This window comes from Microvirga pudoricolor (assembly GCF_016892705.1).
GTDB classification, from domain to species: Bacteria; Pseudomonadota; Alphaproteobacteria; order Rhizobiales; family Beijerinckiaceae; genus Microvirga; species Microvirga pudoricolor.
The window spans coordinates 1-225,304 of record NZ_JAFEMB010000002.1 but is presented as its reverse complement, the minus strand read 5'-3'; the positions used below and the strand labels follow the sequence as shown (position 1 = coordinate 225,304).

Below are 225,304 nucleotides of genomic sequence, written 5' to 3'. Positions count from 1 at the left end.
ACACCTTCACCTTCGGCAACGGCTTCTCGGCCACCCTGTCGCTGGAAGACGGCATCGAGCGCCGCGCCGGTCTCCTCCGCGCCGGTCTCACCGGTCCCGACGTGTACGGCGGCCAGCGCGCTCCGGACGTGGTCGGCAACATCAAGTATGCGGGCACTTGGGGCTCGGCTCAGCTCTCCGCCGCCGGTCACCAGATCCGCGTCGCGAACCCCTACGCCATCGGCACGTTCTCCGACACGGTCGATACCGAGTACGGCTACGCGGTCCAGGCCAACGTGGGCGTGAACCTGCCGATGCTGGCTCCGGGCGATGCCCTGTGGCTCAACGCGGTCTACGCCAACGGCGCTCTCGCCTACATCACGGGCGGCTCCAGCAGCAGCCTGGGCCTCAGCACCGGCACGGTCTCGGGCGCCCTGGTCGACGGCTACGTCAATGCCAACGGCAACCTGAGCACCGGCCGCGGCTGGTCGATCGCCGGTGGCCTGCGTCACTACTGGACCCAGAGCATCCGTCAGAACGTGTTCGGTTCGTACGCTCGCGTCACCTATTCCGGCGCGACCCCGCTCGCGGACTTCAACGAGCTGCGCGTCGGCACGAACGTCTTCTGGCAGCCGGTCTCCGGCCTGGATATCGGCGTCGAGGCCATGTACGTGAAGCTCGACCCGCGCACCTTCGTGGGCACGGGCCTGCCGATCAACTCGGCCGACCACGCCTGGGAAGGCCGCGTCCGCGTTCAGCGCGACTTCTAATCGGATCTCCGATCCGGTTCAAAGAAGCCCCGGTGGAAACACCGGGGCTTTTTTCATTCTCGGCCGGGGGGCTGAGGCGGCTTTGGCGAGCCATCGGACGCTCGCGTTATCGGGAGAGTCGCAAGGGCCGAAGGTGCAAGGCCAGGGGCAGGGGTGAGGGCAGGAGGCGAGGGCAATCGGGCGATGAGCCCTCACGCGGCCCGGGTCTCGGCCAGCCCGGCCTCGACACCGGCCACGAAATCCCTGACCCGTTCGACGAGTTCGCCCTCGAATTCCGGCGCATGGCCCTGGTCCGGAACCGTCACGGCGGCGAGGCCGGGATGGGCCTCCTGCATGCTCTCGAAGGTCTCGGCCGTCAGGAGATCCGACCGGGCGCCCCTGATCGCCATCACGGGGATCGCTTTCAGCGTGTCGAAAAACGGCCAGAGGTCGGGCAGTGGGGCGTCGAGGTCCAGGGCCTCGAGGGTCCTCATCAGGTTGGGGTCGTAGGACAGAACCAGGCGCCCGTCCCGTTCCGACCAGGTGCCCCGCGCGAGGGCTTCCCACTCCGCGCCGGTCTTGTTGGGAAACTGGCCGCCGGACATGGTCCTCAGGACCTCCGCCGCTTCCGCGAAGGTGCCTGGCTGGGGCAGTTTTCCCACATAGCCCCGGATACGGCGCAGGCCCTCCGGGCTGATGGCGGGTCCGACATCGTTGAGCACGGCGCCCGCCAGCACGTCCGGCCGCAGGGCTCCAAGGGCCATGATGATCAGGCCGCCCCGAGAGGTGCCGACGAAGACGGCCTTCTCGATCCCGGCCGCGATCAGCACCTGCGAGGTGTCGTTGAGTTCGACCCTTACGTCGTATTGCTGCCAATCCGGCGACCATTCGGAGCGCCCGCGGCCCCTGTAGTCGAGCGCCAGGACCCGGCGCGGTCGACGGGAATCCTGCGACAGGGCCAAAGCCAGCGCGTGAAAGTCGCTCGAGTTCCGGGAGAGGCCCGACAGGCAGACCACCGGCAGCGCATCGCCCGCGACGGGGCCGTAATCCCGCGCATACAGCCGCAGGCCGTCGGCGGCGGACACGAAGAGGTCGCGATAGGGGCTCGTCACGGTATTCGTCATGGCGTTCGTCACGGGGCTCAGGCGATCAATACTCGGTGGGGTCGGACACCTGGTACTCCGTCCCGTTCGGATCGGGCTTCGAATCCAGGCGTTGCCGGTAGACCGTGAGGTTCTCCATCACGCGTTGGACGTAATTCCGGGTCTCGTAGAACGGAATCCGCTCGATCCAATCGACCATGTCGACCTGAGGCTTGCGCGGATCGCCATAGGCGTCGATCCATTTTTTCACGTTGCCGCCGCCCGCGTTGTAGGATGCGAAGGCCAGGATGTAGGAGCCCTTCCAATCCTCCATCAGCTCCCCGAGATGGGCCGAGCCGAGCTTCGCGTTGTAGGACGGGTCGGAGAGCAGGCGATCCGGATCGTAGGGGACCCCGAAACGCTGAGCCGTACGCTTGGCGGTCGCCGGCATCAGCTGCATGAGCCCTCGCGCCCCCGCGCCGGACTGCGCCTTCGGGTTGAACGCGCTCTCCTGGCGGGCGATGGCGTAGACCATGGCGGTCTCGACCTCGTCGCCCACGGGCTCGAAATCCGGGATGCCTGCCACCGGATAAGCATGGGCATCCAGGGGCAGGCCCCGCTGCACCGCCGTCTTGCCGATGGCCAGCACCGCCCGGGCGTTCTGCTGCGCCGTGGCCGAGGCCGCCAGGATGTCGAGCCGCGCCGGATCGTCCATGGTCTGCGCCAGCTCGGTGTAGAGGCTGAGGGCAAGATCGGATTCGCCGATCTGCTGGAGCAGGTTGGCGGCTTTGTAGGGCGTCGTGTCCTCGAAGGCCCTGCGCTCGTCCTCCGTCAGCGGAGCAGGAGCCCGCAGGGACAGCTTCTGACCCAGCTGGGTCAGGGACAGCTGGCCATAATAGGTCGTCGGCCGTTCGGCGGCTCGCCGGTAATGGGCCTTGGCCTCGTCGGCGGCCCCGACCGCATCCGCGGCCCGGCCTTGCCAGTAGGCGGCGCGGGCGATGGAGATGGGCGTCGAGGCATTGTTGGCCGCATTGGCGAAGTGCCCGGCGGCCGCCTTGGAATCGTCCAGGAACCGGAGGGCGATCCAGCCCGCATGGAACTCCGCCTCGATGGCCTGGGCCGGCGACTCGGCTCCATGACGGCTCGCGACCTCGTAGGCCAGCTTGTAATTCCGGTCGTCCAGCAATTCGCGGGTCACGTAGCGCCGCTCGGCCCACCAGGAATCGCCGTCCACCAGGAGCTCGGGGTCCTGGGGCGTCTGAGCCATGATCCGGGCGGCGTCCTCGACCTTGCCGCTGCGGCGCAGATAGAGCGCCCGCGAGTACAGGTAGGACGGGTCGGAGCGCAGGGAGGCGGGCACGGCCGCAAAGGCTTTCTCGGCTTTCTTCTTGCCCTGATAGATGCCGAGCCGGGCCTTCACGAGGGTGTCGTAGGGCTTGCCGGCGCGCTCGGCCGAGCGGGTGGCCCCGCCCCAGACCTCCTTGAAGAGGAGGCGCTCCATCCGGTAGCGGTGGTCCGCCTGAGTCATGAGGCCTGGAAAACGGTCCAGGATCCGGTCCTCGACATCGCCCCCGAACGTATCCTCGCGCCAGACCTGGCGAATCTTCTCCGCAGCCTCCGCCTCCTGGCCCTCGGCCTGGAGGGCGAAAGCCTGGGCGATCCTCCCGCCCAAGGTTACGGGTGCCCTCTCTGCGAAGAAGCGGCGGACCTCGGCCGACGGCTTGCGGGCGGCCAGGAACGCCTCCTCGGCGCGGCGGCGGAGCAGGGTCGAGACCGGCCAGTCCGGATTCGTCTCCTGGAAGGCCCGGATGCGGTCGTAGGTGAGGGACCGGCCCGACCGGATGTTGAACCATTCCGCGGCCGCGAGTCCCGCAGGCTTCAGCTTGGACTCGAAGATATCGGCCTCGATGGGGTCGCCCTGCCGGTAGGCCTTGAGGACGAGGGGCAGGTAGTCCGCATCGGTCAGGGCCGGAGGGGGCGGGGGGACCAGGTCCTCGAGGGCCGAGGTCGTCAGCGTCTCGCGGGCCTCGTGGAGCATCGGTCCAGGAGGCGGCTCGCTCGCGAGAGCGGCGAGCGACCAGACCTGGACGACGGCGGCGGACGCCAGCAGGCGGGCCAAGGTAGACGCTGTCAGACTCATGATGCCCCCATTGAGGTCGCGATCTTCGGGATCGCGAGACAATGATCTTGAGGAAATACTAACCAAAGGGTTAGGAGAACTCCACAGGACGAGGTTTGCGCTCAAGCGCCGCAGCCCTTATGTGTCTGTCCCAATCTCAATCAGGCCCATGACTTCAGGCCGCAGCGACGATCCATCCGCCAGGAGCGCCCAGCATATGAACCGGTTCAAAGGCTCGATCACAGCTCTCGTGACGCCGTTCAAGGGTGATGGCGTGGACGAGGAGGCCATGCGTGGCCACATCAACTGGCAGATCGAGAACGGCACCCACGGCCTCGTTCCCGTCGGCACCACGGGCGAGAGCCCGACGCTGAGCCACAAGGAGCACGAACGGGTCGTCGAGGTCTGCGTAGACGAGGCGAAAGGCCGCGTCCCCGTCATCGCGGGCGCGGGCTCCAACAGCACGGCGGAGGCCATCGGCTTCGCCCGCCATGCCGAAAAGGTGGGGGCGGATGCGCTTCTCGTGGTCACGCCCTATTACAACAAGCCGACCCAGGAGGGCCTGTACCAGCACTACAAGGCCATCAACGACGCCACGAGCCTGCCGATCTTCATCTACAACATCCCCGGCCGCTCGGTGATCGACATGTCGGTGGAGACCATGGCGCGCCTGTTCGAACTCAAAAACATCGTGGGCGTGAAGGACGCGACCGCCAACATGGCCCGGGCCAGCCACCAGCGGCAGGTCATGGGCCCGGACTTCATCCAGCTGTCCGGCGAGGACGCCACGGCGCTCGGCTTCAACGCCCATGGGGGTCATGGCTGCATTTCCGTCACGGCCAACGTCGCGCCCCGGCTGTGCTCCGACATGCAGGTCGCCTGTCAGGGGGGCGACTATGCCGCGGCTCTCTCGATCCAGGATCGCCTCATGCCGCTCCATGCGGCGCTGTTCGTCGAGACCAACCCGTCACCCGTCAAGTACGCCGCCTCGGTTCTCGGCCTGATGGCGGAGGATGTGCGCCTGCCCATGATCCCCGTTTCCGAGGGGACGCGGCAGGTTGTCCGCTCGGCCATGGTCCATGCGGGCCTGACCAACGCATAAGGTTCACCGCGAAGCCCATGGCCAGAACGCCCTCCGCCACCAAGATCGTCGCCGACAACCGGAAGGCGCGGTTCAACTACGAGATCGTGGACACCTACGAGGCCGGCCTCGCGCTGACCGGCACGGAGGTGAAGTCCCTGCGCGAGGGAAAGGCCAATATCGGCGATTCTCATGCCGGCCCGTCGGGCGACGAGTTCTTTCTCTTCAACGCCTATATTCCGGAATACCTGCAGGCGAACCGCTTCAACCACGAGACCCGGCGTCCCCGGCGCCTGCTGCTGCACCGGCGGCAGATCAACAAGCTCCTGGGCGCCACGCAGCGCGAGGGCTTCACGGTGATCCCGCTCAAGATCTACTTCAACGAGAAGGGCAAGGCCAAGGTGGAGCTGGGCCTCGGACGCGGCAAGAAGCTGCACGACAAGCGCGAGGCCGACAAGGAGCGCACCTGGAACCGCGAGAAGGCCCGGATCATGCGGGACAAGGGCTGACGTAACGGAGCGCCTTGGGCGCTCCTTTCGGAAGCCCCGCGACACCGCTGCGGGCCGTGTCCATGGCGAGGCATGCGGCAGGACAGCACGACCGGTTGGGCGGTTCCTCGCCTCCCGGTGGTGATCAGGGCCGCCTTCGATGCGGCCGCACGAGGCATCAGGATCCCGGCCCCTTCATCAGGAGCAGACCGCCTTCGACCTGTCGAGCCCCCTCGTGCGGACAGGAGCGTGAGCGCATGCCCCCGTGGGGCGCCCGATACCCTACTCTTCCGTGTCGCCGTCGGAGGCCTGGCGGATGCCGTAGCGCCGTTCGAGCCCCGCTCCCGCCTGACCCGGCGGCTGATAGCGCGGGCGCTCCGGGCGGGCGTCGCCGAGTTCGGACGGCGCGCGCTGGGGCCTGTCGACCGGGTCGCGCCCGATGCGCGATGCCAGCTGCGAGAGGTCCAGGAACTCGTCGGCCTGGCGGCGCAGCTCGTCGGCCACCATGGGTGGCTGGGTGGTGACCGTGGACGCGACGGACACCCGGACGCCCCGGCGCTGCATGGCCTCGACCAGGGAGCGGAAGTCGCCGTCCCCCGAGAACAGGACCATGTGATCGATGTAGGGGGCCAATTCGAGGGCGTCGATCGCCAGCTCGATGTCCATGTTGCCCTTCACCTTCCGGCGGCCGGTGGAATCGACGAATTCCTTGGTGGGCTTGGTGACGACGCGGTAGCCGTTGTAATCGAGCCAGTCGATCAGCGGACGGATGGAGGAGTATTCTTGGTCTTCCACGAGGGCGGTGTAGTAAAAGGCCCTGACGAGTGTGCCGCGGCTTTGAAATTCTTTGAGCAGCCGCTTGTAATCGATATCGAACCCTAAAGTTTTTGTCGTAGCGTAAAGATTGGCACCGTCGATAAAGAGGGCAATCCTTTGTGGGTTGGCCATTACTGTCTCTCGCGTTCTACTCGCCAGGAGAAGGCCTGCAGCTTGTCATGAAAAACGACATCAAAACTCTTCGCGACTGAAATTGAGTAGCGATCCGTATTTGCGGCGTTCGGGAACAGGCTGCCCGTTACCATTATTCCTGAGTAATAAATTTCAACCGCGAGAGTAAAGCTGGCTTATTTGTTCGTGTCAAGAATACTTGACCTGAAGATTCTTGCTTATGAGCATGAAATTACAAAGGAATTTTACGTTGTAAGGTTGCGGCTTCCCGGCTTTACGGCAGGCATTGCGGCGAGGTCCGGCGGCAGCTGATCCGCCGGATAGGCCGGGATATCGAGCTGGACGAGGGACACGAGCGGAACGCCCAGATCGGCCTTGCCGCCGGAGCGGTCGATGAGGCAGGCGGCGCCCAGGATCCGGCCCGGATGCGCCCCGATGGCCGCAAGGCATTCCCGCGAGGACAGGCCCGTCGTCACGATGTCCTCCACCATGACCACGCGGGCGTTCTCGGGGATCGAGAAGCCGCGCCGCAGGACGAACTCGCCGGCATCCCGTTCGACGAAAATGGCCTTGCAGCCGAGATGCCGGGCCGTCTCGTAGCCCGGCACGATGCCGCCGATGGCCGGCGACACCACGTAATCGACCGCCCCGTAAGCTTCCGTGATGCGCTCGGCGAGGGCCCGGCAGACCCGCTCCGTGCGGGCCGGATCCATGAACACGAACATCTTCTGAAGGAAGACGGGGCTGTGCAGCCCGGACGAGAGGATGAAGTGCCCCTCCAGGAGGGCTCCGGCGGAGCGGAATTCGTCGAGAGCTTCGTCGGAGGTCATGGGCACGGCCTGATGCTGGAAGGGTCGGGGTTGCTTAGCGTAAGCGGGCCGACAGCGTCGACCCCAAAACATCACGCATGCGCGCCGCTCCACGGAATCCTGGCCTTCGGCGAGAGCGCGCTCAGCCGTTCACCCGATCCACACGGCTCACCACGCGCTTGGCGCGCAGTTCCGCGATGATGGCGTTCAGGTGCTTGAGGTCCCAGACGGTCATGTCGATGGTCACGTCCGTGAAGTCCTGGGTGCGGCGCTTCATCTGGACGCTATCGATATTGCCGTCATGGTCGGCGATGACCTGCGCGATCTGGGCGAGGGACCCAGGCTCGTTGATGGATTGCAGCTTGATGCGGGCCGGGAAACGTTGGTTGTCGCCCGCCTCGACGTCCCAACGCACGTCGACCCAGCGGTCGGGCTCGTTGTCGAAGTCGGCGAGGGCGGGCGAATGGATGGGGTAGATCGTGACGCCCTCTCCGGGAGTGAGGATGCCCACGATGCGGTCGCCCGGCACGGCGCCGCCTTCAGGCGCGAACCGCACGGGCGTGTCGGTGTTGAGCCCCCGGATCGGGATGCCGCCCGGCGCCGGCTGGCTCTCGCCCTCGCCGAGGGGCTGGGGCACCACGGAGGGCTCGCCCGCGCCGCGACGGTCGTCCTTGAAGTCGGGATAGACCGCCCGCACCACGTCGCCGGAGAACATCTCGCCCCGGCCGACGGCGGCGAGAACGTCCTCGATGGAGACGCGCGCGAGCCGGGGGAGCGCTGCCTTCAGCTTGTCGTCCGAGAAGGCCTTGTTGCCGCGCTCGAAGGCCCGCTCCAGGATCTGGCGGCCGAGGCCCGTGTACTGGCGGCGCACGGCGGTACGCGTCGCCCGCCGGATGGAGGCGCGGGCCTTGCCGGTGACCACGAGGGATTCCCAGGCCGCCGGGGGCGTCTGGCCCTCCGACCGAACGATCTCGACCTCGTCGCCGTTCTGGAGCTCCGTGAGCAGGGGGGTGATGCGCCCGTTGATCTTGCAGCCCACGGCCGTATTGCCGACATCGGTATGCACCGCATAGGCGAAGTCGATGGGCGTCGCGCCGCGGGGCAGGGCGATGAGGCGGCCCTTGGGAGTGAAGCAGAAGACCTGGTCATGGAAGAGTTCGAGCTTGGTGTGCTCCAGGAACTCCTCCGGGTTGTCGCCCTCCGCGAGCAGGTCCACCGTGCGGCGCAGCCATTGATAGGCGCGGCTCTCGGTGGCGAGGCGGGAATTGTCGTTGACGCCTTCCTTGTACAGCGCGTGGGCCGCGATGCCGTACTCCGCTACCTCGTCCATGGACTGGGTGCGGATCTGAAGCTCCACGCGCTGGCTGCCGGGCCCGATCACGGTGGTGTGGATCGACCGGTAATCGTTTTGTTTCGGGGTCGAAATGTAATCCTTGTAGCGTCCCGGGACCATGGGCCAGGACGTATGGGCGACGCCCAGCGCCCGGTAGCAATCGTCCATGCTGTCCACGATCACGCGGAAGCCGAAGATGTCGGAAAGCTGCTCGAAGGCCACCGACTTGCGCTCCATCTTCCGCCAGATCGAATAGGGCCGCTTTTGCCGCCCCGAGACCTCGGCCGTGATGCCCTTGGCCTCCAGCTTGGCCGTCAGGTCCTTCTCGATGACGTCGACGAGCTTCTCGCTGCGGGCGGTCAGGTCGCGCAGGTGCCGGCTGATGGCTTCGTACGCCTCCGGGTCCAGGTTCTGGAACGAGAGGTCTTCCAGCTCCTCCCGCATCTCCTGGATGCCCATGCGGCCGGCCAGGGGCGCATAGATGTCCAGCGTCTCCTCGGCGATGCGCTTGCGCTTCTCCGGGGTCATGAACTGGAGGGTGCGCATGTTGTGCAGGCGGTCCGCCAGCTTGACGAGGAGCACCCGCACGTCGTTGGCGATCGCCATCAGCAACTTGCGAAAGTTCTCGCCTTGGGCGGCCTGCTTGGAGACGAGGTCGAGGCGCTTGATCTTGGTCAGGCCGTCCACGAGGGCCCCGATCTGGGACCCGAACATCTTGTTGATCTCGTCGAGGGTCGCTTCCGTGTCCTCCACCGTATCGTGGAGGACCGCCGCCACGATGGTGGCGTCGTCGAGCTTCAGGTCGGTGAGAATCGCCGCCACTTCCAGGGGATGGCCGAAGAAAAGGTCGCCGGAGGCCCGTTTCTGCGTGCCGTGGGCCCGCATGGCATAGATATACGCCTTGTTGAGAAGCGCCTCGTCGGCCAAGGGGTTGTAGCGCTTTACCCGCTCGACAAGTTCATACTGGCGCATCATGCGGCGGCTTTTTCCTTCGCGGCTTCATAAGAGGCTGAGGTTAAAAGGATATTGTACAACGGGAAGCCGCCGCAAGGCCGGCCGGAGCATGGCTGCCAAATAAAAAAGCCCGGTCACGGGACCGGGCTCCAGATGCTTGGGTGTTCAAGCCTACTCGCGGTCGTCGTCGTCCGCGCTGTGGGTCGGAGGCACCAGGCCTTCGAGGCCGCGCAGCAGGTCGTCCTCGCTCATGCGGTCGAACTGCACGTCGTCCGGGCTGTCGCTGGAAGCGGCGGCGGTCGCGGCGGCGGCGGTGTTGCCCAGCAGCGGAACCGTCTCGGCCTCGGGCTCGTCCACCTCGACGTATTTCTGCATCGAGTGGATCAGCTGCTCCTTGAGATCGTCGGGAGCGATGGTCTCGTCCGCGATCTCGCGCAGGGCGACGACGGGATTCTTGTCGCGGTCGCGGTCGATGGTGAGGGGCGAGCCGGAGGAGATCAGGCGGGCGCGATGACTGGCGAGCAGGACGAGCTCAAACCGGTTATCGACCTTGTCGATGCAATCTTCGACGGTCACACGAGCCATGAAGAGGCTCCTTCTCGAGGTTATGGAATATCGGGAAGGGGGCTGATTACAACGGATGCCGCGGGATGGCAAGGGGAGGGGAACCGCAAAGGGCCCGCTATCGGGCCTCGAGGCGCAAGCCCGTCATGCGGACGCCCAGCAGCCTGAAATCGTTGGCCATCCCCAGGCTGCTCGGGGACCTGAGGTCCCGGAACCGGAGTTCGACGTTCACGTAGCCGTCCCGCTCCCGGATCCGCTCGGCCGGAAGATCGATCGGGTAGTCCCCTTCGGCGAGGCTCGTCAGGCGCAGCGAGCCGGCCGGCCGCCCGTTGACGAGAATGTCCGCCACCTGTTCGGTCCGCCCAGGCCACAGGAACGGCGCGCCGGTGAGAACCAGCCGGGCGCCCCCGGTATCGGGCGGGAGCCTCGCCATGAGGTGGGCGGACGGGCGCTCCGACCAGAGGCCGTCCGGGTTCGGAGACGACCAGCCCGTGCCGACGACCGTCGGGGGCGCGGGGGCCCCCTTCGCGTACAGGACATCGCCCGTCCGGAGGACGGGATACGCGCCCTTCGGCCAGACCTGGGAGGCCTTCGTGATGTAATAGTCCCGATATTCGGGCGACACCCGCGGATTGAGGACCATGGCCACGAAGGCGAGGTTCACAACGAGTCCGAGCCCGATCAGCGCCAACCGGACCAGGATCGGGGTCGATCGGAGTTCGCGAGAGAAGCCCGTCACACCAGCCATGTCGCGCCCCTGAACCATTGGCCCACGAAGGCGGCGAGGAGAACGACCTCGCCCGCCAGGAATACCCAGAAAACGGGCCGGGGAAGCCTGGGCAGGACGGCGGTGACGAACAGGGCCAGGCCCACCGACGCCAGAACGTAGCGCGGCATCGACGAGAAGGAGCCCGAGATGCCCGCCGACAGGACGCAGAGCGCCGCGAAGGCCGCCTCGCCGTAGCGGCGCATCCAGGCGAGCCAGGTGACGGCGATGCCCGCCAGGATGAATGTGAAGAGCGCGTACACGCCATAGGGGTCGCCCAGGCGCACGATGCCGAGAATGACCCATAGTGGGTTCTCGAAGCCCCGCCCCCACGCCCTTTGGACGTGAACGAAGGCCAACGCATCCCCCACCAGCCAATATAGGTAGGCCGCGAACAGGATCATGCCGACCGGGGTCAGAACCAGCGCGAGAAGCACGTCCAAGCCCAGGCGCAGCCGACGGGCGAGATCCTCGCCCCGGAGAGCCAGATACGCCTCGATGCCATAGGCGAGGATGACCACGGCGAAGAAAATGCCCTGGTTGCGGGTCGCGGACAGGAAGGCGGCCGCCACCCCGGCCCGGATGAACTGCTTTCGCTGAAGGAAGTACAGGCCCAGAACCGACAGGAACAGGAACCAGGATTCCGTATAGGGCGCATAGAAATAGAAGCTGATCGGAAAGAACGCGAAGGCCACCGATCCCAGGGCGGCCTGAAGGGGCGATGCGTAGCGCAGGTTGATCTTGTAGAGCAGGACGCACGACAGCACGAAGAGCGCGGAGTTGATGGCCGCGGCCGCATCCACGTAGGACGCCTTGGCGACGAGCCATCGCGCCAGCTTCACGCTGAGCGGGAACAGCGGGAAGAACGCCCAGTTGGCCGCGTCCTGGGCGTCGTGGCCTGCCGGTTTCAGGTGATAGCCGGCGGTCGCGATGGTCCGGTACCAGCCGCAATCGAACTGGCAGTAGAGGCCACCGCCTCCCACCCCGAACAGGGGTGGGATGAAGGCGAGCAGGAGACGGGACAGGATCGCGGCGACGACGACGAGGGCCAGACAGCGCCACTGAAGGCTGCGATCGCCCTCGCTGGGATCCATGGGGAAAGCATTAATCGGCATTAGCTTGATGAATGAGCAACAAAATCAGTGCGACGCTGAGTATACGCTTTGGCCATGAAGGCAAGGTTTCGGCTCAGCCGGAGGCGGGCGCGCGGTCGCGGAACGCGATGGTCCGGCTGCCGATGAAGAACACGGCGGTATAGACCACGGCGCCCGCGACCTGGGCCGCCACCTCTCCAAGACCCGGCATCAGCCCGGCCAGGGTCGCGAGGTTGGCCAAGTAGGCCACGGCGAAGACCAGCAGGAACAGGGGCACGGACCTGCGGTGATCCGAGTGGGACCTGAACGTCCAGGCCCGGTTGAGAACGTAGCTCAGAGCGAGGCCGCATACGTAGCCCACCGCATTCGCCGCATAGGGCGACACGCCGAAGCCGTGGGACAGGCCCACGATGATGCTCAGGGTCAGCAGCGTGTTGCACCCGCCGATGACGGCGAATTTCACAAGCTGCTTCGCGAGCGGGGCATAACGTTTCATGTCGGTCTCAAGGCGATGCGACCGCGCCTTGTAGGGGTGGAAACGGATCTCGGCAATCGTCCGGCCCGCCGGATCCTTCGGACCGCGCGGGCTGAATCCGCCTTCGAACCTTGACACCTCGGCCCACGGATGCGAGTCCCGCGCGACTTTTTTCGAAGGGCGTCACCTCGATGACACGCGCGTTCATATTTCCAGGGCAGGGCAGCCAGGCGGTTGGGATGGGCAAGGCCCTGGCGGAGGCGTTCCCCCAGGCCCGGGCCGTGTTCGACGAGGTCGACGAGGCCCTGTCCCAGAAGCTGTCCGCCCTCATGTGGGACGGGCCGGCCGAGGATCTCACCCTCACGTCGAACACCCAGCCCGCCCTCATGGCGGTCAGCGTGGCGGCGATGCGCGTGCTCGAGGCCGAAGCCGGGCTGAACCTGGCCCGCGACGCCGCCTATGTGGCCGGGCATTCCCTTGGGGAATATTCCGCGCTCGCGGCGGCGGGGGCGATTTCGGTGGCGGACACGGCGCGCCTGCTGCGCATCCGAGGCAATGCCATGCAGGGCGCGGTGCCCGTGGGGCAGGGCGCCATGGCGGCCCTGCTGGGTCTCGAATTCGATGCCGCCCTGGAGATCGCCCGAGAGGCCGCCCAGGGCGAAGTCTGCGACGCCGCCAACGACAATGGGGGCGCCCAGGTGGTGGTCTCAGGACACAAGGCCGCCGTCGAGCGAGCGGTGGCGATCGCCCAGGAGCGCGGTGTCAAGCGCGCCGTGATGCTCCCCGTCTCCGCGCCCTTCCATTGCGCCCTCATGGCGCCCGCGGCCGAGGCCATGCGGCAGGCCCTGGCGGGCGTCGAGGTCAAGGCACCGGTCGTGCCCGTGGTGACGAACGTGGAGGCCGCCGCCGTCACCGACCCCGACCGGATCCGCGACTGCCTCGTCCGCCAGGTGACGGGCACGGTCCGCTGGCGCGAGAGCGTGGCCTGGATGGCCGGGCAGGGCGTGGACTCCTTTTACGAGGTCGGATCCGGCAAGGTTCTGACCGGCCTCGTGAAGCGCATCGCGGCGGGCGCTTCGGCTACCGCCATCGGGTCGCCGGACGACGTGGCGGCCTTCAAAGCATCCCTGAACCCATAAGGAGAGCCCTATGTTCGATCTGACCGGCCGCAAGGCTCTCGTCACCGGAGCCACGGGCGGCATCGGCGGCGCCATCGCCCGGGCGCTCCACGCGAAGGGCGCCACCGTGGCGATCTCGGGCACCCGCCGCAGCGCCCTCGACGAGCTCGCCTCGTCCCTGGGGGATCGCGTCCACGTGGTGGAGGCGAACCTGTCCGACAAGGATTCCGTGGAAGCCCTTGTGCCGGCTGCCGAAAGCGCCATGGAAGGCCTCGACATCCTGGTCAACAATGCCGGGATCACGAAGGACAACCTGTTCATGCGGATGAAGGACGAGGAATGGGATTCGGTCATCGCCGTGAACCTGACCGCCTCGTTCCGCCTCTCCCGGGCGGCCGTGAAGACCATGATGCGCCGGCGCTATGGCCGCATCGTCAATATCGGTTCGGTGGTCGGCTCCACCGGAAACCCGGGGCAGGGCAACTACGCCGCGTCGAAGGCGGGCCTCATCGGCATGACCAAGGCGCTCGCGGCCGAGGTGGCGAGCCGGAACATCACGGTGAACTGCGTGGCCCCGGGCTTCATCCAGTCGCCCATGACGGATGCTCTCAACGACAAGCAGAAGGACGCCATCCTGGGCACCATCCCCATGGCGCGGCTGGGCCAGGGCGACGAGATCGCGTCCGCGGTCGTCTATCTCTCGTCCGGAGAGGCGGGCTACGTGACCGGCCACACGCTGCACATCAATGGCGGAATGGCGATGTTCTAGAAGGATTTGCGGGCAGGTCCGGAACCTGTTCGCGAACCGTTCGGCCCCCTCGCCAGAGCCGATAAGCCTGTGTTAAGCATGGTCCTGTCGGCTTGAAGGGGTTGACCGGCGCACAAAAATACGGCTTTGCACCATGCAGAACGGCCGTTCCAGCCCAAGGGCTGTGCTGCTGATTTGAAACGAATTCTTGATCCGCCCAACTCCTGAGGCGGTAGCCACTGAGGAAAATACGATGAGTGACATCGCTGATCGCGTGAAGAAGATCGTTGTCGAGCACCTTGGCGTCGACGCCGAGAAGGTGACGGACAACGCCAACTTCATCGACGACCTGGGCGCCGACAGCCTTGACACCGTCGAGCTCGTCATGGCGTTCGAGGAAGAGTTCAACGTCGAGATCCCCGACGATGCCGCCGAGACCATCGTGACGGTGGGCGACGCCATCAAGTTCCTTGAGAAGAACGCGGCCTAAGAAGCTGCATGGCGTCGGGCGGCAATTGCCATCCGGCGCCATTATTGCGTAAGGGGCAGGACAAATGCGGCGTGTGGTCGTCACGGGTTTGGGCATGGTCACTCCGCTGGCCAACGGTGTCGAGCCCACTTGGGCAAGGCTCATCGAGGGCCAGAGCGGCGCAGGCCGCGTGACGGATTTCGAAGTCGCCGATCTGGCCTGCCAGATCGCCTGCCAGATCCCCCGCGGGGACGGTTCCGACGGCACCTTCAATCCCGACCAGTGGATGGAGCCCAAGGAGCAGCGCAAGGTCGATCCGTTCATCGTGTACGCGATGGCAGCGGCCACCCAGGCCCTGGACGACGCCGGCTGGAAGCCGACGACCTATGAAGATCAATGCGCCTCCGGCGTCCTGATCGGTTCCGGAATCGGCGGCATCGGCGGCATCTACGAGGCCTCCGCGACCTTGATCGAGCGCGGCCCGCGCCGGATCTCCCCCTTCTTCATTCCCGGCCGCCTGATCAACCTGGCGGGCGGCTACGTGTCGATCATGCACGGCCTCAAGGGCCCCAACAACGCGGTCGTCACGGCCTGCTCCACGGGCTCCCACGCCATCGGCGACGCCGCGCGCCTCATCGCGCTGGGCGACGCCGAGGTCATGGTGGCGGGCGGCACGGAATCGCCGATCAATCGACTCTCGCTTGCGGGCTTTGCCGCCTGCCGGGCGCTGTCCACCGGGTTCAATGACGACCCGACCCGGGGCTCTCGCCCCTACGACCGCGACCGCGACGGCTTCGTCATGGGCGAGGGCGCGGGCGTCGTGGTGCTCGAGGAATACGAGCACGCGAAAGCGCGCGGCGCCAAGATCTATGCCGAGGTCGTCGGCTACGGCCTGTCGGGGGACGCCTTCCACATCACCTCGCCGTCCGAGGACGGCGACGGGGCGTACCGCTGCATGTCCGCCGCCATCAAGCGGGCGGGCATCTCGGCCTCCGAGATCGACTACATCAATGCCCACGGCACATCGACGCCCCTCGGCGACGAGCTGGAGCTGAAGGCTGTGGAGCGCATCGTCGGCAACGCGGCCGGCAAACTCGCCATGTCATCGACCAAGTCGGCGATCGGTCACCTCCTGGGCGCCGCGGGCGCGGTCGAGGCGATCTTCTCGATCCTGGCCATGCGCGACGGCATCATCCCGCCGACCTTGAACCTCGACAACCCGTCCGTCGAAACGGCCATCGACCTCGTGCCGCACAAGGCTCAGCGCAGGGAGGTCAACATCGCATTGTCGAACTCCTTCGGCTTCGGCGGCACCAACGCCTCGCTGGTCTTCCGCCGCGCGGCCTGACGCGGCGCAGGGCTCAGGCCCGCGCCTCTTCCATCCAAACAGGATGCCGCGCGGGTCCGCCGACCCGCGCAACGGGGCGCCGCTCCCCAAGTTTTGGTCTGATTCTTACGGCTTTTCGCCATATTCCCTGTTAGGGTGGCGGCGCGGCAGGCCCGCTGGTCGTCATCACAGATAGCTCCGAGATGTTTGGCAGAAAAAAGAAGCTCCTTCTTCCCGTCGAGACCCCGGAAACCGATCAGCAGCCCCGTGTGGCGCCCCGGTCGCCCAGCGAGGCGATCAAGCCCATGGCGGCGCCTCCGCCTCCGCCGCGCATCCGCCGGAGGCGAGGCGGATTGCTCGCCACCATGAGCGGCCTGCTCACCCTGTTCATCGCCATCGCTGGCGCCGCGATCTTCGGGATCAGCATCCTGGAGAAGGAGGTGACGGCGCCCGGACCGCTGCAGGCCGACAAGATCGTCGTGATTCCGCGCAACACCGGCACCAACGAGATCGCCTCCATGCTCAAGCAGGAGGGCGTCATCAATCAGCCCTTCCTGTTCGAGGCCTACGCGCTCCTCAACCGGCAGCGCGGCCAGCTCAAGGCGGGCGAGTTCCAGTTCAAGGCCGGCACCAGCATCGAGGCCGCCATCGACACCCTCGTCGAAGGCAAGGCGATCCTGCATTCCGTCACGGTCCCGGAGGGCCTGACCAGCGATCAGATCGTCAGGCGGCTTTACGACAACGAGATCCTGGCGGGCGACATCCTCGAGACCCCCCGCGAGGGAACGCTGCTGCCCGACACCTACAAGTTCGAGCGCGGCATGACCCGCCAGCAGATCGTCAACGCCATGCAGGCGGCCCAGAAGCAGGCGCTCACGCAGATCTGGGGACGGCGCTCCACCGAGATCCCGGTCAAGACCCCACAGGAGATGGTCATCCTGGCCTCCATCGTGGAGAAGGAGACCGGCCGCGCCGACGAGCGCACCCGCGTGGCGGGCGTGTTCATGAATCGCCTCACCAAGCGCATGAAGCTGCAATCGGACCCGACCATCGTGTACGGGCTCGTGGCCGGCAAGGGCACCCTCGGCCGCGGCATCACCCGGGCCGAGATCACCCAGGCGACCCCGTACAACACCTACGTGATCGAGGGCCTGCCGCCGACCCCCATCGCCAATCCGGGCCGGGCGGCCCTGGAGGCGGTGGCCAACCCGTCGCGCACCAAAGACATCTATTTCGTGGCGGACGGCTCGGGCGGGCACGCCTTCGCGGAGACGCTCGATCAGCACAACCGTAACGTCGCCCGCTGGCGACAGATCGAGAAGGCCAAGGCTGCGGCCGGCAATGCCGACGAGGTCGACAAGGTCGAGCCCGACGACGACATGGGCAGCGTCGGCGGAACCTCCACGGTCGCCCAGGATCAGCCCGCCGGCGCGCGTCCCGGCGGCCGGACCGGCCGGGCGCGGGGCTTCGACGCCAGCGAAGGGACGGAGCGCGACCCGCTCAAGAACAAGACCTTCGACCTCAACACCCCGAAGACCGTTCCGGCCCTGCGCCAGCCCTGATCCGCCTTGTGGTCGGAGGGGGCGCCCATTATGGTCGCGCCTCCCTTCCCGAACCCATGAGGCGCTCTTTCCATGTCCATTGCGAGTATGACCGGCTTTGCCCGCGAGGCCGGAACCACGGGGTCGTACCAATGGGCCTGGGAGCTGAAGACCGTTAACGGGCGTGGCCTCGAGGTTCGCGTGCGCACGCCCTCCAGTCTCGACGCCGTGGGCGAGGACGCCCGCGCCGGGATCCTCAAGGCGCTCAGCCGGGGACAGGGGCAGCTCAACCTTTCGCTCAGCCGCGCCGCAGCCGCCCCGAAGGTGCGGGTCAATCGGGAAGTCCTCGACTCCCTGCTCCAGGCCGTGTCCGGCCTGAACCTGCCGGCCAATGTCCAACCGGCCTCCCTTGATGGTCTCCTGAACGTCCGGGGAGTCGTGGAGATCGACGAGGAGGGCGGCGAGCCCGGTCAGGACGCGGCGCTCGCCGCCGATCTCAAGGCGGGCATCGGCCGGCTGATCGATTCCCTGAAGACCGCGCGGCTGCGCGAAGGGCAGGCCCTGACGGGCGTTCTGGAGCAGCAGCTCGCGACCGTGTCGCGCCTCGTCGACGAAGCCGAGGCGGCACCGGCGCGGCAGCCGGAGGCCATCCGGGCCAAGCTCGATGCTCAGATCGCCCAGGTTCTGGAGTCCAAGACCCAGCTCGATCCGGCCCGCCTTCATCAGGAGGCCATGCTGATCGCCGCGCGGGCCGACATCCGCGAGGAGCTCGACCGGCTGCGCGCCCATGTGGAGGCCGCCAGGACCCTCTTGGGCGAGGGCGGCCCCGTGGGGCGCCGCCTGGACTTCCTGGCCCAGGAATTCGGACGCGAGGCCAACACCCTCTGCTCGAAGGCCAATGACGTGTCCCTGTCGAGAATCGGGCTTGAACTGAAAGCCGTTATCGAGCAATTCCGCGAGCAGGTGCAGAACGTGGAGTGATGGCGTGAACGAGGATTCGAAAGCTCTGGTCGGTCGGCGCGGCCTGATCCTCATCCTGTCGTCGCCCTCCGGCGCCGGGAAGACGACGCTGACGCGCAATCTCGTGGAAGATCATGCAGGCGTCCTGTCTGTTTCGGTGACGACGCGGCCTAAGCGAACCTCCGAAATCGATGGGCGTCACTATCATTTCATCGACGAGAAAAAATTCCTGGCGATGCGTGACCGGGACGAGCTCCTGGAATGGGCGGAAGTGCACGGAAACTTCTACGGGACGCCTCGCGAACCGGTCGAGAAGACGCTGGCGTCGGGCCAGGACATGGTCTTCGACATAGACTACCAGGGCACCCGCCAGGTGCGCGAGAAGCTGCCCGACGACGTGGTGACGGTTTTCATCCTGCCGCCGAGCTTCAGGGAGCTGAAGGCCCGCCTGGAGCGGCGGGCCGAGGACGCGCCGGAGGTTATTGCCAAGCGGCTCGCCAATGCGCGGGTCGAGATGGAGCGCTGGGAAGAATACGACTACGTCATCGTCAACGAGGACCTGGGCCGTTCCTATGCGAGTCTCAAGGCCATCCAGGCGGCCGAGCGCCTGAAGCGCGACCGCCTCGTGGGCCTGGAGCAGTTCGTGCAGGGGCTGCTGGCTGAGACCCTCGACTAGGCCCCACCAGGGCTGCGAGACAGCGGCTCAATCGCGCGGCGCGCGCTTTGACGCGTCATAGGCGTTGGCCAGGGCCACGAACCCCGAGACCGGCACGTCCTCGGCTCGAACCGTTTCGAGAAGGCCGGCGGCTTGGATCAGGGCGGCGGGCTGCGGCGCCAGGGATTTCAGGCTCTGGCGCAGCATCTTCCGGCGCTGCCCGAAGGCCGCCCGCGTCACCGCCTCCAGCGCTTCCACCCGGCACGGAATGGGATCGGGCCTCGGTGCGATGTGCACGATGCTCGACGTGATCTTTGGCGGCGGCACGAAGGCCGAAGGCGGCACGTCGAACATGATGGTGGCCTGCGTGCGCCAGCCACACAGGACGCCCAGGCGGCCGTAATCCTTCGGATCGCTCTCGTCGGCCACGATCCGCTCCGCGACCTCCCGCTGGAACATGAGCGTGAGCGATTGCCACCAGGGCGGCCAGACCTCCTGGGTCAGCCAGCCCGTGAGCAGGGTGGTGCCGACATTGTAGGGCAGGTTCGCGATGATCTTGGCTGGCTCGTCACCGATGAGGGGACGCGGATCGAAATTCAGAGCATCGCCCTCGATCACCTGGAGCCGGCCCGGATAGCGGGCGGCGATCTCGGCGAGGGCCGGGAGGCATCGTGCGTCGCGCTCGATGGCGATGACCTTGCGGGCTCCGGAGGCCAGGATGGCGCGGGTGAGGCCACCGGGACCGGGGCCGACCTCCACCACCGTGACGCCGTCCAGCGACCCGGCCGAGCGGGCGATCCGGCTCGTCAGGTTGAGGTCGAAGAGAAAGTTCTGGCCCAGCGACTTCTTGGCCATGAGGCCGTGGGCCTGCACCACCTCGCGCAAGGGCGGAAGATCGTCGATCTGGCTCATGACGGGCGGCCACCCTGGCTCAGCCGGGCCGCCAGCCGGATGGCCGCGATCAGGCTGTCGGGCCGGGCGATACCGTTTCCGGCGATGTCGAAGGCGGTGCCGTGGTCCGGAGAGGTGCGCACGAAGGGTAGGCCGAGGGTGACGTTCACGGCCTCGTCGAACGCGATGGTCTTGATCGGGATCAGGGCCTGGTCGTGATACATGGCGAGCGCCGCGTCGTACCCCGCCCGGGCGCGGGCATGGAACATGGTGTCGCCGGGCAGGGGGCCTTGGACGGCGAGGCCGTCCGCCCGCAACGTGTCGACGGCGGGCCGGATGACCGCCTCGTCCTCGGCACCGAGCGCCCCGCTCTCGCCCGCATGGGGGTTCAGGCCCGCGAGCGCCAGGCGAGGGTGCGCGACGCCGAAGCGCTCGCGCAATTCCCGCGCGACGATCCGGGCGGTCCGGACGATCAGGTCCGTCGTGAGCGCGCCGGGCACCCGCGCCAACGGGATGTGAACGGTGACCGGCACCACCGCCAGGCCCTCGCTCCAGAGCATCATCACGGGGTGCGGAGCCTCCCCTTGCCCCTCGCCCGCCAGCGCCGCCAGGAACTCCGTATGTCCCGGATGGGCGAAGCCTGCCTCGTACAGAACGTGCTTCGCGATCGGATTGGTCACGAGGGCCGCCGCCTCGCCTCGCCGCACGAGATCGACGGCGTTTCGGATCGACTCGATGGTGGCGGCCGCATGGGCCGGGTCCGGTTGGCCCGGCTGCGCGCGCACGGATCGGCCGAGAGGCAGGACGGGCAGGGCCGTGTCGAACATGGCGGCGATGTCCGAGCAGCGGGCGGCCTCGACCGGCACGTCCCAGCCCAGGCTCCTCGCGACTTCTCTCAGATGCCCGGGATCCGCCACCACACCGAAGGCTGGAAGTCGTTCGGCATGGCGGGCCTGCCAGGCCCGCAGGGTCAGCTCGATCCCGATCCCCGCCGGGTCGCCTTGGGTCAGGACGAGGGGACGCCCGCCGTCGCCTGCCACCTAGTTCGCCACACCGGATTCGCTGGCGGTGGAGTTGCCGAGATTCTGGTTCACGGCCACCTCGCCGAGCGTGCGCAGCTCCAGCGTGAACATGATGGTGCGGTTGCGCTCCTTCTCGCCCGAGCTGATGGCGATGTCCGTGGGGGTCACGGAGTAGCGGACCGTGAAGGTCGTGCACTCGTCCATGTAGCCCAGACCGAAGGACATTGAGCTTACATGGGTCGAGTTCTTGCGGGCGTAGTAGGCCGTCTCGGGATTGATCAGGTAGTTAGAGATGAAGGTCTCGCGGGCCTCGAGATAGCGGTCGAGGTCGAGCAGCACCGATCCCGTCACGTACCAGTTGGGCGTGATGTTCCACTGGGCCGAGGACAGCAGGCCCTCGCGACGGCGCGGGAAGCCGAGATCCGGCTGCGCCTCGTAGCGGGCATAGGTGAGAGAGGCCGAGACCGGCAGGTACGGGGCGAAGTTCGCCGTGGCGCCCGCCTCGATCCGCTGGAGCGAGAAGTCCTGCTCGTCGAACCGGCCGCGGGTCCAGACCATGAAGTTGTTGTTCGGCGCGATGCGCAGGCGCCCGACATAGTCGGACCGGTCCGTATCGAGGCCCGAATCCAGGCCGGTATTGACCAGGTCGCGCTTGTTGAAGGAATTGGCGCCGGCGAGCTGATAGGACTGCCCGAACAGGGCATTGGCCGTGAAGTCGCCGGACTTCACCGTGTATTGCAGGCCCACATTCGCGCGAACGCCGCCCTCGGCCCGGTCGTAGCCCGAGAACTTGTCCCAGTCGAACAGCGAGGTGTCGTCGAAGACGAGGCTCTGGGCGTCCTCGTTGGGCAGGTCGCCGATCCGGGTCTCGTTGGGCCGGGCGATGATCTGCGCGATGGGCTCCAGCACCTGGGTCCCGTTGGAGCCGAGATCGGCCACGAAGGGGAAGCGGTACTCGAGGCCCACGGCCGGCATGGCCCGGAGGGCGTAGTCGTCGTCGCTGCTGAGGAAGTTGCCCAGCGCGGCGTTCTGGTAGCCCGTGAAGCGCGGCGAGGTCCAGAAGGAATCCGCCCGCAGATAGGTGAACGGGGTCCAGACTTGTCCGGCGGAATCGATGAACTCCCGGCGCCAGGACAGCTGCGCCGAGGCGCGGGTGGCATTGCCCGCAATGCCGCGCACGAGGCAGTTCTCGGGCGAGAAGACCGCGCAGGTGCCGTAGAGGCCGAACAGGGAACGCGCGTTGGCATTCGTGGTGGACTGGAACTGGGCCGCCTCGCGGGTGAGGCTCGTCACGTTGACGTTGATGCCGATCTCGCCGCCGATGCCGGCCGGGCCGTTGATGCGCTTGTCGTAGTCGATGACCGGCGCCACGATGGGCTGCTGCTTCTGCCAATCGTAGGTGGCCAGCGTCTGGAAGTAGTAGCCGCGCATGTCGAAAAACGACCGGTCGCCCTGCCCCTGGAGGAAGAGGGTCGAAATCGATTCACGCAGGTAGATCGCGCTGAGCGACTCGCTCTTGATCCCGTAATTGGTCAGGAACCACTTGTCGGACACCAGGGTGATGTCCCAGCCCCATTTCCAGCGCTCGTTGAGGTGGAAGAGGCCGGAGGTCTCCAAGGAGCCGCGGTTGCGCCGGTCGCCGGGGCCGAGCGGGCTGTCCAGGAAGGCGTCGTTGTCGAGCTGCGAGATGCCGGCCGCGCGCACGTTGTACGATCCGGTCGCGAGCCGGTGGCGCCATTCCGCCTGTGCCAGGAGGCCTTGGCGGGTGTAGTAGGTGGGCGTCACCGTCAGGTCGTAGTTCGGCGCCAGCGCCCAGAAGAACGGAACGCTGAAGCCGTATCCCAGCGAGTCGGACATGCTGTAGCGCGGGGCCAGAAAGCCCGTCTTGCGCTTGACCGTCGGGTCCGGCGTCCAGAAATACGGCAGATAGGCCACGGGAATTCCATAGAATTCCATGGTGGCGTCTTCGTAATAGATCGTCTGTTCGCTGTTGTTGTGGATGATCTTGGCGGCCTTCACCTGCCACAGGGGCGGACGCTCCGGATCGTCCGCGCAGGCCGCGCAGGCCGTGTAGGTGCCGCGCTCGAACGTGGTCGTCTCGCCGGCGGCGCGCTCGGCGCGCGGGGCGGAGAACCGCGTGGTCACGGGGCCTTTATCGTCGGTCGTGCTCTGGGTGACGCGAAGGGAATCGATGAAGCCGTTCTTGAAGTCGTCGGTGAGCTCGAAGCGCTCGCCCGTGGCCACCGTGCCGTCCTTGTCGGTCAGGCGGGCATTGCCCTGGGCATAGACCCGGCCAGTGTTCCGGTCATAGGTGACGCGGTCGGCCTGAAGGGTTCGGCCCTGGTAGTTCAGCTCGACATCGCCCGCCGCCGCGACGGTGTTCTTGTCGTTGTCGTAGATGATTTCCTTGGCGTCGACGAGCAGGCGATCCGGCTCCTGGCCGGGCTTGGCCTGGGACTGCGAACGCAACGAGTCGTTGAGCGTCTGCGCGCCCGCCGGCACAGACCCGACAGCGCAGAAGAGCGCCATCGCGACCGCAGATGATGCGATCGTTGTCTTGCCTTGTGCCATGCGCACTCCTTGACCAAACCTCGCCCAAAGGACCATCAGCCGTCCTCTTGGTACAGTAGAGCGAGGGTACCTAACAAACTGCCTACTACAGCAGGGAACCAGGCCGCAACTGCCGAGCTTATGAGCCCGGAAGCCCCCAGCTCCCCCATGAGTTCAGTGGCCACATAAAGCACGAAGCCCGCAGCGACGCCACCGAGAACCATAACGGCCACACCACCAAATCGAAAGAATCTTAACGAGACGGAAGCGGCCACGAAAACCATGGCGATGAAGAGCAAGGGACGGGCCAAAAGGATATCGTATTGCAGATGATAGCGAGTGGCGTCCAGCCCGGCCCTTTCCATGCGGTAGATGCTGTCCCTGAGGTTCCAGAACGGCACGGAATCGGGGGCGATGAAGCTCTCCCGGACCTGGGAGGGCACGAGATTCGAGGCGATCACGTAGCGGGCATAAGTCTGTGGACGTTCCGTTTCCGTTAGGACACGGGCGTCCTTCAGCTCCCAGAATCCCTCCTGCAGGGTCGCCTCCGGGGCCTCGATTCGCTGCTCGAACGTGCCGTTGTCGTTGAAGGTGAACACCGTCACGCCGGTGATCGTCGCGGTGTCGCCGCTCGCGGCGGCGGCCCGGATGATCGCCTGCCCGTCCTTGCTTCTCTGCCGGATCCAGATCTCCTTGCCCACGGCGAGAGACGCCCGGTTGAAGATCTTGGTCTCCAGGTTCGCGGCCCGCTGCTTCAGGTGGGCGGAGACGGGGTTGTAGACCGTCACGGAGATGACGCCCAGCGCCAGGGCGACCAGGAGGCCGGGCTGGAGGAACTGCCAGGCCGAGATGCCCGCCGCCCGCGCCACCACCAGCTCGAGCTTGCGGCTGAGCTGGAGCAGGGCCGCCATGCTGCCGAAGAGTACCGCGAACGGCATCACCTGCTCGGCCACGGAGGGCGTACGGAATAGGGCCAGGAGCGCCATCTTGTCGGCGGTGGCCCCCTCGGCGTCGCCCGCCCGGCGCATCAGCTCCACGAAATCGAGGGTGTAGACGAGGGCGAAGACAGTGCCGAAGACGATGAAGATCGTCTTGAGGAATTGGGTGGAGAAATACCGCCCGAGGGTTGCGCCGAGAAGCATGTCAGGCGCTCCGGGTCACGGCGCGGCCGGGGAGCGGGAGGGCGCGGGTCATCCGGCTCAGGCGGGAACGCAAGGCGCGCATGGACGAGCCGCGCAGGCTCAGGGCCAGCGCGATGCCGATGGCCAGCAGAGGCGCCCCGTAGACCCCGACGATGGCCCACTCGGTTCGCACCACGGCGCTGGAGGCCGCGAAGCCCGCGATGCGCAGGGCCACCACGCCCACCACCGCCGCCGCGATGGCCATGCCGCGCCCCTGCCGGGTCGTCTGGGCGTCCCCTAAGGCCGCGAAGGCGATCATCATCATGGCCAGGGGATAGAGCCACGCGGAGAGCCGGTCATGCAGCTCCGCCCGGAACCGCCCGGCCTGGAACTGGTAGTAGAACTCGTTCGTGTCCGGCACCAGGAGCTGGGTCGTGCTGCGCTCCCGGGGCTTGTAGACCACGTCCGCCCCATCCTGGTTGAAGGCCGACAGGTCGACCGCATAGCGCTCGAAGGCCACGATGGAGGTGTCGCGGCTGTTCGGCTCCTTGCGGTGGACGCTGCCCTTTTCCAGAACCAGATAGGATTGCCCATCCATATCAACGGCTTGGCCACGTTCGGCTAGGTAGACGACAGGCTTGTCCTTGTCCCTCAGGTCCTGCATGAAGATGCCGAGAAGCGCATCGCCGGACTTTTCCCGGTAATGGAACGTGATCCCGTTATCCAGGGTGGTGAACTGGCCTTCCTTGACCATGTTCGACACGAAATCTGCCCGGATCTTCGTCACGAGGTCGCGCAGCTCCTGGAAGCTCGCGGGCATGATGTAGACCGTCATGAAGCCGACCACGAGGCAGACCCCGGCGCTGAGCGCCAGGAACGGCCGGAGCATGCGGCCCGGCGGCATCCCGGCCGCGCTCATGACTATCAGCTCCGAGTCGCTGTTGAGCTTGTTGAGGGCGTAGATCGTCGCGATGAACAGGGCCACCGGCGCGATGATGGTGATGAGGGTCGGCAGGGAGAGGCCCGTCACCGTGAAGAACATGATGATGGTCTGGCCCTTGCCGGTCAGCAGGTCGAGCTCGCGCAGGGCCTGGGTGATCCAGATCACGCCGGTCAGCGCCACGAGGCAGGCCATGAAGGCGTTGAAGGTGATCTTCAGGATATAGCGTTCGAGCAGCGACATGGGAAACCTTCGCCGTAAGGCGTCGCCGCCTTGGGTACTCGGTTACAGGAAAGCAGGCAAGGCCGGCCCCCCTTCCACACGCTCTCAGTGCGGCGCTTTCGCGGCAGAGATGGCGTGATCGCGGGAGCCGGATGGTGTATGTCACCAAACGTCGCAGCCGGTTCCGGGCTGCCCTTCAGCCAGAACATAGAGGTATCCATGGCCGAACCCCTCAAGGTCGATTTTCAGGCTCCCGGCGCCCTGGGGGGTGGGGATTGCGTCGTATTCGTCGGAGACGACCTGAAGCTCGTCCCTGCGGTCGCCAAGCAGCTCGGCCCCAAGGTCGCCGACCTGATCGTCCGCGCGGCCGCGGCGGAGCAGTTCAAGGGCAAGGCCCGCTCCGTGATGGCGGTGGCGGCCCCGGCCTCCTTGGCCGCGGACCGGCTCATCGTCGTCGGCGTCGGTGGCGAGAAGGATCGCGCGGCCTTCGATTGGGTTCAGCTCGGAGGGGCGATCGCCGGGAAGGTTACGGGACGCCAGGCGACGATCCTGGCCGATATGCCGGGCCTCCAGGCCACCCCCGATGCCCTGGCGGACCTCGCCCTGGGGGCGCGCCTGCGCCAGTACAGCTTCGACCGCTACAAGACCAAGAAGGACGATGGCAACGGCAACGGACAGGGGGCGACGCGGCTGACCTTCGCGGTCGCCGATCCGGCTGCTGCCAAGCGGGTCCAGAAGGCCCGCGACGGCATGGCGGCCGGCATCGTCATGGCCCGCGACCTCGTGAACGAGCCGCCGAACGTGCTGGGACCGGAGGAGTTCGCGGTCCGGGCCGAAGCCCTCCGCAAGTCTGGCGTGGAGGTCGAGATCCTCGACGAGCGCGCCATGCGGAAACTGGGCATGGGGGCGCTCCTGGGCGTCTCACAAGGGTCCCGCCGGGAGGCCCGCATCGTCATCATGCGCTGGAACGGCGGAAAGGCCGGCCAGGCGCCCGTCGCCTTCGTGGGCAAGGGCGTCGTGTTCGATTCCGGCGGCATCTCCATCAAGCCCGGCGGCGGCATGGAGGACATGAAGGGCGACATGGCGGGCGCCGCCTGCGTGGTCGGCCTCATGCAGGCCTTGGCGAGCCGCAAGGCCAAGGCCAACGTGGTCGGCGCCATCGGACTCGTGGAGAACATGCCCGACGGCAACGCCCAGAGGCCCGGCGACATCGTGAAGAGCATGTCGGGCCAAACCATCGAGATCATCAACACGGACGCGGAAGGCCGCCTCGTGCTCGCCGACGTGCTCTGGTACGTGCAGGACCGGTTCAAGCCGCGCTTCATGGTGGATCTCGCCACCCTGACGGGCGCGATCCTGGTGGCGCTGGGCCAGGAATACGCGGGCCTGTTCTCCAACGACGACGAACTCGCCGGACGCCTGAGCGCGGCGGGCGAGGCGACGGGCGAGAAGGTGTGGCGGATGCCCGTGGGGCCGGGCTTCGACAAGATGATCGATTCGAAATTCGCCGACATGAAGAATTCGGCGGGCCGCCATGCCGGATCGAGCACGGCGGCGGCCTTCCTCCAGCGCTTCGTGAACGACGTGCCCTGGGCCCATCTCGACATTGCCGGAACCGGTTTCGGCTCGCCCCAGAGCGAGATCAACCGAGGCTGGGCGTCCGGCTGGGGCGTGCGCCTGCTCGACCGGCTGGTGAGGGACAACTACGAGGGGTGAAGTTTCGAGCAAACTCCGCCGTCATGGCCGGGCCTGACCCGGCCACCCACGTCTTTCGACGTGCGTCGTGGGTCCCCGGATCAAGTCCGGGGATGACGGTCGAGGCGCCTGAGCGCAGCCTCCCACGCAGTCCCGCTTCCTCTCCTGCGCGTCAGCCCTAAAACCACCCCATGGCCGAAGTCCTGTTCTACCATCTCCAGAACCAGCCGCTCGAAGCCGTGCTTCCGGCTTTGCTCTCCAAATCCCTGGAGCGCGGCTGGAAAGCCGTGATCCAGGTCACCACCGAGGAGCGGCTCACGGCGCTCGACGAAAACCTCTGGACCTACGCGGACGAGAGCTTCCTGCCCCACGGCACGGACCGGGAGGCCCATGCGGCCGACCAGCCGGTTCTGATCACCATGGGGGAGGGCAATCCCAACGGCGCGTCGATCCGATTCCTGGTCGAGGGCGCGGACCTTCCGCCCGATGCCGGCGGCTATCAACGAATGGTGATTCTGTTCGACGGCACGGATGTGCATGCTTTGGCCCGTGCGAGGGACCAGTGGCGCGCCGTCAAGGCCGAAGGGCACGACGCGACCTACTGGCAGCAGGACGAACGCGGACGCTGGCAACGCAAGGCCTAAAGGTCGCTGCCTCTGGTCCGGCTTCGTCCCCCTCCCATCTGTTGGAGCCTGTGCGGGAGGAGATGCGGATGTCGGGTATCGTTCGGTTGTCGTTGGTGGCGGCTCTGTGCTGGGGGCTGACGGCGCCCGCCTGGGCGCAGGAGGCGCAGAGACCCGAAGCCCAAAGACAGGAGGGCCAGCGCGCCGAGCAATCCGAGCAACGCCAGACCGCCCGGCCCGACGCCGCCCGCCTGCCCGGCGATTCCGTCACCCGCCATAGCCTCGACATCGGAGGCCGGACCTTGAGCTTCACGGCCACGGCCGGAACCCTGACCCTGACCGACCCCCAGGGCAGTCCCCAGGCCGATATCGCCTATGTGGCCTACACGCGGGACGACACGGACGCGAAAACGCGGCCCGTCACCTTCGCGGTCAATGGGGGACCTGGCGCCTCATCGGCCTATCTCCACCTCATGGCCATCGGTCCCTGGCGGCTGCCGGTCGGCGCGGCCAGCATCAGTCCTTCGGCTCCGCCAGCGCTCGTGCCCAACGCCGAGACGTGGCTCGACTTCACGGATCTCGTCTTCATCGATCCGCCCGGCACGGGCTACAGCCGAGTCCTCGGCGGCGAGCAGGCCCGCAACCAGTTCTATTCGGTCGGCGGCGACATCGACGGGCTCGCGGCGGTCGTCACCCGCTGGCTCAAGGAGAAAGACCGGCTTCTCTCGCCGAAATTCTTCGTGGGCGAGAGCTATGGCGGATTCCGGGGACCGTTGCTCGCCCAGAAGCTCCAGAGCGACCAGGGCATCGGCCTGTCCGGCCTCGTTCTCGTGTCGCCGGTCCTCGATTTCGACTGGCTCGACCAGTCTTCCGCCGCGCCCTGGATGGACGTGAGCCGTCTGCCCTCGCTCGCCGCCGCCAACCGGGCCATGCGCGGCCCCGTCACCCGCGACGGCATGCGGGATGTCGAGGCCTATGCGTCGGGCGAGTACATGGCCGACCTGCTGCGCGGCTTGCAGGACCCGGCGGCGGTCGAGCGCGCCAGCCGCCGCGTCGCCGAGTTCACGGGGCTCGATCCCGCGCTCGTGAAGCGTCTCGGGGGGCGGGTCAGCGGTGGGGCGTTCCAGCGCGAGATCCGCCGTTCGAGCGGGGAGGTGGTGAGCGCCTATGACGCCGACGTGGCGAGCTACGACCCCGACCCGACGGCGTTCTTCGCCCGTTTCGAGGATCCGGTGCTCACCGGGCTGACGGCGCCGCTCACCAGCGCGATCCTCGACCACCTGACCCGGACCCTCAACTACAAGGCCGAGGGGCGCTACGAACTGCTCAACAACGCGGTCAACCGCGCTTGGCGCTGGGGCGGCGGGCGAGACGCGGTGGAAAACCTCGACGAACTGCGCCAATCCCTGGCGCTCGATGCCAAGATGCGCGTTCTCGTGGTCCACGGCTTCACCGATCTGGTGACGCCCTACTATGCGAACCAGCTTCTCCTGAACCAGTTGCCGGATTACGGGCCCGAGAAGCGCGTCTCGCTTCAGGTTTACGGCGGCGGTCACATGTTCTATTCGCGCGATGGTTCGCGCCAGGACTTCCTCCGGGACGCCCGGCGCCTCTACGACGACGCATTGCGGGCCCGCGACACGGCGCCCGCTAAGGATTGACCGCATGCTCCCACGCCTCGTGCCGCTCCTGATCCTCGCCGGGTTGGGCCTCTCCGCCTGCAACAGCGGCCGCGTCGCGCCCGTGGCGGCGATCCCGGCACCGGCCGGACCCCCGCCCGCCGCTCCGGCGACGCCGAATTTCGGCCCGGTGCTCGGGCCCGACGGCCGGTGCACCGGAGCCGCCTCCGGCACGGCGGCGGCCATTGAGCCGGGCATCTCCGAATGCGACCTCGTGCGCCTCAAGGGCAAGCCCGCCACCGATGTGCTCGTGGGCGAGGGCAAGGGACGGCGCGAGGTGCAGGTGCTCTATTCCGAGCCCGGCGGACGCGAATTGTACTTCTTCGTCGATAACGGGCTGGACCGGATCGTGAAGCCTTGAGGCGCTGCTATCTCGCAGAACCTCATCCTGAGGAAGGCCGTCAGGCCTGTCTCGAAGGAGGGCTCCAGCGGAGTGTTTCCAGCGCGATCTGGACAATCCTTCGAGACGCCCGCTGCGCGGGCTCTCAGGATGAGGCTTCGAGACGAATTGGTGCGCAGTTTCCACAGAGGTTGGCTCATAAATGTGGAGCGCGAGTTTCCCTCCCCCTTGTGGGGAGGGTTAGGGTGGGGGTGTCAGCTCCAGACCCATCGAAGTTCGCGCTCACACCCCCACCACCAACTCCTCCCCACAAGGGGGAGGAGAGCAAGTCGCGCTTTATCGGCCAGACTCTCAGGATGAGGCTTCGAGCGATGAGACTTGAACGGGAGACTAGCTACACCCCAGCCGCCTCGATCTCGCCGCTCACGGCCAGCCATTCCTCTTCCACGGAAGCGAGCGTATCCGCCGCCTCGGCGCGCATCTTCGACAGCTCCGTGGCCTTGGCCGGGTCCTTCAGGAACGCGCTGCCGTCGGCCAGCGCCGAATCCACTTTGGCGATCACGTCGGAGAGCTTCGTCATGCGGGCCTCCAGCGCGTCGAGCCGCTTGCGCAAGGGTGCCAGCGCCACGCGCTTCTCGGCCGCCGCGCGGCGTTCCTCCACCTTGGACGTCCCCGAGGGCTGCTCCTTGTCCGAGCGCTTGCCGGGATCGAGGTCGCCCGACAGGACGAGTTGCCGGTAATCGTCCATGTCGCCGTCGAAAGGCTTCACCGTGCCGCCGCCCACGAGCCAGAGCCGGTCCGCGCAGGCCTCGATGAGGAAGCGGTCGTGGCTTACCAGGATCACCGCGCCCGTGTAGTCGTTGATGGCCTCCATCAGGGCCGTGCGGCTGTCGATGTCGAGGTGGTTCGTGGGCTCGTCGAGGATGAGCAGGTGCGGGCCGTGGAAGGCCGCCAGCCCCATGAGCAGCCGCGCCTTCTCGCCGCCCGACAGGGACGAGACCGGCGTGTCGGCCTTCGCGCCGGGAAAACCGATCTGGGCCGCTTTGGCGCGGGACCGGGCGATGGGGGCGTCAGGCATCAGGGCCTGCACGTGGTCGAAGGCGGTGGCCTTCGGGTTCAGCTCGTCGAGCTGATGCTGCGCGAAATAGGCCACGTCCATCTTGGTGGGGCGCTTCATCTCGCCCTTCATCGGGTCGAGCTTGCCGCCGATGAGCTTGCAGAAGGTGGACTTGCCGTTGCCGTTGGAGCCGAGCAGGGCGATCCGGTCGTCCGGCGAAAGCGTCAGGTTCAGCCGATCGAGGATGACCTTCTCCCCGTAGCCGACGGCGGCGCTCTCGACCGTGATCAGGGGCGGCGCGACCATGCGGTCCGGCCCTGGCAGGTTGAAGGGTAGCACGTCGTCTTCGACGATGGCCGCGATGGGCTCCAGCTTCGCCAGCCGCTTCACGCGGGACTGCGCTTGGCGGGCCTTGGAGGCCTTGGCCTTGAAGCGGTCCACGAAGGCCTGAAGGTGCTTGCGCTCGGCTTCCTGCTTCACGCGCATCTTGGCCGTCAGTTCGCGCTTCTCGGCATATTGCTTGGCGAACGACGTGTAACCCCCGCGATAGATCGTCAGCTTGGCGCGGTCGAGATGTAGGATGTGGTTGACGCAGGTGTCGAGCAGGTCGCGGTCGTGGCTGATGATCAGCACCGTATGGGGATAACGCGCCAGGTAATCGTAGAGCCAGAGCGTGCCCTCGAGGTCGAGGTAGTTGGTGGGCTCGTCGAGCAGCAGCAGGTCGGGCTCGGTGAAGAGCACGGCGGCCAGCGCCACGCGCATACGCCAGCCGCCGGAAAAGTCGGAGCAGGGCCTCCCTTGCGCCTCGGCGTCGAAGCCCAGGCCGTGCAGGATCGCGGCCGCGCGGGCGGGGGCCGAATGGGCGCCGATATCGGTAAGCCGCGTCTCGATCTCGGCCCGGCGGAAGCCGTCCGCCGTGTCGGCCTCGGCCATGAGGCGCGTGCGCTCCGTATCGGCGGCCAGCACCACCTCGATCAGGCTCTCCGGCCCGCCCGGCGCTTCTTGCGCCACGGCGCCGATCTTCACGTTGCGGGGCAGGGCGATGCTGCCGCTCTCGGTGGCGATCTCGCCCAGGATGATCCGGAACAGGGTCGTCTTGCCCGCGCCGTTGCGTCCCACGAGCCCGACCTTGCTGCCGGTGGGCAGGTTGAAGGAGGCATGGTCGAGGATCAGCCGGTCGCCGATGCGGTAGGTGATGTCGTTCGCGTGGATCATGGGCGCCTTTTGGCGCGGGACGCGGGCGGTGGCAAGGCTTCCATACGCGCGACGCAGGGCAGGGCTTCTCCATGGTGGGACCGTGACCGGTTCCACGGGCGTCGCGAAGGGTCTATCGGTTGGGGATGCGTTTCAGCGAGGAGGTTCCGATGACGGCAGCGACCGAGGCCGCCGGGAAGTTCGACCCGGCGCGGGCCGGCGAATACGAGACCCAGAGCCGCATCGCCCTGGCGGGCTACGACGCCTGCCACGAGCTCGCCGCCTGCATGCTGGCGGCAGCCCTCGGCAGCGGGACCGAGGCGCGGGTACTGGTGGCGGGCGCCGGGGGTGGCGCCCGGGAGATTGTCACGGCCGCGCCCCTCGAACCGTCCTGGCGCTTCACAGCCGTAGACCCGTCCGAGGCCATGATGGACCTCGCGACGGCGCGTCTCGCCGAGGCGGGCCTCCTGGACCGGACCGAGGTCGTGCTGGGAACCGTCGCCGACCTGCCCGTCGGCGACCGGTTCGACGCCGCCACCCTGATCGGCGTTCTGCACCATCTGCCGGGCGACGACGCGAAACGCGCGATCCTCCGGTCCCTGGCCGAGCGGCTGAAGCCGGGCGCTCCGCTCATCCTGGCCGGGAATCATTACGCCTATGCGAGCCAGCCGCTTCTGCTGAAGGCCTGGGGCACGCGCTGGCGGATGAAGGGCGCCGGGCCCGGCGAGGTCGAGGCCAAGCTCGGCAAAATCCTGCAAGGCGCGGACCCGCCCCATTCCGAGGAAGCCGTGGCCGGTCTCCTGGCCGAGGCTGGATTCGAGCCGCCCCTCCGGTTCTTCTCCAGCCTGTTCTGGGGCGCGTGGATCACGCGCCGCGCCGCCTGATCCCCGCCCGGTCGCTCGGCCGGCTTGACGGCTCCAGCCATCCCCTCCAGACAAAGCGCGGCGTGAGAGGGGTGCGGGCATGTCGGCCAGAAGTTCGGAAACCGTTGACGTGGCGGCTTTGCTGGAACGCTTCCGGTCCCGGCAGGCCACGATCGGAATCATCGGCCTCGGCTATGTGGGCCTGCCTCTGGCCCTCACCGCCGCGAGGGTGGGCTTCCAGGTTCTGGGTTTCGACATCAACCCGGCCTATGTGGACAGCCTGAACCGGGGCGAGAGCTATATCCGGCACATCGGATCCGAGCCCGTGGCGGCGGCGGTTCGCACCGGACGGCTCGAGGCCACCGCCGATTTCAGTCGCCTCGGAGAGCCCGACGCGCTGCTGATCTGCGTGCCGACGCCCCTGACGAAGCATCGCGAGCCGGACCTGTCCTACGTGGAGCGCACCGCGCGCGACATCGCGGCCCGGCTGCGGCGGGGTCAGCTCGTGGTCCTGGAATCCACGACCTATCCGGGCACGACGGACGAGGTCCTCAAACCCATCCTGGAGGCCACGGGGCTCAAGAGCGGGCGCGATTTCTTCCTGGCCTTCTCGCCGGAGCGCGAGGATCCCGGCAATCCGGATTTCGGCACCTCGACCATCCCCAAGGTGGTGGGGGGCGACGGACCCGACGCCCTGGCCCTCGCCGACGCGCTCTATGCAGGGCTCGTGGTGAAGACCGTGCCGGTCTCGTCCACCGCCACCGCCGAGGCCGTGAAGCTGACCGAGAACATCTTCCGGGCCGTGAATATCGCCCTCGTGAACGAGCTCAAGGTCGTCTACGCCGCCATGGGCATCGACGTCTGGGAGGTGATCGACGCCGCCAAGACCAAGCCCTTCGGCTTCATGCCCTTCTATCCGGGCCCGGGCCTTGGCGGCCACTGCATTCCCATCGATCCCTTCTATCTCACCTGGAAAGCCCGCGAGTTCGACGTCGCGACCCGGTTCATCGAACTGGCCGGCGAGGTGAACACGCACATGCCCTACCACGTGGTCGACCGACTGGCGGAAGCGGTGGATCGCGGCGGGCGGGCGTTCAGCGGCTCCAAAATCCTGATCCTGGGCGTCGCCTACAAGAAGAACGTGGACGACATGCGCGAAAGCCCGTCCCTCAAGCTCATCGAGCTGATCGAGGCGAGGGGAGCGGCCGTCGACTTCCACGACCCCCACGTCCCGGCCCTGCCGCCAACCCGCAGGCATGGGGCGCTGACCGGGCGCCGGTCGGTCGACCTGACGGCCTCGGCCTTGGCCGGGTACGATGCCGTGCTGATCGCCACGGACCATGACGCGGTGGATTACGGCCAGGTGGTCGAACATGCCAGGCTCGTGATCGACACCCGCAACGCCTGCGCCAAAGCTGGGATCGCGAGCCACAAGATCATCAAGGCCTGACGCTGAGGCAGGAAAAGTCTTTTTCCAATGACGGTCCGATAGGCTTCTTCCCACTGCTTGACTTATGCTATAGCGCCGTTCAGCAATAACGCGTCCGGGGGGAACAAATGGCGCGGCTCGCCAGCATTCTACTGTTCAAGGGATTGGATATCGATCTCGCGTCCTTCGAGGCGCGCTCCAACTGGCGTCGGTTCGACCCGGAGGAGATCCTCGTCGACTTCGACGACCCTTCCACGGACGTGTACTTCCTCCTGTCCGGCGACGTGCGGGTGCTGATGCGCACCGCCGCCGGCAAGGAGGTGATCCTCGACGAAATGAAGTCCGGCGAGCTGTTCGGCGAACTCGCCGCCATGGACGGCATCAAGCGCTCCGCCAACGTGACGGCGCTGACGCGGGGCGAGGCCTGCGTGATGCCCGCCACCGTCTTCCGGGACATCGTCTACACCAACCGCGACGTGGCCGAGCGCCTGTTCTGCGTGATGGCCTCCCGCATCCGGGAACTGAACGAGCGTTTCGTGGAGCAGACGGTGCTCGACCTGCGCCACCGGCTCTATTCGGAACTCTTGCGGCTGTCCTCGCCACGGGGCGCCACCGCCGAGCGCGTGGTCACGCCTCCGCCCTTCCACCATATCCTGGCCGCCCGCATCGGCTGCCGCCGGGAGCAGGTCACGCGGGAGTTCACCATGATGGCCCATGAGGGCCTGATCGAGCGCACCCGCGGCGCCCTGGTCCTGCGCCAGCCGGACGTCCTGCGCGAGCGCGTCGCCGAGGCCCTGCGCGAAGAGGCCTGAGGCCGCGATGAGCCCGGCCTCCCAAGGGTTGACGATCAAGGTCATGGAGCCCGCCGATCTCGACCTTGCGGTCGAGTGGGCGGCGGCCGAAGGGTGGAATCCGGGCCTGGACGACGCCGCCTGCTTCCGCGCCGCCGATCCGGATGGTTTCCTGATCGCCCGTCTCGAAGGCCAGCCGGTCGGCTCGATCTCGGTCGTTCGCTATCCAGGCGGTTTCGGCTTCCTGGGCTTCTATATCCTCCGGCCGGAATTCCGGGGGCGCGGCTACGGGATGAGCCTGTGGCGGGCCGGCCTGGCCTGTCTGGAGGGCTGCACGATCGGACTCGACGGGGTCGTGGCGCAGCAGGACAACTATGCCCGGTCGGGATTCCGCTTGGCTCACCGCAACATCCGTTACGGCGGAGCGCCCGTCTTCGAGCCCTCAGGCGACCCCCGCTTACGCTCCATAACGCCGGATTGGGCCGATGCGGTGCTGGCCTATGACCGGGCCTTCTTTCCAGGCTCCCGAGAAGCCTTCCTCGGATGCTGGCTCGCGCCGGGGACGCGCAGATCCCTCGCCCTCGTCGAGAACGGGAGCATCCAGGGCTATGGGGTCGTGCGCGCCTGTCGGAACGGCCACAAGATCGGGCCGCTTTTCGCGGAAGGGCCAGGCGAGGCCGATCTCCTGTTCCGCGCCCTTGCTGCCGAGGCCGGCGGTGGGCCCGTCTTCCTCGATCTGCCGGAGCCGAACCGCGACGCCGTCGCCCTGGCGGAGCGTCATGGCCTCGCGCCCGTATTCGAGACCGCGCGCATGTATCGCGGCCGGGATCCACGGCTCCCGTTGTCGAAGATCTACGGCATCACGACCTTCGAGCTGGGTTAAGGGCGAACGCCGCCTCGGCCTAGAGCTGGAGAAAGTAGAAGCCCAGCGCCCCGACCGTGACGAGGGCCGCGCCGCAATGCTTGACGATGGCGAGCACCGCGAGGCGCTCCCGCCGCTCGGCCAAGCGGGCTGCACTCTCTTCGGGGGTGAGCGGCCGTTTCGGCTGCTGGGAGGCGTAAAGGTCCGGGGTCCAGCTCGATCCGATGGCCGAGCCGTCCTCGATCTCGACGTTATAGGCGATCACCAGTGTCACGAGGCCGGTCAGCAGCGCTCCCATGAAGGCGAAGCGTCCGATCAGGGCGACGATCAGCGCGCAGACCGCGACGCAGAACGCGATGGCAACCGCGTTGGCGATGACGATCCCGAGCCGCATGCCTCACCTCCAGGCACGCAATATGGCGCAGTCCCGCCCGATGGGCGACGGGTCAGCGCGCCTCGGCCGGGAGCGGGGCGGAACGGGTGCTGCCGCCGGACAGGATCACCACGGCCAAGGCGCAGAGGGGAAACAGGGCCGCGACCCATCCGAGGCTCGCGATGGCGCCGTGCTGGATCATCAGGCCGCCGATGAAGGAGCCGAGCGCCACCCCGAGATAGAGGGCCGAGCCGTTGAGCGAGAGGGCGAGCGGTGCGGCGTCCGGGGCGATCGTCAGGATGCGGCTGGCCTGGGCGGGCGGAAACGACCACGTGAGCATCCCCCACAAGGCCAAGCCCACCACGAAGAGAGGCGCTCCGATGGTTTGGGGCAGGTGGCCCATGAGCGAGAACAGGGCCAGCATCGCCGCGTTGGACCCGATCGCGGCCGTGATCGTGCGCCGGGCGCCCCATCGATCCGCGAGCTGGCCGCCGACAGCGTTTCCGACCGCCGCCCCGAGCCCGTAGATCAGGAGCACCGCGGGGAGGGCGGCCCGCCCGATGCCGAACACGTCCGTCGCCACGGGAACCAGATAGGTGAAGAGCGCGAAGCCCCCGGTGATGTAGAGAAGCGTCGTGAGAAGCGCCGGCCGGATGCCCGGCTGCGAGAGGACCGCCAGTCTCGTCCTCAGCGGCAGACGCAAGCCGCGCAGGCCCTTCGGCAGCATGAACCAGATCGCCGCACAGGCGAGAAGCCCCGCGACCGCGATGCAGAAATAGGTGCCGCGCCAGCCCACCAGATAGGCCACAAAGGCGCCCAGCGGCGCCCCGAAGGCAACGGCGAGGGACGTCCCGCCCACGATGATGGAGATGGCCCGGGCGCGGTGGTCGGCATGGGAGATGGCCACCGCGGTCGCCTGGGCCGTGGCCGTGTAAAGTCCGGCCGCGACCGCGATGACGAGGCGCGCGCCCATAAGCATGGCGAAGCCCGACGACAGGCCGGCCGCGAGGGCACCGGCCGCGAAGACCAGGGCGCTGCCGGAGAGGATGAGACGCCTGTCATGGGGGCCTGTCACCGCCGCCAAGATCGGCGATCCGACTGCGTAGGTGAGCGCGAAGGCCACCACGAGATAACCGGACTGGACGAGGCTCACCCGCGTGTCGGCGGCGATCTGGGGCAGGAGGGAGCCGACGACGAAGCCCTCGACCCCGATGGCGAAGGTGCCGAGGGCGAGCCAGAAAAGGCGGCTGTTCATGAGGAGAACCTTTGTTCAAAATTTGTTGAACAATTGAGGCTTTAGGGGAGCGTGTCAAGAAGAAGTTCAAGGCCTGTTGAACTATCCCCCTCCGGTGGCTAAGTTGGGCCCATGACGGAACCGCTCCACCCCGAGACCGAGGATATGGCCCTGGCCCAGGTGCTCGCCGCCCTGGGCGACGAGACGCGGCTGGCTATCGTCGGCATGTTGGCTCGCGGCGCCGGGGAGCCGATGACGTGCAGCCGGTTCCTGCATCTCGGGTCCAAGACGGGGCTGAGCTATCATCTCGCGAAGCTGCGGGAGGCCGGCCTCGTTCGGGTCCGGCCGGAGGGAACGAAGCGCCTCATCAGCCTGCGCAAGGCCGATCTCGACGAGCGGTTCCCGGGCCTGCTCGATTCCCTCATGACGGCGGACGGGTCCGAACAACAAGCTTGACGCTGCGGCAAGCTTTCGCGTCATGATTTCATTCCTCGGGGCGGAGCCGGAGGGAGGATCTCATGGGCCTATTGTTCAAGGACGACTTTCACGATGAGTTCGGAACCTGGCCCTTGGGCTACATCCCTTACGGAGGCGCCGATTTCGGTGAGGTTCTGGCGGTCGCCAAGGCGGTCGGAGACGGCGATGACGACGCGTTCTACGCCGCCTGGATCGCCGCGGCCGACCGTTTAGCCGCACAAGCCGAGGCGGATCTCGCTCGCGGCCGGAGAACGGGCGCTCGCGAAGGGTTACTCAGGGCCAGCTGCTTTTACGCGAGTTCGTACCATCCGATCTACGGCGCGCCGGTCGATCCGCGCGTGGTCACGGCCTTTCGCCGCCATACGGAGACCTTCGATCAGGCGATGGCGCTGTCGGATCCGCCCGTCGCGCCGATCCGCATTCCGTTCGAGGGCCACGGCATGCCGGCCTACCTGATCCCCGCGGAAGGCCATACGAGGGGCCGTCGGCCCCTGCTGATCCTCACGAACGGCTATGACGGCACCATCGCGGACATGTATTTCGCGAGCGCCGTGGCGGCCTCGCGGCGCGGGTACCATTGCCTGCTCTTCGACGGCCCCGGCCAGGGCGGGATGCTGGTCGAGGAGGGCGTGCCCCTGCGGGCCGACTGGGAGACCGTGGTGACGGCCGTGGTCGATTTCGCGCTGACGCAGCCCATCTTCGATCCCGACCGCATCGCCATCACGGGCTGGAGCCTGGGCGGCTATCTCGCGCCGCGTGCAGCCTCAGGCGAGCATCGGATCGCCGCCTGCATCGCCGACCCCGGCCAGCCGGGCCTCGCGCCGGGCTTCCGCTCGATGTTCACACGGTCTGGCGTGTCGCCGGAAGCGGTGGCGGATCTGCGCCGTCTCGACCCTGGCCTGATCGCCCGGGTCGAGGGGATGATGGCGGACCGGAAGATGCGCTGGATGATCGAGCAGCGCGGCTATTGGGTGCATGGGGTCGACAGCGTCGCCGAGTATCTGGCGGCGATCCAGCCTTTCACCCTGATGGAAGGGCGCGCCGAGATGATCCGCTGTCCGACCCTGATCACGGCCGCCGAGGAGGATACCCTGGCGGCGGGCGCACAGGCCCTCTACGATAAGCTCACGTGCCCGAAGGATCTCATCAGGTTCACCGCCCCCGAGGGTGCCGGGGATCATTGCGAGATGATGAACCGCTCCCTGCTCAACCGCCGGATCCTGGACTGGCTCGACGGCGTCTTCGGCCTCAACGGGGCTCAGCGCCCGGCATCAGGTCCGTAGGCCGCGAAGAAGACCCGGATGGCGTTCGTCACGTTGCCGTCGATCTCCTCCCTGGTCGGGGGTCCGCCATAGGCAAAGAGCAGGCGCCGCATGGTGCCGGACTGGCACAAGTCCAGAAAGTGCTGGGCGGCGATCCGCGTATCCGCGATGGAAAGGCGGCCGGCCTTGACCTGGCTATCGAGATAGGCGCCCAGTCGGGCGAGGCCCTGGCGCGGGCCTGCTTCGTAGAACGTCTGGCCCAGGCGCGGAAATTTCTCGGCCGCGCCGATGACCATCCTGACGGACGAAATGTGGGCGGGATTGCCCATATGCTCGAGATAGGTGCGCCCGAGACGCGTGAGCACGGCCCGCACGTCCGGGTCGTCGACATCGAGCTTGAACAAGACCTCAGCCAAGCCTTTCTTCTCCTCCAGGGTCAGGGCCTCGAAGAGGGCTTCCTTGCTGTCGAAATAGACATACAGGGTGCCCTTGGAGACACCCGCCACCTTGGCGATCTCTCCCATGCTCGCGCCATCGAAGCCCTGGGCCAGGAAGACCCGCCGGGCTCCGTCGAGAATCTGGCGCCGCTTGGCGTTCTCGGCACTTCCCTCGGGGGCCACCGGCCGGGTGTCCGGGCGATCCTTGTCCTGCATGTCACTCATGTGCGGTTTGTCACAAGATGCCTATTGACCGAACCGTTCAGTCAAATCATATAGGCGTCATACCTTGTTTGTTCCAGGCCGGCAAGCTCATTGACCGAACGGTTCGGTCACACGTTAGCCTGCGGTCGTGAGGTGGTCCATGGCTTATCGGGAAGAGTTTTCGCAGCGCGGCCGGGGTGAGCCCGCCCAGCCGTCCGAGCCGGTGCCGGCCACCGAGTCTGCGCCGACGGCCGAGTCGGTGCCGACCGCCAAGTCCGCCGAACCTCCTCAAGACCAAGCTGCGCCTGTGGCCGCCAAGGCCGAGGACGTCCTGCCCAAGAAGAAGTCCGGCGCGGTGAAAAAGATCGTTCTGGGCGCGGTCGCGCTCGCGGCCCTCGGTTTCGGCGCCTATGAGGGCGCGCATTGGTGGCAGACGGGCCGGTTCATGGTCTCCACCGACGATGCCTACATCCAGGCCGACATCACGATCCTGTCCGCCAAGATCTCGGGCTATGTGGATCAGGTCGCGGTCACCAACAATCAAAGCGTGAAAGCGGGTGACGTGATCGCCCGGATCGACGCGGGCGATTACAGCCTTGCCCTCCAGGCCGCGAAGGACAAGCTCGCGACGCAGGAGAGCGCCGTCGCGCGGATCGGCCGCCAGATCGAGGCCGGACGCGCCTCCGTGGCCCAGGCCGAGGCGCAGATCACCGCCGCGAAAGCCGATTCCGAGCGCGCGGAGGCCGATTACGACCGCCAGCTCCAGCTCTCCCAGTCCAACTATGCCAGCCGCGCCACCTTCGACGCCGCCAAGGCCGCCCGCGACCGGGGCGAGGCGAACGTCAAGAGCGCCCAGGCCGCCCTTCTGGCCGCTCAGGCCAATGTGGAGGTGCTGGCCGCCCAGCAGGTGGAGGCCGAGCGCGGGGTCGCCGAGCAGCGGACCGCCGTGGACAAGGCCACCCGCGACCTGTCCTTCACGGAGATCCGCGCGCCCATCGACGGCGTGATCGGCAACAAGGCGGTCGAGGTCGGAACCTATGTGCAGCCCGGCACGCGGCTGGCAGCGCTCGTTCCCCTGAGTTCGGTCCATATCGACGCGAATTTCAAGGAGACGCAGCTCGCCTCCGTCCAGCCCGGCCAGAAGGTCCATATCGAGGTGGACGCCTTCCCGGACCGCGACATCGTCGGCACCGTGGAGAGCGTCTCGCCCGCCTCCGGTTCGGTGTTCAGCCTCCTGCCGCCCGAGAACGCCACGGGCAACTTCACGAAGATCGTCCAGCGCGTGCCCGTACGGGTGAAGGTCAATCCGGATGTCGTCCAGCAGGGCTACCTGCGGCCGGGCCTCTCCGTCGTCGTGAACGTCGATACCCGCGAGCACGAGCAGGCCACCAAGACGGCGAGCGTTCGGTAGGAACGAGGAGAGGCACGACACAGCCTCACCCTGAGGGAATGGCGAAAGCCATTCGTCTCGAAGGGCGAGGCGTCTCCAGCGATCTCTGGTCCATCCTTCGAGACGCCCGCTGCGCGGGCCCTCAGGATGAGGTCGGTGGCGTTGGAATCGGCTTTAACGAGATCAAGAGAAAGCCACATCATGGCCGCTTCAGCCGCCATCGGAAAACCAGTGAACCCTGCCCCGCACGCGGGCCCGGCGCCCCTCGATAAGCGCCGGACCTTCGCGTTCTTCTGCATGGTGTTCGGCATGTTCATGGCGATCCTGGACATCCAGATCGTCTCGGCGTCGCTGGCCGAAATCCAGGCGGGCTTGTCCGCGTCCTCCGACGAGATCTCCTGGGTCCAGACCAGCTATCTCATCGCCGAGGTGATCATGATCCCGCTCTCGGGGATGCTGTCCCGCGTGCTGTCCACGCGCTGGATGTTCGTGATCGCGTCGGGCGGCTTCACCTTCATGAGCTTCATGTGCGCCACCGCGACCAACATCGACCAGATGATCGTCTACCGGGCGCTGCAGGGCTTCATCGGCGGTGGCATGATTCCGACCGTGTTCGCCTCCGCCTTCACGATCTTCCCGCCCGAGAAGCGTCCCGTCATCTCGCCCATCATCGGCCTCGTGGCAACGCTCGCGCCCACCATCGGCCCGACGCTGGGCGGCTACCTGACCGATATCTTCTCGTGGCACTGGCTCTTCCTGGTCAACGTGGTGCCGGGCATCTTCGTGACCGTCTCGACCTACCTGCTCGTCGATTTCGACGAGCCCGATCTCAGCCTGCTGAAATCCTTCGACTGGGCGGGCCTCGCCGGCATGGCGGCCTTCCTGGGCTCGCTCGAATTCGTGCTGGAGGAGGGCCCCAACAACGACTGGTTCCAGGACGAGGCCGTGGCGATCCTCGCCGTCGTCTGCGTCCTTGGCGCGATCCTGTTCTTCTACCGGGCCTTCACGGCCAAGCAGCCCATCGTGGACCTGCGCGCCTTCACGGACCGCAATTTCGCGGCCGGCTCCGCCTTCAGCTTCGTCATGGGCATCGGCCTCTACGGTCTGACCTATCTGTATCCGGTCTACTTGGCGCGAGTCCGGGGCTACTCGTCCCTGCAGATCGGCGAGACCATGTTCGTGTCCGGCGCGGCGATGTTCCTCACGGCGCCGATCGCCGGACGTCTCTCCCGCAGCATGGATCCCCGCCTGATGATGGCCATCGGGTTCGGCTCCTTTGCCATCGGCACCTGGATGATCACCGGCATCACCAAGGATTGGGATTTCTGGGAGCTGTTCGTGCCCCAGATTTTCCGGGGCGTCGGCCTGATGATCTGCATGGTGCCCATCAACAACGTCGCGCTTGGCACCCTGCCGCCCGTCCGCATCAAGAACGCATCGGGCCTCTACAACCTGACCCGCAATCTGGGCGGGGCCGTGGGCCTCGCGGTGATCAACACGGTGATCAACGACCGGTGGGACCTGCACCTCCAGCGCCTGCACGACAGCGTCAACTGGGCGAACAACGCCGCGGTGGAGCGTCTCAACGCCATGACGCAAGGCTTCCAGAGCCTCGGCTCGGACGCCCACCTCGCGGCCGTCAAGACCATGTCGAGCATGGTCCGGCGGGAAGCTCTCGTCATGTCCTTCGCGGACACGTTCTATCTCCTGACGTTCCTGTTCCTGGCGCTCCTCGTCGCCTTGCCCTTCGTGAAAAAACCCCGCGCGGCGCCGCCGGGCGGCGGAGGCGGGCACTAAAGGACGGAAGGGCCGCGGGCGAGACCGCGGCCCTTCTTTTAATGTGCACACCCCCGAAGCCTGTATTGGGAATAGTATTTGCTGCAGCGCAATGCAGAAAAACACACAAATTTGCTTCGCTGCATCTTGAAGACCTGCCGAAGCGATGCAGAATAACTTGGCCATAAGAACAAAAACCAGGCCCTATCAGCGGAGGAGACCATGAAGACTTTGTGGCTTACGGCCGTGTCGACGCTCGTCCTCGCCTCGCAGGCAATCGCCCAACCCGCCAACCAGGCCCCGACCGGCAATCTGGAGCGCCTGTCGTCGTTCAAGAGCACGGGCACGGCCGAGCCCAAGCCGATCCCCCAGGAGGGACGGCGGGCCGATGCGATCAAGCGCAACCTCCAGAAAGTGAAACTGCCGCCTGGCTTCAAGATCGAGCTTTACGCTCTCGTGCCGGACGCCCGCCACATGGCGGTCGGGCCCAATGCGGGCGTGGTCTTCGTCGGAACCCGCAAGAACCAGGTCTATGCGGTGACCGACCGCGACAAGGACCGGGTCGCCGACGAGGTGAAGGCGTTCGCGCCCTCCGTCGACTTCAAGATTCCGAACGGCGTCTGCTTCTCCCGGGACGGCGTCCTCTACGTGGCCGAGCAGAACCGCGTCCTGCAGTTCCCGGCCGCCGAGTTCTTCTATGAGGGACCGGACGTCGCCGCCTTCCAGGTGGTGAAGCAGGGAGACCTGATCCCGCCCTCCGAGGAGAGCTACAACCACACCGCCCGCGTGTGCCGGATCGGTCCCGATAACCGGCTCTACGTGGCGCTGGGCCAGCCCTTCAACGTGCCGCCGAAGGACAAGCTCGACCTCTTCGCCAAGAACGGCATCGGAGGCATCGTCAGCATGGATCAGGACGGGAAGAACCGTCAGGTCTATGCCACCGGAATCCGCAACTCGGTCGGCATCGAGTTCAACCCGGCCGACAAGACCCTGTGGTTCACCGACAACCAAGTCGACGGCATGGGAGACGACCAGCCGCCGGGCGAATTGGATCGGGCCACCAAGGCCGGCCAGAACTTCGGCTTCCCCCATTACGGCGGCGGCAACGTGCGCACCGTCGAGTACAAGGACGACGCCGTCCCGAGCGACACCGTTCCGCCCCAGGCCGAGATGGCGCCCCATGCGGCCGATCTGGGGCTCGCGTTCTACACGGGCCAGATGTTCCCGGAAACCTATCGGGGCGGCATCTTCTCGGCGCAGCACGGGTCCTGGAACCGCACCAAGCCCGTGGGCGCCCGGGTCATGTTCACGCCCCTGAAACCCGACGGGACGGCCGATAAGCCGCAGGTCTTCGCCGAGGGCTGGCTGACCGAGAACGGCGAGTATCTCGGTCGTCCGGTCGACGTGGCCATGCTCCTCGACGGCTCCCTTCTGGTCTCGGACGACACGGCCGGAGCCGTCTACCGCATCTCCTATGGCGAGTAGGCGGGGGACCGGCCGATGCGGGAGGGGCGGATGCGGATGGGGTTGATGGGCCTCGCCCTCGGGTTCGCCGCGCTGGCGGCGGGCCCCGCCGGGGCGGCCGACGTGCAAGCGGGCCGCCAGAAGGTCGCCGGCTTGTGCCAGGCCTGCCACGGCATGGATGGGCTATCGAAGAACCCGGAGGCGCCCAATCTGGCCGGGCAGATCGAGAACTACCTGGCCAAATCCCTCAACGAGTATCGCACGGGCGAGCGCAAGAACGAGTCGATGAACATCGTCGCCAAGGAACTCACGGACGACGAGATCGCCAACGTGTCGGCCTTCTATGCCTCCATCCAGGTGGACGTGATCCCGCCCTGAACCGGGGCGAGGGGTGGAGACGCCGGAGCGCTCGCCGCGTCGGTTGAGAGCGGATCTCTCGACCGTCATGCCCGGACTTGATCCGGACACCCACGGGTCCACCTCGAAAGACGTGGATGCGCGGCTCAAGGCCGCGCATGACGGATGTGAATGCGTGGTGATCGCTCAACCGGTCGTCCCAACCCATATCTGCGGGGAGGAACAGGGGGCAGCAGTGGGGCGTAAATCGTGTATGGTCCGGCCCCCATCTCGAACTACGACTGACTGCGGCCGATGATACCTTGGGTCCATCTCGACACGGCAACGATTCCCGGCACCACGGACGAACTGCGGCTGAAGCGTCGCGGCTCGGAATTCTCGATCATGCTGGGGTCGAACGAGTTGATGAACAGCCGCCTCAGCGGGTCGGAGGAGGCCTTGGCCGAGCTCGCCTGCGCCAAACTCCGCAACAGGCCCAGGCCGGCGGTGCTGATCGGGGGCTTGGGGATGGGCTTCACCCTGCGGGCGGCTCTGGCCGTCCTCCCGCCGGACGCCGTCGTGACCGTTGCGGAACTGGTGCCGGCGGTCATCGCCTGGGCGCGGGGCCCGATGGCGGAGGTTTTCGGGGACAGTCTCCAGGATCCCCGCGTGACCCTTCTCGAGGCCGATGTCGGCGCGGTGATCGGGGCGGGGCGGTCCTCCTGGGACGCAATCCTGCTCGACGTCGATAACGGCCCGGACGGACTGACCCGCGAATCGAATGACGGCCTCTACGACTGGCCGGGATTGGCGGCGGCCCGCGCGGCTTTGACGCCCGGCGGCGTGCTGTCCGTCTGGTCCTCCGCTCCCGACGGGCGCTTCACGGGACGCCTGCGAAAATCGGGCTTCCGGGTGGAGGAGGTAGGCGTGCGCGCCAACCGCAAGCGGGGCGCGCGCCACACCATCTGGCTCGGCGTGAAATGAGGGGTTGAGAGGCGTCCCGGAGCCTCGGCCGCCGCGTTGTGTAAGACTGTTGTTCTCGGCGCCCGATCGGCCTAGTTTGCCGAGCCGTCCGTCCGATCCCGTTCGTCTCTTCACGAAGAGTGCCCGCCGAATTGTCTTCCTTCCGCCAGAACCCATCGGTGGGCGCCGTGCGCCGCACCTTCGCGCCCTGGGCCGACCCTTCCGCCACTCCCTTGATCCGCGTCGAGCAGGTCACCAAGCGCTTCGGCGACGCCGTGGCGGTGGATCACCTGTCGGTGGACATCCACGATCGGGAGTTCTTCTGCCTTTTGGGCCCGTCGGGCTGCGGCAAGACCACGCTCATGCGCATGATCGCGGGCTTCGAGCAGCCGACGGCGGGCCGCATCACCCTCGCGGGCCGGGATCTGGCGGGCGTGCCGCCCTATCGGCGCCCGGTCAATATGATGTTCCAGTCCTACGCGCTGTTTCCTCATATGAGCGTGGAGAAGAACATCGCCTTCGGGCTCCGCCAGGACGGCCTGCCCAAGGATGAGATCGCCGCCCGGGTGTCCGAGATGCTGCGCCTCGTGCAGCTCGAGAGCCTGGCGCGCCGTCGCCCGGACCAGCTCTCCGGCGGCCAGAAGCAGCGCGTGGCGCTCGCTCGCGCCCTGGCCAAGCGGCCCAAGGTGCTGCTGCTCGACGAACCCCTCGGGGCTCTCGACAAGAAGCTGCGAGAGGAGACCCAGTTCGAGCTGATGGACATCCAGCACGAGCTCGGCATGACCTTCATCGTCGTCACCCACGATCAGGAGGAGGCCATGACCATGGCCGACCGGATCGCCGTGATGGATCACGGGCGCATCGTCCAGGTGGCGACGCCGGGCGAGATCTACGAGCAGCCCAAGACCCGCTTCATCGCGGAGTTCGTGGGCGACGTGAACATCATCGAGGGCAAGGTCATGGGGCAGGAAGGCGGACTCTGGCGAGTCGCAACGGCCTCGGCCGAGGCGCCCTTCACCATCGACGATCCGGATGAGGTTCTGGAGAAGGGGCAGGGGGTCGCCATCGCGATCCGGCCCGAGAAAATGACCATCCGGCGCGGTGCCCCCGAGCCCGGCACCATGAACGCTCTGACCGGCGAGGTTTGGGATATCGGCTATCTCGGCGACTGGACGGTCTACCGGGTCAAGCTCGCCTCCGGCGAGATCATGCGCATCTCCCGCGCCAATGCGTCCCGCTTCGTGGAGAACCCCATCGATTGGGACGAGCAGGTCACCATCACCTTCGCGCCCGACGCGGCCGTGATCCTGGCGGAATGACCATGGCCGGACCTTCCTTCCTGAAGCGTTTGGGGCCGGGGCTGGTGCCGTTCGTGCCGTACCTTTGGCTGGCGGTGTTTTTCCTGCTGCCGTTCCTGATCGTCTTCAAGATCAGCCTGTCCGACCCGGCGGTGGCGCAGCCGCCCTACCGGCCGGTCTTCGAATGGAGCGACATCGCGGCCTTCTTCTCAGGCCTCGACCTCGAGAACTTCGCGACGCTCATCGACGACAGCCTCTATCTCGACGCGACGCTCTCGTCCTTGCGCATCGCCGCCATCTCGACCGCGCTCCTGCTTCTGGTGGGCTTTCCCATCGCCTATGCCATGGCGCGCGCGCCGCAGAAGCATCGCCCGCTTCTCGTCGCCCTGGTGATCATGCCGTTCTGGACGAGCTTCCTCATCCGCATCTACGCCTGGGTGGCGATCCTGAAGCCGGAGGGCCTTCTCAATCAGGCTCTGATGGGCCTCGGGCTGATCGGCGACCCGTTGAACATCCTCAACACGGAGACGGCCGTCTATATCGGGATCGTCTACGCCTACCTGCCCTTCATGGTGCTGCCGCTCTACGCCTCCCTGGAAAAGCAGGACCACAGCCTGATCGAGGCGGCCCTCGATCTCGGTTCGCCGCCCTGGCGGGCGTTTTGGACCATTACGGTGCCGCTGGCGATGCCGGGAATCGTGGCGGGCTCGCTCCTCTGCTTCATCCCGGCCGTGGGCGAGTTCGTGATCCCGGACCTCCTCGGCGGCTCCGAGACTCTCATGATCGGAAAGCAGCTCTGGAGCGAGTTCTTCTCCAATCGCGATTGGCCCCTGGCGTCCTCGGTGGCGATCCTGCTGCTCCTGATCCTGGTGGTTCCCATCGTGATCTACCGCGACGTGGAATCGCGCCAGCTGGAGGGGCGGCGATGAACCGGCGGCTCAGCCTCTTCAACGTGACCTCGCTCGTCCTCGGATTCGCGTTCCTGTACCTGCCGATCCTGCTGCTGATGGTCTATTCCTTCAACGCGTCCCGGCTGGTGACGGTCTGGGGCGGGTTCTCGACCCAATGGTACAGCGCGCTCTTTCGCAACGAGCCGCTTATGGAGGCGGCCTGGGTGACCTTGCGGATCGCGCTGCTGTCGGCTTCCGCCGCGACGATCCTCGGCACCCTCGCGGCTATTGCGCTCACCCGCTACGGGCGCTTCACGGGCCGGACCCTCTTCACGGGGATGATCTACGCCCCCATGGTCATGCCGGAGGTCATCACGGGGTTGTCGCTGCTCCTGTTCTTCGTCGCCATCGGGCTGGACCGCGGCTTTTGGACGATCACCCTGGCGCATACGACGCTGACCATGTGCTTCGTGACGGTGGTGGTGCAGGCGCGCCTCCTGACCTTCGACCGGTCCCTTGAGGAGGCCGCCATGGATCTCGGGGCTCCGCCGCTGCGTACCTTCTTTTCCGTCACGCTGCCGCTCATCGCGCCGTCCATCGTGGCGGGCTTCCTGCTGGCCTTCACCCTGTCCTTGGACGATCTCGTCATCGCGAGCTTCAACACTGGGCCCGGAGCCACGACCCTTCCGATCCGCATCTATTCCCAGGTCCGGTTGGGCCTCTCGCCGGAGGTCAATGCGGCGTCGACCATTCTTATCGGAATCGTGGCCGTGGGGGTTCTGACGGCAACGCTTCTCAGCAAACGCTCCCTGCTCCGTTCGGACCGGACCGCCGGCTAGCCTGCGGCTTTACTGGGCGTTGGCGACCGGGTTGGTGGGCTTAGCGGCCTGAACCGGCCCGAAAAGCGGCTTGGCGGCGCCTGAGCGTTGGATCAGCGACTTGGCGTCGGGCGTGATCCGAACCGAATCCCAGCCTCCGTCCACGTCGAACATGATCATGGGCGAGATGGCGGTCGCGGGGGCGGCGGGATCGACCATCGCCTTCAGGTCGAGGGAACGCTCGGCCAGGAGGACCCGTCCCTTGAGAGTCGTGATCACCTGGGGCGACGTGAGGCGGCCCTCGGTGATGTCGCCCACCCCCGCGTTGATCGTGAGGCCGACCTGTGCCGTATCGAATGCGGTGCGCCCACCTTGCCAGTCGAGAGAGGCGGCCAGGGGTCGCTTTTCGATCCGGCGCAGGACGTCGTTGAGGCCGATGCCGATCAGTTCGCCCTCCTTGACCGTCAGGCTTGTCCTGCCCTGACTCTGGCGTACGATTTGGGCCACGGTCTCGCCGCTCCCTTCCAACTGGATCTGTCCCTGGGCACGGCCGGTGATCCAGCGCGGTTCGCCGATGGACGACAGAAAGGCCCCCAGGTCGATCCCCGTGAAGGAGGCCTGGGTCCTCACGTCGGTGCCGGTTCCGGCCTGTGCCAGGATCAGGCGGCCCTTGAGGGAACCATCGTGGAAGCTCGCCCGCCCGAGGGAAGCCTCGATCTGGCCCGGCCTGACGAGAACGTTCGCGGCCATGTCGGAGAGCTTGAGTGCGCCGAGACGGGCGCTGGTCGCGGAGAGACGCAGATCCAGGTTGCCCCGCGTGCTCTGGGCAAGGCTGATGGCGCTCTCGTTCCAGGTGCCCGCATAGGTCCGGGCCTCGGCGAAGGGTTCGAAGAACCCGGAGAGGTCCAGCGTTTCCGCCGCCAGGGTCCCGGCAATGACGGGCTGCTCGCCTTCGAGGCGCACGGACAGCGTGCCTTCGAGCCGGTCGGACCCGAGGGTGACCACCACGGACGGCCAGGACAGCCGCCGGCGCGTCAGGGAAAACTCACCCGAAACGGAGAGGGCCTGCATCATGGGACCGAGGGGAACGTCCAGGCCGCTCCAGCGGGAAAAGTCGCGGATGGAAGCGGCGTGGATCGTGCTCTGCCCCGTCACGCGGATGTCCTCGCCCAGCTGGGCCTCGCCGCTGAGCGCCACGCGGCCCGACGGGAGGCTGGCGCTGATGACGAAGGGGCTGGGCCGATCCGACGCCAGCATGGAAGGCTGGATGGAGAACTGTGAGATCCGAACCGATTCCCGGCGCCAGGTCGCCGAACCGACGACATCGAGGGTATCGCTGGTGTCCGGCCAGTTCATCACGGCGTTCACGTCCTCCACCTGACCGTCACGCCCGTCCGCCCAGCGGATCGACGAGGCGGCCAGGACCAGGCGCGGAACGTCCTGGGGCTTGTCCTGACGGGCCGCGAGGGCCTTGACCCAGTCGAAGGCCCGAGCCCGTTCGGGGGCGACCTGGACCCGGGTATCGGTCAGGCTGGCCTCGGACAGCTCGATCCGGCCCACCAGGAGGGGCCAGAGGCGCAGCTCCGCCCGGAGCGTCCCGCCTTCGGTGGTCACCTCACGACCGGCGCTCGCCAGCGACACGTCCTCGAACTTGACCCGCGGCACCGGCAGGAACGCAATGGTGCTGCGTCCCGCCACATTCATGGCAACGCCATAGTTGTCCATGAGATTGCGGGCGATCGAGGCCGTCAGGCGCCCGCTCGTCAGCGTCCACGGAACGGCGGCGGTTCCGAGGACGGCAAGCGCGGCGAGCGCGAGGAGAAGGACGACACGGCGGGACATCGGGAAGGTCTGGAACGGTTGGGCCCTGGAACGGCCGAAGGGACGGGCTCTCGGGCTGGGGAGCCGTCGGATGCATCGTCATATATTCATATGAAGGGATTGTCTAAATTGAGGCCGCCATGCAGGGTGGCACCTCGTCGCAGAACAGGCGACATATTGGACGATCTGCACATATTTTGGCCGGGAGGCTCCATGGATAAGGTTTATGCCGACGCGCGCACGGCGCTGGCCGGCTTGGTCAAGGATGGGATGACCATCATGGCAGGGGGTTTCGGCCTCTGCGGCATCCCCGACACGCTCATCGAGGCCATCCGCGATTCGGGTGCCAAGAACCTCACGTTCATTTCCAACAACGCCGGCGTGGACGGGGTGGGCCTCGGCCTGCTCCTGGAGACCCGCCAGATCCGCAAGATGATCTCGTCCTATGTGGGCGAGAACAAGCTCTTCGCCCAGCAATACCTTTCCGGCGAGCTTGAGCTCGAATTCAACCCGCAGGGCACGCTGGCCGAGCGCATCCGGGCGGGCGGCGCCGGCATCCCGGCCTTCTTCACCAAAACGGGAGTCGGCACCATCATTGCAGACGGCAAGGAGGTCCGCGAGTTCGACGGTGAGCAATACGTCATGGAGCGCGGCCTGTTCGCGGACATCTCCGTGGTCCACGCCTGGAAGGGCGACCGGGAGGGCAACCTCGTCTACCGCAAGACAGCCCGCAACTTTAACCCCATGATGGCCACCGCCGCGAAGATGACGGTCGCCCAGGTCGAGCACCTCGTGGAGCCGGGCGAGATCGACCCGGACTGCATTCACACCCCCGGCATTTTCGTGAAGCGCCTCGTGCACGTGTCCAACCCGGTCAAGCGCATCGAGCAGCGCACCACCCGCAAGCGTGAATCGGCCGCTACGCCCGCCGCCGCAGGAGAGGAAGTCTGATGGCCTGGACCCGCGAACAAATGGCCGCCCGCGCCGCCAAGGAGCTGCGCGACGGATTCTACGTCAACCTGGGCATCGGCATTCCGACCCTAGTGGCGAACTTCATTCCCAAGGGCATGCGCGTCCAACTCCAATCGGAGAACGGCATGCTCGGCATGGGCCCGTTTCCCTTCGAGGGCGAGGAGGATCCCGACCTCATCAATGCCGGCAAGCAGACCATCACGGAGCTGCCGACCACGAGCTATTTCTCGTCGGCCGACTCGTTCGGCATGATCCGGGGCGGCCATATCGACCTGTCGATCCTGGGCGCCATGCAGGTGGCCGCGAACGGCGACCTCGCCAACTGGATGATTCCCGGCAAGATGGTGAAGGGCATGGGCGGCGCCATGGACCTCGTGGCGGGCGTCAAGAAGGTGGTCGTCGTCATGGAGCACGTGGCCAAGGCCAAGGACGGCACCGAGGAGCCGAAGCTGCTTTCGGCCTGCTCCCTGCCCTTGACGGGAGCGGGCGTGGTCGACCTCGTGATCACGGATCTGGGCGTCTTCGCCATCGACAAGAAGGGCACGGGCGGCATGACCCTGATCGAGCTGGCCGACGGCGTGACCGAGGACGAGATCAAGGCCAAGACGGAGGCCCCCTTCAAGGTCGCCCTGGGCCAGGCCCCGCGCTCGAGCGCGGCCTGATCAGGAGCCGGACGGGGACGCCGTCCTACGGGGCGTCTCCGCGCTGCGGACCAGTTGGATGACGGGCAGGATCCCGATGAGGACGATCACGAGGGCGGCGAGCGAGCCGTCCTCGAAATAGCCCCGCGCCGCGTTGCCATAGATCAAGGTCGCCAGCGTCTCCACGTTGAGCGGGCGCAAGAGCAGCGTGGCGGACAGCTCCTTGATGCAATCCACGAAGATCAGCAGGGCCGCGCCCGCGAGTGCCGGCCGGATCAGGGGAAGCTGCACCTTCCAGATGAGCTCGCGCGGGCTCGCGCCCAGGATGCGCCCGGCGTCCTCCAGCCCTGGTGAGACCCGGTCAAGACCCGCCGAGAGCGAGCCCACGGCGATGGGCAGGAAGCGGATCAGGTACGCGATCACGATCCCGGCCGTCGATCCCATGATCAGCAGGCCCAAGCGCTCGCCCGTGGCCGCGCGCCAGAAATTGCCCAAGCCGTTGTCGACGAAGGCGAGGGGCGTGAGCAGTCCGAGCGCCAGCACGGTGCCCGGGATGGCGTAGCCCAGGCCGGTGACGGCCTTCGCGACGTTCATGAGGGGCGACCGGGACAGGCGCGAGGCCGCCACGGTGACGATGCCCAGGGACAGGGTCACGGCGGTCGCGACCGTGGAGACCGTTAGCGTCGTCGCGAGATGGCCCAGGAAGCTCGAATCGAGCAGGAGCCCCACCCAGTCGCGGCGCAGGACCTCCCGGACCAGAAAGCCGAGGGGCAGAACGAACCCCATCAGAACGGGCAGGGCGCAGGCGGCGGCCGCAACCCAGCCGGCAGGTCCCGGCAGGCGGATGGGCTGCGCCACACGGGGCCTGCGCGTGGGAACGGCGTAGCGCCGGTCCCGGCGTCCGTAACGCTCGAGCGCCACGAGCAGGATCACCACGGTGAGCATCAGCCAGGCGATCTGGGCGGCGCCCGGCAGGCTGCCCCGGTTCAGCCAGGTCGTGAAGACTGAGACCGTGAGCGTGCGCACGCCGAGATACTCGCTCGCGCCGATGTCGTTGAGGGCCTCCAGCAGCGCGAGCGCGAGGCCCACCGCCAGGGCCGGGCGGGCCAGGGGGAGGGCGATGACGCGAAAGAGCCTGAAGGGGCCGGCCGAAAGAGTGCGCGCCACTTCGATCATGCTGGCGCTCTGGGTCAGGAACATCGCCCGGGCGGCGATGTAGACGTAAGGATAGAGCACGACGGACATGACCAGGATGCAGCCAGGCAGCGAACGGATTTCCGGAAACCAGTAATCGCCTCGGGACGTCCAGCCCACGAGCCCTCGCAAACCCATCTGGACCGGCCCGGCGGCGTCGAAGATTTCGACGTAGATATAGGCCGTGATGTAGGTGGGCATGGCGAGCGGAAGCGGCAGGAGCCAGCGCAGGGCGTCCCGCCCCGGAAACCGGTGGGCGGTCACGAGCCAGGCCGACACGACGCCGATGGACCCGGCCAGCGCCGCGACGCCTGCCAGAAGAAGGGCCGTGTCCTTCAGGCTCGCGGGCAGGACGTTCGCGGCGAGATGGGGCCAGAGGTCGGGATCGCCCTTGAGGGCGTCGAGCGCCAGGGACGCCAGCGGCGTCAGCACGAGGATGGCCGCGAGGGACACGACAGCCGTCATCCAGAACGGGATCGGCCGAACGTGGCGAGGCAGCGCTCGAAGGGAGGCGGGGAGCCGGGATACAGTCATGGAAAAGCGCCGCCCTCGCGAGCGGCGCCTCTTCGAATGGGACACGAAGGAGCTTCGTGCACGGTCTTACTGGTCGAAGCCGACCTTGTCGACGAGCTCGCTCGCCTTCTTGCGCTGCTTGGCGATCTCGGCGATCGGCAGGCTGTCGGGCTTGAGCTGGCCGAAGGACGCCACGGTCTCGTTGAGCTGGATGCCGTTCTTGACCGGATACTCGGAGTTCACGTCCGCATGGATGTGCTGCGCCGTGTCGGAGGCCATGAACTCGATGAACTTCAGCGCGTCGGCTTTGTTCGGGGCGTTCTTGGCGAGCGCCACGCCGGAGATGTTGACGTGCGTGCCGCCGCCTTCGAAGGTGGGCAGCACCACGTTGATGGCCTCGCCCCAGGTCTTCTGCTCGGCATTGGTGCCGTTGCGCATGAGCGCCACGTAGTACGTGTTTCCGATGGCGATGTCGCAGACGCCCGCCAGGATGTCCTTGGCCTGCTCGCGGTCGCCGCCCGAGGGCTTCTTGGCGAGGTTGGCCTTCAGGCCCTTGAGCCATTCCTCGGCCTTCGCCTCACCCTTGTGGGCGATCACGGCGGCGATCAGGCTCACGTTGTAGAGATGCTGGCCGGAACGAATGCAGATCTTGCCCTTCCACTTGGGATCGGCAAGCTCTTCGTAGGTGAGCTTGTCGAGCTTGACCCGGTCCTTCGAGGCATAGACCACCCGTCCGCGGGTGGAGACCCCGTACCAGTGGCCCTCCGGATCCCGGTAGGTGGCCGGAATGGCCTTGTCGAGGGCTTCGAGCTTGATGGGCTGGGTGATGCCGAGGTCCTTGGCGTTTTGGAGACGGCCGATATCGACGGTGAGGATCACGTCGGCGGGGCTGTTGGCGCCCTCCGCCTTGATGCGCTCCTCCAGGCCGCTCGACAAAAAGATCGTGTTGACCTTGATCTTGGTCTCCTTCGTGAACTCGTCCAGGAGAGGCTTGATCAGGCCGGGTTCACGGTAGGTGTAAAGGTTGATCTCCTGGGCCAGGGCTGGCGCGGCCGAGGCGAGCATGAGCCCGGCCGAGGCCAGAAGGGCAATCTTCCCGAAGCGGATCGACATATGTTGGTCCTCCAAATGCATGCCCGTGCGCCGCTCGGCGTCGGACACTGGCACGCGAAAATGCATGGCGGACCGTGATGGTCAAGGAAAAACCCTGTGATTTCAATATATTAGATATATTCTAAACTGGGCTGGACGCCGGTGAATGGTCATTCACGGTCGGGATGCTCTCGGTCACGATCCTTTCCTCCGCGCCCGCCCGCAACACGCTGATTTCGTTCTCCAGACGCTCCATGTTGTAGAACATCCGCTCGCTCACCAGGCGGAGGAAATAGAAGCCGAATTCCGGGTTCTGGAAATACAGCTGCCTCAGCTCGTCATAGGTGATGCTGAGGATTTCGCCGTCCTGCACGCATTCGAGGGTTTGCGTGCGGCGGTTGTCGGGGGACAGAAAGCCCATCTCGCCCACCACACGGCCGGGCAGGATCTCGATGCCCAGCTGCCGCAGGCGGTACTGGCCGCTCAGCGTGAAGTACATGCAGTTGGCGGCATCGCCTTTGGAGAACAGGATCTCGCCCGTCTTCACGGGGCGCCGGGACATGAAAGGCTTGAGCCAGTCCATGGACAGGTCGCCCTTCGCGGCGGTCTTCACCTTCTTGATGAGCTTGATCATCTGGACGAGGCGCCAGAGGTTGAGGGGCAAAAGGATCGTGTTCACGACCAGGCTCGGCCAGCGGAGCATGGTCACGGCGGCGATCAGCCCCGCGAAGTTGCCGGCGATCCCGACGCAACGGAGCGGGATGATGGTGCGCATGGAGGCGCCGAGGATGGCGAGCGCCGCGCCGAGCCAATCGAGGGCGAGAATCCAGGTGAAGCCGCTCATCCAGGTCATGACGGAGTAGTATCCTGCGGGTTCCGGGTTCCTGGCCTGGGGTCGAACGCGGCCAGGCCGTCGGGCATTGATCCCAGGCCGGAAGCGATTTGAAGGCTCCTCTAGGATTTAAAGTGTTCCATAGTACAGTTGTCCTTTCCAAGGAAAGGGCCTTCGTCCTCCAGCGTTCTTCCTCAAGGTCGCAGGGCCGGAACGGCGCCCGTTCTTGATCCGGTCCGGAGAAGTCTCTACCAATGGCGCGGATCATCAGCGTAAGGGCAGCGCTCCCATGGCTGCGAGGCTGTTTCAACCTCGGTTCTTCACGGCAGGCCACGGCCTCGCGGTCCTGATCCTCTTGTGGGTTCTTCAGAGCGGATCGGCCATCGCTCAAACCCCAGCCTTCGGGCCGCTCACGCCGCCCGATACGTCGAGTCCCCGCGCGACGCTCCAGAACTTTCAGCAGAGCGTCGACCAGGCGACGGCGATCCTCATGGATGCCTACAGGGAGTTCCAGGCGGAGCCCGGCTTCTTTCGCAGTCCCGCCGTGAAGGCGAAGGTCGCGCGGGCCGAGGCCCTGTTGGCGCGGGCGGCCCGTTCCCTCGACCTGAGCGACATTCCGCCGGTGAACCGCAGCAACCGGGCCCTTGAGGCGACCCTTCTCCTCAAGGAGATCCTCGACCGATCCCCCATGCCGGCTTCGACCACGATCCCGGGCCCGGAGGCCGTCGGCTCGGACGCCCGGGTTCTCCAAGGCTGGACGATCCCCGGAACCGAAATCCGCATCGTGCGCATGAGCTCCGGCCCGCGCGCGGGCGACTACCTGTTCTCGGGCGAGACCGTGCAGCGCCTCGACGAGTTCTACGACGGCGTGAAGGGGCTTCCGGACCTCCACGGACGAGAGGATTTCTACGCCTTCTACACCCAGAGCCCGGGCCATCTTCTGCCGCCGAAATGGTATCCGGCCATCGAGGCCCTGCCGGATGTGCTGCGGGAGCGGGTCGCGGGGCAGGCCATTTGGCAATGGGCCGGGCTCATGCTTCTGGCCGTTCTCCTGAAGGCCTGGCTCCTGGCGGCCCTGCACAGCCTGAGGCGCGTCCGGGGAGATACGACCTTCCCCATCCTGGTGAGGGCCATCGCTCCTCCGGGTCTCACGGTCCTCACGGCTTGGGCTTTCTTGTACGTGGCGGATTTTCACATCAACATCACCGGGCGGATCGAAGCCGGGCTCAACGACATCCTGGAGGGCGTTTCCTTCCTGGCCCTCGTCTGGGGCGTCGTTGCCCTGTCCAACGCTCTGGCGCAGATCGCCGAGCAGTCGCCCCGCCTTCGCCCGGAGAGCATCGACGCCAGCCTGACGCGGGCCGCGATCCGCACGATGGGCATTGCGGTGGCGTGCTGCATCCTCGTTTACGGCGCGTCTCATCTCGGGCTGCCCCTGGCGGGCATCCTGGCGGGGCTGGGCGTCGGCGGTCTGGCCATCGCGCTGGCGGCCAAGCCCACCATCGAGAATTTCATCGGTGGGCTGATCCTCTTCGCCGACAGGCCCGTGAGGGTCGGGGACATGTGCCGGTTCGGCGACCTGCAGGGACAGGTGGAGGGCATCGGCATCCGCTCGACGCGCATCCGGGGCCTCGACCGCACGCTCATCACGGTGCCGAACTCGGTGTTCGTGAACCTTAACCTCATCAACCTCTCGAACCGGGACGGTATGCCGTTCAACCGGACGGTCAAGATCAGGGCGCCGGGGGACAGCGACGCCATCCGGAAACAGATCGCCGCCATCGTGTCCACGGTGGCCAGTCACCCGCAGGTGGACCCGACGAGCGTGCGGGTCCGCCTCCACGAGGGAGCGGAGGAGGAGCCCAAGGTCGAACTGCGGGCTGTGGTCACAACGCGCAATTGGAACGAGTTCCTGGCGATCCAGCAGGATCTCGACTTGGTCCTGCGCGACAATCTCCGGAAGGGCCCGGCCAAGCCGGACGACCCGGCTGCGGCGACCAACGTCTACCGTCTCGATTCCGAGGTCGGGGCCGGGTAGAGCCAGCCATGCGCCGGACACAGCCCCCGCCCGATTTGTCCCGCATAGGCCCTACGAGCCCATTTACCCCGGCGGGCGCATGCCGCAGCATGGCCGCCGAGTCGAATGATGCCGGGAGTCGGTGGGTTGAGCGTGCAAATGTCGTCGAGGAAGGGTGAGGGCGCAGCGGATCTGGCCGATTGGACCGGCGCGGAGCTTCTGGAGGGATTCCATGCAAAGCGGATTTCCCCCGTCGAGGTCGTAAAGGCGGTCATTTCACGAATTGAAGCCTATGAGCCGAAGCTCCAGGCGCTTTACGCCTTCGACCCCGAAGCGGCGCTGTCGGACGCACGGGCGTCGGAAGAGCGTTGGCGGCGCGGGGAGGCGAGGGCGCTCGACGGCATTCCGGCGACCATCAAGGAAAACATCGCCACCAAGGGCACGCCGGTCCCGTTGGGCACCGCCGCGAGGCCTCTGCTGCCGGCGGACGAGGATGCCCCGCCCGCCGCGCGCCTGCGCGAGGACGGCGTGGTGATCCTGGCCAAGACCACCATGCCTGATTACGGCATGCTCTCCTCGGGCCTCTCGAGCTTCCACCCTCTGGCCCGCAACCCCTGGGACCTGACGAAGAACCCCGGCGGCTCGTCCGCGGGCGCGGGGGCTGCGGCTGCGGCCGGATACGGTCCTTTCCACATCGGAACGGATATCGGAGGCTCGATCCGCCTCCCAGCGGGCTGGTGCGGTGTGTTCGGCCTCAAGCCGAGCTTCGGGCGCGTCCCCATCGATCCGCCCTACTATGCCCGCGTGGCCGGGCCGATGACCCGCACCGTCGAGGACTCGGCCCTGATGATGCGCAGCCTCTCGCGCCCGGACTGGCGCGACACCATGAGCCTGCCGCCGCAGGACCTGCCCTGGCTCGACCTCGGCATCGACGTGAAGGGATTGAGGATCGGCGTGATGATGGAGGCCGGCATCGGCATTCCGCTCGATCCGGAGGTGCGGGCCTGCGTCGAGGCTGCCGCAAAGCGGTTCGAGGAAGCCGGAGCGATCGTCGATGAGGTGCCGGCTTTCGTGACCCGGGAGATGCTGAACGGCCTCGACGTGTTCTGGCGCCAACGCGCCTGGGCCGATATTGGACCCTTGAGCGATGACCAGCGGGCGCTGATCCTGCCCTACATCCTCTCCTGGGCGGAGGGCGGAAAGGCCCTCACGGGCAGCGCCGTCTATGCGGGCATGAGCCAAATGAACGTGATGCGCCATGCGGCCGTCGCGGCCACGAAGGATTTCGACTTCGTCATCTCGCCCGTCGCTCCCGTTCCGGCCTATCACGCCGAGCTGGCCTCGCCGGTCCACGACCCGGAGGAGCCGTTCGAGCATATCGGCTACACGGTAGCCTTCAACATGTCCGAACAGCCATCGGCCTCCGTCAACGCGGGCTTCACGGCTTCCGGCCTCCCCATCGGCCTCCAGATCACCGGCCGCCGCTTCGACGACGTGGGCGTCCTGCGCCTGAGCCGGGCCTGGGAGGACATGTGCCCGGACAAGCGGGCTTGGCCGACGCTTTGAGAACCGCGCTCTGACCGGCGATCCTTGAGGCAAAGGTCAGGCGGAAGGTCTCAGGCCGGGACGCCGCGTCCGCGCAGAGTCGGGTCCAATGCATCCCGCAGGCCATCGCCCAGCAGGTTGAGCCCCAGCACCGAGAGCGCGATCGCGACGCCCGGCGCGATCGCGAGCCAGGGGGCCTGTGACAGGTAGGTCTGCGAGTCGCTCAGCATGCGGCCCCAACTCGGGTTGGGCGGCCGGACGCCGAGTCCGAGATAACTCAGTCCCGCCTCCGTCAGGATCGCCAGGGCGAGCTGGATCGTGACCTGCACGATGAGCGCGCCGGCGATGTTGGGCAGCACATCCTGGAGCGTGATCTTGATGGGGTGCTTGCCGAGCGCGCGCGCCGCCGAGATATAGTCCAACGTCCAGATCTGAAGCGCCACGCCGCGTGTCACGCGGGCGAAGACCGGGACGTTGAACACCGCGATGGCCAGCACGGCGGCCAGCGGTCCCGAGCCCACGAGGGCGCCGATCATGATGGCGGAGAGCACGGCCGGAAAGGCGAAGACCACGTCGGACGCCCGCATGGCGATCTCGTCCGCGATGCCTTTCCAGGCGGCTGCCGCGCAACCGATGGCGGTGCCGATGGCGGCGCCCAGAAGCACGGCGGGCCACGCGATGGCAAGCGAGTTCCAGGCTCCTGCCATCAACAGAGAGGTCACGTCGCGGCCGAAGTGGTCGGTGCCGAGGAAGCCGTTTTCCAGTGGCGCCTTCAGCCGCATGGCCACGCGCACGCGGGTCGGGAGCTCAGGCGTCCAGACAAGTGACAGCAGGGCCGTTGCGATCAGGATCGCGGTCAGGATGCCGCCGACGACGAGCGTTGTGTTGGGGCGCAGGCGCATAATGCCCCTCATGACCGACTCCTGAGACGCGGGTCGAGGAGCGCGTAGCCGATATCGACCAAAAAGTTCACCACGATGACGATGCCGGCGAAGATGAGCACGATGTCCTTGATCACGATGAGGTCGCGCTGGGCCAGCGCCTGATAGGCGAGACGGCCGAGGCCCGGCAGGTTGAACACGTTTTCCACCAGGATCGCGCCGCCGAAGAAGAACGACAGCTGAAGGCCGAGAATCGTCGTCACCGGGATCAGTGCGTTGGGCACCACGTGACGCCGCAGGGTCGCGCTTCGGTCGACGCCTTTGGCGCGGGCGGTGCGCACGAAATCCGCGCCGATCACTTCAAGGGTCGCGGAGCGCGTGACGCGGGTCAGCACTGCAGCCTGGGGCAGGGCGAGCGCCACGGCGGGCAACAGGAGCGCCTTGAAGGCGGGCACGATGCCGCCCGCCCATCCCGGAAAACCTCCCGCCGGGAACCAGCCGAGATAGGTGGAAAAGAACAGGATGAAGAGCAGGCCGATCCAGAAGTTCGGCACCGCCACCCCGAGCTGGCTGAACACGAGAACCGCTTTATCCACCGGCCCGTCACGCTTGGCCGCCGCCGCGACCCCGAGGGGAAGCGCCAGGGCCGTCGAGATCAGGATCGCGAGCAGGCTCAACGGCACCGTGATGGCAAGCCGCTCGGCCACCAGTGTCGAGACCGGTAGCTTGTAGGTGAAGGAGGTGCCGAGATCGCCGTGCAGGATGCCGCCGACCCATTCGAGATACCGCACGAGCGCGGGCCGATCGAGCCCCATCTCCAGCCGCAGGGCCGCCAGCGTGTCCTCGCGCGCGGCGGTGCCGAGCATGATGGCGGCGGGATCGCCGGGCAGCACTTCGAGGATGAGGAAGATGGCCAGCGACACGGCCATCAACGTGATGGCGAGGGACAGCAGGCGGGTGGCGATCAGGCGGAGCATTAAACGCGTGGGGCTTTCATGATCTTAGTATGCCGGTTGTTGGGGATAGCAGAGACGAACAGGTTACCTGACGGGCGTGACACCACTGCTCTCATGCCCTCCTCGGCCTGGATCCGAGGGCCCAGCCGGGCATTCACGATGCCACGTCGCAGGACGTGGATGGCCGGGTCAAGCCCGGCCATGACGACAGTTTGAACGCTTCGGTCGATATCTGGATCGTCGGAGGATCGGCCTCACTCGTCCCACGTCACCTCCGTCACGTCGTTCGACGGGATCGGGGAGTTCTCCCACAGGCCTTTCACCTTCGCGTTCCACACGCCGAGCTTGGGCAGCTGGAATAGGAACAACGCAGGCACGTCCTCGGCCAGGATCTTCTGCGCCTCGGCATATTTGGCAAAGCGCGCCTTCTCGTCCGTGGTCTTCGCGGCGTCAGAGATGGCGGCTTTGAATTTGTCGTTCTTGTAATTGAAATAGTAGGTGTCGCGGGCAAAAATATCGATGTCCAGCGGTTCCGTGTGAGACACGATGGTGACGTCGTAATCCTTGTTCTTGAACACCTCCTCGATCCACTTGGCCGGAAACTCGGTGGGGATGATCTTCAGGTCGACGCCCACTTCCGCCAGCATCGCCGACAGAAGCTCCGCCGAGCGGCTGGCATAGGCCATCTGCGGCGTCTTGATCGTGATCGAGAGGTTGCTCGCGCCTGCCTCGGCGAGCAGCGCCTTGGCCTTCTCCGGATCGTAGGGAACGACGCTCGTCAGGTCTACGAAGGCGGGATGGTTCGGCGAGAAGAAACTGCCGATGGGCCGGCCGAAACCGGAATAGGCGCCGTCCACGAGGGCCTTCCGGTCGACCGCATGCATGAGCGCCTTGCGCACGCGCGGGTCGTCGAAGGGCTTCTTGGCGCTGTTAAGGCCCGCGACCGTCTCGCCTTCGGTGTTGCCCGCGACCGCCTTGAAGCGCGCGTCCTTCTGGAATTCCGCGAACAGTTCCGGCGCGCCGAGATTCGGGAAGGCGTCCACGTCGCCGGCGCGCAGGGCCGCGACCTGGGCCTGGGCGTCGTTGATGAAGCGGAACGTGACGGTCTCGAGCTTCGTCTTGTCCTTCTGCCAGTAATCGGGATTGCGCACGAGTTCGACCCGGTCGCCTCGCGTCCAGGACTTGAACTTGAACGGTCCGGTGCCGACCGGGTTCGCCTTGTTGTTCTCCGCCGTCTCCGGCGCCACGATCACGGCGTCGCCCCAGGACAGGTAGTAGAGAAAGTTGCCGGACGTCTCCTTGAGCTTGATTACCACCGTGGACGGATCGGGCGTCTCGATGGACGCGATCGGCGCGAAGATCTGTTTCTGGGCGTTGGTGGATTTCGGATCCCGGGCGCGGTCGAAGGCGAATTTGACGTCGGCGGAATCGAAGGTCGACCCGTCGTGGAATTTCACGCCGTCCTGAAGCTTGAAGGTATAGGTCAGGCCGTCCGGTGCGACTTCCCAGCTCTTGGCGAGGAGGGGCTGCACCTTGCCGGTCCGGTCGAGGCGCACGAGGCCTTCATAGAGATTGACCCAGGTGACCTCGCGAATCGCCACGGGCGCCGCCACGGTGGGGTCCAGGCCCGGCGGCTCGATGGGCATGCCGACCACAAGGGAGGTCTTGGCCGCATAGGCCGGGACGAGGCTCGCCGAGAACAGTAGGGCTGCGGCCAGGATGCGCTTCGACATTGAACTTAATTCCATCCGGTAAGGGCTTCAAGCGGATGGAGATTAGCCGCACTCGAAGCCCGGATGGAAGGGGTTTTGGCGATTGGTGGGTGGCGAATGGCGAATGGGGACGCAAAAGGTCGCGAGCGGGTGGGTGAGCGGCAGGTCCTTCCACGCGCCACTCACCATTCGCCCGATCAGATGCAGCGCCCGCCGTCGACCTCCAGCACGACGCCGGTGATCATGCTGGCTTCGTCGGAGGCCAGGTAGAGGGCGGCGTTCGCGATATCCTGGGGGGTGGAGAGGCGGCCCAGCGGGATGCTGCCCCGGAACGCCGCGCGCTTCTCCGGGGTGTCCTCGCCCATGAAGGTGGCGAGGAGAGGCGTCTCGCCCGCCACGGGAGCCAGGGCGCAGACGCGGATCTGGTTCGGGGCGAGCTCCACCGCCATGGACTTGGTGATGGTGTGCACCGCGCCCTTCGTGCCGTTGTACCAGGTCAGGCCTGGACGGGGGCGCAGGCCCGCTGTCGAGCCCACATTGATGAACACGCCGCCGCCCTGGCCCTGCATCACCGGCACGGCGGCTTGGGCGAACAGGTAGATCGACTTCACGTTCACGGCGAAGACCCGGTCGAACTCGGCCTCGTCCACTTCCAGCATCGGCCGGTTGCGGTGGCTGATGCCGGCGTTGTTGACCACGATGTCGAGGCGCCCGAAAGCCTCCAGGGTTTTCTCGACGGCGGTCCTGACGTCAGAGGCCTTGGCCACGTCGGCCGCGAGCCCAATCGCCGAGTCGCCGATGGCGGCGGCGACCTTTTGCGCCGCGTCCGCATTGATGTCGATGACCGCGACCTTCGCGCCCTCGCGGGCGAAGGTTTCGGCGATTCCTTGGCCGAAACCGGATCCCGCGCCCGTGACGAGCGCGACCTTGCCTTCAAGGCGCTTCATGAGTGTTTCCCTGTCGTTTGTTTGAGGTTGAACTTGAACTTGAACTTATGAAACCTCATCCCGAGGGAATTGCGGAGCAATTCGTCTCGAAGGATGGTCCAGTTGGCACCGGAAACGCTCCGCTGGAGCCCTCCTTCGAGACGCGGCTGAAGCCGCTCCTCAGGATGAGGTTTTTTGGTTGGTAGCCCGGCTATCCGTGCGCGATCACCAGCGTGCGGGTCGTGGTGAACTCGACCAGCCCCTCGAACCCCTTCTCACGGCCGTGGCCGGACTTCCCGAAGCCCCCGAAGGGCAGCTCGATGCCGCCGCCCGCGCCGTAGCAGTTCACGAAAACCTGGCCCGCCCGCATGGACCGGCCAACGCGGGTGGCCCGCATCGCGTCCCGCGTCCATACGCTCGCCACGAGCCCATAGGCCGTGCCGTTGGCGAGCCGGATCGCCTCGGCCTCGTCGTCAAACGGGGTCGCGACGAGGACAGGACCGAACACCTCGTCCTGGGACAGGGTGCTCTCGTGCGGCACCGGAGCCAGGAAGGTCGCGGGCACGTAGTAGCCTCCCGAGGGCGCATCCGCCGCGATTCCGCCTTCGCCCGCGACCGTCAGACCGTCCTGGCGGGCCTTTTCGAGGTATTTCTCCACCCGGCGCTGCTGGGCCTGGTTGATCATAGGACCGAGGTCGGGGCTCCGCTCGGGATGACCCGCCCGCAGCGCCTTGAAGCGCGCGGCCACCGCGTTCACCACGTCGTCGAAGATGCCGCGCTGGATCAAAAGGCGGCTGCCCGCCGAGCAGGTCTGACCGCCGTTCTGGATGATGGCGTTGACCAGGACGGGGAGGGCCCGCTCGATGTCCGCATCGTCGAACACCACCTGGGCCGACTTGCCGCCAAGCTCCAGGGTCACGCCGACATGGTTCTGGGCCGCAGCCGTCTGCACCGCCGTTCCGGTCTCGGGGCTGCCCGTGAAGGAGATGAAATCGATCCCCGGATGGGAGGTCAGCGCCGCGCCCGCAGTCCGGCCGAGGCCCGTCACCACGTTGAGGGCGCCCTGCGGGAAGCCCACATCGCGGGCAAGCTTTGCGACCCGCAGGATGGTGAGCGAGGCGTCCTCGGCGGGCTTGACCACCGTGGCGTTCCCAGCCGCGAGGGCCGCGCCAACGGAACGGCCGAAGATTTGCATCGGATAGTTCCAGGGGACGATATGCCCCGTGACCCCGAACGGGACCCGCTCGACGCCCACGAAATGGGTGCCGAGATAAGGGATCACATCGCCATGGAGCTTGTCAGCGGCGGTGCCGTAATATTCGAGGTAGCGCGCCAGGCCCGTCACGTCGGCGCGGGACTGCGCCAGAGGCTTGCCGACGTCCCGGGTCTCCAGCAGCGTCAGCGTCTCGACATCCGCCTCCACGGCATGGGCGAGCTTGATCAGCAGGCGACCCCGTTCCGTGGCGGTCAGCCGACCCCAGGCGCCCTCGAAGGCCGCTCGGGCCGCCTTCACGGCGGCGTCCACGTCGCGGGCGGTTCCCGAAGCGATGCGAGCGAGGAGGAGCCCATCCGCGGGCGACAGCACGTCGAGCAGGTCTCCGTCCGAGGCCTCCACGTCCTGGCCGCCGATGATGTTGGCATGGACCATGTCCGGTGCGACGGGCTGGCGAAGCTGATCGTTCACGGGCTTTTCCTTCCTGAGGCGTTCTTGCTTGATCGGTGGGGCCGAAAGGCGGTTCGCCTAACCCATCCGCTCGGCGCCGGGAACGGCTGCCAGGAGTTGACGGGTATAGGCGTCCTTCGGGCTGGCGAACAATTGCGCGGTTTCGGCCATCTCCACAATCCGGCCTTTTTGCATGACTGCCACCCGGTCGCACAGCTGGGCCGCCACCCGTAGGTCGTGGGTGATGAACAGGATCGCCAGGCCCAACTCGGCCTGCAGGCCTCTGATCAGCTTCAGGATCTCCGCCTGCACGGATACGTCGAGGGCGGATACCGCCTCGTCGGCCACCAGGACGTCCGGCCGCATGGCGAGCGCCCGGGCAATGCCGATGCGCTGGCGCTGGCCACCGGAGAACTCGTGCGGATAGCGGTCCACGGCGCTTTCGCTGAGACCCACCTGATCCAGGAGGCGGCGGGCCCGGTCGAGAGCCTTCGACGGGGTCTCTCCCTGGGTGATGGGTCCCTCCGCGATGATCTGCCCGACGGTGCGGCGAGGATTGAGCGACGCAAAGGGGTCTTGGAAGACCATCTGGATTCGCCGCCGCTCGGGTCGCAGCTGGCGCTGGGTGAGGGCGCCGAAGGCCACATCCCCGATGGTGATGCTGCCACCGTCCGGCTCGACGAGCCTGAGGACGCAGCGGCCGACGGTCGACTTGCCGGACCCGGATTCGCCGACGAGACCCAGGGTCTCGCCGCGCCGGATTTCGAAGGAGACCGCGTCGGCCGCCTGCACCTCCCGGCTTTTGCGCGGCCAGCCCCTTCCGCCGTACGTCTTGGTGAGCGCATCCACCTTGATGGAGATCGGCTCGCCCGTAAGGGCCTTGGGCGGAGGCGGCGTAAGGGACGGAACGGCGGCCAGGAGGCGCCGGGTGTACGGATGCTCGGGCCGGTGCAGGATCTGATCCACCGGTCCCTGTTCCACCAGCACACCGTTCTGGAGCACCGCCACCCGGTCGGCGATCTCCGCCACCACGCCGAAATCATGGGTGATGAACAGGACGGCCGTGCCCTTCTTGTGCCGAAGATTGTCGATCAGCTTGAGCACCTGTGCCTGCGTGGTGACGTCCAGGGCCGTCGTGGGCTCATCGGCGATCAGAAGCTTAGGCTCGAGCGCCAGCGCCATGGCGATCATCACCCGCTGGCGCTGCCCGCCCGACAATTCGTGGGGATAGGCACGGGCGATCAACTCCGGGTTCGGCAGATTGACCTCGCTCAAAAGCGACAGGGTGCGCCGGTCCCGCTCGGCCGGGTTCAGCAGACCATGGGCCCGGAACGTCTCGGCGATCTGGTCCGCGACGCGCATCACCGGGTTGAGGGACGTCATCGGTTCCTGGAAGACGGTGCCGACATCGCGGCCGCGCACATCGCACCATTGCGCTTCCGTGAGCGACAGCAAATCCCGTCCGGCCAGGCGGATTCCGCCGGAGAGCACGTTCACGCCGCGCGGCAGGAGACCGATGGTGGCCATCGCCGTCATGGATTTGCCGGACCCGGACTCACCCACCACGCACAGCGTTTCCCCCGGCATGATCGCCAAGGACAGGTCCTGAATGGCATGCCGGCGGTCCGCAAGACCGGGAAGCCCAAGAGTCAGCTTTTCGACGGACAGCACCGGAACGGGATCGGTCACGCAGGTCTCCTCGTCCTGCCGAGGTCGGGCAGGGGAGATGCATCCTCGTCATAAGAGACGTCAGGTCAATATCGGTGCCGTCGCGGTTTCGCGGCTATTCCCAGATCGTCAGGATCGTCGACACCACGCTCACCAGGGCCAGCGCCGCGATCAGGGTTGAGAGGACCGGGATCCGGATGCGCTCAAGGCCGGCATCTTCCCTGCGGATCGTGTTTTTGGTGATGAAGCACATGACACAACCCCTTCTGGCGGAATCACTCTTTGTCGTGCCCGGAGCTTGGACCTGTCGAAGCTCGCTGGAAGTGCGCTTTGGCACCTGCATCAGTAATGGCGGATCAGATTTACGAGAGTTAGGGATTTTGTCGTTTCATCATGAACATTGATATCAAATATTGGTGCACGTGATGTGCGAAATATTACGATCCTTTCGCTCGAATAGGGATAAATATCTCATCTAACCTGCAAGATTATTATCCGATATAGGCAGGATTAACCTTGTAGTCTCGTTTTCGTCAGTTTCGCCGGGTGCGGGCTGCGCCCGGCAGGGTTCGGATCCCCGATCCGAATACGGCGGAGCCGATCACCGGCTCCGGAACGGGAGAAAGACGATGACCGACCTTCTCATCAGAACAGTCAAAGGCGACCAGACCAAAATCCCGGAGGACGGGCTGACGATGCTCCGCGGCCAGTTGCGGGGACGTGCCTGCTTGAAGGACGAGGACGGCTACGACGAGGCCCGCACGATCTGGAATGGCATGATCGACCGCTCGCCGGGCCTCGTCGTGCGTTGCGAAGGCGCCGCCGATGTGATGCGGGCCGTGAACTTCGCACGCGAGAACGACCTCGTGCTCTCCGTGCGCGGAGGTGGCCACAACATCGCCGGGAACGCGGTCTGCGACGGTGGCCTGCAGATCGACCTGACGCTCATGAACTCCGTTCGGGTCGACCCGGTGTCGCGTCGGGCGTGGGTCGAGCCCGGCGCGCTCCTGCAGGACGTCGACCGGGAAACCCAGGCCTTCGGACTCGTTCTGCCGATGGGCATCAATTCGACGACGGGCATCGCGGGCCTGACCCTGGGGGGCGGCTTCGGCTGGACCTCGCGCATGTTCGGCATGACCATCGACAACCTGATCTCCGCCGACATGGTACTGGCGGATGGAAGTTTCGTGCACGTGAGCGAGGGCGAGCACCCGGACCTGTTCTGGGCCATTCGCGGGGGCGGCGGCAATTTCGGTGTCGTGACGAGTTTCGAGTTCAGGCTTCATCCCATGGGGCCGCAGGTCACGGCCGGCCTTGTCGTGCACCCCTTCGAAGACGCCGAGGCGATCCTGCGCGCCTACCGCGAGATTGCGCGCCGGGCTCCCGAGGAGCTGACCTGCTGGGTGGTCATGCGAAAGGCTCCGCCCTTGCCGTTCCTGCCGCCGGAATGGCACGGCCGCGAGATTCTGGTGCTGGCCATGTGCTATGGGGGCAGCCTCGATCAGGGCGAGGAGGCCACGCGGGAGTTGCGCTCGCTCGGTCGGCCGATCGCCGACATCGTGGGTCCCATGGCCTTCGTGGATTGGCAGGCGATCTTCGATCCGCTCCTGACGACCGGGGCCCGCAACTATTGGAAAAGCCACGACTTCATGGATCTGTCCGATGAGGTCGTGGCCGAGTTCGTCGAGGCCATCCGAACCCTGCCCGGCCCGGAATGCGAGGTCTTCATCGGGCATCTCAGCGGCGCCATGAGCCGGGTCCCGGAGAACGCGACGGCCTACACGCACCGGAACGCCCATTTCACCATGAACGTTCACACCCGCTGGCAGGAGAGCCGACACGATAACGCCTGCATCGGCTGGGCCCGGCGGCTGTTCCGGGCCCTGGAGCCTTACGCCACCGGCGGCGCCTACGTGAACTTCATGCCCGAAGACGAAACGGACCGGATCGAGAAGGTGTACGGATCGAATTTCCGGCGCCTGTCCCAGATCAAGGGGCGCTATGATCCGCACAACCTGTTTCGCATGAACCAGAACATCCCCCCGATGCATTGATCGGCGCAGGAGGCGCCGTCCCGGGAGTATCCATGATGAGAGCCCCGGGGCGGCGCGGGGGGGTCAGCTCCGATAGGACCGGGGCGTGAACGTCATGGTGAAGGGCCGCCCTGCGATGGCGCCTCCGAGGCTGTCGGTGACATTCACGGGCGTGCAGGCGTCCAGGGCGCCGAGGATCGCGCTCATGATCCGTCTCTGCTCGTCCGCGTCGCCGCTGAACCTGGAATAGGTGATGCGGGGCTTTCCGAGAACGCTCCCGCTGCGGGTGAGCGTAAACACCACCGTGACCTGGAAGTGGGATACGCCCTCCGGCGGCTGCCAGCAGGCCCACAGGGCAGGCCTCATGTCCTGGAGGGTGTTGGCCGGCCCGGTCGTTTGCGCTTGGGCGGGCGCGGCAAGGCATGATACCGCGCAGGCGATTGACAGGATCTTCATGGCTTGGGGCTCACGCTCTGACCCAGGATGCAATACAGTAACCGCCAAGTGTCGGGCAAGCCTTGCTTCTAGCGCCGGACGGGATCGCCCGCCATCACGTATTGTCCCGTATCGTAGTTGAACGAGACGCCCGTTGCGGCGCTGTGCGCCCAGAGATGCCCGTTGCGGTCCCGGCGATAGACCCATTGGGCATCGAAGCTGTGCCGGGTCTCGTTGGCGATGTTGACACGCATCCGCCCCTGCTCGTCGAAGCGCCTCTCCTGCGCCGTCGGGATCATGTTGCCCCACTGATCGAAGCATCGGCCGGCGTCGTTGCAGGCCGCCATCGCGGCGGAGGATATCAGGGCGGCGCAGGCCCCGAAGACAATGCCTAAGAGCTTCATGGACGCATCCTATCGGAACGAACAGGATGTTTTCCTAGCGGAAGCTAGGCCATTTGGAAATATAACCTTAGCCGTATCGCAAAGGACAGCGGGGTGGGGAGGGGGTCTGAAACGACAACGGCCACGGAAGCGAAACGATGCGCGTACATCCGGCGTCATCGTCTCGGCTCGTGGCCGTCTCCGGTCAAGCGTGAGATCGCGACCGGGTCGAGGCTGATATGGGTACGCTGCCTCGATCCTTCAAGGGGAGGTGACATGCTCCCGAACAGATTCGCGTTCCACGTCCCGACCACCCCTGCTGTCCGCCGCCAGCGTGCTCAGCACGTCGCAGAGAGACCGGAACCTGGCATCCTCGATTTCGAAGATCTCCTCCCGCCGCTTGCGCTCGGCCGCAAGACAATGGGAGAGCAGCATCGGCGTATAGGGGTTCGGAACAGGCATGTCGTAGGCGAGCTTCTTCACCTCCAGAATGAACTCATCGATCCAAGTCTCGTCCGCCATGCCAAACCCCTGACATCTCGATGCGACGCAAGTATAGCGCGGCTTGGGGCTCCTTTAATACTTAGCCTGAATCGCCAGATCTTGGGTCCATGACCCTACAAAGAACTACCACGGGCTGGAGGTGTCGTTCACGAGCACACGGCCGTCGGCGTCGGTCCCATGTCGGCCGTCTGGGCGGCCAGCAGGAGAGCCTGCGCCAGAGCGCGGGCCTGATGGGCCGACATGCTGATGCCCTCATGCCGCCATTCCCCACATATGAAGTCTTCGATGCTGCGCGCGAAGGAAATGACGGCCATCACGTCCCTGTCGTCGAGGAGCCCGACGGAGAAACTTTCGAGCGTGCCGATCTCGCCCCGGTTGACCTGCCTTGCCATGGATGTATCGCCCCGACGTCCTAGGCGGAAATGCCTAGCTGGACCATAGGCGAAGCGAAACGGCCGGGCGTGCCGTGGCGCACCCCGCATGGCTCGCTCGCGGAAACGGATGGCGGGGGATTGGCGGATGAAGGGAATGAAAGGTGGGGCAGGGGCAGTACATCCGTGCCGCCTGCCCCACCGATCGGACCTTCGCCGCCGCTCTGGCGGCAAAGGTCTGGAAACCGATGGTCGCGCCAGCCGGTAGATGGAGGATCCGCTCCGGCTGGCGCGTGAATGTCGCGAAGTGCCCCCGCAACACCTGAACGCTAACCCGGCGCTCGTGACAGGCCAATGACGGGATCACGCGGATTGCCCCATCCTTGGGCAAGACGTGCGGAAATGGTGGACGTCGTGACCGAGACCGCGGCACCCGGGACCGGGATGCTTTCCTCTCGGCGGGACGCCGCGCCGGTTCCGGCCCGCGACAAGCTGTGGTATTTTCGAATGCAAGCGCGAACGCGCCCGGGGACAGCATGACCGATGTTTCTTCCAGAGGAGGAAGTCATGCGTCCGTACTGTTTCGCGATCGCATCCGCGTTCTTCGCCACGGCGATTCTCTCGACAGGCGCTTCCGCCGAGGACTGCGCCGCGGAGCGTTATGCCGCCGCCCAAGACATCCAGACGGCCACCGGAGCTCTCGAGGCCGAACTCGGCCCCTACGAGGCCGCCATCTTCGCCGGTGACGTCGAAGCCTTCGACGCTGCCGCACACTGGGTCGTCGGCCCCTGGCAGGACCTTCTCGCCATCGTCGACCGCAGGCGGGCCCGCCTCAGCGCCGCCGGCTGTCCGCTCCACGGCATTCCCGAGGAGGCGAGGTTGCCCGGCGGCTGGCAAACCGTGCGGGACATCGGAATCTGGCAGGCCATCGGCGTGGACCGCAACATCACGATGCATAACGCCGCTGCACGCATCGCTCATGCCGCGCATGTCGAGCCCTAGCGCCGGCCCCGCCGGCGGGCCTTGGCGCTTGAACGGGCAATCAATTTCGGACCTTCGGATGATATCCGAAAGCTGAATGGAATGCCGCCGCGCTTCGGCCTATCGTCATTCCATACGGCGCGCCATGGCAGGACTGATCACCCTCGACCGAAGCCTAATGGCTTCCGCACCGCAGAGAGGCCTCGCTTCCCACGAGCGAGGCCTTTGCGCGTTCGGGGGCGTGCGGCGCCGGCTTATTGCGGCGACTTGTTGGCGCCGATCCGAAGGCACTCCAGAACCTCGACGTAGCTGGGGCTTCCGTCGATCTGGGTTTCGGCCACGCAGCGCTCGCGCAGGGCAGGTTGATACTGCGCCCATTCCCGTTCGATGTCGGCGCGCGCCGAGGTCTCGTCGGTGACGCATTGCTGCACGGACTGGCCCGCGTCGATTCCCATGGCGCGGATGCCGGTCTCGCAGGTGGCCCTGGTCGGGAACGCCGGCAGACCTTCGGCGACGGGGATGACCAGAGAGGCGGCGACGAGAGCGGCTGAAAGCAGGGAAGGCATCGAAATTCCTCTAGGTCAGTGACCCTGACGCAAGCCTAGCATCAGGTTCCGTAAAGAAACCATAGCTCGACCCTGGAAGAAAGTCGCCCCGGTTGCATTCGGGTTAGACGGACCTGCTCGATCCACCTCGTGGGAAGGGCCGGCCAAAAAAAGGGCCACCGGCAGGCGGCGGCCCGAAGTCGAGGTCGACGCGACCTCACAGAGGAAAGGCGCCAAGGGAGAACGGAGCGCCCATCCGAGGTGGGGACGTACCTCGGACCTTCATGGTCGCACCGAAACGGTCCGCCGGATGTGAAGCGCTTCACATCCGGCGGCTTTGTCGGCCGTCTCAACGATGCCGGGACGAGCTCACTTGATGGCGTCGAACAGGTTGCCGGAAAACCAAAGGATCAGGGTGATGACGATGAAGCCGATGAGCCAAAGAAGCTTGATGGAGCGATCCGATTCCGCCGGCGCCTCCACCGTCTTCTCGCGAATGACGGGCGCCGGTGCCAGCGGGAGGCGCTCCATCAGGTCGATGTCCGTCGCGGAAATGACATCCGCGGATCCGATCAGCCGGACATGAAAGGGAATGCCGCCCCGGAAGACGACTTCAGCGGGTTGAACGTCCGAATGCCAGGTCACCCACCAATATTCGACGCGATCGCTCAAGCTCTAACCCTTATGGCGGAGTGTCATACCGCCGTCAGACATGGAAAGGAAGGAATGGGGATCGTCAAGGCTGTGAGGGGCTGCAAGGTTCCAGACTACAACCGGAAATTAGCTTTGCCTTTCGAGGCGATCTCCCTGACAATTCCGACGACAACATCTTGGGGGCACAAGTGTTTGGGATAGCTTTCGACTTCGCACGAGCGCAACGCGCACATCGGATAGCCGCTTCGGGACTTGCTTTAGCGCTGCTCGCTTTCCCGGGCGCCGGCCTGGCGCAGGAAGCTCCGAGGCCGATCCCGCGGCAGCCGGCACCCACCGTTACGGCTCCCGATACGACGCCCATCCGTATCGTTCTCGTCGAGTGGCGCATCAAGAAGGGGCGTGAGAAGGAATTTCTCGATTACTGGTCCACGCAGGCCACCATCAAGGACCGGACAGGCCTCATCGGCGAATATCTCAGCCGCGTCGAGGATCAGAAGCAGTATCCGTGGATGGTGTGGAACCTCGATCCGAATTGGACCACCTTCGTGAATGTGGGCTTCTGGCGCAACGGGGCCGATTTCCAGGAGCAGATCGGGAAATTCATCGACAATTCACGCCCGCCCCAGGCCTTCGAGGCGGAGCGCAGGCGTCGGGTCTTCATCGCGCCGGAGCGCTGGCGCCTCGGCCCGGCCGGCGGATTGCAGGCCGACCATCCGGCCGTCAAATAGCCTCCCCGCTGCCGCTTGGTTGGGCCTCACTCCGCCTCCGGCGCGAGGCCCAGCATGCTTTCGATCTGTAGCGGGTCGTCGAGCCAAATATAGACGAGCACGATCGCGATCAGAGTAAAAGCCAGTACAGCCCACCCAAAACCGACGACTTTATTCTGCTCGGACTTGATTTGATCGTCGAGTTTGCGAACCATGGTCGCCAATCCGGCCCAAATGAACATGCATTGCGGAAAACAGTCTTATTAGCTTTCATCTAATTGATTGCAAGGCGTAATGATATGTCTTGTATGCTCGGGATGCGCGATGAAATGTCTCGCATCGAGGACGATCTTTACTTCGATTAAAGGTACTGTGTCGGTAGCGGTTCCGTGAGCCCGCACCCTGGGAACTCGCGGCCGCTCCGCTCGACGAGCTGGGAAAGGGTCGGCGCCCCGAGCCTGCCTCCAAAGCTCTCGCACTTCATCGCGGCCGCCACGTTCGCCATCAGCACCCTGGTCTCGAGAGACCAGCCGGAGACGAGGCCAAACGCATAGGTCCCGTGCCAGACGTCACCCGCATTGAGCGTGTCGACAGCCTGGATGGATGGTGCCGGGAAAGACCGGATCTCGTCAGGCCGCGCTCGTTCCCAGACCAGAGCCCCGTGCTCTCCCAGGGTCACGCCGATGACCTCAGCCTCGCTGGAACGCGCCATCTCCAGCAGTGCCGTACGGGAATCCCCGGCGTTTGTCAGAGACGCCAGAGCCGGTTCGGAGAAGAGCACGTGATCGGCCAGCGGAATCAGCCGTCGCAGAATGTCCGGCGGTGCGACGTCCGCGTCGAGAATGGCGGGGACACCATGGTGGCGGCTTTCCCGCATCAGCGATTCGGCGCCTTCGAGCCAACGTACATCCACTAGGACGGCCGCGGCCGCCGGGACCTCTTCGAGGGGAAGCCAGCTCGGATCCGTCTGGAGGCTCGGATCCGTGTAAGGGACCACGAGCCTTTCCCCCGATGGATCGACCAGTACGGTCGAGAAGGCCGTTCTGGCCCCGTCGATGCGTCGGACCCGGGCAACGTCCACACCCTCATGCCCGATGTCGCGAAGGAAGGTCTCGCCGGTCGGGTCGCTCCCCACGCGCGCCCAGAGCTGCACGGGAGCACCGAGGCGCGCCAAGGTGGCGGCCGCCGCAGTCGCCATCCCGGAAGCGGCCTGAACGGCGATTTCCGGCAGCAGTTTGGTTCCATGGCCGGGGATGCGATCGACCTTGAAAATGGTGTCCCAGAATGCGCAGCCCAGGCAAATGATGGTTTTGCGACTCATCGGCGTCCTCGTCATCGGCCAATCCTTTGCAACTTTCCCGCGATGCCGGGAAGGGACAGCGGATCGCATCCCCTCGGCAGCTGCACTCTTCGGGTTGAAGGCGATTCCGTTCCTGTCTCTTGAGGATAAGTTATTCTGCTGCATAGAAATACTTCAGTAGTAATCCTATCAAATGAAAATAGTAGTTCACATCTGATGGGGAGATTATGAGCAGTTGAAACTAATACTCTAGAAACACCAGTATAGATGGCACGAATGCGGGGAAACGTCAGTTCATCGAGGAGTGTCATGGTTACTGCTACGTTGACGCCAGTTCTTGTCGGCAAGTACGGCGAAACCGGTATCTACCGGATCGATCTCAGCCAGAGTGGCCTGAGCGAAATCTTGAGCATCACCTTCAAGGATGACAGCGTCACTTCGGGCGGCACTGGTGCCGCTTCCGGATTCGACCTCGACTTCGTGAAGGTCTCGAGCACCCTGACCAACGGAGCCGACTCAGTCGCGACGCTCACCGGCGATCCGGTCTTCGACTACAGTGCCGGAGGTGTGCTGTTCAGCCCGGGTTATCGTCAGGCTTACCAGTCCGGTGACCCGCGAGAGTGGGACGCGCCCTATCTGTTCGGGACGACTCAGGACGTCTACGACCCGTCCAAGGCGACCCTCGGCGATTTGGATGGCACCCGAAGCAGCGACAATGGCTCCATCTCGCTTGGCGAGGGTGGACTCCTGACGTTCACTCTGGCGCAGGCCATCACGTCCGGCGCGAAGTATCTCTATTTCGGCGACAGCGGCGGCGGTAACGACAAGGTGGTCGTGTCGGTCAACGGTAACGTGCCCACACCTCCTCCGTCCGATCCGGGCTCACCCCCGTCCGACCCGGCGAATCCGCCTGGCGGCGGTGGCGGCGGTGGAACCGGCGGCAACGGCATCGTGGACACGTTCTTCAGCGGGACGGGGCGCGCCGACCGGATCGTCCTCGGTGAGGGCGACTACATCGGCCTCGGCCTTGGCAATGACGGCATCGACGGCATGAGCGGGAACGACACTCTCGACGGCGGGGTCGGGAACGACGCGCTGTTCGGCGGCGCCGGAAACGACCTGCTGTTCGGGCGCTCCGGCAACGACCGCCTGTACGGCGAATCCGGCAACGACCGCCTGCGCGGCGGCGACGGAGACGACATGCTGTTCGGCGGGTCTGGCAACGACGTGCTTTACGGCGAGGCCGGCAACGATCAGCTCATGGGCGGCCTCGGACGCGACAAGCTCTATGGCGGGGCCGGGGACGACAAGATCTTCGGCAGCCTGGGCAACGACATCCTGTCCGGCGGCGCCGGCAAGGACGCGTTCATCTTCCACCAATCCCTGAAGGGAGAGCCGAACATTGCTCGGATCACGGACTTCAAGGTCCGCGACGACTCCGTCTGGCTCGACGACAAGGTCTTCAAGGGACTGGGCAAGGGCACCATGGAGAACCCGACCCAGCTGAAGGCCGGCGCCTTCTGGAAGGGTGCCGAGGCGCACGATGCCGACGACCGCATCATCTACGATTCGTCGAATGGCGCGCTGTACTATGATCGCGACGGCACGGGTGCCGCCGCACAGGTTCAGATCGCGACCCTCAAGCCGAACCTGAAGATGACCTATAAGGACTTCTTCGTCGTCTGATCGCCTGCACGGCTTGGACACGAACGAGACCTGAACGCGATGAGAGGGGGCCCTTGGGACCCCTCTTTCGTCGTGGAGCGTAGGATCCGGTGGATCCGGCCGGCGCCCCCTGGTGCAGTGCTCGGCCAGGGTTCAGAATGCAGGGGCGTCGCTCGTTTCGAGGGGGCCATGAGCATTCTGCGCTTTTACATGGATCGCATGGAGACCCCCATCGGGGAGCTGGTTTTGCTGGCCGACGACGGCGGGCGCCTGCGATCGGTGGACTGGACGGAGCACGAGCCTCGGTTCGCCCGCCTGCTGCGTCTTCATTATGGAGAAGGCCAATACGCGCTGGAGCGACGGGACGATCCCGGGGGACTGTCCACGGCTCTTGGAGCCTATTTCGACGGTGATCTCCGTGCCATCGAGGCGCTGCCCGTGGAGACGGCCGGCACGCCCTTCCAACGCGAGGTCTGGACCGCGCTGAGATCCATCCCGCCTGGAACGACGATTTCCTACGGTGAACTGGCGCGGCGGATCGGCCGCCCCTCGGCCGTCCGGGCCGTCGGGCTCGCCAATGGGGCCAACCCCATCGGGGTCGTCGTTCCCTGCCACAGGGTCATCGGTTCGGATGGAGCGCTGACGGGCTATGGTGGGGGAATCGAACGCAAGCGTTGGCTGCTCGCGCACGAGTCAGCCTTGTCGCCCGCCCCACAGATGTGTCTCGCCCTCTAGGTCGCCGCTCAGGAGTGCAGGGTCGGTTGCTGCGGAACATGCTCGGAAGCCAGGATGGCCGCCTCGACGCGGTTGCGCACCTTCAGTTTCTGAAGAATACCGGTCACGTAGTGCTTGATCGTCTTCTCGCTGAGATCGAGCTTGTCGCCGATCTCCCGATTGCTGAGGCCCGATCCCAGGATGGACAGGATCTGAGCTTCACGACCGCTGAGATGAATGAGCCGGTCCTGCATCTCGCTCGAGGGCTGGGAGGGCCCGGATTGCGCCAGCAGCTTGGCTGCGAGGGCAGGGGACACGTAGCCCTCGCCCCGACCGAGGCCGCGGACCGCTTGCACCAGCTCGTCCGGGCTCGTGCCCTTCAGGATGTAGCCCGAGGCGCCGTTGCGCAAGGCGTCGCAGACCTCTGCACCCTCGCCCGTTTTGCCCAGGATGAGAACCTTCACCATCGGACAATGGGTCGTCAGCTGCGTCAGGCAGGACGGGCCGCCGCCCGGAACGTTGACGTCCAGGATCAGGACGTCCGGCGAAAGGGCGGATGCCACGTGAAGCGCGTCCGAGGCGCTCGTACCCTGAGCGATCACCTCGATGTCCGGCTGGCTCTCAAGGGTGTAGACGACGCCGCTTCGGTAGAGTGGGTGGTCGTCGATGACGGCGACGCGCATTTTGTTGGTCATGTAGTTCCCCGCATTCGATGTCGGGCCGCCGATCGCTGGCCCATGAGTGTTGTTGCCGGTCGTGTTCTCGTCAGTCTTTTTCGTTATGTCTGACGCTGTCCAAATCCCAAGGCCCGACCAAGCCGAGACGAACCGGGCGCTCCGGCTCCTTCGCAACCGGAGGCCATGCTCCCTCGTCCTTGATCTCGACCATGAGGGAGGTGCCGTCCCACCAGACGGAAACCCTATGATCGTTGGCGCAAGCTTGCTCGCAGGCGAGGTCCAGGCTTTCGCGAATGAAGCGGCAAACCGTCGTCTGCACGATCATCGGCAGGTGCTCAGGCAGGTCCGTGACCGCGCAGTACACCCGCGTTCCCGTCCGCGCCTCATGGGCCCGCGCGAGATCGCGCAGCACCCGATCCAGGGATGCGGGAGACGAATCCGGCGCCACCGAACCCGGGTGGGGGGTGCGGCTGACGGCGGGCCTGGGGTCGCCAGCGACCTGAGGAGCTCCGCTCTCCTGGCGCGGCAGAGGCAAGGCGGGCGACCGCCAGGACGATCTGACGGGCGTGCCCGCCCGCCGTCCCGACGCTCTCCGGCCCTGAGCCGAACGTTTAAGGAAGGATTGCCAATAGCGGAGTAGCCCTGGGAGCTTAGATGGGATCACGACTTCCGACGATGTATGCACGGCCCGCTGACCCCCTGGTGAGACTAAAGTTGGCACTGCCTACATTCTTATGAGTTTAACTTTAGGCTTGGCTGGATATTAACTTTATTAACGTAAGATTAAATGATCCTTAGGTATCCCGACGTTGCTTATGGCCGCATCTCGGGAGTTAACCCCGAGGGATTATGGCGTGACAGGTGCCCTCGGACGGCTCGTCTCAAGGACAATATGCCTAATAACATCGCTCTAACGGGTCGTCGGACCTTGGTGGATGTTTCTTATCCGTCGGGGTTGGCCCTCGCGGACATCTCCCTCGAAACAGCCCGCTTCCCGCGCATTTCAGGGCGGATATGGGATAAAATGACGTAGCGATAACTTGACCCGTCGACAAAATCGGTCAAGACGGACCTTCGGATTTAGCCCATAGGGGAAGCTGATGAACAAGAACGATCTGATCGACGCCATTGCCGAAGAGCACGAGCTGACCAAGACCTTCGCCCGGGACCTCGTGGAGGGCATTTTCGACCGCATCTCCGAGGCCGCCAAGCGCGGCGAGGAAGTGGCGATCTTCGGCTTCGGCAAGTTCAAGGTCGCCGATCGCAAGGCGCGCAAGGGCCGCAACCCGCAGACCGGCGAGCCCGTGAAGATCGCCGCGTCCAAGAACCTAAAGTTCGAGCAGGCCAAGGCCATCAAGGAACTCCTGAATACCAAGCGCGGCGGCTCCCGGAAGAAGTAAACGCCAAGGGCCGAATGCCCTCAATCCTGGTCAAGGGCGGTTTGTGAACCGCCCTTTTTGCTGCCCGCGGGCGGCTGGCCGATGGCCGGTGGCTGCACCGTCGATCATATTTTAAACCTGAACCTGATAGAGACTTGTCATTGCGGCCGGCTCAGCGATGACCGGCCGGATTAATGGTCAGGGCCGGATAGATTTCATGAATCCTGCGGAAAATACCGTTGCGGCGTCTCAGAGGGCTCTCGGGCAGGTAGCGGACATGGGGATGTTCGAACTGGCTCCGGTGCCCCTGTGGCTGGAGGATTACAGTGGGATCCGGGAGCTCTTCGAGCAATGGCGCCGGGATGGCGTGACATCCCTGCGGGATTTCCTCTCCGAGGATTCGAGCCGCGTCCAAGCCTGCTCCGACCGGATCCGGGTGCTGCGGGTGAACGACCGCACGCTTAACCTGTTCGAGGCGCGGGACCTGCCCGACCTCGTGGGGAATCTCGACCGGATCTTCACCCGCGACATGCTGACGACCCATATCGAGGAGCTGGTCCAGCTCTGGGAGGGCCGCACCGAATTCGTCAGCCAGGCGGTCAACTACACCATATCGGGCCGGCGCCTGGACATTCAGCTGAAGGGCAGCATCCTTCCCGGCCATGAAGGCACCTGGGAGCAGGTTCTGGTCTCGACGGAAGATGTCACCGAGCGCGAGACCGCCCGGCGAGGACTCGCGCGGAGCGAGGAATATGCCCGCGGCCTGTTCGAGCATTCGCCGGTTTCGCTTTGGGTCGAGGACTTCAGCGCCATCAAGGGTCTCCTGGACACTGTGAGGGCGCAAGGAATCGTCGATTTCCGGGTCTTCACGGACGTTCACCCGGAATTCGTCGAGCGCTGCATGGCCGAGATCGTCGTCCTCGACGTTAACCGGCACACCCTCGACCTGTTCGGCGCGCCGGACAAGGCCAGCCTGCTGAGAAACCTCAAGGAGGTGTTCCGGGGCGACATGCACGAGCCCTTCCGGGAGCAGCTGGTGGATCTTTGGAACGGCAAGCTGTTCCAGCAACGGGAGGTCGTGAACTATTCGCTCGGAGGCGAGGCCATCCACCTTCATCTCCAGTTTTCGGTGCTGCCCGGCCACGAGAGCGACTGGTCCCTGGTGCAGATCGCCCTGACGGACATCACCGCCCGGAAGAAAGCCGAAGCCTATCTGGAGTTTCTCGGCAATCACGACCCGCTGACCAAGCTCTACAACCGCTCCTTCTATGCCGACGAGCTCAACCGGCTCGAGCGCAAGGGCCCGTTCCCTGTCACCGTCATCGCCATCGATCTCAATGGATTGAAGGAAGCCAACGATGGGCTCGGCCATGCGGCCGGCGACGCGATGCTACGGCGGGCCGGAGAGGTGCTGGAGAAGCTCATCGAAAGTCCCGGCTGCGCCGCGCGGATCGGCGGGGACGAGTTCGCCATCCTGTTGCCGGGCACCGACGAGCGCGACGGGGCCGTGACCATGGAAGCACTCGCGGGCCTCATCGAGATCAACAACCAGTTCTATTCTGGGCCGGGGCTCAGCATGGCGATGGGGGCGGCCACCAGCGAGCCTGGGGAGAGGCTGGAAGAGGTCGTCAAAAGGGCGGACCTGCGCATGTACGAGGCGAAGCGGGCCCATTACTCGATGCTGCCGAACGAGCGGCGGCAGCGGACGGCGATGCGCTAGCGCGGCTGATCGAACCCGTTCTAGAGGGACGGTCCGGCGCCGGGCGCCGGACCGTATCGAAGGATCAGCCCGCAGTGGGGCGGGGGGCTTCCGCCATGAGATCGAAGCCCGGCGCATGGTTGAGCACCACCACAGGCGTTCCCACGGGCACCCGGTTGAACAGGTCGATGATGTCCTGGTTGAACAGCCGGATGCAGCCGCTGGACACCGCTTCGCCGATGGACCACGGCTCGGTCGTGCCGTGCAGGCGATACATGGTGTCCGTGTCGCCCTGGTAGAGATAGAGCGCGCGCGGCCCGAGCGGATTCCCGAGACCGCCCGGCATGCCGCCGGCCCAGGGGCGATTGCGCTTGGGATCGCGCCGGATCATGTCGGCTGTGGGGGTCCAGCGCGGCCAGGAGGCCTTGCGCCCCACCCGGGCCCGGCCGCTCCACAGCATGCCCTCGGCGCCGACGCCGATGCCGTAGCGAAGGGCCCGGCCGTTTTCCATGATCAGGTACAGGAACCGGTTGCCCGTATCGACCACGATCGTGCCCGGCCGCTCGCGGCCGCTATAGGCCACTTCCTGGCGCAGATATCTGGGATCGACCTCCGAGATGTCTGTGGCGGGAAGCGGGAAGGCCTCGTTGGGACGGGGACCGTACATGGCCACATAGCTCGGGTCCGGGCCGAAGCGGACGCTCTGCGCCGTGGGCTGCTGGGTCGTGACGCAGCCGGCCAGGGCGCAGGAGATCGCCAGGGTCGCCAGGAGAGGGGCGGACCGGAGCTTAACCTTGGGGAAGTTGAACATCTAGAGAGACCGTAATTCTTTGATTTGCACGGGTTTCGTTGCCGCTCAGGTAACGCCACTGGAACGGCGAAGGTTCAATGCTAGATCGATCACCAGACGGTGAGAATCTGATCACATTTGATGGTTGTGCCATTTCAGCCACAGATGGGCCGTGGGATTTGGCCCGACGGGCTCTTGCGGCGACGGTCATCCCGTAACGGCGTCGAATTTCGGTCGAAATCGACCGGATCGCCGGCTTGGCCATCTTGATGAAGCCGAGCCAATCCCCAAATCGGTCCCAAGGCCGCGCTTGGTGCGACCGTATGGGTCTTCCCAACGGGGATATCGGCGTCCCTCCGGACCAAATCAACACGGACCCTACAATGAACAGCCTCATGATGCTCGCAGCAGACCCCACCGCGTGGGTCGCCTTGGCGACTTTGATCGCCATGGAAGTGGTGCTCGGCATCGACAACCTCATCTTCATTTCGATCCTGACGAACAAGCTCCCGGCTCACCAGCAGGAGAAGGCCCGGCGGATCGGCATCGGCCTCGCCCTGATCATGCGTCTCGCCCTGTTGGGCACCGTGGCGATCATCGTCCAACTCACGGAGCCGGTGTTCGAGGTCTTCGGCCATGGCTTCTCCTGGCGCGACCTCATCCTCATCGCGGGTGGCCTGTTCCTGGTCTGGAAAGCCACCAAGGAGATCCATCACTCGGTGGACCCCCATCCCAACGAGGACATGTTCGATACCAAAAAGCCTCAGTTGGGCTTCGCGGCGGCCATCGGGCAGATCCTGGTGCTGGACCTCGTCTTCTCGGTCGACAGCATCATCACGGCGGTCGGCATGACCGACCACGTGCCGATCATGGTGATCGCCGTTCTGGTGGCCGTGACCGTCATGCTCCTGGCCGCCAACCCGCTCGCCCGCTTCATCCAGGCGAACCCCACGGTCGTCATGCTGGCGCTGGGCTTCCTGCTGATGATCGGCATGACCCTCATCGCCGAGGGCTTCGGGGCGCACGTTCCGAAGGGCTACATCTACAGCGCCATGGCATTCTCGGCTCTGGTCGAAGGCCTCAACATGCTCTCACGCCGCTCCAAGCGGAAAGGCGAGGCCAAGCACTGAGCCGGCTTGCGCCATTCCCGTCGACAAGAAAGGCCCGGAGCATCGGCTCCGGGCCTTTTTCCGTTCAGACGATGAAAAAGTCCTTGTGGGTCAGTTTCAGCTTCCTGGCCCCGTCGAGCTTCACGATCTCGACCGCCGCCTTTCCGCCGGCACCGTCCTGATCGTACAGGATCGCGCCCTTCTTCCTGTCGAAGATGATTCGGTCGCCGCCATCGAGGGCTTTGTCGCCGGTCACGAAAGCGCCCTTCTTCAGGCCGCCTTTCTTGACGAACTTGGTGAAGAACGACCCGGAGAACTGGATCGTGTCGTCCTTGACGTTGAAGTCCGTAATTCGATCCAGATTGTTCTTCCGGTTGGGCTTGGTGTCGAAAACGAACGTATCCTGCCCGCTGCCGCCCGACAGGATGTCGTTGCCGCCTCGGCCAAGAATCCTGTCGTTGCCGGCACCGCCGCCGAGGGTGTCGCGGCCTGCTCCGCCGATGATGACGTCGTCGCCGGCGGAGCCCGCCGTGAACTCCGCGGCCCAGTCGAGCACCTCGATCCGCATGGCCTTGTCGACGCTCAGTCCACCCTTGTCCGTCGCCCGGACGACGATTCGGTGCGTGGCAGCCTGCTCGTAATCGAGCCTCACGCCCTCCGACACCACGATCCGGTCGCCATCGACGGCAAAACGGCCGCCCGCGTCGTCGAGAAGCCTATAGCTGAACGCGTCCCCGTTGTCCTGGTCGCGGGTCGTTAGGGTTCCGACCGTCGTTCCTCTCGCCGAGAGCTCACGTACCGTGGCCTGGCTCAGGGCGACATCGGTGGGGGCTTCGTTGACGTCGCCAAGGGACACGCTGAAGGCGGATTCGAAGGTGGCCCCCGCCCCGTCCTTCACCTGGATCCTGACCGTGTGGGATGGGGCGGCCTCAAAATCGAGGAGGGCGCCGTTGAGCACGACGAGCTGGTTCCCGGCGATGCCGAACCGGCCGCCCGCGTTGTCCAGGAGCGTATAGGTGAAGGCTTCTCCCGCATTGGGATCCTGGGCCGAGAGCGTGCCGATCACGGTCCCGCCCGCAGCGCCTTCCAGAGCATGGCTCCCGTCCAGCGCGAGCGCGGTCGGAGCACGGTTTTCCGTGGTCGCGATCACCTTGACCTCGCCCCTGGCCGCCGGATTCGCCCCGTCATCGACGACGATCGCGAAGGTCGTGGTCTCGGTGCTGCCCGCCCAGCCGTTCTTGAAGGCCGGATCGAAGGTGAGCGCGCGCAGCGCCGCCGTAACGGTGGCGGCGTCGCCGGTGACCGTGTAGGTCCCCGTAGCCGGATCGTAGGTTCCGGCGCCTCCCGCCGGGACCACGAGAACCCCGTTCTCCTTGGCGAAGGTGACGGTGACGGCGAGGCTCGAGCCATCCGCGTCGCCGACGGTCACGCCCGCGAGGAGCTGAGCCAGCCCGGTGTCCATGATGGATATCGGCGCCGGCAGGTCGCTGAGCGTGGGAGCGTTGTCGTTCAGGTTTTCGAGCGTGAGGACGAATTCCCGCGCGACAGGAGCGTCGATGCCGTCGCTCACGAACACGACAAAGCCGACCTCCGGGACCCCCGTGTAGCGCTCGTAATCGAGTTGGGCCGCGTCCCTGACGCGAATCTCGACGCGGCCGCCTATCTCGACGATCTTGAAGGCGCTGTTGTCGGGGTCGCGCAACGTATAGGTCAGCGGGTCGCCGTCCGGATCCGCCGCGTTCAGATAGCCGACGAGGGTGTCGTCCGGCAGGTTCTCGGCGATGGACGTGACGGCGGTGGCGCCGCCATGCTCCGTCGTGAAGGTGACCGCCTCGGTGACCCGATTGGCCTCGACCGTAACGGAAAGCGGCGTGACCACCCATGCGCCGTGGTCGTCCGTGGACTTGATCCAGAGGGGGAAGTCCTGCGTCGCATCGATCTGCAGGCCCGCTTTGAGGACGAGCTCCGCGATCCTGGCGCCGTCCGGGCCGAGGGTCGTCCGGATCTCGAAGGGGGAACTGCCCGAGGCGTCGTCTCCGTCTTCGTCAACGATCTGGTAGACGAAGGTGTCCAGCACGTCCTGGTCTTGGGTCGTCAGGGTCCCGACCGTCACGGCGGTTCCGTTCTCTCGGATGATGTTCCCCGAGGGCGTCAGGACGATTCCCATCGGGGTATCGTTCTGGTCCACCAGGTCCAGGACGAAAACGCGCTCGGTGGGCGTTGTCTTGCCATCATCCGCCAGGATGGTGACGTTGATCCTCGACCCCTCCGGCCGCTCGAAATCGAGTTTCGTCGGGTCGGCGACGCGCAGTTCGTAGACGAGACCGTGCTTCACGATCTCGAAGATGCCGTCAGGGTCTTTGATCGAGTAGCTGAGGCTGTCCCCATCCCGGTCGGTTGCACTCAGGGTCCCGACGAACGCGCCTTCCGGCAGGTTTTCCAGGACGGCCGTCACGTCCACGCCATCCTCTCCCAGGAGCGAAAGTCCCTCGGGGGCATGCTCCACGTCGTTGAACGTGACCGTGAAGCGCTCGCGCGTGAAGCCGCCATGGCCGTCTCCGGCCTGGATCCAGACATCGTGAACGAGGGTCGACGAGAGGCTGAGCCCGCCCTTGGTCACCAGGCGATGAACCGTCTTTCCGTCGACCAAGGCCGAGGCGATCGCCAAGTAGGGATCGTCGACGGCGGTCCCGTGCTCGTCCACGATGGTGTAGGACAGGCTGTCGTCCGGATCACCGTCCTCGGCCTGGAGCACGCCGAAGGCGGTGCCCTCGGGAGCGTCCTCGTCCAGGGCCACGGGATCGAGCAGGGCGAGGTTTGTAGGAGCCTTGTTGACGTTCTCGATGGCGATCTGGAACGTTGCGAATGCTTCCCCGCCATGGCCGTCCGAGACCTTGACCCTGAGGTCGTGAACCAGCGAGCGCGGCACCTCGGTTCCGGGCCGCGTGACGACCTGATGGACCGTTTTGCCTTCGACCTCGGCGGAGACGATCTCGAAATAGGCATCGTCCACCGGGTCGCCCGCTCCATCGACGATGGTGTAGGTCAGCACGTCCTTCAGGTCGGGGTCCGCTGCGGACAGCAGGCCGACGATGTTTCCGCCTCCCTCGTTCACGACGAGGTTCGACAGGGCAAGCCCGGTCGGCGCCTGGTTGACGTTCTGCACGGTGACCGTGAAGTCCCAGACAGCCATCCCTCCGGGTTTGCCGTCGCTCACCCGGATCCGCACCGCATGGGGCGTCTCTTCCTCGACGCTGAAGGCCGTGCGGGTCACAAGCTCGACGAGCGTGGAGCCATCGGGCAGCAGGGTTTCGCGGATCGCGAAGGGGCCGTCGGCGATCACGGAGCCCGCCGCATCGACGATGGCGTAGGACAGGGCGTCACCGTCGGGATCCGTTGCGCTCAGCGTTCCGACGGTGGTGCCGGGCGCCGCCGTTTCCAGAATCGTATCGCCCGTCAGGCTCAGGTCGACCGGGGCCTGGTTGAGGTCGTGGACGGTGATGCTGAACGTCTGCCGGGTCGCGCCGCCATGGCCATCGCTGACGCTGATCCAGATGTCATGGCTCACCGTATCGGGGACGCTGATCCCCGCCTTCGCCACGAGCTTGTGGACCGTCGAACCGCCTTCGAGAAACTTCCCGATCTCGAACCAGGGATCCTCAGTGGGATTGCCGGCCTCGTCCACGATGGTGAGGGTAAGCGTGTCGCCGTCGCCGTCCGAGGCGCTCAGGATTCCCACCACCGTCCCGGCCTCGACCTTTTCGTCGATGCTGTGCGGCCCCGATAGGGCCAGATCGACGGGTGCCTGGTTCACATTGTTCACCGTGATGGTGAAATCCGCGAAGGCCGCCCCACCCGGTTTCCCGTCGCTCACCTGGATCCGGAGCGGGTAGGCCGTCGTGGCCGCGACCGTGAGGCTGCCAGTCGTGACGAGTTCCACCAGGCGGGTGCCGTCCGGGAGGTCGGTGACCTTGATGGCGAAGGGGCCGTCCGTCACGGCATTCCCATCGGCATCGACGATGGAATAGGCGAGGGGATCGCCATCGGGGTCGCTGGCGGCCAGGACGCCGATTGCGGTTCCGACGGGCGCCGTCTCGTCGACCTCCGTTCCGGAGAGGGTCGGCGGCGTTGGGGCCTTGTTGACGTTGCGGACGGTAATCGCGAACGTTTCGGTCGTGCCGCCGCCATGGCCATCGCTGACCTTGACCCGAATCGTGTGGGTCTCGTCGGCCGCGACCGCGATTCCGCCCTTAGTGACGAGGGTATGCGTCGTCTTCCCGGCGATGACTTTGGTCTTGATCTCGAACTGGGGATCAGTCGTCTCGTTGCCGTCCGCGTCGACCAGCGTAAAGGTCAGGCTGTCGCCGTTGTAATCCGTGGCCGTGAGGGTTCCCACCGTGACGGCCGTCTCACTCTCGTCGATGGCGGCGTTCGAGAGCGAGAGGGCGGCCGGCGCATGGTTCCGCGTGGTCGACTGGATCGCGACGGACTTCACGACCGTGAACTCGCCGTCGGTCACGCTGAGGGAGAACGAGATCGTCTCCATGGAGCCTGCCGCGACGGCCCGGTCCCGCGGGTCGAAGGAAAGGTTCTGCAGGGCGGCCTTCACGGCCGCGACGCTCCCCGACACCGTATAGGTGCCGGCCGAAGGGTCGTAGGTGCCCGGGCCGAGATCCGACAAGGTGCCGAGAGCCGGGTCGAAGGCGACGGTGGCCGTCACGGTCTCGCCGATGTCCTCGTCCGTGACCTGCACGTCCCGAAAGGGCTTGATGAGAGCGTCGTCCACCGTGGACCCGGCGCTAGCCGGCAGGTTGACGACGGGCGTCTCGTTCAGGTCGTTCATGTAGACGATGAAGACCCGATCCTCGAAAAAGTCGGGATCGTCCGGATCTTCGATCATCACGTGGACGATGTAGCGGTGGTCGGACTTGGCCTCGTAGTTGAGGTTGAAGTTTTCCCGGGGCGCTAGGTAAAGCTTTCCGCCGTCGTCCGGATTGCGCACGAGCCGGAAGGGCGTGAAGCCGGGCGCCAGAATGGTGTAATTCAGGGTAGGGGAGTCGTCCGGCTTCTGCACGATGCCGATGTGGGTCGTGTCGGGGACGTTCTCGTCCACGAAATAATTGATGACCGGTATCTCTTCGTCCATCGGATCCGCCAATCTTCGCTATGCCGGATCTATAACGCTATAACAAATATTATAAAAGTGTTCTCAACCCTGGTTCTCGTTTCGTGAAATTGTGATGACGGACTGCTATTGACGTTGGGTGAGGGACATGGTTGCAGGGTGTACCGCCCCTCGCGACACCTGCCATGCATCTCGATCCGATCGCCTTCGGCCTCACCTCGGTGATGCTCTCCGCCGTGTCCGGCGGCCTTCTGCTGTTCTCCTGGCTTCAGAACCGGACCGAGACCGCTCTGGCTTGGTGGGGCCTGAGCTTCTGGCTGTGCGCCGGGAGCATCGCCCTGGTGGGAGCCCGGGGAATGGGCGCGCCGCCGGTCTCCGTCATGAGCGGTAACGCGCTCCTCGCGGCCGCGTTCGGTCTGCAATATCTCGGGTGCCGGGTGTTCAACGGACGCTCGGCGCCGCTGCCGCTGGCGCTGGTGGGGGCTGGTGTCTGGCTCGCCTTCTGGCCGTTCTTCAGCGAGTGGTTCGAGGCCCGCATGGTCCTGATGGCCGCCGTCGGGAGCCTCTATTGCGGCTTCATGATGTGGGAGCTGTGGCGCGAGGCACCCTTGCGCCTCGTCTCGAGCAAGGCGCTCGTCCTCGTCGTGGGCTGCGCCGCCGCCTATTTCACAATCCGCCTGATCGTCGGCCTCATGCCGCCCGTCGAGGCCCTGCGTGAGCTTTTCGCCAGCCGCTGGTCCTCCGGCATGGCCTTCCTGCTCCTGCTGTATCTGCCGAGCCTGGCCTTCCTGTTCCTGTCCATGGCCAAGGAGAAGGGCGAGTTCGCGTTCCGGCAAGCTGCCCTCGTGGATCCCCTGACCCGGATCCCGAACCGCCGCGCCTTCACGGCGGATGCGGAGCGCTTCCTGGCGAGGCACGGCGGAGGGGCGGTGAGCTGCCTTGTCTTCGACCTCGACGACTTCAAGGCCATCAACGACAATTACGGGCACGAGGCCGGCGACGACGTCCTCCGAGCCCTCGCCGATACCCTCGCGACCATCCTGCCGGGCCAGCCCTTCGGGCGCCTCGGCGGCGACGAATTCGCGGCCCTGATCCCGGCCGGCGAGGGTGAGGCGAGAGGGAAGGCAGAGGCCGTGCGCGCAGGGTTCGACGCACACCTCGCCCGGTCGGAGGGCGGCGCCCTTCGGGCCACCGTCAGTATCGGCTGCGCGACGGCCTCGGGTCTCGGCCTCCAGGATCACCTGGCGAGCGCCGACGCCGCGCTGTATCGGGCGAAAGCCGGGGGACGCAACCGGGTCTCGGGCCCGGAAACCGGAGAGGCGACATTGATCCGCTTTCCGGTGCGGCGAGCCTACCGCAACAAGGTCTGAGCCGAGGCGCCCGCTACCATCCGTCGATTTGACTTCCCGGCAGGTTTGAGGGAAGAGCGCCGGTCGCGCGGGCCTTTGGGCCCATGAAGCCCCCGAGAACAGGCGTCCCGTCGCCGGAGCTCCCGCATGAATGTCGCCGATGCCCAACTGCGCCCGACCAGACGCGAGGCCTTCGCGTCGCGGGCGGTGGTCTGGTTCGAGCGCAGCCATGCGCGGCTATGCGCCCTCCTCATCCTGCTGTCGCTCGCCTGCTTCCTGCCCGGCTTCTCGACGCTCCAGCCCATGGACCGGGACGAACCGCGCTATGCCCAAGCGTCCAAGCAGATGCTGGAGACCGGCGACTTCGTGGACATCCGCTTCCAGGACGAGGCCCGGCACAAGAAGCCGGTGGGAATCTACTGGATCCAGAGTGGCGTGGTCGCCCTGGGAGAACACCTCGGGATCTCCGACGCACGCACGACCATCGCCCTCTATCGGCTCCCCTCGCTCGCCGGCGCCCTGTCGGCCGTCCTGCTCACCTACTGGGCCGCGCTCGCCTTCCTGGGGAGGCGAGGGGCCTTCCTGGCCGCCTCCCTCATGGCGGCCTCCGTCATCCTCATGGTCGAGGCCAGGCTGGCCAAGACGGACGCGGCGCTGCTCGCCTGCTGCGTTGCCGCCATGGGCGGGCTCGCGCGAGCCTATCTGAGCCGCGGCGCCGGGCGTCTGCCCTTGGGGACCCTCGCGGCCTTCTGGCTCGGCTTCGCGCTCGGCGCTCTCATCAAGGGGCCGCTGGTCCTCATGTTCGTGGGCTTGGCGGCCCTGGTCCTGTCCTGGCGCGAACGCTCCTTCCGCTGGCTGTCGGTGCTCAAGCCCTGGCCCGGCCTCCTGTTCACGCTTGTGGTCGTGCTGCCCTGGTTCGCGGCCATTGCGGTCAAGAGCCACGGGGAGTTCTTCGCGGCGTCCGTCGGCCACGACATGCTGGGTAAGGTCGGCACCGCCCAAAAGGTCCACTGGGCGCCGCCGGGCTTCTATCTCGCGGCCTTCTTCGCCACCTTCTGGCCCGGCGCCATCCTGGCGGCCATCGCGGTGCGCTTTGCCTGGACCAACCGGAGGGACGATGCCGTCGCCTTTCTGTTGGCCTGGATCGTCCCGGCCTGGCTCGTTTTCGAGGCCGTGCCGACGAAGCTGCCGCATTACGTTATGCCGCTGTATCCCGCCATCGCCATTCTGGTGGTCATCGCGATGGCGCGCGGGTTCCTGGGGCCGCACCGCCCACTGGCCAGGGTTTCGACCTTTCTCATCCCGTTCATCCCCCTGGGCCTGACCCTCGGCGTCTCGGCGGTGAGCTGGTCCTTCGACGAGACGCTGCCCTACAGAGCGCTGCCGCCCCTGGTGCTGTCGACGGCGCTCGCGTTCTATGCGTGGTTCCTGTTCGTCCGCGCCCGCGTCGTGCACAGCCTCTTGGCGTCGCTGATCTCAGCCGCCTTCCTGGCGCTCGGCGTGTTCGGCTTCGCGCAGCTCGACCTTCGCTCCCTCAAGCTGTCGCCGCGGCTCGCGGAGGTCGCCCGCAACCTGGGCTGCGCCGATCCGGCGGTCGCAACCCTGGGATATCGCGAGCCGAGCCTCGTCTTCCTGACCGGCACGAAACTCGAGATGCTCGAGACGGGATCGGAGGCCGCCGCCTTCCTGAAGCAGGGCGGGTGCCGCATCGTTTTCGTGGACGAGCGCTTCGACGAGGATTTTCGGGCCGAGACGGAACGCCTCGGTTTCGAGCCGGCGCTCTCGACGCGGGTGATCGGGTTCAATATTAACAGCGGTCGCCGGGTCGATATCGGCGCCTATTCGGCCGTGCCTTGAGGCTGGCCGGCTCACCAAGAGCTTTCGTCCCATGGATCAAACGTCTTCCAGCCCTCAGGTGAGCATCGTGGTGCCCGTCAGGAACGAGGCCGACAACATCCTGATGCTCGTCGACGAGATTGAGCGGGCCTGCTCGGCCATCGGCCCGTTCGAGGTGGTCTACGTGGATGACGGGTCGACGGACCGGACCGTCGAGGTGATCCAGGAGGCCCGCCGGACCCGGCCGTGGCTGCGCCTCATCCGCCATGAAGCAAGCTGCGGCCAGAGCGCGGCGGTGCGGACCGGCGTACGCAATGCCCATGGCCCCATCGTGGCGACCCTGGACGGGGACGGCCAGAACGACCCGGCCTTCATCCCCCAACTGGTAGCCGCCCTGGACGACCCCGGCACGGCCCTGGCGGCCGGCCAACGGGTGGGGCGCAAGGACGGCACCTATAAGAGTTGGCAGTCGAAGATCGCCAACGGCGTGCGGCAGTCCATCCTGAAGGACGGCACCCGCGACACGGGCTGCGGGCTGAAGGTCTTCCGGCGGGATGTGTACCTGGCGCTGCCCTATTTCGACGCCCTGCACCGCTTCATGCCCGCCCTCGTGAAGCGCGAGGGCTACCGGATCGCCCACGTGGACGTGGTCGACCGGCCCCGCCATGCCGGCCGGTCGAATTACGGCCTTCTGGACCGCCTTTGGGTTGGTATTCTCGACCTGTTCGGCGTCTGGTGGCTGCTGCGCCGGCGTCGCCGCGTTCCCGTCGCGCACGAGGTCCGCTGATGGAGACACTCCGATGCTGATGCGCCTGTCCCACGACCTGGGCCTCTACTTCTACGACGTGGTCGTCGCCCGATTCGATTTCTGGGCCGCCTTCGGGGTCATCGCCCAGTTCATCTTCGGGGCGCGGTTCCTCGTGCAGTGGATCGCGAGCGAGAAGGCCGAGCGCAGCGTCATTCCGGTCGGTTTCTGGTTCCTGTCCATCGGCGGCGGACTGATGACCCTGGTCTACGGCTTCGCCCGCCGGGACCTCGTGATCATCCTGGGCCAGGCCTTCTCGATCTTCATCTACGTGCGCAACCTGATGCTCATCGCCCGCGACCGCAGGAAGAAGGCGATCGAGGCCGAAGAGGTGACCTGACGCCCGCTGTTGCTCTGACGTCCGCTCAGGCCGGAAGGGCCATCCGGGCCGCCACCCGCTTCGAGACGCCGTGCAGCGCGAGGCAGATCAGGACGCAATAGACCCCCATCGCCACGACCTGAACCGGAAAGGCGAGCCCGGCATCGATGAGCACACCGGACAGGCCGGGGCCGACTGCCGAAAGGAAGACCATGGTGGCGATCAGAACGGCGCGGATCGACCCGAGATGACGGGTGCCGTAAACCTCGGGCCAGAGGCTGCCGAATAAAATGAGCGAGAGCCCGTCCGCGATCCCATAGAGCGCCATGAAGGCAAGGACCGCCCATGGTGCTTCGACGGTGCCGAGCGCGAGGCAGGCGAGCCCGAAGGGCAGAAGATAGGTGGGCAGGATCTGCAGGGCGGAGAAACGGTCGACCAGTTGCCCGGCGACCAAGGTGCTGAAGACGGTGACGACCGCGTACAGCGTGAAGCCCAGCGCGAACGTATCCAGGCCCCAGCCCCGGATTTCGGCCAAGTGCACCTGGTGGAAGAAGATCGTGTTGCTGATGAAGGCCGGCGGCATCATCCCAAGCAGCAGCCAGTAGAACAACGGGTCCCGCAGAACCTCGGCGCGGGTCCAGTCCCGGGCAGACCCCTTGCGGCCGCCGCCGGACGCTGTTCCCGGAGAGCGTTCCACGCGCGCGAGGACGGCCGCGATGGGAAGCATCACGAGGACCAAAGCGGCGGCCGCCGCCAGCCATGCCTGGCGCCAGCCCAGGGCGTTCGAGAGCGCCAGAAGCCCCAGGGGCAGGATGGCTTTTCCGGCATTGAGGCCGAGCGCCGCCAGCGACACGGCCCGACCGCGCTCCGCCGAGAACCAGCGTCCCAGGAGCGTATAGGCCGTATGAACCATCATGCCCTGGCCGAAGAGACGCAGCACGAAAAGGCCCAGGAACAGAGTGAGCAGGTCGAACGACAGCGCGAAGCCGACGGCCCCGAGAGCCAGCATGGGAAAGATCAGGGCGACGACGCGGCCCGCCGAGACGTGATCCACGAGGCGGCCCAACTGGACCAGCGCAAGGGCGCTCGTGAGCGTCGCCGCCATGAAGAGCGTGCCGTATTCTCCATTGGACAGGCCGTATGCGCGCCGCACCTCGCCTCCCGACAGGGCGATGAAGAACGTCTGCCCGACGGACGAGGCGAAGAGGAGAAGGAAGCCCGCGGAGATCCAGCGGGCATTCTCGACAAAAAACCGGTGCAAGGGGAGGCTCGGAGCGAGGCGAACGGAAGAATTAGTATATTATAACATCTTGCCGGTTTCCAGCCCGAAGCAGCACTCTCAAGCCGCCTTGGCGTCTGCCTCCCGCAGCCGTGCGAACCCTGCATCGAGATCGCGCTTGAGGTCGTCCAGGTCTTCCAAGCCGATGTGGAAGCGCAGGGCAGGGCCACCGGGCTTCCATTCGGTGACGGTGCGATAGGTCGAGCAATCGAAGGGGATCACGAGGCTCTCGAAGCCGCCCCAGGAATAGCCCATGCCGAAGAGGGCGAGGCCGTCCAGCATGGCGGCCACGGCCTTGTCGGAGGCCGGCTTCAGGATCACCGAGAACAGGCCGGAGGAGCCCGAGAAATCCCGCTTCCAGATCGCGTGGCCGGGATCGGTCTCGATAGCCGGATGGAGCACCCGCGCGACCTCGGGCCGGGACTGCAGCCATCGGGCCATGTCCAGGGCCTGCCTCTCGTGCTCGCGCAGGCGGAGCGCCATCGTGCGCAGGCCTCGCAGTCCCAGGAACACATCCTCCGGACCAGGGCACATCGCGAACAGATCGTAGGTCTCGCGCAGCGCCTTGAAGCAGCGCTCGTTGGCCGAGACGAGGCCCAGGAGCAGGTCCGACCCGCCGCTGAGATATTTCGTCCCTGCCTCGATGGCGATGTCCGCGCCGCGGTTGTGCGGCGGGAAGAAGAGGGGAGTTGCCCAGGTGTTGTCGACGAGCACCACGGCGCCATGACGGTGAGCGACTTCGGATATAGCCGGAATATCCTGCATCTCAAACGATTGTGAACCCGGCGCTTCCGTAAAGACAGCCCTGGTGTTGGGGCGGATGAGATACTCGATTCCGGTGCCGAGTGACGGATCGTAATAGGTGGTTTCCACACCGAATTTTTTTAGGAACCCGTCGCAGAACTGGCGGGTCGGACGGTAGGTCGAGTCCGTCATCAGGAGATGGTCGCCCGCCTTCAGGCACGACAGGAGCGCCACGGTGACGGCGGCAAGGCCCGACGGCGCCAGCACCGTGCCGGCGGCGCCCGAGACCTCCGTCCAAGCCTTTTCAAGGGCTTCCGTGGTGGGCGTGCCCTTGGTGCCGTAGGAATATCGGCCGCGCCGGTGCAACAGGTCGTCGGTCGTCGGGTAGAGAACCGTCGATCCACGGTAGATCGGCGTGTTGACGAACCCGTGCTGCTCGGAGGGGTCCCGGCCCGCGTGGACGAGGCGGGTGCGGTCGCCGAACGTCGTCGGCTGGGAGGGGGGCTTGGACATTGGCACGTGATGATGTTAGCGGACGTTCGATGTGAGGCAGGGTCCGTCGCGGCGTCAACCCCTGAACGGTCCCTCCTCCCATCAAGACTTGACCGATCATCGATCATGGAATGTGATGGATGTGGTGCCGTCCCTAGGGATCGGCTCAACAAGGTCACCGGGGAACGTCCGGGAGGATCCAAGCAAAGATCCACCGGTAAGTATGTATTGGGAGATAATAAGACATGAAAAAGGCCATCGTATCGATCGCCTTCGGCCTTACGGCCAGCTTGATCGCCTCCGGCGCCTCCGCCCAGGCGACGCTCAACGGCGTGAAGCAGAAGGGTTTTGTGCAGTGCGGTTCGAACCCGGGCCTCGCCGGCTTCGGCGTTCCGGACGCCCAGGGCAACTGGACCGGCTTCGACGTGGATTTCTGCCGCGCCATGGCGGCGGCGATCTTCGACGACCCGACCAAGGTGCGCTTCATTCCTCTGACGGCCAAGGACCGCTTCACGGCGCTCCAGTCCGGTGAGGTGGACGTGCTGGCCCGCAACTCGACGGTGACCATGTCCCGCGACACGCAGCTCGGCCTCGAGTTCCCGGCCATCAACTATTTCGACGGCCAGGGCTTCATGGTCCGCAAGTCGCTCGGCGTGTCCTCCGCCAAGGAGCTGAACGGCGCGTCCGTCTGCACCCAGCAGGGCACCACCACCGAGCTGAACCTCGCCGACTACTTCCGTGCCAACAACATGAAGTACGAAGTCGTGGCTTTCGCGACCGCGGACGAGACGTTCAAGGCCTACGATGCCGGCCGCTGCGACGCCTTCACGACGGACGCCTCGGGCCTCTACGCCGAGCGCCTGAAGGCCTCCAACGTCGAGGATCACATCGTTCTGCCGGAGATCATCTCCAAGGAGCCGCTCGCCATCGCGACCCGCCAGGGCGATGCCCAGTGGAGCGACATCGTCCGTTGGACGCATAATGCCATGCTGAACGCCGAAGAGCTCGGCATCACCAAGGCGAATGTCGACCAGATGAAGGGCTCGGAGAACCCCGAGGTCAAGCGTCTGCTCGGCACGGAAGGCAAGTACGGCGAGGCCGTCGGTCTGCCGAACGATTGGGCCTACCGTATCGTCAAGCACGTCGGCAATTACGGCGAAGTGTTCGAGAAGAACATCGGCGAAGGATCGCGCCTGAAGATCAAGCGCGGCCAGAACGCGCTGTGGACCAAGGGCGGCCTGCAATACGGCATCCCGGTTCGCTAAGCCAGGATGGGCGCCCGGATCGACCGGGCGCCCTTTTCCTATCCATCGCGCTTTTATGGCGCGATCCTTGCATGAACGTTTGAGCGGCAAAAACAACCAATCCGCTGGCGGGGGAGTTCAGTGCAAACAACGGTTTCCCAAGAGGCGCCAAAAGGATCGATTCTCTACGATCCGAAAGTGCGCGGCATATTTTATCAGGTCGTCCTCGTGGCGATCGTGGCCTTCATCATTTACGAGGCCGTCACCAACGCCGCCGAAAACCTCCAGCGCGCCAAGATCGCGTCGGGATTCGGCTTCCTGAACAACACCGCCGGCTTCGATATCAATCAGGCGCTGATCAATTTCTCGGCAGCCGGCTCGACCTACGGCGACGCCTTCATCGTCGGCCTCCTGAACACGCTCCTGGTCTCCGCCTTCGGCATCGTCTTCGCCACCATCCTGGGCTTCATCGTCGGCATCGCGCGCCTGTCGAAGAACTGGATCGTGTCCAAGGTCGCGATGGTCTACGTGGAGACGATCCGGAACATTCCTCTGCTGCTTCAGCTGCTGTTCTGGTACCACGCCGTCCTGGCGCCGCTGCCGCAGCCGCGCGATTCCATCAATGTGGGCAACAGTTTCTTCCTGAACGCCCGCGGCCTCTTCATGCCCAAGCCGCTCTTCGCGGGCGACGCCTGGGTCATCTGGGTCGCCCTCGCCGTGGGTGTCGTGGCCACGATCCTGTTCCGGCGCTGGGCCTGGAAGCAACAGGCCGCCACGGGCAAGCTCTACCCCATCAACTGGATCTCGCTGGGCTTCGTCGTCGGCCTGCCGGTCCTGATGTGGATCCTGCTCGCCCTTTTCGGGGCCAATCCGATCAGCTTCGACGTACCCGTGAAGGGCACCTTCAACCTACGCGGCGGCATGACGGTCTATCCCGAGTTCGTGGCGCTCCTTCTCGGGCTCGTCACCTACACGGCGGCCTTCATCGGCGAGGTGGTGCGAGCCGGCATCCTGGCGGTCTCGAAGGGACAGACCGAAGCCTCCTCGGCCCTGGGGCTCACCTCCGCCCAAAACCTGCGCCTCGTGGTGATCCCGCAGGCCATGCGGGTGATCATTCCGCCGCTGACGAGCCAGTATCTCAACATCACGAAGAACTCGTCGCTGGCTGTTGCCATCGGCTATCCGGACCTCGTGCAGGTCTTCATGGGAACGGTGCTGAACCAAACCGGCCAGGCGATCGAGGTGGTGGTCATCACCATGGCGGTCTACCTGACGATCAGCCTCGTGACCTCGTTCGTGATGAACATCTACAATCGCCGCGTGGCGATCGTCGAACGGTAGGAGCGCAACCATGTCATCCTCCGTCGAAACGCCGGTCTTCATCCAGACCAAGTCCCACGAGGCCCTGCCGCCGCCGAATCTGGCGCGGGGCCCCATCGCCTGGATGCGGGAGAATCTGTTCCCCAGCATTCCGAATACGATCCTGACGCTGGTGGTCTTCTACCTGCTGTATGTGGCCATTCCGCCCCTTGTGAAGTTCCTCTTCATCGATGCGGTCTGGACCGGCACGGACCGGGATGCCTGCCGGGCGGAAACCGCCGGCCATCCGGTCGGCGCCTGTTGGGCTTTTGTGTGGGATAAGATCAACTACTTCATCTACGGGTCCTATCCGATCACGGAGCGCTGGCGTGTCGACGTCTGGTTCGTGCTCCTCGCCATCGGCGTGGTCTGGCTCCTGTGGCTGAAGGCGCCCCGCCGGGATGTCGGCGCGGTCTACTTCTTCATCGTGTTCCCGGTCCTGTCCTTTATCCTGCTGCTGGGATCCGATTGGGTTGGGCTCGACCACGTGCCTACGGGCCTGTGGGGCGGCATCCTCGTCACCCTCATCGTGGCGACCGTGGGCATCGTGTTCTCGCTGCCCTTCGGCATCCTGCTGGCCTTGGGGAGGCGGTCTCGCCTTCCCATCATCCGCATGGCTTCGGTGATCTTCATCGAGTTCGTGCGCGGCGTGCCGTTGATCACCGTGCTGATCATGGCCAACACGATGCTGCCGCTCTTCCTGCCCGGCGACATCACCATCGACCGGCTGGCGCGGCCCCTCGTGGGCGTGGCTCTGTTCGCTTCCGCCTACATGGCGGAGGTGGTGCGCGGCGGCCTCCAGGCGATGCCGAAGGGCCAGTACGAGGGCGCCATGTCGCTCGGCCTAAAATACTGGCAGATGATGGTCTTCATCATCTTGCCGCAGGCCCTGCGGATCGTGATCCCCGGCATCGTCAACACCTTCATCGGCCTGTTCAAGGACACGTCGCTGGTGGCCATCGTCGGCATCTTCGACCTCGTCAAGACCATCGAGGCGTCGCGCATCGATCCCAGCTGGTCGGCTCCCACGATCGGCTATACGGGCTACGCCTTCGCGGCCTTCTTCTACTTCATCTTCTGCTGGGGCATGTCTCGCTACTCCCTCGGAGTCGAGCGTCGTCTTGCGGCAGGTCAGAACCGGTGAGCACCATGGCAACGACAGCAAACGCAATCCAGACCTCCGCGACCGTCGATCCTCGGGCCGAGCCCGCCGTTCAGATGCTGGGCGTGAACAAGTGGTACGGCGAGTTCCACGTGCTGCGCGACATCAACCTGAACGTCCGGCGCGGCGAGCGCATCGTGATCTGCGGACCCTCCGGGTCGGGCAAGTCCACGATGATCCGCTGCATCAACCGGCTGGAGGAACACCAGCAGGGCCGCATCATCGTGGACGGCACGGAACTCACCAACGACCTCAAGCGCATCGACGAGGTGCGCCGCGAGGTCGGCATGGTGTTCCAGCACTTCAACCTGTTCCCGCACCTGACGATCCTGGAGAACTGCACCCTGGCTCCGATCTGGGTGAAGAAGATGCCCAAGAAGGATGCCGAAGAGGTCGCCATGAAGTACCTGACCCGGGTGAAGATCCCGGAGCAGGCCAACAAGTATCCGGGCCAGCTCTCCGGCGGTCAGCAGCAGCGCGTGGCCATCGCCCGTTCGCTGTGCATGAGCCCGAAGATCATGCTGTTTGACGAGCCGACCTCGGCCCTCGATCCCGAGATGGTGAAGGAGGTGCTCGACACCATGGTGGGCCTTGCCGAAGAGGGCATGACGATGCTCTGCGTGACCCACGAGATGGGCTTCGCCCGCCAGGTGGCCGACCGGGTGATCTTCATGGACGCGGGCCAGATCGTCGAGATGAACACCCCCGACGCGTTCTTCAAGAACCCGCAGCACGAACGCACCAAGCTCTTCCTCAGCCAGATCCTGCATTAGGGATCGGCCGGAGCGACCCCGCTCAAAAAAGCCCCGGTTCGACCGGGGCTTTTTTCGTCAGCGCTTGCGGCTTCCGCCCGGACCCGTCTCGACGGGCAGGTCTTCCCGTGAGCCCCATTCGGCCCAGGACCCGTCATAGATCGCTTGAGCCGGCTTGCCCGTGGTCTCGAGGGCGAGCGACAGAATCGCGGCCGATACGCCGGAGCCACAGCTGGCGATCACCGGCTTGGCCGGATCGATTCCGGCCTGCGTCAGGGCTTCCCGGATTCCGGCCGGATCCTTCAGCCGTCCGTCCTGCACGATGTCGCTGAAGGGCAGGCTGTGGCTGCCGGGGATGTGGCCGGCGCGAACGCCCGGACGCGGCTCCGGAGCCTCGCCCCGGAAACGGTCTCCTGGCCGGGCGTCCACCACCTGGGCGTCCCCGTCCCGAAGCGCTGCCTGGACCTCGTCGACGCCTGCCACGACCGACGAATCGAAGGTGGCCTGGAATGTCCGGGCCTGCCGGGTTCGGGCCTCGCCGGTCTCCACCGGCCGCCCCTCGCGCTGCCAGGCCGGATAGCCGCCTTCGAGAAGAGACACGTCGCGGGCGCCGTAGAGCTGAAACATCCACCGGACGCGCGGGGCCGCGAACAGCCCTGAGCCGTCATAGACGACGATCCGGGTATCGTTGGTGATGCCCATGCGGCCGACCGCCTCGGCGAAGCTCTCAGGCTTCGGCAACATGTGGGGCAGCGGGGAGGAGACGTCCCGAATCGTATCGATGTCGAAGCGCACGGCGCCGGGGATGTGTCCGGCGATGTATTCCGCCTGCGGGTCGCGGTTCTGTCCCGGCAAATACCAGGAGCCGTCGACGACCACGAGATCCGGGTCGTTCAGGTGGTCCTGCAGCCAGGCGGTGGTGACGAATGGATCGGCCATGGTGATTCTCACGGTTGGAGTTCGGCCTCACTCGGCCAGGGAGATGCGAACCCGGCGGTTCTGCTTTCCCTTCTTTTCGATATCGGTCACCACCACGATGCCGATCTCGCCCGTCCGGCGCACATGGGTGCCGCCGCAAGGCTGGAGATCGATGCCCTCGATCTCCACGAGCCGAACCTTGCCCGAGCCGCGCGGGGGCTTGACCGACATGGTTTTCACCAAGCCCGGATTGGCGTCGAGCTCCTCGTCCGTGATCCACCGGTCCGTGACGGCCGCATCCTTGGCCACCAGGGCGTTGAGCTTTTCCGTCAGGTCCGTCTTGTCGAGGCCCGCCTCCTGGATATCGAAGTCGAGCCGCCCCTCGCCGTCGGCGATCGCGCCGCCCGTGACTGGATAGGGCAGGACGACGCTGAGCAGATGGAGGGCCGTGTGGACCCGCATGCGCAGGTAGCGCTGGAGCCAATCCAGTTTGGCCTCGACCTGATCGCCGGCCTTGAACGCAGCCGCCGATTCCGGCGCCACGAGATGCAGGATCTGCGATCTGTCCTTCGAATAGACCGTGTTCGTCACCGGGATCTCTCGGCCGTCGCTGGCCCGCAGCGCGCCGGTATCGCCGGGCTGGCCCCCGCCCTGGACGTAGAATACCGTCCGATCCAGAACCACGCCGCCCTCGGGCGTCACCTCGATGACGGTCGCCGGGCAGGATTCCAGATAGGCATCTTCACGGAAAAGGGGAGTCGTGGCGGTCATGGCAGTGCGCAAGGTCTCGTCGAAACATCGGGGAGCGGACCATCCCACGCCTTGCCGCGACTTGCAAAGCCGTCCCCGCAGGTTTTGTGCCGCGCAGGCGGGACGGGACACGCCGATCCGGGGGCGGCCTGTTGCGACCCGCCCTAGCTCCGCAGCGTAAGTCTGCCGTTGGCCCAGGACGGAACTATGCCTTAGAAGGGGAAAACTCCACACTCGGCAGGATTCCATGCACGAAGCCACGTTCATCGCTACGGTCGCCGTCTGCTTCGTGTTCGCGTTTGCGTTCGGCTACCTGGCCGACCGCCTTCGCCTGCCGCCCCTCGTCGGGTATCTCGTCGCCGGGATCTGCGTGGGGCCTTTCACGCCGGGCTTCGAGGCCGACGGCGCCCTGGCGGCCGAACTGGCCGAGATGGGCGTGATCCTGCTCATGTTCGGGGTTGGGCTCCACTTCTCGGTCCGTGACCTCATGGCCGTCCGCAGCATCGCCGTGCCGGGCGCCGTCGGACAGATCGTTGCGGCGACGGCATTGGGCGCGGGGCTCGCCCATCTCTGGGGCTGGACCCTCGGCGAGGGCATCGTCTTCGGCCTGACCCTGTCGGTGGCCAGCACCGTCGTCCTGCTGAAGGCCCTCGAGGAGCGCAACCTCCTGCAAAGCTCCAATGGACGAGTCGCGGTCGGGTGGCTCATCGTCGAGGATCTCGCCATGGTCTTGACCCTGGTGCTGCTCCCCGCCTTCGCCGAGGTCCTGGGCGGGCATGCGGCGACGGGGTCGGGCGCCCACGCGGCGCCGATTGCCGAGGGACCCGTTTGGATGACCCTTGCGGTCACTCTCGGCAAGGTCGCCCTCTTCGTCGCGCTGGCGATCCTGCTCGGGCCCAAGGTGGTTCCCTATCTCCTAAAGCAGGTGGCGCGAACCGGCAGCCGTGAACTGTTCACCCTGTCGGTGCTGGCCCTTGCCATCGGCATCGCCTACGGCTCCGCCAAGGTCTTCGGAGTGTCCTTCGCGCTTGGCGCTTTCTTCGCAGGGGTCGTGCTGAGCGAATCGAGCTTCAGCCACAGGGCCGCGGAGGAATCGCTGCCGTTGCAGGACGCCTTCTCGGTCCTGTTCTTCGTCTCCGTCGGCATGCTGTTCGACCCGATGGTGTTGGTCCGCGACCCGCTCTCGGTGCTCCTTGTTCTCGCTCTCATCGTGATCGGCAAGGGGCTCATCGCCCTGGGCATTGTGCTGGCCCTGCGGTATCCGCTCAACATGGGCCTGCTCGTGGCCGCGAGCCTCGCCCAGATCGGCGAATTCTCCTTCATCCTGGCGGGCCTCGGCATGGCCCTCGGCCTGCTGCCGAACGAAGGTCGGGACCTGATCCTGGCGGGAGCGCTTCTGTCGATCACCCTGAACCCGCTGTCGTTCCATGTGGTCAACAAGATCAGGAAGCGGCTCGGCATCGACAACCCGTCGCGGGCGGCCGACTACGGCTTCAAGCGCTATCATGCCCTGGAGGCCGAGCTGGAGGCCAACCGCAAACGCAGCGAGGATCGGGATCGGGAAAGAGACCTGGAGCTTCAGGCGCTGCTGGCCACCTTCCCGGTGCTGGCCTTGGTCGATCGTCACGAGCAGGAGGAGCTGCTGCTTCTGTTCCGGCCCAAATCTGCGGCGCCGGGCGAGCGGGTGATCCGGCGTGGAGACCGCCCCGACGGGATGTATTTCATCTCCTCCGGCGCGGTGGAGGTGACGGTCGGCGACCGGAAGATCCGGCTCGACCATGGCGCGTTCTTCGGCGAGATGGCGCTGGTCGACGATGCACGCCGGAACGCCGACGTCACGGCGATCGACTATTGCCAGTTCCTGGTGCTGGAAAACCGCGATTTCAACCAGTTCATGGGCCGCCATCCGGCTCTTCGCAGCGCCGTGAGCGAGATGGCGGAGCAGCGCAGAGCCATGAACGGAGCAGGGGCGCCTGCGCCTGCCGATGTCGGGTCGCCAGGTGCCCAGGTCGCGGGCGTGTCCGGCTCCTGAAGGACGTCCCGAACCGGCGGACGAGCCCTTCGCCGAATCTGCGGGTCAGCGGTTCTCGCCGAGCGTGGCGTCGGTTCGGCCGCGGACGTATCCGAACGACAGAGCCGCCGCTAGCCGCCCGATGCGTTGTTCGAGGATCTCCTGCTCGATCAGGAGGGCCCTGACGGCAGCTTTGGGATCGCCGCCGCAGGCCTGGATCACCGCCGCGACGTCGGCATCCCTGTCATCCGCCTCGTCACCGGCTTGCGCCCGAACCGTCATCGTCACCTCCCATTGAGACGAACGACGGTATCGTCCCGCGATGGGGTCGGCCAGAGTAATGTTCTTGCTTTGTTCACATCCTGTGGAATGCGGGGAAACCCGCGGAGCGGGTCGGCGGCTCGGTGCCGGAACGGGTTTAGGCGATCCTTGGAGCATCCCGCGACGAACACACCAAGAAGCGCTCAGCCCTCGAGGTTTCCTTTCGTCGGCCCGATCAGGCAGCCGCCCGGAACCTGCCGGCAAACGTGCCGAGGCAGCCTGCCTTAGCAATTGCTCGACGCTCCCGCGCCTTGGCTCGCGCGGGAGCGTCCGGCAGTCGCGCCGCTTCAGCCCTTCACGAAGGCCAGCAGGTCCGGGTTGATGACGTCGGCATGCGTCGTCAGCATCCCGTGCGGGAAGCCCTTGTAGACCTTGAGGGTGCCGTTCTTCAGGAGCTTGATCGACTTCATGGCGGCGTCCGCGATCGGGACGATCTGGTCGTCGTCGCCATGCATGACGAGGGTCGGAACCGTGATCGCCTTGAGGTCTTCCGTCTGGTCCGTTTCGGAGAACGCCTTGATGCCGTCGTAATGGGCCTTGGCCGAGCCGATCATGCCCTGGCGCCACCAATTCTGGATCACGCCCTGATAGACCTTCGCGCCGTCGCGGTTGAAGCCGTAGAACGGCCCCGACGCCACGTCGACATAGAGCTGCGCCCGATTGTCGGCGACACCCTTGCGGAAGCCGTCGAACACTTCGATCGGCAGGCCTTCGGGGTTGTTCGAGGTCTTGAGCATGAGCGGCGGAACGGCGCTCACCAGCACGGCCTTGGCGACGCGGCCGCTGGGCTCGCCGTGCTTGGCCACGTAGCGGGCCACTTCGCCGCCGCCGGTCGAGTGACCGATATGAACGGCGTTCTTCAGGTCGAGCGCTTCCACCACCGCGAAGGCGTCGGCGGCGTAGTGGTCCATGTCATGGCCCTCGCTCACCTGTGCAGAGCGTCCGTGCCCGCGCCGGTCATGGGCGATGACCCGGTAGCCGTTATGCAGGAAGAAGAGCATCTGGGCGTCCCAATCGTCGGCCGAGAGCGGCCAGCCGTGATGGAACATGATCGGCTGGGCGTCTTTCGGGCCCCAATCCTTGTAGAAGATCTCCGTGCCGTCCTTGGTCGTGACTGTCGCCATGGTCTGTGCTCCTTGCGCTTGGGTGGAAGGTGTGGCCGCGTCTGACGGGCCGGTCAGGGCGAGAGAGGCCGAGAGCGTGGCTGCCGCCGCTAGGGCATCGCGTCGGGTCATGGTGACGGGAGGGCTATGTGATCCGGTCATCGGCATGGTCTCCTTCATCACGTTCTGATGAGCTTCCCCGATGGCCTGTCGACCGCGAGGAAGTGCTCGACTTTAGGGGCGTCCGGCCCCTGGTGGAAGCGGCGCGCCGCGGCTTGGATGTCGGCGTCGGTCTTCGAGACGCGCTTGTGCTGGCGCAGGTGCTCGGCCCAGGATTCGACGAAGAACCATTCGACGATGTGCTGGGGATCGGCGGCGTTCTCGGAGACGCCCCAGGCATAGGCGCCGTCGCGGCGCCGCTCCTCGGACAGCCGATACAGGGCCGCGAGAAACGCCGGACGATCGGATTGCCGGATGCTGTAGGTGATCGTGATCATTACCGGTCCCCGGTCGTGGGCGACAGGTTCGGCCATGGCGGGCTCGGGCCAGTGCTGAGATGGCGTGAGATCGCCTTCCCCCGAGGGCAGCTTCGCGCGATGGGCCAGCAACGCCACCGTCGCGAGACCGGCCCCGGCGACGAGAAGGGTGGCGTCGACCCCGATTTCCTGGGCGACCAGACCCCAGCCCAAGCTTCCGGCCGCCATGGCCCCATTGAAGGCCGTGAGATAGATCGCCAGGCCGCGACCGCGGATCCAGTTGGGCAAGATCGCCTGCATGGTGCTGTTGAGGGTCGTCAGCATGGCGATCCAGGCCAGCCCGAGCACGAAGGTGGCCACGATGGCCACGATCTCGAGGTCGGTCAGGGCCAGCAGGACGGTGGCGCAGGCCGTCGTCAGCGATGCCGCGAGGACCAGCCCGTCCTGACCGAGGCGCGCCCGTGCTCGCGGGAGAAGGAGAGCCCCGCCGATGGCACCCGCGCCGACGCTGCCGAGGAGGAGGCCGTAGAAGCCGGGACCGCCTCCGATCTCCTGGCGCGCCACGAGGGGCAGGAGCGCCCACACGGCGCTCGACATGGCGAAGAACAGGACTGCGCGCCACAGAATGCGGTGAAGGTCCCGGCTGGCGCGGGCATAACGGAGCCCGGCCCTGAGGGCACCGCCGAATTGCTCGCGAAGGCCCGTATCGGCATCGGCCTCCCGGCGCCACCAGAGCAGGGCGGCGCTGACGATCACGTAGGTGAGCACATCGAGGCCGTAGACCGCTGCCGCGCCCAGGGCCGCCAGAATGAATCCGCCCAGGGCCGGACCGATGGAGCGGGCGATGTTGATGCCGAGCGAATTGAGCGCCACGGCGCCCTTCACCTCGGCCTTGGGCACCAGTTCCGGCGTGATCGCCTGCCAGGCCGGAGTGGCGAGGGCCGCGCCCGTGCCGCCGAGGAAGGTCAACAGGACGAGGCTCTCGACCGTCACGTTGCCCGTCCAGGCCAGGAAGGCCAGCGAGGAACTGACGAGGCCGAGCCCGACCTGGATTATGAGGAGGAAGCGCCGGCGGTCCAGGATATCGGACAGGACGCCCGCCGGGATGGCGAACAGGAAGACCGGAAGCGTTCCGGCGGTCTGGATCATCGCCACCGCTGCCGGTGAGGCGGAGAGGTCCGTGACGAGCCAGGACGAGGACACATCCCGCATGAAGGTGCCGATATTGCCCAGGACGGTCGCGGCCCAGATGACGGCGAAGAGACGGTGGTGCAGCGGCGCGAAGGTGCCGGGCGGCGGCGAGTCGCCGTTATGGGCCGCAGGGGTTGACGATCCGGTCATCGTCCCGGCCTCGCGCCATGGACGGTCATGGCCGCAGCCGCCAATCCGCCCACGATGGCGACATGTTCGAAGAAGGTTGCGGTCTGACGGCCCCTGTCGGGCCCGTCGAACGCCCAGAACGGGTGCGCCACGAGCGTGGCGAGGGCCGTGAACACGGCCAGGATCCCGGCTCCGAGCCAGCAATAGCGGCGGGTCAGGAACAGAACCGACCCGCCGAGCTGCGCGGCAATCACGTCCGCCGCGACGGGCGCCGCCGGTTGCAGCCCCAGCCCGGCGACCTCGCCGGCCGCGCCGCCGAAATCCAAGAGCTTCACGATCCCGCTGATCAGGAACGGAGAGGCCAGCGCGAGGCGGACGACGTAGTCGGCGGCCGGGAGGTCGAGGATTCTGGCGATGGGGCGGGGCAGGGCGATGTCGGGCATGATACCTCCTCAGAACGCCCAGCAGGAGCAGCCCAGCGCTCCCCAGAAGGACCGGGAATCGGAGGCCGGGACGCTGGCGGTCCAGGCCCCCACGTGTGCGTGTCCGTGCACGCCGCAGCTGCTCGCGCAGCCGCACGCGGCCGCGAAGGCGTATTTGGCCTGGTCGGCGCTCTCGGCCCGCTTCTGATAGCCGCCGAAACGGCCGACTGGCGACCAATCGGGCATGGGCGGCGGCAGGGCGGGCCCGAGGGACTTGAACTCGGCATCGCCGTGGACGGGCTTTCCGCCGAGCAGCGTCAGAACGGACGTGATGTCCTGGATCGAATCCTCCGGCACCGTGAGATAGTCGTCCGAGAGAACCGCCAGGTCGGCGAGCTGGCCGGTCTTGATCTGTCCCTTCTTGCCGACCTCGTTCGAGAACCAGGTATTGGCCTCGGTCCACAGGCGCAGAGCGGTCTCGCGGTCGAGCCTGTTCGCGGCGGGATAGAGGGTCAGTCCGCCGAGGGTCTTGCCCGTCACCAACCAGGAGAGCGAAACCCACGGGTTGTAGGAGGCCACGCGGGTCGCGTCGGTGCCGCCTCCGACCGGGACGCCGGCTTCCATCATGCGGCGGATCGGAGGGGTCCGCTCGGCCGCCTTGTTGCCGTAGCGCGCCACGAAGTCCTCGCCCTGGAAGGCCATGCGGTGCTGGACCGCGATGCCGCCGCCGAGCGCCGCGATGCGGTCGATGTTGCGGTCGTCGATGGTCTCCGCATGGTCGATGAACCAGTTCAGGCCTTGCAGGGGAACGTCCCGGTTGACCTTCTCGAACACGTCGAGGGCGCGGGTGATGGTCTCGTTGTAGGTGGCATGCAGGCGCCAGGGCCAGCGGTTCTCGGCCAGGAGCCGCACCACCGGTTCGAGGTCCGCTTCCATGGACGGCGGCATGTCGGGCCGCTCGAACTTGAAGTCCTCGAAGTCGGCGGCGGTGTAGACCAGCATCTCGCCCGCGCCGTTGTGGCGATAGAGGTCGTCGCCCTGGCCGGGCTTCACCTGCGACGCCCAGGTCTGAAAGTCCTTGAGCTCTTCCTTGGGCTTTTGCGTGAAGAGGTTGTAGGCGAGGCGCACCGTGAGCTGGCCGTCGCGGTGCAGCTCCTCGATGATGGCATAATCGTCCGGGTAGTTCTGAAATCCGCCGCCCGCGTCGATGACGCCGGTCACGCCCAGGCGGTTGACCTCGCGCATGAAATGGCGCGTCGAATTCTTTTGGTACTCGGGCGGCAACTTCGGACCCTTGGCCAGGGTCGCATAAAGGATCGTGGCGTTGGGCTTGGCGATGAGTACACCGGTGGGGTTGCCCTGCGCGTCGCGCTGGATCTCGCCCCCGGGCGGGTTGGGGGTGTCCCTGGTGTAGCCGACCGTGCGCAGGGCTGCGGCGTTCAGGATGGCACGGTCGTAGAGGTGCAGGATGAAGACGGGCGTGTCGGGCGACACCGCGTTGATCTCGTCGAGCGTTGGCAGGCGCTTCTCGGCGAACTGATGCTCCGTGAAGCCGCCGACGACCCGCACCCATTGCGGGGCCGGGGTCCGGTCCACCTGTTCCTTCAGCATGCGCATGGCGTCGGCCAGCGAGCGCACGCCGTCCCAGCGCAGCTCCATGTTGTAGTTCAGGCCGCCGCGGATGATGTGCATGTGGCTGTCGATCAGCCCCGGAATGACGCGGCGTCCCCTGAGGTCGATGCGCTGCGTAGCCGGGCCGGCGAGGGGCACCACCTCGGTCTCGGCGCCTACCGCGATGAAGACGCCGTCGCGGATGGCCGCCGCGGAGGCCTCCGGCTTCTCGCGGTCGAGGGTCGTGATCTTGCCGTTGAGCAGGATCAGGTCTGCGGTCGTGTTCATGGATTGCGCCTCCAGGCTGTGCGGCAGGCCGAGCCCGGCCGCCAGCGCCCCGAGCCCGCCGACGACGATGCGGCGGTTAGGGGTGAGGTCCGCGCTGCGGTCTGGAATGCGGTCTTGGGGGGTGGACATGTGAGGTTCCCTATCCTGCCGGGCGGGCCGAGATGGATGTCCGGGCGGGCCCGGCGCCGGGCCCGCCCGTGAGGGCTATTCGGCCGCCTGGGAGTGGGATCCCTCGCTCGCGCCGAACATCGACTTCGCGTAGATGATACCGAGCCCGTAGGCGCCGCCGTATTTCTTGGCGATACCCGTTGTCATGTCGTAGGTGCCGGCTCGCGCCCAGTCGCGCTGGAGCTCCAGGAGGTACTGAAGCGCCGTCATGGGCCGGGCGCCCGCCTGGACCATGCGCTCCATGGCCCGTTCGTGGGCCTCCTCCGACACGTCGCCGCAGGCATCGGCGATCACGTAGACCTCGAAACCCTGGTCGAGGGCCGACAGGGCAGGGCCGATGATGCAAACGGACGTCCAGAGCCCAGACAGGACGATCCGGTTCTTGCCGATCCGGTTGATCTCCTCGATGACCGGGGCGTCCTCCCAGGTGTTCATGGACGTGCGGTCGAGCAGCGCCTGACCCGGAAACGCATCGGTGATCTCGGTGAACATCGGTCCCGAGAAGCTTTTCTCCGCAACGGTCGTCAGGATGGTCGACACGCCGAAACCCGCCGCCGCATGAGCCACGAGAGCCGCGTTGTTGCGCAGCATCACCGCATCGATCGATTTGGTGGCGAACGCCATCTGCGACTGGAAGTCGATCATGATCAGGGTGTGGTCGGCGGGCGAGACGAGCTGCGCGCCAGGGGTCGGGGTGGCCTTGGTGGTCATGGTCTTCTCCTTCATGGATCGAGGGTTGGGCGGGAGCGCCTCAGGAGGGTTGGGGGTCCCCGTTTCCCGACGCGGCGGCATGGCCGACCGCGGCGCGGATGCAGGAGAGGAGTTCCTCGGGCTCCAAGGGTTTGCGGATGTAGCGCTTGACGCCCACCACGAGCGCCTGCCGCCGGGCATACTCGTCCGGATAGGCCGTCATGAGGATCGTCGGAATGGCGACACCGGATCCGGCCAGGGTGAGATGAAGATCGAGCCCGCTCATGCCGGGCATGCGTACATCCGCGATCAGGCAATCCATCCGGCTCAGATCCTCCGACTCCAAGAACGAAGCAGCCGATCCGAACCCGGAAGCGCGAAATCCAAGGGCCTTGACCAGGTCGACAGCCGCCTCGCGGGCGGATTCGTCGTCATCCACGATTGCGATCATCAGGACGCCCGGCATCCGGGAAACCTTTCCGAGCCCCGTGGAGCCTGACGTCTCGTCCGGGTGACGGCACCGCAGCTTCGGCGCCGCGCAGACCATGGCAAGGCCGGGGCCCTGTGTTCAATTGAACTGTGGTGTCGGGTCTCTACGCCCTTGTGGTCATCCCGGCGAGGCTGTCGGCGATGCGCACGAGCTCCGGCAGTGAGGCGGCGTTCATCTTGCGCATCACATGTGCGCGATGCACCTTCACGGTCATCTCGCTCAACCCGAGCGCCGCGGCGATCTGCTTGTTCATGAGTCCGTTCACGACCAGCGCCATGGTCTCCTGCTCGCGGGGCGTTAGGGAGGCATGGCGCTCCTTCAGGGAAGCCAGCGTCTCCTCGTCCGCCCGGCGGCGGCGGTCGAGGGCGATGCCCGCATGAACCGCGTCGAGGAGGTCCTGGTCACGGAAGGGCTTGGTGAGAAACTCGATGGCGCCGGCCTTCATGGCGGCCACCGACATCGGAATATCGCCATGCCCCGTGATGAAGACGATGGGGAGATTCATCCCCTGAGTGAGCAGAAGCTGCTGGAACTCCAGCCCGCTCGTATCCGGCAGGCGGACATCCAGCACGAGGCAGGCCGGATGATCGACCCGGCGGTCTTCCAGGAAGGCCGCGACGGAATCGTAGGACCGTACGTCGTGGCCGACCGAACGCAGGAGATCCTCGATGGACTCGCGGACGGAAAAATCGTCGTCCACGACGAACACCACCGCTCCCTCCCGGCTCACCGGCCTGCCTCCGCGCCGGATGCGGGTCCGCTTGGCAGGGTGAAGTGAAAGACGGCCCCGGACGGGCGGTTGTCGGATGCCCAGAGCCGCCCGCCATGGTCTTCGACGATCGAACGGCTGAACATCAGCCCCATGCCCATGCCCTCCGGCTTCGTGCTGAAAAATGGATCGAAGATCCTGTCTCGGATATCGGCCGCGATCCCGGGGCCCGTGTCTTCCACGGTCACGAGAGCCGATCCCCCCTGCGAACGCGTCGTCACCCGCACGATTCTCGGCCGGTCGGTGACCGTGCTCAGGGCATCGACCGCGTTCGCCACGAGGTTCGACACGACCTGTTCCATCTGCAACGGATTCGCCGTGACGGGAAGGGGACTTTGCTGAAGGCGGGTCTCGATGGAAACCTGTCCGAGACGCGTCTCCTCCTCGGATCGCCGAACGATCCCTTCGATGAGCCTGTTGAGGTCCACGGGAACGCGCTCCCGGGTGTCCGTCCTGAAGAGGTTCCGGATCCCGTCGACGGTGTCCCGGGCCCGATGCCCGTCCCGCACCACGCGCTCCAGTGCCGAACGCGCCTCGCCGACGCGCGGGACGTCCTTGTCGAGCCAACGCAAGCCGGCGCTGGCGCTGGTGACCATGCTCGCAAGGGGCTGGTTGATCTCATGGGCGATCGAGGCCGACAGGGCCTCCATGGCGGTGAGCCGGCTCTCGCGGGCCAGGCGTTCCGAACGCACGGAACGGGCCAGCCGAGCCAGCAGGGTCGTGGTCTCCGACAGGAGGACGAGGAGAACCACGCTGGCGGACGCCAGTCCGAAAAAGCGGCCGGCCCACCAGCCGACGCTGAGGCGGGTCGCGCCGCCGAGATAGGAGATCAGGAGGATCTCGATCAGCAGCGTGCCCAGAACCACCATGAGCCAGAGATCGAGGGTGGAGCGCGAACGGGTCCAGAGTGCCGCAAGGCCCGCCGAGTAGAGAGCGACGGAGGCTGCCGGGACGACGCTCCAGAGCGGCGTGACGTTTCTGGCGTCCTGCATGAAGGCCGGCAACCGGCCCGCCCCAAGCACGGCCAGGAGCACGATGCCGGCCGCTCCGGCGAGCACCAGTGCGACGCGCCCCGCGATCACCCGGCCCACGGGGCCGCGGATCCGGTCGCCCGGCCGGCCCTTCTTTGCCAGCGCATAGGCGAGGATGATACCCGCGAAGCCGAGTCGCCGGACGGCGGCGATCAGGGGCGTGACCTGAATGTCGGGGTCGAGGCCGAGCGGCGTGAACACGCCCGGGAATGTCAGCGCCCAGGGTAGGACGAGGAGCCCCGAGAGCAGGTAGCCCGTGGCCAGGAGAAGGACCGAGCGGGAGCGGTCGACGGAAAACAGCGCGAACAGGAGGGCGGACGTGAGAATCTCCACCAGAAAAGCGGCCGCCGCGTAGGCCGGGATCACGATTTCGGTCCCCGGCAGGATCAGGCGCGCGAACGGCGCCGCCACGAGCAATGCGCATGCCAAGGCCGCGAGAATGCCCCAGGCCAGCCGCCGCTGGCGCCGGTTGGGCGCGGCGGTGGTCAACAGGAAGGGGTGTCTGCCGGTCGCGTCGGTCATGGGTGCGTCGGGCTCCTCCTCGCGGCGATCGGTGATGGGGCGTCGCAGCCTGATGAAAGGCTTTGCCGAGTTCTGGAAGCAGCGCCAGCCCGCCACTCAAAACCCTTACGCGAGTTTGGTTCCGGCATCACGTGAGGTCACGTCAGGGCAGTCCCAAGAAGGCGATGATCTCCTCGGCGGCGGCCCGGCCTGCCCGGTTCGCCCCGATGGTGGACGCGGAAGGGCCGTAGCCCACCAGATGCACTCTCGGGTCCCGGGCCACCTGAGTGGCCAAACGTCCTGTCATGGTGATGCCCCCGCCGGGCTCCCGCAGCATCAGGGGCGCCAAGTGATCGAGAGAGCTTCGAAACCCGGTGCACCACAAGATCACGTCGGCGCGCAGAATGGTCCCGTCCGCCCAGCGGACGCCGTCCTCGACGATCTCGCTGAACATTGGGCGCCGGTTCAGCACGCCCCGAGCCCGCATCGCCTCGACAGCCGGGGAGAGCGGGATCCCGGTCACCGAGACGACGGAGGCGGGCGGCAGGCCATGGCGCACGCGGTCCTCCACGGCAGCCACCACCGCGCGGCCGGCCTCCTCGTCGAACGGACCCGCCCGGAATGTCGGTTCCCGGCGGGTCACCCATGTGGTCGCGGTCACGCGCGAGATTTCGTCGAGGAGTTGGATCGCCGAGATGCCCGCGCCCACGACGATCACGTGCCGGCCTGCGAATTCACCGGCCGTGCGGAAATCCTTGGTGTGCAACTGGCGTCCCTGGAACCGCGCCGCGCCGGGGATCTCCGGAATGTAGGGGTTCTCCCAGGTCCCCGTCGCGTTGATGATGCCCCGGGCCGAGAGCTGAATTCGATCCGTCTCGACCCGGAACAGGGGATCCCTCGGACAGACGACCGTCGCTGTCACGGGGCGGTAGACCGGAAGCGCGAAACGCTCTTCGTAAGCGGCGAAATAGTGCGGGACGGCAATGCTCGCCCGCACCTCCGCGTCGTTCGTATCGAGCGCATCGGAGAAAGGCATTCCCGGCAGGTCGTGGATGCGGTTGACAGTGCTCAGGGTGAGTGACGGCCAGCGGTATTGCCAAGCGCCTCCAGGCTCCGGGGAGCGATCGAGGACCGCGAAGCCCTTGTGGGGCACGAGGCCCATCTTCTTGAGATGATAGGCCGCCGACAGGCCGGCCTGGCCGGCGCCGATGACGACGATCTGGACCTTCAGGGCGACGCCCGAAACCGACGGGTCGGTGTGGGTTTCAGGGATGGAAGGACGGTCCATCGGCAAGCCGGCTCCACTCTCGCTCCGGAGCTGGTGCAATCCGGAGAGTCCGTCGGGAGCTTGGCCATCCGGCCGAAGATTGCAAGTGCGGCGGCAAGGCCGTGGCTAGGGAGCTCCTTCGAGGGAGCAGATCGCCAGGAAAATCGAAAAGGCCCCAAGGAGGGGCAACAGCTCAAACAAAATGGGCGACATGCGATCCTCTTTTTGTCACAGGGCTTCCCGGAACGGCGGAGCGTCGTGCCGGGACGGCGGTTCAACCGCTTGCGCCCCGTAGAGTTTCGCGTTGATGCCGAACCTGTGAGCGCTCCCATGACCAAACTTTGAGCACTCGCCGCATCGGCACCGGGATCACGAGAACCCTGTGACCGCATGCGGCACATACGGCTCCTCGAGCGCCAAGATCTCGTCCTGTGTCAGCTCCACCGATAGGGCCGCCACCGCATCGTCAAGATGATGCGGCTTGGTGGCGCCGACGATCGGGGCGGTGATGCCCGGCTTGGCCAGGACCCAGGCCAGTGCGACCTGCGCGCGCGGAATGCCCCTTTGCGCCGCGACCCTCGCCACGGCCTCCACGACCTTGCGATCCGCATCGGCGGTTGCGGCATAGAGGGTCTTGCCGAATGCGTCGGTCTCGGAGCGCGCGCTCGTCTCGTCCCAGTCCCGTGTGAGGCGCCCCCTTGCGAGAGGGCTCCACGGAATCACGCCGATGCCTTCCGCCCGGCATAGAGGCAGCATCTCCCGCTCTTCCTCCCGGTAGAGGAGATTCACGTAGTTCTGCATCGAAACGAAACGGGCCCAGCCATGCCTCTCGGACAGCGCCAGCGCCTTGGCGAACTGCCAGGCATACATGGAGGACGCGCCGATGTAGCGAACCTTGCCGGCCCGCACCACGTCATTGAGGGCTTCGAGCGTCTCCTCGATCGGCGTCGAGGGATCCCATCGGTGGATCTGCAACAGGTCGATATAGTCGGTTCCGAGGCGCTTCAGGCTCGCATCGGTTTCCGTGAAGACCTCCTTCCGGGAGAGGCCGGCCCCGTTCGGTCCCGGCCGCATGCGCCCGTTCAGCTTGGTGGCGAGAACGATGTCCTCGCGCCGAGCGAACTCCTTGAGGGCGCGGCCGACGATCTCCTCGGAGGTTCCGTCCGAATAGACGTTGGCCGTATCGAAGAAGTTGAACCCGTGATCGAGAGCCTGGCGGATGAAGGGGCGGCTCTCGGCCTCCGGGAGTGTCCAGGGATGCGCGCCTCGATCAGGCTCGCCGTAGCTCATGCAGCCCAGGCACAGCCTGGAGACGTCGAGGCCGGTCCGGCCGAGCTTCGTGTATTCCATGGGATCCTCTTTTCGCGGAAGGGCGGTGTCACGGCGCCGGGGTGAATGTGGCGGAGCGGCGCCCACGATCCAGATGCGACGGCGGGTTTCGCGGGAGGATCCCGCTTCGCCGGACGGCGATCAAGCCTGTGCCTGGTTCACCAGACGCGCGATCCGTTCGAGGTGTCCGTCACGGATTCCGAAACCTTCCAGGCCCTGGATCGTGTCGAAGAGATAATCACTGCACGTTCCGAGGGCACCGCAGGCGGTCGCGATGACCTGCGCGGTGCTCGCTTCGGAGACAGGGCGCACATAATTGGGAGCCGCGCGGTTGATGGTGAAGGCGATGCCGTACGTGGTGGGGGGCATCTCCGGCCCCTGCAGCCTGACCCACCGGGGCACGTATGAGCCGGTGACCATCTCGCGGCGCCAGACCAGTTCGAGCTCGTCGTGCGCCGAGGCGCTGTCGATCCGGAATGCCACGCCCCTGCACGCCCCGCCGCGATCCAGACCTAGCACCAAGCCGGGCCGCTCCGGCGTGCCGCGTCCGATGGGAGTCGACAGGCAGAATTGGCGGTGCCAGCCCCGGATCGACACGGCTTGCCGCTCGACATACCGGAAGGCCGGATTCCAGATGAGCGAACCGTAGCCGAACAGCCACACATCGCCCGCCACGGGCCGGGCCGCGAGGGTGGCTTCGAGCGACTGCCGGCGTTCGTCGTCGCTCATGACCCGCAGGGTCGTTCCCGAACGCGCGATCAGGGCATCGACGAAGCCGTCCTGCAAGGCCTCCCGGGTGAGGGCGTGCTCTCGCTTCGGCCCGAACGATTTGTCCATCCCGTCCTCTCCGCATCCACGCCGAAACACGTATGGGCTACGGCGCGAGATGTCGAGAACCGGCCCGCGGCAACGCCGCTTGCGTTCCCGCAAGGTGCTCGAAGGCGTCCATGATGGTGGGCGCGAGGCCTAAGGCGCCACGGGCCTTGCGTCCCTCACCACGTCGAGGAAGGCCCGCAGCGCAGGCGGAACGGCGCGATGGCCGGGGTAGTAGACCGCGGCCTGCTCGGGTTTGTGCATCCAGGAGGACAGGATCGGGAGCAGTCGACCGTCGGCGATGCATTCCTCGGCGGCCCAGGTCGCCACATAGGCGATGCCCAGGCCCCGTAGGGCCGCTTCGACCATCAACTCCTCATCGTCGAGCACGAGCGGACCCATGGCGTCGACGGTCAGTTCCTGCCCGGCGCGTTCAAATTCCCAGCGATACAGCCTGCCGCCAGGAAAGCGGTGACCGATGCAGCGGTGATGTTGGAGGTCGTCGGGCGTTTCGGGCTCACCCGCCCGAGCCAGATAGGCAGGCGACGCGACGCAGACGAATCCGATCGGCTCCCCGAGCGGCACGGCGACCATGTCCTTCGGGATCGTCCCGGTCAGGCGCACGCCGGCATCGAACCCTCCGGACACGATATCGACCAGCCGGCCTTCCACCACAACGTCGACGGTCACGTCGGGAAACCGGGTCGCCATGCGCGGGAGGATGTCGCGAACGAGAAGGACGGCGGCCAGCCGCGGGGCATTGATCCTGACGGTACCTGCCACGCGGCCCCGGAAGGCTGTGACGGCATTCAGCGCGTCGTCCAGGGAGGCCAAGGTGGTCTGCAGGCGTCCGAGCAGTTCCACCCCCGCCTCTGTGGGCGAGACGCTTCGGGTGGTCCGGTGGAGGAGGTGCACGCCCAGCCGCTCTTCCAAGGCCCGCATGGCGTGGCTCAGGGTCGAGGGCGCGGTCCCAAGCTCCTCGGCCGCCCTGCGAAAGCTGCGATGGGTGGCAACCGCTACGAAGGCGATGAGATCGTTGAGGGAGGGGCGCATCATTGATGGCGATTTTGCATCGGCCCATGCCGATTGCAACGTCTAATCATGGGAATAGGCTGGAGCTATCTCGGGCTCAGCCGCCATGGCCGCCACCGTCGGCTGCCGACGGGGCAGCAAGCCGCCCAATCCGAGGAGAACACGAATGTCCCAACGCACAGCTATCTTCCCTGCCGGCCGGCAGGCCCTCTACGAGATCAACCGCTATTCGGCCGCGATCCGATCGGGCGACCTCCTGTTCGTGTCGGGTCAGGTGGGAAGCCGGGAGGACGGCTCGCCCGAGCCCGATTTCGAAAAGCAGGTGCAGCTCGCCTTCGCCAACCTGTCCGAAGTCCTGAAATCGGCGGGTGCCACCGTCGACGACATCGTGGATGTGACGACCTTCCATACCGATCCCGAGACGCAGTTCGGCGTCGTCCTGTCGGCGAAGGACAAGGCGTTCCCCGAGAAGCCCTATCCCAACTGGACCGCCGTCGGCGTGAACTGGCTCGCGGGGTTCGATTTCGAGATCAAGGTCATCGCCCGCGTCCCGCAGACACAGTGACCGCAACGGCTCGGCCGTGCCGTCAGGATCGTACGGCGGGCGGGTCCCGCCGTCGGTTCCGACGCAGATGATCGATGAGGACGCGCAGTTTCGGCGGCACGTTCCTGCGGCTCGGGTAGTAGAGATAGAAGCCCGGAAACGGCGGGCAGAAGTCCTGAAGCAGCGGGATCAGCTCGCCCCGCGCGAGATAGGGCCTGAAGGTCTCCTCCATGCCGAAGGTCAGGCCCGCGCCCGCGCAGGCGAGCCTGATCATCACTCGCATGTCGTTGGTGTTCACTCGAGCGTTCACGGCCACGTCGAAGTCGCGTCCGTCCTCGCCGAACTCCCACCGATACGGCGCTACCCGCGGACTGGGGCGCCAGCCGATGCATTGGTGCTCCGAGAGCTCCCTCGGGTGCTCGGGCCTGCCGTGCCGCGCCAGGTAGGCCGGGGATCCCACGACGAGCTGACGCTGTTCGTCCGACACGGGAACGGCGACCATGTCCTGCTCGATCACCTCGCCGAGGCGCACGCCGGCATCGAACCCCTCGGCGACGATGTCGAACTCCTCGTCGCTGACGGTGATGTCGAGGCGGATCTCCTGATAGGCGGCCAGAAAGCCCGCCAGCAGGGAGCCGCTTAGGAACCGTTCCGCGATAGATGAGACCGTGATGCGCAGCGTTCCCCTCGGCCGGTCGCGGGTTTCGCCCACGGCCTCCACCGCGGCGCCCAAATCGTCCAGGGCGGGGCGTACCGCCTGGTAGAGCCGATCCCCGGCTTCGGTCAGGTGAACGCTTCGGGTGGTCCGCTGGAGAAGCGCGACGCCCATCCGCTCCTCCAAGCGCCGGATCGACTGGCTGACGGCGGACCGCGTCACGCCAAGCCGCTCGCTGGCCGCCCGGAAGCTGCCTGCGTCCGCGACGGTGACGAAAACCGTGATGCCTGCCAAATCGAGGTTCATTGGTGACAAATACTGAACGCATCATTCGTGATTGGCAACTCGAACGAGCAAGCAAGGTCGATTACCTCTCGAAGGGAAGGAGGGGCCCGGCATTCGATGAGCCCGGTCCCCGGAGCATAAGAGGAGAACCAGATGGCCGAGAGCAAGATTGTCGTGATCACGGGCGCATCCAGCGGAATCGGTGAGGCCGTGGCCCTGGAATTGTCGAAGGCCGGGCATACGATCGTGGTCGGGGCGCGCAGAACCGAACGCCTGCAAGACCTCGTCAGCCGCATCGAGGCGTCCGGTGGCGTGGCACGCGCCCACCCGCTCGATGTCACGTCCCGAGGCGACCTCGTCAGGGTCGTCAACGCGACGCTGGACGAGTTCGGCCGCATCGACGTCATGGTCAACAACGCCGGCGTGATGCCGCTGTCCCCTCTCAAAGCGTTGAAGGTCGACGAGTGGGACCAGATGATCGACGTCAACATCAAGGGCGTTCTGAACGGCATCGCCGCCGTATTGCCCGCCATGGAGGCCAGAGGTTCCGGGCACATCGTCAACGTGGCGTCCATTGGTGCCCATCGGGTCTCGCCCACGGCGGCCGTCTACTGCGCGACCAAATACGCGGTCTGGGCGATCTCCGACGGCCTGCGCCAGGAGACCGACAGGTTGCGGGTCACCGTCATCTCGCCCGGCGTCGTCACGAGCGAGCTCGCCGAAACGATCTCCGACGAGACGGCCCGCGAGGCCATGCGGGACTTCCGAAAGAACGCGATCGATCCCGCCGCCATCGGACGCGCGATCCGGTATGCGATCGAGCAGCCGCCGGAGGTGGATGTGAGCGAGATCGTCGTCCGCCCGGTCGCAAGCCCGCACTGACACGGAAGCCATCCGATGCCGAAATCCATCGTTCCTCTCGCTTTCGTCGCCGCGATAGCCATTGCGCCATGGGCGCACGGACAAGCGACGAACCCGTCTCAACCGCAAACTCAGGACACGACGATGACAGGCCATCCTTATCTCGGCATGTGGGTCACGAAGGACGGCCACATCCGCCAGGAGCTTCTCCCGAACGGCCGCTACGACGAGGCCCGAGGGAACCGCAGGAGCGCCTATCAGGGGCGCTACGAGGTGCGCGGCACCAAGATCGACTACTGGGACGACACCGGCTTCACCGCCGATGGCGAGTTCATCGACGATGTGCTGCATCACGGCGGAATGCTGTTCTACCGCGAGACCGACGGACGTCCGTGAAACCCCCGGGCTCCCTCTCCGGTTCGGCCGCCTATCCGGCCTCCAAGGCCTGCGCCACGAGCGCGCGGGTCATCCATCGGACGGTGTTCTCCATAGCGTCCGGATCGAGGCCGCACACATCCTTGAGAACGACGACAGTCTCGATTCCGGCCAGGAGAGACAGGGCATTCACGAGGCGATCGAAGTCTCCAGGCAGCAGCCTGCTCGCCAGAGGCTCCAAAGCGGCTCCGATCCATCGGACCCTTCGGCCGCCACGGGTGGGTCGACCATCGCCTGCGCTGGCCAGGGTCAGGAACGTTCGAAACAGCGCCTCGTTCGCCAGAACCATGCGAAGCACGGCCGCGACGAGGTCTTCGGCGTTCCTCGCCGGGTCGTCGCCCCGCGTCATTCCGGCGGCTAGGCCCTCGAACTGCGCCGCAACCGCATCGAGGATCGCCTCCTGAGCCAACACCTCGGGCGCCGAATAATAGCGGTAGGCGGTCGCCCGCGAGATGCCCGCATGGTCGGCCACCTCCGACACCGTCGGTTGCCTCCCGGACGTCAGCAGTTCCCGCGCCGCCGCCAGCAGCGCGTTGCGGGTGCGCTGCTTCTGCCGAACGCGCTCTTTGGAATCTTGACTGCTCACATCAATCCTCTTATGAGACGACAATCTCATTAAGAGATAATCGTATCATTTTGCGGATCAGGAGACAATCATGGCATCCCTCACGGCTCATTCACATCCCCGGGCAGGCGACACCGTTCATCTGCTGGGAACCCTCATCACGTTCAAGGCTACGGCGGCCGAGACCGAGGGGCTCTTCTCCCTGGTGGAGACCAGCACCGCGCCGGGCCAGGGCACGCCCCCCCATCTCCAGCGTGACGACGCCGAGGCGTTCTATGTGCTGGAGGGCGAGTACGAGTTCATTCTCGGCGAGCAAAAGTCGCTGCGTGGGCCGGGGTCGTTCGTTTTCGTGCCCCGTGGAACGCCGCATGGATTCCGCAATGGCGGCGAGGCCCCGGCCCGGATGCTGATCATCAACCTGCCGGGCGGCCTGCACGAGAATTTCTTTGCGGAGGCCGGGGAGCCGGTGGCCGATGCATCGGTTTTCCCGCCGATGACGCCGCCCGACATTCCACGGATCGTCTCAGCGGGTGCCCGCTACGGCATTGAGATGCTGCCGCCTCGATCCTGATCCCTCTGGCCGGCGTCCGGCGGCGGGCGCCTTGGGGCTCCCGTCGCTTCGGTCACGGCCGAAGCGATCCCGTCCATCGCTGGCGGAGCATGGGCTACAACGGGCTCGGGAGGATAACCGAGCATGATCACTTGCTTCATCCGCTACGAAATCGACCCATGCGCGGTCGATGCCTTCGAAGCCTATGTGCGCAACTGGGGTCAGATCATTCCCCGTTGCGGTGCCGGCCTCATCGGGTACTTCGCACCGCACGAAGGCTCCAGCACGCTTGCCTACGGGGTGTACACCGTCGGAAGCCTCGCCGAATACGAGGCCTACCGCGAGCGCCTTCGCCAGGATCGCCTCGGCAGGGAGAACTTCGAATTCGCCAAGCGAGAACGCTTCATCCGCCGGGAGGACCGCACGTTTCTGCGCCTGGTCTCCGCTCCTCACGCGCAGACGGTCGGGTCATGATCGCCGTAATCTTCGAGGTGGGGCCCGCCCAGGGCCAGAGGCAAGCTTATCTCGACCTCGCATCCGCCCTCCGCGACGATCTCTGGCAGATCGAAGGGTTCATCTCGGTCGAACGTTTCCAAAGCCTGACCGATCCCAGCCGAATCCTGTCGCTGTCCTTCTGGCGTGACGAGGACGCGGTGCGGCGCTGGCGCAACCGTCCGGGCCACCGGGCCACGCAGCGGGAGGGCCGCCAGGGGGTCTTCGCGGATTACCGACTTCGGGTTGCGACGGTCATCCGCGATTATGGATTGCACGACCGCGCCGAGGCGCCGGACGACAGCCGCCGGGTTCACGACCCGAGCCTATAACACGGGATATTCCAGCGCCATGCGGCCGGGCGCCAAAATGAAAGGCCCCGTGCCGTGGGGAGCACGAGGCCTTTGACGGATGGGAGGGCCTCCAGGCCCGGTCGAGGGTGATCAGTCCTGCCGTCGCCCATCCACTTGTTCCTACAATCGCCCGACCCGGACGGAGGTTCCATCGATCCCGCCGCGTGCGGATCGCCCGCGAGGCCTCGTGCACCCGCATGTAACGCCCCTCACAGATGAGACTTCGCGACGGATGTTACGGTCTAGCCTCGAGCACCGAAGGAAAGACCGCGCCACCGCCCTGAGGCTTTCTTCATAGTCGTGCGCGCAGTCGGCAACTACGGCGAGGGCTTCGACCGCAATCTCGGACCGGGGACGAAACTCGCACTGGACCGGGGACTCAATCGCCTGTGGTCCAAAGGGGGCATCGTGTACGCGCCGCCGGTGCGGTAGCGGTTCGGCTTGAACGGGGAGGGCGGGCATGCGGCATGCCCGCTGCATCCGCCGGGCTAGAGGTTGAGAACGGGCAGGACCTTTGCGCTGCCATGCGCGGTGAGGTCGAGCTCATGGGCCAGAACCTCCGCCTCCGTCAATTCGCGCAGGGTCTCGGCATGGGCATCCGGCCCGGCAGCCTGCGCCGCCACGAGCTCGGCATCCGTCTCGTCTCGGGCCACAACCACCAGCGGAGCCGTTTTCGGTTCGCCTCCGGGCTGCGGAACCGTGACCGTGACGCCAAAACCCCTGTACATCTGAAGCCTCCCGGGTGTGTCCGTCGCAGGAGTGCTGGCTTGCGACAGGTTCGGATAGACGGCGAAGCACGGGGGTAAGTTCCGGCGCGGTGGCCGCCCCGAGCTGCCTTCAGCTCCCGAAAGCGCGGTCCGGCCCGCGTGCGGACGGATCGCGGGGTGGCTTCGCCTTTTCGAAGCGTCCTTCCTCGGCCTTGTAGAAGTACTGGCTCGCCACCAGCATCCCTTTGAAGGGCCTGATGGTCGGGATGCAGCACAGCAACAGGAAGGGCAGGGTCGTGAGCAGGTGGACCCAAAGGTGCGGCTCGTAGGCCAGCTCAATCCAGACCCCCAGGGCGGTGGCCGGAATGGCCATGGTCATCATGACGAAGAACGCGGGACCGTCCGCCGGATCGGCGAACGAATAGTCAAGCCCGCAGGATCCGCAACGCGGAGCCAAGGTCAGGAAGCCGTCGAACAGTTGCCCCTGCCCGCACCGGGGACAGCGGCATCTGAGGCCGTACTTGAGAACGGTATCCCGGGCGGACATGGGCTTGGTCACGGTCATTCCTGCGGTTCTGCGTCGGATCTCGCAGCATGTATGGATTGTAAAACCATACAATGCGTGATATGAATTGCGGCATTAGGCTGCTCGGCAACGAGCAAGGTCGGTTAGATGTATGCTTCTCAGTTCGGGACTATGCATACAATTCTGAAATGTCGGGGTCAAGAACGCATGGTGTCCTGGATGCCGCAGATCGCGGAAAGCACCGGTCCCAAATATCTCGCCATCGCGGGAGCTTTGGCCGTCGACATCGAATCCGGGCGCTTGAAGGTGGGAGACCGCCTGCCGCCACAGCGCCAGCTTGCGAGGGAGCTCGGCGTCGACCTCACCACGATCACGCGAGCCTTCAACGAGGCGCATCGACTGGGTCTGATCGAGGCGAGCGCCGGGCGGGGAAGCTTCGTGCGCGGGAGGCCGACTTTCGCCCGCGGCAACACGCCCGCAGCACCGCCCATGATCGACCTGAGCATGAACATGCCGCCGCAACCGGCCGGCGCGAAGTTGCGCGAGCGCATCAGGGATGGCGTCGCGGAGGTGCTCTCGGGGCCGCATGGGCTCATGCATCTGAACTACCAGGAGAGCGCCGGGGCCCGGCCGGACCGCTTGGCCGCTTCCCGCTGGCTCGCGGCGCGTCTCGGCCCTGTTTCCATCGATCGGCTCGTCGTGGCGGGGGGAGCGCAGACGGCCCTTCATGCGGTCGTCCAGATTCTCGTGCGGCCTGGTCAGACCTTATGCGTGCCGGATGTCACCTATCCGGGCCTGAAGGCCATCGCGGAGCAGCTCCACGTGCGGCTCGCACCCGTGGCCATGGACGGGGAGGGGATGCTGGCCGACGCCCTCGCGGTGACTTGCGAGCGGGAGAGTCCGCGCGGAATCTACTGCGTCCCGACCATCCACAATCCGACGACGGCCACGATGACCGAGTCGCGGCGCGAGGCGATCATCCGAGTCGCCCGCCGTCACGGCATCGCGATCATCGAGGATGACGCCTACGGGGCTCTGCCCCGGCATGCGCCGGCGCCGATCGCCGCTCTGGCGCCCGATCTCACCTGGCACATCGCGACCCTGTCGAAATGCGCCACACCCGCCCTGAGAACGGCCTTCGTTGCGACCCCCGCGCTTGCCGACGCGCTGAATCTCGCGGCGCGGATCCGGGCCGCATCCCTGATGGCGCCGCCGCTCATGACAGCCCTGGCCACCCGATGGATCGAAGACGGTACGCTCGATGCGATCACGGCCGCCATTCGCGAGGAGAGTGCGGCCCGACAGGCGATTGCGCGCCGAATCCTGCGCGGGATGGACCTCCAGGCGCATCCGGAGGGACACCACCTCTGGCTGACCCTGCCGGATCGTTGGCGGCAGGGGGACCTCAACCGGCAAGCGCGGCAGTCGGGCTTGGCGCTGGTCCCGAGCGAGGCGTTCGCCGTAGGGGCAGCGCCGGACGCCATCCGGGTCTCGCTCGGCGCGGCCGAGAACCGGGTCGAACTGGAGCGCGGTCTCGGGCTTCTCGCGGCGGTCTTGTCCCAGGGGGCCGGGACCGTGTCTTCCGTCGTCTGATCCCTATGCGATCCTCCGCGATGGACCTACGGCAAGCCCTTGCGGATTGCGTAACAACCCCCATATCAGGTTGACCCCAGCGGACATGACAGGGACTTCGACGGCGGCGGGCGTCACCGCAGCCGCGATGAGGCCGTGCCAGGACGGATGTACTCCGGCCCGGTCCTTTCCCGCGCTCGCCTGACGATGCGAGCGCCCGTCTGGTAACCGTTCAGCCCAGGCCCGTAGCAGGCGCGGCAGGAGGTGCGAAGGCACCCCGCCCGTTCGCCCCGGAGCCTGGGCTTTTCCTTGTCCGCTTGTGCCAGGAGATTCGTCCGCGCTGGAGCGGGACGGGCAAGGCCAAGCTTCCGGTGCCCGTGGGCAGCCTGGCGTCTGAAGCGCTCGCATCCTGGGATTTCCGATATGACGTTCGGCTACGGAAGCGCTGGGCAGCGAGGTGTATGGAAGGAGATGCGCACCCCCGAGGGGAGGGCCCAACCGTCTTCGAGGCTATGAGAAAAAAAGGGGGAGGAGGGTGATGGCTCCGGCGGTAGGATTCGAACCTACGACCAACGGATTAACAGTCCGCTGCGCTACCGCTGCGCCACGCCGGAATATCACCACACCAGTGCCGGAACCGATCGTCCGGCAGGGCCGACGGAAAGGCGAGCGCCCTGTCAGCCGGTGTGGTCGAGGGCATATATCAGGGTTCGGGCCGTTGCAACCCCCATCTTGTCTGTCCACAATCACTTTGGGAGGTTGCTCTTTGGTGCGACGCTCTGCTATGGAGCACCAGCCGCGTCGGCGGCTCTACGGAAGGCCTCGTGGCGGAGTGGTTACGCAGAGGACTGCAAATCCTTGCACCCCGGTTCGATTCCGGGCGAGGCCTCCAAAAATTTCCTGATGGGGCATTTGATGGTCGATTTCGCGTATGCGCGCCGCACGATGGTTGACAGCCAGCTGCGCACCTTCGACGTGAACGACATCGCCCTGCTCGACGCCATGGGCACGATTCAGCGCGAGCGCTTCGTGCTGCCGGGCCGCGAGCAGCTCGCTTATATCGACCAGAACATCGCCGTGAGCGAGGGGGCGCAGCCCCGGTTCATGCTCGCCCCCGCCGTTCAGGCCCGCATGATCCAGGCGCTCGAGATCGAGCCCGGCATGGCGGTTCTCGACGTGGCCTGCGGGCGCGGCTACTCCTCCGCCGTGCTGGCGGAGGTCGGCGCCAACGTGACGGCCCTCGAGGCCGACGAGGCCCTGGCCGAGGCCGCCAAGCATGCATTGGCGGCCCAGGGTGTGGCGGGCGTCACCGTGAAGGCCGGCCCCCTCGACAAGGGCTGGGCCGAAAACGCTCCCTATGCGGCCATACTCGTCAACGGATCCGTGAATCTCCGGCCTGACGCCCTCTTGAGCCAGCTGGCCGATGGCGGCCGTCTCGTTTGCATCGAAGGAGACGGACGCTCGGCACGAACCATGCTCCACGTCCGTACGGGCGATGCATTCGGGTCCCGACAACTCTTCGACGCCGCCGCCCCGGTGATTCCGGCCTTTCAGCCCAAGCCGGCCTTTGTCTTTTAAGTCTTTGTAAACACATCCGAACAGGTGTCGCTTTTTTGCGCCACCCGCACTTTTATTGAGCCCGATACCCAAGGGGCTAATTGCCGACTCGCCCCTAATGTTTATTGTCGCGCTTTGAGTGTTTTGGTGAATCAAACTTTTAAAAAATGGCTCAACTCCGGGCCAAAGCGTTCAGTTGATGGGCAGGTAGGCGTGAAAAACATTCGAATCCTCGATGGTCGGACTGCTCTTTTGGGCATGATGACTTCGGTATTTGCGATTGCGGGTCTTCAGGCTGCTTCCGCCGAGACGCTGGAGAGCGCCCTGTCCCGAGCCTATGTGAATAACCCGAGCCTCAATGCGACACGCGCGGAAGTGCGCTCGACGGACGAGAACGTGCCTCGGGCCAAGTCGGGCTACCGCCCCCGCGTGAACGCTACCGCCGATGCGGGCCTCTCCATCGTGGAAGGGGACATTCCCGCCTCCGCCCAGTCGAGCCACCAGGAGACGACCCGCAAGCTCCGTCCGCGGGGCTACGGCGTTCAGGTGGATCAGAACCTTTTCAACGGCTTTCGCACCGAAAACTCCGTCCGGCAGGCCGAGTCGGCCTCCCTCGGCGCTCGCGAAACCCTGAGGAACGACGAACAGAACACCCTATTCAACTCGGCCTCGTCCTACATGAACGTGCTGCGGGATACCGCGATCCTCGACCTGCAGCGTAACAACGTCGAGGTCATCGAGGAGCAGCTTCGCCAGACCCGCGACCGCTTCAACGTGGGCGAAGTCACCCGCACGGACGTGGCCCAGGCCGAATCCCGCCTCGCGGCCGCCCGCTCGCAGGCGAGCCTCGCCGAGGCCAATCTGCGCACCAGCATCGCGGTGTACCGCCAGACCATCGGTGTCGAGCCCCGCCAATTGGCGCCGGGCCGACCGCTCGATCGGCTTCTGCCCCGGAACGTGGACGCGGCCCTGAAGGTCGCCTTCAGCGAGCATCCGGCCATCAAGGCCTCGCTCCATGGGGTCGACGCCGCCGAACTTCAGATCAAGATCGAGGAAGGCGCCCTCGCGCCGACCGTGGGCCTGAGCGGTTCCGTCGCCAACCGGTTCGACAATACCAGCTTCGGCGACCGCGCCATCTCGGCCTCCGCCACGATCCAGCTGTCGGTGCCGCTCTACGATGGCGGCGTCGCCTCCGCCAGCACCCGCCAGGCCAAGGAAACGGCGGGGCAGCGCCGGCTCGAATCCGACTCGATCCGCGATCAGGTGCGCGCCGCCGTCATCTCGTCCTGGGGCCAGCTCGAGGCCGCCAGGGCCCAGATCCTCGCCGCGCAGGCGCAGGTGGAGGCCTCTGAGACCGCGCTGAACGGCGTCCGCGAAGAGGCTCGGGTCGGCCAGCGGACCACTCTGGACGTCCTGAACGCCCAGCAGGAACTGCTGAACGCGCGCGTCAATCTCATCACGGCCCAGCGCGACCGCGTCGTGGCCTCCTACGCCGTGGTGCAAGCCTCCGGTCGCCTGAATTCCCGCGCTCTCGGGCTTAATGTCGCACATTACAGCGCCAAGGAGCATTTCGATCAGGTCAAGGACCTGTGGCACGGCCTGACGACGCCTGACGGCCGCTGAACATTCCATAAGCCGCTGAGGCCGCCGGAGAGTCCAGGCCGCGCCCGAGCGACATTCCTCCCGTGAGCTTGCCGGATGGGAGGTGGCTGAACTAATTTAACGTTTGACGGGCTAAGGTCGCCCGTCTCGCCATTTTTGATCCGGATGCGGCGCATGAGTTCAGCAAACCCGAAGGTGTCCGAACCTTCGATGGAAGAAATCCTCGCCTCCATCCGCCGGATCATCTCCGACGAAGGAGATATGATCGCGAGTTCGCGCCCCCACCCGGGCCTCTATGCCGTTCCGCATCAGGACGAGCCCGACTCACAAGACACGCCGGAGTCCGAGGCGCTCCGTCCGCTCGTGGAGGCAGCCCCACCCGCGAGCGAGAACGATGAGCCCGTTTCGCCCGCCGTGGACGAGCCTGCCACCGCCATTTCCGTATCAGCCGCCGCGCCGGATGACGGCGCTCCGGCGAGCCCGCTCCTGTCCAACACGGTCAGCGCCTCGGTGGCGAACGCCTTCGGCCGTCTTGAGCCGCGCCCCCAGGCAGCCGCCGCGTCCACCCTAGAGGACACCGTCAAGGAGATGCTGCGCCCGATGCTGAAGGCATGGCTCGACCAGAACCTTCCCGGCATCGTCGAGCGCTTGGTACAGGCCGAAATCGAGCGGGTCACCCGCGCCTGAGCGCAGGCCGCGCGCCCTTGCGCCCAAGGCCTATGAGCCTGGAGCCGCTCCCTCTTCTGTTGACTTCCCCGGTCGGGTTCGGTTTGTAACCCCATCGATGCGCATTTGCGCCCAATTGCTGGTTTTTCGCCATGATGGACAAGACGTTTGACCCCGCGACCGTTGAGGCGCGCATTGCCGATCGCTGGGAGGCCGAGGAGGCCTTCAAGGCCGGCCGGCCGGAACGGCTGGGCGCCGAACCCTACACCATCGTAATTCCGCCGCCGAACGTGACCGGCTCCCTCCACATGGGCCACGCCCTCAACAACACCCTGCAGGACATCCTCTGCCGGTTCGAGCGCATGCGCGGGCGCGACGTCCTCTGGCAGCCCGGCATGGACCATGCGGGCATCGCCACGCAGATGGTGGTCGAGCGCCAGCTCATGGAGCAGCAGATTCACAGGCGCCAGCTCGGCCGTGAGGAGTTCGTGGCCAAGGTCTGGGAATGGAAGGAAGTGTCGGGCGGGCGCATCCAGAGCCAGCTCAGGCGTCTCGGCGCGTCCTGCGATTGGTCGCGGGAGCGCTTCACCATGGACGAGGGCCTGTCCCGGGCCGTGCTGAAAGTCTTCGTCGACTTGTACAAGCAGGGCTTGATGTACAAGGACAAGCGCCTCGTGAACTGGGACCCCAAGTTCCAGACGGCGATCTCGGATCTCGAGGTCGAGCAGGTCGAGGTCAAGGGCCATCTCTGGCACATCCGCTACGCCATCGAGGGCGAGCCTGAGCGTTTCATCACGGTCGCCACCACCCGGCCCGAAACCATGCTGGGCGATGTGGCCGTTGCAGTCCATCCGGATGACGAACGCTACAAGGACCTGATTGGCAAGTTCGCCCTCGTGCCGCTGATCGGTCGCCGGATTCCCATCGTGGCGGACGAGTACTCCGATCCCGAGAAGGGCACGGGCGCGGTCAAGATCACGCCGGCTCACGACTTCAACGATTTCGAGGTCGGCCGCCGCCACAAGCTGCCCCTGATCAACATCCTGAACGTCGAAGCCGGGATGCTTCTGAAAGGCAACGACGATTTCCTGGTGGGATTGCCCGCGTCGGATGACCTGAGCGCCGTCATGGAGCTCGACGGTCTCGATCGCGCGATCGCCCGCAAGCGCGTCGTCGACCTGCTCGAAGAGCGCGGCGACCTCGTGCAGGTCGAGGCGCATACGCATGTGGTCCCGCATGGCGACCGGTCCAACGTGGTCATCGAGCCTTATCTGACCGATCAGTGGTACCTGAACGTGAAGCCCCTGGCCGAACGGGCGCTCGGTGCCGTGAAGGACGGGCGCACCACGTTCGTGCCGGAGAACTGGGAGAAGACCTACTTCCAATGGCTCGAGCATATCGAGCCCTGGTGCGTGTCGCGCCAGCTCTGGTGGGGTCACCAGATCCCGGCCTGGTACGATGCGGACGGCAACGTCTACGTGGCCCTGAGCGAGGAGGACGCCAAGGCAGAGGCCCGCGCCAAGCATGGACGGGACGTCGATCTGGTCCGTGACGAGGACGTGCTCGACACCTGGTTCTCGTCCGCCCTGTGGCCCTTCTCGACCCTCGGCTGGCCCGACGACGCGCCGGAGGTGAAGCGATACTACCCGACGAACGTGCTCGTCACCGGGTTCGACATCATCTTCTTCTGGGTCGCCCGGATGATGATGATGGGCCTTCACTTCATGGACGAAGTGCCGTTCGAGACGGTCTACATCCACGCCCTCGTTCGCGACGAGAAGGGCGCCAAGATGTCGAAGTCCAAGGGCAACGTCCTTGATCCCCTCGACATCATCGACCAGTTCGGCGCCGACGCCATGCGCATGACCCTGTCGGCCATGGCCGCGCAGGGACGCGACATCAAGCTCAGCACACAGCGGATCGAGGGCTATCGGAACTTCTCGACGAAGATCTGGAACGCCGCGCGCTTCGCCGAGATGAACGGCTGCGTGCGGGTCGAAGGTTTCGATCCCGCATCCGTGAAGGAAACCCTCAACCAATGGGCCCTGGGCGAATGCGCCAAGGCGCTCTCCGAGGTCACGGCGGGCATCGAGGCCTATCGGTTCAACGATGCGGCGAACGCGGCCTATCGCTTCGTCTGGAACGTGTTCTGCGACTGGATGCTGGAATTCGCCAAACCCGTTTTCCAGGGGCCTGACTCGCCCGCCAAGGACGAGACGCGCGCCACGATTGCCTTTATCATCGATGAAATCTGCAAGCTTCTCCATCCGTTCATGCCGTTCCTGACGGAAGAATTGTGGGAGATCAAAGGCCGGCAGGGCCCCGCCCGCGAACGGATCCTGGCCCTGTCGCCATGGTCGAACCTCTCGGGGCTTTCCAATGACGGCGCAGAAGCGGAAATCGGCTGGGTCGTCGACCTCGTGACGGAGATCCGTTCGGCACGGGCCGAGACCAACGTCCCGGCAGGAGCTCAGATCCCGCTCTCCCTCGTCTCGCCTTCCGCCGACGTGAAAGCACGGGCCGAGCGCTGGAACGATACCATCAAGCGCTTGGCTCGGGTGTCCGAGATCAGCGTCGTCGAGGCGGCTCCGAAGAGTTCGGTCCAACTCCTCGTGCGGGGCGAGGTCGCGGCACTTCCTCTCGAGGGCGTCGTCGATCTTTCGGCGGAGCGCGCGCGGCTCGAAAAGGAGATTCAGAAGATCGTCGCCGATGTGGGCAAGATCGACGCCAAGCTCGGGAACGCCGACTTCATCGCGCGTGCGCCGGAAGAAGTGGTAGACGAGCAGCGCGATCGCCGGGACGACGCTTTGTCACGCAAGGCTAAGATCGAAGAAGCTCTGAGCCGCCTGCAGGCGGCCTGAGCCTTGAGCCGCCGAAGCTGGAGAGCGGGGTGAGGGCGGAGAACCGGAACCGGGCCGAAACGGCCGCCCTGGCACGGGTCCCGTCTCAGGACCTCATGGTTGTCACGATCCTGGCGCTCGTCGTCAGGATCGTGTGGCACCTGTTCGTCCCTGTTCGCGACTGGCCCGATACCGCGGTCTACCAGGCGACCGGACACGCGCTGCTGTCCACGGGCGCGATGAGCTCCGGCAATTACATGCCGCTCTATCCGCTGGCGATCAGTGTGCTCGGACCGAACGGCATCCTCATCCTGCAAGGGGTCGTCTCCGCGCTTTCAGCCGCAGTGGTCCAACTGATTTCATTCGACCTCTTCCGGTCGCGGCTGGCGGCCTTCCTGGCCGGGCTGATGGCTGCGCTCTCCCCATCCTTGGTCTTCTACGCTCATATGCGGCTGACCGAGACGATCTATATCGCTTTGTTGCTCCTGGCCTTCCTGAGCTTCTACCGGGGACGCTTCGCCGTCGGGAGCGTGTGCGTGGTTCTGTCGATCCTGACCCGTCCCACGCTCGACCTCCTGGCGCCTCTCCTGATCGTCGCCTTCTGCATCGCACGAAGGGAAACGGGACTTCGCACGGTCGCCCTTCGCCTCGGGCTCTATGCGCTCGTGTATGGGGCGCTGATGGCCCCCTGGTGGTGGCATAACTGGAACCTCTACCACACCTTCGTGCGCCTCGATCTGGGCATGGGCAATTTGCTCGTGATCGAGAATTCCGCCTTGTTCGACCGTGTCGGCCTCGACTTCCAGGCGCTCGCTCCGGCCTGGGAGCGGTTCAACGGCATCGCCGATCCCATCGCCCGGGATCGGGCCATGGTCGATGCGGCCCTGCACTACATCACATCCGATCCGATCCATTGGCTCCAGCGTTGCATGGAGCGGTTTCTCCGGTTCTGGAATCCCATGCCGGGATCGGACTCGGCAGCCGTCAACGCCATTTCGTTCGTCACGGTCGTACCCGTCTATGGGCTTGCGGTCTTCGCGCTCCTGCGGCTCAGTTTTCAGCAATGGCTGCTGATCGTCCCGATCCTTCTCCTGGCAGCCTACCTGACGGCGATTCACACCGTGACCCACGGCATCCCGCGCTACCGCCTTCCCCTCGAACCCTTCCTCATCATCCTCGCAAGCTTCAGCCTCGCCGAAGGGTTGACTGCCATCGTGAGGCGGAGAGCCTAGTCCTCGTTCAATCGCCGAAGTCGGCTTTTGTCCGCTGACAGGCGGCTAGCCGAGCACGAAATCCACCAGCAGCTTGATGTTCAGGGCCACGATGATGGCGGCGATGATGCCCGCTACGACGGTCAGCCAGCGCGGCGCGACCATAACGCCCATCTTGGCCTTCGATGCCGTGAGCGTGACGAGCGGGATCACCGCGAAGGGCAACTGGAGGCTCAGGATGACCTGGCTGAAGATCAGCAGCTTCGCGGTGCCGCTTTCCCCGTAGGCGATGGTGACGGCCGCTGCCGGCACGATGGCGATGCCGCGTGTCACGAGGCGGCGCAGCCAGGGAGCGAGCCGGAAGTTGATGAAGCCTTCCATGACGATCTGACCCGCCATGGTGGCCGTGACGGTGGAGTTGAGACCGCAGCACAGGAGCGACAGGCCGAACAAAGTTGGCGCGATGGCGGAGCCGAGGAGGGGCTGGAGGAGCGTGTGGGCTTCGCCGAGCTCCGCGATCTCGGTCCGTCCGGTGTGGTGAAACGCCGCCGCCGCCAGGATGAGCAGGGACGCGTTGATGGTGAGCGCGAACATCAGCGCGAGAGTCGAGTCGAGTGTCGCGTAGCGCAGCGCTTCGCGCTTTTCCGGCAGCGTGTCGCCGTAGGCGCGGGTCTGGACGATGCCCGAGTGCAGGTAGAGGTTATGCGGCATCACTGTGGCGCCGAGGATGCCGAGAGCGAGATACAGCATGTCCGGGTTGGTGATGATCTCCGTGGTCGGCGCGAAGCCGCGGATGACGAGCCCCCATTGCGGATCGGCTAGGGCAATCTGAATGCCGAAGCAGACCGCAATGACGGCAAGCAGCGCGATGACGAAGGCCTCGACCCAGCGGAAGCCCAGGTTCTGCAGATAGAGAATCAGGAACACGTCGAGGGCGGTCACGAGGACGCCGATCTCGAGCGGGACCCCGAACAGCAGGTTGAGGCCGATCGCCGTGCCGATCACCTCCGCCAAGTCCGTGGCGCAGATGGCGAGTTCAGCGAGAGCCCACAGCACCCAGGCCACGGGCTTGGAATAGGCGTCCCGGCACGCTTGGGCGAGGTCCCGGCCCGTCGCGATCGCGAGCCGCGAACACAGCGCCTGGAGAATGATCGCCATGATGTTCGACACGAGCGCCACGGTGAGAAGCGCGTAGCCGTAGCGCGAACCGCCGGCGATGGAGGTCGCCCAATTGCCGGGATCCATGTAGCCGACGGCCACAAGGTATCCCGGTCCCATGAAGGCCAGTGCGCGCCGCCAGCGCGTACCGCCCCGAATCGGGATCGATCCGCTGACCTCCGGCATCGACGGCATGGAGCGCTCGCGCCGCCACGCGGCACGTTCGAGAAGAGAAATGGGGGAATTGTCCATGGCCGTTCTTGCAGTTGCAAATTATTTGCAACAAGAGTGGGTGAAACCCTGGAGGATTGCAAGAGGCAATCATCGCCGTGCCGTGCGAAACTCCGAGAAGCCTCCAAGATGGCTCCAAGAAACCTCGAACACGTAGGGATCCGAAGACGCGATGGATCCAGTGCAATCCTGCGCCCCATGCCGCTGCGGCGTGGCGACAGGTTTTCCTCGGGCCCGGAAATATGGTTGAAGAGAACCCATGGCTTTGCACCTCATCAAGCTCTGCGTCGGCTGCGATTCGATCGCCGATCTTCAGGAATGGATAGAGGAGAACCGCGCCCATCATCGACGCCTGGGCCGCGATTACGAGCAGACCCATACGACCCGCATGGTGCCGAAACGGGCGGGAGAGCTCCTCAAGGACGGGTCGCTGTACTGGGTCATCAAAGGGCAGGTGGCCTGTCGGCAGCCCCTGCTGGCCATTCGGCCCTTCACGGATTCCGACGGCATCGGTCGATGCCATCTCGTGCTGGAGCCGACGCTCACCCCTGTCGAATCGAGACCCTGCCGGGCGTTTCAGGGCTGGCGCTATCTGAAGGGCAAGGATGCGCCGCGTGACCTCGGGCAACATGGCGGCGACGTCATGACCATGCCGGAGGCAATGCGGCGAGAACTGGCCGATCTGGGATTGCTGTGATGAACAAGCGCGTCTTTTCGGCACTACCCTTCCTGATCGCGGTCGTGACGGCGGCCGCTCCCGCCCTGGCCAAAGATTGCCCGCCGCCGGAGCCTTCGTCCCGCTCCGCGCGCCCGCAAGGCCGCTGCGAGGTCGGCCGCCTGCCGTCGCGCCCCGAGAACCTGGATCAGCGCGCTCTCAAGGGTCGGGAAGGTTTCATCGACCTTGGAAACGGCACGAGCGTCCGGATGACCGGTCGCGTCCGGGGTGAGGTGGGATTTCGGCGTTAGCCTTTTGCCTCAGGTAGCGGCATGGAACCGCAAAGCTCCGATTCGCATTGGCTCAGCGGTATAGTTGAGTGGAGGTTGCGATGCTTCTGGTAGCGTCCGAGGGCCGGCACTGGCGTTATGAAGTCTGCGAGCATGTCGACGGGTATCTCGTCCAGATGCGCGATCTCGAGACGGGCGATCTCGACGAGGATTTCACCACCATCTTTCGAACCCTTCCCGTCGCGTTCGCCTATGCCGAGATGTCGGCCGCCTATGAGCGATACGCAGCCTCCGAGATGGAAATCGTCAAGGACGACCAGATCGAGATCGACGTCGAGGAAACGGAACGCCACTTCATCGACCTAAGCGACCGCCTTCACGACAATGGGATCAACGGCGTGGTCATCCAGACCTGGAACCGGGAGAGCCAGATCGGCGCCGCGCGGATGCTGCACTAGCACCAGGTCACGTCTCACGAAGGAATTCATGGCAAGGCGGCGCCCATTGGGGGCGCCGCCTTCGTCGTCTCTGCACGTCGAGGCCAACCCGCAGGGGGACTTGCCACAGGCGACGGACGGGAGGAGAAATTCACCCCATCCTGTCGAAGCCCTTAAATGAGACCTTTCATGGCCGATCTGTCCGCCTTCCCGATCACGACCCGTTGGCCCGCCCAGCACCCGGACCGTCTGCAACTCTACTCCCTGCCGACCCCCAACGGCGTGAAAGTCTCGATCATGCTGGAGGAGACGGGGCTGCCCTACGAGCCTCATCTCATCGATATCGGCAAGAACGAGACCTGGGGACCCGAATTCCTGTCGCTCAACCCCAACGGCAAGATCCCGGCCATCCTCGATCCCGACGGGCCGGACGGAAAACCCTTCGGGCTGTTCGAATCAGGCGCGATCCTGCTCTATCTCGCTGAGAAGACGGGCCAGTTGATGCCGTCCGACCCCGCCCGGCGCTACGAGACGATCCAGTGGGTCTTCTTCCAGATGGCGGCCGTTGGACCGATGTTCGGCCAAGTGGGCTACTTTCACAAGTTTGCCGGCCGCGAGATCGAGGACAAGCGGCCCCTGGAGCGCTACCGCGCCGAATCGAAGCGCCTGCTTGGGGTTCTCGAAACGAGACTGGACGGCCGTGAATGGCTCATGGGCGGCGATTACACCATCGCCGACATTTCCCTCTTAGGATGGGTTCGCAACCTCGTCGGCTTCTACGGGGCGGGTGAACTCGTCGAGTTCGATTCGCTCCGGAACGTTCCCGCCTGGCTGGAGCGAGGGCTGGCGCGTCCCGCCGTCCAGCGCGGGCTCTCGATCCCCAGCCGCGAGGCCTGACATAGCGCCCAGATTGCGGGCCTCGTCGGCCTTCAGGATGAACATGACCCATTTACAACAGGGTTAACGGCACTCACATGTCCCTCAGAGCGTCGGACTCGAAAGCCGGACGTGATTTCGAATCCGACGCCGCATCCTCCAGATCGCGCATCGTCAGAGAACGCCCGAGGGTTCGCGCCGACGAGAACCGGGGCCGCTTTCTTGGCACGATGCGGCAAGGGAAAAGGACATGATGCTGCTCTTCGGAATCGCGGCGGTTCTCCTGCTGTGGTGGCTTTCCAAGACTTTCGTTCGCAGCGACGCCAAGGCGCTGGCGCGCGCCTTCAAGGTCGTGGGCGGGATCATGGCGCTGGGGGCTGCCGTCATCTTGGGCATGCGCGGGCGCTTCGACATGGCGTTGCTCACTGGCGGCATCGGGGCTTGGCTCCTGGGGTGGAGTGCCAGCCTCCCGGCGCCGCTGCGAAGGTTCGGCATTGGAGAGAAGCGCACCTCGCGGATGCGTTCGGCCCTGATCGAGGTCGAACTGGACCATGCGACGGGGGCCGTCAGGGGCCTGGTTCTCGCCGGCACCTTCCACGGACGCCGCCTCGAGGACCTCGACCCAGGGAGCCTGAGCCGGCTTCATGGCGAATGCCAGGCGGCCGACCCCGAGGGGTTGGCGCTCCTAGAGGCTTATCTTGATCGCCGGTTTTCCTCTTGGCGTGAAAACGCTCAAGCCAATGGATACACGCGGTCGGGACGTCAGGCGCAGCCGGGCGCGATGACGAAGGAGGAAGCCTACCAAGTCCTGGGGCTTCAACCGGGCGCGAGTGTCGACGACATTCAGCGTGCCTACCGGACGCTGATGAAAAAGCTCCATCCGGACCAGGGGGGCACGACGTATCTCGCGACCCGGGTGAATGAGGCCAAGGAAGTCCTGTTGAGCCGACATCGCTGATACTCCACGCGCGATCCGGTTGAATTTGGGGGAGCGGCGCGAAACGCACGTCGCTCCTGGATTCTCATTGAAATTGACCCCTTGGATCCGGAAGCGGACGGGCTCTCCGGGATCGTTTCGGATCTATGTCTGCGGAGGCCGCGCCGTTCGAACCGTGGAGGGCGGCCTTCCGTGACAGCTAGCTGCGGGTCGCGAAACAGGCGATGCCGCTACGCTTGAGCGCCTTGCAGGCCTTCTCGGCCTCACCCGATTCATTGAAGCCGGAGAACCGGGCGCGGTAGAGGGTCGAGCCGTCCTTGTTCACCTTCTCGGTGAAGGGAGCAGCCTTCGCCAGGAGCTTTCCGGAGCGGGAACGGGCGGAGGCGAGCATATCCTTCGCCTTATCCTCGTCGTCCGTGGCGCCAAGCTGGATCACCCACTCCGTCACGTTCGGGCGGGAGGCTTTCGGCTCGGGAGCCGGAGCGGCCTTGGCGGTCGCGGCCGGCACGCGCTCCTGGGTCTTGGCGGCCGCCGCGGGCTCGGCCGGCGCGGACGGCCGTCCGGCGGGCGCGGCGGGGGGCTGCAGTGCCGCATAGGCCTGCGCATTCAGGGGCAGGGGCTCCTGGCCTTTCTGCCAGCGCACGGTGGAGGAGGGCGTCGTGGTCGAGCTCGCACCCGCGGCCGAAGCGACAACCGGACGAAGCGCGTTGAGATCGAGCGGCTTGCGGGCCTCGGCCGTCGGAGCCGGAGCCGCGATGGGAGCGGCTGCCGGAGTGGCGGACGCGACCTTGACGGGCGCCGCCGGTGCGGTCGTGGCCGTGGTCTCCACGTTGAGACCGACCGTGGGCTGCGGCGACGCATCGGCGACCATGGTCGGGCGTGAGCCTTCGAGAACCGGGGGAGCCGTGCGATTGCCCGCATAGGCGCGGGACAGATGGTTTTGGACCAAGGCTGTCATCTGCTGGTCGCGGGAGGCGCCGGAACGTCCGCCAAGCACGACGGCGACGACGCTGCGGGTGTCCGTGTTCACCGAGGTGAGCAGGTTGAAGCCCGAGAGGCGGGTATAACCCGTCTTGATGCCGTCCACGCCCTCGACCTTGCCGAGCAGCCGGTTATGACCGCGGATCGTCCGTTGGCCGTACTGGAACGAACGGGTCGAGAAATAGGAAAAATACTTCGGGAAGCGATCCTGGATCGCCCGGCCGAGGATCGACAGATCCCGGGCCGTGGTGATGTTGGGCGGCGAATGGGGCAGGCCGTGCGGGTTGTAGAAGGTGGATGAGCTCATGCCCAGCGACCGAGCCTTCTTGGTCATCATGTCGGCGAAGGCGTCCTCGGACCCGGCGATGTTCTCTGCGACCACCACGGACACGTCGTTGGCCGAGAGCGTGACCATGGACTTGATGGCGTCCTCGACATCGATCGTCGAGCCCGGCCGCAGGCCGATCTTGGTCGGCGGCTGGGAGGCCGCGTAAGCCGACACCGTCAGGGGAGTGTCCAGGCGGATCCGGCCGCGCTCAAGCTGCTCGAACAGGAGGTATAGGCTCATCACTTTCGTGAGAGAGGCGGGGATGCGCGGAGCGTCCTCGTTCTCGCCCTGGAGCACCTTGCCGGTCTTCGCGTCCACGACGATGGTCGCGTAGGGCGGGCTGTAGCCGCCGCCCTTCGGTGCCGCCTTCTTGCGCGCCGCTTCCGCGGGAGTGGAGAGAGCGATGGCGAACGAAGCCGTGATCGCCATCACGGCCCCGAAGGTTTTCCCATGCCCAGCCCAAACGCGTACTAAACTCATCCTGTTACCGTCCCTGTCCTTGGTCTCAGGCCCCCACCGGCCGTCTCGTCGAGGAGATCGTTGCCGGCACAACACAGTCCTGGACGGTAGGAGATTGCGGTTACGCGCAAGTTAACGAGACTCTCGCGAAAGGCAAATTTGTGCAGTGCACAAAAATATTGACACATATTGTGCGCTGCACTATAAGGCTGATCGTCGCCACCAGCGAATGATTTCTCAACAGAGGCAGCGTTGCGGCGCTGAGATTCAGATGTTCCAACCCTACGACCAGATGCAGAAGATGGGCCAGGACGGCCTTGACGCCACCATGACGGCCATGGGCGCCTTCACCAAGGCCAGCCAGACCATCGCGGCCGAGACCGCCGATTACGCCAAGAAGGCTTTCGAGACGGGCACCGGCACCCTCGAGAAGCTGACGGGCGCCCGCACCCTCGAGACCGCCATCGAGATCCAGTCGGCCTACATGCGCACGACCTACGAGGACCTCGTGGCCCAGTCGGCCAAAATGGGCGAGCTTTACACCGCCCTCGCCAAGGAGACCTTCAAGCCTTTCGAAGGCTTCGTGAAGAAGCCCTTCGCGGCCTGATCGCCCGCGACCGAACGACCTTGAAGCGCCCGGACCGAAAGGCCGGGCGTTTTTCGTTTTCGGACCGGCGCGACGTTTCGCGGCGGCCGCTCACGAGATCGGGATCTACCGCTTTGGCCTGCGACTTCCCATCTTGTTGATCTGGAGAACAGGAAAGAGCGACTATACACTCGGACGACTGTCGAGCCCGCCCCACAGGCGGAGCCTCGAAATCGAGCTATCCCGGGGGAGTCGGTCGGAAGAACATGTGGCTGATGACATCAGAGACCTTCGACGACAAGGGCCGGCATCCGCTGCGGGCGGCCGGACCCAAGGGGCCGGCTGGCGACGATCGTGACGGCAGCGGTTCCGGAACCGCCATCATCACGAAAGCCAAGCCGCAGACGAAACGACCCAATCTGTACCGCGTTCTCCTTCTGAACGACGACTACACTCCCATGGAGTTCGTGATTCACGTGCTGGAGCGGTTCTTCAACAAGAACCGGGAGGATGCCACCCGCATCATGCTGCACGTGCACCAGAACGGCGTCGGGGAGTGCGGCGTCTTCACCTATGAGGTGGCGGAGACCAAGGTGACGCAGGTGATGGACTTTGCCCGCAAGCACCAGCATCCTCTCCAATGCGTCATGGAAAAGAACTAGCCGAGACACCGTCTCTTAAAGGATAGGCCCTTGCCGAGCTTCTCTCGCAGTCTTGAACAAGCCCTCCACCGAGCCCTCGCCCTCGCGGGTGAGCGCAGGCACGAATACGCCACTCTGGAGCACCTTCTGCTGGCCCTGGTCGACGACCAGGACGCCGCCGCCGTCATGCGCGCCTGCAACGTCGACCTCGACGTCCTCCGTCGCAATCTCGTGGAGTACGTGGACAGCGAACTCGCCAACCTCGTGGCCGATGGGCGTCAGGATTCCAAACCCACTGCCGGTTTCCAGCGCGTGATCCAGCGTGCGGTCATTCACGTCCAGTCGTCCGGGCGGGACGAGGTGACGGGTGCCAACGTGCTCGTGGCGATCTTCGCCGAGCGCGAAAGCCATGCCGCCTACTTCCTGCAGGAGCAGGACATGACCCGCTACGACGCGGTCAATTACATCAGCCACGGGATCGCCAAGCGCCCCGGCATGGTCGAGGGTCGCACGCCTCGCGGCACCGAGGAGGAATCGACCGAGCGGCCCGCCTCCGAGGAATCCGACGCCCGGCCGAAGAAAAAGGGCGACGCCCTCGAGGCTTACTGCGTCAACCTCAACAAGAAGGCGCGGGACGGCAAGATCGACCCGCTCATCGGGCGTGAGCTCGAGGTTCAGCGGACCATTCAGGTCCTGTGCCGCCGCCAGAAGAACAATCCGCTGCTCGTGGGCGATCCCGGCGTGGGCAAGACGGCCATCGCCGAAGGCCTGGCCCGGAAGATCATCAGCGGCGAGGTGCCCGAGGTCCTGGCCGATGCCACCGTCTTCGCCCTCGATATGGGCACGCTGCTCGCCGGCACCCGCTACCGGGGCGACTTCGAGGAGCGCCTCAAGCAGGTCATGAAGGAGATCGAGGCGCATCCGAACGCGATCATGTTCATCGACGAGATCCACACGGTCATCGGGGCCGGTGCGACGTCCGGCGGCGCCATGGATGCTTCGAACCTCCTCAAGCCCGCCCTGGCGCAGGGGACCCTGCGCTGCATCGGCTCGACCACCTATAAGGAATATCGCCAGTATTTCGAAAAGGACCGGGCGCTGGTTCGCCGCTTCCAGAAGATCGACGTCAACGAGCCGTCGGTGCCGGATGCCATCGAGATCGTGAAGGGTCTCAAGCCCTATTTCGAGGAGTTCCATAAGCTCCGCTACACCAACGAGGCCATCAAGGCCGCCGTGGAGCTTTCGGCCCGCTACATCAACGACCGAAAGCTGCCCGACAAGGCGATCGACGTGATCGACGAGACGGGCGCCTCGCAGATGCTCGTGCCGGAGAACCGCCGGAAGAAGACCATCGGCATCAAGGAGATCGAGGCCACCATCGCGACGATGGCCCGCATCCCGCCCAAGACCGTATCGAAGGATGACGCCGAGGTTCTGGCAAACCTGCAGGACAACCTGCGCCGGGTCGTGTACGGCCAGGACAAGGCCATCGATGCGCTCACCTCCGCCATCAAGCTGGCCCGCGCGGGCCTGCGCGATCCGGACAAGCCCATCGGCTCGTACCTCTTCGCCGGACCGACGGGCGTCGGCAAGACGGAAGCCGCCAAGCAGCTGGCGGCCTCCCTGGGCGTCGAGCTCCTGCGCTTCGACATGTCGGAGTACATGGAGCGTCACACGGTCAGCCGCCTGATCGGCGCGCCTCCCGGCTATGTGGGCTTCGACCAGGGCGGTCTGCTGACCGACGGCATCGACCAGCATCCGCACTGCGTCCTGCTTCTCGATGAGATCGAGAAGGCCCACCCGGACCTGTTCAACATCCTGCTCCAGGTCATGGACCACGGAAAGTTGACTGACCATAACGGCAAGCAGGTCGACTTCCGCAACGTGATCATCATCATGACCACGAATGCAGGAGCCGCCGACATGGCCCGCCCGGCCTATGGCTTCACCCGCGCCAAGCGCGAGGGCGACGACATGGAGGCGATCAACAAGCTGTTCTCGCCGGAGTTCCGGAACCGTCTGGATGCCACGATCTCGTTCGGCCACCTGCCGAAGGAAGTGGTCGAGAAGGTTGTGGACAAGTTCGTGGCCCAGCTCGAACTCCAGCTCGCCGACCGCCATGTGGGCATCGAGCTGTCTGACGAGGCCCGCGACTGGCTGGTGGAGCACGGCTACGACGAGGCCATGGGCGCCCGCCCGATGGGTCGCCTGATCCAGATGACCATCAAGACGCCCCTGGCCGACGAGGTCCTGTTCGGCAAGCTCAAGGACGGCGGCACGGTTCGGGTGGTCGTCCAGACGGACGATATCGGCCTCCAGAGCCTCGGCTTCGAGTACCTGGATGGGCCGACCAAGCCCAAGCCGGAGAAGGACGTCGCCAAGGCGGCCCGGAAGCGGGCCAAGCCAAAGGCGGCCTCGGCCCCCAGGGCAAAAAAGTCCTCCAAGCCGAAGGGGACCGGTGGTAATGGAGGCGGAGGCATCCGCACCGTACCGAAGGTTCCGCTGGTCAGAGCATGACGTCCGACATTCATCAAGGACCCCTGGAAGCCGCCACGGAAGTGGCGGCTCCCGCCCGTCGTTCCTGGCGGGAGCAGCGCGAGCTGCGCCGCCGCCGCCGCGTCTGGCTCGAAGAGCTGATGGGCTGGATCCTCGTGCCGATCATCATCGTCGGCACCTATTGGCTCGTGGTCGGCGGGCTCGATGCCCTCGGGACGTCGCCCTCGGCCATCATCAACGGCCTCAGCACCATCACGTCGGCTTTCTAGGGTACCGCAGGAGCCCGCCTGTAAGCCTTCCAGGCTGCCGCATTGTCGGGTGCTGTCGGCTTGATTTCACTCGTCGGTGTGCCGAAAAGGCACGGCCTCGGCCAGCTCATCCACAGCTTTGGCCATATAGGCTCGTTCCTGGTCGAGATAAGCCGCAATCGCCTCCCGCAAACCCGGATCGGCGATCTCATGCGCCGAGTGCGTGATGACTGGCCGATAGCCCCGAGCCAGCTTGTGCTCGCCCTGGGCCCCCGCCTCGACCCGGTCGAGGCCATGGGCGACGGCATAGTCTATCGCCTGATAGTAGCAGACCTCGAAGTGCAGGAAGGGGTGGTCCTCGACGCAGCCCCAATTGCGCCCATAGAGCCGCGTATCGCCGACGAAATTGATCGCGCCCGCGATGTAGCTCCCGGCTCGCTTGGCCATCACCAGAAGGATCCGGTCCGCCATGCGCTCGCCGATCAGCGAGAAGAATCCCCGGTTCAGGTAGGGGCGGCCCCACTTGCGCGAGCCCGTATCCATGTAGAACGAAAAGAATGCGTCCCAATGCGCTTCCGTGATGTCGCGGCCCCGGAGCCATTCCACCGTGATGCCGTTCGCGAGGGCGTCCCGCCGCTCGCGGCGGATGGCCTTGCGCTTGCGAGATGAGAGGGCCGCCAGGAAATCCTCGAAGCTCCCGTAATCCTCGTTGAACCAGTGAAACTGCTGGTCGTCGCGCAAGAGGAAGCCTGCCGCCTCGAAAGACTGGACGTCCTTGTCTTGGAGAAAGGTGGCGTGGATCGACGACGCCTTCGTCTGCTCGCGCAAGGCGTCCAGGCCTCCGATGAGATGAGCCCGGACCCCATCGGCCTTGTCACTGTCGGGCACGAGGAGGCGGGGCCCGGAGACCGGCGTGAACGGGACGGAGGCTTGAAGCTTCGGGTAGTAGCGCCCGCCTGCGCGCTCGTAGGCATCGGCCCAGGAATGGTCGAACACGTACTCGCCCATGGAATGGGACTTCAGGTAGCATGGAGCGGCACCGAGCAGCGTTCCGGCCGAGTCCTCGACAAGGACGTGGAGAGGCATCCAGCCCTTCGCTCCCGTGACGCAACCGGAATCCTCCAGGCTCGACAGAAAGGCATGCGAGACGAAGGGGTTGGAGGGGTCCGTTCCCGGATCGGTCGAACGGGCGCAGGCATCCCACGCGTCGGCCGAAACAGGCTTCAAACCTTGGGCGATCTTGACTTGGAAGGACACTGGGCCGGGAAACTCACCGCTCGAAACCTGAAGGTAGGTCTCAGGGGGCGAGGTGGCAAGAATGCCGGCCACTTCACCGCAGCGACGAAGACTGCTCTCCCGTTTTGGACATCATGCTGAGGAGAGCCGCTAGGCCCGTCTCGAAGACCTCATCCTGAGGAGGCCGTCAGCCCGTCTCGAAGGAGGGCCCCAGCGGAGCGCCTCCAGGGAACACTGGATCATCCTTCGAGACGAATGGCTGCGCCATTCCCTCAGGATGAGGTCCAGAGTTTTCGAGATGGCCGCCCTCAGGATGAGGATCCGAGGCGCCCGCCGCTATGGCAGGAAGCCCTCGAAGACCATCTGGTCGGCATAGGCCTCAGCCCGAGCCCGGTCCTCCGGGTTCCTGACCGTCCAGGTCATCACCGGCAGGTGGCCAAGATGGCGGAAAAGGTTGGGAACGGCCGAGGGCAGGTCCTTCACGTGCCAGGACAGGAATTGCGGCTGCGATTCCGGGAAGTGCAGAAGATTCGCGAAGGCGTGCTTCTTCTCAGGCGACAGGAAGCCGTCCGAGGAGGAATTGTACTCGAGCTGGGCGATGATGCCGCGCGTCACGTCAGGGGCGATCTTGCGCACATGCGCCACGATATCCGGGTCGAAGGACTTGAGGACGAACGGGCCCCGATACTCCGCTAGGACCGCGCAGACCCGCTCCGTCAGTCGCATGTCGCCGTTGAAGAGGCTCTTGATCTCGATGACGAGCGGCACCCGGCCGTCGATCGTGTCCAGGAAACCTTTCAGGGACGGGATCCTGTCGGAGGCCGAGCCCGCGATGGCGATGGTCGTCAGGCTGGCGAGCGTGCGGTCCACGACCTTGCCTTGCTCGGCCGTCAGCCGGTTCAGGTCGAAATCGTGGAACACGATGGCCTCGCCGTCCGCCGTGAGCTGGACGTCGCATTCGATGGGAAAGCCGTGACCGATGGCCGCTTCCGCGGCCGAGATCGTGTTCTCGACGATGCCGTTGGCTTTGTTGTGGAGGCCGCGATGGGCGATGGGCTTCGCGACGAGCCAGGAAGGCGTGCTCATTGGACTTCGAACATCCCTTCGACTTCCACGCAGGCGTCGAGCGGCAGTTCCGCGACGCCGATGGTGGAGCGGGCATGGCGGCCCTTGTCGCCCAGCACCTCGACCATGAGGTCGGACGCGCCGTTCATCACGGGGGCAAGGCCGGCGAAGGTGGGTACCGCGTTGATGAAGCCGCCGAGGCGGACGCAGCGCACGACCTTGTCGAGGTCGCCCACGGCGGCCTTGAGCTGGGCCAGGAGGTTGATGGCGCACAGGCGCGCCGCCTGCTGGCCGACGTCCGGGGTGATCTCGGCGCCGAGCTTGCCCTTGTGGGCATCCGCCATCTTGCCGTCGGTGCCCAGGCAGAGCTGACCGGAAATGATCACCAGATTGCCGGTGCGGACGAAACCGACATAATTCGCCACCGGGGCGGCGGGGGTCGGCAGGGTGATGCCGAGGTCGTTCAGTTTGGTGTCGATGCTGCTCATGGCGAGCCTCTCGGGTTCGATGACGGCCCGGTTGTGGCGGAACCGCCTTCGATAGGCAAGCCGGACGTTGCGGAGGAGGGGGCCGGACTCTATCTTCCCTGTTCATGTACGAGGACAATCCATGCGAAGCCTGATCCTGCTGTCGAGCCTTTTGCTCTCCTCCGTTTCCGCAGCGTCAGCGCAGACTCAACCGTCCACGCCGGTCCAGCTCGTGCCCCACAGGGCGGTCTATGACCTGTCGCTGGTGCGCTCCACGGGCTCGCGCGGGGTCGAGAGCGCGACCGGCCGCATCGCAATGGATTTCGGCGGCGACGCCTGCGACGGCTATACGTTGAAGTACCGCCAGGTCACGATCCTCAACGGCTCCGAGACGGGATCGCGAACCCTGGACGTTCGCACCGCCACCTTCGAGTCGGGCGATGGCAACTCCATGCGGTTCAAGACCGAGTCCGCCTCCGAGGGCACCCCGACCGACAATGTGGACGGGGAAGCCAAGGTCCGGCCCGACGGGAACCTGTCGGTCAGCCTCAAGGGCGGCAAGGAGAAGGGGTTCTCGGCGGGCGGCCATCCCGTCTTTCCCACGGAGCACATGAAGCGGCTCATCGAGGCCGCGAGGGCCGGCCAGAACACCGTGTCGGTGAAGATCTACGACGGGTCGGACGGCGGCACGAAGGTGTACGACACGCTGGCGCTGATCGGCCGCAAGATCGAGGGAGGCGCGGGCGCGAATCTGGAAGAGGCCGTCAGGAAGGACGCCCTCGCGGGGGTCGCCCGCTGGCCCGTCACGATCAGCTACTTCAACGTGGCCAACGGCGACCAGACCCCGGCCTACACGATCTCCTTCGACCTCTACGAGAACGGGATCAGCCGAGCCCTCAAGCTGGATTACGGGGATTTCGCCCTCAAGGGCGACCTCAAGAGCCTGGACCTCTCCTCCGCCAGCGCCTGTCAGCGCTGACGGGAGCGCAGCATGATGCCCTTCTGAAGGGCTCCGACGCCGAACTTCTCACGGATCCGATCGATGGCCGCCTCCCGGTGGGCGTCGCGGACCACGCTCTGGTCGGCCAGGTCGCCCTTGTCGGCCTCCGCCGGGTCGCAGAGATCGGCGGCCCCGATCCCGATGAGCCTATAGGCTGTCCCGTCGCAGGCCTGCTTCAGCAGGGCGCGGGCCGGTTCGAACAGGCGCGAGGCGAGTTGGGTGGCGGGCAGTCCGGAGCGGGTGCGTGTGAGGAGCCTGAACTCCGTGTCCTTGAGCTTCAAGGTGACGCTGCGGCCTGCGAAGCCGGATGCCTTCATGCGGGCCGACACCTTCTCCGACAGGCGCCACAGGACGGGCTCCAGCTCCTCGAAGGAGCGCAGGTCCGTATCGAAGGTGGTCTCGGACGAAATGCTCTTGGTTTCCCGCTCCACCTTCACGGGGCGGTGATCCTCGCCCCAGGCGATCCGCGCGAGCCGCTGCGCATCCCGCCCGAGCGCGTCGAACAGGGTCTTCTGCTGGACCTCGCGCAGGTGCGCGATCTTCGTGATGCCGGCCTTGGCCAGCCTCCCCTGAGCGGCGGCCCCGATGCCGGGGATGATGGAGACCGGCTTGTCCGCCAGGAAATCCGCCGCCTCGCCGCGTCCGATGATGGAGAAGCCGCGCGGTTTCTCGAAGTCGGACGCGATCTTGGCCAGGAACTTGTTGTAGGACAGCCCGACCGAGATGGTGATGCCGAGCTCGTCCTCCACCCGTCTGGCGAAGCGCGCCAGGGTGATCGCCGGGCTGGCGTGATGGAGCCTCTCGGTCCCCGAGAGGTCCATGAAGGCCTCATCGATGGAGACCGGCTCCACGAGAGGCGTCAGTTCGAACATCAACTGGCGCACCGCCCGGCCCGCGACCCGGTATTTGTCGCCGTTGGGCTTGATCACCACCGCATGCGGACATGCCTTGAGAGCCTTGAACATGGGCATCGCCGAGCGTACCCCGTAGGTCCGGGCAATGTAGCAGGCCGTGGACACCACGCCACGCTTGCCGCCCCCGATGATCACGGGCTTGTCGGCAAGGCTGGGATCGTCGCGCTTTTCCACGGCCGCGAAAAAGGCGTCGCAATCCACGTGGGCAATCGTCAGGAGGTCCCGTTCCGGATGTTCCAGCAGGCGAGGGGATCCGCAGGCCGGGCAGCGACCGCCCGTCGAGGCCTTGCCCGACAGGGTGAGGCAGTCCCGGCAGAACGGAGCGGCCTGTATCACGGTGCTACTCGAACTCGGACGGCGACAGCGTGGCACGGGCTTCCATGATCTGTTCCGGCTTCGTGTCCATTTCCTTCGAAAGCTCCAGCAGCAGGGCCTCGTCGGACGCGACGTAGTCCAGAATGCCGGCCAGAAAGCCGGGTTCTTGCGCCGCGTCCCTGATGGTCTCGGGCGTGAGGCCGGAGATGTTCATGAAGCGGGCCAAGCGTCCGCCATGGCTGGACAGCGCCGTGAAGACCTGGAGGGCGACGGTCTGGGCTTGATCGGGGGTGATCTTGTGGAGCGGCATTTGGATCCAGGGGATTCGTAATTCATCAATATGTTTCGGGTTAGGTCTATCATCGGGTGAATAAGCGGGCCGGTGAAGTGTGTTTTTGGCGTTGAGGCTGCGGCAATGAAGAAGACGGTGTTGATCGTCGAGGATAACGAGCTCAACATGAAGCTCTTCAACGACCTTCTGGAGGCCCACGGCTACGCGACCCTGAAGACGGGGCACGGAATCGAGGCCATGGAGCTCGCGCGGGCCCACAAGCCGGACCTGATCCTCATGGACATCCAGCTGCCTGAGGTTTCAGGGTTGGAAGTCACGCGCTGGCTCAAAGCCGACGAGGAATTGAAGTCCATCCCGGTGATCGCCATCACGGCCTTCGCCATGAAGGGGGATGAGGAGCGGATCCGCGAAGGGGGCTGCGAGGCCTATCTGTCCAAGCCCATCTCCGTGGCCAAGTTCATCGCGACCGTGAAAACCTATCTCGATGTGGACGCCAGCCCCCCATGACGGCGCGAATCCTCATCCTCGATTCCGCCTTCCCGAAGACCGCTCCCATCGAGAGTAGTCTCACAGGGGCGTCCTTCGACGTGGCCGTCGCCACCACGGCCTATGATGCCCTCCTCCTGTGCTGCAAGGGCCATGTGGACCTCGTCCTTGTCGACGCGGCCCAGACTGGGCTCGACGCCTTCGAATTCTGCGCCACCTTGAAGCGCGACCCGACCCTGCGCCACCTGCCCGTGGCGCTGATGAGCGACCGGACCCGTCCGGCCCTGCGGCTGGACGCCCTGAACGCGGGCGCGGATGAATGCCTCTCCGCTCCGTTCTCGGACGGCTTGCTGGCGCTCCGGATGCGCAACCTGGCGGCCTTCAAGGCCTTGCAGGACGACCAGCGCCGCATCGCGGTCCTGCGCGGGAGTGACGCGTTCGACTATTCCTGCGACGTCAACCTTCCCCTCAAAGTCCTGGTGATGGACGGCGATCCGCGCTCTTGTTCGCGGATCGAGGAGATCCTGTCGGCGGAGTGCGAGGTCGTCTGCGTGAGCGACGATCCGGGAGCCGATTGCAGCCTGCTGGGCGAGTTCGACGTGATCATCCGCGATGCCGCCTGGCCGCCCGTTCCCGAACCTGTGGACCCGAACCCGAGCCGGACGCTTCTGCTCCTCGACGAAGGCGAGCCGATCCCCCGTGATTGCCGGGACCGGAACGTGGACGACGTGCTGGCCCGCCCCGTGGACCGCAGCGAACTTCTGGCCAGGGTGCGCCTCGCGGGGCGGAAGCGCCGTCTCATGGCTCAGATCCTGGACCTGGACGGGAGCAAAGTCCCCGACGGCCGTCCGGCCGAGCCCGCGCCAGCTCCCGCTCCCGCTCCCGAACCTCGCTCGGCAACCTTCCTGCGCAGCGCCGCCTGAAGGGGTTAACTCAAGCTTTCCGGAGGTAGGCTCTTGTCCACATTCCTCCACAGGGATAAATAGAGAACATCGATCTTGGGGAGAATGAATTCCGGTTCCCTTGCAAGGGCTTCCGGTTTCTGATTTTCTTCTGGTCACGCCTTTCCCGCCGCAAGCGGGTCTTCCATGCCTTTGATGCTCAGGTCCGCCGCATCTCCTGGGTTCGAGGGCTCGGCCAAGCTGGAGGTGGATGTTGCCTCCTCAGCTCTACCTCCAGCTGGCCACCATTTCCCGTCACCGCTGATTCTCCCGTGCCCGCTCCGAGCGGTCGCTGTCGCGTCCGGGCCCCAGGAGGGGCGCGACACCCGCGAGCATGAAGGCGAGCCCGGCCGGTACCCAGAGTCCGGTCATCCCGACCTGGGCGTAGCTCCACGCGCCGACAAGCGCCCCGGCGGTCAGGGACGCCCACAAGGTGATGCTAGACGTCCAGGCCAGCGGCGGGCCACCCCGCAGAGCCGCGGCGATTCGCTGGCCGGCCCGCACGAGGGTGCCGGTCATGTAGGTGAGGCCGATCCCCGTCTCGCCGTTCTTCTGAAACACTGCGTTCTCGATCCCCATGGCCAGGACCATGGCGGCAATGCTCAAGCCCCGCACCGAAGAGCCTTCGGACAGGGCCGCCGCGGCCAGGAGCGCTCCGACCGCAACCAGAACCCGCCGCCGCCCGGATGGCGTTCCGCCTCCTCCGATGAGGGCTCCCGTGGTGGCCCCGACCACGAAGAGCGCCAGGATCCCCGCCGCCAGTCCGGCCTCGCCCCAGCGGCCTTCGGCGAGGCTGACGCCCAGGCGGGTCGAGTTGCCGGTCATGAACGACACGAACAGGCCGCCCAGGTGGAGAAAACCCATCCCGTCCACGTACCCGGCGGTCCCGGCGAGCAGGAGGGCAACGGTGGCCTCAGGCCTGGATGTGCCCTTCACGACGAGCGCATCCGACAGCGATTCCGTGTGCCTTTACGAGCGCTCTCCCGAGAGCCATGCCAACAGGCCATCGTCCCGCCTCCCTTTCCCCGATGGCGTTGCATAGCAGGCGCCACGGCCGCCGACATCCCGGTCTTCCTGACGGCTTGCGCCAGCCGTCCGTTGATCTAGTTCCGACACTTCACGGAGAGGCGGCCCAGGACATGAGCAGAATTTCATGGAAGCGGGACAGCGTGGCGGGCGTGCCGCTCAACCGATATGTCGGCTTCGTCAATGCCATAGAGGTCGGCAACATCACCTATGACGGGAGCAACAAGTTCTGGATCTGGGCGAGCCCGCTCCAGGAGGATGCCTGGGGGTATGGGCCGACGGAGAACGCAGCCAAGGCGGGCCTGGAACTCTGGCTGGCGTCCTGGCTCGAGAATTTCCGGTCATTCCTTGATCCATCCCATTGAGGCGTTAGGCTCACGGAGGATGGGAAAGGGGTGCGCGACACGGTTTGGCGCTCACGCGGCAGCCGCCGCGAGAGGCGCACGGGTCGCCGCAGCGATCACGCGGGCGGGGCAGGTCGCTGCATGGTCGCCCGCAGCCGGCTCATCGCCCACGAGACGAAAGACGGGAAACACAAAGGATCGCTCGCGAGCCCGGCTTTGCAACCCGGTCGTCCGGGCGTATTCTGCTTTCACCAAGAAGCGTCCTGCGTTCTGCCTCGGCTCCCGACGGGCCGCCTTTGATCGACAGCTGTGTCGACGTCGCTCCAGCACCGCGTGGTTTGCGTAAACCCCAGGGAGGAGCCCATGGACCTGCACAACTCACAGAACATTCACCGCTGCGTGGCAGAGGGCATCGGCACCTTCTGGCTCACCTTCGCCGGATGCGGCAGCGCCGTGATCGCCGCCGGCTTCCCCGATGTCGGCATCGGCCTGCTCGGCGTTTCACTCGCCTTCGGACTGAGCGTCGTGACCATGGCCTATGCCATTGGCCACGTTTCAGGATGCCATCTCAATCCGGCCGTGACCATCGGTCTTGCAGCCGGGGGGCGCTTCCCCAAGCAAGATATCCTGCCATATGTCGTGTCGCAGGTCATCGGGGCCATCATTGCGTCGGCCGCTCTCTATGCCATTGCGACCGGCTCACCGACCTTCGATCTCGCCAAGGGCTTCGCGGCCAACGGGTACGGCGCTCATTCTCCGGGCCAGTACAGCATGGCTTCGGGCTTCGTGGCCGAGGTGGTGCTGACGATGATGTTCCTGTTCATCATCATGGGAGCCACACACGGCAAAGCCCCGGCCGGGTTCGCGCCCCTCGCGATCGGGCTCGGGCTGACCCTGATCCATCTGGTGGGCATTCCCATCACCAACACGTCGGTCAACCCGGCCCGCAGCACGGGTCCGGCGCTGTTCGTGGGCGGCTGGGCGCTGGCGCAGCTCTGGATGTTCTGGGTCGCACCATTGGTCGGCGGTGTGTTGGGCGGCATCCTGTACCGCTGGCTCAGCGAGGAGCCTTCAGCCCAGGTGACGGGTGTCACGCCGGCCGCCCCAGCCGAGTGAGAGGGCAGGTTCCATCGGGGCCGCAGGGGCTCCTGCTGGACCGCCTGTGATCCAACATGAAAAAACCGCCACGTGGTGGCGGTTTTGTCAAAACTTAAAAGAACTCGCAGAGAAGCCGATTACTTGATCTTGGCTTCCTTGAACTCGACATGCTTCTTGGCGACAGGATCGTACTTCTTCATGGCGATCTTGTCGGTCATCGTGCGCGAATTCTTCTTGGTCACGTAGAAATAGCCCGTGTCGGCCGTGGAGACGAGCTTGACCTTGATGGTGGCGGCTTTGGCCATGGTAGAACCTCTTTGATGGATGCTCGGCTTGAGCCGAAATACAAAGGGCCGGGCGAGCCCGGCCGAAATCTCGTGGGATCCATGCCCGATAACGGGCCTTTCGTCAAGGGCAGGAGCCGTTTTCGGCGCAGGATCGCGGCCTAAGGCGAAGCAAACTATAGCGTTTCACGGATTTGCCGGTCCTTGCGGAAATGGAAGAACGGCACCGGAAGCTGATGCAGGAACCCCGCCTCGATTCTGGCCTGGAGTTCTCCCAGGATGATCTCCGTGATCAGGGGTAGGTCCAGGGATTTGGCACGCTCCAAGGTCATCCAGTCGAGTTCGCTCAGCTCCGCGTCGGGACCCAGGATGCCCTCCACCTCTTGAGCGACGGCCGTGCGGTCCACCGCGAAGAACCGGGTGTCGAACCGGCGGCTCCGCCCCGGGGGCGTGATGGCGCGGGCCACGAATTGCAGGCCTTCGAGGTCCGGAAAGACCCCGTTTTCCTGGAAGGCTGCCCAGCTCGAGCCTGCGGGGACCGATTCCGGAGCGCCGTAATCCTTCGTTCCGAGCAGGAGACCCGTCTCCTCGAAGGTCTCCCGGATCGCCGCGAGGGCCAGGGCTCGGGCGCGTCCGGCGCTTCCCTTCGACACACGGGCGATCAGGGCTTCCTCGGCCCGGGGATGGAGGGCTCCCGCCACGGACATCAGCCGGTCGCTGGGCTCCGTGCGGCCGCCTGGGAACACGAAGACGCCCGGCATGAACTTGTGCTTCATGCTGCGCCGGCCCATCAGAACCTTGGGGCTGCGCTTCGACGTCCGGTCGATGATGATGAGGGTCGCGGCGTCCTTGGGGCGAAGCTTGGGAGCGCTGACGTCACGCTCCATATACAGGCGCACGGGGGCCTTCTGCTCCGTCTCCGACACCGGCCTTCTCCTCGACGCTCTCGTTCCTGGCGGTTCGGGCCGCTCGTGCGGCCGCGAATCCGTGCATCCCTAGCGCGTATTGCAAGCCCACGACAACGCCCTTGATGGGCTGAAGCAGTGCGACGCACAGGATCAGGGTGAGGGCCGGCCAGACCGCGAGGTGAAGCCAAAGCGGCACCTCGAACCGGGTCTCCGCCGTCAGAACGCCGTAGCCGATGAGGTGGCCGACGATGAACATGACGATGTAGGGCGGAAAGTCGTCGGCCCGGTGATGGTGGAACTCCGTTCCGCAGACGTCGCACGCGTCCACGACCTTCAGAAACCGGCCGAACAGCCTTCCCTGGCCGCAGGCGGGGCAGCGGCACAGGAACCCGTTCTTCATGGACCGGTAGGCATTGGGGCTTTCGCCCGGTGAGGCGACCGTCACGTCCGACATCTCGATTCCATCTGACGCTTGCGCGCCTTTTGCCTATGCGGCGCCGCCACGCCTGCTCTTGGTTCTGACCCGCGTCTTGCCGGGACGGGACTGAGCCCGCGTCGCGCCCTTCTTGGCGTCCGGCCCCCGTTTAGCCTTGCCGCCACCTTTTCCGCCATGCGGCTTTTTGCTGTAGCGGCCCTCCGACATCAACTCGAAGCGAAGGGCGCCCGCCACGGGAGCGGCTTCCACCAGCTTCACCTTCACGTTGTCGCCAAGTCGAAAGGTCTCGCCCGTCCGCTCGCCGCGCATGGAGTGCGTGCCTTCCTCGAACCGGTAATAGTCCGCCCCGATGGTGCCTGCCGGAATGAAGCCATCGGCGCCCGTGTCGTGCAGCTTCACGAACAGTCCGGACTTGGTGACGCCGGAAATCTGCCCATCGAACGTCGCGCCGATCCGGTCGGCGAGGTGATGGGCGATCAGGCGGTCGATGGTCTCGCGCTCCGCCGCCATGGCGCGGCGCTCGGCGGTGGAGATGCCGGCGCTGATCTCGATGAGCTGCTGGCGCTTGGTGTCGGGCGAAAGCCCATCCTTGCCGAGCTTCAGAGCCGTTATCAGAGCCCGGTGCACGATGAGGTCCGCATAGCGACGGATCGGGGAGGTGAAGTGTGCATAGCGGCGCAGGTTCAAGCCGAAATGGCCATAATTCTCAGCCGAATACTCGGCCTGGGATTGGGACCGCAGCACCACTTCGTTGATGAAGAGCTGGTTTTCGGAGTTCTCGACCGACCGGAGAATGCGATTGAAGAGTTCGGCCTTGAGCGCGCCTTGCGCAGACAGCTTGAGGCCGACCGAAGCGAGGACCTCGCCGAGTGACTTCATCTTCTCGAGGGATGGCTCGTCATGGACCCGATAGATCAGGTCGGACCCCGCCTTCTCCAGGGTCTCGGCCGCCGCCACGTTGGCGAGGATCATGAACTCCTCGATCAATTTGTGGGCTTCCAACCTCTCCGGCACGAGGACCCGGTCCACAGTCCCGTCCTGTTTCAGCACGATCTTGCGCTCGGGTAGGTCGAGGAACAGCGGCTCGCGGATGTCGCGTGCTTTTTTAACCGCCGCATAGGCGGCCCAAAGCGGCTTGAGGATCGGCTCGAGGATGGGGCCGGTCGTGTCGTCCGGCCTTCCATCGATGGCGGACTGCGCTTGCTGGTAGGATAGCTTCGCGGCCGAGCGCATCATGATCCGGTGGAAGCCATGGCTCTTCTTGCGGCCGTCCGCGTCCACGATCATGCGCATGGCGAGGGCTGGGCGATCTTCCAGGGGCCTCAGGGAGCAGAGGTCGTTCGAGATCCGTTCCGGCAGCATGGGCACGACACGATCCGGGAAGTACACCGAGTTGCCGCGCTCCAGCGCATCGCGATCCAGCGCGGAGCCGGGCCGCACATAGGCCGACACATCCGCGATGGCCACGGTGACCACAAACCCGCCCGGGTTGTCGGGGTCTTCGTCGGCCACCGCGTGCACGGCGTCGTCGTGGTCCTTGGCGTCGGGCGGATCGATGGTGACGAGCGGCAGCTTTCGCCAATCCTCGCGCTCCGCGAGCGTCACGGGCTTGGCGGACTCCGCCTCGGCCAGGGCTTCCTTGGAGAACACGTTGGGGATGCCGTGGGCGTGGATCGCGATGAGGCTGACGGCCTTCTCGGATTTCACGGAGCCCAAGCGCTCCTGCACCTTGGCCTGGGGCAGGCCGAAGCGGCTCGGCTTCGATAAGGAAACGGAGACCAGATCGCCGTCTTGGGCCTCGTTCTCGTCGCCGGGGCGGACGAGGAGCTCCTTGTCGCGCGATTTCTTCTCGACCGGTACGATCCTGCCGCCGCCCTCCGGCATGGCCTGGAAGATGCCGAGCACCTGGCTGCGCTGGCGGGCCACGATCTTGACCACGCGGCCGGTATATCTGTGGATGTCGCCCTTGAGCGGCGAGACCCTGATCAGCGCTCGGTCGTTCACGCCGGGCGTCGGCTGGTCACGGCGCGGCTTATGGGGAAACGTGACCAGGATGGTGGGGATCGGGCCGTCTTCGTCGGCATTCCATTCGGCCGGCTCCGCGATCAGCTCGCCATCTTGGTCCCGACGCTTGATGTCGGCCAAGACAACGGGCGGAAGCTGCCCGGCCTTGTGAACGCTCTTGTGGCGCCGGTCGATAGCGCCCTCGTCCTCGAGTTCCTTGAGGGCCTGCTTGAGCCAGATCCGGTCACCACCATGGATGCCGAAGGCCTTCGCGATTTCCCGTTTGCCCACCTTTCGGGGCGAATCCGCGATGAAGCTCATGAGTTCCTCCCGGGTCGGGAGGGAGGGGGCGGGGGCTTTGGGGCGTCTGGCCAATGCGGGAGGACTCTTGAATGCCTTCGAAGGATGCAGCTGATCCGCTGACAACTTGTCGCGGGTAGCCGCTAAGGCAATCCGGCAAGCGCAGGGATCCCACTCAAGATGATGTCAGCCGGCCCCGATTGCTAGCCCTATAAATGCTCCTAAGGCCTTATGAACAAAAAGAAAGGCCCCCGAGTAGGGGGCCTTGTAGGAGACCGGCTCTTGGGGGCAGAGCGAGCCGGTGATGTCCATACAACGCCGGGCCTGGACAGCGGTTCCAACTTTTTCGAAGAAATTTTCGATCCATCGGAAAGGATAGCGATGCCCCGTTAGTTTCCGAGGCGGCATCGAGCCCAGCTGGCGATCATCGAGATGGCCTCATCGGCTTCCGGAAAGGCTCCGGCCCAGATCGGATAGATGTGCTGCATGCCGGGAGCGACGTGCAACGTGGCGTCCGTTCCGGCAAGTCCGGCATTGCGGACCAGACGAACGCTGTCATCCAGGAGGATCTCCTCGCTGCCCACCAAGCAAAGCACCGACTTCAAGCCGGATAAGTCTCCCAAAACCGGGGACGCCAAAGGCTGCGCCGGGCTCGCTCCCGCCAGATACCACTGCGCCATCTGCAGGAGCGACACCCGGGTGCATTCGATATCACGCTCCGCACACTCGTCCATGCTGGCGCCCTGGCATGTGAGGTCGGCCCAGGGCGAGAGCCCGATGATCCCAGCGGGCTGATCGAGACCCTGTCGCTTCAAGGCGAGAGCCGTCGCGAAGGCGAGCCCTCCGCCGGAAGAATCGCCCGCAATGATGACCTTCGATGCTTTGACGTCCTGGGACAAAAGCCAACGGTACGCCAGCACCGCATCATCGAGCGCGGCCGGAAAGGGGTGTTCAGGGGCGAGGCGATAGGCCGGGACAAGAACCCGCGTCTGGCATGCCTTCGCCAGATGACCGGCGGTTTTCCGGCGCGAAGCGGGCGAGCCGAGCATGTAGCCGCCACCGAAAAGGTAGAGGATGGCCGATGGCGGCGGAGGCCCCTCGGGCAGGGCGACGAAACCGCCGACCTCGGGAGCGGGCCGATAGGTCACGCCGGTCGGCTCCGCCGTCGCATCTTCGGCATGCTCCCCCGCCTCACGACGTTGGGCGATCGGGAGATCGACCTGCTTGGGGGCAACCCGCAGGAGATTCCAGAACATCTGCGCCTGCCGACTGACCATTCTGCTCCCCGGCACCTCAAGCGGACGAGGGGAGTATAAAGGAGTTTCCCTGCCCGGCAGCCGTCGCAACCGAGGTAGGCCGGGGCCGCGTCAGAAGTCCGTGCCTCTTTGTTGAACGAGGGCCATTGCGCCGATTCCATTGCCCACGGACCAGTCCGAATAGTCATTCTCATGGACGAAGATGAAGACGTCTTTGGGTGAGATACCTGAGCTTTTCTCAAGATTGACGGTGATCAGGCGATAGATCTCGCGCTTCATGGCGTCGCTCCGACCCCGGCGCATCGTGATTTCGATGAGGACCAAGTTATCGGAGCGGGCGATGCCGTTGAAGGTCCTGCTGTAGTGGAAATCCTTCGGATCATACTCGGAGACGATATTGAACAGTTCGTCCTCGGGCATCCCGATGGCATCGACCATGGCCTGATGGATTCCTGAGACGATCGCGTCGCGGGTCTGCCGGCTGGTGTCCTTGCGAACAGCCGTTCTCATGATGGGCATCTTGCGTCCTCGATGGTGAAGTCTGCCGGGTTTCATAACGCAGCAATCGACCCGTCAAAAACGAGATTTACACTGTTATAATGTGAGTTAAACTCGTCTTATGAAGCGACGTTTGCCTTCCCTGAACGCCCTGCGGGCCTTCGAGGCCGCTGGCCGGCTCGGACGCATGAACGCGGCTGCGGACGAGCTTTCCGTGACCCACGGGGCGGTCAGCTACCAGATCAGCCGGCTTGAGGAATATCTTGGGCTGAAGCTTTTTGACGGTCCCCGCAAAAGTCCCGTTCTGACCCAGGAAGGCGCCGCCTTGCTGCCGCGCCTCACGGTGGCGTTCGACCAGATCGAGGCTGTCGTCAGAGACGTCAGGCGCCCGGACTACGGGACCATCGACGTGTCATGCCTGAGCAGTTTCATGATGCGATGGCTGATCCCGCGCCTGTATCGGTTCAAGGCGCAGCATCCCGGCCTGAACGTGCGCCTCAGCGGCACCGACAGGCATCTGGACATGGAACGGGGCTCGCTGGACGTGGTGATCTCCGTGGGAGACGGAACCGATCCGAGGCTGCAGGATCTTGCCGACGCCGTCCACGTCGACCTCTTTCCGGAGGAACTGGGGCCGGTTCTCGCCCCGGGCCTAGCGGCAATGCTGGCGTTGGAGTCGCCTGCGACACTTCCGGCAGCGATGCTGCTGCGAACCAAGACCCGGCCGGATGCCTGGGAGGTTTGGGCTACCCGGCACGGCTTGAAGCCGCCCATACCCGAGGGGCCCGAGTTCGAGCACTATTATTTCTCGCTGGAGGCCGCCAGCGCCGGCCTCGGCATCTGCCTGACCCCTCGGCATCTCGTGGCGAGGGATATCGCCGATAACCGGCTGGTGGCTCCCTTCGGCTTCCTGACCAGCGGGAAGCGCTACTTTGCCCTTTATCGAAAGCGGCGCGGCGCGGGAGCGGCACAGTTTTGCGCCTGGCTCCAGCGGGAGGCAGCTTCAGACTGACGGAGGATCGGCCCCGGTCAGCCCAATGATCAGATGTCCAGATCCGCCTCGTCCGCGAACGCGGCGCGTTCCTGGATGAAGGCGAAGCGCGCTTCGGGTTTGTTTCCCATCAGGCGCTCGATCGCGTCTCCGGTCTCGGGGCGCTCCTCGGCCGCGATCACCACTTTCAGAAGCGTGCGCTTCTTCGGGTCCATGGTCGTTTCCTTGAGCTGGCCCGGCAGCATCTCGCCGAGACCCTTGAAGCGCCCGATCTCGATCTTGCCGTTGCCCTTGAAAGCCGTCTTCAGGAGCTTCTCCCGGTCGGCGTCCGTGCGGGCATAAATCGTCTTCGTGCCCTGGCTCATGCGGTAGAGGGGCGGGACCGCGAGGTAGAGATGGCCCGCATCGATGAGGCGGGGCATCTGGCGGTAGAAGAACGTGATGAGGAGCGATGCGATATGTGCTCCGTCCACGTCCGCGTCCGTCATGATGATCACGCGCTCGTAGCGCAGGTCCCCGTCGCGATAACCTGAGCCCGTGCCGCAGCCGAGCGCCTGGACCAGGTCCGAGAGCTGCTGGTTCTGGTGCAGCTTGTCCTTGCCGGCAGAGGCCACGTTGAGAATCTTGCCCCGCAGCGGCAGGATCGCCTGGGTGGCGCGGTCGCGGGCCTGCTTGGCGGAGCCGCCCGCCGAATCGCCCTCGACGATGAACAGTTCGGAGCCCGCCGCGCCCGCGTTCGAGCAATCCGCCAGCTTGCCGGGCAGGCGCAGCTTGCGGGTGGCGGTCTTGCGGGCGACCTCCTTCTCCTGGCGGCGGCGCAGGCGCTCTTCCGCCCGGTCGATGACCCAGTCCAGCACCTTGTTGGCCTGCTGGGGCGAGGCGGCGAGCCAGTGGTCGAAGGAGTCCCGCACCGCGTTCTCGACGATGCGGCCCGCCTCCACGGTGGCGAGCTTGTCCTTGGTCTGGCCCTGGAATTCCGGCTCGCGGATGAAGACCGACAGCATGGACGCGCAGGTGGCCATCACGTCGTCGGTGGTGACGGCCGCCATGCGCTTCTGCTGGCCGACGCGTTCCGCGTGCTCGCGCAGGCCCCGGAGGAGGGCGATGCGCAACCCGTTCTCGTGGGTGCCGCCTTCCGGCGTCGGGATCGTGTTGCAATAGGAGGACGAGAACCCGTCCTCGTTCGCCATCCAGGCGACGGCCCATTCAAGGGACCCGTGGCCGCCCTGCTTGGTGATCTTGCCGGAGAAGACCTGATCCGTGACGAGTTCCTTGCCCTCGATATCCCGGGCCAGGTAGTCCTTCAGGCCGTTGGGAAAGCGGAACACGGCCTCGGCCGGGACATTCGCCTCGCCCTCGATGAGGGAGGGCGCGCATTTCCAGCGGATCTCGACGCCGCCGAACAGATAGGCCTTCGAGCGCGCCATCTTGAAGAGGCGGCGAGGCTGAAAATGGGCGTCCTCGCCGAAGATCTGATGATCCGGCTTGAAGCGCACCTTGGTGCCGCGCCGGTTGAGGACCCGTCCGACGGTTTCCAGCTTGCCCTTGGGGATGCCCCGCGAAAAGATCTGGCGATAGAGGGTCTGCCCGCGCGCGACCTCGACGTCCAGGGTCTCGGAGAGCGCGTTCACCACGGACACGCCGACGCCGTGGAGGCCACCGGAGGTCTCATAGGCCTTCGAGTCGAACTTGCCGCCCGCATGCAGGGTCGTCATGATCACTTCGAGGGCGGATTTCTTGGGGAATTTCGGGTGCGGGTCCACCGGGATGCCGCGTCCGTTGTCGGTCACGGACAGCCAGTTGTCCTCTTCCAGCTCCACCTCGATGAAGGTGGCGTGCCCGGCCACGGCCTCATCCATGGCGTTATCGATCACCTCGGCGAAGAGGTGGTGCAGGGCCTTCTCGTCCGTGCCGCCGATATACATGCCCGGACGGCGGCGCACGGGCTCCAGGCCTTCGAGAACCTCGATGGCGGAGGCGTCGTAGCCGACCTCGTCCAGGGTGCCGCCCTGCGGCGCACGCGAGACCTTCACGGCGGCGTTCCTGGCGGCTGCCGTTGCGGCACGTTTCGCGGAGGCGCTGCCGCCATTGAAGAGATCATCGTTGTCAGTCATTCGAACCTTGGTCCGAGATGATTCGCGTGTTTTTGCATGGTGTCTCATCCCCCATTACATACGTGAACAAACCGTAAACAGGAAGAGCGTCGTTGGGTCACAAGCTGTGACCCAGTTACAACTTCTCGCCTAAAAAGACTCAGCTGCCTAGCCCCTAAGACTAAAGCCGCTTTTGCGTTGACGACGGTGCCTCCTATCATGGCCTCGAGGGCGTATTCCAGACCGGCGCCGGGAAAATGTCCGTTCACGGCATCGTCACAGGAACCGTTTAAAACAGGTTCACGTTGATTGGTTAAGCTTTCGGTAATGCGAGGAGGACACCGTGGCAGCCCAGACTTCTTTCGGTTCGGCGAGAAACCTGCATCTGACCCGCGCGGCGCGCGTGGCCGGAGAGGCGTTCGCCTTCAACGAACCGGACGCTGCCCCCGAGAAACGATCCCTCGGCCTGAGCCTCTTAACCGTCGCGGTCGGCGTGGTCGTCGCCCTGACGATCGTGGCCTTCCTCTAAGCGTCCAACCCCATCGTTGAGGCGCCGCCCGCTCGTTTGAGCGGCGGCGCTTTTGTTTTTGAAGCCGCGCTTCAAGCCGACTTCGACTTGCCTGCCGCTTTCTTCGCCGCCGGCTTCTTGGCTGGGGCCTTCTTCGTGGCACTGGTCTTAGCCGCAGCCTTTTTGGCTGGTGCCTTCTTCGCGGTGGTCTTGGTCGCCGTCTTGGCGGTCGCGGCCTTCTTCGAGGCGGCCTTCCTGCCACGCGCGGGCTTTTTGCTCGGCCCCATGGCCTCTCGGGCCCGGATCAGCCCGACAGCCTCGTCGAGGGTGATCGCGTCCGCCGACATGGCCTTCGGGATCGTGGCGTTGGTCTCGCCGTCGGTCACGTAGGGCCCGAACCGTCCGGCCTTCACCACCACGGCCTTGCCGTTCGACGGGTCCTCACCCAGCGCCCGGCCCGGATCGGCCGCGCCCCGCCGGAAGCCGCCCGCACCGCTCTCCTTGGCGACGATCAGGTCGATCGCCCGGTTGCCGCCGATCTCCAGGACATCGTCGTCCTTGCCGAGATTCGCATAGGTCTTGCCATGCTGAACGTAAGGGCCATAACGGCCGATGCTGGCCAGGATCGGCTCGCCCGTTTCAGGATGAACCGCCACCTGGCGCGGCAGGGACAGGAGTTTGAGGGCCTTTTCCAGGTCCACCTGGGCCGGTGACAGGCCACGCGGCAGGGAGGAGCGCTTGGGCTTCTCTCCCTCGCCGAGTTGGACGAAGGGACCGAATCGGCCGTCCCGCAGGGTCACCTGCAGGCCGGTCTCCGGGTCGTCGCCGAGAACCCTGGTGCCGGGCTGGCCGCCATTCTCGGACGTCGCGTCGCCGTCGCCGTTCGCGCCGTTGGTGGCGAGCTGGCGGGTGAACTTGCACTCCGGATAGTTCGAACAGCCGATAAAGGCCCCGAACTTGCCGAGCTTGAGCGAAAGCTGGCCGGTGCCGCAGGTCGGGCAGGTGCGCGGGTTCGAGCCGTCGCCCTTGTCCGGGAAGATGTGGGGACCGAGCAGCTCGTTCAGGGCGTCCAGCACCTCGGTGGTGCGAAGCTCCTTGGTCTCGCCGATGGCGGCCGAGAAATCGCGCCAGAAGTCGCGCAGGACCTGCTTCCAGTCGATCTCATGGTTGGAGATCCGGTCGAGCTGCTCTTCGAGATCCGCCGTGAAGTCGTATTCCACATAGCGGCTGAAGAAGCTCTCCAGGAAGGCGATCACGATACGGCCCTTGTCCTCGGGAACGAGGCGCTTCTTGTCGATGCGCACATATTCCCGGTCCTGCAGGACCTGCAGCACCGCCGCGTAGGTGGACGGGCGTCCGATGCCGAGCTCCTCCATGCGCTTGACGAGGCTGGCCTCGGAATAGCGCGGGGGCGGCTCCGTGAAGTGCTGGTTGGCCGTGATGCGGCGGCGTTCCAGCGGATCGTTCGCCTTCATGGGCGGCAAGCGACCTTCGTCCTCTCCACCTTCGTCGTCCTTGCTCTCCTGATAGAGCGTCAGGAACCCGTCGAACTTCACCACCTGGCCGGTGGCGCGCAGGTCGAGCTTGCGGGGGCCCACCATGGCGGCGATGTCCACCGCGGTGCGCTCCAGCTCCGCGGATTCCATCTGGCTGGCAATGGTGCGGATCCAGATCAGCTCGTAGAGGCGGGCCTGCTCCGGCTCCAGATATTTCGCGACCTGCTTGGGCAGGCGGCTCATATCGGTCGGCCGCACGGCCTCGTGCGCCTCCTGGGCGTTCTTGGCCTTGGCGGTGTACTTGCGGGGCGCGCCCGGCACGTAGCGGTCGCCGTATTCCTTGCCGATGACCCGGCGGGCGGCCTGGATGGCCTCCGGAGCCATGTCGACACCGTCCGTTCGCATGTAGGTGATGAGACCCACCGTCTCGCCACCAATGTCCACGCCCTCGTAGAGCCGCTGGGCGACCCGCATGGTCTGGGCCGGCGCCAGACCCAACTTGCGCGAGGCCTCCTGCTGGAGCGTCGAGGTCGTGAAGGGCGGGGCGGGATGCCGCTTGGCGGGCTTGGCCTCGACGCTCGTCACCGTGAAGGTCGCGAGCTCCAGGTCCCGTTTGAAGGCCTCGGCCTCCTCGCCCTTGCCGATGTCGAGGCGGGTGATCTTCTTGCCGTCCGCGCCCACGAGCCGGGCGTCGAAGACCGCACCCTCCCGGGTCGCGAGGGTAGCGATCAGGGACCAATATTCCTGGCTCTTGAAGGTCTCGATCTCGAGTTCGCGGTCGCAGACGAGGCGCAGGGCCACGGATTGGACGCGCCCCGCCGAGCGGGCGCCCGGGAGCTTGCGCCACAGCACCGGCGACAGCGTGAAGCCCACGAGATAATCCAGCGCCCGGCGCGCCAGATAGGCGTCCACCAGGGCCTGGTCGATCTGGCGCGGCTGGCGCAGAGCCGTTTGGACGGCATCCTTGGTGATGGCGTTGAAGGTCACGCGCTCGACCGGCAGGTCCTTGAGCACGCGCTTCTCCCGCAGCGCTTCGAGCACGTGCCAGGAGATGGCCTCGCCCTCGCGGTCCGGATCGGTGGCCAGGATGAGCTTCTCGGCTCCCTTGATGGCTTTGGCGATCTCGGCCACGCGCTTGGAACCCCGGTCCTCCAGGGTCCAGACCATGCGGAAATCGGCCTCGGGGTCCACCGAGCCGTCCTTGGCGGGCAGGTCGCGGATATGGCCGAAGGAGGCCAGCACCTCGTAATCCCTGCCCAGATATTTGTTGATCGTCTTGGCCTTGGCAGGCGACTCGACGACAAGGACTTTCATGAACGGATTCCTACGGTAGCCCGGACGGAACGGCGCCCGTCCTGACGAAATCGGCAGTCAGCCCTGACCACCGTGGGGAGCGGATAAGTGATTTATGACGGCCGACAAGTCAAATCGACTCGTGAGACCACCTCTCGCCGACGCTCCTTTATATGGTGACAAAAGCGCGGTCCAGCAAGGGTTTGAGGGCATGTCCGAGATCGTTGGCCCCAACCATCCGGGCAGGCTGCGCCAATCGGGTCTGGGCATAGGCCTGCGCGATCTCGGGCGGAGCCGACCGGGCGAGCGCGGCCGTTGCGGTGAGATGGTAGAGCTTGTCCGTGACCGCCCGGGCCTTCGCCTCGAGGTCTCCAGCCAGCAGGGCGCTCTGAAGCGACAGCACGGCCTCCGGGCCGCCCGGGAGGTCGCGGTTTTGCTCCAGGAGGTCGTGCAGGAGCGCGAAGGCTGCGTCCTCGTCCCGGCCCACCGCCCGCAGCACGTCCAGGGCGATGACGTTGCCCGACCCTTCCCAGATAGCGTTGACCGGGGCCTCCCGGTAGAGGCGGGGCAGGGGGCTCTCCTCCACGTATCCGTTGCCGCCGAGACACTCCATGGCCTCGAAAGTGAGGCGCGGGGCCGCCTTGCAGATGCCGAACTTGGCCACGGGCGTCACGAGACGGGCATAGGCGGCCTCCGCCTCCCGGCCCGTATGGTCGAAGCTATGGGCGACCCGAAGAGCGAGGGCGGTCATGGCCTCCGCATCCAGGGCCAGATCCGCCAGCACGGCCTGCATGGCGGGCTGGTCCACCAGCCGGCGCCCGAAGACGCTCCTGTGCCGGGCGTGGTGCACCGCCAGCGCCAGGCCCATGCGCACGAGGCCCGCCGAGGCTACCGCGCAGTCGAGACGGGTGAGCTGAACCATGTTTATGATGGTGCGCACCCCACGCCCTTCCTCCCCGACGCGCCAGCCGAACGCCCCCGCCAGCTCGACCTCGGACGACGCGTTCGAGCGGTTCCCGAGCTTGTCCTTCAGACGTTGGAAGTGAAGCCCGTTGAGGCTGCCCTCCGGCCGGAAGCGGGGCACGAGGAAGCAGGTCGGACCTTCACCGGTCTGGGCCAGGATCAGGAAGGCGTCGGACATGGGGGCGGACAGAAACCACTTATGGCCCGTCAGGCGGTATTCGTCGTCCCGGACGGGCTCGGCGCGGGTGGTGTTGGCCCGAACATCGGTTCCGCCCTGCCTCTCGGTCATGCCCATGCCGAGGGTGACGCTCTTCTTTTCCCAGAAGGGCACGAAGCTCTCGTCATAGTCCCGCGACGTGATCTTGGGCAGCCATGTGCGCAGATGCTCCGGCGCTGAGGCCAGCGCCGCCACGGACGCGTGGGTCATGGTCATGGGGCAGACATGGCCGCTCTCGACCCCCGCGACCGTGTAGAGCCGTGCCGCCCGCAGGAGATGGCCGTGTCCCGACGGCTGGGCCGGATCGGCCTGGTCCCAGGACGAGGCGTGGAGGCCGTCGGCGGTGCTCGCGCGCATGAGGCCGTGATAGGCCGGATGGAATTCCACACGGTCGATCCGCACGCCGCGCGGGTCGTGCGTCCGGAGGCGGGGAGGGTTCTCGTTGGCCAGTCGCCCGAGTTCGAGCCGGTCGAAGGAGCCCCAGCGGGCGCCGAACTCTGTGAGACCGGATGCCCCGTAGGCGAGGCCGTTCGCCTCCAGGCAATCGATCAGGGGCCGGTTCGACGCCACGAGGTTGACGTCCCGGAGCGGCGGCGGCTGATTGAAGGCCTCGTGGGTCTCGATGAACTCCAAGGAATGGTTCAATGCAGCCTCCGAACGCGTCCTGCCGTCGCATTTTCGCTCATCGGGCCGTCCCGGGGCAATCAAGGATCAGTTGATGGTGCCCGGCCCCTGCTTGGCCATGAGCAGCACCCGGTTGAGGGCGTTGCGCAGGGCCTCCGCGGTCTGGACGTCCACGGTGAGACGCGTGTTGACCGCCACCACGGTCTCGCGTTCCCCGAAGATCGCGTCGCGGATGTTGCGCTTGGCCCCCATGGTGATCGACACGGTGCTGCCGTTCACGAGGAGCACGTCGAGCACCTGATTGGCGAATTGCTCGGTGATGGTGGGGTTGTCGATGACCTTGAGCCGCTTCTCGGCCCTGGGGGCGGGAGCGGTTTTGGCTTCGCTCTTGGCCTCGACCCTGGCCTCGACCTCCGCGTCCAGGCGCTCCTCGGACTCCGTCTCGGCTTTCGCCTTGGCCTTGGAAGGTGCTTTCGTCTTGGGCGGCGCCATGCCGGCACTCCTCTGGAAGTCGGCTCCGAAGTGTCGAATGGATATTGTTCGAGTCAAGCGGGGGGCGCCTCTATCCTCCCCTTGAGGGGGAGGATCGGCCAATGGCCGAGGTGGGGTGGAATCACAACGCTAATCAATGCCGCGCTTCCCACCCCATCCCGCCGCTTCGCGGCGACCTTCCCCCTCGAGGGGAAGGTAGGGCTCCCCCGCAAACGCCCTGGAAAACCCTGCCCCTCGAGGATTGCGCGCTTGCCGCTCCGGCGATCTCCCCGTATAGCCGGTGCCTTAAGATGAGCGCTCTTCAGCCCCCCATTTTTCCCCACCGCCACCTGCTCGGGATCGAAGGGCTATCGGCCCTCGACATTCAGGCTCTGCTCGATCTCGCCGACCAGGAGGTCGAGGTCAGCCGTCAGGTCGAGAAGAAGAAGACGACCCTGCGCGGGCGCACGCAGATCAACCTGTTCTTCGAGCCCTCGACCCGCACCCAATCCTCCTTCGAGCTTGCCGGAAAGCGGCTTGGCGCGGACGTGATGAACATGTCGGTGGCGTCGTCCTCGGTGAAGAAGGGCGAGACCCTCATCGACACCGCCGCGACGCTGAACGCCATGCGGCCGGATCTCATCATCGTGCGCCATCACGCGGCGGGCGCGGTGCATCTGCTGGCCCAGAAGGTGGACTGCTCCGTGGTGAATGCGGGCGACGGCGCCCACGAGCATCCGACCCAGGCGCTCCTCGACGCCCTGACCATCCGCCGCAACAAGGGCCGCATCGAGGGCCTGGTCGTGGCCATCTGCGGCGACATCCTTCATTCCCGCGTGGCGCGCTCGAACATGATCCTGCTCGCCGCCATGGGTGCCCAGGTGCGCCTCGTCGGCCCCACGACCCTGTTCCCGCCGGGCATCGAGCGGCTGGGCTTCGAGATGTTCACGGACATGCGCAAGGGCCTCAAGGACGCCGACATCGTCATGATGCTGCGTCTCCAGCGCGAGCGCATGAACGGTTCCTTCGTGCCCTCAGTGAAGGAATATTTCCGCTATTATGGCCTGGACCAGGAAAAATTGAGCTTTGCCAAGCCGGATGCCCTCGTGATGCATCCCGGCCCCATGAACCGGGGCGTCGAGATCGCTTCCGAGGTCGCCGACGGCGCGCAATCGCTGATCCGCGAGCAGGTCGAGATGGGCGTTGCGGTGCGCATGGCGGTGCTGGAAGCGCTCGCTGCGAATATGGCGAACGGGTGAGGCTGAACCGCTGAGAAACCCCCTCTCCCCTATGCGGGAGAGGGTGGCGAACGAAGTGAGCCGGGAGAGGGGCCGTGGTCATCAAGAAAAACAACGTCACCCCGAGCCTGCGCTCGTTCGCCAATGAGCAGCGCTCCATCCCCACACGCGCCGAAGACCTGTTCTGGCAGCAGGTGCGGGCAGGGCGGTTCCATGGTTATAAATTCAAGCGGCAGGTGCCGATCACGCCCTACATTGCGGATTTTCTCTGCGCCGCTGCGCGCCTGATCGTCGAGTTCGACGGAGTGCCTCATGAGCGGCCAGAGCAGCAGGCTCATGAAATGAGGCGCGACGCCTTCTTGCGGGCCCAGGGCTTCCGGGTTCTGCGGTTCTCCAACGATCTCATGCTCGGCAACGGCAACGTCGTTCTTGACTCCGTCCGTCAGGCGATTGAAGCCGAGCTCGGCCCCTCTCCCGACCTGCTTCGCAGGCCACCCTCTCCCGCGGAGGGGAGAGGGGAAGAAGGTACTGCATGATTTCCGAACGCCCCCTCCTTCTGACCAATGCTCGCCTGATCGACCCTACTAATGGTCGCGAGTCCCATGGTGGCCTGCTCGTCCGCGACGGTCTCATCGCCGATCTCGGCCCACGGATCGGTTACGTTACGGATGCCACAGCCATCGATTGCGAGGGTCAAGTCCTCGCACCCGGCCTCATCGACATGCAGGCCTTCACGGGCGAGCCCGGCGCGGCCCATCGCGAAACGCTCAAGACGGCCAGCGAAGCGGCAGCGGCGGGTGGGGTCACCACCATCGTGGCGATGCCGGATACCAACCCGGTCCTCGACGATCCCGCCTTCATCGACTACGTGATGCGCCGCGCCCGAGATACCGCCATCGTGAACGTGATCCCGGCCGCTGCCCTGACCAAAGGCCTCGAAGGCCATGAGATGTCCGAGATCGGGCTTCTGAAGGACGCGGGCGCCGTCGCCTTCACGGATGCGGGTCGTTCGGTGACCAACGCCCAGGTCATGCGCCGGGCGCTCACCTATGCCCGCGATTTCGATGCCCTCATTCTGCACCACGTGGAAGACCCAGACCTGGTGGGGCAGGGGGTCATGAACGAGGGCGAGTTCGCGGCACGGCTCGGCCTGCCGGGAATCCCCCGCGAGGCCGAGACCGTGATGCTGGAGCGCGACATGCGCCTGGTCCGGCTCACAGGCGGGCGCTACCACGCCGCCATGATTTCCTGTGCCGATTCGGTGGAGATCGTGAAGGCAGCGAAGGCGAGGGGGCTTCCCGTCACCTGCGGGGTTTCGATCAACAACCTCGCCCTCAACGAGAACGACATCGGCGATTACCGCACCTTCCTGAAACTTTCCCCGCCGCTTCGCCACGAGGACGACCGGCAGGCCGTGATCGCGGCGCTTGCCGAGGGCGTGATCGACGTCATCGTGTCGGACCATAATCCACAGGATGTAGAGACCAAGCGCCTGCCCTTCGCCGAGGCCGCCCACGGGGCCGTTGGATTGGAAACCCTGCTCTCGGCGGCGATCCGTCTCGTGAACGCGGGCGACATCACCCTGCCCCAGGTGCTGCGCGCGATGTCGACGCGGCCCGCGGAAATCCTTGGTCTGCCTGGCGGTCGCCTGGAGCGCGGCGCGCCGGCCGACCTCATCGTGTTCGATCCCGACAGCCCTTACGTGCTCGACCGTCGGGACCTTCGCTCCGTCTCCAAGAACACGCCTTTCGACGAGGCCCGTCTGGAAGGGCAGGTGACGCGGACCATCGTTGCGGGCAGGATCGTTTTCGACCGCACCACGCCTTGAAGGGAACACGATGGCTGATTCCGAGAACTGGCCTTACATCTTCGGCGCCCTGCTCCTGGGGTACCTGTTCGGCTCCATCCCATTCGGCGTGATCATCACCCGGCTGGCGGGCGTCGGCGACATTCGCAAGGTCGGGTCCGGCAATATCGGCGCCACGAACGTTCTGCGCACGGGCCGCAAGGGCCTCGCAGCGGCGACCCTCGTGGGCGATGCCCTGAAGGGCACGGTTCCAGTCCTGATCGCCTGGCGCTGGGGCGTCGAGGGCGCCTCTATTGCGGCCATGGGCGCGTTCCTCGGCCATCTCTTCCCAGTCTGGCTCGGCTTCAAGGGCGGCAAGGGGGTCGCGACCTTCATCGGTGTGCTGATCGGGCTAAAATTCGTGGCGGCCCTCGCCTTCGCGGCGATCTGGCTCTCGGTCGCCTTCCTCAGCCGTTATTCCTCGCTCTCCGCTCTCATCGCCAGCGCCGTCACGCCTGTGGTCCTTTGGTTTCTGGATGAGCCGCGCATGGCGGGCGTTTCCATCATCCTCACGGCCTTGCTCTGGTGGAAGCACCGGGAGAACATCGAACGGCTTCTCGCCGGGACCGAGGGCAAGATCGGGCAGAAGGGATGACGGGCGTGCGACTGACCGAGGAGCAGCGCGTCGACTGGCTCCGCCTGATCCGATCCGAGAGGATCGGCCCGCGCACGTTTCGGGCGCTCGTCAACCAGCATGGCGGCGCGGGCCCTGCCCTGGAGGCCTTGCCGGAGATCGCCCGCAAGAGCGGCCGTCTGCTCCTGAAGGTCGCGACCCGGGCGGAGGCCGAAAAGGAGATGGCCCAGGCGGCGCGGCTCGGCGCACGCTTCGTGGCCATGGGCGAGCCGGATTATCCGAAGGCGCTGCAGGCGATCGACACCGCCCCGCCGCTGATCGCCGTGCGCGGTTCCGTGGAAATCCTGTCAAGGCCCTCGGTGGCCGTCGTGGGCTCCCGCAATGCATCCGCCGTGGGCCTGACTTTCACCGAACGGTTGTCCAGGGCCTTGGGCGAAGCGGGCTATGTGGTCGTCTCGGGCCTCGCCCGGGGCGTCGACACCCGGGCCCACCGGGCAACCCTCGCGACCGGCACCGTCGCCGTCCTGGCGGGCGGGCATGAGCGCATCTATCCGTCCGAGAACGAGCCGCTCTTGAACGCGATCGTCGAGAACGGCGGCGCGGTCGTGTCCGAGATGCCGATGGGCTGGGAGCCAAGGGGACGCGATTTTCCGAGGAGAAACCGGATCGTGTCCGGCCTCTCCTACGGTGTCGTGGTGGTCGAGGCCGCCCGGCGCTCGGGATCCCTGATCACGGCCCGCTTCGCGCTGGAGCAGGGGCGCGAGGTCTTTGCGGTTCCGGGTTCGCCCCTGGATCCCCGCGCCGAGGGCACCAACGATCTCATCCGAGACGGCGCCACGCTCTGCGCCGACGTGTCCCACGTGACGAGCGCTCTCGAACCCCTGATCGCCGCGGGACCGCGCTCGGACCGGACGGCTGAGGAGCCGGGCTCGTCCTGGGCGGAATCCCTGTGGGACGAACTCGACCTGCCGGGAATCGAGCCGGCGCCTTCGCGCATGGTCGAAGCTTTCGAAGGCGAGACCGAAACGGCGGTCGCGTTGGAGGAGCAAGGGCAGAGCCTTCTCGACCTGCTCGGACCCTCGCCGGTCTCCGTCGACGACCTCGTCCGTCAGTCCGGCCTGTCGATCCGCGCCGTGCAGACGTCGCTGCTCGAACTCGAGATCGCTGGACGCCTGGAGCGCCACGGCGGCAACGCGGTGTCGCTGCTGCGCTAGGTCAGTCGTCCTTCGCCTTGCGGGCGAGCCCGGCGGCCTCAAGTTTGGCCATGTCGAGCAGATAGGCCAGAAGATCGAGCTTGGCCCTGCGGGCCAGATAGGACAGCTCCGCCGAAAATTCGGCGATATAGCGAGCGGTTTCCTCCGGCGAGAGACCCGTGGCGATCGTGACCTCCGGCTTGGATCCCGGATGGGCGAGGACGTCTTGTCTCTGCGAGCGAGAGGGGGTTTTGGCCATGGGTGCCGAACGATCCGCTGGATATAGAGTATCGATACAACTAACGATCAGACAAGATCAGTCTATGTACCTTTGGTTGTGAAGCGTAGGTATATGGGGGTGGGAAGCGTTGGCGTCGCCGCTTGTCGCCGTGCTAGACCCGTCGCAGGCGGAGCCGAACGCTCTGCCTTCCCTTCGAGCCGAGGCCCGCATGATCGTCGTGACCCCATCCATCCGTCTGGACGAACGGGAAATCGAGGAGACCTTCATTCGCGGCTCCGGCCCAGGGGGCCAGAATGTCAACAAGGTTGCAACCGCCGTCCAGTTGCGCTTCGACGTTCGAGGGTCGCCCTCCCTGCCGGAGGATGTGCGAGCACGGCTTGAGCGTCTCGCGGGTCGGCGCCTGACTGGCGAGGGGGTGCTGGTGATCACCGCCCAGCGGTTTCGCACCCAGGAACGGAACCGGGAGGACGCTCTGGAGCGGCTCGTGGAACTGGTGCGGCAGGCGACGGAACGTCCCAAACCCCGCCGGCCCACCAAGCCCACCTACTCGTCCAAGCTCAGAAGGCTCGAAGGCAAGAATAAACGTTCCCAGATTAAGCAGGGCCGACAGAAGGGCGGTTTCGACTGAGCTCCCAGCGAGAGACGCTCGCTACTCTGTTTCATAAAGAAGCCATCTTTGGCCTCGACTTTGGAAACGACGCAAAGGGGCTCCCCATGATCGTATCGAGGCTCATCCTGTCCGTCCTGATCGTCGCGGCGGCTTCGATCTTCTTCGAGGGTGGTGCCCGCGAGGCCGACGATCCGAACCCGGACGACACCAGGCGGCAGCAGCATTGGCGCGACAGGCTCAAGGCCGTTCAGACGATCACGCAGGACGATGGCAGCACGCAGAGCGCGCGCGCGCAGGACCGGGCTCCGCAGGACGATCCGCCGGGCGGCGCCGAATCCTGACCGGCAAATGCCGTGCGACGGGCGGAGTCAGCCTCCGGCCGGGACAGGATCGTCAGGCGGCGGATAGGCATGGGTCCCCCCGCGAAAATCCGTGACCGCATAGCAGCCTTCGCCGCGATGCTCGACGGCATTCGGGCTCATCACGGCTTTGCCGTGGCCTCCGGGAATGTCGAGCACGTAGGTCGGCTGGCAAAGGCCGGAGACCCGGCCCCGCAAGCCCGCCACCAGGGCCTGCCCTTCCGCGATGGACAGCCGGAAATGGCCGGTCCCGGGCGCCAGGTCCGGATGGTGCAGGTAATACGGCTTGATCCTGGCTTCCACGAAAGCGCGCATGAGAGCCGCCAGGGTCTCGGGATCGTCGTTCACCCCTTTCAGCAGAACGGACTGGCTGATCATCGACACTCCGGAATCGACCAGCCGGGCGCACGCCGCCCTGGCAGCCGGCGACAGCTCGCGGGGATGGTTGGCGTGAAGGGCCACATAGGTGCTTTTGCCCGTCGCCTTCAGGGCTGCGATCAGTTCCGCATCGACGTGGTCCGGGTCGACCACGGGGACGCGCGTGTGGAAACGCACGACCTTGACGTGGTCGATTCCCGCCAGCCGCTCCATCATATCGGCCAAGCGGCGCGGCGACAGCACGAGCGGGTCGCCGCCGGTCAGGATCACCTCCCAGATCTCAGACCGGGACGCGATGTATGCGACAGCTCGGTCGAGCGCGTCCGGAGACAGGGTCCCGAGGCCCTGGGGCCCCACCATCTCCCGCCGGAAGCAGAACCGGCAATAGACCGGGCAGACGTGAACCGCCTTGAGCAGAACCCGGTCCGGATAGCGGTGAACGATGCCCTCGACCGGGCTGTGCGCGAGATCGCCGATGGGATCGGCCCGCTCCTCGGGCGCCAATGTCAGTTCGGCCGCCTGCGGAATGAACTGGCGCGCGATGGGATCATCCGGATCGGCGGGGTCGATGAGGTCGGCGATGGCGGGGCTCACGGCCACGGCGTAACGCTCTGCGACCGTGCGGATGGCCGGCAGCTCCGCGGGATCGAGCAACCCGCGCTCGGACAGCGCATCGGGCGTGCGCAGGGTGCGGGCGGCGCTCATCGGGCCGGCACCGGCGTCGGTTCCTGCACCGGCGCCCAGAGCACCTGGTCGATCCGCGATGCCCCCGTCGCCAGCATTACGAGGCGGTCGAAACCCAGCGCGATGCCGCTCGCCTCCGGCATGTGGGCCAGGGCAGCCAGGAAATCCTCGTCGAGGGGATAGGTCTCACCGTAGACCCGCATCTTTTCCGTCATTTCCGCCTCGAACCGACGTCGCTGCTCGGCCGCATCCGTAAGCTCCCCGAAGGCGTTGGCCACCTCGACCCCGCAGGCATACAGCTCGAACCTCTCGGCAACCCGGGGATCGCGGGCGGCCGGACGGGCAAGGGCGGCCTCGGCCACGGGGTATTCGTCCAGGATCGTGGCACGGCCGTGGCCGAGCCGAGGCTCGACCTTCTCCACGATCACCCGGCTGAAGAGATCGGCCCAGGTGTCGTCAGCCGCGACCCGGATCCCGGCGGCGCGCAACCGATTGGCCAAGCCGTCCCGGTCGGTTTCCCCGGAGGTCGCGATCGTGGCCAGCAGGTCGATGCCCGCGTGGCGCTCGAAGGCCTCCGCCACGCTCAGGCGTTCGGGCTCCCGGAACGGATCGGCCTCGCTGCCCCTGAAACGGAGCCTCGTCGCCCCCGCGGTCTCGGCCGCGAGACCGAGACACTCGCCGCAATCCGCCATGAGACGTTCATAGGATTCACCGGCCCGATACCATTCCAGCATGGTGAATTCCGGGTGGTGCAGGGGGCCGCGCTCCCGGTTGCGATAGACGTGGGCGAAGCACAGCAGTCTCTCTTCGCCCGCCACCAGGAGCTTCTTGCAGGCGAATTCGGGGGATGTATGCAGGTAGAGGGGCTGCTTCGTTCCATCCAGGCCAAGGGCCTGGGTGGCGAAGGCATGAAGGTGGGCCTCGTTGCCCGGAGAGACCTGAAGCGTGGCGGTATCGACCTCCACGAAATCCCGAGCCTCGAAGAACCGGCGCAAAGCGCCCTGAATGCGGTTGCGAGCCAGGAGGAAGGGGCGCCGGTCCGCGTGGATATGGGGCATCCACCAGGGGGAGGGCGCGGCGGATGGGCTGGTCATCGAAGGCGTCTCTTGAAAACTAACCAAGGTCACGGACTGGCGATTTGCGCCGAGATGCGATAGGTGCGGCACAGAGATATTCCGTATCGCTGAAGGCAGGGCTCCCCGGCACAGGCGGTGCATCCACCTCTGTCACAAGGAAAGCGTCCCGTGAAGGTCATCGCCTCTTCACTGCGTAAAGGCAACGTCGTCGACATGGACGGCCGTCTCTATGTGGTTCTGACCGCCCAGAACATCCACCCCGGCAAGGGCACTCCCGTCACCCAGCTCGACATGCGCCGCATCTCGGACGGTGTGAAGGTGTCCGAGCGCTACCGCACGACGGAGCAGGTGGAGCGCGCCTTCGTGGAGGACCGGGAGCACACCTTCCTTTACAGCGACGGGGAAGGCTACCACTTCATGAACCCCGAGACCTATGAGCAGCTCGCCGTCCAGGACGACATCATCGGGGATCAGGCCGCCTACCTTCAGGAGGGCATGGCCGTGATGCTGAGCGTCCATAACGGCGTGCCGATCGCCATTGAGCTGCCGGCCCGGATCACGCTGGAGATCACCGAGACGGAGCCGGTGGTGAAGGGCCAGACGGCCTCCTCGTCCTACAAGCCCGCCATGCTGTCCAACGGCGTGCGCACCCTCGTGCCACCCCACATCCAGGCCGGCACCCGCGTGGTCATCATGACGGAAGACGGCTCGTACGTGGAACGCGCCAAGGACTAAGTCTCCCGCACGACGAAATGATTGGGGGGCGGCTCGGGGACATCTGGGCCGCCCTTTTCCTTATTCGGAGGCGGGTGGCACGGCCGGGCGTCGCGGCCTCGCGGGCTCCGGCGCTGGCTTTGCCGGCTCTGGCTTGGCGGCGGGCGCGGGTTTGTCCTGCGCCTGGGGCGGCTCGGGGGGAGGCGGCGCTGGGGCCACCGGGCCCGACTGGCCCACATTGATGCCGATCCCGAAGGGACGCCAACGGCCTTCCACGGGCGCGAAGATCAGCTCGAAATTCACCTGCAGTGGCACGGACGGGAAGAAGCCCGCCATGCGCATCTGGCCGTTCGGGGTAATTTCCGGCAGGACGGTCAGCCTCGGCTCGAGAACCGTGACCCCCGACAGGTCGATCTTCTGGCTGCGCAGGTTGCTGAAGATCTCCGACAGGCGGGCGGAGGTGTTGGCCGCCTGGAAACCCGGCGATCCCAGCTCCCGCAGCACCGTGTAGTTGCCCGTCTCGTTGGCCTGATGGACCGCCAGCAGGACGGAGCGGATGAGGATCAGCACCCCGTTGCGGTCGATCTGGGCGGGACGGGTCTGGGGAGCCGTGGCGGCGGCTGGTGCCCCCGAGGGGGCCAGGGAGGGCGCCTGGGCGGATGCCGGCACGGCCTGGAGCGCCAGGAGGCCCAAGACCCCAAGCCCAAAAAACCTCGAACCGATGAGCGCCACGCCTCAGAACTCGCCCGCTAGGCCGACCCGCACGCCATGGTTGGCGTCGCCCGCAAAGGCGTAGCCCGCAGTGATCGCCATGGGGGCCGCCGTGTCGAGGCGGTGGGCCATGGAGGCGCCGACGCCATACTCGCCCCGGAAGGTTGCCCCGTTGACGGCCCAGCTCGTGCGGCCGGGCAGGGATGGCATCGGCGCCGTGGTCATCGCCATGGCGGCAGCCGTTCCCCGGCGGGCTTCCTTGCGGGAGTCGACGGCGTAATCGGCGAGCGCCGCGAAGCCGTATTCCAGGTTGCCGACGCGGGAGTTGAGGCTGTCGATACCGCTCAGGTCGATGGCGGTCGTGGCCAGATTGCCCGCGCTGTCGGAGGTGACGAACTGGGTCGGACCGCTTTGGGCCGCCCGGCTCCCGGCCGAGGTCACGCCCGCCAGCGTGTAGGTGTTTCGGGCCGTGCCGACCGCGACCTGGTTCGGGCGGCTCGTGACGGCGCCGGTGCCGATCGCGACGGCGCCCGCATGGCTCGCCCGGGACCCCTGGCCCACGGCGGTGGCCCCGCTGGCGCTCGCGACGGCACCTTGCCCGAGCGCCGTGGCGCTTGCGGCGGACGCGACGGCGTTCCCACCGAACGCGGAGGCGTTGTTGCCCGTGGCGGCAGCCTCGAACCCCACCGCGGTGGTCGGATCGGCGGTCGCCCGCGCCCCGGAGCCGATGGCGGTGGCGCCCGCGAAGGTCGCCTGAGCCCCCGAGCCGAAGGCCGAGGTCCCGGCGGCGCTCGCCAGGGCCGTGCTGCCGGAGGCGGTGGCTCCCGCGCCTGAGGCGCTGGCGGCCTGTCCGAGGGCGGTCGCTCCGGCCGCGCTTGCAAGGCTGCCCTGGCCGAAGGCGGCGCTGTTGGCGCCAGAGGCGTTGCTGCCGTTGCCTGCCGCCGTCGCTGCCGCCCCGCCCGCCTGGCTCGACGTGCCGGCTGCGAACGCGTTGGCCCCAGCGGCCGTGGAGCCGTAGCCGACCGCGAGCGCATCCGGGCCGCTCGCGACGGGATTGGCGAAGCCGCTCGTGTTGTTGGCCGAGACCGGCGCATAACCGCCGACGCCCGACAGGGCTGCGTTGAGCTGGCCGACATTCACCGCGTCGGTTCCCGCGACACCGGATGCGACACCGCTCAAGACGCGCGCACCGTCGGTGCCGGCGAAGTTCACGGACGTGCCGCCGAACGTGCTGGCAACCGTGATGGCGTTCGTGACGGCGTCGCGCTGGACGAGGCCGATGGTGCCGTTGGTGATGTTGTTGGTGAGGGTGGTGACGTTGCCGGAGACCGTGCTCACGGTCGTCGTCAGGTTGCTGATGTCGGTGGTGTTCGTGGCGACCCGGGTATCGAGCCCGCCCAGCGCCGACCCGACATCGGTGTAGGTGGTCCCGGAGAGGGTGTAGGACACCCCAAGCCGGCCGCCCGTGATCGTTTGGGTGCCGCCGAGGGCGTCCGCGACGCTGTCGAGCTGGTCGCCCGTGACCGCCTGCGTGCTCCCGGCCGCGACGGTGCCGTTCGCTACGCCCGTCAGGGTGCGCGATGCTCCGCCCGAATTGGCGAAGCTGACGCTGGTGCCAAGGGTTTGCGCGCCGACCGTGATCGGAGACGTGTTCGTGGCCTGGCGGACGAGGCCCGCCGTTCCGTCCTCGAGTCGGTCGATGCGGGTGTCGAGGCTGATGATGGCGCCCGTGTCGAAGCCGACGAAGAACGCCAGGGCGGCGACGCTGTCGGAGAGGTCGTCGAGCTGGCCGAAATTGACAGCGTCTGTGGCGGCCGTTCCGTCAGACACGTTGGTGAGCCTCCGCGTCGCGCCGCCGGAGCCGAAAGATACCGTGTTGGCCTCGTTCGCGATCGAGCCCGCCCCGATCGCTACCGAATTGAACCCCGTAGCCTGGGCCTGATCGCCGATCGCAGTCGCATTCGCGTTTAAGGCGTTTGCCTGGGTGCCGCACGCGACCGAGCCCGGTGCAACGGCCGACGCGCCGCTGGGTAAGCCGAATTCGTCGGCACAAATGAACTGCGCCGAAGCGGGCGCGGCGAACAGGGAGCCTCCTGCCAGGGCGCCGGCTGCCGCCGCCAGCCTCCATCCACTGCAGGAATGGGGCGTTGCATTCACCTGCGAGCGAAGACGGATCATGGCGTTACCCTACTCTTGCAAGACGAGGACGATTTTCGTCCGAGATCGATCACGAACCGCAAAGACGATGTTCTGTTATTGCAGTCAAAATGCCGTTCGCAGCCATCGTAGAGGCGTTGTCGAGGAACTTGGTCTTAATTCTTGAAGTGTTCACGCGGATTTATAGTCGTGTGACTTTGGGGCAACTAAGGTCAGTTGCCCCTGGAAACCTGGGACTGTCGGCCCACTTCCAGTTTCCATGAGGTCGGCAATGGCGCGTGTCCGCAGGAATGTGTAGGCATGATCCTGCACCCTTCGGCCGAATGGCCTCCACCCATCCCGCCCAGGCAATCTCCCGCCGCCGACCCGAGCTTCGTTCATGCGGTCCACCCCGTCGCCCATTCTGAATCCCCTCGTCACGAAGGTCGGATCGCCGCCAATTCCGGAGGCTCGCGCTTGGCTGGACCGCTATGATGGCGCCCATGGACCGGCGATCAACCTATCTCAGGCGGTGCCCGGCAACGCACCCCACCACGCCTTCCTAGAGCGCTTGTCGGCGGCGTCCGGCTCACCCGACGTGGCCCGGTATGGGGCCATCGAGGGCGATGGCGACCTTCGGGCCGCATATGCGGCGGACCTGTCCAGGCTCTACGAGGCGCGGATCGAGCCTGCCGACATCGCCATCACGGCCGGCTGCAACATGGCCTTCTTTGCCACGGTCATGACGCTCGCCCGGCACGGTGACGCGGTGCTGCTGCCGACGCCCTGGTACTTCAACTATCAGATGACCTTGGACATGCTGGGCGTTGACCCGCGTGCGCTGCGCTGCCTCGAGGAGGAGGGGTACGCCCCTCGCGTGGAGGACGCCGAGCTGCTGATCGACGAGAAGGTCAAGGCCATCGTCCTCGTCACACCCAACAATCCCACCGGCGCCGTCTATCCCGACCACCTCATCGAGAGCTTCGCGGATCTATGCCGGCGCAAGGGCATTTATCTCGTGATAGACGAGACTTACCGGGACTTTCTGCCAAGCGGCGTGAACCGGCCCCATGGGCTTTTCGCCAATCCGACTTGGCGCGACACGGTGGTACAACTCTATTCGTTCTCGAAGTCCTACGCCATTCCGGGCCATCGGATGGGTGCCATCGCGGCGGGTCCGAGCCTCATCGGGCAGGCCGCCAAGATTCTCGACTGCCTCCAGATCTGCCCACCGCGTCCCGCCCAGACGGTCCTGCCCTGGGCCATCGAGCACCTGCGGGACTGGCGGGAGGAGAACCGGGTCGAGATCAACCGGCGCGCGAGCGTGTTCCAGGCCGCCATGCGGTCCTGCTATGACTGGGATATCGAGTCGGCCGGAGCCTATTTCGCCTATCTGCGGCACCCCTTCGCCGATCACACGGCGCAGCAGGTCGCCGAGCGGCTGGCGACGGAACGGGGTGTCCTTTGCCTGCCGGGCAGCTATTTCGGGCCGGGGCAGGACAACAACCTGCGGGTCGCCTTCGGCAATGTCGGGGCTGAGGTGCTGATGGACCTGACAGCCCGCTTCAAGGGTTTTTCCATGTGAGCCCACCGGCCTCTCCCGCGATTCCCACGGGAGACCGGTTCTGCCACGCGGATCTGCCCTTGGCAGAGCCGGTTCCCGGTTGTTAATCTTCGGGTCGAATGGGACGCCGGATACGAGGCGTCCAAGGATTGTGTTTTGACCGTTAAGAACGACGCGATTGCCGAGGCGGGAGACGAAAGGGCCGATACCGTCGTAGGTTCGGGCCTCGCGACGCCCTGGACTGTCCCCCGGCCCCCGAGCCGCCGGTCCTCGCGTAGCTATGCGGCGCTCGATCTCGGCACCAACAACTGTCGCCTGTTGATCGCGGAGCCTTCCCACTTCGGCTTCCGGGTCGTGGATGCTTTCTCGCGCATCGTGCGCCTCGGCGAGGGGCTGGGCCTCGGCAACCAGCTCAGCCCGGACGCCATCGAGCGCACCATCGACGCCTTGCGGGTCTGCCGGGACAAGATGTCGGCGAGGGACGTCAGGCGCGCGCGCCTCGTGGCGACCGAGGCCTGCCGTCTCGCCGCGAACGGACCCGCTTTCATCGAGCGGGTGCGGGGCGACCTGGACCTCGAGCTGGAGGTCGTGGACCGCAAGACGGAGGCCTATCTGGCCGTCACGGGCTGCGCCGCGCTGGCCGATCCGAAGGCCCATTCGGTCATCATCTTCGATATCGGCGGCGGCTCGACGGAGATCGCCTGGCTGGACGGGCAGGCCACCAGCCCGCACTCGGACCCCACTCAGCGGATCCGGGCCTGGGATTCGCTCCCGGTCGGGGTCGTCACCCTCGCGGAGCGCCACGGCGGCATCGACGTCACCCGCGACATCTTCGAGGGCATGGTGGAGGAGGTCGCGGACCTGCTTCTCGATTTCACCGTCGTGGCCGCGCAAGCCTCCCGCGCCAAGGACTTCCATCTCCTCGGCACGTCCGGCACCGTCACCACCGTGGGCGGCATCCATCTGGGCTTGCCGCGCTACGACCGCCGGCGTGTCGACGGATTGTGGATGCAGTCCCGCGAGATCACCCGCGTGATCGAGGGCCTGATCGGCACCAGTTTCGAGCACCGGGCGGGCAATGCCTGCATCGGCAAGGAGCGGGCCGATCTCGTGCTCGCGGGTTGCGCGATCCTCGAAGCCATCCGGCGCGCGTTTCCGTCGGACCGCCTGCGCATCGCCGACCGGGGCCTGCGCGAGGGAATTTTGATGAACATGATGCGAGAGGACAGCGTCTGGCATCGGGAGAGCCATCGGTGAGCGAGAAAAGCGGTTCCGGCACGCGGAACCTGAAGCAACGGGTCAAGACCGCCCACAAGCGCTCCTTGTCGTCCCAGAAATGGCTGGAGCGCCAGCTGAACGACCCGTATGTGGCGCGCGCCAAGCGCGAGGGTTATCGTTCGCGCGCGGCCTTCAAGCTGCTGGAGATCGACGAGAAGTATCATCTTCTCAAGCCGGGTCAGCGCGTGGTCGACCTTGGCGCGGCGCCGGGCGGCTGGGCGCAGATCGCGGCCAGGAAGGTAGGCGCGAAGGGAAAGGTCGTGGGCATCGATCTGCTCGACATCGACCCGCTGCCGGGCGTCGAGTTCATCCAGCTCGACTTCCTCGACGAGACCGCCCCCGGCAAGCTGATCGACATGCTGGGCGGCCCGGCCGATATCGTCATGTCCGACATGGCCGCCAACACCACCGGCCATAAGAAGACGGACCACCTTCGCATCATGGGCCTGGCCGAGGCCGCAATCTATTTCGCCCGCGAGATCCTCGCGCCTGGCGGTGCCTTCGTGGCCAAGGTGTTCCAGGGCGGCACCGAGAGTCAGCTTCTGGCCGATCTCAAGCGGGATTTCGCCGTGGTCCGGCACGTGAAGCCTTCTGCGAGCCGCTCGGATTCGGCGGAACTCTATGTGCTCGCCACCGGTTTCCGTGGGTCGAAGGAACAGGCCGAAGACGAATAGGTCCTAGGGCCGGATGGGGAGGGGATCGTGGCGCTGCATCGGATCGGAATCATCGGCCTCGGCAAGATCGCCCAGGACCAGCACCTCCCATCGATCCGCGGCAACCCGGATTTCGAGCTCCTGGCGGTATCCAGCCAGCGGGGGCTCACGCATGAGGATGCGCAGCATACCTTCACGGACTGGCGGGATCTTCTGAAGCTTCCGGAGCTGGAGGCGGTTTCGATCTGCACGCCACCGCAGGTGCGCCACGAGATCGCTCGCGCGGCGCTGCTGGCGGGCAAGAGCGTTCTCCTGGAAAAACCCCCGGCCGCGACCTTGAGCGAGCTGCAGGACCTCAAGCTTCTCGGGGAGCGGGTGGGCAAGACGGTCTATACGACGTGGCACGCCCAGCATAACCGGGGCGTCGACGAGGCGAGGGCGGCTCTGGCCGGGCAGACCATCACCCGCCTCCTCGTGACCTGGAAGGAGGATGTCCGGCACTGGCATCCGGGCCAGGAATGGATCTGGCAGGCGGGCGGCTTCGGCGTCTTCGATCCGGGCATCAACGCTCTGTCCATCGTCACCCGCATCATGCCCGAGCCCGTCTTCGTGACGAAATCGGACCTTCAATTCCCGTCGAACCGAGACGCCCCCATCGCGGCGGACCTCGTTTTCACGTCGAGCCAGGGTGGCGACCTCAAGGCGGTGTTCGATTGGCGCCAGACCGGCCCGCAGAGCTGGGACATCGAGATCGACACACAGGAGGGACGAAGGCTCAAGCTCTCCGGGGGCGGCAGCCGCCTGGAGATCGACGGCCGCGTGGTCGTCGACGAGAAGGCGGAAGAATACGAGGGCATCTATGCCCGTTTCGACGAGCTGCTGAACACAGGCCGATCCGAGGTGGACGACGCGCCGTTCCGTCTCGTGGCGGATGCCTTCATGATCGGACGGCGCATCGCGGTCGAAGCCTTCGATGATTAGGCCTCAGGCCAGATACTTCTTCAGGAAGCCGATGGTCCGGCTCCAGGCCAGGTCGGCGGTGGCCTTGTCGTACCGGGCCGCATTGGTATCGTTGTTGAAAGCGTGGTTGGCGCCCTCGTAAACGAAGATCTCGTAGGTCTTGCCCGCCTGCTTGAGAGCGGCTTCATAGGCGGGAATGCCCGCATTGATGCGCTCGTCCAGCCCGCCATACTGCAGGAGGAGGGCCGCCTTGATCTTCGGCACGTCCTCCGCCTTGGGCTGCCCGCCGTAATAAGCGACGCCCGCCGCGAGGTCCGGATCGTTGACCGCGAGATTGTTCACCGCGCCGCCGCCCCAGCAGAAGCCGACCGCGCCGACCTTGCCGTTTCCGTCCGGCAGCGCCTTCAGGTAGGCGACCGCGGCTTTCCCGTATGCAACGGCGTTGGCAGGGGTGATCTGGCCGATCATCTCGCGGCCCTTCTCCTCGTCCGCCGGGGTGCCGCCAGCGGGGGAGAGGTAGTCGAGCCCGAGCGCAATGAAGCCGTCCGTGGCGACCCGACGGGTCACGTCCTTGATATGCGGGTTCAGACCCCGATTTTCATGGATGACGAGGACCGTCGGCAGCTTTCCGGTGGCGGATTTTGGTTTCGCCAGATAGCCCTTCAAGCCTGAAACCCCAGGAATGTCCACGGTTTCGACGGTGATGCGAGGATCAGCTTCCTCCACCGTTTGGGCATGGGCGTAGTTGTTCTGCAGGATCGGCAAAAGGGCCGTCGCGGCGGCCGTGCTGCCCGCGAGCGCCGCCAGCCGGTCCAGGAACGCGCGCCGGTTCATCCCACCATGGGTGAAGTCGTCATACAGGTCGATGATCTTCTGGTCCATCGGCGTCTCCTCGGTCCATCGGGGTCGCTTTTCCACTCTGGGCGGTGGACATAGTGCGCCCAGCGGAGCCTTCCATGCCATCTCCGAGGCCGGTCGAGGGGGGTTGCCGCTTCACGTTGCGGTGACCGGACAGTTCGGCCCCTGCGCGGGGGTCGAGGCGTGAGAACAGGAGAGCCGAGAGGCTCGACACGACCGCCACGGTGATGAAGGCCGGGCCGAAGTCCCTGGCCGCCAGGCCTGGGTCCCCATGATACGCGGCGGCGGTCTCCAACGCGAAGGCGCCGAGCGCGACGCCGATACTGAGGGAGAGCTGCTGGACCGCGCCTGACAGGCTCGTGGCATAGCTCATATCCCGATTCGATACGTCCGCGTAGGCGATGGCGTTGATGCTCGTGAATTGGAGCGATCGGAACCATCCTCCGACGAACAGGAAGCTCATGATCAGCCAATAGGGCGTCGATGGCGTGAAGAACCCGTTGGCCGCCACGAAGGCCGCTCCGATCACGGCATTCACGGTCAGGAGCGCCCGGAAGCCCATATACTCGAGCACCTTCTTGGCCGACGTCTTGCTGAACAGGGCGCCGACTGCCGCGATGAAGGTGAGCGACCCGGATTGGACCGGGCTGAGGCCGAACCCGATCTGGAGCATGAGGGGAAGCAGGAAGGGGATCGCTCCGATGCCGACCCGGAAGAGAGAGCCTCCCAGGATGCTGATGGTGAAGGTCGGGATCCGGAAGAGCTTCAGCTGGATGACCGGATGAGGGGTGCGCTTCGCGTGGAAGTAATAGGCGGCCAGGGCCGCCGCGCCGATCACCACGCAAGCCGCCGACACCTCGACCGGGATCAGGTGGCGCCCGCCGGACGCGAACCCCAGCATCAGGAGCGCCAAACCGATGCCGGACAGGATGAATCCCAGCCAGTCGAGGGGCGGGGTGTTCTCCTCCTTGATGTTGGGCACGTAGAGGGTGGCGAGCACGATACCGACGAGCCCGATGGGAATGTTGATGAAGAAGATCCAGCGCCAGTCGAAATAGGTGGTGATGAAGCCCCCCAGAGGCGGGCCGATCACCGGGCCGATGAGGGCAGGGACCGTCAAGGTGGCCAGGGCGGAGACGATCTCGTTTCGTGGAACGCTCCGCAGGATCACGAGACGTCCGACAGGCACCATCATGGCGCCGCCCATCCCCTGGAGGAAGCGGGCCATCACGAAGCCGGGAAGCGAGTTCGCGGCCGCGCAGGCGAGCGACCCCACCATGAAGACTCCGAGCGCCGCCCGGAAGATCGTGCGCGCCCCGAACCGGTCCGCCATCCAGCCCGAGATCGGGATGAAGATGGCGAGGCTGACCAGATAGGATGTAAGGGCAAGCTTTAGCGCGATCGGGTCCTCGCCCAGGCTCTGCGCGATCATCGGCAGGGATGTCGCGATCACCGTGGAATCCGTGTTCTCCATGAACAGGGCGGTGGCGATGATCAGGGGCAGCAGGCGGGACTGACGCATAACCGTTGGGACTTAGCGCGACGCTCCCCCGTTGCAAAGAAGCGCTGGCGCGGGGCTGACCTGCCGATTCCGTCTTACGGGTCCCCTAGGCGAAAGCTAAAGCCCATGCTACGGACCCTCGCCAACTCTATGCCGCGCTGCGGCGTAACCCACCTTAGCTCATATCAGGAGTTGGCCATGGCCCGCATTCTCGAAGAGATCATCGAGGGATTGACCTTCGATGACGTCCTGCTCAGGCCCGGCCGCTCCGAGGTTCTGCCCGGCGACGTGAATGTAGGGACCCGTCTGACCCGGACGATCCACCTGAACTTGCCCATCATCGCCTCGGCGATGGACACGGTCACCGAAGGCCGGATGGCCATCGCCATGGCCCAGAACGGGGGGCTTGGCGTCATCCACCGCAACCTGGAGCCGGACCAGCAGGCCGAGCAGGTTCGCCTGGTGAAGCGCTACGAATCGGGCATGGTAATGAACCCCATCACCATCCACCCGGACGAGACCCTGGCCGACGCCCTGGCCACCATGAAGCACCACGGCATCTCCGGAATCCCAGTGGTGGAACGCGGGCCCAACGGCTCCAAGGGCAAGCTCGTCGGCATCCTGACCAACCGCGACGTGCGCTTTGCGACCCACCCGGACCAACCGGTCTCCGAACTGATGACGAAGGATCGGCTCATCACCGTCCGCGAGGGCGTGAACCAGGAGGAGGCCCGCCGGCTCCTCCACCAGTTCCGCATCGAAAAGCTCCTGGTGGTGGACGACCATTACCGCTGCATCGGCCTCATCACCGTCAAGGACATCGAAAAGCAAGTCGCCTATCCGAGCGCCTCGAAGGACGAGCAGGGGCGGCTTCGGGTCGCCGCCGCCACGACGACGGGCGACCAGGGTTTCGAGCGGGCCGAGATGCTCATCGATGCGGGCTGCGACGTGATCGTGGTCGACACGGCCCACGGTCATTCCGTGAAGGTGCTCGATAGCGTCGCCCGGGTGAAGAAGCTCTCGAACTCGGTCCAGGTCATCGCCGGCAACGTGGCGACCCGCGAGGGCGCGCAGGCGCTCATCGACGCGGGCGCGGACGCCATCAAGGTCGGCATCGGCCCCGGCTCCATCTGCACCACCCGCATCGTGGCAGGCGTGGGCGTGCCCCAGCTCACCGCCATCATGGAGGCCGTCGAGGCGGGCGCGAAGGCCGACGTGCCGGTCATCGCCGACGGCGGCATCAAGTTCTCGGGCGATCTCGCCAAGGCCCTCGCGGCGGGCGCGTCCTGCGCCATGGTAGGCTCGCTTCTGGCGGGCACGGATGAGACCCCCGGTGAGGTGTTCCTGTGGCAGGGTCGTTCCTACAAATCCTATCGCGGCATGGGGTCTGTGGGCGCCATGGCGCGCGGCTCGGCCGACCGCTATTTCCAGGCGGAGGTCCGGGACACCCTGAAGCTCGTGCCTGAGGGCATCGAGGGACAGGTTGCCTATAAGGGTCCCGTATCCGCCGTGCTGCACCAGCTCGCGGGCGGCCTCCGCGCCGCCATGGGCTATGTGGGTGCCGCAACGCTGCCGGAGTTCCAGGACAAGGCGCAGTTCATCCGCATCACCAGCGCCGGCCTGCGGGAGAGCCACGTCCACGACGTGACGATCACCCGGGAGAGCCCGAACTATCCGACCCGCAGCTGAGGCACCCCATGAGCGTATCCGCGATCCTTCTGCCCGTCTTCGTCCAGGTCGGCCTGATCTTCGCCCTGCTGCTCTGGATGGGGCGCTCCCGTATGGGCGCGCTTCGCTCGGGCGAGGTGAAGGTGAAGGACATCGCTCTCGGCGAGCGCAATTGGCCCAATCGCGCCACGCAGGCCGCCAACGCCTTCAGCAACCAGTTCGAGATCCCGCTGCTGTTCTTCGTGCTCGTGGCTTTCGCCATGATCACCCGCAAGGCGGACATGCTCTTCGTGGTGCTCTCCTGGATGTTCGTGGCGAGCCGGTTGGTCCATGCCCTCGTCCACACCACATCCAATCAGGTGCCGTTGCGGTTCATGGCCTATCTGGCGGGCGTGATCATCCTGATGATCATGTGGGTCGTTTTCGCTCTGCGGATTTTCGCGGCGCAGGCCGGGGTCGGATAGGGCGACGTGGGGACGCCGCCCTTCCGGTCACATGCGACGGCCGCTCTCCAGCTGGGTCTTGGCATCGAGAGGCTTGGCGGGGGGCGCCGTCATGGTCTGGGGCGGCGTCGTGGCGCAGGCCGCAATGGCGAGGGTCAGGCCCAGGGCCAGGATGCGGGCGAGGTTGATCATCGGTAAGCTCTCCGGAATGTGTCGTGCGGCATGCACGCGCACCCGTCATACAAGTCCGATCGCGATGGAATCCAGGTAATATTATGACAATTTTACGGCCCAGCTTGAGTGTGGTTTTACGATGACACCCGCCGCCCGCATCTCCGCTGCCATCGAGGTTCTGGAGGACATCGAGGCCCGCCGCCGTCCCGTGACGGACGCGCTCAAGGACTGGGGCCTGTCCCATCGCTTCGCCGGGTCCAAGGACCGGGCCGCCATCGCGAGCCTCGTCTATGACGCCCTGCGCCGGAAGGCCTCCGCTGCCTGGGTCATGGGCGACGGAACACCGCGCGCCGTCGTCATGGGGATGCTCAGGCTCCAGCGTGGCCTGGACGGGCCGGCCATCGCGAACCTGTTCTCCGGCGACCGCTTCGCACCCCAGCCTCTCACGGATGCGGAACGCCAGCGCCTCGAGACCGGCTCGCTCAAGGACGCGCCCGCGCCCGCCGCCGGCGATTTCCCGGACTGGATCGAGCCTTCTCTCCGCCGGGTCTTCGGAGACGATCTCGTCCCGGAGCTGCAAGCCCTGACCGCGCGGGCGCCACTCGACCTGAGGGTCAACACCCTGAAGGTCTCGGGCCGCGAGGAGGCGCACGACGCCCTGCCGCATCTCGGCGCCGTCGAGACGCCGCTCTCGCCCCTCGGTCTTCGCATCGCACCGAGCGAGGATGGACGAGGGCCCTCGATCCAGTCGGAGCCGGAGTTCATCAAGGGCTGGATCGAAATCCAGGACGAGGGCTCGCAACTCGCGGCGCTCCTGTCGGGCGCCAAGCCGGGCGAGCAGGTGGTCGATCTTTGCGCGGGCGGCGGCGGCAAGACCCTGGCGCTGGCGGCCATGATGGACAATCACGGCCAGCTCTATGCCACCGATTCCGACGCCCGCCGCCTCGCGCCCATTCACGAGCGCCTGACCCGCGCCGGTGTCCGCAACGTCCAGGTCCGTACACCCCGTGCGAAGGCCGATGCCGTGACTGATCTCGACGGCCGGATCGACCTCGTCTTGGTGGACGCTCCCTGCACCGGCTGCGGCACTTGGCGGCGTAACCCGGATTCCAAATGGCGCCTGCGCCCCGGCAGCCTCGAGGCCCGGCTGAAAGATCAGGCTCTCGTCCTCGACCGGGCCGCAAGGCTTTTGAAACCGGCTGGGCGGATCGCCTACATCACCTGTTCGATCCTGCCCGAGGAGAACGACGACGCGGTGGCCGGCCTTCTGGAGCGCGAGCCGTCCCTGTCCGCCGCCCCCGTCGATCAAATCCTGCGGGAGGCCGGTCTACCCCAGCTGAAGGATAAGGTCCGGGTCACCGCGCACGGGCTTCAGCTGACCCCGGCCCGGACGGGAACCGATGGATTCTACCTCTCGATCCTGAGGCGCGGCACATGATGGGACTTTTCAGCCCAAACCCGTTAAGAGCCTAGCTCAAACAATCCCTCTCAGCCGCGATGCCCTGCCCATGACCCAGACCACCGACTCCCACGACAAGATCCTCATCGTCGATTTCGGCTCCCAGGTAACCCAGCTCATCGCGCGGCGCGTGCGGGAGGAGGGCGTCTATTGCGAAGTGGTGCCGTTCAACAAGGCCGCCGAGGCCTTTCGCGACATGAAGCCTAAGGGCGTGATCCTCTCGGGCGGGCCGGAATCCGTGACCCTGGAGACCTCGCCCCGCGCTCCCCAGGACCTGTTCTCGGCCGACGTGCCGGTCTTCGGGATCTGCTACGGGCAGCAGACCATGGCGGCGCAGCTTGGCGGCGAGGTCGAGGGCGGGCACCACGCGGAGTTCGGCCGGGCCGAGGTGGAGATCCTGCGCGACAGCCCTCTCTTCAAGGGCGTTTGGCACAAGGGCGAGAAACACCCGGTCTGGATGAGCCACGGCGACCGCGTCACCAAGCTGCCGGACGGCTTCGAGGCCATCGCGGTCTCCCCCAACGCGCCGTTCGCCATCGTGGCCGACGAGACCCGGCATTTCTACGGCGTGCAGTTCCACCCGGAGGTGGTGCATACGCCCCAGGGCGAAATCCTGATCCGCAACTTCGTGCGCGACATTGCCGGCTGCCGGGGCGACTGGACCATGAAAGCCTTCCGCGAGGAGGCGACGGCCCGCATCCGCGACCAAGTCGGCCGGGGCCGCGTGATCTGCGGCCTCTCGGGCGGGGTCGATTCCGCCGTGGCGGCGGTGTTGATCCATGAGGCCATCGGCGAGCAGCTCACCTGCGTGTTCGTGGATCACGGCCTGCTGCGCGCGGCCGAGGCGGAGCAGGTCGTGACCTTGTTCCGGGATCACTACAACATCCCGCTGGTGCATGTGCAGGCGCAGGACCTCTTCATCGGTGCGCTGGAGGGCGTCTCCGACCCGGAGGTGAAGCGCAAGACCATCGGCAAACTCTTCATCGACGTCTTCGAAGAGGAGGCCAAGAAGATCGGTGGCGCGGATTTCCTCGCACAGGGCACGCTCTACCCGGACGTGATCGAGAGCGTATCCTTCACGGGCGGTCCTTCCGTGACCATCAAGAGCCACCACAATGTGGGCGGGTTGCCCGAGCGCATGAACATGAAGCTCGTGGAGCCGCTGCGTGAGCTGTTCAAGGACGAGGTAAGGGCGCTCGGGCGCGAGCTCGGCCTGCCCGACGCCTTCGTGGGCCGCCACCCCTTCCCGGGCCCGGGTCTCGCCATCCGCGTGCCCGGCGAGATCACCCGTGAGAAGCTGGACATCCTACGCAAGGCCGATGCGATCTACTTGGAGGAGATCCGCAATGCCGGCCTCTACGACGAGATCTGGCAGGCCTTTGCGGTGCTGCTGCCGGTGAAGACCGTGGGCGTGATGGGGGATGGGCGCACCTACGACCACGTCTGCGCCTTGCGCGCCGTCACCTCCGTCGACGGCATGACGGCGGATTTCTACCCCTACGACATGAAGTTTCTCGGCCAGGTGGCGACCCGCATCATCAACGAAGTCAAGGGCATCAACCGCGTGACCTACGACATCACCTCGAAGCCGCCCGGCACGATCGAGTGGGAGTGAGGGCGCATCGTCGACTCCCACCCACACGCATCCTCCGCGAAAGGTCAAGGATCCATGGTCACCGCCAACCGCATCGTGCTCTCCAGCGACCACGCCGCCATACCGCTCAGGCAAGCGATTGCGGCTCATCTTGCGGCAGCTGGCTGGGTGGCGGTGGATATCGGGCCGACGACACCGGAGAGCACGCCCTATCCGAAGCACGGCGAGGCGGCGGCGCGGCTCGTCGCTTCCGGGGATTGCCGGTTCGGTATCGTCCTCTGCGGCACCGGCCAGGGGATCATGATGGCGGCGAACAAGATCAAGGGCATCCGCTGCGGCGTCTGCAGCGATCCGTTCTCCGCCCGCATGATCCGCCAGCACAACGACGCCAACATGCTGTCGCTCGGAGCCCGCGTGGTCGGCGAGGGGCTGGCGCTCGAGATCGTGGATGCGTTCCTGCACGCCCAGTTCGAAGGCGGGCGGCATGCGACGCGGGTGGACATGATCGATGTGCTGGAGCGCTAGAGCCGGCTATCGCGAGGTCTTGGCCTAGGTTGCTTAGAGGGCGGTGAGCGTAAAATTGCGCAGTTTGAAGGCATATTGTGCTTCACTGACATTATAAGTCTGTGCTTTGTTTTGAAAATTGCTCTTCTATCTCAGTGTTTTTTCAGTTGAGGGTTTTTGTATTCGACGAGATCATCAAGAAAGGCCATTGTAATTGTATTTCTTATTGATATGATCAAGCCATGACATACACCGCGAAACTTGCGATCTTTCCGCCGTTGAAAGCACCCATTCCGTACGAAGGTATCGCCGAAGAGTTTGCGACAATGGATGCTGCATGGGCCGCCGCATACTGCACACTCAAAGCGGTTATGGATGGTGAGATCGCTGAACTGGCGCCCCGACTTCGCGAGGGAATTCAGTTGGCGCAATTGACATACATAGAGCCTCTAACGGAGGTCCACGGTTTCTTGATCTATGATCGCACGGGCGCCGAGGTAGGTAACTGGACCTCACTCGATGAGGCCTTGGCGCGATATACCTGAAGATGACGAAAACCGGTTTCCAAGGATCTCGCTTCTGCGGTTCTTCTGTGGGATTGCTTCGGCGGTGGTAAAGACGTGGCATCGGTGGTCAATTGGATATTGGCTGGATGATCTCACATCGGTTCGACGCCGAGAAAAGGATATGCCGTCTTAACTTATTCCAAAAAAGTCATCCAGAATTAAGATAGAACGCAAACCTCGCTAAGGGCGAACCCGAGTTAGCCTTCACCTGTCACTTTTCGGGCTAAGGATAAGAATGGCGACAACTGATATGTCCCTCCTCTACGGGATCAAGAACTGCGACACGATGAAGAAGGCGCGTGCTTGGCTCGATGCGGCTGGCGTGCCCTATGTGTTTCACGATTACAGGAGCCAGGGCATCGACCGGGCGCGCCTCGAGGGTTGGGCCCGTCAGGTGGGTTGGGAAACTCTCCTCAACCGGTCGGGCACGACGTTTCGGAAGCTGCCGGATGATGAGAAGGACGGCCTCGACGAGAGGAAGGCTCTGTCCCTCATGCTGGAGCACCCGTCCCTCATCAAGCGCCCCGTGCTCGACCGGCAGGGTCAGGTGATCGTCGGCTTCAAACCCGAGACCTATGGGTCGGTCTTCTCCTGACGATGTCGCGCTTACTCTTGAGCGTCCGAGAGGCCCCTGTCATCGATAACTAACCCCGCCGGTTGCCCGGCGGGGTTTTTCGTTGCGGTCGTACCTGAGCGCAATCAGACGATCAGGAAGTCCTTGTCCGTCATCTTCAGGTTCTTCGACAGGGTTGCAAAGACGATCGCGGCGCCCTTGCCCGATCCGTCGGCGTCATAGGACAGGGTGCCCTTCTTGCTGTTGTAGATCAGGTAGTCGTTGGCGTCCTGAGCCTTCGTGCCGACGGTGAAGAAGTCCTTGTCCAGCTTGCCGGGCTTCTTCTCCGTGCCCTTGCCGAGCTTTTTGAAGATGGCGTTGTCGAGCTTCATCGTGTCGTCCTTCACGTTGAAGTCCGTGATCGTGTCGACGTTGCTCCGGTTCTTCGTCAGCTTGGTGTCGAACACGAAAGTGTCCTTGCCCTTGCCGCCGGTCAGGATGTCTCGTCCGAGGCCGCCCGAGATGACATCACGGCCCGCACCGCCCACGATCACGTCGCTGGTGGCCGTGCCCGCCACCTGCTCGCCGACCACGTCGGTCAGGTAGACCGTCAGGGCCTTGTCGAAGGTGAAGCCGCCGGCATCCGTCGCCCGCACGATGATGGTATGGCTCGTGGCCTGCTCGTAATCGAGGCCGAGGCCGTCGGCCACGACGAGGTTTCCGTTTTGGACCGAGAAGCGGCCGCCGGCGTCATTGAGGAGGGCGAAGTTGAACGAGGAATCGCCGTCCAGATCGAAGGCCGACAGGGAGCCGACCACCGTGCCGGAAGCCGAGTTCTCGGCCACGACCGCGTTGGACAGCCCGATATCGCCCGGAGCATCGTTGACCGGGTTGATGCCGATCGCGATGGTCTTCTCGGCGGACGCCCCGCGGGCATCCGTGACGACGACCGTGAAACTGTCATTGCCGTTCAGGTCCTGACCGGGCGTGTACACGAAGGTCCCGTCCGCGTTCAGCTGAACCACGCCCTTCGTCGGAGCCGAGCCCGCCTTCAACGTATAGGCCAGGGCCTCGCCGTCATAGTCGCTGGCGCCGACCGAGCCGGTGATCGCGACGTCCTCGTTCGTCACCAAGGTCAGGGCAGCGCCGACGACCGGTACGAAGTTGACGGCGTTCATGGCGGTCACGATTTCCGCCACACCGAAGAAGCGGCCGTCCCCCGTCTGGCGAGCCTCGAACACCTCCCGTGCGAGCTGCATGATGTAGGTGTCGTCGTCGAGGTTCGCGTAGGCTTCGGCGAGGGCCAGGGTGTAGGGATCGGCCCTGAGGGCGGCGACCCGGTCCTGGACGTCTTCGTCGCTGCTCGTCGACCATTCGGCGATCAGGCTCGCGCGGTCCTCGTATACGGCCGCGACGGTGTCCCGCAGGGCGTCGACCATGGCGTCTTCGTCGGCAGCGCCATCGAGGCTCGTGATGAAGGCCTGCTTGTTGAACTCGGTCTCGACATGGAGGCTCAGCGCCGCCTTGATGTCCGAGACGCTGGCGAAGGCGCCGAACAGCTCCTTGATCTCATCGACTCCGAGCGCGACAGCCTTCTGGCGTCCGCCGCCGTCCGGAAGCTGCTGATACAAGGCGTAGGCGTCGGTATCGAGCAGAGAAACTGCGAACTCGTCGATGACGGCCATGAGGTTTGCGACGTTCGAGGACGTGGCTTGCTCCGTGGCATCGTTGAAGATTTCAATGATGGCATCGTCGCTCGCGGCCTGGAGGGCCGTGACGATCTTGCCGACGCCGAAGAACTTGTCGCCGTCGAGTGCGAGGCGCGCCTCGTAGACCGCACCCGCGATCTTCGAGAGGTAGGCCTCGTTGTCGACATGCGCGGCCACTTCCACGAGAGCCTTGGTGTAGGGGTCCGCCTCGAGCTGAGCCACCCGGGCCAGAACGGCCGGCAAATCGCTCTCGGACCAGGCGTCGATGAGATCCTGTCGGTCGGCATTCACGGCTTGGATCGTGTCGGAGATGGCCTCCGCCATGGCATCCGCATCGACCGCGCCGTCCAGCGCGTTGATCAGCACATACTTGTTGTGCTCTACCTTGACCTGGGTTGTCACGGCGTCTTGCAGCGTCTCGATGTTCTCGAAGTTGCCGAAAAGCCTCGCGATTTCCTGGACACCTAGCGCGACGGCCTGCTGGCGTCCGCCGTTCAGGGGGAGGTCGTCAAGAAGGTCGGCCGTCGTCGAATCGGTCAGCTGGCCGGTGAAGCCGTTGATCAGATCGAGAATGGTCGAAGCGTCCGGATCCGCCTTGGCAGCGTTGACGGCCGCAACCAGGGCGCCGCTATCGGCCTTGAGGATCGCGTTGACGATGGCCGTGACCCCGAAGAAGGGCCCGGTGCGGGATTCCACGAGGGTCTCGGCGAGCGACGAGACGAAGTCCGGATCCTCGTTGCCGTCGGCGACGTATTTCAGAACCGAGGTGTAGACGTCGTAGGAGAGGGCCGCGGCCCGGGCCTGGACGGCGTCCGGCTGCTCCACGCCGCTCCACTCGAGGATGAGGGCCTGGCGATCCTCGCTTGCATTGTCGACGGCCTCACCCAAAGCGGCCTTCATCGAGGCGACGTCCGTCGCCGCGTCGATGCCGGTGATAAGCTCCTGCTTGTGAAACTCGGTCGTCACATGGAGCTTCACGGCCTTCTGCAGATCCGGGAGGGTCGCGAACGAGCCGAAGAGGTCGCGATACTCCTCGATGCCCAGGCCAACGGCCTTCTGGCGTCCAAGGCCGTCCGGCAAGGCGTCGTAGTTGGCGAGGTCGGCGCCATTCAGCAGATCACCCTTGGCTGCTTCCAGAATGGCGATGATCTCGTTCTCGTCCGCCGCATTGTTGACAGCGTCGAGCAGCGCTGCGCCCGTGGCTTCGTCAATCGCCGCCGCGACCGGCAGCACACCGTAAAACTGCTTCTGCGGGGTCTGCTCCCGAGCCGCGAAGAGGTCCTGCGCGAGAGCGGAGACGAAACCTTCGTCGTCGAGATGATCGGCCACGTACTTGAATGCGACGGTATACAACTCGGTCTGGAGATATGCGACCAAGCCTGCCGCCGGAGCGCCCAGGCCGGAGAGAAGCTCGATCAGATCCTGACGGTCGTCGCTCAGCTGACCGGCAAAGGCGACGATCGCGGCTTCGACCCCGTCGGCGTCGACGGCGCCGTCGATGGCCCGGATGAACTCCTGCTTGGCGTACTCGGTGTTCACGTTGAGGGTCAGGACCTGCCTGATATCGTCCACCGACTGAAAGGCGCCGAACGTCACCTTGAAGGTGGTGAGGCCGTTGGCGACAGCCTCCTGACGGCCGAAGCCGGCCGGGAAGGTGTCGTATTGCGCCAGATCGCTCAACAGAGGCCCGTTGTTGTCGGGGTCTTCATTCGAAAGCAGATCGGCCTTGTGAGTCTCGATTGCGCTCACCAGAGACTCTGCGTCGGCCGCCTGGTTGAACGCGGTCAGGATTTCTAGATCAGTCGCCATGGGTCTTGTCGATCCTTGATTTTGGCTCCCGCCTGCTGCGGGCCCCCATCACCTCGGATACACTCCACGATTGAAGTTCCGCATCACCCAAACGGGATACGTTCCTCTACGTTATACAAAAGCATATATGGTTGACTAAGCGAGGAATTTATTATAATTCGAAATATAAACTTGTTTGAAACTAGTTTACATGAATCAACAATCCCCAAGCTGAGTCATATAAAGTACTTACTAATGTATTTTGATGATTTTGAACGCCTCTCTCTAGTTGGAAGCATTTATAAGGCTGTTCCTTCTGAAGAAGAATGGCGTCATGTGCTTGAGAAAATCAGCTTATATTTCACGGCTGAGGGAGCCTTGATGGCGCCGCTTCCGAGTATAGGGGAGCGTTGGATCTGGACGGATGGTCTCGAAGGACTCGTCAAGACTTTTACGAAAAACAATTGGAACGGGAAAAACGATCGGCTGAAACGCATGCAGGCCATCGCGCGCGGGCAGGCCTTTTCGGCCGTGGATCAGATGCTTTTCACGGAAGAGGAAAGGACCCATCTGCCCTTCAACGCCGAGTTCATCCGCAGAAACGGCTTCGGCCCCTTCGCGGCGGCGATCTTCTATCCCAGGCCGGATCAGCCGGTCTATCTCACCATGGAACGCCGAATGAGCCGCCCGGGGTTCGAGAGCGGTGAGAAGGCCGAACTGGACCGGCTCTTGCCTCACATCCAGCAGGCGTTCTACCTCTCCAGGCAATTCCACGCGTCGCAGGTTTCGACGACCCTGGAGGCTCTTCACAAGGTCGGCAATGCCGCTTTCATTCTAACCGCGACGGGTCAGGTGGCGGCCATGAACCGCCGCGCGGAGCACCTCCTGGGCACCGCGTTCTTGCTCCAGAACGGCGAATTGGCGGCCTGTGCGCGTGAGTCGAAGGCTCATCTCAAGCAGTTCATCAAGGCCTTGTTGACATCCGCTGAGGGAGATGTCCCGCCGGATCCACGGTGGCTCAAGGTTTCGCGGCGCGAAACCGAGCCGGTTTGGGTCCAAGGAATGCCGATCCTGGGTGCCGTGCGCGATATTTTTCAATCAGGACGCGCCATCCTGATCGTCGCCGACCCTCTGGACAAAAAGAGCCCGGCCGTGCCGGTGCTCAAGCAGGCCTTCGATCTGACGACGGCCGAGGCGGGAATTGCCGTCGCGCTGGCCAAGGGGCAGGATACGAGCGAGATCGCCAGCACGCTGAGCATCAAATCCGACACGGTGCGCCTGCATATCAAGCGGATCTTGAAGAAGACCCAGACGTCTCGCCAGCCCGAGCTCGTGTCCCTGCTCAAGGACCTCTCGTTCCGCTTCGATCAACAAAACTGAACGCGGACGCAACGGTGCTCCGCGCGATCCGTCGCGCGGCCTTCCGCCTGCATGACAAGAAGGGCGGGCCTCCCGCGAAGCCTGCCCTCCCGGTGCGGTCGAAAAATCGACCATCCTGTAATCTGAGACCCAGCCTGTCAGAGCGGACCGCTCAGGCGGTCCGCTCGATAGGATCAGACGATCAGGAAGTCCGTCGCGGCCAACTTCAGGTTCTTCGACAGGGTGGCGAACTGAACCGCCGCCTTCGAGCCGACACCGTCGGCGTCATAGGAGAGGGCGCCGTTCTTCTTGTTGTAGACGATCTGAGGGGTCTGATCGTCGACAGCATTGCTGAAGCTGAAGAAATCCTTCTTCAGCTTGCCTGGCTTCGCCTCCGAGCCCTTGCCGATCTTCTTGAAGACCGAGGCGTCGAGGGCGATCTTGTCCTGCTTCACCTTGAAGTCGGTCACCTTCGTGACGTTCTTGCCCTTGGCGAGCTTCGCGTCGAACACGAACGTGTCCTTTCCGGCGCCGCCGGTCAGGACGTTCTTGCCGACGCCGGCCATGAACTTGTCATTGCCCGCGCCGCCGACGAACACGTTGTTACCGGCCGTGCCGATGAAGGTCTCGTTCAGAACGTCCGTCAGGGAGACCTTGAGGGCCTTGATGAAGCTCAGGCCGCCGGCATCGTTCACGCGAACCGAAACCATGTGGCTGCTGGCCTGCTCGAAGTCGAGACGGGTGCCGTCCGCTACGACCAGGTTGCCGCCCTGGATGGCGAACCGGCCGCCGGCATCGTCAACCAACGCATAGGTGAAAGCGGCATCGCCGTCGATGTCGAGAGCCGACAGGGCTCCCACGAGCGTTCCCTTGGCTGAGTTCTCGGCCACGCTGCTGTTGGACAGACGAATGTCCGAAGGAGCGTCATTCACCGGGTTGATGTTGATGGAGATGGTCTTCTCAACAGAACCGCCGTGACCATCGCTGACAACGACCGTGAACTTATCCGAACCGTTGAGATTCGCGCCCGGCACGTAGGTGAACTTGCCGTCCTTGAACGCTACGGTCCCCTTCGTCGGGGCTCCACCCGCTTTCAGAGCGTAAGTCAGTGTGTCGCCGTCGACGTCCGTCACGCCGATATCGGCTACCAACTGGACATCTTCGTTCGTGGTGAACGTCGTGTTGGCGTTGGCGACCGGTGCATCGTTAACCGCTGTCACGTTGATCGTGAACGTCTTCTCGACGGATGCGACACCGTCCGAGACAACGACCGTGAACATGTCTGTACCATTCGCATTAGCCGCCGGTGTGTACGTGAACTTACCGTCTGCAAAGGTCACAGCGCCCTTGGCAGGACCAGCACCCGTTTTCACGGTATAGGTCAGGACATCTTCGTCCAAGTCGGACGCACCGACATCGGCAGTAAGCGCCACGTCCTCGTTCGTCGCCAGCGTGTCCGTCGGCTTGTCCACCGTCGGAGCGCGGTTCGCCGTCAGGTTGATCGTGAAGACCTTCTCGACGCTTCCGCCGTTCCCGTCTGAAACGACGACCGTGAAGCTGTCGCTGCCGGTTGCATTGTTCGCCGGCGTATAGGTGAACCGGCCTTCCGCGAAGGTCACGGTTCCCTGTTGGGGTTCAGAACCACTCTTGACCGCGTATTGGAGGGTGTCGAGATCGACGTCCGAGGCATTGATTGCCCCGCTGACGGGGGACCGCTCTCTGGTGGTGAAGGTCGCCGTGGCAGAATCGACGATCGGAGCGTCGTTCACGGGCGTAATGTTGACCGTGAAGGTCTTCTCGACCGTGGCAAGGCCATCGGAGACGACGACCGTGAAGGTGTCCTGACCATTGGCGTTGGCAGTCGGGGTGTAGGTGAACTGATCGTCTGCAAACGTGACCGCGCCTTTGGACGGACCTGCTCCAGTCTTAACGGCGTAGGTGAGAGTGTCGCCGTCCACATCGGATGCGCCGACAGCAGCCGTCAGTGCATTGTCTTCGTCGGTGGTGACCGTCGCCGTGGCAGCATCAACGACCGGGCCGGAATTGGCCGAGAAGTTGATGGTGACGGCCTTCTCGATGCTCCCGCCGTTGCCGTCGGTGACGACGATGGTGAAAGTATCGCTTCCAGTCGCATCATCGGCGGGGGTGTAAGTGAATTGGCCGCCTTCGAACGTCACAGTGCCCTTGGTCGGGGCGGCGCCGTCCTTGATTGCGTAATTGAGAGTGTCGCTGTCAGCATCAGAAGCGCCGACGTCTTCGGTGAGAGCCGTATTCCGGCTCGTCGTGAAGGTCGCCGTGGCAGCATCGACCGTCGGCGCGTCGTTGACGGCGGTTATGGTGATGTTGAAAGTCTTCTCGATCGACAGGTCACCGTCTGAGATGACGACCGTGAAGGTGTCGGTCCCGTTGAAGTTGGCCGCCGGCGTGTAGGTGAAGCGGCCGTCAGAGAACGTAACCGTGCCATGCGCGGGTGCGCCGTCATCAGCCAAGGCGTATTCAAGTTCGTCGCCGTCGACGTCCGAGCCACCGATCACATCGCTGACTGAACCATCCTCTTCCACGCTATAATCCGTTTCGCCAGCGACGACGGGCGCGTAGTTGATGGCGTCGTTCGCAGCGTCCATGGCGCCGATGATTTCCACCACACCGAAGAAGTGACCATCACCAGTAGCGCGAGCCTCAAGCAGGCTCTCGGCGAGGTCCTCGATGAAGGCCGGGTTTGAGGCGATGCGATCGCTGATGGCCTTCAGTACCAACGTATAGTCGTCAGCCCGGAGTTCAGCCACGCGCGCAGTGACAGCCTCAAGATCGGATGTGCTCCAGGACGCGATCAATGCCTGCCGATCAGCGTTCACGGATGCGAGCGTACCCTCAAGCGCGACGACCATGGACGCCACATCCGTGGCTGCGTCGAGAGCCTGGATGAAGCTCTGCTTGTTGAACTCCGTATTCACATGCAGCGTGAGGGCCGCCTTGACATCGGAGAACGACGCGAAAGTGTAGCCTCCGAAGAGCTTGGCTACCTCCTTGACACCAGTTGCGACGGCACCTTGGCGTCCGAGGCCGTCGGGAAACGTGTCATATAGGGCGAAGTCAGGCGCTTCGAGAATCTCGGCGGCATGTTGCTCGATCGCGGCGAGCAGCACGCTCATTTCGGCGTCCTCAGCGACGGCCGCATTGAAAATCGATAGGAGTTCAGCTTCGGTAGCCATTTCTTGACGTTCCATGGTTGTGGCTCGCCTTTTTGGCTCGCCCCCAACCGGGGCCATACAAGCTTGGCTTTAGGTTCCGCGCCCTCCAAATAGAGGGGATTACCAAACGTTACAAAGATAATTGAAGTGTTTAGTTAAATCGTTGCAGTTTTGCACCGCTGCATTTGATTATAGGTTGCATTCAACTCATAAAATGCATTCTGTGATTTAAGTGACGACTTGTCAGTCTTCTCTGGTCCCGCAGCTCCACACCGCAAACCGTCGCCGGCGCTCTTGTGCCGAAAGAAAAGGGGCGGCCCCGTTTGGAGACCGCCCCTTGGAAAGACTGCCTACTGGATCTTCGGTGGCTCGTCGAGATTGATCGGCGGCAGGCCGCCGGGACCGTCCAAGCCCGGAATCGTGATGGCGTCGAGCTTCTGCTGCACGGCAGCCGGATCGACCACGGCACCGGCCGCCTTGTAGTGCATCACCATTTGGGGGAACGTGACCACGAGGGCCACCATGATGAGCTGGATCACCACGAAGGGCACGGCGCCCCAGTAGATCTGGCCAGTGGTCACCGGTTCCATCCGTTTGCCCGTAAGCCGGTCGACATAAGGCACTTTCGGGGCCACCGAGCGCAGGAAGAACAGGGCGAAGCCGAAGGGCGGGTGCATGAACGAGGTCTGCATGTTCACGCCCAGGATCACGCCGAACCAGATCAGGTCGATGCCGAGCTTGTCGGCGGCCGGGCCCAAAAGCGGGATGATGATGAAGGCCAGCTCGAAGTAGTCGAGGAAGAAGGCCAGCAGGAACACCAGGATATTGACCACGATCAGGAAGCCCACCTGGCCGCCCGGAAGCGAGGTCAGGAGGTGCTCGACCCAGATGTGGCCGTTCACGCCATAGAAGGTCAGCGAGAACACCCGGGCGCCGATCAGGATGAACAGGACGAAGGCCGAGAGCTTCGCGGTCGCCTCCGTGGCCTGCCGCAGCAGGGTCCAGTTGAAGCGCGCCGGGTTGTTGTCGATCTTGCGCTTGATGGCGGCCAGGATCACCGAACCGAGCGCGCCCATGGCGCCGCCTTCCGTCGGGGTCGCGACGCCGATGAAGATCGTGCCGAGCACCAGGAAGATCAGCAGCAGGGGCGGCACCATCACGAAGGTGACCTGCTCGGCCATCCGGGACATGAGGCGCACGCCCGTGAAGCGCTCCACCAAGCCGACGATGAGAGAGTAGAGGGCGCCCGCCACCAGCATCTCGGCCAGCAACGCATAGTTCTCATGGCCTCCCCGCAGGAGCAGCACGTAGGCTCCGATGAGCAGCGCCGTGAGAACGGCCGAGAGGGCGACCCGGCTCGCCCCGAGGAAGCGGTTCATGATGGCGCAGATGAGTGCCACAACGGTGGAGGCGCAGATCGTCAGGATCACGAAGTCCGAGCCGCCTTTGATCTCCGTCTGCGACAGGGCGTAATAGCCCATCAGGCCGGAGAACAGGACGAGGATGCCAAGCTGCCACACGCCGCGCGCCCCGTCCGGCTCCCGGTACCCGATGGCCTCCGGCGGCAGGCCGGGGGCCGATTTCGGGTAGAGCATGGACATCAGGAAGACGTAGCCGGCATAAAGCGCCGTCAGCACGAGGCCCGGAATGAAGGCGCCCTCGTACATGTCGCCCACGGAGCGGCCGAGCTGGTCGGCCATGACGATGAGAACGAGGGAGGGCGGAATGATCTGGGCCAGCGTGCCCGAGGCCGCGATGACGCCGGAGGCAAGGCGCCGGTCGTAGCCGTAGCGCAGCATGATCGGCAGCGAGATCAGGCCCATGGAGATCACCGAGGCCGCCACGACGCCCGTGGTGGCTGCCAGGAGCGCTCCCACGAAAATGACGGCATAGGCGAGGCCGCCACGGACTGGGCCGAAGAGCTGGCCGATGGTGTCGAGAAGGTCCTCGGCCATGCCCGAGCGTTCGAGCACGAGTCCCATGAAGGTGAAGAAGGGCACCGCCAGGAGCACTTCGTTCGACATGGTGCCGAAAATGCGGTCGGGCAGGGCCTGGAGGAGGGGCCAGGAGAGCGTGATGGTCTCCGGCGCCAGGGGCGCCAGCTCGACGGCGATGAAGAAGAACAGCAGCCCGTTGGCGGCCAGCGCGAAGGCGACCGGATAGCCGAGGAGCAGGAAGATCACGAGGGCGCCGAACATGATCGGCGCGAGGTTCTGGGCAATGAATTGGGCCATGGGGCAGCTCCGGAATAATCTGCGTGGGATCAGAAAGGGTTAGCTGATGCCATCGCCCGGAGGTGTTCCGGTCTTGGGGTTGTTGGCCGTGCCGAGTTCGGTCAGGAGGCGTTCCGCCTCCGCCTCGGCGCTGTGGACCGCCTCATGCTCATCGACGAGGTCCCCTCGGATGATGGCGACCCGTTTGATGAGCTCGCTGAGCCACTGGAGGATAAGAAAGGCGAAGCCGAGGAGAATCAAGCCTTTGGCCGGCCAGATCAGCAGCCCTCCCGCATTCGATGAGACCTCGCCCGACGCGAAGGACCGCTCGAAATAGGGGACCGACAGGTAAAGCATGAGCGCGGCGAAGGGGAAGAGGAAAAAGAGGTTCCCGAAAAGGTCGATATAGTCCCGCCCGCGCTTGGAGAGCTTGCTGGAGATGATGTCGATGCGGATATGCTCGTTGACCTTGAGGGTCCAGGACGCGCAGAGCATGAAGACCGCGCCGAACAGATACCACTGCAGCTCGAGCCAGCCGTTGGACGATACGCCGAAGATGCGGCGGATGATGGCGTTGATGGCCGAGACCAGGATCGCCACCACGATGGCCCAGGCCGCGATCTTGCCGATGCGCTCGTTGAGGGCGTCGATTCCGCGCGACAGTTGAAGCAGTCCAGCCACAGCCAATCCTCCCGGTTCGTGGGTAGGGCCAATCTCAACCGGGCATTAGCGAAGTTTCGCGGCGCTCGCTAGTCTTCAGATCTATCGATCACACATTGTGATGGACACCCGAAGGCGATCTGGCGACCAGGCAAGTCCATGGGAAGGAGCCGGCTCGCGAACCGGCCTCAGGCATCGTCAGAACTTCGGCGGCTGGTCCAAGCCCGGCAATCCGCCTGGCTCAAGCCCGGGGATCGTCAGGTTGTCGAGTGTCTTCTGCACCTCGGTCTGGTCGATCACCGAATGCTCCCCGATCCAGTAGGTCACAGACCCCGGCCAGAGAATGACGATGAGAACCAGGATGATCTGGAGGATGATCCAGGGGATTGAGCCCCAGTAGATGTCTGAACTCTTTACCTCCTTCGGTGCGATGCCCCGGAGATAGAAGAGGGCAAAGCCAAAGGGCGGGTGCATGAAGGAGGTCTGCATGTTCACGCATAGAAGCACGCCGAACCAGACAAGGTTGATGTCGAGCGACTTGGCGACGGGCACCAGCATCGGGATCACGATGAAGGCGATCTCGAAGAAATCGAGGAAGAATGCCAGGAAGAACACGAAGATGTTCACGAAGACCAGGAAGCCGAGCTGGCCGCCGGGCAAGCCCGACAGGATATGCTCGATCCACTTTCCGCCGTTCACGCCCTGGAACACGAGGCTGAAGACCGTCGCGCCGATGAGGATGAAGATCACCATCGCGGTGAGACGCATGGTCGAATCCATGGCGTTCCACAACAGACTCCAGGTCAGGCGGCGGTGCAGGGCCGCGAGGGCGATGGCGCCGACCGCACCCATGGCGCCCGCTTCGGTCGGCGTCGCGAGGCCCATGAAGATCGTTCCGAGCACCAAGAAGATAAGGACAATGGAGGGCACCATGCCCCACAGAACCTTCTTGATCAGGGGCCAACCGTGCAGGGTCCGCGCCTCCGGCGGCAGGGGCGGCACCCGGTGCGGCTGGAGGATGGACACGCCGGCGATGAACAGCACGAACAGAGCCACCTGCAGGATCGACGGCCCAATGGCGCCCAGATACATGTCGCCGACGGAGACGCCGAGCTGGTCGGCCAGCACCACGAGCACGAGGGAAGGCGGGATAAGCTGGGTGATGGTGCCGGATGCCGCGATCACCCCTGTGGCGATACGCATGTCGTAGCCGTATCGCATCATGACCGGCAGGGAGATCATTCCCATGGCGATCACGGATGCGGCCACCGTGCCGGTAATGGCGCCGAGCACCGCGCCGACGAAGATCACCGCATAAGCCAAGCCGCCGGGGATCGGCCCGAAAAGCTGCCCGGTCCCGTCGAGCAGGTCTTCCGCCAGCCCGGATCGTTCGAGGATCACGCCCATGAAGGTGAAAAACGGGATCGCGAGCAGGAGCTCGTTCGACATGATGCCGAAGATCCGGTAGGGCAGCGCCTGCAGGAAGCTGACGGTGAAGTAGCCGATCTCGATGGCGATGAGGCCGAAGAAGAGCCCGAGCGCCGCTAGGGAGAAGGCGACCGGGAAGCCCAGCAGCATGAACGCTATGAGCCCGACGAACATCAGCGGGGCTGTGAGACCGTAATCCAACATCGTTTTGGTCTTTCGGAAGGTTCGGCGGCTGCCGGGCGTCGCTTACTGCAAGGGTTTCTCGTACGCGGCGATCTCGCCCGCCGGAGCCTCGCCTCGGAGCGCGGCGATGCGCTTGATCATCTCGGAGACGCCCTGGAGCACCATCAAGAAGAAGCCGATCGGCAGCAGCATTTTCACGGGCCATAGGATCAGCCCGCCCGCATTGGACGAGGTCTCCCCCGAATAGACGCTGGAAATCGCGAAGGGCCAGGCCAGGTAGAGGATGAAGATCACCGCTGGGAAGTAGAAGAAGATCAGGCCGAAAACGTCGATCCAGAGCTTCTGACGGTCGTTTCGGGATCCGTAGAAGAGGTCCACCCGCACGTGCTCGTTCATTTTGAACACATAAGGGGCCCCCAGGAGGAAGATGCCGGCGAACATCTGCCACTGGATCTCAAGCCAGGCGTTGGAGGATGCATTGAACATGTAGCGTGAAAACGCGTTCCCGGCGCTGATCATGCACGAGAACAGGACCAGCCAGCTCGCGATGACGCTGACCCCGCCGTTCAGTCGATCGATCGCGTGGCTCAGAGCCAGGAAGCGTCCCATGTCTTCGATCCTATATCCTTGGCGTACAGCGTAAATCAGGCTTGGGCGTCAGCTACAATTCCGACTTAAGGCTACTCCCTAAGGAATATCCCCGCGACCCGATCACTGGCCGCGCAAGAAGATGGTCACCCTTATTCACGTTTCGAAACAAAATACCAGAGAAAGGTTGCTCAATCTGATGCGGGTTGCCGCACCGCCCGGCGCTCCGGTCGCCATATGCGCCCCGCCTCTCGCCTTCGCGGGAAGCCTATGCTAGGCGACCCACTGGTTTTATGGAGGCGGCCTGGGCCGCAGGAGCATTATGGCGCCGAACGACGAGTTCATCCGCGAGGTCGACGACGAATACCGCCGGGACCGGGTCGCCCAAATCTGGAAGCGGTACAACGGCGTGATCATCGGGGCCCTCATCCTGCTGGTGGCGGGCGTCGGCGGATGGCGTTACTGGGAGCATTACCAGGAAACCCGCGCCCAAGCCGATGCGGTCCGCTACGACGAGGCCCTGAAGCTGGCCCGCGCGAATGGGCAGGACACGGAGGCCCAGGCGGCCTTCGAGGCTTTGGCCAAGGACGCCTCGGGCGGCTACGCCCTCCTGGCCCGTTTCCGCCTCGCCGCGGATCTCGGCAAGGAAAGCGCCGAGAACGGCGCCACCGCCTATGACGCTCTGGCCGCCGATTCCAATGTCCCCGCCCTGTGGCAGGACCTCGCCCGCGTGCGCGCCGCTTGGCTGCGCAGCGACATCGCCGACCCTGCCACCTTCCGGCCGGCCCTGGAGCGGATCGCGGTCCCGTCGAACCCCTGGCGTCATTCGGCCCGGGAGCTTCTCGGGCTGTCCGGCCTGAAGGCCAACGACATGGAGTTCGCCGGCCGCTGGTTCGACCAGATCGCCGCCGACCGCGAGACGCCTCCAGGCCTGCGCCAGCGCCTGGAGATCTACACCGCGCTCGTCGCAGGCGGTCCGATCCCGGCCACCCAGTAATCCCTTCAGCCGCACACGGGAGCCCGTGACATGACGCCTACCGTCGCCATTGTCGGACGGCCGAATGTCGGCAAGTCCACCCTGTTCAACCGCCTCGTCGGCAAGAAGCTCGCCCTGGTGGATGACCGGCCGGGTGTGACGCGGGACCGCCGCGAAGGCGAGGCGCGCCTGGGCGATCTCGAATTCCGCATCGTCGATACGGCGGGCCTGGAAGAGGCCGAAGAGGAATCGCTTCTCGGCCGCATGCGGTCACAAACCGAGGCCGCCATTGGCGATGCCGACGTGCTGCTCTTCGTCATCGACGCCCGGGTCGGCATCCTGCCTGCGGACCGACCCTTCGCCGAAATGGTGCGCCGCTCCGGCAAGCCCGTGATCCTCATCGCCAACAAGGCCGAGGGTGCGGGCGGCATGGCCGGCGCCTATGAGGCCTTCTCCCTCGGTCTGGGCGATCCGATCCCGTTCTCAGCCGAACATGGCGAAGGGCTGGCGGATCTGTTCGAAGCCCTGATGCCGTTCTTCCCCGACCCGAACGACGCGGAGGAGGGCGACGAGGACGATCCGAGCAAGCCGCTTCAGGTCGCCATCGTGGGTCGTCCTAACGCGGGCAAGTCCACCCTCATCAACCGCATGGTGGGCGAAGATCGGCTCCTGACGGGTCCGGAGGCTGGGATCACCCGAGATTCGATCTCGCTGGACTGGGACTGGCGGGGCAGGGCCATCAAGCTCTTCGACACGGCGGGCCTGCGCAAACGGGCGCGGGTGGAGGACAAGCTCGAAAAGCTGTCGGTGGCCGACGCCCTCAGGGCGGTGAAATTTGCCGAGGTCGTGGTGATCCTCCTCGACGCGACGATCCCGTTCGAGAAGCAGGACCTGTCCATCGTCGACCTGGTGGAGCAGGAGGGCAGAGCCCTCGTGATCGGCATCAATAAGTGGGATCTGGTCGCCGACCAGCAGGGTCTTCTGAAGGACCTCAAGGAGAAGGCCACCCGCCTGCTGCCGCAGGTGCGCGGCGCCCCGGTGGTGCCCCTCTCCGGGCTCGCCGGAAGCGGCATCGATCCGCTCATGAAAGCCGTTCTTCAGGTGTACGAGACCTGGAACCGCCGCATCTCCACCGCGAAGCTGAACCAGTGGCTGGGCGAAGCTCTGGAGGCGAATCCGCCGCCGGCCGTCTCGGGCCGTCGGATCAAGATCCGCTACATGACGCAGATCAAGTCTCGTCCGCCGCATTTCGCGGTCTTCGGCAACCAGCTCGATGCCCTGCCGAAGAGCTACTCGCGCTATCTGGTCAATAACCTGCGCGAATCCTTCGACCTCCCAGGGGTTCCGATCCGGATCTCGCTGCGGATGGGGCAGAACCCGTTCGATAAGGGGCGAAAGAGTTAAGTCGCGTCTACGGTGCTTCCTGGATCATCCTTCGAGACGCCCGCCCCGTGGGCCCTCAGGATGAGCGCAGAGGATTGGATCTTCGAAGATGAATGGCTGCTGGCTTTACATTCTGAAGTGTGCAGACAGCAGTTATTACGTCGGCACCAGCCGTCATTACGATCTCGATACTCGGGTGAGCCAGCACAACCAGGGGACTTTCCCAGGTTACACACTGAACCGCAGGCCGGTGTCTGTCGTCTATTCCGTTCACTTCGACAGCATTATCGAAGCAATTTCGTACGAGCGGCAGATTAAAGGCTGGTCGAGGGCAAAGAAAGAGGCGTTGATACGAGGTGATTTCGACGCGCTGCCTGGACTCTCGAAGCGAAGAATTCTCTCAACCTCATCCTGAGGGCCCGCGCAGCGGGCGTCTCGAAGGATGATCCAGGGAACTCCAGAAACGCGATCCTAAACCGGCATCTGCGGCGTCAGAACCTTCCCGCCGCCCGGAAAGTCGTAGATCTTGCCGCTCACCGTCCAGGAGGGCAGCGCCAGCTTCAGGATGTGGGGCGCCAGATCCTCGGGCGTCTTCAAGGTCATGCGATCCTCGCCCGGCATCGCCTTCTGGCGCATGGCGGTGCGCAAGGGGCCGGGATTGACCAGCATCGCCTTGACCGGAGTCGTGGCCGTCTCGGCCGCGTAGGTGCGCACCAGGGCTTCGAGGGCCGCTTTCGAGACGGAGTACGGGCCCCAATAGGCCAGGCATTTGTGGGCCGCGCCGGAGGATACGAAGATCGCGCGCCCGGCATCGGAGGCCCGCAGGAGCGGGTCCAGGGAGCGGATGAGGCGGTAATTGGCCGTCACGTTGACGGTCATCACCTCGTCCCACACAGGTTGGTCAATATGGGTGATGGGGGACAGTTCGCCCAGGACGCCCGCGTTGCCGAACAGGATGTCGAGTTTGCCCCAGCGCTCGTGAACCGCCGCGCCGAGGCGGTCGATGGCCGCGAGATCCTTCAGATTCACCGGCACCAGGGTGGCGGAGCTGCCTTTCTCCTTGATGGCGTCGTCGAGGTCTTCCAGTGCGCCCTGGGTGCGCGCCAGCGCCACGATATGGGCGCCGGCCTCGGCCAGGGCCAGGGCCGCCGCCCGGCCGATGCCGCGCGACGCGCCGGTGACGACCGCGACGCGGTTCGAAAGAGGCTTATCCATGAAAATGACCTGCGGTTAGTCGGCTTCCGCCAGAAGGGCGAGGCGGCGCGGCGTCGCCACGGACAGGTCCGTCAGCGGCGTCGGGTAATCGCCCGTGAAGCAATGGTCCGTGAACTGCGGCTGCGCCGCGTTTCGGTTCGTTTCGCCCATGGACCGGTAAATGCCCTCGATCGACAGGAACGCCAGCGAGTCTGCGCCGATATACTGCCGCATGGCCTCGAGATCATGGGTGGCTGCGAGAAGCTTTTCCTTCTCGGGCGTGTCGATGCCGTAGAAGTCCGGATGGGTGATGGGCGGAGACGCGATGCGAAAATGCACTTCCCTGGCGCCCGCCTCGCGCATCATGCGGACGATCTTCACCGAGGTCGTGCCCCGCACGAGACTGTCGTCCACAAGCACGATCCGCTTGCCCGCGATGGCCGAGCGGTTGGCGGAGTGCTTCATGCGCACCCCGAGCTCCCGCACGGACTGGGTCGGCTGGATGAAGGTACGCCCGACGTAATGGTTGCGGATGATGCCGAGCTCGTAGGGAATGCCGCAGGTCTGGGCAAAGCCCAGAGCGGCCGGAACGCCCGAATCCGGCACCGGTATCACGACGTCCGCATCGGCCGGGGATTCCAGGGCCAGCTCCCGGCCCATGCTCTTGCGCACGTCGTAGACGCTGCGGCCGTTCACCACGGAATCCGGACGGGCGAAATAGATGTACTCGAAGATGCAGGGGCGCGGCGCCTGCTTGGGCGCGAAGCGGAACGACTCGATGCCGTCGTCCGAGATGACCACGACCTCACCGTTTTCGATGTCGCGCACGAAGCGGGCGCCGATGATGTCGAGTGCGCAGGTCTCGGAGGCCAGGATGTAGCGGCCATCGAGTTCGCCGAGCACGAGGGGGCGGATGCCGAGCGGATCGCGGGCGCCGATGAGCTTCTTGTTGGTGAGGGCCACGAGGGCATAGGCGCCCTCGATCTGCTGGATCGCCTCCACGAAGCGATCCACGACGAGCTTCTGGCGGCTCCGGGCCACCAGGTGGACGATCACCTCGGTATCGGTGGTCGACTGGCAGATGGCGCCGTCGCGGATCAGGTTGCGGCGAAGCGTCAGGCCGTTGGTCAGGTTGCCGTTATGGGCCACCGCGAAGCCGCCCCCGTCCAACTCGGCGAAAAGGGGCTGCACGTTGCGCAGCACGGTCTCGCCGGTGGTCGAATAGCGGACATGGCCGATGGCCGACACGCCTTCCAGTCGCTCGATGACATTGCGGTCGGAGAAGCCGTCGCCCACGAGGCCGAGCTTCCGCTCCAGGTGGAACACGTGGCCGTCGAACGAGACGATGCCGGCCGCCTCCTGGCCGCGGTGCTGGAGCGCGTGGAGGCCCAGCGCGGTGATCGCCGCCGCGTCCGGGTGACCATAGATGCCGAAAACGCCGCATTCTTCGCGCAGGGTGTCGCCATCCAGGTCGAGGTCGACTTGACGGGGCTCAACCTGCCAAGATTCCCCCTGCCAAGTCTCTGACCGTGCAGACATCATCATTTTCCTTGGAATGCGCCGGCGGCGCGTGAGCCCTATGTAATCGCCCTTAGACTTTACGCCAATGCCTGTCGGTGTCGCGGCTGCACTGACGTGCGCGCAGGACTTCTCAACAATTTCCGGGGCTTAATTCGGCCTCGGCCGTCATTCTCAAGCTTTCCCGCATAAACACCAAGGACTGTATGCGTTCCTGCACAGGCGGCTCAGCTTCGCCGTTGCGGCGCCGCGGGAGCACCCGGGGCGGCCGGAGCCGGGGCCGGGGCGCCGCGCTGCGGGTCGGGCTCGGCCGGTTCCGCCGGGTCCGCGTCCTGCCCGTCGCGTTTGCGCAGCTGCTGGAGCAGGCCTTCCGGGTTGTCGGGCAGCATGGCGATCAGGTTGTTGCCGGTGTTCTCCAGCATCGGGCGCGTGCGGGAGGAGGTGGCCCATTCGGGATTCTTGCCCTGAAGAAGCCATCCCAGGAAGATCCAGCCGATCACGCAGATCAGGAAGCCGCGCGCGGCGCCGAAGACGAAGCCGAGCGTGCGGTCCAGGGCCCCGATCCGGGAGTCGAGGATCAGGTCGGAGATCTTGACCGTGATGATCGACACGATGATCAGGGTCACGATGAAAATGCCGCCGATGGCCGCCACGAGGGCGATGGTGGCGTTGTTGATGTATTGCTGCACGGTGGGCAGCACGGCCGGGTGGAGAAACCAGGCGGCCGCCGCCGCCGCCAGCCAGGCCACGATGGCGAGGACCTCGCGGGTGACGCCACGGACGGCGGCCAGAAGGGCCGAAATCAACACGACGCCGAGAACGACGAGATCCAGAATCGGAACGGGCATGGGCTGGGGCCTAACGCGCAGGTGGACACGAGACCTTGGTTTTAGGGCCAAGGTGACGGACGTATAGCCTCAAGAATACGCTCCGTCACCCTTCGCTGCGATGGAGAGCGGGTTTTCCTCGTGGACGGCTCGCAGCGATGCCCGCCACCAGATCCGTGATGTGCCCGATGGATGAGGCCCGCAACGGCGCGCGCTCGCCCTTCTCGGTTTTGGACGCGGGCGCCACGGCGCTGGCGAAGCCGAGCTTGGCCGCTTCCTTGTACCGGGCTTGGGCCTGGGCCACGGGCCGGATCGCGCCGGACAGGCCCATCTCGCCGAAATAGACCGTGTCGGGCGGCAGCGGCGATCCGGAAAGAGAGGACACGAGAGCAGCAGCCGCCGCGAGGTCGGCGGCGGGCTCGGTGATGCGAAGGCCGCCCGCCACGTTGAGATACACGTCGTGCATGCCGAGCTTCAGGCCTCCATGGGCCTCCAGCACCGCCAGGATCATGGAGAGGCGGTTCTGGTCCCAGCCGACGACGGCGCGTCGGGGCGTGCCGAGGGGCGAGGGAGCGACAAGCGCCTGAATCTCGACCAGCAGGGGACGAGTGCCCTCCATGCCGGCGAAGACGGCGGTGCCGGGGGTTGCGAGGTCGCGGCCCGACAGGAACAGCTCGGAGGGGTTCGACACCTCCCGCAGGCCCATGTCGGACATCTCGAACACGCCGATCTCGTCCGTGGGCCCGAAGCGGTTCTTCACCGCGCGCAGGATTCGGAAATGGTGGCCCGTATCGCCCTCGAAGGACGCGACCGCATCCACCATGTGCTCCACCACCCTGGGACCGGCGATCTGGCCGTCCTTGGTCACGTGGCCCACGAGGATCACGGCGGTGCCCGTGGTCTTCGCGAAGCGGATGAGGGATTGGGCGCTGCCCCGCACCTGGGTGACCGTGCCGGGCGCCGATTCCACGGTCTCGGTCCACATGGTCTGGATCGAGTCGATGATGGCCAGAGCAGGCTTCTGGCTGCCTTCGGACAAGGTCGCGATGATGTCCTCGACATTGGTCTCGGATGCGAGCTCCACGGGCGCGTCGGACAGGCCGAGACGTTCCGCCCGCAGGCGCACCTGGGCGACCGCCTCCTCGCCGGAGATGTAGACGACCCGGTGTCCCCCCCGGGCCAGAGCTGCGGTCGCCTGCATCAGGAGCGTGGATTTGCCGATGCCGGGATCGCCGCCGAGCAGGATCACCGATCCCTTCACGAAGCCGCCGCCGGTGACCCGGTCGAGTTCGGCGATGCCGGAGGGCGTCCGGGGGGCCTCCTTGGTCTCGCCGGACAGGCCCTCGAGCGGGAAGATCCGACCCTTGGCGCGGGACGGACGGGTGGCCACGGGACCGGCCATCGGACTGGCGGAGCCCTGCTCCTCTACGATGGTGTTCCAGCCGCCGCAGGCCTCGCACTTGCCCTTCCAGCGGTTGTAGACCGCGCCGCATTCCTGGCAAACGAAGGCGGGATGACGCTTGGCCATCAGGCGACGCCTCCGCGATAGGTGCGCGCATAGCGCCGCCCGAGGCCCGTGAGGATTTCGTAGCCGATGGTGCCAGCACGGGTCCCGACCTCGTCGACGTCGAGGCCGTCGCCGATCAGCACCACGGTGTCGCCCTGGCGTACGGCATCCTCCGGCACGTCCGTCACGTCGATGATTATGAGGTCCATGGAGACGCGGCCCACGAAGGGGCACCGCCGCCCGGCCACGATGGCGAGGCCCGTTTGGCCCACATTGGCGTCCGTGCTGCCCGCCGAACGGGGATAGCCGTCCGCGTAGCCGACCGAAAGGGTCGCCAGGCGCCGCCTGCCCTTCGACGTCCAAGCGCCGCTGTACCCCGCCGTCTCGCCATGCTCGGCGGAGCGGAGCTGAAGGATGCGGCCTTCGAGCCGCACGACGGGCTCCATGGGATTCTTTGCATCCGGCGTCGGGTTGCCGCCATAGAGAGCGTAGCCTGGGCGGGCGAGGGAGAAGCGCGGCATGTCCTTCAGGAAGATGCCGGACGAGTTGGCGAGCGAGGCTGGGATGCCGGGCAGGGTGGCTGCCACCGCCGAGAAGGCCTCGATCTGGCGCGCATTGATCTCGTGGGCCGGGTCCTCAGCGCTCACCAGATGGCTCATGAGGAGGGCCGGCTCGAAATCCTCGAGGCGCCGGTCGCCCCGGAGGGCCATGCCGTCCGCGACGCGCAGTCCGAGGCGGTTCATGCCCGTATCCACATGAATCGCGGCCGGGAAGGTTTTGCCCTGGGCCCGGCAGAAGGCCGCCCACTCGTCGATTTCGGGCCAGGAACCCAGGACCGGCCGGATGCCGAAGTTCAAATAGGTGGCGGCGGTGCCGGTCAGGAAACCGTTGAGCACGTAGATCGTGGCATTCGGCGCCGCGGCGCGTGCGCGCTTCGCCTCGGCCATGTGGGCCACGAAGAACGTGCCGCAACCCGCATCGACGAGCGCCGGGACGGCCTGCTCGATGCCGGTCCCATAGGCATCCGCCTTGACGACGGCCGCCGTCTCGGTGCCCGCGCGGTCACGCAGGGTTTTCCAGTTCGACGCCAGGGCGTCGAGATCGATGGTGAGAAGTCCGCCGGCCTCCTCGGCCGGGATCGGGCCGCGGGTGCCGGCTTGCGGTGTCGTGATCGTCAATCGCCCATCCGTTCGGGAAGCTTGTCCTCGTCGGCGAGGTTCGTGAAGCGGGTCACGTCGGCCTGGAAGGCAAGCTGGATCGTGCCTGTCGGTCCGTGACGCTGCTTGCCGATGATGACCTCGGCCTTGCCGTGGATCTGGTCCATCTCAGCCTGCCACTTGAAGTATTCTTCCGTGCCGGGCTTCGGTTCCTTGTTCTTCAGATAGTATTCCTCGCGGTAAACGAAAAGGACCACGTCGGCGTCTTGCTCGATCGAACCCGATTCACGCAGGTCCGAGAGCTGCGGCCTCTTGTCGTCCCGGTTTTCGACCTGGCGGGAGAGCTGGGACAGGGCGATGACCGGCACGGCCAACTCCTTGGCGAGCGCCTTGAGGCCGGTGGTGATCTCGGTCAGTTCCTGCACGCGATTCTCGCCCTTCTTGGACGAGCCGGAGAGCAACTGAAGATAGTCGATGACGAGGAGGTCGAGGCCGCGCTGGCGCTTGAGGCGCCGGGCGCGCGCGGTGAGCTGCGCGATGGAAATGCCGCCGGTCTGGTCGATGTAGAACGGGATCGACTGCATGACCCGGGCGGCTTCGGTGATCTTGTAGAAATCGTCCTCGCGCATGTCGCCGCGGCGAATCTTGTAGGACGGCACACCCGATTGCTCGGCGATGATACGGGTGGCGAGCTGTTCGGCCGACATTTCCAGCGAGAAGAAGCCGACGATGCCGCCGTTGACGGTTTTCAGCGTGCCGTCCTGCTGCTTCTCGGACTCGTAGGCCTTGGCGATGTTGAAGGCGATGTTGGTGGCGAGCGAGGTCTTGCCCATGGCGGGACGGCCCGCCAGGACCACGAGATCGGACGGCTGCAATCCGCCGAGCATCCGGTCCATATCGACGAGGCCGGACGAGATGCCCGAGAGTTTCCCCTCGCGCTTGTAGGCAGCCGCCGCCATGTCGATAGCGGCCGTGAGGGCGTCGGAAAAGCGCTGGAAGCCGCCATCGTAGCGGCCGGTCTCGGCAAGCGCGTAAAGGCGCCTCTCCGCATCCTCGATCTGGTCTCGCGGAGAGGAATCGACCGGTGCGTCGTAGGCGACGTTCACCATGGACTCGCCGATATTGATGAGGTTTCGGCGCGTAGCGAGGTCCGAGATCGTGCGGCCGTAATCCTCGGCGTTGATGACCGTGGTGGCCTCCGCCGCGAGGCGGGCCAAGTATTGAGAGACGGTGACGCCGCCTAGATCCTGGTCGCCCAAGAAGGTCTTCAGGGTGATCGGCGTCGCGACCTTGCCCTGCTTGATGAGCGTGGTGGCGACCTCATAGACGCGCCGGTGCAGGTCCTCGAAGAAATGCTCGGGCGCCAGGAAGTCCGAGACCCGGTAATAGGCGTCGTTGTTGACCAGGATCGCGCCGAGAAGGGCCTGTTCCGCATCGATGTTGCTCGGGGCCGCGCGATATTGCTGCTCGACGGTTTCGAGGCGGGCGATCAGGGCATTGGCTTGGGCCATCTGGCGCTCCGAAAAGGGTTGAACAAGCCTCTTAGACCAGAATCGGTGACCGGAAGGTTGCCGTCCGACCACATCCTTCGTGTCCGGCCCCATCTCGCCGGATTGTCCTCGATGTCCTCACTGATTCACACCGACGCCCGCGCTTCGGCGCGCGCCGCTTGACTCGGCTGCCAAAAGGAAAGGCGCTCCCCACCGACTCGGACAGGAAGCGCCAATCTAGAACAAAATAGGAACGACCTCAAGCGGCCAGGCTTGGGACCCTTCGGTCAAATGGCCCGGAACACGGCTCCGGGCCGCTCGTCTCAGAGTTCCTCGTCGCCGCCGGCCTCGGCCAGCGCGGCGCCGACCTCAAGGCCGAGATCGTCTAGGTTCAGCTCTTCGCGGGTCGTGGTGCTCTCGCCACGGGCCTGACGCTCGGCTTCCTCGGGGCTGCGGGCGACGTTGATCGTCACGTTCACCTCGACCTCCGGGTGCAGGACGACCGGCACCGTATGGAGACCGACCGACTTGATCGGCTGGTTCAGAGCGAACTGGTCGCGGTTCACGGAGAACCCGCCGGCCGAGACGGTCTCGGCGAGATCGCGGGTCGACACCGAGCCGTAGAGCACGCCGGTCTCGCCGGACTGGCGGATGATCGTGAAGCTCTGGCCGTCGAGCTTCTCGCCGACGCCCTGGGCTTCCGTCTTGCGCTCGAGGTTACGGGCCTCGAGCTGGGCGCGCTGAGCCTCGAAATGGTCCTTGTTGGCCTTGGTGGCGCGCAGGGCCTTGCCGCGGGCCAGGAGGAAGTTGCGCGCGTAACCGTCGCGCACCTTCACGGTTTCGCCCATCTGTCCGAGCTTTGCGACGCGCTCGAGAAGGATCACTTCCATTGGTTTTCTCCTTGAATGTTGTGATCAGGTTGAAGGGGTTGGGGGTAGTTTCGGCCCGCGTCCGCCGAATCGCCGGCGCAGGCTGAAGATGGAATCGGCCAGTCCGAACAGGGAGAGGGCGATCATCGCGATGCCCTGCCCGAACAGCAGAATGGTGTAGAGGCCGGTCAGCAGGAATCCTCGCCCGGAGCGGCCCCGCGTCCGATCGTGAATTGCGGCGAGGCCCTGGAGGCCGAAGGCCATGAAGGCGCCGCCCATCACGCAGTGGAGCAGGAAGCCCGCGAAGCCCGTGGGCGGCATCAGGGCCATGGCTACGGCGCCTACGATGGCGGCGAGCCCCGTTCCGGGCGGCATGATCAGGGCGGGAACGTCCGGCCAGGGCCGGGCCAGGCGGCCGGAGGCGAGGACGATGCGGCCGGCCAGATAGAGATAGATCGAGAAGGTGAGGGTCGAGACCGCGCCGGCCAGGAAGGGCAGGAGCAGGGACATGGCCTCGGCGGCGTCGTCCGCGGCATCGGCAGGCGCGGCCTCGCCGCCATTCGCGGCGCGCCAGCTCTCGAACGACTGGAAGGCCTCCCGGGCGCTCCGCTGCACGGCATCCTGGAAGAGCGAGAAGTCACCCCGCGCCGACAGCGCGATCACGGCCACGAAGGAGGCGGCGGCCGTCGCGGCGATCCACGGCAGCAGGCGTCCGACCGGATACCATTCCATGCCGCCTTCGACGGGGCGCCCCAGGAGCGCCAGATAGGAGATCCACCAGGCGGGCAGGGCGGTCATCAGCGCGAAAGCCACGCCCAGCAGCGGACTCCCGATAGCCGACAGGACGAGAGCTCCGGCCACGGCGGCCACCAGCCCGGACCGGTGGTTCCAACCGAGCGAGACGATGAGGATGGGGAGGGGAGCGAGGAGATACAGGAAGGCGGCGAGCGGCGTCGCTTTCACGATCACCATCGTCAGAAGGGCCGAAGCGAGGCCCGCGCCGATTCCTGTCAGGATGAAATTCATGGTTCCCGCTGTCCCACTGCTCTAGCGCAGGGTTAGAGGCCGCCCGGCCCCAACTGACCCGGCGGGTTTTCACCGTCGGGCGAATGTTCGGTCGAAGGACGGGCCGCGCCTTGAGCGCGGCCCGGAAGGTCTTAGCGAATCACGTAAGGCAGGATGCCCAGGAAGCGGGCGCGCTTGATCGCCTGGGCGAGCTCGCGCTGCTTCTTGGCCGATACGGCCGTGATGCGGGACGGAACGATCTTGCCGCGCTCGGAGATGTAGCGGGACAGGAGCTTCGTGTCCTTGTAGTCGATCTTCGGCGCGTTCGGACCCGAGAACGGGCAGGTCTTGCGACGACGGAAGAACGGGCGACGGCCACCGCCGCTCGCGCCACCAGTAGCACCAAATGCCATGATTTATGCCTCCTCGCCTTCGTAGCCACCACCGCCGTCGCGCTCGCGGCGCTCGCGGTCCTTGCGCTCGTCGCGATCACGCTTCTGCATCATCACGGACGGCTCGGTCTCGAGCTCTTCCACGCGCACGGTCATGAAACGAAGGATGTCTTCGTTGATCCGCATCTGACGCTCCATCTCGGCCACCGCCGGAGCAGGGGCGTCGAGGTTGAACATCGTGAAATGCGCCTTGCGATTCTTCTTGATGCGGTAGGCGAGGGACTTCACGCCCCACATCTCGGTCTTCTCGACCTTGCCGCCGTTCTGTTCGATGACGCCCTTGTACTGGTCGACCATCGCTTCGACCTGCTGGGACGTCACGTCCTGGCGGGCCATGAAGATATGCTCATAGAGAGGCATAATGGGCCTTTCTCACGGGTGAGTTGAGCTCAGGCACGAAACTGTGTGTCAGGAGCCGGTTTCGCGCGTCCGATCGGCGCCAAGCCCTTCGAGCCGTAAGGCCCGAGCGGTTGTTCGAAGGCGGAGACACGGGACGACGGAGCCGAAGCTCCTGCACCGAAGGCCATGGCCAAACGACGCCGTCCGTTCAGCCCCCGGCCGGAGCGAACGCGAAGCGGGGTCTATAGCGGGTTCGAAAGCGAAGAGCAAGCCAACCAGCGGCATGGGCCTGCCGGACAATGCAATTTCTAGGTTTATAGATCGGCGAACGCACCTCTGTTATAGCAAACGCAATAACGTTTAGGAGCACGCCATCACCTTCCGGTCGCAGATCCCGTCCTTGCCGAACCGCAGGAGCCCGCTGGGGCTGCTGTGGGGAGTCACGGCCGCCATGGTGACGTTTCACGTCGTGACTCTCCTGGTCTCGATCGCGACCGGCGCGACGGGGATCGCCATCGAGACCATGGGCTTCCTCCGCTTTGCCCTTCTGTGGGGTGTCTTCGGGATCTTCTACTGGACCACGGGCCTCATCGCCACGATGCCGTTCTTTCTCGCGATCATCTATGTCGGCCAGGTCTTCACCCTTCGGGGCATCGTCTATTACTGGTGTGCCGGGGTGCTCGGCGGCATCCTCGTGACGCCCGTTTTCGTCCTGATCGATCCGCCGATCTATTGGGTGCCCTGGGAGGTGCCGACCTTTCTCGACAAATGCCTGACCACCTGGCCGTGGAGCATGGTGGCCGGGATTTCCGGCGGCACCGCCATCTGGTGGTTCTACGGCCGCTTCATCGAGCCCCGGGCCGGGACGCCGCCGGTCCCCTGAAATCGGGGCTCCGGAGCCGCCTCAGCGGCGAGCGACGGGCGGGGGCCTTGCCGGCACAATATCCTGCTATATCATTCCATCGCGATCAGGCTTGCAACGGACCGAAAGTCCCAGCCCCATGCTTCCACTGCTCGACCACTACCGGGACGAACGTCTCTGGCGGGGATACATCTGGGTGGTGACGGTCGCCACCCTGTCGTTCATGGTGGCAGCCGCGCTTTCAGCCATTCTGAGGGGGACCGCATCGGCCGCGTTCCTGAATGCGGGCATTCCAGGTTTCCTTCTGATCCTGCTCGTCTTCTGGGTCTATTGCTGGACCACGGGGGTGGTCGTCCTCTTCCTGCCATTCGTGTTCGTGACGGCCTTGGGGCGGCTCATGAACTGGCACAGCCCCGCCTTCTACATGGCCGCCTGCGCGGGTTTCGGGATCGTCAACACGGTCCTGTTCCTTTCGATCGCACCGCCCATGTACTGGATCGTGCCCGACGACGGGACGTTTCTGGAGAGGTGGTTTCTCGTCCTGCCGCTGATGCTCTTCAGCGGAACCGGAGCCGGGCTGACCATGTGGTACATGGTCGGACGCCCCCGCCTCGCGGGCTAGCCCGCTGATGACGAGGGGCGGCTCAAGGTGTACGGGCAAACGCCATCAACAACCTGAGAACGCGAGGCTTCCCGCTCGACAGCGGCGGCTCCTGAGCTAAAACGGAGCCTATGACAGCTCTCCCCTTACGCCTCGGCGTCAATATCGACCACGTCGCCACCGTACGAAACGCCCGCGGCGGCCCCTATCCCGATCCGATCCGGGCCGCGCACCTCGCGGTCTTGGCGGGGGCCGACGGCATCACGGCCCATTTGCGCGAAGACCGCCGCCATATCCGGGACGAGGACATGGAGCGGCTCCGGCGCCAGCTCTTCGTTCCCCTGAACATGGAAATGGCCGCGACCCCGGAGATGGTCGGCCTAGCCTTGGCCTGGCGCCCGCACGCCGCCTGCCTGGTGCCCGAGAAGCGCGAGGAGCGCACGACGGAAGGCGGCCTCGACATCGTCGGCGCCCAGGCGGCCCTGCGGCCCGCCATCGCTGAGCTGAGCGAGGCCGGGATCCGGGTCTCGCTTTTCGTGGAGCCGGAGGTCGAGATCATGGATGCGGCCTGCGAACTCCACGCGCCCGTGGTGGAGCTCCATACGGGCACCTACTGCGAGGCCGTCGCCGAGGGGGACGAGGACAGGATCGCCTTCGAGCTCCAGCGGCTGCGCCGGGCGGCGGAGCATGGCGCCCGGATCGGTCTGGAGATCCACGCGGGCCATGGCCTCAGCTTCGATACGGTGCAGGCCGTCGCGGCCATTCCCCAGATCGCCGAGTTGAATATCGGCCATTTCCTGATCGGCGAGGCATTGTTCATGGGCCTCGACGAGTCCGTCCGGGCGATGCGGGCCGCCATGGACCAGGGTCGGGCCGGAATCGCCTGAGCGCGTCGGAGGAGCACATGATTCTGGGCATCGGGTCCGATCTCTGCGACATCCGGCGGATCGAGAAATCCCTGGAGCGCTTCGGGGACCGCTTCACCCACCGGATCTTCACCGAGGGTGAGAGGGCGCGGAGCGATCGCCGGGCGGCGCGGGCGCCTTCCTACGCCCGCCGCTTCGCCGCCAAGGAGGCTTGCTCCAAGGCTTTGGGCACGGGCCTGAGACTCGGCGTCTTCTGGCGGGACATGGAGGTGGTGAACCTGCCGAGCGGCCGCCCGACCCTGCGGCTGACGGGCGGTGCCCTCGAACGCCTGCGCGCCATGACGCCGCCCGGCCACGAGGCCAGGATCCACGTCTCGCTCACCGACGATCCGCCCCTCGCCCAGGCTTTCGTCATCATCGAGGCGGTACCCGCGGCCTGAGCCGTGCGGCAGCCGCGTTGCGGCAAATCCCTGCATAGGATAGACCCGCGCCTGAATCGACGCGATATGAAGCGTCCTTCGTCCCAACGGATGGGTGTCAGGTGAGCGACAAGGCTATCAACAAGGAAGAGAGCGGCGTCTGGGAGACCATCAAGGTCATCGTCCAGGCCCTGCTGATCGCGGTCGTGGTGAGGACGGTGCTGTTCCAGCCCTTCAATATCCCGTCCGGCTCGCTCATTCCGACCCTGTTGATCGGGGATTATCTGTTCGTTTCCAAGTATTCCTACGGCTACTCCCGCTATTCGATCCCGTTCGGGCCGCCTGTGATGTCCGGCCGCATCTTCGGCTCGGATCCGAAGCGCGGCGACATCGTGGTGTTCAAGCTGCCGAAGGACAACTCGACTGACTACATCAAGCGCGTTGTGGGCCTGCCGGGCGACACGATCCAGGTCATCGGCGGCGTGCTGCACATCAACGGCAAGCCCGTCCAGCGCGAGCGGGTCGAGGACTACAAGACCACGGACGTCTACGGCCGGACCGTTTCCGTACCCCAGTACAAGGAAACCTTTCCGGAGGGCACGAGCCATTTCGTGATCGAAAAGGACGGGGACCGGGGCTACTGGGACAACACCAACGTCTACACCGTGAAGCCGGGCCACTTCTTCATGATGGGCGACAACCGGGACAACTCCACCGATTCCCGCGACGAGGGTAGCGTCGGCGAGGTGCCGTTCGAGAACCTCGTGGGCCGGGCGGAGATCATCTTCTTCTCCATCGACGAGAACGCTTCCCTCTGGCGCCCCTGGGAATGGCCGGGCTATATCCGTTGGAACCGCATGTTCGAACGGATCAAGTGAGCCCGTGGCAACCCGCAAGACATCGCTGGAGCCACTGCAGGAGAAGCTGGGCTACCTCTTCAAGGACCCCGCTCTCCTGAACCTGGCGCTGACCCATGTGAGCGCCCCGAAGCCGTCCGGCGGCGGAAATTACCAGAGGCTCGAGTTCCTCGGAGACCGGGTGCTGGGCATCAGCATCGCCGAGATCCTCTATAGAGCCTTTCCGGACGCCTCCGAGGGCGAACTGTCCCGGCGCCTGTCGGAATTGGTGCGCCGGGAGACCTGCGCCGAGGTCGCCGCGGCGTGGGATGTGGGCCCCCATGTGAAGCTGGGGGCCGGTGAGGCCCATGCGGGGGAGCGGCGCAACGCCACGATCCTGGCGGATATCTGCGAGGCGATCATCGGGGCGGTGTTTCTCGACGGGGGCTACGACGAAGCCAGGGCCCTGGTCGAACGAGCCTTCGGAGGGCTCATGGACAAGCCGCGCCAGACCCTGCAGGATCCCAAGAGCGCCCTGCAGGAATGGGCCCAGGGCCAGGGGTGGCCTTCCCCGGTCTACGCGGTGGTGGAACAGAGCGGACCCGACCACGCGCCGAAATTTCGGATCGCCGTGAAGGTCAAGGAGAAGCAGGACGCCTACGGCCTCGGCGCTTCGAAGCGCGTGGCGGAGCAGGCGGCCGCACGCAGCCTCCTCCTGCGGGAGGGGATCTGGACAGAGGACAGCCATGGCGCAGCCTGACGACACCGCGACGACGGCGGGCTTCATCGCCCTCATCGGCGCGCCCAATGCGGGCAAATCGACCCTCCTGAACGCACTCGTGGGCTCGAAGGTCTCAATCGTCTCGCGCAAGGTCCAGACGACCCGGGCCCTGGTGCGGGGGATCGCCATCGAGGGCGAGGCCCAACTCATCTTCGTCGATACGCCAGGCATTTTCAAACCCAAGCGGCGCCTGGACCGCGCCATGGTCACGTCCGCCTGGGGCGGGGCCGGGGACGCGGATGTCGTCGCCTTCCTGCTCGACGTGCGCCGCGGCGTCGACGAGGAGGCCGAGGCGATCCTGGCCAAGCTGCCGGAGCTCAAGAAGCCGAAGGTCCTGATCCTCAACAAGATCGACCTGATCGAACGCTCGAAGCTTCTGGAACTGGCCGCCGGCCTGAACGAGAAGGTGGATTTCACCCACACCTTCATGATCTCGGCACTGACCGGCAGCGGGATCGACCGGTTGAAGAAAGAGCTTGCCGCCATGATGCCGAAAGGCCCTTGGCTGTATCCCGAGGACCAGATCTCGGATGCGCCCCTGCGGATGCTGGCGGCGGAAATCACCCGGGAGAAGATCTATGAGCGCCTGCACGAGGAGCTGCCCTACCAGTCCACCGTGGAGACGGACCAGTGGCAGCAGCGCCCGGACGGCTCCGTGCGCATCGAGCAGACCGTGTTCGTGGAGCGGGACAGCCAGCGTAAGATCGTGCTCGGCAAGGGCGGCCAGACCATCAAGGCCATCGGTCAGCTGGCCCGCAAGGAAATCGCCGAGATCGCCGAGACGCCGGTCCACCTGTTCATCTTCGTGAAGGTGCGAGAAAACTGGAGCGACGATCCCGAGCGCTACCGGGAGATGGGCCTCGAGTTCCCGCGCGGCTGAGAGGCGCGCGCCCTATCGGAATAGGACCTCGGCGAGCTTGCGGGGCGCCACGGGCTTCTCGCAGCGGACGATTCCGGCATAGCGCTGCGGGATTGCTGCGCCGTCATAGCCTGTTGCGAAGACGAAAGGTACGTTTCGGGCCTGCAGGGCGTCGGCGATGGGAAACGACATCTCTCCGCGCAGGTTCAGGTCGAGCACGGCGGCATCGATCCGATCCGTCGCGGCCACGAGCTTCAGGGCGCCCTCCACGCTCCCGACCGGGCCGATGACGACGGCGCCGCTCTGCTCGAAATAGCCGACCATGTCGTCCGCGATGAAATACTCGTCCTCGACCAGGAGGATATGGTGTCCTTCAAGGGAATGCTTGTCCATCGGGCCTCTCCCTCGAATGCCTGCTCGAGGATGTACTGATCTTACGATACATCTCGACCATTTTCATGCGGTTAATGGTGACGGCCGCCCATCCGGACGAAACAAAGGGGCCCGTAGGCCCCTTTGCGCGAGAGTATCGGTCCGGCGGTCAGCGCTGTCCCTGAAGCAGGGGCGTAATGCGCCGGATGGTGACCCGGCGGTTCTGCCGCTCCGGAGCCTGGGTGTCGATCTTCAGGTACTGCTCGCCGAAGCCCTGGGTGGTCAGGTTTTCGGCCGGGACGCCGTAGGATTGTGTCAGGACCGTCGCCACCGTCTCGGCACGGCGATCCGACAGCGACAGGTTGTCCTCGGGCGAACCGACCGCATCCGTATAGCCCTCCACCAGGAAGATTTCGTTCGGATTCTGGTCGAGCGCCCGCCGGATGGCTTGGCCGATGCCTGTCAGGGCGCCCACCTGGTTCTGCGAGAGCACCCATGAGCCTGTATCGAAGGTGATCGTATCCACGTCGACCCGGCGGACCCGCTCGCGCAGGACCTGGCTCTGACGTACCTCGTCCAGGGAATAGGCTCGGGCGATCGGTTCGACAGGCGGGGCCGTGAAAGCCTCGTAGAGGTCCTCCTGCGAGGCGTCCTCCACCTCGACGATATACTCCTCGCGCGGGATGGTGACCCGCGGCGGCGGCAGGCGAACGATGTCCTCCTCCACGTAGCCGTAGGGTGTGCGCGAGAGGCCTTGTCGGCGGTTTTCGATCAGGATGACTTCGCGACCGGCCGGGTCGCGACGGATGCGGCGCACAAGGTTGCCGTACTCGTCGCGCTCCGTAATCACCTCGACGCCGTCCGACTGGCGGACGACCGTCACGTCCACATCGCCGCGCCGCTGGGTGCGGATATCCGCGCCGCGATAGCTTTCGCGGAAGCGCTCCGTCTCGTTGTGCCGGATGATGAGCTGGTCGCCCTCGCGGATGATCCGGCGGTCGCCGGGCTCCTCGATGATGACACGCCGGCCGCCATCCTCCACGCGCTCCCGGCGTCTGCCGCGCAGATCGTCGATACGCTCGCCGAACTCCCGGTCGCCTACGACGGGCGGCAGGGGACCGGCGCCGGGGTAGGGACGTCCGGGCCCAGCCTGCGGCGGGAAGCCCGGCTGTCCCGGGAACGGCGGTTCGCCAGGACGCGGTCTCGCGACGAGCGGAGCTTGGTTCGGCCCGGCTGGCGGAGCCGCCTGTGGCGCCGGAGGCGGGCCTGCGGGCGGCACGGGCCGTGCCCCAGGAGGCAGAGGACGACCGTCGGGACCGGCCGGGAAGTCGCGCCGAGGGATCGGAGCCGGGCCGCGCGGATCGACCGGGGCCGGCTGGGCCGCAGGGGGGGCCGCCTCGGGGGGCTGCGCCGGCCCGCCGGGCTGGGGACGCCGTGGAACGGGCGCAGGAC

General features: G+C 65.6%; 213 protein-coding genes, 2 tRNA genes and 1 pseudogene (1 of these 216 cut by a window edge). 109 read left to right on the top strand and 107 right to left on the bottom strand.

Annotated elements, in window-relative coordinates:
* Window positions 1-749, top strand: partial view of a porin gene (locus ILT42_RS10050; RefSeq protein WP_204215455.1) — the 3' portion only. The gene continues 523 nt to the left of window position 1, outside the view; the window shows 749 of its 1,272 coding nt (coding positions 524-1,272); the start codon falls outside the window, past its left edge; its stop codon occupies window positions 747-749.
* Between the two features lie 191 nt (window positions 750-940).
* Here the strand turns inward: ILT42_RS10050 and ILT42_RS10045 are convergent, their stop codons facing one another.
* Entirely contained in the window at window positions 941-1,852 is a 912-nt protein-coding gene (locus ILT42_RS10045; protein WP_204215454.1) for an alpha/beta fold hydrolase, read from the bottom strand.
* 25 nt (window positions 1,853-1,877) lie between these two features.
* Entirely contained in the window at window positions 1,878-3,950 is a 2,073-nt protein-coding gene (locus ILT42_RS10040) for a lytic transglycosylase domain-containing protein (RefSeq protein ID WP_204215453.1), read from the bottom strand.
* Between the two features lie 196 nt (window positions 3,951-4,146).
* On the opposite strand from ILT42_RS10040, the gene dapA reads away from it, so the two are divergent.
* On the top strand, window positions 4,147-5,031 hold the full coding sequence (gene dapA, locus ILT42_RS10035; protein WP_204215452.1) for a 4-hydroxy-tetrahydrodipicolinate synthase: 885 nt from the start codon (window positions 4,147-4,149) through the stop codon (window positions 5,029-5,031).
* A gap of 17 nt (window positions 5,032-5,048) precedes the next feature.
* Window positions 5,049-5,519, top strand: coding sequence for an SsrA-binding protein SmpB (smpB, locus tag ILT42_RS10030; protein ID WP_204215451.1), 471 nt, complete (start codon window positions 5,049-5,051; stop codon window positions 5,517-5,519).
* A gap of 261 nt (window positions 5,520-5,780) precedes the next feature.
* Here smpB and ILT42_RS10025 read toward each other — a convergent pair whose 3' ends face one another.
* From ILT42_RS10025 to ILT42_RS09995, 7 genes are all read right to left on the bottom strand, one after another.
* Window positions 5,781-6,446, bottom strand: coding sequence for a LabA-like NYN domain-containing protein (locus ILT42_RS10025; RefSeq protein WP_204215450.1), 666 nt, complete (start codon window positions 6,444-6,446; stop codon window positions 5,781-5,783).
* 245 nt (window positions 6,447-6,691) lie between these two features.
* Window positions 6,692-7,276 (bottom strand): orotate phosphoribosyltransferase, encoded by a 585-nt coding sequence (pyrE, locus tag ILT42_RS10020; RefSeq protein ID WP_204215449.1) that lies wholly within the window; start codon window positions 7,274-7,276, stop codon window positions 6,692-6,694.
* Window positions 7,277-7,397: 121 nt separating this feature from the next.
* Window positions 7,398-9,563 carry a RelA/SpoT family protein gene (locus ILT42_RS10015; RefSeq protein WP_204215448.1) on the bottom strand — a complete coding sequence of 722 codons (2,166 nt, stop codon included), beginning with the start codon at window positions 9,561-9,563 and terminating at the stop codon, window positions 7,398-7,400.
* Between the two features lie 150 nt (window positions 9,564-9,713).
* Window positions 9,714-10,127, bottom strand: a complete 414-nt coding sequence (rpoZ, locus tag ILT42_RS10010) for a DNA-directed RNA polymerase subunit omega (protein WP_204215447.1) — start codon at window positions 10,125-10,127, stop codon at window positions 9,714-9,716.
* Between the two features lie 97 nt (window positions 10,128-10,224).
* Window positions 10,225-10,854: a hypothetical protein gene (locus ILT42_RS10005; RefSeq protein WP_204215446.1), complete on the bottom strand. Its 630-nt coding sequence runs from the start codon at window positions 10,852-10,854 to the stop codon at window positions 10,225-10,227.
* Window positions 10,842-11,966, bottom strand: coding sequence for a mannosyltransferase family protein (locus ILT42_RS10000; RefSeq protein ID WP_204215445.1), 1,125 nt, complete (start codon window positions 11,964-11,966; stop codon window positions 10,842-10,844). Before ILT42_RS10000 ends, ILT42_RS10005 begins: the two co-directional genes overlap by 13 nt.
* A 94-nt stretch (window positions 11,967-12,060) precedes the next feature.
* Window positions 12,061-12,462: a GtrA family protein gene (locus ILT42_RS09995; protein WP_204215444.1), complete on the bottom strand. Its 402-nt coding sequence runs from the start codon at window positions 12,460-12,462 to the stop codon at window positions 12,061-12,063.
* 170 nt (window positions 12,463-12,632) lie between these two features.
* Between ILT42_RS09995 and fabD the strand changes: the two genes are divergently transcribed.
* The 7 genes from fabD to gmk all read left to right on the top strand — a co-directional run bounded on the left by fabD (window position 12,633) and on the right by gmk (window position 19,280).
* On the top strand, window positions 12,633-13,580 hold the full coding sequence (fabD, locus tag ILT42_RS09990) for an ACP S-malonyltransferase (RefSeq protein WP_204215443.1): 948 nt from the start codon (window positions 12,633-12,635) through the stop codon (window positions 13,578-13,580).
* Window positions 13,581-13,590: 10 nt separating this feature from the next.
* Window positions 13,591-14,328 carry a 3-oxoacyl-[acyl-carrier-protein] reductase gene (gene fabG / locus ILT42_RS09985; protein WP_204215442.1) on the top strand — a complete coding sequence of 246 codons (738 nt, stop codon included), beginning with the start codon at window positions 13,591-13,593 and terminating at the stop codon, window positions 14,326-14,328.
* A 232-nt stretch (window positions 14,329-14,560) separates the two neighbouring features.
* Entirely contained in the window at window positions 14,561-14,797 is a 237-nt protein-coding gene (locus tag ILT42_RS09980; RefSeq protein ID WP_112662982.1) for an acyl carrier protein, read from the top strand.
* Window positions 14,798-14,861: 64 nt separating this feature from the next.
* Window positions 14,862-16,124: a beta-ketoacyl-ACP synthase II gene (fabF, locus tag ILT42_RS09975; RefSeq protein ID WP_204215441.1), complete on the top strand. Its 1,263-nt coding sequence runs from the start codon at window positions 14,862-14,864 to the stop codon at window positions 16,122-16,124.
* 182 nt (window positions 16,125-16,306) lie between these two features.
* Entirely contained in the window at window positions 16,307-17,665 is a 1,359-nt protein-coding gene (gene mltG, locus ILT42_RS09970) for an endolytic transglycosylase MltG (RefSeq protein ID WP_204215440.1), read from the top strand.
* Between the two features lie 72 nt (window positions 17,666-17,737).
* Entirely contained in the window at window positions 17,738-18,625 is an 888-nt protein-coding gene (locus ILT42_RS09965; protein WP_204215439.1) for a YicC/YloC family endoribonuclease, read from the top strand.
* Between the two features lie 4 nt (window positions 18,626-18,629).
* The gene (gene gmk, locus ILT42_RS09960) at window positions 18,630-19,280 is read left to right on the top strand and encodes a guanylate kinase (protein WP_204215438.1); all 651 of its coding nucleotides are present in this window, start codon (window positions 18,630-18,632) and stop codon (window positions 19,278-19,280) included.
* Window positions 19,281-19,307: 27 nt separating this feature from the next.
* On the opposite strand, the gene rsmA is transcribed toward gmk, so the two are convergent.
* Genes rsmA through lptF form a run of 5 tightly spaced genes read right to left on the bottom strand, consistent with a single transcriptional unit; the run spans window position 19,308 to window position 26,026 of the window.
* Window positions 19,308-20,171, bottom strand: a complete 864-nt coding sequence (rsmA, locus tag ILT42_RS09955) for a 16S rRNA (adenine(1518)-N(6)/adenine(1519)-N(6))-dimethyltransferase RsmA (RefSeq protein ID WP_204215437.1) — start codon at window positions 20,169-20,171, stop codon at window positions 19,308-19,310.
* Entirely contained in the window at window positions 20,168-21,190 is a 1,023-nt protein-coding gene (gene pdxA / locus ILT42_RS09950; protein ID WP_204215436.1) for a 4-hydroxythreonine-4-phosphate dehydrogenase PdxA, read from the bottom strand. The genes rsmA and pdxA overlap by 4 nt, the downstream gene beginning before the upstream one ends.
* A complete protein-coding gene (locus ILT42_RS09945) occupies window positions 21,191-23,743 on the bottom strand; it encodes an LPS-assembly protein LptD (RefSeq protein WP_204215435.1) in 2,553 nt (850 codons plus the stop codon).
* A gap of 35 nt (window positions 23,744-23,778) precedes the next feature.
* Window positions 23,779-24,864 (bottom strand): LPS export ABC transporter permease LptG, encoded by a 1,086-nt coding sequence (gene lptG, locus ILT42_RS09940; protein WP_204215434.1) that lies wholly within the window; start codon window positions 24,862-24,864, stop codon window positions 23,779-23,781.
* A 1-nt stretch (window position 24,865) separates the two neighbouring features.
* On the bottom strand, window positions 24,866-26,026 hold the full coding sequence (lptF, locus tag ILT42_RS09935; RefSeq protein ID WP_204215433.1) for an LPS export ABC transporter permease LptF: 1,161 nt from the start codon (window positions 26,024-26,026) through the stop codon (window positions 24,866-24,868).
* A 198-nt stretch (window positions 26,027-26,224) separates the two neighbouring features.
* Between lptF and ILT42_RS09930 the strand changes: the two genes are divergently transcribed.
* The 4 genes from ILT42_RS09930 to ILT42_RS09915 all read left to right on the top strand — a co-directional run bounded on the left by ILT42_RS09930 (window position 26,225) and on the right by ILT42_RS09915 (window position 30,363).
* Window positions 26,225-27,721: a leucyl aminopeptidase gene (locus ILT42_RS09930; protein ID WP_204215432.1), complete on the top strand. Its 1,497-nt coding sequence runs from the start codon at window positions 26,225-26,227 to the stop codon at window positions 27,719-27,721.
* A gap of 170 nt (window positions 27,722-27,891) precedes the next feature.
* Window positions 27,892-28,344: a DNA polymerase III subunit chi gene (locus ILT42_RS09925; protein ID WP_204215431.1), complete on the top strand. Its 453-nt coding sequence runs from the start codon at window positions 27,892-27,894 to the stop codon at window positions 28,342-28,344.
* 68 nt (window positions 28,345-28,412) lie between these two features.
* On the top strand, window positions 28,413-29,984 hold the full coding sequence (locus ILT42_RS09920) for a S10 family peptidase (RefSeq protein WP_204215430.1): 1,572 nt from the start codon (window positions 28,413-28,415) through the stop codon (window positions 29,982-29,984).
* A gap of 4 nt (window positions 29,985-29,988) precedes the next feature.
* A complete protein-coding gene (locus ILT42_RS09915; protein WP_204215429.1) occupies window positions 29,989-30,363 on the top strand; it encodes a hypothetical protein in 375 nt (124 codons plus the stop codon).
* A gap of 373 nt (window positions 30,364-30,736) precedes the next feature.
* Here ILT42_RS09915 and ILT42_RS09910 read toward each other — a convergent pair whose 3' ends face one another.
* Window positions 30,737-32,614: an ABC-F family ATP-binding cassette domain-containing protein gene (locus ILT42_RS09910; RefSeq protein ID WP_204215428.1), complete on the bottom strand. Its 1,878-nt coding sequence runs from the start codon at window positions 32,612-32,614 to the stop codon at window positions 30,737-30,739.
* A gap of 149 nt (window positions 32,615-32,763) precedes the next feature.
* Here ILT42_RS09910 and ILT42_RS09905 point away from each other — a divergent pair, with 149 nt between their 5' ends.
* The 4 genes from ILT42_RS09905 (at window position 32,764) to ILT42_RS09890 (ending at window position 36,559) form a co-directional block, all read left to right on the top strand.
* Window positions 32,764-33,477, top strand: coding sequence for an SAM-dependent methyltransferase (locus ILT42_RS09905; RefSeq protein ID WP_204215427.1), 714 nt, complete (start codon window positions 32,764-32,766; stop codon window positions 33,475-33,477).
* A 79-nt stretch (window positions 33,478-33,556) separates the two neighbouring features.
* Window positions 33,557-34,906: a nucleotide sugar dehydrogenase gene (locus tag ILT42_RS09900; RefSeq protein WP_204215426.1), complete on the top strand. Its 1,350-nt coding sequence runs from the start codon at window positions 33,557-33,559 to the stop codon at window positions 34,904-34,906.
* 107 nt (window positions 34,907-35,013) lie between these two features.
* Window positions 35,014-35,697 carry a Crp/Fnr family transcriptional regulator gene (locus ILT42_RS09895; RefSeq protein ID WP_204215425.1) on the top strand — a complete coding sequence of 228 codons (684 nt, stop codon included), beginning with the start codon at window positions 35,014-35,016 and terminating at the stop codon, window positions 35,695-35,697.
* Window positions 35,698-35,704: 7 nt separating this feature from the next.
* Window positions 35,705-36,559, top strand: coding sequence for a GNAT family N-acetyltransferase (locus ILT42_RS09890; protein ID WP_204215424.1), 855 nt, complete (start codon window positions 35,705-35,707; stop codon window positions 36,557-36,559).
* Between the two features lie 19 nt (window positions 36,560-36,578).
* Here the strand turns inward: ILT42_RS09890 and ILT42_RS09885 are convergent, their stop codons facing one another.
* Complete coding sequence (locus ILT42_RS09885) at window positions 36,579-36,932, bottom strand: hypothetical protein (RefSeq protein WP_204215423.1); 354 nt, start codon at window positions 36,930-36,932, stop codon at window positions 36,579-36,581.
* Between the two features lie 52 nt (window positions 36,933-36,984).
* Window positions 36,985-38,166, bottom strand: coding sequence for an MFS transporter (locus tag ILT42_RS09880; RefSeq protein WP_204215422.1), 1,182 nt, complete (start codon window positions 38,164-38,166; stop codon window positions 36,985-36,987).
* A gap of 111 nt (window positions 38,167-38,277) precedes the next feature.
* Between ILT42_RS09880 and ILT42_RS09875 the strand changes: the two genes are divergently transcribed.
* Together ILT42_RS09875 and ILT42_RS09870 are read left to right on the top strand one after the other, a co-directional pair.
* Entirely contained in the window at window positions 38,278-38,601 is a 324-nt protein-coding gene (locus ILT42_RS09875) for an ArsR/SmtB family transcription factor (protein ID WP_204215421.1), read from the top strand.
* Between the two features lie 62 nt (window positions 38,602-38,663).
* Entirely contained in the window at window positions 38,664-39,905 is a 1,242-nt protein-coding gene (locus ILT42_RS09870) for an alpha/beta hydrolase family protein (RefSeq protein WP_204215420.1), read from the top strand.
* Here ILT42_RS09870 and ILT42_RS09865 read toward each other — a convergent pair.
* The gene (locus ILT42_RS09865; protein ID WP_229428587.1) at window positions 39,881-40,537 is read right to left on the bottom strand and encodes a TetR/AcrR family transcriptional regulator; all 657 of its coding nucleotides are present in this window, start codon (window positions 40,535-40,537) and stop codon (window positions 39,881-39,883) included. The genes ILT42_RS09870 and ILT42_RS09865 overlap by 25 nt on opposite strands.
* Window positions 40,538-40,685: 148 nt before the next feature.
* On the opposite strand from ILT42_RS09865, the gene ILT42_RS09860 reads away from it, so the two are divergent.
* From ILT42_RS09860 to ILT42_RS09825, 8 genes are all read left to right on the top strand, one after another.
* Window positions 40,686-41,936, top strand: coding sequence for an HlyD family secretion protein (locus ILT42_RS09860; protein ID WP_204215418.1), 1,251 nt, complete (start codon window positions 40,686-40,688; stop codon window positions 41,934-41,936).
* A gap of 180 nt (window positions 41,937-42,116) precedes the next feature.
* The gene (locus ILT42_RS09855; RefSeq protein ID WP_204215417.1) at window positions 42,117-43,712 is read left to right on the top strand and encodes a DHA2 family efflux MFS transporter permease subunit; all 1,596 of its coding nucleotides are present in this window, start codon (window positions 42,117-42,119) and stop codon (window positions 43,710-43,712) included.
* Window positions 43,713-43,913: 201 nt separating this feature from the next.
* Window positions 43,914-45,176 carry a PQQ-dependent sugar dehydrogenase gene (locus ILT42_RS09850; RefSeq protein ID WP_204215416.1) on the top strand — a complete coding sequence of 421 codons (1,263 nt, stop codon included), beginning with the start codon at window positions 43,914-43,916 and terminating at the stop codon, window positions 45,174-45,176.
* A gap of 30 nt (window positions 45,177-45,206) precedes the next feature.
* Window positions 45,207-45,533: a c-type cytochrome gene (locus tag ILT42_RS09845; RefSeq protein ID WP_204215415.1), complete on the top strand. Its 327-nt coding sequence runs from the start codon at window positions 45,207-45,209 to the stop codon at window positions 45,531-45,533.
* A gap of 273 nt (window positions 45,534-45,806) precedes the next feature.
* Window positions 45,807-46,475, top strand: a complete 669-nt coding sequence (locus ILT42_RS09840) for a spermidine synthase (RefSeq protein WP_204215414.1) — start codon at window positions 45,807-45,809, stop codon at window positions 46,473-46,475.
* A 131-nt stretch (window positions 46,476-46,606) separates the two neighbouring features.
* A complete protein-coding gene (locus ILT42_RS09835; protein ID WP_204215413.1) occupies window positions 46,607-47,773 on the top strand; it encodes an ABC transporter ATP-binding protein in 1,167 nt (388 codons plus the stop codon).
* Window positions 47,770-48,681 (top strand): ABC transporter permease subunit, encoded by a 912-nt coding sequence (locus tag ILT42_RS09830; RefSeq protein ID WP_407664555.1) that lies wholly within the window; start codon window positions 47,770-47,772, stop codon window positions 48,679-48,681. Before ILT42_RS09835 ends, ILT42_RS09830 begins: the two co-directional genes overlap by 4 nt.
* Window positions 48,678-49,481, top strand: a complete 804-nt coding sequence (locus tag ILT42_RS09825; RefSeq protein ID WP_204215411.1) for an ABC transporter permease — start codon at window positions 48,678-48,680, stop codon at window positions 49,479-49,481. Before ILT42_RS09830 ends, ILT42_RS09825 begins: the two co-directional genes overlap by 4 nt.
* A gap of 9 nt (window positions 49,482-49,490) precedes the next feature.
* Here the strand turns inward: ILT42_RS09825 and ILT42_RS09820 are convergent, their stop codons facing one another.
* Window positions 49,491-51,302, bottom strand: a complete 1,812-nt coding sequence (locus tag ILT42_RS09820) for an AsmA family protein (protein WP_204215410.1) — start codon at window positions 51,300-51,302, stop codon at window positions 49,491-49,493.
* 192 nt (window positions 51,303-51,494) lie between these two features.
* On the opposite strand from ILT42_RS09820, the gene ILT42_RS09815 reads away from it, so the two are divergent.
* A complete protein-coding gene (locus tag ILT42_RS09815; protein ID WP_204215409.1) occupies window positions 51,495-52,232 on the top strand; it encodes a CoA transferase subunit A in 738 nt (245 codons plus the stop codon).
* Window positions 52,232-52,915, top strand: a complete 684-nt coding sequence (locus ILT42_RS09810) for a 3-oxoacid CoA-transferase subunit B (RefSeq protein WP_204215408.1) — start codon at window positions 52,232-52,234, stop codon at window positions 52,913-52,915. Before ILT42_RS09815 ends, ILT42_RS09810 begins: the two co-directional genes overlap by 1 nt.
* Here ILT42_RS09810 and ILT42_RS09805 read toward each other — a convergent pair whose 3' ends face one another.
* The 3 genes from ILT42_RS09805 to ILT42_RS09795 form a co-directional block, all read right to left on the bottom strand.
* Window positions 52,916-54,622 carry an ABC transporter permease gene (locus tag ILT42_RS09805; RefSeq protein ID WP_204215407.1) on the bottom strand — a complete coding sequence of 569 codons (1,707 nt, stop codon included), beginning with the start codon at window positions 54,620-54,622 and terminating at the stop codon, window positions 52,916-52,918.
* Between the two features lie 66 nt (window positions 54,623-54,688).
* Window positions 54,689-55,714: a Fe(3+) ABC transporter substrate-binding protein gene (locus tag ILT42_RS09800; protein WP_204215406.1), complete on the bottom strand. Its 1,026-nt coding sequence runs from the start codon at window positions 55,712-55,714 to the stop codon at window positions 54,689-54,691.
* Between the two features lie 121 nt (window positions 55,715-55,835).
* Window positions 55,836-56,546, bottom strand: coding sequence for a Crp/Fnr family transcriptional regulator (locus ILT42_RS09795; RefSeq protein ID WP_204215405.1), 711 nt, complete (start codon window positions 56,544-56,546; stop codon window positions 55,836-55,838).
* Window positions 56,547-56,814: 268 nt separating this feature from the next.
* Between ILT42_RS09795 and ILT42_RS09790 the strand changes: the two genes are divergently transcribed.
* Together ILT42_RS09790 and ILT42_RS09785 are read left to right on the top strand one after the other, a co-directional pair.
* Entirely contained in the window at window positions 56,815-58,563 is a 1,749-nt protein-coding gene (locus tag ILT42_RS09790; RefSeq protein WP_204215404.1) for a mechanosensitive ion channel family protein, read from the top strand.
* Between the two features lie 138 nt (window positions 58,564-58,701).
* The gene (locus tag ILT42_RS09785) at window positions 58,702-60,108 is read left to right on the top strand and encodes an amidase (RefSeq protein WP_204215403.1); all 1,407 of its coding nucleotides are present in this window, start codon (window positions 58,702-58,704) and stop codon (window positions 60,106-60,108) included.
* A gap of 50 nt (window positions 60,109-60,158) precedes the next feature.
* Here ILT42_RS09785 and ILT42_RS09780 read toward each other — a convergent pair whose 3' ends face one another.
* From ILT42_RS09780 to ILT42_RS09750, 7 genes are all read right to left on the bottom strand, one after another.
* Complete coding sequence (locus tag ILT42_RS09780; protein WP_204215402.1) at window positions 60,159-61,001, bottom strand: ABC transporter permease; 843 nt, start codon at window positions 60,999-61,001, stop codon at window positions 60,159-60,161.
* Window positions 60,998-61,945, bottom strand: coding sequence for an ABC transporter permease (locus ILT42_RS09775; RefSeq protein ID WP_204215401.1), 948 nt, complete (start codon window positions 61,943-61,945; stop codon window positions 60,998-61,000). The genes ILT42_RS09780 and ILT42_RS09775 overlap by 4 nt, the downstream gene beginning before the upstream one ends.
* A gap of 233 nt (window positions 61,946-62,178) precedes the next feature.
* Window positions 62,179-63,657, bottom strand: coding sequence for an ABC transporter substrate-binding protein (locus ILT42_RS09770; RefSeq protein WP_204215400.1), 1,479 nt, complete (start codon window positions 63,655-63,657; stop codon window positions 62,179-62,181).
* 176 nt (window positions 63,658-63,833) lie between these two features.
* Window positions 63,834-64,583 (bottom strand): SDR family oxidoreductase, encoded by a 750-nt coding sequence (locus ILT42_RS09765; RefSeq protein ID WP_204215399.1) that lies wholly within the window; start codon window positions 64,581-64,583, stop codon window positions 63,834-63,836.
* A 190-nt stretch (window positions 64,584-64,773) separates the two neighbouring features.
* Window positions 64,774-66,246, bottom strand: coding sequence for an aldehyde dehydrogenase family protein (locus tag ILT42_RS09760; RefSeq protein ID WP_204215398.1), 1,473 nt, complete (start codon window positions 66,244-66,246; stop codon window positions 64,774-64,776).
* Window positions 66,247-66,303: 57 nt separating this feature from the next.
* Window positions 66,304-67,914 carry an ABC transporter ATP-binding protein gene (locus ILT42_RS09755; RefSeq protein WP_204215397.1) on the bottom strand — a complete coding sequence of 537 codons (1,611 nt, stop codon included), beginning with the start codon at window positions 67,912-67,914 and terminating at the stop codon, window positions 66,304-66,306.
* Between the two features lie 94 nt (window positions 67,915-68,008).
* Window positions 68,009-68,146 carry a hypothetical protein gene (locus ILT42_RS09750; protein ID WP_204215396.1) on the bottom strand — a complete coding sequence of 46 codons (138 nt, stop codon included), beginning with the start codon at window positions 68,144-68,146 and terminating at the stop codon, window positions 68,009-68,011.
* 376 nt (window positions 68,147-68,522) lie between these two features.
* Between ILT42_RS09750 and ILT42_RS09745 the strand changes: the two genes are divergently transcribed.
* The gene (locus tag ILT42_RS09745) at window positions 68,523-69,947 is read left to right on the top strand and encodes an FAD-binding oxidoreductase (protein ID WP_204215395.1); all 1,425 of its coding nucleotides are present in this window, start codon (window positions 68,523-68,525) and stop codon (window positions 69,945-69,947) included.
* Window positions 69,948-70,010: 63 nt separating this feature from the next.
* On the opposite strand, the gene ILT42_RS09740 is transcribed toward ILT42_RS09745, so the two are convergent.
* From ILT42_RS09740 to ILT42_RS09725, 4 genes are all read right to left on the bottom strand, one after another.
* Window positions 70,011-70,382, bottom strand: coding sequence for a hypothetical protein (locus ILT42_RS09740; protein ID WP_204215394.1), 372 nt, complete (start codon window positions 70,380-70,382; stop codon window positions 70,011-70,013).
* Window positions 70,383-70,450: 68 nt separating this feature from the next.
* Entirely contained in the window at window positions 70,451-70,765 is a 315-nt protein-coding gene (locus tag ILT42_RS09735; protein WP_204215393.1) for a hypothetical protein, read from the bottom strand.
* A gap of 240 nt (window positions 70,766-71,005) precedes the next feature.
* Window positions 71,006-71,266, bottom strand: a complete 261-nt coding sequence (locus ILT42_RS09730) for a hypothetical protein (RefSeq protein WP_204215392.1) — start codon at window positions 71,264-71,266, stop codon at window positions 71,006-71,008.
* A gap of 128 nt (window positions 71,267-71,394) precedes the next feature.
* Window positions 71,395-71,640, bottom strand: coding sequence for a hypothetical protein (locus ILT42_RS09725; RefSeq protein WP_204215391.1), 246 nt, complete (start codon window positions 71,638-71,640; stop codon window positions 71,395-71,397).
* 546 nt (window positions 71,641-72,186) lie between these two features.
* On the opposite strand from ILT42_RS09725, the gene ILT42_RS09720 reads away from it, so the two are divergent.
* Window positions 72,187-72,621 carry a hypothetical protein gene (locus ILT42_RS09720; RefSeq protein WP_204215390.1) on the top strand — a complete coding sequence of 145 codons (435 nt, stop codon included), beginning with the start codon at window positions 72,187-72,189 and terminating at the stop codon, window positions 72,619-72,621.
* Window positions 72,622-72,854: 233 nt separating this feature from the next.
* On the opposite strand, the gene ILT42_RS09715 is transcribed toward ILT42_RS09720, so the two are convergent.
* Both ILT42_RS09715 and ILT42_RS09710 read right to left on the bottom strand, forming a co-directional pair.
* On the bottom strand, window positions 72,855-73,166 hold the full coding sequence (locus ILT42_RS09715) for a hypothetical protein (RefSeq protein ID WP_204215389.1): 312 nt from the start codon (window positions 73,164-73,166) through the stop codon (window positions 72,855-72,857).
* Window positions 73,167-73,514: 348 nt separating this feature from the next.
* Complete coding sequence (locus ILT42_RS09710; protein WP_204215388.1) at window positions 73,515-73,817, bottom strand: hypothetical protein; 303 nt, start codon at window positions 73,815-73,817, stop codon at window positions 73,515-73,517.
* Between the two features lie 170 nt (window positions 73,818-73,987).
* On the opposite strand from ILT42_RS09710, the gene ILT42_RS09705 reads away from it, so the two are divergent.
* The gene (locus ILT42_RS09705) at window positions 73,988-74,527 is read left to right on the top strand and encodes a hypothetical protein (protein WP_204215387.1); all 540 of its coding nucleotides are present in this window, start codon (window positions 73,988-73,990) and stop codon (window positions 74,525-74,527) included.
* A gap of 26 nt (window positions 74,528-74,553) precedes the next feature.
* Here the strand turns inward: ILT42_RS09705 and ILT42_RS09700 are convergent, their stop codons facing one another.
* Both ILT42_RS09700 and ILT42_RS09695 read right to left on the bottom strand, forming a co-directional pair.
* Window positions 74,554-74,721, bottom strand: a complete 168-nt coding sequence (locus tag ILT42_RS09700) for a hypothetical protein (RefSeq protein ID WP_204215386.1) — start codon at window positions 74,719-74,721, stop codon at window positions 74,554-74,556.
* A gap of 146 nt (window positions 74,722-74,867) precedes the next feature.
* Window positions 74,868-75,827, bottom strand: coding sequence for a PfkB family carbohydrate kinase (locus ILT42_RS09695; protein WP_204215385.1), 960 nt, complete (start codon window positions 75,825-75,827; stop codon window positions 74,868-74,870).
* A gap of 288 nt (window positions 75,828-76,115) precedes the next feature.
* On the opposite strand from ILT42_RS09695, the gene ILT42_RS09690 reads away from it, so the two are divergent.
* Window positions 76,116-77,492 (top strand): calcium-binding protein, encoded by a 1,377-nt coding sequence (locus tag ILT42_RS09690; RefSeq protein ID WP_204215384.1) that lies wholly within the window; start codon window positions 76,116-76,118, stop codon window positions 77,490-77,492.
* 168 nt (window positions 77,493-77,660) lie between these two features.
* Complete coding sequence (gene ogt, locus ILT42_RS09685; RefSeq protein WP_204215383.1) at window positions 77,661-78,206, top strand: methylated-DNA--[protein]-cysteine S-methyltransferase; 546 nt, start codon at window positions 77,661-77,663, stop codon at window positions 78,204-78,206.
* Window positions 78,207-78,214: 8 nt separating this feature from the next.
* Here the strand turns inward: ogt and ILT42_RS09680 are convergent, their stop codons facing one another.
* Together ILT42_RS09680 and ILT42_RS09675 are read right to left on the bottom strand one after the other, a co-directional pair.
* A complete protein-coding gene (locus tag ILT42_RS09680; RefSeq protein ID WP_204215382.1) occupies window positions 78,215-78,880 on the bottom strand; it encodes a LuxR C-terminal-related transcriptional regulator in 666 nt (221 codons plus the stop codon).
* Between the two features lie 70 nt (window positions 78,881-78,950).
* On the bottom strand, window positions 78,951-79,397 hold the full coding sequence (locus tag ILT42_RS09675) for a sensor histidine kinase (protein WP_204215380.1): 447 nt from the start codon (window positions 79,395-79,397) through the stop codon (window positions 78,951-78,953).
* 565 nt (window positions 79,398-79,962) lie between these two features.
* Here ILT42_RS09675 and ILT42_RS09670 point away from each other — a divergent pair.
* Entirely contained in the window at window positions 79,963-80,262 is a 300-nt protein-coding gene (locus ILT42_RS09670) for an HU family DNA-binding protein (RefSeq protein WP_204215378.1), read from the top strand.
* 256 nt (window positions 80,263-80,518) lie between these two features.
* Window positions 80,519-81,961 (top strand): sensor domain-containing diguanylate cyclase, encoded by a 1,443-nt coding sequence (locus ILT42_RS09665; RefSeq protein ID WP_204215786.1) that lies wholly within the window; start codon window positions 80,519-80,521, stop codon window positions 81,959-81,961.
* 64 nt (window positions 81,962-82,025) lie between these two features.
* Here the strand turns inward: ILT42_RS09665 and ILT42_RS09660 are convergent, their stop codons facing one another.
* Window positions 82,026-82,751 carry a L,D-transpeptidase gene (locus tag ILT42_RS09660; RefSeq protein ID WP_229428559.1) on the bottom strand — a complete coding sequence of 242 codons (726 nt, stop codon included), beginning with the start codon at window positions 82,749-82,751 and terminating at the stop codon, window positions 82,026-82,028.
* 362 nt (window positions 82,752-83,113) lie between these two features.
* Here ILT42_RS09660 and ILT42_RS09655 point away from each other — a divergent pair, with 362 nt between their 5' ends.
* A complete protein-coding gene (locus tag ILT42_RS09655; RefSeq protein ID WP_204215376.1) occupies window positions 83,114-83,860 on the top strand; it encodes a TerC family protein in 747 nt (248 codons plus the stop codon).
* 64 nt (window positions 83,861-83,924) lie between these two features.
* On the opposite strand, the gene ILT42_RS09650 is transcribed toward ILT42_RS09655, so the two are convergent.
* Window positions 83,925-88,985 (bottom strand): cadherin domain-containing protein, encoded by a 5,061-nt coding sequence (locus ILT42_RS09650; RefSeq protein ID WP_204215374.1) that lies wholly within the window; start codon window positions 88,983-88,985, stop codon window positions 83,925-83,927.
* A gap of 164 nt (window positions 88,986-89,149) precedes the next feature.
* On the opposite strand from ILT42_RS09650, the gene ILT42_RS09645 reads away from it, so the two are divergent.
* The 4 genes from ILT42_RS09645 to ILT42_RS09630 all read left to right on the top strand — a co-directional run bounded on the left by ILT42_RS09645 (window position 89,150) and on the right by ILT42_RS09630 (window position 93,294).
* Window positions 89,150-90,334 carry a GGDEF domain-containing protein gene (locus ILT42_RS09645; protein WP_204215373.1) on the top strand — a complete coding sequence of 395 codons (1,185 nt, stop codon included), beginning with the start codon at window positions 89,150-89,152 and terminating at the stop codon, window positions 90,332-90,334.
* Between the two features lie 126 nt (window positions 90,335-90,460).
* Window positions 90,461-92,170, top strand: a complete 1,710-nt coding sequence (locus ILT42_RS09640) for an ArnT family glycosyltransferase (RefSeq protein WP_204215371.1) — start codon at window positions 90,461-90,463, stop codon at window positions 92,168-92,170.
* Window positions 92,171-92,201: 31 nt separating this feature from the next.
* Window positions 92,202-92,936 (top strand): glycosyltransferase family 2 protein, encoded by a 735-nt coding sequence (locus tag ILT42_RS09635; RefSeq protein WP_204215369.1) that lies wholly within the window; start codon window positions 92,202-92,204, stop codon window positions 92,934-92,936.
* A gap of 13 nt (window positions 92,937-92,949) precedes the next feature.
* Window positions 92,950-93,294, top strand: a complete 345-nt coding sequence (locus ILT42_RS09630; RefSeq protein ID WP_204215367.1) for a lipid-A-disaccharide synthase N-terminal domain-containing protein — start codon at window positions 92,950-92,952, stop codon at window positions 93,292-93,294.
* Window positions 93,295-93,319: 25 nt separating this feature from the next.
* Here the strand turns inward: ILT42_RS09630 and ILT42_RS09625 are convergent, their stop codons facing one another.
* Entirely contained in the window at window positions 93,320-94,534 is a 1,215-nt protein-coding gene (locus tag ILT42_RS09625) for an MFS transporter (RefSeq protein ID WP_204215365.1), read from the bottom strand.
* Between the two features lie 78 nt (window positions 94,535-94,612).
* Window positions 94,613-95,809, bottom strand: coding sequence for a cystathionine beta-lyase (gene metC, locus ILT42_RS09620; RefSeq protein ID WP_204215363.1), 1,197 nt, complete (start codon window positions 95,807-95,809; stop codon window positions 94,613-94,615).
* 224 nt (window positions 95,810-96,033) lie between these two features.
* Here metC and ILT42_RS09615 point away from each other — a divergent pair, with 224 nt between their 5' ends.
* The 4 genes from ILT42_RS09615 (at window position 96,034) to ILT42_RS09600 (ending at window position 100,326) form a co-directional block, all read left to right on the top strand.
* On the top strand, window positions 96,034-97,053 hold the full coding sequence (locus tag ILT42_RS09615; RefSeq protein WP_204215361.1) for an amino acid ABC transporter substrate-binding protein: 1,020 nt from the start codon (window positions 96,034-96,036) through the stop codon (window positions 97,051-97,053).
* A 120-nt stretch (window positions 97,054-97,173) separates the two neighbouring features.
* Window positions 97,174-98,373 (top strand): amino acid ABC transporter permease, encoded by a 1,200-nt coding sequence (locus ILT42_RS09610; RefSeq protein ID WP_407664549.1) that lies wholly within the window; start codon window positions 97,174-97,176, stop codon window positions 98,371-98,373.
* Between the two features lie 10 nt (window positions 98,374-98,383).
* Window positions 98,384-99,535 carry an amino acid ABC transporter permease gene (locus ILT42_RS09605; RefSeq protein WP_204215357.1) on the top strand — a complete coding sequence of 384 codons (1,152 nt, stop codon included), beginning with the start codon at window positions 98,384-98,386 and terminating at the stop codon, window positions 99,533-99,535.
* 5 nt (window positions 99,536-99,540) lie between these two features.
* Entirely contained in the window at window positions 99,541-100,326 is a 786-nt protein-coding gene (locus ILT42_RS09600; protein ID WP_324617728.1) for an amino acid ABC transporter ATP-binding protein, read from the top strand.
* Window positions 100,327-100,383: 57 nt separating this feature from the next.
* Here ILT42_RS09600 and sseA read toward each other — a convergent pair whose 3' ends face one another.
* Both sseA and ILT42_RS09590 read right to left on the bottom strand, forming a co-directional pair.
* Window positions 100,384-101,244 (bottom strand): 3-mercaptopyruvate sulfurtransferase, encoded by an 861-nt coding sequence (gene sseA / locus ILT42_RS09595; protein ID WP_204215355.1) that lies wholly within the window; start codon window positions 101,242-101,244, stop codon window positions 100,384-100,386.
* A gap of 27 nt (window positions 101,245-101,271) precedes the next feature.
* On the bottom strand, window positions 101,272-101,994 hold the full coding sequence (locus ILT42_RS09590) for an alanyl-tRNA editing protein (RefSeq protein ID WP_204215353.1): 723 nt from the start codon (window positions 101,992-101,994) through the stop codon (window positions 101,272-101,274).
* 226 nt (window positions 101,995-102,220) lie between these two features.
* Between ILT42_RS09590 and ILT42_RS09585 the strand changes: the two genes are divergently transcribed.
* Complete coding sequence (locus tag ILT42_RS09585) at window positions 102,221-104,005, top strand: cation:proton antiporter domain-containing protein (protein ID WP_204215352.1); 1,785 nt, start codon at window positions 102,221-102,223, stop codon at window positions 104,003-104,005.
* A gap of 45 nt (window positions 104,006-104,050) precedes the next feature.
* Here the strand turns inward: ILT42_RS09585 and ILT42_RS09580 are convergent, their stop codons facing one another.
* The 13 genes from ILT42_RS09580 to ILT42_RS09520 form a co-directional block, all read right to left on the bottom strand.
* Window positions 104,051-104,266 carry a hypothetical protein gene (locus ILT42_RS09580; protein WP_204215350.1) on the bottom strand — a complete coding sequence of 72 codons (216 nt, stop codon included), beginning with the start codon at window positions 104,264-104,266 and terminating at the stop codon, window positions 104,051-104,053.
* 326 nt (window positions 104,267-104,592) lie between these two features.
* Entirely contained in the window at window positions 104,593-105,429 is an 837-nt protein-coding gene (locus tag ILT42_RS09575) for an alpha/beta fold hydrolase (protein WP_204215783.1), read from the bottom strand.
* Between the two features lie 158 nt (window positions 105,430-105,587).
* Entirely contained in the window at window positions 105,588-107,225 is a 1,638-nt protein-coding gene (locus ILT42_RS09570; protein WP_204215349.1) for an MFS transporter, read from the bottom strand.
* Window positions 107,222-107,647, bottom strand: a complete 426-nt coding sequence (locus ILT42_RS09565) for a DoxX family protein (RefSeq protein WP_204215347.1) — start codon at window positions 107,645-107,647, stop codon at window positions 107,222-107,224. The genes ILT42_RS09570 and ILT42_RS09565 overlap by 4 nt, the downstream gene beginning before the upstream one ends.
* 9 nt (window positions 107,648-107,656) lie before the next feature.
* Window positions 107,657-109,654 carry an amidohydrolase gene (locus ILT42_RS09560; protein WP_204215345.1) on the bottom strand — a complete coding sequence of 666 codons (1,998 nt, stop codon included), beginning with the start codon at window positions 109,652-109,654 and terminating at the stop codon, window positions 107,657-107,659.
* 75 nt (window positions 109,655-109,729) lie between these two features.
* Window positions 109,730-110,404, bottom strand: a complete 675-nt coding sequence (locus tag ILT42_RS09555) for a hydrolase (RefSeq protein ID WP_204215343.1) — start codon at window positions 110,402-110,404, stop codon at window positions 109,730-109,732.
* A 40-nt stretch (window positions 110,405-110,444) separates the two neighbouring features.
* Window positions 110,445-110,849 carry a response regulator transcription factor gene (locus ILT42_RS09550; RefSeq protein ID WP_204215341.1) on the bottom strand — a complete coding sequence of 135 codons (405 nt, stop codon included), beginning with the start codon at window positions 110,847-110,849 and terminating at the stop codon, window positions 110,445-110,447.
* Between the two features lie 127 nt (window positions 110,850-110,976).
* Window positions 110,977-111,603 carry a response regulator transcription factor gene (locus ILT42_RS09545; RefSeq protein ID WP_324617727.1) on the bottom strand — a complete coding sequence of 209 codons (627 nt, stop codon included), beginning with the start codon at window positions 111,601-111,603 and terminating at the stop codon, window positions 110,977-110,979.
* Entirely contained in the window at window positions 111,600-113,195 is a 1,596-nt protein-coding gene (locus tag ILT42_RS09540; protein WP_204215339.1) for an ATP-binding protein, read from the bottom strand. Before ILT42_RS09540 ends, ILT42_RS09545 begins: the two co-directional genes overlap by 4 nt.
* Window positions 113,196-113,337: 142 nt before the next feature.
* The gene (locus ILT42_RS09535; protein ID WP_204215337.1) at window positions 113,338-114,462 is read right to left on the bottom strand and encodes an NAD(P)-binding domain-containing protein; all 1,125 of its coding nucleotides are present in this window, start codon (window positions 114,460-114,462) and stop codon (window positions 113,338-113,340) included.
* A 348-nt stretch (window positions 114,463-114,810) separates the two neighbouring features.
* A complete protein-coding gene (locus ILT42_RS09530) occupies window positions 114,811-115,791 on the bottom strand; it encodes an aldo/keto reductase (protein ID WP_204215335.1) in 981 nt (326 codons plus the stop codon).
* Window positions 115,792-115,911: 120 nt separating this feature from the next.
* A complete protein-coding gene (locus ILT42_RS09525; RefSeq protein WP_204215333.1) occupies window positions 115,912-116,607 on the bottom strand; it encodes a gamma-glutamylcyclotransferase in 696 nt (231 codons plus the stop codon).
* A gap of 129 nt (window positions 116,608-116,736) precedes the next feature.
* The gene (locus tag ILT42_RS09520; protein WP_204215331.1) at window positions 116,737-117,639 is read right to left on the bottom strand and encodes a LysR family transcriptional regulator; all 903 of its coding nucleotides are present in this window, start codon (window positions 117,637-117,639) and stop codon (window positions 116,737-116,739) included.
* 142 nt (window positions 117,640-117,781) lie between these two features.
* On the opposite strand from ILT42_RS09520, the gene ILT42_RS09515 reads away from it, so the two are divergent.
* On the top strand, window positions 117,782-118,180 hold the full coding sequence (locus ILT42_RS09515; protein WP_204215329.1) for a RidA family protein: 399 nt from the start codon (window positions 117,782-117,784) through the stop codon (window positions 118,178-118,180).
* Window positions 118,181-118,202: 22 nt separating this feature from the next.
* Here the strand turns inward: ILT42_RS09515 and ILT42_RS09510 are convergent, their stop codons facing one another.
* On the bottom strand, window positions 118,203-119,120 hold the full coding sequence (locus tag ILT42_RS09510; protein WP_204215328.1) for a LysR family transcriptional regulator: 918 nt from the start codon (window positions 119,118-119,120) through the stop codon (window positions 118,203-118,205).
* Window positions 119,121-119,252: 132 nt separating this feature from the next.
* On the opposite strand from ILT42_RS09510, the gene ILT42_RS09505 reads away from it, so the two are divergent.
* Both ILT42_RS09505 and ILT42_RS09500 read left to right on the top strand, forming a co-directional pair.
* A complete protein-coding gene (locus ILT42_RS09505; protein WP_204215326.1) occupies window positions 119,253-119,981 on the top strand; it encodes an SDR family oxidoreductase in 729 nt (242 codons plus the stop codon).
* A gap of 15 nt (window positions 119,982-119,996) precedes the next feature.
* Window positions 119,997-120,356 carry an Atu4866 domain-containing protein gene (locus tag ILT42_RS09500; RefSeq protein WP_229428557.1) on the top strand — a complete coding sequence of 120 codons (360 nt, stop codon included), beginning with the start codon at window positions 119,997-119,999 and terminating at the stop codon, window positions 120,354-120,356.
* A gap of 31 nt (window positions 120,357-120,387) precedes the next feature.
* Here the strand turns inward: ILT42_RS09500 and ILT42_RS09495 are convergent, their stop codons facing one another.
* The gene (locus ILT42_RS09495) at window positions 120,388-120,981 is read right to left on the bottom strand and encodes a TetR/AcrR family transcriptional regulator (RefSeq protein WP_204215323.1); all 594 of its coding nucleotides are present in this window, start codon (window positions 120,979-120,981) and stop codon (window positions 120,388-120,390) included.
* Window positions 120,982-121,051: 70 nt separating this feature from the next.
* On the opposite strand from ILT42_RS09495, the gene ILT42_RS09490 reads away from it, so the two are divergent.
* The 4 genes and pseudogenes from ILT42_RS09490 to ILT42_RS22830 all read left to right on the top strand — a co-directional run.
* Window positions 121,052-121,531: a cupin domain-containing protein gene (locus ILT42_RS09490; protein ID WP_204215321.1), complete on the top strand. Its 480-nt coding sequence runs from the start codon at window positions 121,052-121,054 to the stop codon at window positions 121,529-121,531.
* Between the two features lie 123 nt (window positions 121,532-121,654).
* The gene (locus tag ILT42_RS09485; protein ID WP_204215319.1) at window positions 121,655-121,984 is read left to right on the top strand and encodes an NIPSNAP family protein; all 330 of its coding nucleotides are present in this window, start codon (window positions 121,655-121,657) and stop codon (window positions 121,982-121,984) included.
* Entirely contained in the window at window positions 121,981-122,334 is a 354-nt protein-coding gene (locus ILT42_RS09480; RefSeq protein WP_204215317.1) for an antibiotic biosynthesis monooxygenase family protein, read from the top strand. Before ILT42_RS09485 ends, ILT42_RS09480 begins: the two co-directional genes overlap by 4 nt.
* A gap of 318 nt (window positions 122,335-122,652) precedes the next feature.
* Window positions 122,653-122,787: pseudogene (locus tag ILT42_RS22830) on the top strand (amino acid ABC transporter substrate-binding protein); the annotation flags it as partial.
* 56 nt (window positions 122,788-122,843) lie between these two features.
* Here the strand turns inward: ILT42_RS22830 and ILT42_RS09475 are convergent.
* Window positions 122,844-123,083, bottom strand: coding sequence for a hypothetical protein (locus ILT42_RS09475; protein ID WP_204215315.1), 240 nt, complete (start codon window positions 123,081-123,083; stop codon window positions 122,844-122,846).
* 109 nt (window positions 123,084-123,192) lie between these two features.
* Complete coding sequence (locus tag ILT42_RS09470; protein WP_204215781.1) at window positions 123,193-123,609, bottom strand: DUF983 domain-containing protein; 417 nt, start codon at window positions 123,607-123,609, stop codon at window positions 123,193-123,195.
* Between the two features lie 198 nt (window positions 123,610-123,807).
* On the opposite strand from ILT42_RS09470, the gene ILT42_RS09465 reads away from it, so the two are divergent.
* Entirely contained in the window at window positions 123,808-125,181 is a 1,374-nt protein-coding gene (locus ILT42_RS09465; protein WP_204215313.1) for an aminotransferase-like domain-containing protein, read from the top strand.
* Window positions 125,182-125,699: 518 nt separating this feature from the next.
* Here the strand turns inward: ILT42_RS09465 and ILT42_RS09460 are convergent.
* A tRNA-Asn gene (locus tag ILT42_RS09460) sits at window positions 125,700-125,774 on the bottom strand.
* A gap of 204 nt (window positions 125,775-125,978) precedes the next feature.
* On the opposite strand from ILT42_RS09460, the gene ILT42_RS09455 reads away from it, so the two are divergent.
* The 6 genes from ILT42_RS09455 (at window position 125,979) to ILT42_RS09430 (ending at window position 133,057) form a co-directional block, all read left to right on the top strand.
* Window positions 125,979-126,052: transfer RNA gene (locus tag ILT42_RS09455), tRNA-Cys, on the top strand.
* Between the two features lie 23 nt (window positions 126,053-126,075).
* Window positions 126,076-126,738, top strand: coding sequence for a protein-L-isoaspartate O-methyltransferase family protein (locus ILT42_RS09450; RefSeq protein ID WP_204215312.1), 663 nt, complete (start codon window positions 126,076-126,078; stop codon window positions 126,736-126,738).
* Window positions 126,739-126,975: 237 nt separating this feature from the next.
* A complete protein-coding gene (locus ILT42_RS09445; RefSeq protein WP_204215310.1) occupies window positions 126,976-128,340 on the top strand; it encodes a TolC family outer membrane protein in 1,365 nt (454 codons plus the stop codon).
* Between the two features lie 153 nt (window positions 128,341-128,493).
* Window positions 128,494-129,006 carry a DUF2497 domain-containing protein gene (locus ILT42_RS09440; RefSeq protein WP_324617726.1) on the top strand — a complete coding sequence of 171 codons (513 nt, stop codon included), beginning with the start codon at window positions 128,494-128,496 and terminating at the stop codon, window positions 129,004-129,006.
* 131 nt (window positions 129,007-129,137) lie between these two features.
* Complete coding sequence (locus tag ILT42_RS09435) at window positions 129,138-131,846, top strand: valine--tRNA ligase (protein ID WP_204215306.1); 2,709 nt, start codon at window positions 129,138-129,140, stop codon at window positions 131,844-131,846.
* Window positions 131,847-131,875: 29 nt separating this feature from the next.
* Window positions 131,876-133,057: a hypothetical protein gene (locus ILT42_RS09430; protein WP_204215304.1), complete on the top strand. Its 1,182-nt coding sequence runs from the start codon at window positions 131,876-131,878 to the stop codon at window positions 133,055-133,057.
* 45 nt (window positions 133,058-133,102) lie between these two features.
* On the opposite strand, the gene ILT42_RS09425 is transcribed toward ILT42_RS09430, so the two are convergent.
* A complete protein-coding gene (locus tag ILT42_RS09425; RefSeq protein ID WP_204215302.1) occupies window positions 133,103-134,446 on the bottom strand; it encodes an Nramp family divalent metal transporter in 1,344 nt (447 codons plus the stop codon).
* Window positions 134,447-134,684: 238 nt separating this feature from the next.
* On the opposite strand from ILT42_RS09425, the gene ILT42_RS09420 reads away from it, so the two are divergent.
* The 5 genes from ILT42_RS09420 to ILT42_RS22825 all read left to right on the top strand — a co-directional run bounded on the left by ILT42_RS09420 (window position 134,685) and on the right by ILT42_RS22825 (window position 137,641).
* Entirely contained in the window at window positions 134,685-135,122 is a 438-nt protein-coding gene (locus tag ILT42_RS09420; protein ID WP_204215300.1) for a DUF1489 family protein, read from the top strand.
* Window positions 135,122-135,391 (top strand): hypothetical protein, encoded by a 270-nt coding sequence (locus ILT42_RS09415; RefSeq protein ID WP_204215298.1) that lies wholly within the window; start codon window positions 135,122-135,124, stop codon window positions 135,389-135,391. The genes ILT42_RS09420 and ILT42_RS09415 overlap by 1 nt, the downstream gene beginning before the upstream one ends.
* A gap of 80 nt (window positions 135,392-135,471) precedes the next feature.
* Window positions 135,472-135,828, top strand: coding sequence for a hypothetical protein (locus ILT42_RS09410; protein ID WP_204215296.1), 357 nt, complete (start codon window positions 135,472-135,474; stop codon window positions 135,826-135,828).
* 168 nt (window positions 135,829-135,996) lie between these two features.
* Window positions 135,997-136,704, top strand: coding sequence for a glutathione S-transferase N-terminal domain-containing protein (locus ILT42_RS09405; RefSeq protein WP_204215294.1), 708 nt, complete (start codon window positions 135,997-135,999; stop codon window positions 136,702-136,704).
* A gap of 229 nt (window positions 136,705-136,933) precedes the next feature.
* On the top strand, window positions 136,934-137,641 hold the full coding sequence (locus tag ILT42_RS22825; protein ID WP_229428555.1) for a DnaJ domain-containing protein: 708 nt from the start codon (window positions 136,934-136,936) through the stop codon (window positions 137,639-137,641).
* A gap of 178 nt (window positions 137,642-137,819) precedes the next feature.
* Here the strand turns inward: ILT42_RS22825 and ILT42_RS09395 are convergent, their stop codons facing one another.
* The gene (locus ILT42_RS09395; RefSeq protein ID WP_204215292.1) at window positions 137,820-139,409 is read right to left on the bottom strand and encodes a D-alanyl-D-alanine carboxypeptidase; all 1,590 of its coding nucleotides are present in this window, start codon (window positions 139,407-139,409) and stop codon (window positions 137,820-137,822) included.
* A gap of 250 nt (window positions 139,410-139,659) precedes the next feature.
* On the opposite strand from ILT42_RS09395, the gene ILT42_RS09390 reads away from it, so the two are divergent.
* The 4 genes from ILT42_RS09390 to ILT42_RS09375 all read left to right on the top strand — a co-directional run bounded on the left by ILT42_RS09390 (window position 139,660) and on the right by ILT42_RS09375 (window position 143,380).
* Window positions 139,660-139,995, top strand: a complete 336-nt coding sequence (locus ILT42_RS09390; RefSeq protein WP_204215290.1) for a phasin family protein — start codon at window positions 139,660-139,662, stop codon at window positions 139,993-139,995.
* 254 nt (window positions 139,996-140,249) lie between these two features.
* Window positions 140,250-140,636, top strand: a complete 387-nt coding sequence (gene clpS, locus ILT42_RS09385; protein WP_204215288.1) for an ATP-dependent Clp protease adapter ClpS — start codon at window positions 140,250-140,252, stop codon at window positions 140,634-140,636.
* Window positions 140,637-140,666: 30 nt separating this feature from the next.
* Window positions 140,667-143,132, top strand: coding sequence for an ATP-dependent Clp protease ATP-binding subunit ClpA (gene clpA / locus ILT42_RS09380; RefSeq protein ID WP_204215287.1), 2,466 nt, complete (start codon window positions 140,667-140,669; stop codon window positions 143,130-143,132).
* Window positions 143,129-143,380, top strand: a complete 252-nt coding sequence (locus tag ILT42_RS09375; protein WP_204215285.1) for a hypothetical protein — start codon at window positions 143,129-143,131, stop codon at window positions 143,378-143,380. Before clpA ends, ILT42_RS09375 begins: the two co-directional genes overlap by 4 nt.
* Window positions 143,381-143,446: 66 nt before the next feature.
* Here the strand turns inward: ILT42_RS09375 and ILT42_RS09370 are convergent, their stop codons facing one another.
* The 3 genes from ILT42_RS09370 to ILT42_RS09360 all read right to left on the bottom strand — a co-directional run bounded on the left by ILT42_RS09370 (window position 143,447) and on the right by ILT42_RS09360 (window position 146,148).
* Window positions 143,447-144,586, bottom strand: coding sequence for a GNAT family N-acetyltransferase (locus tag ILT42_RS09370; protein ID WP_204215283.1), 1,140 nt, complete (start codon window positions 144,584-144,586; stop codon window positions 143,447-143,449).
* A gap of 345 nt (window positions 144,587-144,931) precedes the next feature.
* Window positions 144,932-145,681, bottom strand: a complete 750-nt coding sequence (locus tag ILT42_RS09365) for a glycerophosphodiester phosphodiesterase family protein (RefSeq protein WP_204215281.1) — start codon at window positions 145,679-145,681, stop codon at window positions 144,932-144,934.
* On the bottom strand, window positions 145,678-146,148 hold the full coding sequence (locus ILT42_RS09360; RefSeq protein WP_204215279.1) for a RidA family protein: 471 nt from the start codon (window positions 146,146-146,148) through the stop codon (window positions 145,678-145,680). The genes ILT42_RS09365 and ILT42_RS09360 overlap by 4 nt, the downstream gene beginning before the upstream one ends.
* Before the next feature lie 121 nt (window positions 146,149-146,269).
* Between ILT42_RS09360 and ILT42_RS09355 the strand changes: the two genes are divergently transcribed.
* Window positions 146,270-147,106, top strand: a complete 837-nt coding sequence (locus ILT42_RS09355; protein WP_204215277.1) for a cell envelope integrity EipB family protein — start codon at window positions 146,270-146,272, stop codon at window positions 147,104-147,106.
* Here ILT42_RS09355 and ILT42_RS09350 read toward each other — a convergent pair.
* Both ILT42_RS09350 and ILT42_RS09345 read right to left on the bottom strand, forming a co-directional pair.
* Window positions 147,097-148,374 (bottom strand): DNA polymerase IV, encoded by a 1,278-nt coding sequence (locus tag ILT42_RS09350; protein ID WP_324617731.1) that lies wholly within the window; start codon window positions 148,372-148,374, stop codon window positions 147,097-147,099. The genes ILT42_RS09355 and ILT42_RS09350 overlap by 10 nt on opposite strands.
* A gap of 7 nt (window positions 148,375-148,381) precedes the next feature.
* Window positions 148,382-148,666 (bottom strand): DUF3572 domain-containing protein, encoded by a 285-nt coding sequence (locus tag ILT42_RS09345; protein WP_204215274.1) that lies wholly within the window; start codon window positions 148,664-148,666, stop codon window positions 148,382-148,384.
* A gap of 105 nt (window positions 148,667-148,771) precedes the next feature.
* Here ILT42_RS09345 and ILT42_RS09340 point away from each other — a divergent pair, with 105 nt between their 5' ends.
* The gene (locus tag ILT42_RS09340; RefSeq protein ID WP_204215272.1) at window positions 148,772-149,155 is read left to right on the top strand and encodes a response regulator; all 384 of its coding nucleotides are present in this window, start codon (window positions 148,772-148,774) and stop codon (window positions 149,153-149,155) included.
* On the top strand, window positions 149,152-150,057 hold the full coding sequence (locus ILT42_RS09335) for a response regulator (RefSeq protein ID WP_204215270.1): 906 nt from the start codon (window positions 149,152-149,154) through the stop codon (window positions 150,055-150,057). The genes ILT42_RS09340 and ILT42_RS09335 overlap by 4 nt, the downstream gene beginning before the upstream one ends.
* Before the next feature lie 273 nt (window positions 150,058-150,330).
* Here ILT42_RS09335 and ILT42_RS09330 read toward each other — a convergent pair whose 3' ends face one another.
* The gene (locus ILT42_RS09330; RefSeq protein ID WP_204215268.1) at window positions 150,331-151,011 is read right to left on the bottom strand and encodes a YoaK family protein; all 681 of its coding nucleotides are present in this window, start codon (window positions 151,009-151,011) and stop codon (window positions 150,331-150,333) included.
* A gap of 203 nt (window positions 151,012-151,214) precedes the next feature.
* Between ILT42_RS09330 and ILT42_RS09325 the strand changes: the two genes are divergently transcribed.
* Entirely contained in the window at window positions 151,215-151,466 is a 252-nt protein-coding gene (locus ILT42_RS09325) for a hypothetical protein (RefSeq protein WP_204215266.1), read from the top strand.
* 342 nt (window positions 151,467-151,808) lie between these two features.
* Window positions 151,809-152,561, top strand: coding sequence for an aquaporin Z (aqpZ, locus tag ILT42_RS09320; protein WP_204215264.1), 753 nt, complete (start codon window positions 151,809-151,811; stop codon window positions 152,559-152,561).
* A gap of 119 nt (window positions 152,562-152,680) precedes the next feature.
* Here the strand turns inward: aqpZ and rpmG are convergent, their stop codons facing one another.
* The 6 genes from rpmG to ILT42_RS09290 form a co-directional block, all read right to left on the bottom strand.
* Entirely contained in the window at window positions 152,681-152,848 is a 168-nt protein-coding gene (rpmG, locus tag ILT42_RS09315; protein WP_204215262.1) for a 50S ribosomal protein L33, read from the bottom strand.
* Window positions 152,849-153,003: 155 nt separating this feature from the next.
* The gene (locus ILT42_RS09310) at window positions 153,004-153,714 is read right to left on the bottom strand and encodes an NUDIX hydrolase (protein ID WP_229428580.1); all 711 of its coding nucleotides are present in this window, start codon (window positions 153,712-153,714) and stop codon (window positions 153,004-153,006) included.
* Entirely contained in the window at window positions 153,704-154,189 is a 486-nt protein-coding gene (locus ILT42_RS09305) for a DUF983 domain-containing protein (protein ID WP_204215258.1), read from the bottom strand. Before ILT42_RS09305 ends, ILT42_RS09310 begins: the two co-directional genes overlap by 11 nt.
* A gap of 33 nt (window positions 154,190-154,222) precedes the next feature.
* Window positions 154,223-156,550 (bottom strand): ribonuclease R, encoded by a 2,328-nt coding sequence (gene rnr, locus ILT42_RS09300; RefSeq protein ID WP_229428554.1) that lies wholly within the window; start codon window positions 156,548-156,550, stop codon window positions 154,223-154,225.
* A 314-nt stretch (window positions 156,551-156,864) separates the two neighbouring features.
* On the bottom strand, window positions 156,865-157,752 hold the full coding sequence (locus ILT42_RS09295; RefSeq protein WP_204215254.1) for an alpha/beta hydrolase: 888 nt from the start codon (window positions 157,750-157,752) through the stop codon (window positions 156,865-156,867).
* Between the two features lie 90 nt (window positions 157,753-157,842).
* Window positions 157,843-158,241 (bottom strand): tautomerase family protein, encoded by a 399-nt coding sequence (locus ILT42_RS09290; RefSeq protein WP_204215252.1) that lies wholly within the window; start codon window positions 158,239-158,241, stop codon window positions 157,843-157,845.
* Between the two features lie 121 nt (window positions 158,242-158,362).
* Between ILT42_RS09290 and ILT42_RS09285 the strand changes: the two genes are divergently transcribed.
* On the top strand, window positions 158,363-159,241 hold the full coding sequence (locus tag ILT42_RS09285) for a LysR substrate-binding domain-containing protein (protein WP_204215250.1): 879 nt from the start codon (window positions 158,363-158,365) through the stop codon (window positions 159,239-159,241).
* Window positions 159,242-159,270: 29 nt separating this feature from the next.
* Here the strand turns inward: ILT42_RS09285 and parE are convergent, their stop codons facing one another.
* On the bottom strand, window positions 159,271-161,334 hold the full coding sequence (parE, locus tag ILT42_RS09280) for a DNA topoisomerase IV subunit B (protein ID WP_204215248.1): 2,064 nt from the start codon (window positions 161,332-161,334) through the stop codon (window positions 159,271-159,273).
* Between the two features lie 322 nt (window positions 161,335-161,656).
* Between parE and ILT42_RS09275 the strand changes: the two genes are divergently transcribed.
* Entirely contained in the window at window positions 161,657-161,842 is a 186-nt protein-coding gene (locus ILT42_RS09275; RefSeq protein WP_204215246.1) for a hypothetical protein, read from the top strand.
* Between the two features lie 71 nt (window positions 161,843-161,913).
* Here the strand turns inward: ILT42_RS09275 and topA are convergent, their stop codons facing one another.
* The 3 genes from topA to ILT42_RS09260 form a co-directional block, all read right to left on the bottom strand.
* A complete protein-coding gene (topA, locus tag ILT42_RS09270; RefSeq protein WP_204215243.1) occupies window positions 161,914-164,631 on the bottom strand; it encodes a type I DNA topoisomerase in 2,718 nt (905 codons plus the stop codon).
* 148 nt (window positions 164,632-164,779) lie between these two features.
* Window positions 164,780-166,435 carry an acyl-CoA dehydrogenase family protein gene (locus tag ILT42_RS09265; RefSeq protein WP_204215240.1) on the bottom strand — a complete coding sequence of 552 codons (1,656 nt, stop codon included), beginning with the start codon at window positions 166,433-166,435 and terminating at the stop codon, window positions 164,780-164,782.
* Between the two features lie 66 nt (window positions 166,436-166,501).
* Window positions 166,502-166,906 (bottom strand): hypothetical protein, encoded by a 405-nt coding sequence (locus ILT42_RS09260; protein ID WP_204215236.1) that lies wholly within the window; start codon window positions 166,904-166,906, stop codon window positions 166,502-166,504.
* Between the two features lie 290 nt (window positions 166,907-167,196).
* Between ILT42_RS09260 and ILT42_RS09255 the strand changes: the two genes are divergently transcribed.
* From ILT42_RS09255 to dprA, 5 genes are all read left to right on the top strand, one after another.
* Window positions 167,197-168,144 carry an aspartate carbamoyltransferase catalytic subunit gene (locus ILT42_RS09255; RefSeq protein WP_204215234.1) on the top strand — a complete coding sequence of 316 codons (948 nt, stop codon included), beginning with the start codon at window positions 167,197-167,199 and terminating at the stop codon, window positions 168,142-168,144.
* Window positions 168,145-168,218: 74 nt separating this feature from the next.
* Window positions 168,219-168,659 carry an endonuclease domain-containing protein gene (locus tag ILT42_RS09250; protein ID WP_204215232.1) on the top strand — a complete coding sequence of 147 codons (441 nt, stop codon included), beginning with the start codon at window positions 168,219-168,221 and terminating at the stop codon, window positions 168,657-168,659.
* On the top strand, window positions 168,656-169,951 hold the full coding sequence (locus ILT42_RS09245; RefSeq protein WP_204215230.1) for a dihydroorotase: 1,296 nt from the start codon (window positions 168,656-168,658) through the stop codon (window positions 169,949-169,951). The genes ILT42_RS09250 and ILT42_RS09245 overlap by 4 nt, the downstream gene beginning before the upstream one ends.
* Before the next feature lie 10 nt (window positions 169,952-169,961).
* A complete protein-coding gene (gene plsY / locus ILT42_RS09240; RefSeq protein ID WP_204215228.1) occupies window positions 169,962-170,564 on the top strand; it encodes a glycerol-3-phosphate 1-O-acyltransferase PlsY in 603 nt (200 codons plus the stop codon).
* Window positions 170,565-170,569: 5 nt separating this feature from the next.
* Complete coding sequence (gene dprA / locus ILT42_RS09235) at window positions 170,570-171,757, top strand: DNA-processing protein DprA (RefSeq protein ID WP_204215227.1); 1,188 nt, start codon at window positions 170,570-170,572, stop codon at window positions 171,755-171,757.
* Window position 171,758: 1 nt separating this feature from the next.
* On the opposite strand, the gene ILT42_RS09230 is transcribed toward dprA, so the two are convergent.
* The gene (locus ILT42_RS09230; RefSeq protein WP_204215225.1) at window positions 171,759-171,995 is read right to left on the bottom strand and encodes a hypothetical protein; all 237 of its coding nucleotides are present in this window, start codon (window positions 171,993-171,995) and stop codon (window positions 171,759-171,761) included.
* Between the two features lie 190 nt (window positions 171,996-172,185).
* Between ILT42_RS09230 and arfB the strand changes: the two genes are divergently transcribed.
* Complete coding sequence (gene arfB, locus ILT42_RS09225) at window positions 172,186-172,605, top strand: alternative ribosome rescue aminoacyl-tRNA hydrolase ArfB (RefSeq protein ID WP_204215223.1); 420 nt, start codon at window positions 172,186-172,188, stop codon at window positions 172,603-172,605.
* An 86-nt stretch (window positions 172,606-172,691) separates the two neighbouring features.
* A complete protein-coding gene (locus ILT42_RS09220) occupies window positions 172,692-172,928 on the top strand; it encodes a hypothetical protein (protein WP_204215221.1) in 237 nt (78 codons plus the stop codon).
* 27 nt (window positions 172,929-172,955) lie between these two features.
* Here ILT42_RS09220 and ILT42_RS09215 read toward each other — a convergent pair whose 3' ends face one another.
* Window positions 172,956-174,029, bottom strand: coding sequence for a lysine-2,3-aminomutase-like protein (locus ILT42_RS09215; protein WP_204215219.1), 1,074 nt, complete (start codon window positions 174,027-174,029; stop codon window positions 172,956-172,958).
* Window positions 174,026-175,102, bottom strand: coding sequence for an EF-P lysine aminoacylase EpmA (gene epmA / locus ILT42_RS09210; RefSeq protein ID WP_204215217.1), 1,077 nt, complete (start codon window positions 175,100-175,102; stop codon window positions 174,026-174,028). Before epmA ends, ILT42_RS09215 begins: the two co-directional genes overlap by 4 nt.
* A 150-nt stretch (window positions 175,103-175,252) precedes the next feature.
* On the opposite strand from epmA, the gene efp reads away from it, so the two are divergent.
* On the top strand, window positions 175,253-175,819 hold the full coding sequence (gene efp / locus ILT42_RS09205; protein ID WP_324617725.1) for an elongation factor P: 567 nt from the start codon (window positions 175,253-175,255) through the stop codon (window positions 175,817-175,819).
* A gap of 60 nt (window positions 175,820-175,879) precedes the next feature.
* Here efp and ILT42_RS09200 read toward each other — a convergent pair whose 3' ends face one another.
* Both ILT42_RS09200 and ILT42_RS09195 read right to left on the bottom strand, forming a co-directional pair.
* Entirely contained in the window at window positions 175,880-176,530 is a 651-nt protein-coding gene (locus tag ILT42_RS09200; RefSeq protein WP_204215215.1) for a hypothetical protein, read from the bottom strand.
* A 3-nt stretch (window positions 176,531-176,533) separates the two neighbouring features.
* Window positions 176,534-178,687: a YadA family autotransporter adhesin gene (locus ILT42_RS09195; RefSeq protein ID WP_204215214.1), complete on the bottom strand. Its 2,154-nt coding sequence runs from the start codon at window positions 178,685-178,687 to the stop codon at window positions 176,534-176,536.
* Between the two features lie 358 nt (window positions 178,688-179,045).
* On the opposite strand from ILT42_RS09195, the gene ILT42_RS09190 reads away from it, so the two are divergent.
* From ILT42_RS09190 to ILT42_RS09175, 4 genes are all read left to right on the top strand, one after another.
* Entirely contained in the window at window positions 179,046-180,230 is a 1,185-nt protein-coding gene (locus ILT42_RS09190; protein WP_204215212.1) for an aminotransferase, read from the top strand.
* Between the two features lie 135 nt (window positions 180,231-180,365).
* The gene (locus ILT42_RS09185; protein WP_204215210.1) at window positions 180,366-181,466 is read left to right on the top strand and encodes a Ppx/GppA phosphatase family protein; all 1,101 of its coding nucleotides are present in this window, start codon (window positions 180,366-180,368) and stop codon (window positions 181,464-181,466) included.
* On the top strand, window positions 181,463-182,161 hold the full coding sequence (locus ILT42_RS09180) for an RlmE family RNA methyltransferase (protein WP_204215208.1): 699 nt from the start codon (window positions 181,463-181,465) through the stop codon (window positions 182,159-182,161). Before ILT42_RS09185 ends, ILT42_RS09180 begins: the two co-directional genes overlap by 4 nt.
* 27 nt (window positions 182,162-182,188) lie before the next feature.
* Window positions 182,189-183,121: a Gfo/Idh/MocA family protein gene (locus tag ILT42_RS09175; protein WP_204215206.1), complete on the top strand. Its 933-nt coding sequence runs from the start codon at window positions 182,189-182,191 to the stop codon at window positions 183,119-183,121.
* A gap of 3 nt (window positions 183,122-183,124) precedes the next feature.
* On the opposite strand, the gene ILT42_RS09170 is transcribed toward ILT42_RS09175, so the two are convergent.
* Complete coding sequence (locus tag ILT42_RS09170; protein ID WP_204215203.1) at window positions 183,125-183,982, bottom strand: dienelactone hydrolase family protein; 858 nt, start codon at window positions 183,980-183,982, stop codon at window positions 183,125-183,127.
* Window positions 183,954-185,480, bottom strand: a complete 1,527-nt coding sequence (locus tag ILT42_RS09165) for a DHA2 family efflux MFS transporter permease subunit (RefSeq protein ID WP_204215201.1) — start codon at window positions 185,478-185,480, stop codon at window positions 183,954-183,956. Before ILT42_RS09165 ends, ILT42_RS09170 begins: the two co-directional genes overlap by 29 nt.
* Before the next feature lie 177 nt (window positions 185,481-185,657).
* Between ILT42_RS09165 and guaB the strand changes: the two genes are divergently transcribed.
* Together guaB and ILT42_RS09155 are read left to right on the top strand one after the other, a co-directional pair.
* Entirely contained in the window at window positions 185,658-187,148 is a 1,491-nt protein-coding gene (guaB, locus tag ILT42_RS09160) for an IMP dehydrogenase (RefSeq protein ID WP_204215199.1), read from the top strand.
* A gap of 8 nt (window positions 187,149-187,156) precedes the next feature.
* Window positions 187,157-187,591, top strand: a complete 435-nt coding sequence (locus ILT42_RS09155) for an MAPEG family protein (protein WP_204215197.1) — start codon at window positions 187,157-187,159, stop codon at window positions 187,589-187,591.
* Between the two features lie 27 nt (window positions 187,592-187,618).
* On the opposite strand, the gene ILT42_RS09150 is transcribed toward ILT42_RS09155, so the two are convergent.
* Complete coding sequence (locus tag ILT42_RS09150; protein ID WP_204215195.1) at window positions 187,619-187,762, bottom strand: hypothetical protein; 144 nt, start codon at window positions 187,760-187,762, stop codon at window positions 187,619-187,621.
* 121 nt (window positions 187,763-187,883) lie between these two features.
* Here ILT42_RS09150 and ILT42_RS09145 point away from each other — a divergent pair, with 121 nt between their 5' ends.
* From ILT42_RS09145 to ILT42_RS09125, 5 genes are all read left to right on the top strand, one after another.
* The gene (locus ILT42_RS09145; protein ID WP_204215193.1) at window positions 187,884-189,182 is read left to right on the top strand and encodes an RsmB/NOP family class I SAM-dependent RNA methyltransferase; all 1,299 of its coding nucleotides are present in this window, start codon (window positions 187,884-187,886) and stop codon (window positions 189,180-189,182) included.
* A gap of 70 nt (window positions 189,183-189,252) precedes the next feature.
* On the top strand, window positions 189,253-190,818 hold the full coding sequence (gene guaA, locus ILT42_RS09140) for a glutamine-hydrolyzing GMP synthase (protein ID WP_204215191.1): 1,566 nt from the start codon (window positions 189,253-189,255) through the stop codon (window positions 190,816-190,818).
* A 54-nt stretch (window positions 190,819-190,872) separates the two neighbouring features.
* A complete protein-coding gene (gene rpiB, locus ILT42_RS09135; protein ID WP_204215189.1) occupies window positions 190,873-191,322 on the top strand; it encodes a ribose 5-phosphate isomerase B in 450 nt (149 codons plus the stop codon).
* A gap of 221 nt (window positions 191,323-191,543) precedes the next feature.
* Entirely contained in the window at window positions 191,544-191,846 is a 303-nt protein-coding gene (locus tag ILT42_RS09130; RefSeq protein ID WP_204215187.1) for a hypothetical protein, read from the top strand.
* Window positions 191,847-192,102: 256 nt separating this feature from the next.
* Entirely contained in the window at window positions 192,103-192,462 is a 360-nt protein-coding gene (locus tag ILT42_RS09125) for an ArsC family reductase (protein ID WP_204215185.1), read from the top strand.
* Window positions 192,463-192,566: 104 nt separating this feature from the next.
* Here ILT42_RS09125 and ILT42_RS09120 read toward each other — a convergent pair whose 3' ends face one another.
* The gene (locus ILT42_RS09120) at window positions 192,567-195,938 is read right to left on the bottom strand and encodes an Ig-like domain-containing protein (RefSeq protein ID WP_204215183.1); all 3,372 of its coding nucleotides are present in this window, start codon (window positions 195,936-195,938) and stop codon (window positions 192,567-192,569) included.
* A 234-nt stretch (window positions 195,939-196,172) separates the two neighbouring features.
* Here ILT42_RS09120 and ILT42_RS09115 point away from each other — a divergent pair, with 234 nt between their 5' ends.
* Complete coding sequence (locus ILT42_RS09115; RefSeq protein ID WP_204215182.1) at window positions 196,173-197,297, top strand: helix-turn-helix transcriptional regulator; 1,125 nt, start codon at window positions 196,173-196,175, stop codon at window positions 197,295-197,297.
* A gap of 173 nt (window positions 197,298-197,470) precedes the next feature.
* Here the strand turns inward: ILT42_RS09115 and ILT42_RS09110 are convergent, their stop codons facing one another.
* The 5 genes from ILT42_RS09110 to ILT42_RS09090 all read right to left on the bottom strand — a co-directional run bounded on the left by ILT42_RS09110 (window position 197,471) and on the right by ILT42_RS09090 (window position 205,560).
* Complete coding sequence (locus tag ILT42_RS09110; protein WP_204215180.1) at window positions 197,471-200,545, bottom strand: tandem-95 repeat protein; 3,075 nt, start codon at window positions 200,543-200,545, stop codon at window positions 197,471-197,473.
* Between the two features lie 272 nt (window positions 200,546-200,817).
* Window positions 200,818-202,701 (bottom strand): TRAP transporter large permease, encoded by a 1,884-nt coding sequence (locus tag ILT42_RS09105; protein WP_204215178.1) that lies wholly within the window; start codon window positions 202,699-202,701, stop codon window positions 200,818-200,820.
* 39 nt (window positions 202,702-202,740) lie between these two features.
* The gene (locus tag ILT42_RS09100) at window positions 202,741-203,361 is read right to left on the bottom strand and encodes a TRAP transporter small permease subunit (protein WP_204215176.1); all 621 of its coding nucleotides are present in this window, start codon (window positions 203,359-203,361) and stop codon (window positions 202,741-202,743) included.
* Between the two features lie 177 nt (window positions 203,362-203,538).
* Window positions 203,539-204,972 carry a TRAP transporter large permease gene (locus tag ILT42_RS09095; protein ID WP_204215174.1) on the bottom strand — a complete coding sequence of 478 codons (1,434 nt, stop codon included), beginning with the start codon at window positions 204,970-204,972 and terminating at the stop codon, window positions 203,539-203,541.
* A gap of 42 nt (window positions 204,973-205,014) precedes the next feature.
* On the bottom strand, window positions 205,015-205,560 hold the full coding sequence (locus ILT42_RS09090; protein ID WP_204215172.1) for a TRAP transporter small permease subunit: 546 nt from the start codon (window positions 205,558-205,560) through the stop codon (window positions 205,015-205,017).
* Window positions 205,561-205,861: 301 nt separating this feature from the next.
* Between ILT42_RS09090 and ILT42_RS09085 the strand changes: the two genes are divergently transcribed.
* The 3 genes from ILT42_RS09085 (at window position 205,862) to ILT42_RS09075 (ending at window position 208,313) form a co-directional block, all read left to right on the top strand.
* Window positions 205,862-206,536, top strand: coding sequence for a tetratricopeptide repeat protein (locus tag ILT42_RS09085; RefSeq protein WP_204215170.1), 675 nt, complete (start codon window positions 205,862-205,864; stop codon window positions 206,534-206,536).
* 30 nt (window positions 206,537-206,566) lie between these two features.
* A complete protein-coding gene (der, locus tag ILT42_RS09080) occupies window positions 206,567-207,919 on the top strand; it encodes a ribosome biogenesis GTPase Der (RefSeq protein WP_204215168.1) in 1,353 nt (450 codons plus the stop codon).
* A gap of 88 nt (window positions 207,920-208,007) precedes the next feature.
* Window positions 208,008-208,313: a GIY-YIG nuclease family protein gene (locus ILT42_RS09075; RefSeq protein WP_204215166.1), complete on the top strand. Its 306-nt coding sequence runs from the start codon at window positions 208,008-208,010 to the stop codon at window positions 208,311-208,313.
* A 56-nt stretch (window positions 208,314-208,369) separates the two neighbouring features.
* Here the strand turns inward: ILT42_RS09075 and ILT42_RS09070 are convergent, their stop codons facing one another.
* The 10 genes from ILT42_RS09070 to rpsF form a co-directional block, all read right to left on the bottom strand.
* Window positions 208,370-209,113, bottom strand: coding sequence for an SDR family NAD(P)-dependent oxidoreductase (locus tag ILT42_RS09070; RefSeq protein WP_204215164.1), 744 nt, complete (start codon window positions 209,111-209,113; stop codon window positions 208,370-208,372).
* 15 nt (window positions 209,114-209,128) lie between these two features.
* On the bottom strand, window positions 209,129-210,631 hold the full coding sequence (gene purF, locus ILT42_RS09065; protein ID WP_204215162.1) for an amidophosphoribosyltransferase: 1,503 nt from the start codon (window positions 210,629-210,631) through the stop codon (window positions 209,129-209,131).
* Between the two features lie 206 nt (window positions 210,632-210,837).
* Window positions 210,838-211,458, bottom strand: a complete 621-nt coding sequence (locus ILT42_RS09060) for a CvpA family protein (RefSeq protein WP_204215160.1) — start codon at window positions 211,456-211,458, stop codon at window positions 210,838-210,840.
* Window positions 211,459-211,543: 85 nt separating this feature from the next.
* A complete protein-coding gene (gene radA, locus ILT42_RS09055) occupies window positions 211,544-212,965 on the bottom strand; it encodes a DNA repair protein RadA (protein ID WP_204215158.1) in 1,422 nt (473 codons plus the stop codon).
* Window positions 212,965-214,122, bottom strand: coding sequence for an alanine racemase (gene alr / locus ILT42_RS09050; protein WP_204215156.1), 1,158 nt, complete (start codon window positions 214,120-214,122; stop codon window positions 212,965-212,967). Before alr ends, radA begins: the two co-directional genes overlap by 1 nt.
* A complete protein-coding gene (locus ILT42_RS09045; protein WP_204215154.1) occupies window positions 214,119-215,612 on the bottom strand; it encodes a replicative DNA helicase in 1,494 nt (497 codons plus the stop codon). Before ILT42_RS09045 ends, alr begins: the two co-directional genes overlap by 4 nt.
* A gap of 302 nt (window positions 215,613-215,914) precedes the next feature.
* A complete protein-coding gene (rplI, locus tag ILT42_RS09040; RefSeq protein ID WP_204215152.1) occupies window positions 215,915-216,481 on the bottom strand; it encodes a 50S ribosomal protein L9 in 567 nt (188 codons plus the stop codon).
* Window positions 216,482-216,505: 24 nt separating this feature from the next.
* Window positions 216,506-217,486 (bottom strand): DUF2232 domain-containing protein, encoded by a 981-nt coding sequence (locus ILT42_RS09035; protein ID WP_204215150.1) that lies wholly within the window; start codon window positions 217,484-217,486, stop codon window positions 216,506-216,508.
* A 131-nt stretch (window positions 217,487-217,617) separates the two neighbouring features.
* The gene (gene rpsR / locus ILT42_RS09030) at window positions 217,618-217,878 is read right to left on the bottom strand and encodes a 30S ribosomal protein S18 (protein WP_204215148.1); all 261 of its coding nucleotides are present in this window, start codon (window positions 217,876-217,878) and stop codon (window positions 217,618-217,620) included.
* 3 nt (window positions 217,879-217,881) lie between these two features.
* Window positions 217,882-218,277, bottom strand: a complete 396-nt coding sequence (gene rpsF, locus ILT42_RS09025; protein ID WP_204215146.1) for a 30S ribosomal protein S6 — start codon at window positions 218,275-218,277, stop codon at window positions 217,882-217,884.
* A 379-nt stretch (window positions 218,278-218,656) separates the two neighbouring features.
* Between rpsF and ILT42_RS09020 the strand changes: the two genes are divergently transcribed.
* The 7 genes from ILT42_RS09020 (at window position 218,657) to era (ending at window position 223,501) form a co-directional block, all read left to right on the top strand.
* Complete coding sequence (locus tag ILT42_RS09020; RefSeq protein ID WP_204215144.1) at window positions 218,657-219,139, top strand: hypothetical protein; 483 nt, start codon at window positions 218,657-218,659, stop codon at window positions 219,137-219,139.
* A gap of 118 nt (window positions 219,140-219,257) precedes the next feature.
* Window positions 219,258-219,740 (top strand): hypothetical protein, encoded by a 483-nt coding sequence (locus ILT42_RS09015; RefSeq protein WP_204215143.1) that lies wholly within the window; start codon window positions 219,258-219,260, stop codon window positions 219,738-219,740.
* 110 nt (window positions 219,741-219,850) lie between these two features.
* The gene (locus ILT42_RS09010) at window positions 219,851-220,606 is read left to right on the top strand and encodes a pyridoxine 5'-phosphate synthase (RefSeq protein ID WP_204215142.1); all 756 of its coding nucleotides are present in this window, start codon (window positions 219,851-219,853) and stop codon (window positions 220,604-220,606) included.
* Window positions 220,607-220,623: 17 nt separating this feature from the next.
* Window positions 220,624-221,025, top strand: a complete 402-nt coding sequence (gene acpS / locus ILT42_RS09005) for a holo-ACP synthase (protein ID WP_204215141.1) — start codon at window positions 220,624-220,626, stop codon at window positions 221,023-221,025.
* A 101-nt stretch (window positions 221,026-221,126) separates the two neighbouring features.
* On the top strand, window positions 221,127-221,882 hold the full coding sequence (lepB, locus tag ILT42_RS09000; protein ID WP_204215140.1) for a signal peptidase I: 756 nt from the start codon (window positions 221,127-221,129) through the stop codon (window positions 221,880-221,882).
* A gap of 4 nt (window positions 221,883-221,886) precedes the next feature.
* On the top strand, window positions 221,887-222,600 hold the full coding sequence (gene rnc, locus ILT42_RS08995) for a ribonuclease III (RefSeq protein WP_204215139.1): 714 nt from the start codon (window positions 221,887-221,889) through the stop codon (window positions 222,598-222,600).
* Window positions 222,587-223,501 (top strand): GTPase Era, encoded by a 915-nt coding sequence (gene era, locus ILT42_RS08990; RefSeq protein ID WP_204215138.1) that lies wholly within the window; start codon window positions 222,587-222,589, stop codon window positions 223,499-223,501. Before rnc ends, era begins: the two co-directional genes overlap by 14 nt.
* 12 nt (window positions 223,502-223,513) lie before the next feature.
* Here era and ILT42_RS08985 read toward each other — a convergent pair whose 3' ends face one another.
* A complete protein-coding gene (locus tag ILT42_RS08985; RefSeq protein ID WP_204215137.1) occupies window positions 223,514-223,873 on the bottom strand; it encodes a response regulator in 360 nt (119 codons plus the stop codon).
* A 148-nt stretch (window positions 223,874-224,021) separates the two neighbouring features.
* On the bottom strand, window positions 224,022-225,304 hold a 1,283-nt coding region (locus ILT42_RS08980; RefSeq protein WP_204215136.1), incomplete at its 5' end, for an OmpA family protein.

Coding starts and splice junctions, on each gene's coding strand:
- ILT42_RS09420 (WP_204215300.1), top strand. CDS start 134,685: ATGGCTTTGCACCTCATCAAGCTCTGCGTCGGCTGCGATTCGATCGCC.
- ILT42_RS09045 (WP_204215154.1), bottom strand. CDS start 215,612: ATGGCCCAAGCCAATGCCCTGATCGCCCGCCTCGAAACCGTCGAGCAG.
- ILT42_RS09305 (WP_204215258.1), bottom strand. CDS start 154,189: ATGTCGGACGTGACGGTCGCCTCACCGGGCGAAAGCCCCAATGCCTAC.
- ILT42_RS09640 (WP_204215371.1), top strand. CDS start 90,461: ATGAATGTCGCCGATGCCCAACTGCGCCCGACCAGACGCGAGGCCTTC.
- acpS (WP_204215141.1), top strand. CDS start 220,624: ATGATTCTGGGCATCGGGTCCGATCTCTGCGACATCCGGCGGATCGAG.
- radA (WP_204215158.1), bottom strand. CDS start 212,965: ATGGCCAAGCGTCATCCCGCCTTCGTTTGCCAGGAATGCGGCGCGGTC.
- ILT42_RS22825 (WP_229428555.1), top strand. CDS start 136,934: ATGATGCTGCTCTTCGGAATCGCGGCGGTTCTCCTGCTGTGGTGGCTT.
- ILT42_RS09090 (WP_204215172.1), bottom strand. CDS start 205,560: ATGGGACGCTTCCTGGCTCTGAGCCACGCGATCGATCGACTGAACGGC.
- ILT42_RS09585 (WP_204215352.1), top strand. CDS start 102,221: ATGCACGAAGCCACGTTCATCGCTACGGTCGCCGTCTGCTTCGTGTTC.
- ILT42_RS09415 (WP_204215298.1), top strand. CDS start 135,122: ATGAACAAGCGCGTCTTTTCGGCACTACCCTTCCTGATCGCGGTCGTG.
- ILT42_RS09450 (WP_204215312.1), top strand. CDS start 126,076: ATGGTCGATTTCGCGTATGCGCGCCGCACGATGGTTGACAGCCAGCTG.
- ILT42_RS09105 (WP_204215178.1), bottom strand. CDS start 202,701: ATGGCCCAATTCATTGCCCAGAACCTCGCGCCGATCATGTTCGGCGCC.
- rplI (WP_204215152.1), bottom strand. CDS start 216,481: ATGGAAGTGATCCTTCTCGAGCGCGTCGCAAAGCTCGGACAGATGGGC.
- guaA (WP_204215191.1), top strand. CDS start 189,253: ATGACCCAGACCACCGACTCCCACGACAAGATCCTCATCGTCGATTTC.
- ILT42_RS09600 (WP_324617728.1), top strand. CDS start 99,541: ATGGCAACGACAGCAAACGCAATCCAGACCTCCGCGACCGTCGATCCT.
- ILT42_RS09485 (WP_204215319.1), top strand. CDS start 121,655: ATGATCACTTGCTTCATCCGCTACGAAATCGACCCATGCGCGGTCGAT.
- ILT42_RS09475 (WP_204215315.1), bottom strand. CDS start 123,083: ATGTACAGGGGTTTTGGCGTCACGGTCACGGTTCCGCAGCCCGGAGGC.
- ILT42_RS09560 (WP_204215345.1), bottom strand. CDS start 109,654: ATGTCCACCCCCCAAGACCGCATTCCAGACCGCAGCGCGGACCTCACC.
- fabD (WP_204215443.1), top strand. CDS start 12,633: ATGACACGCGCGTTCATATTTCCAGGGCAGGGCAGCCAGGCGGTTGGG.
- ILT42_RS09740 (WP_204215394.1), bottom strand. CDS start 70,382: ATGAAGATCCTGTCAATCGCCTGCGCGGTATCATGCCTTGCCGCGCCC.
- ILT42_RS09440 (WP_324617726.1), top strand. CDS start 128,494: ATGAGTTCAGCAAACCCGAAGGTGTCCGAACCTTCGATGGAAGAAATC.
- ILT42_RS09665 (WP_204215786.1), top strand. CDS start 80,519: ATGGGGATGTTCGAACTGGCTCCGGTGCCCCTGTGGCTGGAGGATTAC.
- ILT42_RS09165 (WP_204215201.1), bottom strand. CDS start 185,480: ATGCGTCAGTCCCGCCTGCTGCCCCTGATCATCGCCACCGCCCTGTTC.
- rpsR (WP_204215148.1), bottom strand. CDS start 217,878: ATGGCATTTGGTGCTACTGGTGGCGCGAGCGGCGGTGGCCGTCGCCCG.
- ILT42_RS09255 (WP_204215234.1), top strand. CDS start 167,197: ATGAGCGCTCTTCAGCCCCCCATTTTTCCCCACCGCCACCTGCTCGGG.
- ILT42_RS09700 (WP_204215386.1), bottom strand. CDS start 74,721: ATGGTTCGCAAACTCGACGATCAAATCAAGTCCGAGCAGAATAAAGTC.
- lptF (WP_204215433.1), bottom strand. CDS start 26,026: ATGTCGCTGCTCGAACGCTATATCCTGAAGATCACCTTCAACGCCTTC.
- ILT42_RS09325 (WP_204215266.1), top strand. CDS start 151,215: ATGAGCAGAATTTCATGGAAGCGGGACAGCGTGGCGGGCGTGCCGCTC.
- ILT42_RS09525 (WP_204215333.1), bottom strand. CDS start 116,607: ATGGACAAATCGTTCGGGCCGAAGCGAGAGCACGCCCTCACCCGGGAG.
- ILT42_RS09850 (WP_204215416.1), top strand. CDS start 43,914: ATGAAGACTTTGTGGCTTACGGCCGTGTCGACGCTCGTCCTCGCCTCG.
- ILT42_RS09085 (WP_204215170.1), top strand. CDS start 205,862: ATGGCGCCGAACGACGAGTTCATCCGCGAGGTCGACGACGAATACCGC.
- ILT42_RS09770 (WP_204215400.1), bottom strand. CDS start 63,657: ATGTCGAAGCGCATCCTGGCCGCAGCCCTACTGTTCTCGGCGAGCCTC.
- ILT42_RS09505 (WP_204215326.1), top strand. CDS start 119,253: ATGGCCGAGAGCAAGATTGTCGTGATCACGGGCGCATCCAGCGGAATC.
- arfB (WP_204215223.1), top strand. CDS start 172,186: ATGATCGTCGTGACCCCATCCATCCGTCTGGACGAACGGGAAATCGAG.
- ILT42_RS09365 (WP_204215281.1), bottom strand. CDS start 145,681: ATGAGCACGCCTTCCTGGCTCGTCGCGAAGCCCATCGCCCATCGCGGC.
- ILT42_RS09565 (WP_204215347.1), bottom strand. CDS start 107,647: ATGCCCGACATCGCCCTGCCCCGCCCCATCGCCAGAATCCTCGACCTC.
- ILT42_RS10040 (WP_204215453.1), bottom strand. CDS start 3,950: ATGAGTCTGACAGCGTCTACCTTGGCCCGCCTGCTGGCGTCCGCCGCC.
- ILT42_RS09890 (WP_204215424.1), top strand. CDS start 35,705: ATGAGCCCGGCCTCCCAAGGGTTGACGATCAAGGTCATGGAGCCCGCC.
- ILT42_RS09845 (WP_204215415.1), top strand. CDS start 45,207: ATGCGGATGGGGTTGATGGGCCTCGCCCTCGGGTTCGCCGCGCTGGCG.
- ILT42_RS09775 (WP_204215401.1), bottom strand. CDS start 61,945: ATGCTCCGCCTGATCGCCACCCGCCTGCTGTCCCTCGCCATCACGTTG.
- ILT42_RS09530 (WP_204215335.1), bottom strand. CDS start 115,791: ATGGAATACACGAAGCTCGGCCGGACCGGCCTCGACGTCTCCAGGCTG.
- ILT42_RS09655 (WP_204215376.1), top strand. CDS start 83,114: ATGAACAGCCTCATGATGCTCGCAGCAGACCCCACCGCGTGGGTCGCC.
- ILT42_RS09555 (WP_204215343.1), bottom strand. CDS start 110,404: ATGACCACCAAGGCCACCCCGACCCCTGGCGCGCAGCTCGTCTCGCCC.
- ILT42_RS09150 (WP_204215195.1), bottom strand. CDS start 187,762: ATGATCAACCTCGCCCGCATCCTGGCCCTGGGCCTGACCCTCGCCATT.
- plsY (WP_204215228.1), top strand. CDS start 169,962: ATGGCTGATTCCGAGAACTGGCCTTACATCTTCGGCGCCCTGCTCCTG.
- rpoZ (WP_204215447.1), bottom strand. CDS start 10,127: ATGGCTCGTGTGACCGTCGAAGATTGCATCGACAAGGTCGATAACCGG.
- ILT42_RS09580 (WP_204215350.1), bottom strand. CDS start 104,266: ATGACGGTTCGGGCGCAAGCCGGTGACGAGGCGGATGACAGGGATGCC.
- ILT42_RS09735 (WP_204215393.1), bottom strand. CDS start 70,765: ATGAAGCTCTTAGGCATTGTCTTCGGGGCCTGCGCCGCCCTGATATCC.
- ILT42_RS09290 (WP_204215252.1), bottom strand. CDS start 158,241: ATGAGAACGGCTGTTCGCAAGGACACCAGCCGGCAGACCCGCGACGCG.
- ILT42_RS09355 (WP_204215277.1), top strand. CDS start 146,270: ATGCGAAGCCTGATCCTGCTGTCGAGCCTTTTGCTCTCCTCCGTTTCC.
- ILT42_RS09885 (WP_204215423.1), bottom strand. CDS start 36,932: ATGCGGCTCGGGATCGTCATCGCCAACGCGGTTGCCATCGCGTTCTGC.
- sseA (WP_204215355.1), bottom strand. CDS start 101,244: ATGGCCGATCCATTCGTCACCACCGCCTGGCTGCAGGACCACCTGAAC.
- ILT42_RS09645 (WP_204215373.1), top strand. CDS start 89,150: ATGCATCTCGATCCGATCGCCTTCGGCCTCACCTCGGTGATGCTCTCC.
- ILT42_RS10015 (WP_204215448.1), bottom strand. CDS start 9,563: ATGATGCGCCAGTATGAACTTGTCGAGCGGGTAAAGCGCTACAACCCC.
- ILT42_RS09590 (WP_204215353.1), bottom strand. CDS start 101,994: ATGACCGCCACGACTCCCCTTTTCCGTGAAGATGCCTATCTGGAATCC.
- ILT42_RS09120 (WP_204215183.1), bottom strand. CDS start 195,938: ATGGCGACTGATCTAGAAATCCTGACCGCGTTCAACCAGGCGGCCGAC.
- ILT42_RS09965 (WP_204215439.1), top strand. CDS start 17,738: ATGTCCATTGCGAGTATGACCGGCTTTGCCCGCGAGGCCGGAACCACG.
- ILT42_RS09480 (WP_204215317.1), top strand. CDS start 121,981: ATGATCGCCGTAATCTTCGAGGTGGGGCCCGCCCAGGGCCAGAGGCAA.
- ILT42_RS09510 (WP_204215328.1), bottom strand. CDS start 119,120: ATGAACCTCGATTTGGCAGGCATCACGGTTTTCGTCACCGTCGCGGAC.
- ILT42_RS09650 (WP_204215374.1), bottom strand. CDS start 88,985: ATGGACGAAGAGATACCGGTCATCAATTATTTCGTGGACGAGAACGTC.
- ILT42_RS09340 (WP_204215272.1), top strand. CDS start 148,772: ATGAAGAAGACGGTGTTGATCGTCGAGGATAACGAGCTCAACATGAAG.
- ILT42_RS09395 (WP_204215292.1), bottom strand. CDS start 139,409: ATGAGTTTAGTACGCGTTTGGGCTGGGCATGGGAAAACCTTCGGGGCC.
- rpiB (WP_204215189.1), top strand. CDS start 190,873: ATGGTCACCGCCAACCGCATCGTGCTCTCCAGCGACCACGCCGCCATA.
- ILT42_RS09870 (WP_204215420.1), top strand. CDS start 38,664: ATGGGCCTATTGTTCAAGGACGACTTTCACGATGAGTTCGGAACCTGG.
- ILT42_RS09520 (WP_204215331.1), bottom strand. CDS start 117,639: ATGATGCGCCCCTCCCTCAACGATCTCATCGCCTTCGTAGCGGTTGCC.
- ILT42_RS09445 (WP_204215310.1), top strand. CDS start 126,976: ATGATGACTTCGGTATTTGCGATTGCGGGTCTTCAGGCTGCTTCCGCC.
- ILT42_RS09900 (WP_204215426.1), top strand. CDS start 33,557: ATGTCGGCCAGAAGTTCGGAAACCGTTGACGTGGCGGCTTTGCTGGAA.
- ILT42_RS09920 (WP_204215430.1), top strand. CDS start 28,413: ATGTCGGGTATCGTTCGGTTGTCGTTGGTGGCGGCTCTGTGCTGGGGG.
- metC (WP_204215363.1), bottom strand. CDS start 95,809: ATGTCCAAGCCCCCCTCCCAGCCGACGACGTTCGGCGACCGCACCCGC.
- ILT42_RS09855 (WP_204215417.1), top strand. CDS start 42,117: ATGGCCGCTTCAGCCGCCATCGGAAAACCAGTGAACCCTGCCCCGCAC.
- ogt (WP_204215383.1), top strand. CDS start 77,661: ATGAGCATTCTGCGCTTTTACATGGATCGCATGGAGACCCCCATCGGG.
- ILT42_RS09570 (WP_204215349.1), bottom strand. CDS start 107,225: ATGACCGGATCGTCAACCCCTGCGGCCCATAACGGCGACTCGCCGCCG.
- ILT42_RS09715 (WP_204215389.1), bottom strand. CDS start 73,166: ATGCCTTCCCTGCTTTCAGCCGCTCTCGTCGCCGCCTCTCTGGTCATC.
- ILT42_RS09800 (WP_204215406.1), bottom strand. CDS start 55,714: ATGTCGATCCGCTTCGGGAAGATTGCCCTTCTGGCCTCGGCCGGGCTC.
- ILT42_RS09070 (WP_204215164.1), bottom strand. CDS start 209,113: ATGGATAAGCCTCTTTCGAACCGCGTCGCGGTCGTCACCGGCGCGTCG.
- ILT42_RS09075 (WP_204215166.1), top strand. CDS start 208,008: ATGAATGGCTGCTGGCTTTACATTCTGAAGTGTGCAGACAGCAGTTAT.
- ILT42_RS09465 (WP_204215313.1), top strand. CDS start 123,808: ATGCCGCAGATCGCGGAAAGCACCGGTCCCAAATATCTCGCCATCGCG.
- ILT42_RS09895 (WP_204215425.1), top strand. CDS start 35,014: ATGGCGCGGCTCGCCAGCATTCTACTGTTCAAGGGATTGGATATCGAT.
- ILT42_RS09680 (WP_204215382.1), bottom strand. CDS start 78,880: ATGACCAACAAAATGCGCGTCGCCGTCATCGACGACCACCCACTCTAC.
- ILT42_RS09405 (WP_204215294.1), top strand. CDS start 135,997: ATGGCCGATCTGTCCGCCTTCCCGATCACGACCCGTTGGCCCGCCCAG.
- ILT42_RS09660 (WP_229428559.1), bottom strand. CDS start 82,751: ATGTTCAACTTCCCCAAGGTTAAGCTCCGGTCCGCCCCTCTCCTGGCG.
- ILT42_RS09875 (WP_204215421.1), top strand. CDS start 38,278: ATGACGGAACCGCTCCACCCCGAGACCGAGGATATGGCCCTGGCCCAG.
- ILT42_RS09115 (WP_204215182.1), top strand. CDS start 196,173: ATGTATTTTGATGATTTTGAACGCCTCTCTCTAGTTGGAAGCATTTAT.
- ILT42_RS09915 (WP_204215429.1), top strand. CDS start 29,989: ATGCTCCCACGCCTCGTGCCGCTCCTGATCCTCGCCGGGTTGGGCCTC.
- ILT42_RS09635 (WP_204215369.1), top strand. CDS start 92,202: ATGGATCAAACGTCTTCCAGCCCTCAGGTGAGCATCGTGGTGCCCGTC.
- ILT42_RS09490 (WP_204215321.1), top strand. CDS start 121,052: ATGGCATCCCTCACGGCTCATTCACATCCCCGGGCAGGCGACACCGTT.
- rpsF (WP_204215146.1), bottom strand. CDS start 218,277: ATGCCTCTCTATGAGCATATCTTCATGGCCCGCCAGGACGTGACGTCC.
- ILT42_RS09840 (WP_204215414.1), top strand. CDS start 45,807: ATGATACCTTGGGTCCATCTCGACACGGCAACGATTCCCGGCACCACG.
- ILT42_RS09780 (WP_204215402.1), bottom strand. CDS start 61,001: ATGAGGGGCATTATGCGCCTGCGCCCCAACACAACGCTCGTCGTCGGC.
- ILT42_RS09375 (WP_204215285.1), top strand. CDS start 143,129: ATGACGTCCGACATTCATCAAGGACCCCTGGAAGCCGCCACGGAAGTG.
- ILT42_RS09550 (WP_204215341.1), bottom strand. CDS start 110,849: ATGCCGGGCGTCCTGATGATCGCAATCGTGGATGACGACGAATCCGCC.
- ILT42_RS09865 (WP_229428587.1), bottom strand. CDS start 40,537: ATGCAGGACAAGGATCGCCCGGACACCCGGCCGGTGGCCCCCGAGGGA.
- ILT42_RS09230 (WP_204215225.1), bottom strand. CDS start 171,995: ATGGCCAAAACCCCCTCTCGCTCGCAGAGACAAGACGTCCTCGCCCAT.
- ILT42_RS09060 (WP_204215160.1), bottom strand. CDS start 211,458: ATGCCCGTTCCGATTCTGGATCTCGTCGTTCTCGGCGTCGTGTTGATT.
- ILT42_RS09745 (WP_204215395.1), top strand. CDS start 68,523: ATGACCGACCTTCTCATCAGAACAGTCAAAGGCGACCAGACCAAAATC.
- ILT42_RS09125 (WP_204215185.1), top strand. CDS start 192,103: ATGGCGACAACTGATATGTCCCTCCTCTACGGGATCAAGAACTGCGAC.
- ILT42_RS09575 (WP_204215783.1), bottom strand. CDS start 105,429: ATGGCGACAGTCACGACCAAGGACGGCACGGAGATCTTCTACAAGGAT.
- ILT42_RS09195 (WP_204215214.1), bottom strand. CDS start 178,687: ATGATCCGTCTTCGCTCGCAGGTGAATGCAACGCCCCATTCCTGCAGT.
- ILT42_RS09765 (WP_204215399.1), bottom strand. CDS start 64,583: ATGAAGCGCCTTGAAGGCAAGGTCGCGCTCGTCACGGGCGCGGGATCC.
- ILT42_RS09695 (WP_204215385.1), bottom strand. CDS start 75,827: ATGAGTCGCAAAACCATCATTTGCCTGGGCTGCGCATTCTGGGACACC.
- ILT42_RS09390 (WP_204215290.1), top strand. CDS start 139,660: ATGTTCCAACCCTACGACCAGATGCAGAAGATGGGCCAGGACGGCCTT.
- ILT42_RS09605 (WP_204215357.1), top strand. CDS start 98,384: ATGTCATCCTCCGTCGAAACGCCGGTCTTCATCCAGACCAAGTCCCAC.
- ILT42_RS09425 (WP_204215302.1), bottom strand. CDS start 134,446: ATGGACAATTCCCCCATTTCTCTTCTCGAACGTGCCGCGTGGCGGCGC.
- ILT42_RS09130 (WP_204215187.1), top strand. CDS start 191,544: ATGACATACACCGCGAAACTTGCGATCTTTCCGCCGTTGAAAGCACCC.
- topA (WP_204215243.1), bottom strand. CDS start 164,631: ATGAAAGTCCTTGTCGTCGAGTCGCCTGCCAAGGCCAAGACGATCAAC.
- ILT42_RS10000 (WP_204215445.1), bottom strand. CDS start 11,966: ATGGATCCCAGCGAGGGCGATCGCAGCCTTCAGTGGCGCTGTCTGGCC.
- ILT42_RS09690 (WP_204215384.1), top strand. CDS start 76,116: ATGGTTACTGCTACGTTGACGCCAGTTCTTGTCGGCAAGTACGGCGAA.
- parE (WP_204215248.1), bottom strand. CDS start 161,334: ATGACTGACAACGATGATCTCTTCAATGGCGGCAGCGCCTCCGCGAAA.
- ILT42_RS10025 (WP_204215450.1), bottom strand. CDS start 6,446: ATGGCCAACCCACAAAGGATTGCCCTCTTTATCGACGGTGCCAATCTT.
- ILT42_RS09245 (WP_204215230.1), top strand. CDS start 168,656: ATGATTTCCGAACGCCCCCTCCTTCTGACCAATGCTCGCCTGATCGAC.
- ILT42_RS09785 (WP_204215403.1), top strand. CDS start 58,702: ATGTCGTCGAGGAAGGGTGAGGGCGCAGCGGATCTGGCCGATTGGACC.
- era (WP_204215138.1), top strand. CDS start 222,587: ATGGCGCAGCCTGACGACACCGCGACGACGGCGGGCTTCATCGCCCTC.
- ILT42_RS09820 (WP_204215410.1), bottom strand. CDS start 51,302: ATGTCCCGCCGTGTCGTCCTTCTCCTCGCGCTCGCCGCGCTTGCCGTC.
- ILT42_RS09535 (WP_204215337.1), bottom strand. CDS start 114,462: ATGGACCGTCCTTCCATCCCTGAAACCCACACCGACCCGTCGGTTTCG.
- ILT42_RS09630 (WP_204215367.1), top strand. CDS start 92,950: ATGCTGATGCGCCTGTCCCACGACCTGGGCCTCTACTTCTACGACGTG.
- ILT42_RS09730 (WP_204215392.1), bottom strand. CDS start 71,266: ATGGCGGACGAGACTTGGATCGATGAGTTCATTCTGGAGGTGAAGAAG.
- dapA (WP_204215452.1), top strand. CDS start 4,147: ATGAACCGGTTCAAAGGCTCGATCACAGCTCTCGTGACGCCGTTCAAG.
- ILT42_RS09880 (WP_204215422.1), bottom strand. CDS start 38,166: ATGAACAGCCGCCTTTTCTGGCTCGCCCTCGGCACCTTCGCCATCGGG.
- ILT42_RS09720 (WP_204215390.1), top strand. CDS start 72,187: ATGCGTCCGTACTGTTTCGCGATCGCATCCGCGTTCTTCGCCACGGCG.
- ILT42_RS09190 (WP_204215212.1), top strand. CDS start 179,046: ATGCGGTCCACCCCGTCGCCCATTCTGAATCCCCTCGTCACGAAGGTC.
- ILT42_RS09310 (WP_229428580.1), bottom strand. CDS start 153,714: ATGGAGCGTGACGTCAGCGCTCCCAAGCTTCGCCCCAAGGACGCCGCG.
- ILT42_RS09295 (WP_204215254.1), bottom strand. CDS start 157,752: ATGGTCAGTCGGCAGGCGCAGATGTTCTGGAATCTCCTGCGGGTTGCC.
- lptG (WP_204215434.1), bottom strand. CDS start 24,864: ATGCTTCTCGGCGCAACCCTCGGGCGGTATTTCTCCACCCAATTCCTC.
- epmA (WP_204215217.1), bottom strand. CDS start 175,102: ATGACCAGCCCATCCGCCGCGCCCTCCCCCTGGTGGATGCCCCATATC.
- ILT42_RS09790 (WP_204215404.1), top strand. CDS start 56,815: ATGGCTGCGAGGCTGTTTCAACCTCGGTTCTTCACGGCAGGCCACGGC.
- ILT42_RS09435 (WP_204215306.1), top strand. CDS start 129,138: ATGATGGACAAGACGTTTGACCCCGCGACCGTTGAGGCGCGCATTGCC.
- aqpZ (WP_204215264.1), top strand. CDS start 151,809: ATGGACCTGCACAACTCACAGAACATTCACCGCTGCGTGGCAGAGGGC.
- fabF (WP_204215441.1), top strand. CDS start 14,862: ATGCGGCGTGTGGTCGTCACGGGTTTGGGCATGGTCACTCCGCTGGCC.
- der (WP_204215168.1), top strand. CDS start 206,567: ATGACGCCTACCGTCGCCATTGTCGGACGGCCGAATGTCGGCAAGTCC.
- pyrE (WP_204215449.1), bottom strand. CDS start 7,276: ATGACCTCCGACGAAGCTCTCGACGAATTCCGCTCCGCCGGAGCCCTC.
- ILT42_RS09670 (WP_204215378.1), top strand. CDS start 79,963: ATGAACAAGAACGATCTGATCGACGCCATTGCCGAAGAGCACGAGCTG.
- ILT42_RS09925 (WP_204215431.1), top strand. CDS start 27,892: ATGGCCGAAGTCCTGTTCTACCATCTCCAGAACCAGCCGCTCGAAGCC.
- ILT42_RS09810 (WP_204215408.1), top strand. CDS start 52,232: ATGGCCTGGACCCGCGAACAAATGGCCGCCCGCGCCGCCAAGGAGCTG.
- ILT42_RS09220 (WP_204215221.1), top strand. CDS start 172,692: ATGATCGTATCGAGGCTCATCCTGTCCGTCCTGATCGTCGCGGCGGCT.
- ILT42_RS09155 (WP_204215197.1), top strand. CDS start 187,157: ATGAGCGTATCCGCGATCCTTCTGCCCGTCTTCGTCCAGGTCGGCCTG.
- rpmG (WP_204215262.1), bottom strand. CDS start 152,848: ATGGCCAAAGCCGCCACCATCAAGGTCAAGCTCGTCTCCACGGCCGAC.
- ILT42_RS09260 (WP_204215236.1), bottom strand. CDS start 166,906: ATGGCGCCGCCCAAGACGAAAGCACCTTCCAAGGCCAAGGCGAAAGCC.
- ILT42_RS09170 (WP_204215203.1), bottom strand. CDS start 183,982: ATGGACCAGAAGATCATCGACCTGTATGACGACTTCACCCATGGTGGG.
- fabG (WP_204215442.1), top strand. CDS start 13,591: ATGTTCGATCTGACCGGCCGCAAGGCTCTCGTCACCGGAGCCACGGGC.
- ILT42_RS09725 (WP_204215391.1), bottom strand. CDS start 71,640: ATGGCAAGGCAGGTCAACCGGGGCGAGATCGGCACGCTCGAAAGTTTC.
- ILT42_RS09825 (WP_204215411.1), top strand. CDS start 48,678: ATGAACCGGCGGCTCAGCCTCTTCAACGTGACCTCGCTCGTCCTCGGA.
- purF (WP_204215162.1), bottom strand. CDS start 210,631: ATGTCTGCACGGTCAGAGACTTGGCAGGGGGAATCTTGGCAGGTTGAG.
- ILT42_RS09930 (WP_204215432.1), top strand. CDS start 26,225: ATGGCCGAACCCCTCAAGGTCGATTTTCAGGCTCCCGGCGCCCTGGGG.
- ILT42_RS09500 (WP_229428557.1), top strand. CDS start 119,997: ATGCCGAAATCCATCGTTCCTCTCGCTTTCGTCGCCGCGATAGCCATT.
- ILT42_RS09095 (WP_204215174.1), bottom strand. CDS start 204,972: ATGTTGGATTACGGTCTCACAGCCCCGCTGATGTTCGTCGGGCTCATA.
- ILT42_RS09360 (WP_204215279.1), bottom strand. CDS start 146,148: ATGAGCAGCATCGACACCAAACTGAACGACCTCGGCATCACCCTGCCG.
- ILT42_RS09110 (WP_204215180.1), bottom strand. CDS start 200,545: ATGGCCCCGGTTGGGGGCGAGCCAAAAAGGCGAGCCACAACCATGGAA.
- ILT42_RS09750 (WP_204215396.1), bottom strand. CDS start 68,146: ATGTGCTTCATCACCAAAAACACGATCCGCAGGGAAGATGCCGGCCTT.
- ILT42_RS09035 (WP_204215150.1), bottom strand. CDS start 217,486: ATGAATTTCATCCTGACAGGAATCGGCGCGGGCCTCGCTTCGGCCCTT.
- ILT42_RS09010 (WP_204215142.1), top strand. CDS start 219,851: ATGACAGCTCTCCCCTTACGCCTCGGCGTCAATATCGACCACGTCGCC.
- rsmA (WP_204215437.1), bottom strand. CDS start 20,171: ATGAGCCAGATCGACGATCTTCCGCCCTTGCGCGAGGTGGTGCAGGCC.
- ILT42_RS09345 (WP_204215274.1), bottom strand. CDS start 148,666: ATGCCGCTCCACAAGATCACCCCCGATCAAGCCCAGACCGTCGCCCTC.
- ILT42_RS09910 (WP_204215428.1), bottom strand. CDS start 32,614: ATGATCCACGCGAACGACATCACCTACCGCATCGGCGACCGGCTGATC.
- ILT42_RS10045 (WP_204215454.1), bottom strand. CDS start 1,852: ATGACGAATACCGTGACGAGCCCCTATCGCGACCTCTTCGTGTCCGCC.
- ILT42_RS09815 (WP_204215409.1), top strand. CDS start 51,495: ATGGATAAGGTTTATGCCGACGCGCGCACGGCGCTGGCCGGCTTGGTC.
- ILT42_RS09215 (WP_204215219.1), bottom strand. CDS start 174,029: ATGAGCGCCGCCCGCACCCTGCGCACGCCCGATGCGCTGTCCGAGCGC.
- mltG (WP_204215440.1), top strand. CDS start 16,307: ATGTTTGGCAGAAAAAAGAAGCTCCTTCTTCCCGTCGAGACCCCGGAA.
- ILT42_RS09615 (WP_204215361.1), top strand. CDS start 96,034: ATGAAAAAGGCCATCGTATCGATCGCCTTCGGCCTTACGGCCAGCTTG.
- ILT42_RS09410 (WP_204215296.1), top strand. CDS start 135,472: ATGCTTCTGGTAGCGTCCGAGGGCCGGCACTGGCGTTATGAAGTCTGC.
- ILT42_RS09945 (WP_204215435.1), bottom strand. CDS start 23,743: ATGGCACAAGGCAAGACAACGATCGCATCATCTGCGGTCGCGATGGCG.
- guaB (WP_204215199.1), top strand. CDS start 185,658: ATGGCCCGCATTCTCGAAGAGATCATCGAGGGATTGACCTTCGATGAC.
- ILT42_RS09795 (WP_204215405.1), bottom strand. CDS start 56,546: ATGACCTGGATGAGCGGCTTCACCTGGATTCTCGCCCTCGATTGGCTC.
- ILT42_RS09335 (WP_204215270.1), top strand. CDS start 149,152: ATGACGGCGCGAATCCTCATCCTCGATTCCGCCTTCCCGAAGACCGCT.
- ILT42_RS09830 (WP_407664555.1), top strand. CDS start 47,770: ATGACCATGGCCGGACCTTCCTTCCTGAAGCGTTTGGGGCCGGGGCTG.
- ILT42_RS09145 (WP_204215193.1), top strand. CDS start 187,884: ATGACACCCGCCGCCCGCATCTCCGCTGCCATCGAGGTTCTGGAGGAC.
- ILT42_RS09860 (WP_204215418.1), top strand. CDS start 40,686: ATGGCTTATCGGGAAGAGTTTTCGCAGCGCGGCCGGGGTGAGCCCGCC.
- ILT42_RS09980 (WP_112662982.1), top strand. CDS start 14,561: ATGAGTGACATCGCTGATCGCGTGAAGAAGATCGTTGTCGAGCACCTT.
- ILT42_RS09905 (WP_204215427.1), top strand. CDS start 32,764: ATGACGGCAGCGACCGAGGCCGCCGGGAAGTTCGACCCGGCGCGGGCC.
- ILT42_RS09805 (WP_204215407.1), bottom strand. CDS start 54,622: ATGACTGTATCCCGGCTCCCCGCCTCCCTTCGAGCGCTGCCTCGCCAC.
- ILT42_RS09015 (WP_204215143.1), top strand. CDS start 219,258: ATGCTTCCACTGCTCGACCACTACCGGGACGAACGTCTCTGGCGGGGA.
- ILT42_RS08985 (WP_204215137.1), bottom strand. CDS start 223,873: ATGGACAAGCATTCCCTTGAAGGACACCATATCCTCCTGGTCGAGGAC.
- ILT42_RS09470 (WP_204215781.1), bottom strand. CDS start 123,609: ATGTCCGCCCGGGATACCGTTCTCAAGTACGGCCTCAGATGCCGCTGT.
- ILT42_RS10005 (WP_204215446.1), bottom strand. CDS start 10,854: ATGGCTGGTGTGACGGGCTTCTCTCGCGAACTCCGATCGACCCCGATC.
- ILT42_RS09995 (WP_204215444.1), bottom strand. CDS start 12,462: ATGAAACGTTATGCCCCGCTCGCGAAGCAGCTTGTGAAATTCGCCGTC.
- clpS (WP_204215288.1), top strand. CDS start 140,250: ATGACATCAGAGACCTTCGACGACAAGGGCCGGCATCCGCTGCGGGCG.
- ILT42_RS09515 (WP_204215329.1), top strand. CDS start 117,782: ATGTCCCAACGCACAGCTATCTTCCCTGCCGGCCGGCAGGCCCTCTAC.
- ILT42_RS09540 (WP_204215339.1), bottom strand. CDS start 113,195: ATGACCGACGCGACCGGCAGACACCCCTTCCTGTTGACCACCGCCGCG.
- smpB (WP_204215451.1), top strand. CDS start 5,049: ATGGCCAGAACGCCCTCCGCCACCAAGATCGTCGCCGACAACCGGAAG.